General features: G+C 74.4%; 189 protein-coding genes (1 of these 189 only partly in view). 86 read left to right on the top strand and 103 right to left on the bottom strand.

The genetic code is table 11. From position 1 onward, the window contains the following. A protein-coding gene (locus Nocox_RS20170) for an FAD-dependent oxidoreductase (RefSeq protein WP_020542755.1) crosses the window boundary here: on the bottom strand, positions 1-468 show its 5' portion. It extends 1,182 nt beyond the left edge of the window; 468 of the gene's 1,650 nt are visible here — the first part of the coding sequence; the start codon lies at positions 466-468; its stop codon lies beyond the left edge, outside the window. 244 nt (positions 469-712) lie between these two features. On the opposite strand from Nocox_RS20170, the gene Nocox_RS20165 reads away from it, so the two are divergent. Beyond that, positions 713-1,435, top strand: coding sequence for a VOC family protein (locus Nocox_RS20165; RefSeq protein WP_020542756.1), 723 nt, complete (start codon positions 713-715; stop codon positions 1,433-1,435). Between the two features lie 16 nt (positions 1,436-1,451). Here the strand turns inward: Nocox_RS20165 and Nocox_RS20160 are convergent, their stop codons facing one another. The 3 genes from Nocox_RS20160 to Nocox_RS20150 all read right to left on the bottom strand — a co-directional run bounded on the left by Nocox_RS20160 (position 1,452) and on the right by Nocox_RS20150 (position 4,950). Beyond that, positions 1,452-3,302: a glycoside hydrolase family 15 protein gene (locus Nocox_RS20160; protein WP_020542757.1), complete on the bottom strand. Its 1,851-nt coding sequence runs from the start codon at positions 3,300-3,302 to the stop codon at positions 1,452-1,454. A 64-nt stretch (positions 3,303-3,366) separates the two neighbouring features. Further along, entirely contained in the window at positions 3,367-3,510 is a 144-nt protein-coding gene (locus Nocox_RS43130) for a hypothetical protein (RefSeq protein ID WP_020542758.1), read from the bottom strand. A gap of 135 nt (positions 3,511-3,645) precedes the next feature. After that, a complete protein-coding gene (locus tag Nocox_RS20150) occupies positions 3,646-4,950 on the bottom strand; it encodes a hypothetical protein (RefSeq protein WP_026214253.1) in 1,305 nt (434 codons plus the stop codon). Between the two features lie 178 nt (positions 4,951-5,128). On the opposite strand from Nocox_RS20150, the gene Nocox_RS20145 reads away from it, so the two are divergent. Beyond that, positions 5,129-5,431, top strand: coding sequence for a DUF6355 family natural product biosynthesis protein (locus Nocox_RS20145; protein WP_020542759.1), 303 nt, complete (start codon positions 5,129-5,131; stop codon positions 5,429-5,431). A 152-nt stretch (positions 5,432-5,583) separates the two neighbouring features. On the opposite strand, the gene Nocox_RS20140 is transcribed toward Nocox_RS20145, so the two are convergent. From Nocox_RS20140 to Nocox_RS20115, 6 genes are all read right to left on the bottom strand, one after another. Then, the gene (locus Nocox_RS20140; RefSeq protein WP_020542760.1) at positions 5,584-5,988 is read right to left on the bottom strand and encodes an arsenate reductase ArsC; all 405 of its coding nucleotides are present in this window, start codon (positions 5,986-5,988) and stop codon (positions 5,584-5,586) included. Beyond that, positions 5,981-7,072, bottom strand: coding sequence for an ACR3 family arsenite efflux transporter (gene arsB / locus Nocox_RS20135; RefSeq protein ID WP_033408824.1), 1,092 nt, complete (start codon positions 7,070-7,072; stop codon positions 5,981-5,983). Before arsB ends, Nocox_RS20140 begins: the two co-directional genes overlap by 8 nt. After that, the gene (locus Nocox_RS20130) at positions 7,072-7,440 is read right to left on the bottom strand and encodes an ArsR/SmtB family transcription factor (RefSeq protein ID WP_020542762.1); all 369 of its coding nucleotides are present in this window, start codon (positions 7,438-7,440) and stop codon (positions 7,072-7,074) included. The genes arsB and Nocox_RS20130 overlap by 1 nt, the downstream gene beginning before the upstream one ends. An 88-nt stretch (positions 7,441-7,528) precedes the next feature. Then, positions 7,529-8,182 carry an arsenate reductase ArsC gene (locus Nocox_RS43980; RefSeq protein WP_020542763.1) on the bottom strand — a complete coding sequence of 218 codons (654 nt, stop codon included), beginning with the start codon at positions 8,180-8,182 and terminating at the stop codon, positions 7,529-7,531. 115 nt (positions 8,183-8,297) lie between these two features. Beyond that, entirely contained in the window at positions 8,298-9,395 is a 1,098-nt protein-coding gene (locus tag Nocox_RS20120) for a GNAT family N-acetyltransferase (protein ID WP_020542764.1), read from the bottom strand. Between the two features lie 12 nt (positions 9,396-9,407). Next, positions 9,408-9,743 carry an ArsR/SmtB family transcription factor gene (locus Nocox_RS20115; RefSeq protein WP_020542765.1) on the bottom strand — a complete coding sequence of 112 codons (336 nt, stop codon included), beginning with the start codon at positions 9,741-9,743 and terminating at the stop codon, positions 9,408-9,410. A 194-nt stretch (positions 9,744-9,937) separates the two neighbouring features. On the opposite strand from Nocox_RS20115, the gene Nocox_RS20110 reads away from it, so the two are divergent. Then, positions 9,938-11,929, top strand: a complete 1,992-nt coding sequence (locus Nocox_RS20110) for a hypothetical protein (protein ID WP_157382995.1) — start codon at positions 9,938-9,940, stop codon at positions 11,927-11,929. 94 nt (positions 11,930-12,023) lie between these two features. Here Nocox_RS20110 and Nocox_RS20105 read toward each other — a convergent pair whose 3' ends face one another. Then, entirely contained in the window at positions 12,024-12,743 is a 720-nt protein-coding gene (locus Nocox_RS20105; protein WP_033408825.1) for a fasciclin domain-containing protein, read from the bottom strand. Positions 12,744-13,430: 687 nt separating this feature from the next. Here Nocox_RS20105 and Nocox_RS20100 point away from each other — a divergent pair. The 9 genes from Nocox_RS20100 (at position 13,431) to Nocox_RS20060 (ending at position 41,796) form a co-directional block, all read left to right on the top strand. Further along, entirely contained in the window at positions 13,431-14,420 is a 990-nt protein-coding gene (locus Nocox_RS20100; RefSeq protein WP_026214255.1) for a linear amide C-N hydrolase, read from the top strand. A 778-nt stretch (positions 14,421-15,198) separates the two neighbouring features. Next, complete coding sequence (locus Nocox_RS20095; protein WP_020542769.1) at positions 15,199-16,389, top strand: thioesterase II family protein; 1,191 nt, start codon at positions 15,199-15,201, stop codon at positions 16,387-16,389. A 35-nt stretch (positions 16,390-16,424) separates the two neighbouring features. Continuing rightward, positions 16,425-21,404: a non-ribosomal peptide synthetase gene (locus tag Nocox_RS20090; protein ID WP_020542770.1), complete on the top strand. Its 4,980-nt coding sequence runs from the start codon at positions 16,425-16,427 to the stop codon at positions 21,402-21,404. Then, positions 21,401-26,887 (top strand): type I polyketide synthase, encoded by a 5,487-nt coding sequence (locus Nocox_RS20085; protein WP_020542771.1) that lies wholly within the window; start codon positions 21,401-21,403, stop codon positions 26,885-26,887. The genes Nocox_RS20090 and Nocox_RS20085 overlap by 4 nt, the downstream gene beginning before the upstream one ends. Before the next feature lie 2 nt (positions 26,888-26,889). Beyond that, positions 26,890-27,081, top strand: coding sequence for an MbtH family protein (locus Nocox_RS20080; RefSeq protein WP_020542772.1), 192 nt, complete (start codon positions 26,890-26,892; stop codon positions 27,079-27,081). Positions 27,082-27,094: 13 nt separating this feature from the next. Next, positions 27,095-30,187, top strand: coding sequence for a non-ribosomal peptide synthetase (locus Nocox_RS20075; RefSeq protein ID WP_219495639.1), 3,093 nt, complete (start codon positions 27,095-27,097; stop codon positions 30,185-30,187). Then, complete coding sequence (locus Nocox_RS20070) at positions 30,184-36,615, top strand: non-ribosomal peptide synthetase (protein ID WP_219495637.1); 6,432 nt, start codon at positions 30,184-30,186, stop codon at positions 36,613-36,615. Before Nocox_RS20075 ends, Nocox_RS20070 begins: the two co-directional genes overlap by 4 nt. Next, positions 36,612-40,550, top strand: a complete 3,939-nt coding sequence (locus Nocox_RS20065) for a non-ribosomal peptide synthetase (protein WP_020542775.1) — start codon at positions 36,612-36,614, stop codon at positions 40,548-40,550. The genes Nocox_RS20070 and Nocox_RS20065 overlap by 4 nt, the downstream gene beginning before the upstream one ends. Continuing rightward, on the top strand, positions 40,528-41,796 hold the full coding sequence (locus Nocox_RS20060; RefSeq protein WP_020542776.1) for an MFS transporter: 1,269 nt from the start codon (positions 40,528-40,530) through the stop codon (positions 41,794-41,796). The genes Nocox_RS20065 and Nocox_RS20060 overlap by 23 nt, the downstream gene beginning before the upstream one ends. 31 nt (positions 41,797-41,827) lie before the next feature. On the opposite strand, the gene Nocox_RS20055 is transcribed toward Nocox_RS20060, so the two are convergent. From Nocox_RS20055 to Nocox_RS20025, 7 genes are read right to left on the bottom strand one after another with little or no spacing between them, the layout of a single operon-like run. Beyond that, positions 41,828-42,865: an LLM class flavin-dependent oxidoreductase gene (locus Nocox_RS20055; protein ID WP_020542777.1), complete on the bottom strand. Its 1,038-nt coding sequence runs from the start codon at positions 42,863-42,865 to the stop codon at positions 41,828-41,830. A 28-nt stretch (positions 42,866-42,893) separates the two neighbouring features. Next, entirely contained in the window at positions 42,894-44,141 is a 1,248-nt protein-coding gene (locus Nocox_RS20050; RefSeq protein WP_020542778.1) for an MFS transporter, read from the bottom strand. Beyond that, on the bottom strand, positions 44,138-45,256 hold the full coding sequence (locus tag Nocox_RS20045; protein WP_020542779.1) for a GntG family PLP-dependent aldolase: 1,119 nt from the start codon (positions 45,254-45,256) through the stop codon (positions 44,138-44,140). The genes Nocox_RS20050 and Nocox_RS20045 overlap by 4 nt, the downstream gene beginning before the upstream one ends. Then, positions 45,253-46,509: an ATP-grasp domain-containing protein gene (locus Nocox_RS20040; RefSeq protein ID WP_026214257.1), complete on the bottom strand. Its 1,257-nt coding sequence runs from the start codon at positions 46,507-46,509 to the stop codon at positions 45,253-45,255. The genes Nocox_RS20045 and Nocox_RS20040 overlap by 4 nt, the downstream gene beginning before the upstream one ends. Next, positions 46,506-47,594: a PLP-dependent cysteine synthase family protein gene (locus Nocox_RS20035; protein WP_211212623.1), complete on the bottom strand. Its 1,089-nt coding sequence runs from the start codon at positions 47,592-47,594 to the stop codon at positions 46,506-46,508. Before Nocox_RS20035 ends, Nocox_RS20040 begins: the two co-directional genes overlap by 4 nt. After that, the gene (locus tag Nocox_RS20030; RefSeq protein ID WP_063711621.1) at positions 47,591-48,520 is read right to left on the bottom strand and encodes a GHMP family kinase ATP-binding protein; all 930 of its coding nucleotides are present in this window, start codon (positions 48,518-48,520) and stop codon (positions 47,591-47,593) included. Before Nocox_RS20030 ends, Nocox_RS20035 begins: the two co-directional genes overlap by 4 nt. Further along, a complete protein-coding gene (locus Nocox_RS20025) occupies positions 48,517-50,097 on the bottom strand; it encodes a lyase family protein (RefSeq protein ID WP_084685577.1) in 1,581 nt (526 codons plus the stop codon). The genes Nocox_RS20030 and Nocox_RS20025 overlap by 4 nt, the downstream gene beginning before the upstream one ends. Before the next feature lie 134 nt (positions 50,098-50,231). Here Nocox_RS20025 and Nocox_RS43710 point away from each other — a divergent pair, with 134 nt between their 5' ends. Both Nocox_RS43710 and Nocox_RS20015 read left to right on the top strand, forming a co-directional pair. After that, entirely contained in the window at positions 50,232-50,981 is a 750-nt protein-coding gene (locus Nocox_RS43710) for a helix-turn-helix domain-containing protein (protein ID WP_157382997.1), read from the top strand. Further along, on the top strand, positions 50,978-51,625 hold the full coding sequence (locus Nocox_RS20015; protein WP_020542783.1) for a LuxR C-terminal-related transcriptional regulator: 648 nt from the start codon (positions 50,978-50,980) through the stop codon (positions 51,623-51,625). The genes Nocox_RS43710 and Nocox_RS20015 overlap by 4 nt, the downstream gene beginning before the upstream one ends. Positions 51,626-51,646: 21 nt before the next feature. Here the strand turns inward: Nocox_RS20015 and Nocox_RS20010 are convergent, their stop codons facing one another. Genes Nocox_RS20010 through Nocox_RS19975 form a run of 8 tightly spaced genes read right to left on the bottom strand, consistent with a single transcriptional unit; the run spans position 51,647 to position 69,338 of the window. Continuing rightward, entirely contained in the window at positions 51,647-55,561 is a 3,915-nt protein-coding gene (locus tag Nocox_RS20010; RefSeq protein ID WP_020542784.1) for a non-ribosomal peptide synthetase, read from the bottom strand. After that, the gene (locus Nocox_RS20005) at positions 55,542-55,805 is read right to left on the bottom strand and encodes a phosphopantetheine-binding protein (protein ID WP_020542785.1); all 264 of its coding nucleotides are present in this window, start codon (positions 55,803-55,805) and stop codon (positions 55,542-55,544) included. The genes Nocox_RS20010 and Nocox_RS20005 overlap by 20 nt, the downstream gene beginning before the upstream one ends. Beyond that, the gene (gene panD, locus Nocox_RS20000; RefSeq protein ID WP_020542786.1) at positions 55,802-56,230 is read right to left on the bottom strand and encodes an aspartate 1-decarboxylase; all 429 of its coding nucleotides are present in this window, start codon (positions 56,228-56,230) and stop codon (positions 55,802-55,804) included. Before panD ends, Nocox_RS20005 begins: the two co-directional genes overlap by 4 nt. A 53-nt stretch (positions 56,231-56,283) precedes the next feature. Continuing rightward, positions 56,284-59,427 (bottom strand): non-ribosomal peptide synthetase, encoded by a 3,144-nt coding sequence (locus Nocox_RS19995; RefSeq protein ID WP_020542787.1) that lies wholly within the window; start codon positions 59,425-59,427, stop codon positions 56,284-56,286. Between the two features lie 8 nt (positions 59,428-59,435). Continuing rightward, entirely contained in the window at positions 59,436-60,833 is a 1,398-nt protein-coding gene (locus Nocox_RS19990; protein ID WP_084685583.1) for an amino acid adenylation domain-containing protein, read from the bottom strand. Continuing rightward, positions 60,830-63,478 carry a type I polyketide synthase gene (locus Nocox_RS19985; RefSeq protein WP_169577026.1) on the bottom strand — a complete coding sequence of 883 codons (2,649 nt, stop codon included), beginning with the start codon at positions 63,476-63,478 and terminating at the stop codon, positions 60,830-60,832. Before Nocox_RS19985 ends, Nocox_RS19990 begins: the two co-directional genes overlap by 4 nt. Then, positions 63,475-65,148 carry a fatty acyl-AMP ligase gene (locus tag Nocox_RS19980; protein ID WP_020542789.1) on the bottom strand — a complete coding sequence of 558 codons (1,674 nt, stop codon included), beginning with the start codon at positions 65,146-65,148 and terminating at the stop codon, positions 63,475-63,477. The genes Nocox_RS19985 and Nocox_RS19980 overlap by 4 nt, the downstream gene beginning before the upstream one ends. Beyond that, on the bottom strand, positions 65,145-69,338 hold the full coding sequence (locus Nocox_RS19975; RefSeq protein ID WP_020542790.1) for an SDR family NAD(P)-dependent oxidoreductase: 4,194 nt from the start codon (positions 69,336-69,338) through the stop codon (positions 65,145-65,147). Before Nocox_RS19975 ends, Nocox_RS19980 begins: the two co-directional genes overlap by 4 nt. 142 nt (positions 69,339-69,480) lie before the next feature. Here Nocox_RS19975 and Nocox_RS19970 point away from each other — a divergent pair, with 142 nt between their 5' ends. From Nocox_RS19970 to Nocox_RS19935, 8 genes are all read left to right on the top strand, one after another. Beyond that, positions 69,481-70,977: an amino acid adenylation domain-containing protein gene (locus Nocox_RS19970; protein ID WP_020542791.1), complete on the top strand. Its 1,497-nt coding sequence runs from the start codon at positions 69,481-69,483 to the stop codon at positions 70,975-70,977. After that, complete coding sequence (ccrA, locus tag Nocox_RS19965) at positions 70,977-72,323, top strand: crotonyl-CoA carboxylase/reductase (protein ID WP_020542792.1); 1,347 nt, start codon at positions 70,977-70,979, stop codon at positions 72,321-72,323. The genes Nocox_RS19970 and ccrA overlap by 1 nt, the downstream gene beginning before the upstream one ends. Beyond that, complete coding sequence (locus tag Nocox_RS19960) at positions 72,320-72,922, top strand: LOG family protein (protein WP_020542793.1); 603 nt, start codon at positions 72,320-72,322, stop codon at positions 72,920-72,922. Before ccrA ends, Nocox_RS19960 begins: the two co-directional genes overlap by 4 nt. A 33-nt stretch (positions 72,923-72,955) precedes the next feature. Then, entirely contained in the window at positions 72,956-75,961 is a 3,006-nt protein-coding gene (locus Nocox_RS19955; RefSeq protein WP_020542794.1) for a condensation domain-containing protein, read from the top strand. Further along, the gene (locus Nocox_RS19950; RefSeq protein ID WP_020542795.1) at positions 75,958-76,716 is read left to right on the top strand and encodes a thioesterase II family protein; all 759 of its coding nucleotides are present in this window, start codon (positions 75,958-75,960) and stop codon (positions 76,714-76,716) included. Before Nocox_RS19955 ends, Nocox_RS19950 begins: the two co-directional genes overlap by 4 nt. Position 76,717: 1 nt before the next feature. Next, positions 76,718-76,894 carry an MbtH family protein gene (locus Nocox_RS19945; RefSeq protein WP_020542796.1) on the top strand — a complete coding sequence of 59 codons (177 nt, stop codon included), beginning with the start codon at positions 76,718-76,720 and terminating at the stop codon, positions 76,892-76,894. Then, positions 76,891-78,156 carry a Zn-dependent hydrolase gene (locus Nocox_RS19940; RefSeq protein WP_020542797.1) on the top strand — a complete coding sequence of 422 codons (1,266 nt, stop codon included), beginning with the start codon at positions 76,891-76,893 and terminating at the stop codon, positions 78,154-78,156. The genes Nocox_RS19945 and Nocox_RS19940 overlap by 4 nt, the downstream gene beginning before the upstream one ends. An 87-nt stretch (positions 78,157-78,243) precedes the next feature. Beyond that, positions 78,244-78,447 carry a hypothetical protein gene (locus Nocox_RS19935; protein ID WP_020542798.1) on the top strand — a complete coding sequence of 68 codons (204 nt, stop codon included), beginning with the start codon at positions 78,244-78,246 and terminating at the stop codon, positions 78,445-78,447. A gap of 12 nt (positions 78,448-78,459) precedes the next feature. Here the strand turns inward: Nocox_RS19935 and Nocox_RS19930 are convergent, their stop codons facing one another. The 4 genes from Nocox_RS19930 to Nocox_RS19915 form a co-directional block, all read right to left on the bottom strand. Continuing rightward, positions 78,460-81,582, bottom strand: coding sequence for an AfsR/SARP family transcriptional regulator (locus tag Nocox_RS19930; protein WP_169577027.1), 3,123 nt, complete (start codon positions 81,580-81,582; stop codon positions 78,460-78,462). Positions 81,583-81,786: 204 nt separating this feature from the next. Beyond that, complete coding sequence (locus Nocox_RS19925; RefSeq protein ID WP_020542800.1) at positions 81,787-81,984, bottom strand: hypothetical protein; 198 nt, start codon at positions 81,982-81,984, stop codon at positions 81,787-81,789. 109 nt (positions 81,985-82,093) lie between these two features. Next, positions 82,094-82,633: a hypothetical protein gene (locus Nocox_RS19920; RefSeq protein ID WP_157382998.1), complete on the bottom strand. Its 540-nt coding sequence runs from the start codon at positions 82,631-82,633 to the stop codon at positions 82,094-82,096. A 139-nt stretch (positions 82,634-82,772) separates the two neighbouring features. Further along, complete coding sequence (locus Nocox_RS19915) at positions 82,773-83,762, bottom strand: BtrH N-terminal domain-containing protein (RefSeq protein ID WP_020542802.1); 990 nt, start codon at positions 83,760-83,762, stop codon at positions 82,773-82,775. Between the two features lie 75 nt (positions 83,763-83,837). Between Nocox_RS19915 and Nocox_RS19910 the strand changes: the two genes are divergently transcribed. Beyond that, complete coding sequence (locus tag Nocox_RS19910; protein WP_020542803.1) at positions 83,838-84,767, top strand: NADP-dependent oxidoreductase; 930 nt, start codon at positions 83,838-83,840, stop codon at positions 84,765-84,767. 113 nt (positions 84,768-84,880) lie between these two features. On the opposite strand, the gene secD is transcribed toward Nocox_RS19910, so the two are convergent. Together secD and Nocox_RS19900 are read right to left on the bottom strand one after the other, a co-directional pair. Then, the gene (gene secD, locus Nocox_RS19905) at positions 84,881-87,148 is read right to left on the bottom strand and encodes a protein translocase subunit SecD (RefSeq protein ID WP_020542804.1); all 2,268 of its coding nucleotides are present in this window, start codon (positions 87,146-87,148) and stop codon (positions 84,881-84,883) included. Positions 87,149-87,189: 41 nt separating this feature from the next. Then, the gene (locus Nocox_RS19900; RefSeq protein WP_020542805.1) at positions 87,190-87,570 is read right to left on the bottom strand and encodes a hypothetical protein; all 381 of its coding nucleotides are present in this window, start codon (positions 87,568-87,570) and stop codon (positions 87,190-87,192) included. A gap of 124 nt (positions 87,571-87,694) precedes the next feature. On the opposite strand from Nocox_RS19900, the gene Nocox_RS19895 reads away from it, so the two are divergent. The 5 genes from Nocox_RS19895 to Nocox_RS19875 all read left to right on the top strand — a co-directional run bounded on the left by Nocox_RS19895 (position 87,695) and on the right by Nocox_RS19875 (position 92,440). Further along, on the top strand, positions 87,695-88,078 hold the full coding sequence (locus Nocox_RS19895; RefSeq protein ID WP_157382999.1) for a hypothetical protein: 384 nt from the start codon (positions 87,695-87,697) through the stop codon (positions 88,076-88,078). A 236-nt stretch (positions 88,079-88,314) separates the two neighbouring features. Further along, positions 88,315-89,097: a rod shape-determining protein gene (locus Nocox_RS19890; protein WP_219495635.1), complete on the top strand. Its 783-nt coding sequence runs from the start codon at positions 88,315-88,317 to the stop codon at positions 89,095-89,097. Positions 89,098-89,138: 41 nt separating this feature from the next. After that, on the top strand, positions 89,139-89,483 hold the full coding sequence (locus Nocox_RS19885; RefSeq protein ID WP_020542808.1) for a TraR/DksA family transcriptional regulator: 345 nt from the start codon (positions 89,139-89,141) through the stop codon (positions 89,481-89,483). 41 nt (positions 89,484-89,524) lie between these two features. After that, a complete protein-coding gene (locus Nocox_RS19880) occupies positions 89,525-91,069 on the top strand; it encodes a PucR family transcriptional regulator (RefSeq protein ID WP_026214261.1) in 1,545 nt (514 codons plus the stop codon). A 126-nt stretch (positions 91,070-91,195) separates the two neighbouring features. Continuing rightward, positions 91,196-92,440, top strand: a complete 1,245-nt coding sequence (locus Nocox_RS19875; RefSeq protein ID WP_020542810.1) for an NAD(P)/FAD-dependent oxidoreductase — start codon at positions 91,196-91,198, stop codon at positions 92,438-92,440. Between the two features lie 37 nt (positions 92,441-92,477). Here the strand turns inward: Nocox_RS19875 and Nocox_RS19870 are convergent, their stop codons facing one another. Together Nocox_RS19870 and Nocox_RS19865 are read right to left on the bottom strand one after the other, a co-directional pair. Next, positions 92,478-93,140: a response regulator gene (locus Nocox_RS19870; RefSeq protein ID WP_020542811.1), complete on the bottom strand. Its 663-nt coding sequence runs from the start codon at positions 93,138-93,140 to the stop codon at positions 92,478-92,480. 10 nt (positions 93,141-93,150) lie between these two features. Further along, the gene (locus Nocox_RS19865) at positions 93,151-94,185 is read right to left on the bottom strand and encodes a HAMP domain-containing sensor histidine kinase (RefSeq protein WP_020542812.1); all 1,035 of its coding nucleotides are present in this window, start codon (positions 94,183-94,185) and stop codon (positions 93,151-93,153) included. Between the two features lie 219 nt (positions 94,186-94,404). Here Nocox_RS19865 and Nocox_RS19860 point away from each other — a divergent pair, with 219 nt between their 5' ends. Genes Nocox_RS19860 through Nocox_RS19825 form a run of 8 tightly spaced genes read left to right on the top strand, consistent with a single transcriptional unit; the run spans position 94,405 to position 102,982 of the window. Next, the gene (locus Nocox_RS19860; protein WP_020542813.1) at positions 94,405-94,680 is read left to right on the top strand and encodes a cation:proton antiporter regulatory subunit; all 276 of its coding nucleotides are present in this window, start codon (positions 94,405-94,407) and stop codon (positions 94,678-94,680) included. Between the two features lie 58 nt (positions 94,681-94,738). Further along, the gene (locus Nocox_RS19855) at positions 94,739-97,675 is read left to right on the top strand and encodes a Na+/H+ antiporter subunit A (protein ID WP_020542814.1); all 2,937 of its coding nucleotides are present in this window, start codon (positions 94,739-94,741) and stop codon (positions 97,673-97,675) included. Then, a complete protein-coding gene (locus Nocox_RS19850) occupies positions 97,672-98,124 on the top strand; it encodes a Na(+)/H(+) antiporter subunit C (protein ID WP_020542815.1) in 453 nt (150 codons plus the stop codon). The genes Nocox_RS19855 and Nocox_RS19850 overlap by 4 nt, the downstream gene beginning before the upstream one ends. Next, entirely contained in the window at positions 98,124-99,653 is a 1,530-nt protein-coding gene (locus Nocox_RS19845; protein WP_020542816.1) for a Na+/H+ antiporter subunit D, read from the top strand. Before Nocox_RS19850 ends, Nocox_RS19845 begins: the two co-directional genes overlap by 1 nt. Then, positions 99,650-100,246, top strand: a complete 597-nt coding sequence (locus tag Nocox_RS19840; protein WP_020542817.1) for a Na+/H+ antiporter subunit E — start codon at positions 99,650-99,652, stop codon at positions 100,244-100,246. Before Nocox_RS19845 ends, Nocox_RS19840 begins: the two co-directional genes overlap by 4 nt. Next, positions 100,243-100,512, top strand: a complete 270-nt coding sequence (locus tag Nocox_RS19835; protein WP_020542818.1) for an MrpF/PhaF family protein — start codon at positions 100,243-100,245, stop codon at positions 100,510-100,512. Before Nocox_RS19840 ends, Nocox_RS19835 begins: the two co-directional genes overlap by 4 nt. Then, on the top strand, positions 100,502-100,870 hold the full coding sequence (gene mnhG / locus Nocox_RS19830) for a monovalent cation/H(+) antiporter subunit G (protein ID WP_020542819.1): 369 nt from the start codon (positions 100,502-100,504) through the stop codon (positions 100,868-100,870). Before Nocox_RS19835 ends, mnhG begins: the two co-directional genes overlap by 11 nt. Before the next feature lie 54 nt (positions 100,871-100,924). Continuing rightward, a complete protein-coding gene (locus Nocox_RS19825) occupies positions 100,925-102,982 on the top strand; it encodes a SpoIIE family protein phosphatase (RefSeq protein WP_020542820.1) in 2,058 nt (685 codons plus the stop codon). Here the strand turns inward: Nocox_RS19825 and Nocox_RS19820 are convergent. Next, positions 102,942-103,379 (bottom strand): YciI family protein, encoded by a 438-nt coding sequence (locus tag Nocox_RS19820; RefSeq protein ID WP_246649820.1) that lies wholly within the window; start codon positions 103,377-103,379, stop codon positions 102,942-102,944. The two genes, Nocox_RS19825 and Nocox_RS19820, sit on opposite strands and share 41 nt — an antisense overlap. A 136-nt stretch (positions 103,380-103,515) precedes the next feature. On the opposite strand from Nocox_RS19820, the gene Nocox_RS19815 reads away from it, so the two are divergent. Then, the gene (locus Nocox_RS19815; protein ID WP_020542821.1) at positions 103,516-103,890 is read left to right on the top strand and encodes an STAS domain-containing protein; all 375 of its coding nucleotides are present in this window, start codon (positions 103,516-103,518) and stop codon (positions 103,888-103,890) included. Between the two features lie 32 nt (positions 103,891-103,922). On the opposite strand, the gene scpA is transcribed toward Nocox_RS19815, so the two are convergent. The 5 genes from scpA to Nocox_RS19790 are packed head-to-tail and all read right to left on the bottom strand — an operon-like array spanning position 103,923 to position 111,271. Beyond that, positions 103,923-106,037 (bottom strand): methylmalonyl-CoA mutase, encoded by a 2,115-nt coding sequence (gene scpA / locus Nocox_RS19810; protein ID WP_246649880.1) that lies wholly within the window; start codon positions 106,035-106,037, stop codon positions 103,923-103,925. Between the two features lie 26 nt (positions 106,038-106,063). Continuing rightward, on the bottom strand, positions 106,064-107,737 hold the full coding sequence (locus Nocox_RS19805) for a methylmalonyl-CoA mutase subunit beta (protein ID WP_020547757.1): 1,674 nt from the start codon (positions 107,735-107,737) through the stop codon (positions 106,064-106,066). Further along, positions 107,734-109,482 (bottom strand): ATP-binding protein, encoded by a 1,749-nt coding sequence (locus Nocox_RS19800; RefSeq protein WP_219495655.1) that lies wholly within the window; start codon positions 109,480-109,482, stop codon positions 107,734-107,736. The genes Nocox_RS19805 and Nocox_RS19800 overlap by 4 nt, the downstream gene beginning before the upstream one ends. Before the next feature lie 2 nt (positions 109,483-109,484). Continuing rightward, positions 109,485-109,736, bottom strand: coding sequence for an acyl-CoA carboxylase epsilon subunit (locus tag Nocox_RS19795; protein ID WP_084685911.1), 252 nt, complete (start codon positions 109,734-109,736; stop codon positions 109,485-109,487). After that, the gene (locus Nocox_RS19790; protein WP_020546840.1) at positions 109,733-111,271 is read right to left on the bottom strand and encodes an acyl-CoA carboxylase subunit beta; all 1,539 of its coding nucleotides are present in this window, start codon (positions 111,269-111,271) and stop codon (positions 109,733-109,735) included. The genes Nocox_RS19795 and Nocox_RS19790 overlap by 4 nt, the downstream gene beginning before the upstream one ends. 107 nt (positions 111,272-111,378) lie before the next feature. Here Nocox_RS19790 and Nocox_RS43115 point away from each other — a divergent pair, with 107 nt between their 5' ends. Further along, the gene (locus Nocox_RS43115) at positions 111,379-112,056 is read left to right on the top strand and encodes a TetR/AcrR family transcriptional regulator (protein WP_020546839.1); all 678 of its coding nucleotides are present in this window, start codon (positions 111,379-111,381) and stop codon (positions 112,054-112,056) included. Here the strand turns inward: Nocox_RS43115 and Nocox_RS19780 are convergent. From Nocox_RS19780 to Nocox_RS19760, 5 genes are all read right to left on the bottom strand, one after another. Then, on the bottom strand, positions 112,053-112,823 hold the full coding sequence (locus tag Nocox_RS19780; protein WP_020546838.1) for an enoyl-CoA hydratase/isomerase family protein: 771 nt from the start codon (positions 112,821-112,823) through the stop codon (positions 112,053-112,055). The two genes, Nocox_RS43115 and Nocox_RS19780, sit on opposite strands and share 4 nt — an antisense overlap. Next, entirely contained in the window at positions 112,823-113,854 is a 1,032-nt protein-coding gene (locus Nocox_RS19775; RefSeq protein ID WP_157383423.1) for a TIGR03617 family F420-dependent LLM class oxidoreductase, read from the bottom strand. The genes Nocox_RS19780 and Nocox_RS19775 overlap by 1 nt, the downstream gene beginning before the upstream one ends. 33 nt (positions 113,855-113,887) lie before the next feature. Further along, positions 113,888-115,456 carry an AMP-binding protein gene (locus tag Nocox_RS19770; protein WP_020546836.1) on the bottom strand — a complete coding sequence of 523 codons (1,569 nt, stop codon included), beginning with the start codon at positions 115,454-115,456 and terminating at the stop codon, positions 113,888-113,890. Positions 115,457-115,567: 111 nt separating this feature from the next. Beyond that, positions 115,568-116,485 (bottom strand): SDR family NAD(P)-dependent oxidoreductase, encoded by a 918-nt coding sequence (locus Nocox_RS19765; RefSeq protein WP_020546835.1) that lies wholly within the window; start codon positions 116,483-116,485, stop codon positions 115,568-115,570. Positions 116,486-116,550: 65 nt separating this feature from the next. Beyond that, positions 116,551-117,390, bottom strand: a complete 840-nt coding sequence (locus tag Nocox_RS19760; protein WP_020546834.1) for a MaoC family dehydratase — start codon at positions 117,388-117,390, stop codon at positions 116,551-116,553. A 225-nt stretch (positions 117,391-117,615) separates the two neighbouring features. Here Nocox_RS19760 and Nocox_RS19755 point away from each other — a divergent pair, with 225 nt between their 5' ends. From Nocox_RS19755 to Nocox_RS19745, 3 genes are all read left to right on the top strand, one after another. Further along, positions 117,616-119,271 carry an MFS transporter gene (locus Nocox_RS19755; RefSeq protein ID WP_020546833.1) on the top strand — a complete coding sequence of 552 codons (1,656 nt, stop codon included), beginning with the start codon at positions 117,616-117,618 and terminating at the stop codon, positions 119,269-119,271. Continuing rightward, positions 119,268-120,425 (top strand): thiolase C-terminal domain-containing protein, encoded by a 1,158-nt coding sequence (locus Nocox_RS19750; protein WP_020546832.1) that lies wholly within the window; start codon positions 119,268-119,270, stop codon positions 120,423-120,425. Before Nocox_RS19755 ends, Nocox_RS19750 begins: the two co-directional genes overlap by 4 nt. A 144-nt stretch (positions 120,426-120,569) precedes the next feature. Continuing rightward, positions 120,570-121,202 (top strand): TetR family transcriptional regulator, encoded by a 633-nt coding sequence (locus tag Nocox_RS19745; protein ID WP_084685910.1) that lies wholly within the window; start codon positions 120,570-120,572, stop codon positions 121,200-121,202. 24 nt (positions 121,203-121,226) lie between these two features. Here Nocox_RS19745 and Nocox_RS19740 read toward each other — a convergent pair whose 3' ends face one another. The 7 genes from Nocox_RS19740 to Nocox_RS19710 form a co-directional block, all read right to left on the bottom strand. Then, entirely contained in the window at positions 121,227-121,988 is a 762-nt protein-coding gene (locus Nocox_RS19740) for an SDR family NAD(P)-dependent oxidoreductase (protein ID WP_020546830.1), read from the bottom strand. A gap of 65 nt (positions 121,989-122,053) precedes the next feature. Then, entirely contained in the window at positions 122,054-123,283 is a 1,230-nt protein-coding gene (locus Nocox_RS19735) for a CaiB/BaiF CoA transferase family protein (RefSeq protein WP_020546829.1), read from the bottom strand. After that, positions 123,283-124,494, bottom strand: coding sequence for a CaiB/BaiF CoA transferase family protein (locus tag Nocox_RS19730; protein ID WP_020546828.1), 1,212 nt, complete (start codon positions 124,492-124,494; stop codon positions 123,283-123,285). Before Nocox_RS19730 ends, Nocox_RS19735 begins: the two co-directional genes overlap by 1 nt. Next, the gene (locus Nocox_RS19725; RefSeq protein ID WP_020546827.1) at positions 124,491-125,477 is read right to left on the bottom strand and encodes an NAD(P)H-dependent flavin oxidoreductase; all 987 of its coding nucleotides are present in this window, start codon (positions 125,475-125,477) and stop codon (positions 124,491-124,493) included. The genes Nocox_RS19730 and Nocox_RS19725 overlap by 4 nt, the downstream gene beginning before the upstream one ends. Before the next feature lie 60 nt (positions 125,478-125,537). Next, complete coding sequence (locus Nocox_RS19720) at positions 125,538-126,647, bottom strand: acyl-CoA dehydrogenase family protein (protein ID WP_020546826.1); 1,110 nt, start codon at positions 126,645-126,647, stop codon at positions 125,538-125,540. Between the two features lie 24 nt (positions 126,648-126,671). After that, positions 126,672-127,868, bottom strand: a complete 1,197-nt coding sequence (locus tag Nocox_RS19715; protein ID WP_020546825.1) for an acyl-CoA dehydrogenase family protein — start codon at positions 127,866-127,868, stop codon at positions 126,672-126,674. A 23-nt stretch (positions 127,869-127,891) separates the two neighbouring features. Then, positions 127,892-129,025 carry a CaiB/BaiF CoA transferase family protein gene (locus Nocox_RS19710; RefSeq protein ID WP_020546824.1) on the bottom strand — a complete coding sequence of 378 codons (1,134 nt, stop codon included), beginning with the start codon at positions 129,023-129,025 and terminating at the stop codon, positions 127,892-127,894. A 215-nt stretch (positions 129,026-129,240) separates the two neighbouring features. Between Nocox_RS19710 and Nocox_RS19705 the strand changes: the two genes are divergently transcribed. The 3 genes from Nocox_RS19705 to Nocox_RS19695 are packed head-to-tail and all read left to right on the top strand — an operon-like array spanning position 129,241 to position 134,385. Continuing rightward, a complete protein-coding gene (locus tag Nocox_RS19705; protein WP_033411042.1) occupies positions 129,241-130,050 on the top strand; it encodes an ABC transporter ATP-binding protein in 810 nt (269 codons plus the stop codon). Between the two features lie 31 nt (positions 130,051-130,081). After that, positions 130,082-132,952, top strand: coding sequence for an ABC transporter permease subunit (locus Nocox_RS19700; RefSeq protein WP_020546822.1), 2,871 nt, complete (start codon positions 130,082-130,084; stop codon positions 132,950-132,952). 35 nt (positions 132,953-132,987) lie between these two features. Beyond that, positions 132,988-134,385 (top strand): ABC transporter substrate-binding protein, encoded by a 1,398-nt coding sequence (locus tag Nocox_RS19695; protein ID WP_020546821.1) that lies wholly within the window; start codon positions 132,988-132,990, stop codon positions 134,383-134,385. Positions 134,386-134,554: 169 nt separating this feature from the next. On the opposite strand, the gene Nocox_RS19690 is transcribed toward Nocox_RS19695, so the two are convergent. Both Nocox_RS19690 and Nocox_RS19685 read right to left on the bottom strand, forming a co-directional pair. Next, positions 134,555-135,373: a VOC family protein gene (locus tag Nocox_RS19690; protein WP_020546820.1), complete on the bottom strand. Its 819-nt coding sequence runs from the start codon at positions 135,371-135,373 to the stop codon at positions 134,555-134,557. Positions 135,374-135,433: 60 nt separating this feature from the next. Then, positions 135,434-136,888: an MFS transporter gene (locus Nocox_RS19685; protein ID WP_051112751.1), complete on the bottom strand. Its 1,455-nt coding sequence runs from the start codon at positions 136,886-136,888 to the stop codon at positions 135,434-135,436. A gap of 340 nt (positions 136,889-137,228) precedes the next feature. On the opposite strand from Nocox_RS19685, the gene Nocox_RS19680 reads away from it, so the two are divergent. Next, the gene (locus tag Nocox_RS19680; protein WP_020546818.1) at positions 137,229-138,626 is read left to right on the top strand and encodes an MFS transporter; all 1,398 of its coding nucleotides are present in this window, start codon (positions 137,229-137,231) and stop codon (positions 138,624-138,626) included. 171 nt (positions 138,627-138,797) lie between these two features. After that, on the top strand, positions 138,798-139,430 hold the full coding sequence (locus Nocox_RS19675; RefSeq protein ID WP_033411037.1) for a TetR/AcrR family transcriptional regulator: 633 nt from the start codon (positions 138,798-138,800) through the stop codon (positions 139,428-139,430). An 89-nt stretch (positions 139,431-139,519) separates the two neighbouring features. Here Nocox_RS19675 and tnpA read toward each other — a convergent pair whose 3' ends face one another. Beyond that, on the bottom strand, positions 139,520-139,936 hold the full coding sequence (gene tnpA, locus Nocox_RS19670) for an IS200/IS605 family transposase (protein ID WP_026213651.1): 417 nt from the start codon (positions 139,934-139,936) through the stop codon (positions 139,520-139,522). Positions 139,937-139,958: 22 nt separating this feature from the next. Here tnpA and Nocox_RS19665 point away from each other — a divergent pair, with 22 nt between their 5' ends. Then, complete coding sequence (locus Nocox_RS19665; protein ID WP_020539686.1) at positions 139,959-141,110, top strand: RNA-guided endonuclease InsQ/TnpB family protein; 1,152 nt, start codon at positions 139,959-139,961, stop codon at positions 141,108-141,110. A 91-nt stretch (positions 141,111-141,201) separates the two neighbouring features. On the opposite strand, the gene Nocox_RS19660 is transcribed toward Nocox_RS19665, so the two are convergent. The 5 genes from Nocox_RS19660 to Nocox_RS19640 all read right to left on the bottom strand — a co-directional run bounded on the left by Nocox_RS19660 (position 141,202) and on the right by Nocox_RS19640 (position 148,504). Beyond that, positions 141,202-142,845, bottom strand: coding sequence for a potassium/proton antiporter (locus tag Nocox_RS19660; RefSeq protein WP_033407448.1), 1,644 nt, complete (start codon positions 142,843-142,845; stop codon positions 141,202-141,204). Positions 142,846-142,949: 104 nt separating this feature from the next. Continuing rightward, positions 142,950-144,356, bottom strand: coding sequence for a sensor histidine kinase (locus Nocox_RS19655; RefSeq protein ID WP_020539688.1), 1,407 nt, complete (start codon positions 144,354-144,356; stop codon positions 142,950-142,952). A 98-nt stretch (positions 144,357-144,454) separates the two neighbouring features. Further along, on the bottom strand, positions 144,455-146,029 hold the full coding sequence (locus Nocox_RS19650) for a sigma-70 family RNA polymerase sigma factor (protein ID WP_051112367.1): 1,575 nt from the start codon (positions 146,027-146,029) through the stop codon (positions 144,455-144,457). Next, positions 146,026-147,711, bottom strand: a complete 1,686-nt coding sequence (locus tag Nocox_RS19645) for a ricin-type beta-trefoil lectin domain protein (RefSeq protein ID WP_026213652.1) — start codon at positions 147,709-147,711, stop codon at positions 146,026-146,028. The genes Nocox_RS19650 and Nocox_RS19645 overlap by 4 nt, the downstream gene beginning before the upstream one ends. Before the next feature lie 232 nt (positions 147,712-147,943). Further along, on the bottom strand, positions 147,944-148,504 hold the full coding sequence (locus tag Nocox_RS19640; protein ID WP_020539689.1) for a hypothetical protein: 561 nt from the start codon (positions 148,502-148,504) through the stop codon (positions 147,944-147,946). A gap of 137 nt (positions 148,505-148,641) precedes the next feature. On the opposite strand from Nocox_RS19640, the gene Nocox_RS19635 reads away from it, so the two are divergent. The 3 genes from Nocox_RS19635 to Nocox_RS19625 all read left to right on the top strand — a co-directional run bounded on the left by Nocox_RS19635 (position 148,642) and on the right by Nocox_RS19625 (position 152,644). Continuing rightward, positions 148,642-149,151, top strand: a complete 510-nt coding sequence (locus Nocox_RS19635) for a SigE family RNA polymerase sigma factor (RefSeq protein WP_020539690.1) — start codon at positions 148,642-148,644, stop codon at positions 149,149-149,151. Further along, positions 149,148-150,251: a WD40 repeat domain-containing protein gene (locus tag Nocox_RS19630; RefSeq protein WP_020539691.1), complete on the top strand. Its 1,104-nt coding sequence runs from the start codon at positions 149,148-149,150 to the stop codon at positions 150,249-150,251. Before Nocox_RS19635 ends, Nocox_RS19630 begins: the two co-directional genes overlap by 4 nt. Before the next feature lie 92 nt (positions 150,252-150,343). Next, entirely contained in the window at positions 150,344-152,644 is a 2,301-nt protein-coding gene (locus Nocox_RS19625; protein WP_020539692.1) for a polysaccharide lyase 8 family protein, read from the top strand. Between the two features lie 5 nt (positions 152,645-152,649). Here the strand turns inward: Nocox_RS19625 and Nocox_RS19620 are convergent, their stop codons facing one another. Genes Nocox_RS19620 through Nocox_RS19595 form a run of 6 tightly spaced genes read right to left on the bottom strand, consistent with a single transcriptional unit; the run spans position 152,650 to position 157,021 of the window. Beyond that, on the bottom strand, positions 152,650-153,681 hold the full coding sequence (locus Nocox_RS19620; RefSeq protein ID WP_020539693.1) for an ABC transporter ATP-binding protein: 1,032 nt from the start codon (positions 153,679-153,681) through the stop codon (positions 152,650-152,652). Next, a complete protein-coding gene (locus tag Nocox_RS19615) occupies positions 153,678-154,571 on the bottom strand; it encodes an ABC transporter permease (RefSeq protein ID WP_020539694.1) in 894 nt (297 codons plus the stop codon). Before Nocox_RS19615 ends, Nocox_RS19620 begins: the two co-directional genes overlap by 4 nt. A 6-nt stretch (positions 154,572-154,577) precedes the next feature. Then, positions 154,578-155,384, bottom strand: coding sequence for a molybdate ABC transporter substrate-binding protein (gene modA, locus Nocox_RS19610; RefSeq protein ID WP_020539695.1), 807 nt, complete (start codon positions 155,382-155,384; stop codon positions 154,578-154,580). A 10-nt stretch (positions 155,385-155,394) separates the two neighbouring features. After that, on the bottom strand, positions 155,395-155,805 hold the full coding sequence (locus Nocox_RS19605) for a TOBE domain-containing protein (protein ID WP_020539696.1): 411 nt from the start codon (positions 155,803-155,805) through the stop codon (positions 155,395-155,397). Beyond that, on the bottom strand, positions 155,802-156,569 hold the full coding sequence (locus Nocox_RS19600) for a DUF6461 domain-containing protein (RefSeq protein WP_020539697.1): 768 nt from the start codon (positions 156,567-156,569) through the stop codon (positions 155,802-155,804). Before Nocox_RS19600 ends, Nocox_RS19605 begins: the two co-directional genes overlap by 4 nt. 44 nt (positions 156,570-156,613) lie before the next feature. Beyond that, entirely contained in the window at positions 156,614-157,021 is a 408-nt protein-coding gene (locus Nocox_RS19595; RefSeq protein ID WP_020539698.1) for a beta/alpha barrel domain-containing protein, read from the bottom strand. 222 nt (positions 157,022-157,243) lie between these two features. On the opposite strand from Nocox_RS19595, the gene Nocox_RS19590 reads away from it, so the two are divergent. Beyond that, on the top strand, positions 157,244-157,621 hold the full coding sequence (locus Nocox_RS19590) for an exo-alpha-sialidase (protein WP_020539699.1): 378 nt from the start codon (positions 157,244-157,246) through the stop codon (positions 157,619-157,621). On the opposite strand, the gene Nocox_RS19585 is transcribed toward Nocox_RS19590, so the two are convergent. Next, positions 157,552-159,456, bottom strand: a complete 1,905-nt coding sequence (locus tag Nocox_RS19585; RefSeq protein WP_020539700.1) for a SpoIIE family protein phosphatase — start codon at positions 159,454-159,456, stop codon at positions 157,552-157,554. The genes Nocox_RS19590 and Nocox_RS19585 overlap by 70 nt on opposite strands. Before the next feature lie 269 nt (positions 159,457-159,725). Here Nocox_RS19585 and Nocox_RS19580 point away from each other — a divergent pair, with 269 nt between their 5' ends. The 4 genes from Nocox_RS19580 to Nocox_RS19565 all read left to right on the top strand — a co-directional run bounded on the left by Nocox_RS19580 (position 159,726) and on the right by Nocox_RS19565 (position 162,080). After that, a complete protein-coding gene (locus tag Nocox_RS19580; RefSeq protein WP_020539701.1) occupies positions 159,726-160,862 on the top strand; it encodes an aromatic ring-hydroxylating oxygenase subunit alpha in 1,137 nt (378 codons plus the stop codon). A gap of 189 nt (positions 160,863-161,051) precedes the next feature. Further along, positions 161,052-161,258, top strand: a complete 207-nt coding sequence (locus tag Nocox_RS19575) for a cold-shock protein (protein ID WP_020539702.1) — start codon at positions 161,052-161,054, stop codon at positions 161,256-161,258. 125 nt (positions 161,259-161,383) lie between these two features. Next, a complete protein-coding gene (locus Nocox_RS19570) occupies positions 161,384-161,614 on the top strand; it encodes a hypothetical protein (protein ID WP_020539703.1) in 231 nt (76 codons plus the stop codon). A 172-nt stretch (positions 161,615-161,786) separates the two neighbouring features. Next, entirely contained in the window at positions 161,787-162,080 is a 294-nt protein-coding gene (locus Nocox_RS19565; RefSeq protein ID WP_020539704.1) for a hypothetical protein, read from the top strand. Positions 162,081-162,098: 18 nt separating this feature from the next. Here the strand turns inward: Nocox_RS19565 and Nocox_RS19560 are convergent, their stop codons facing one another. After that, complete coding sequence (locus Nocox_RS19560) at positions 162,099-163,031, bottom strand: alpha/beta hydrolase (protein ID WP_020539705.1); 933 nt, start codon at positions 163,029-163,031, stop codon at positions 162,099-162,101. A 78-nt stretch (positions 163,032-163,109) separates the two neighbouring features. Here Nocox_RS19560 and Nocox_RS19555 point away from each other — a divergent pair, with 78 nt between their 5' ends. Continuing rightward, positions 163,110-163,679 carry a TetR/AcrR family transcriptional regulator gene (locus Nocox_RS19555; protein ID WP_020539706.1) on the top strand — a complete coding sequence of 190 codons (570 nt, stop codon included), beginning with the start codon at positions 163,110-163,112 and terminating at the stop codon, positions 163,677-163,679. Positions 163,680-163,864: 185 nt separating this feature from the next. Here the strand turns inward: Nocox_RS19555 and Nocox_RS19550 are convergent, their stop codons facing one another. Beyond that, positions 163,865-164,305, bottom strand: a complete 441-nt coding sequence (locus Nocox_RS19550; RefSeq protein ID WP_020539708.1) for a MarR family winged helix-turn-helix transcriptional regulator — start codon at positions 164,303-164,305, stop codon at positions 163,865-163,867. Between the two features lie 95 nt (positions 164,306-164,400). On the opposite strand from Nocox_RS19550, the gene Nocox_RS19545 reads away from it, so the two are divergent. Continuing rightward, positions 164,401-165,282 carry an alpha/beta hydrolase gene (locus Nocox_RS19545; RefSeq protein ID WP_020539709.1) on the top strand — a complete coding sequence of 294 codons (882 nt, stop codon included), beginning with the start codon at positions 164,401-164,403 and terminating at the stop codon, positions 165,280-165,282. 20 nt (positions 165,283-165,302) lie between these two features. Here Nocox_RS19545 and Nocox_RS19540 read toward each other — a convergent pair whose 3' ends face one another. Further along, complete coding sequence (locus Nocox_RS19540; RefSeq protein WP_020539710.1) at positions 165,303-166,052, bottom strand: TetR/AcrR family transcriptional regulator; 750 nt, start codon at positions 166,050-166,052, stop codon at positions 165,303-165,305. An 84-nt stretch (positions 166,053-166,136) separates the two neighbouring features. Here Nocox_RS19540 and Nocox_RS19535 point away from each other — a divergent pair, with 84 nt between their 5' ends. After that, positions 166,137-167,057, top strand: coding sequence for an NmrA family NAD(P)-binding protein (locus Nocox_RS19535; RefSeq protein WP_020539711.1), 921 nt, complete (start codon positions 166,137-166,139; stop codon positions 167,055-167,057). Positions 167,058-167,273: 216 nt separating this feature from the next. Here the strand turns inward: Nocox_RS19535 and Nocox_RS19530 are convergent, their stop codons facing one another. Then, entirely contained in the window at positions 167,274-168,122 is an 849-nt protein-coding gene (locus Nocox_RS19530; RefSeq protein ID WP_020539712.1) for a helix-turn-helix transcriptional regulator, read from the bottom strand. Positions 168,123-168,265: 143 nt separating this feature from the next. Here Nocox_RS19530 and Nocox_RS19525 point away from each other — a divergent pair, with 143 nt between their 5' ends. Continuing rightward, positions 168,266-169,048 (top strand): NAD(P)H-dependent oxidoreductase, encoded by a 783-nt coding sequence (locus tag Nocox_RS19525; RefSeq protein WP_020539713.1) that lies wholly within the window; start codon positions 168,266-168,268, stop codon positions 169,046-169,048. Here the strand turns inward: Nocox_RS19525 and Nocox_RS19520 are convergent. From Nocox_RS19520 to Nocox_RS19470, 11 genes are all read right to left on the bottom strand, one after another. Beyond that, positions 168,964-170,694, bottom strand: coding sequence for a dipeptide ABC transporter ATP-binding protein (locus tag Nocox_RS19520; RefSeq protein WP_020539714.1), 1,731 nt, complete (start codon positions 170,692-170,694; stop codon positions 168,964-168,966). The two genes, Nocox_RS19525 and Nocox_RS19520, sit on opposite strands and share 85 nt — an antisense overlap. Continuing rightward, the gene (locus Nocox_RS19515; RefSeq protein WP_020539715.1) at positions 170,691-171,572 is read right to left on the bottom strand and encodes an ABC transporter permease; all 882 of its coding nucleotides are present in this window, start codon (positions 171,570-171,572) and stop codon (positions 170,691-170,693) included. The genes Nocox_RS19520 and Nocox_RS19515 overlap by 4 nt, the downstream gene beginning before the upstream one ends. After that, a complete protein-coding gene (locus tag Nocox_RS19510) occupies positions 171,569-172,474 on the bottom strand; it encodes an ABC transporter permease (RefSeq protein WP_020539716.1) in 906 nt (301 codons plus the stop codon). The genes Nocox_RS19515 and Nocox_RS19510 overlap by 4 nt, the downstream gene beginning before the upstream one ends. Next, positions 172,471-174,096: an ABC transporter substrate-binding protein gene (locus Nocox_RS19505; RefSeq protein ID WP_246649819.1), complete on the bottom strand. Its 1,626-nt coding sequence runs from the start codon at positions 174,094-174,096 to the stop codon at positions 172,471-172,473. The genes Nocox_RS19510 and Nocox_RS19505 overlap by 4 nt, the downstream gene beginning before the upstream one ends. Before the next feature lie 32 nt (positions 174,097-174,128). Next, a complete protein-coding gene (locus Nocox_RS19500) occupies positions 174,129-175,271 on the bottom strand; it encodes an LLM class flavin-dependent oxidoreductase (RefSeq protein ID WP_020539718.1) in 1,143 nt (380 codons plus the stop codon). Further along, positions 175,268-176,353: an LLM class flavin-dependent oxidoreductase gene (locus Nocox_RS19495; RefSeq protein WP_033407452.1), complete on the bottom strand. Its 1,086-nt coding sequence runs from the start codon at positions 176,351-176,353 to the stop codon at positions 175,268-175,270. Before Nocox_RS19495 ends, Nocox_RS19500 begins: the two co-directional genes overlap by 4 nt. Next, positions 176,350-177,516 (bottom strand): LLM class flavin-dependent oxidoreductase, encoded by a 1,167-nt coding sequence (locus Nocox_RS19490; protein ID WP_020539720.1) that lies wholly within the window; start codon positions 177,514-177,516, stop codon positions 176,350-176,352. The genes Nocox_RS19495 and Nocox_RS19490 overlap by 4 nt, the downstream gene beginning before the upstream one ends. Next, positions 177,513-178,835: an NtaA/DmoA family FMN-dependent monooxygenase gene (locus Nocox_RS19485; RefSeq protein ID WP_033407455.1), complete on the bottom strand. Its 1,323-nt coding sequence runs from the start codon at positions 178,833-178,835 to the stop codon at positions 177,513-177,515. The genes Nocox_RS19490 and Nocox_RS19485 overlap by 4 nt, the downstream gene beginning before the upstream one ends. Further along, positions 178,832-179,746, bottom strand: coding sequence for a glutathione S-transferase C-terminal domain-containing protein (locus Nocox_RS19480; RefSeq protein ID WP_020539722.1), 915 nt, complete (start codon positions 179,744-179,746; stop codon positions 178,832-178,834). The genes Nocox_RS19485 and Nocox_RS19480 overlap by 4 nt, the downstream gene beginning before the upstream one ends. Positions 179,747-179,761: 15 nt before the next feature. Further along, positions 179,762-180,295: a flavin reductase family protein gene (locus Nocox_RS19475; protein WP_020539723.1), complete on the bottom strand. Its 534-nt coding sequence runs from the start codon at positions 180,293-180,295 to the stop codon at positions 179,762-179,764. A 272-nt stretch (positions 180,296-180,567) separates the two neighbouring features. Beyond that, complete coding sequence (locus Nocox_RS19470) at positions 180,568-181,884, bottom strand: serine/threonine protein kinase (protein WP_051112368.1); 1,317 nt, start codon at positions 181,882-181,884, stop codon at positions 180,568-180,570. A gap of 120 nt (positions 181,885-182,004) precedes the next feature. Between Nocox_RS19470 and Nocox_RS19465 the strand changes: the two genes are divergently transcribed. The 3 genes from Nocox_RS19465 to Nocox_RS19455 all read left to right on the top strand — a co-directional run bounded on the left by Nocox_RS19465 (position 182,005) and on the right by Nocox_RS19455 (position 184,673). Beyond that, on the top strand, positions 182,005-183,015 hold the full coding sequence (locus Nocox_RS19465) for a hypothetical protein (RefSeq protein ID WP_051112369.1): 1,011 nt from the start codon (positions 182,005-182,007) through the stop codon (positions 183,013-183,015). Between the two features lie 499 nt (positions 183,016-183,514). Then, positions 183,515-183,853: a histone-like nucleoid-structuring protein Lsr2 gene (locus Nocox_RS19460; RefSeq protein ID WP_020539725.1), complete on the top strand. Its 339-nt coding sequence runs from the start codon at positions 183,515-183,517 to the stop codon at positions 183,851-183,853. A gap of 142 nt (positions 183,854-183,995) precedes the next feature. Further along, the gene (locus Nocox_RS19455; protein ID WP_020539726.1) at positions 183,996-184,673 is read left to right on the top strand and encodes a DNA alkylation repair protein; all 678 of its coding nucleotides are present in this window, start codon (positions 183,996-183,998) and stop codon (positions 184,671-184,673) included. Positions 184,674-184,681: 8 nt separating this feature from the next. Here Nocox_RS19455 and Nocox_RS19450 read toward each other — a convergent pair whose 3' ends face one another. Beyond that, entirely contained in the window at positions 184,682-186,097 is a 1,416-nt protein-coding gene (locus Nocox_RS19450; RefSeq protein ID WP_157382691.1) for a hypothetical protein, read from the bottom strand. Positions 186,098-186,232: 135 nt separating this feature from the next. Between Nocox_RS19450 and Nocox_RS19445 the strand changes: the two genes are divergently transcribed. Next, a complete protein-coding gene (locus Nocox_RS19445) occupies positions 186,233-186,721 on the top strand; it encodes a hypothetical protein (RefSeq protein ID WP_157382692.1) in 489 nt (162 codons plus the stop codon). A gap of 281 nt (positions 186,722-187,002) precedes the next feature. Next, positions 187,003-188,607, top strand: coding sequence for a pectate lyase family protein (locus Nocox_RS19440; protein ID WP_020539728.1), 1,605 nt, complete (start codon positions 187,003-187,005; stop codon positions 188,605-188,607). Positions 188,608-188,697: 90 nt separating this feature from the next. Here the strand turns inward: Nocox_RS19440 and Nocox_RS19435 are convergent, their stop codons facing one another. Genes Nocox_RS19435 through Nocox_RS19400 form a run of 8 tightly spaced genes read right to left on the bottom strand, consistent with a single transcriptional unit; the run spans position 188,698 to position 194,710 of the window. Next, positions 188,698-190,137 (bottom strand): GDL motif peptide-associated radical SAM/SPASM maturase, encoded by a 1,440-nt coding sequence (locus tag Nocox_RS19435; RefSeq protein ID WP_020539729.1) that lies wholly within the window; start codon positions 190,135-190,137, stop codon positions 188,698-188,700. Positions 190,138-190,164: 27 nt separating this feature from the next. Continuing rightward, positions 190,165-190,338, bottom strand: coding sequence for a DUF1843 domain-containing protein (locus Nocox_RS19430; protein ID WP_020539730.1), 174 nt, complete (start codon positions 190,336-190,338; stop codon positions 190,165-190,167). A gap of 26 nt (positions 190,339-190,364) precedes the next feature. After that, positions 190,365-190,805 (bottom strand): hypothetical protein, encoded by a 441-nt coding sequence (locus Nocox_RS19425; protein WP_020539731.1) that lies wholly within the window; start codon positions 190,803-190,805, stop codon positions 190,365-190,367. Between the two features lie 3 nt (positions 190,806-190,808). Continuing rightward, positions 190,809-192,077, bottom strand: a complete 1,269-nt coding sequence (locus tag Nocox_RS19420) for a hypothetical protein (RefSeq protein WP_020539732.1) — start codon at positions 192,075-192,077, stop codon at positions 190,809-190,811. 6 nt (positions 192,078-192,083) lie between these two features. After that, positions 192,084-192,818 (bottom strand): hypothetical protein, encoded by a 735-nt coding sequence (locus Nocox_RS19415; protein WP_020539733.1) that lies wholly within the window; start codon positions 192,816-192,818, stop codon positions 192,084-192,086. Further along, positions 192,815-193,738 carry a DUF6895 family protein gene (locus tag Nocox_RS19410; protein ID WP_020539734.1) on the bottom strand — a complete coding sequence of 308 codons (924 nt, stop codon included), beginning with the start codon at positions 193,736-193,738 and terminating at the stop codon, positions 192,815-192,817. The genes Nocox_RS19415 and Nocox_RS19410 overlap by 4 nt, the downstream gene beginning before the upstream one ends. Beyond that, entirely contained in the window at positions 193,735-194,385 is a 651-nt protein-coding gene (locus Nocox_RS19405) for a hypothetical protein (protein ID WP_020539735.1), read from the bottom strand. The genes Nocox_RS19410 and Nocox_RS19405 overlap by 4 nt, the downstream gene beginning before the upstream one ends. A 4-nt stretch (positions 194,386-194,389) precedes the next feature. Continuing rightward, on the bottom strand, positions 194,390-194,710 hold the full coding sequence (locus Nocox_RS19400) for a hypothetical protein (protein ID WP_020539736.1): 321 nt from the start codon (positions 194,708-194,710) through the stop codon (positions 194,390-194,392). Positions 194,711-194,927: 217 nt separating this feature from the next. On the opposite strand from Nocox_RS19400, the gene Nocox_RS19395 reads away from it, so the two are divergent. From Nocox_RS19395 to Nocox_RS19380, 4 genes are read left to right on the top strand one after another with little or no spacing between them, the layout of a single operon-like run. Next, positions 194,928-195,293 carry a hypothetical protein gene (locus Nocox_RS19395; RefSeq protein ID WP_020539737.1) on the top strand — a complete coding sequence of 122 codons (366 nt, stop codon included), beginning with the start codon at positions 194,928-194,930 and terminating at the stop codon, positions 195,291-195,293. Positions 195,294-195,331: 38 nt separating this feature from the next. After that, on the top strand, positions 195,332-195,574 hold the full coding sequence (locus Nocox_RS19390; RefSeq protein ID WP_020539738.1) for a hypothetical protein: 243 nt from the start codon (positions 195,332-195,334) through the stop codon (positions 195,572-195,574). Positions 195,575-195,581: 7 nt separating this feature from the next. Continuing rightward, positions 195,582-196,730 carry a hypothetical protein gene (locus Nocox_RS19385; protein WP_020539739.1) on the top strand — a complete coding sequence of 383 codons (1,149 nt, stop codon included), beginning with the start codon at positions 195,582-195,584 and terminating at the stop codon, positions 196,728-196,730. Further along, positions 196,727-199,207: a lanthionine synthetase LanC family protein gene (locus tag Nocox_RS19380; RefSeq protein ID WP_026213658.1), complete on the top strand. Its 2,481-nt coding sequence runs from the start codon at positions 196,727-196,729 to the stop codon at positions 199,205-199,207. The genes Nocox_RS19385 and Nocox_RS19380 overlap by 4 nt, the downstream gene beginning before the upstream one ends. A gap of 46 nt (positions 199,208-199,253) precedes the next feature. On the opposite strand, the gene Nocox_RS19375 is transcribed toward Nocox_RS19380, so the two are convergent. The 5 genes from Nocox_RS19375 to Nocox_RS19355 form a co-directional block, all read right to left on the bottom strand. After that, positions 199,254-201,206: an ABC transporter ATP-binding protein/permease gene (locus Nocox_RS19375; protein ID WP_033407458.1), complete on the bottom strand. Its 1,953-nt coding sequence runs from the start codon at positions 201,204-201,206 to the stop codon at positions 199,254-199,256. Between the two features lie 114 nt (positions 201,207-201,320). After that, positions 201,321-201,797, bottom strand: a complete 477-nt coding sequence (locus Nocox_RS19370) for a (2Fe-2S)-binding protein (protein ID WP_020539741.1) — start codon at positions 201,795-201,797, stop codon at positions 201,321-201,323. Between the two features lie 17 nt (positions 201,798-201,814). After that, positions 201,815-204,124, bottom strand: a complete 2,310-nt coding sequence (locus tag Nocox_RS19365) for a molybdopterin cofactor-binding domain-containing protein (protein WP_020539742.1) — start codon at positions 204,122-204,124, stop codon at positions 201,815-201,817. Continuing rightward, positions 204,121-205,329, bottom strand: coding sequence for an oxygenase MpaB family protein (locus Nocox_RS19360; protein ID WP_020539743.1), 1,209 nt, complete (start codon positions 205,327-205,329; stop codon positions 204,121-204,123). The genes Nocox_RS19365 and Nocox_RS19360 overlap by 4 nt, the downstream gene beginning before the upstream one ends. 30 nt (positions 205,330-205,359) lie before the next feature. Beyond that, positions 205,360-206,574 (bottom strand): oxygenase MpaB family protein, encoded by a 1,215-nt coding sequence (locus tag Nocox_RS19355; protein WP_020539744.1) that lies wholly within the window; start codon positions 206,572-206,574, stop codon positions 205,360-205,362. Between the two features lie 159 nt (positions 206,575-206,733). On the opposite strand from Nocox_RS19355, the gene Nocox_RS19350 reads away from it, so the two are divergent. The 4 genes from Nocox_RS19350 to Nocox_RS19335 all read left to right on the top strand — a co-directional run bounded on the left by Nocox_RS19350 (position 206,734) and on the right by Nocox_RS19335 (position 210,290). Further along, positions 206,734-207,414, top strand: coding sequence for a TetR/AcrR family transcriptional regulator (locus Nocox_RS19350; RefSeq protein WP_026213659.1), 681 nt, complete (start codon positions 206,734-206,736; stop codon positions 207,412-207,414). A 213-nt stretch (positions 207,415-207,627) separates the two neighbouring features. Beyond that, positions 207,628-208,590, top strand: a complete 963-nt coding sequence (locus Nocox_RS19345; RefSeq protein ID WP_246649818.1) for an arabinan endo-1,5-alpha-L-arabinosidase — start codon at positions 207,628-207,630, stop codon at positions 208,588-208,590. 97 nt (positions 208,591-208,687) lie between these two features. Next, a complete protein-coding gene (locus tag Nocox_RS19340) occupies positions 208,688-209,875 on the top strand; it encodes an MFS transporter (protein WP_033407459.1) in 1,188 nt (395 codons plus the stop codon). Positions 209,876-209,927: 52 nt separating this feature from the next. Beyond that, on the top strand, positions 209,928-210,290 hold the full coding sequence (locus Nocox_RS19335; protein ID WP_020539748.1) for an anti-sigma factor antagonist: 363 nt from the start codon (positions 209,928-209,930) through the stop codon (positions 210,288-210,290). Positions 210,291-210,303: 13 nt separating this feature from the next. Here the strand turns inward: Nocox_RS19335 and corA are convergent, their stop codons facing one another. Beyond that, the gene (corA, locus tag Nocox_RS19330) at positions 210,304-211,305 is read right to left on the bottom strand and encodes a magnesium/cobalt transporter CorA (RefSeq protein ID WP_026213660.1); all 1,002 of its coding nucleotides are present in this window, start codon (positions 211,303-211,305) and stop codon (positions 210,304-210,306) included. 240 nt (positions 211,306-211,545) lie between these two features. Between corA and Nocox_RS43705 the strand changes: the two genes are divergently transcribed. From Nocox_RS43705 to Nocox_RS19310, 4 genes are all read left to right on the top strand, one after another. Continuing rightward, positions 211,546-212,046, top strand: a complete 501-nt coding sequence (locus tag Nocox_RS43705) for a hypothetical protein (protein ID WP_020539750.1) — start codon at positions 211,546-211,548, stop codon at positions 212,044-212,046. Between the two features lie 36 nt (positions 212,047-212,082). Next, positions 212,083-212,508: a hypothetical protein gene (locus Nocox_RS19320; RefSeq protein WP_020539751.1), complete on the top strand. Its 426-nt coding sequence runs from the start codon at positions 212,083-212,085 to the stop codon at positions 212,506-212,508. 159 nt (positions 212,509-212,667) lie between these two features. After that, entirely contained in the window at positions 212,668-213,165 is a 498-nt protein-coding gene (locus Nocox_RS19315; protein ID WP_020539752.1) for an aldo/keto reductase, read from the top strand. Between the two features lie 71 nt (positions 213,166-213,236). Next, positions 213,237-214,370, top strand: coding sequence for a hypothetical protein (locus Nocox_RS19310; protein WP_169576983.1), 1,134 nt, complete (start codon positions 213,237-213,239; stop codon positions 214,368-214,370). Between the two features lie 105 nt (positions 214,371-214,475). Here the strand turns inward: Nocox_RS19310 and Nocox_RS19305 are convergent, their stop codons facing one another. Beyond that, positions 214,476-214,916 (bottom strand): SRPBCC family protein, encoded by a 441-nt coding sequence (locus Nocox_RS19305; RefSeq protein WP_020539755.1) that lies wholly within the window; start codon positions 214,914-214,916, stop codon positions 214,476-214,478. Between the two features lie 188 nt (positions 214,917-215,104). Here Nocox_RS19305 and Nocox_RS19300 point away from each other — a divergent pair, with 188 nt between their 5' ends. Beyond that, the gene (locus Nocox_RS19300; protein ID WP_020539756.1) at positions 215,105-216,799 is read left to right on the top strand and encodes a hypothetical protein; all 1,695 of its coding nucleotides are present in this window, start codon (positions 215,105-215,107) and stop codon (positions 216,797-216,799) included. Positions 216,800-216,805: 6 nt separating this feature from the next. Here Nocox_RS19300 and Nocox_RS19295 read toward each other — a convergent pair whose 3' ends face one another. Together Nocox_RS19295 and Nocox_RS19290 are read right to left on the bottom strand one after the other, a co-directional pair. Next, entirely contained in the window at positions 216,806-218,074 is a 1,269-nt protein-coding gene (locus tag Nocox_RS19295; protein WP_020539757.1) for an FAD-dependent oxidoreductase, read from the bottom strand. Between the two features lie 44 nt (positions 218,075-218,118). Next, a complete protein-coding gene (locus Nocox_RS19290; protein ID WP_020539758.1) occupies positions 218,119-218,316 on the bottom strand; it encodes a hypothetical protein in 198 nt (65 codons plus the stop codon). 53 nt (positions 218,317-218,369) lie between these two features. Here Nocox_RS19290 and Nocox_RS19285 point away from each other — a divergent pair, with 53 nt between their 5' ends. After that, the gene (locus tag Nocox_RS19285; protein ID WP_020539759.1) at positions 218,370-218,660 is read left to right on the top strand and encodes a hypothetical protein; all 291 of its coding nucleotides are present in this window, start codon (positions 218,370-218,372) and stop codon (positions 218,658-218,660) included. A gap of 8 nt (positions 218,661-218,668) precedes the next feature. Here the strand turns inward: Nocox_RS19285 and Nocox_RS19280 are convergent, their stop codons facing one another. Next, positions 218,669-219,136 carry a hypothetical protein gene (locus Nocox_RS19280; RefSeq protein WP_020539760.1) on the bottom strand — a complete coding sequence of 156 codons (468 nt, stop codon included), beginning with the start codon at positions 219,134-219,136 and terminating at the stop codon, positions 218,669-218,671. Between the two features lie 198 nt (positions 219,137-219,334). On the opposite strand from Nocox_RS19280, the gene Nocox_RS19275 reads away from it, so the two are divergent. Further along, entirely contained in the window at positions 219,335-220,126 is a 792-nt protein-coding gene (locus Nocox_RS19275; protein ID WP_020539761.1) for a DUF1206 domain-containing protein, read from the top strand. Between the two features lie 155 nt (positions 220,127-220,281). Beyond that, a complete protein-coding gene (locus Nocox_RS19270; RefSeq protein ID WP_157382695.1) occupies positions 220,282-220,782 on the top strand; it encodes a hypothetical protein in 501 nt (166 codons plus the stop codon). Positions 220,783-220,842: 60 nt separating this feature from the next. Here the strand turns inward: Nocox_RS19270 and Nocox_RS19265 are convergent, their stop codons facing one another. After that, complete coding sequence (locus Nocox_RS19265; RefSeq protein WP_020539763.1) at positions 220,843-221,322, bottom strand: MarR family winged helix-turn-helix transcriptional regulator; 480 nt, start codon at positions 221,320-221,322, stop codon at positions 220,843-220,845. Between the two features lie 76 nt (positions 221,323-221,398). Here Nocox_RS19265 and Nocox_RS19260 point away from each other — a divergent pair, with 76 nt between their 5' ends. From Nocox_RS19260 to Nocox_RS19235, 6 genes are all read left to right on the top strand, one after another. Continuing rightward, on the top strand, positions 221,399-223,537 hold the full coding sequence (locus tag Nocox_RS19260) for an MMPL family transporter (protein WP_033407552.1): 2,139 nt from the start codon (positions 221,399-221,401) through the stop codon (positions 223,535-223,537). A gap of 120 nt (positions 223,538-223,657) precedes the next feature. After that, positions 223,658-224,623, top strand: a complete 966-nt coding sequence (locus tag Nocox_RS19255) for a GlxA family transcriptional regulator (protein ID WP_020539765.1) — start codon at positions 223,658-223,660, stop codon at positions 224,621-224,623. A 129-nt stretch (positions 224,624-224,752) separates the two neighbouring features. Continuing rightward, complete coding sequence (locus tag Nocox_RS19250) at positions 224,753-224,902, top strand: putative ATP-grasp target RiPP (RefSeq protein ID WP_020539766.1); 150 nt, start codon at positions 224,753-224,755, stop codon at positions 224,900-224,902. Between the two features lie 103 nt (positions 224,903-225,005). Beyond that, on the top strand, positions 225,006-225,995 hold the full coding sequence (locus Nocox_RS19245) for an MvdC/MvdD family ATP grasp protein (RefSeq protein ID WP_157382696.1): 990 nt from the start codon (positions 225,006-225,008) through the stop codon (positions 225,993-225,995). Beyond that, entirely contained in the window at positions 225,992-226,996 is a 1,005-nt protein-coding gene (locus tag Nocox_RS19240) for a TIGR04500 family putative peptide maturation system protein (RefSeq protein ID WP_020539768.1), read from the top strand. The genes Nocox_RS19245 and Nocox_RS19240 overlap by 4 nt, the downstream gene beginning before the upstream one ends. A gap of 436 nt (positions 226,997-227,432) precedes the next feature. Beyond that, complete coding sequence (locus tag Nocox_RS19235) at positions 227,433-229,571, top strand: peptidase domain-containing ABC transporter (protein ID WP_020539770.1); 2,139 nt, start codon at positions 227,433-227,435, stop codon at positions 229,569-229,571. A 12-nt stretch (positions 229,572-229,583) separates the two neighbouring features. On the opposite strand, the gene Nocox_RS19230 is transcribed toward Nocox_RS19235, so the two are convergent. After that, positions 229,584-229,796, bottom strand: coding sequence for a hypothetical protein (locus Nocox_RS19230; protein ID WP_020539771.1), 213 nt, complete (start codon positions 229,794-229,796; stop codon positions 229,584-229,586). Positions 229,797-229,888 lie beyond the last annotated feature (92 nt).

Below are 229,888 nucleotides of genomic sequence, written 5' to 3'. Positions count from 1 at the left end.
GGAGCGGGCGCTGTCGTACCAGGCGCCGAGCAGCTTGGTGTCGAACGGCGCGACCTCGATCGCCCGGCCCACCTTGCCGCCCGGCCGGTCCGGGTAGTAGTCGGGATAGTCGGGGGACCTGCGCCAGCGCACGCCGAGGCGGCCGAGGAAGGCGACCACCTCGGGGGCGGTCCGCACGTACGCCTTCCTGCGTTCGGGCGAGGAGGCGGGGCCGGCTTCGGCGATGACCTCGTCCATGTACCGCAGGGCCTCCTCGGGGGAGTCGCGGACGCCGGCGCGGAGCATGAGCGGGTTGGCCGGCATCCACAGCCCGCCGCCGGAGATGGACGTGGTGCCGCCCCAGCGCGGGGTGCTCTCCACCACCAGGGTGTCCAGCCCGCGGTCGGCGGCGGCGATGGCGGCGGTCAGGCCCGCCGCGCCGGAGCCCGCGACGAGCACGTCGACGATGCTGTCCCAGTGGTCGGTCAACGCGGCCCCCTTCGGATCGCGGAAGTCGCCTTCCTCGAACCGGACGGAATCGTCCGGTTGGTTCCGTAGTCTGGGCGATGATCGCGTACCGGGTCAATACGGCCGCTTCGACACGGGCTGGGGCCCGGGCGGGCGGAAAAGCATTGGCGTCGCGCGTTTCCCGCTGGCTAGCGTGATGGTGGTCATGCGTCGGACGGACCGCGTGCCCGCTGGCGCCCCCGATTCAGCCAGATGGGAGATGCCGATGACCTCACAGTTCATCGCGCTCTGTTTCGGCGCGCACGACCCCGTAGGACTCGGCCGCTTCTGGGCCGCGGTGCTGGGCAGGGAGCTGCTCGACGGCCGCCACGACGGCGTCGTGCTCCCGCCCGACGACGACACCGGCTTCGAGATCCGCTGCCTGCCGAGCCTGGAGAAGAAGATCGGCCAGAACCAGGCGCACTTCGACCTGACCAGCGAAACCCCCGAGCACCAGCAGCGGACGGTGGCGAGGGCACTGGAGCTCGGCGCACGGCACATCGACGTCGGGCAGCGCCCCGAGGAGGGCCACGTCGTCCTCGCCGACCCCGAGGGCAACGAGTTCTGCGTGATCGAGGCGGGCAACAAGTTCCTCGACGGATGCGGGTTCATCGGCGCGCTCGCCAGCGACGGCACCCAGGCCGTCGGCTACTTCTGGAGCCAGGCGCTCGGCTGGCCGCTCGTCTGGGACCAGGACGAGGAGACCGCGATCCAGTCGCCGCGCGGCGGCACGAAGATCACGTGGGGCGGCCCGCCGGTGGGCCCGAAGCACGGCAGGAACCGGCTGCACTTCGACCTCGCGCCCCCCGAGGGCGGCGACCAGCGGACGGAGATCGAGCGTCTGGTCTCCCTCGGCGCCCGCCTGGCCGACGGCGGCCGGCACGGCAGCGGCGTGGTGGAGCTGCTCGACCCCGACGGCAACGAGTTCTGCCTGCTTCCTTCCGCCTGACCCGCTCCCCGCCTGCTCAGCCGAGGGCCTGGTCCAGGTTGAAGGCCGCGCTGATGAGCGCCAGATGGGTGAAGGCCTGCGGGAAGTTGCCGAGCTGCTCGCCGGTGTGACCGATCTGCTCGGCGTACAGGCCCAGGTGGTTGGCGTAGGTGAGCATCTTCTCGAAGGCCAGGCGGGCCTCGTCGAGGCGGCCGGCCCGCGACAGCGCCTCGACGTACCAGAAAGAGCAGATCGAGAACGTGCCCTCCGGGCCCTCCAGCCCGTCCGGGCTGCGCTCGGGGTCGTAGCGGTAGACCAGCGAGTCGGAGACCAGGGCGTCGCCGAGCGCGTCCAGGGTGGACAGCCACTTGGGGTCCGTCGGCGAGACGAACTTCGCCAGCGGCATCATCAGCACCGCCGCGTCGAGCACCTCGTCGCCGGCGTGCTGGACGAACCCCTGCAGCCGCTCCGACCAGCCGTGCTCCATGATGTCGCGGTAGATGGCGTCGCGGCTCTCACGCCAGCGTGGCATGTCGGCGGGCAGGCCGCGCTGGATCGCGATGCGCATGGCGCGCTCGATCGCCACCCAGCACATCAGGCGCGAGTAGGTGAAGTTCTTGCGCCCGCCGCGCGTCTCCCAGACGCCCTCGTCGGGCTGGTCCCAGTGGGCGCAGACCCAGTCGACCAGCGTGCACAGCTCGTCCCAGCGCCGGCTGGAGATCGGCGTGCCCCATTTGTTGTACAGGTAGACCGAGTCGATGAGGGCGCCGTAGATGTCGAGCTGGAGCTGGCCGACGGCGTCGTTGCCGACCCGGACGGGCCGCGAGCCGCGGTAGCCCTCCAGGTGCGACAGCTCCTCCTCGGGCAGGTCGCGGCGACCGTCGATGCCGTACATGATCTGCAGCGGCCCGCCGGGGGCGGTGCCGCCCGCCCCCACGTGCTCGTCCAGGAAGCCCATGAACGCCTCGGCCTCCTCGGTGAAGCCGAGCCGGAGCAGGGCGTAGACGCAGAACGCGGCGTCGCGCACCCACACGTACCGGTAGTCCCAGTTGCGCCGGCCGCCGATCCGCTCGGGCAGGCTCGTGGTGGGCGCGGCGACGATGCCGCCGGTCGGGGCGTAGGTGAGCAGCTTGAGCGTGAGCGCGGAACGGTGCACGATCTCCCGCCAGCGGCCCCGGTAGCGGGAGGCCGACAGCCACCTGCGCCAGAACCCGACCGTCGCCGTGAACAGGTCCTCCGCCTGCTCCAGCGGGCAGCCGCGGGGCACGACACCGGGAGCGGCCCGGTCGAGGGCGAACACCGCCCGCTCGCCCTCGTGCAGCACGAACCGGGCGGAGGCGTCGCGGTCGTCGTGCTCCAACGGCACGCTGGAGAACAGCGTCAGGCTGAGCGCCGGGGAGGTGAAGACGGTCAGGTCGCCGTCCCTGGTCAGGGTGTGCGGCACCCGGCCGTAGTCGAACCGGGGCGCGACCAGCGCGCGGAAGGGCAGCTTGCCGCGTACGCAGGTGACCCGCCTGATCAGCCGGTGCCGGTCCACCTCGGCGTTGTCACGTTCCACGGGCATGAAATCCTGGATCTCGCCCACGCCGTCGTCGGCGAAGAACCGGGTGATCAGGACGTTGGTGTCGGGGAAGTAGAACTGCTTGGTCGTGTACGGCACGTCGGCGGCCAGCTCGAACGAGCCGCCCCTGTCGGCGTCCAGGATCGAGCCGAACACCGACGGCGCGTCGAACCGAGGGCAGCAGTACCAGTCGATGGTGCCGTTGGTGCCCACGAGCGCGACCGTGCGCAGATCGCCGATCAGCCCGTGCTCGCCGATCGGCAGGTAGCGGGGGTCGCCCCGGTGACCGCCCGGGTCGCCTGCCGGTGCGGCGCTGTCTGCCTGCATATATCCAACATAAGCAGCGACGGGCACCAGGTCGCGCGGGCGCGCCAGGCCCGCCCGGCTCCGGTCACGCGGCGCGTACCCGTTCGAGCTTCGTCCAGCCGGTCCAGCCGCGTTCCCGCAGCAGCTCGGTCAGTTCGCCCAGGTCGGCCTGGGTCGTGCTCAGCCTGGGGCACAGGACCAGCAGCCGTCCCCTGCCGCCGCGCGTCACCGGGATCGTGACACCGGTCGTGGTGGACCGTGTGCTGCCGGAGCGCGCCGTCGTCGGGTGCGGTGGTCGTCGTCATGCGGCCAGGCTGGAGGGTTGACGCCGCGTCAGGGCCAAATCGGCGGTGGCGCGGCGTGGTCAGGACGGGCCGACCGTCCAGTCCTCCTTCGACGGCGGATAGGCGAACGTCTGGGTGCCCCTCCACCCCTCCCCCACGATCCGGTAGTCGTGCGCCGCCTCCTCGGCGGTGTGGCCGGGACCGAGGTCGAGCTCGTCGGCGATCGACCAGCGGTCGCCGACCTTGTGCTCGACGAGGTAGCGGAACTCGTTGAAGCCGTCGGAGGAGGACACGAACCTGTTGACGACGGTGAGCGAGCTCCGGCCCGCCGTCAGGGCGGGCGGGAGCTCGACGACCTGGTCGCGCCACTTGTAGTCGCCGTCGCCGAGCAGCGGCGCCCACCGGCCCGCCGGGGCGTCGTTCACGGTGATGGCGGCCTGCTGCAGCGCGACGCCCGCGTCCAGGCGGCGGGTCAGCCGTACGCCGGTGTTGGCCGGATCGACGGCGACGGTGAACCGGCTCCACCCGCCGGGGCCGAAGGCGCGGCCGTCGTCGCTCACGATGTTCCCGGCCACCGGGCGACGCTCGGGCGAAGGGGACGGCGGCGAGGAGGCGGACAGCGGCGAGGGCGGGGGCGGGGGCGGGCCGTGGTGCCGCCCGATGCCGACCCCCACGGCCACAGCCAGCGCCACCGCCGCGACCGGCACCACGAACACGACCACGGCTCTCCACCGCGAAGCGGAACCCCCGGCCGACGCGACACCCGCCACGCCGGGCGCCTCCGCCACGCCGGGCGCCTCCGCCGGGTCCATCGCCCCGGTCGGGTCCGCCACCCCGGTCGGGTCCGCCACCTCCGTCAGATCCGGCGCGGGCGACGCGGGCGACGCGGGCGACGCGGGCGGCACGGGCGGCACGGGCGGCACGGGCGACGCGGGCGACGCGGGCGGGCGGTCCGTGCCGACGGACGAGCCCGGTCGGCCATCCATCCCGGCAGACGGGTCCCGACGGCCATCCACCCCGGCAGGCGGGCCGGGACGGCGGTCCAGGCCGCTGGCCAGCCGGCCGACGCTCACCCGTTCCCACGCGCGTTCCCACTCCGGCAGGTGGCTTTGGGGAACCCCGCAGGCCCGGAGGAACGCCAGCATCACGGCCTTCTTCGGGAAGCGCCGGCCGGCCAGCATGTCGGCGCAGGTGGCCCGGGGCAGCCGGGTGCCGCCCGCCTTGTCCGCTCGCGCCTGCAGCTCCCGGAGCGAGGCGTCGGCCAGCGCGAACTGCTCGACCAGCAGCTTCACCAGGTCCTCGTGGCAGCTCACCGCGGCCAGCGCCGGCGCCGATGCCGCTCCGCCCTCGCGGAGCGCGCCACGCCCTTCCGCATCCGCGCTCATCGTCGTCCCTCCGGCTCCCGTCCCGCGCTCCGCCTTCACTCTTAACAGAGAGTGTAGAGGCGATCACTTTACGTGTCCGGGGATGGCCGAGTCCGTCCGAGAGCCTGTTGGACACCCCGGCGGCTCCGCTGCACTGGGCGTCGTCAGGCATTCGTACGACGACACGAAGGAGTCACCCATGAACCGCACGAGCGCAGCCCGCTGGATCTCGCCGGCCCTCGCCGCCCTGTTCGGAGCCGCCCTGCTGGCCTCGGGCACGCCCGCCGGCGCGGCCACAGAACGCATGGCGGCACGCAACCCCTGCAACCTCTACCGTGACGGGGACCAGGCGATGTACAAGAACTGCAGTTCGGCCAACGAGAACATCTTCGTCACCCGCGTCCTGGGCTCGAACACCTACTACTGCGTGACGCCCGGCAGCGTCAAGCACCTCGGCAACTGGAACATCGTCTTCCGGGTCTACAACCGGGGAGGCTGCTGATCACGTCCACCGCGAGGGGAGTGGCCGGCGCGCCCCGGCCGCTCGCCCCGGCCGAGGACGCGCAGGACAGGCCGTCGGGGGCGTGCTGCGCGCCGACGCGGCCGGGCCCGCCCGGGCCTGATCCCGCGGCCGGCGGGCGGGCCTTTCCGCCGTCAGGCGGGCAGCAGGTCGGCGATCAACCTGGCGACGCGCACCCTGATCTCGTCCCGGATCGCCCTCACGGCTTCGATGCCCTGCCCGGCGGGGTCATCGAGCTTCCAGTCCTCGTACCGTTTGCCGGGGAAGATCGGACAGGCGTCCCCACAGCCCATGGTGATGACCACGTCACTGGCCTCGACCGCGTCGATGGTGAGGATCTTGGGCTGTTCGGCGGTGATGTCGATGCCCACGTCGCGCATCACCTCGACGGCGACCGGGTTGACCTGATCGGCCGGGGCCGATCCGGCGGAACGGACCTCGATGCGGTCTCCCGCCAGGTGGGTGAGCCATCCGGCGGCCATCTGGGAGCGGCCGGCGTTGTGGACGCAGACAAACAGGACACTGGGCTTGTCAGGCACGGGTGGCCTCCTTGGGGGTGAACAGGCGGCGGCCGGCCAGGCTGACGTAGACCAGGGCGACCAGGACGGGGACCTCGATGAGCGGGCCGACGACGCCGGCCAGGGCCTGTCCGGAGGTGACGCCGAAGACGCCGATCGCCACGGCGATGGCCAGTTCGAAGTTGTTGCCGGCGGCGGTGAAGGCGAGCGTGGTCGTCTTGTCGTACGGCAGGCCGATCGCCCTGCCGGTCAGGAAGCCGCCGCCCCACATGAGGGCGAAGTAGGCGAGCAGCGGCAGGGCGATGCGAGCCACGTCGCCGGGCTGTGAGGTGATGGTGTGGCCTTGCAGGGCGAACAGGATGACGATGGTGAACAGCAGGCCGTACAGGGCGATCGGACCGATGCGCGGCAGGAAGCGCTGCTCGTACCAGTCGCGGCCACGGGCGCGTTCGCCCAGCTTGCGCGAGGCGTAGCCCGCGGCCAGGGGGATGCCGAGGAAGACCAGCACGTAGAAGGCGATGTCGAAGGCCGACACCTCCAGCGCCGACTGCGCCAGGCCGAGCCAGCCGGGCAGCACCTGGAGGTAGAACCAGCCGAGCGCGCCGAAGGCGATCACCTGGAAGATGGAGTTGAGCGCGACCAGGACGGCTGCGGCCTCCCGGTTGCCGCAGGCCAGGTCGTTCCAGATGAGGACCATGGCGATGCAGCGGGCGAGTCCGACGATGATCAGGCCGGTGCGGTACTCGGGCAGGTCGGGCAGGAAGATCCAGGCCAGCGCGAACATCAGGGCCGGGCCGAGCACCCAGTTGAGCAGCAGCGAGGAGATCAGCAGGCGCCGGTCGCCGGTCACGGTGCCGAGGCGGTCGTAGCGGACCTTGGCCAGCACCGGGTACATCATCAGCAGCAGGCCGAGCGCGATCGGCAGCGAGATCTCACCGATCTTGACGGCGTCCAGCGCGGCGTCGAGACCCGGAACGAGCCGCCCGAGCAGCAGCCCGGCGGCCATGGCCGCGATGATCCACACCGCCAGGAAGCGGTCCAGCACCGACAGAGCGCCGATCACGCCGGCCGGTGGCGCGGTGGCCTGTGCGGGTTGAGCCGACATCACCGCGACACCGCCGTCGCAGCAGCCGCCGCGCTGGCGGGCAGGGTGAGCAGCGCCGACAGGTCGCCCAGCGTCTCGGGAACCAGCCGGTAGTAGACCCAGGAGGCGCGCCGCTCGGAGGTCAGCAGCCCGACCTCTTTGAGCACTTTCAGGTGGTGGCTGATGGTCGGCTGGGACAGTTCGAAGGCGTCGGTGATGTCGCACACGCACACCTCGCCGCCGGCGCGGCTGGCCACGATCGACAGGATGCGCAGCCGTACCGGATCGCCCAGCGCCTTGAACACCCGCGCCACCCCGGCCGCCTGCTCGGCGTCCAGTGGTTCGCGGGTCAGCGGAGGGCTGCACTCCAGGATCTCCAGCAGTTCCATCCACTGACCTTTCGTATAGACGTTCGTCGAAATAGGTACATATCTATATTGACATCTGTCTCTGCCTGCCCGGTACGTGAGCCTGCTCTCAGCCGGCCGGGACGCCGATGTCGGCCAGCAGGGCGCGGACGCGGCGCTCGATGTCGTCGCGGATCGGGCGGATCTGCTCCGGCGTCTTGCCGTCGGGGTCGTCCAGGTCCCAGTCCAGGTAGCGCTTGCCCGGGTGGACCGGGCAGGCGTCGCCGCAGCCCATCGTGACCACCACGTCGGCGGCCTGGACGATCTCGCTGGTCCACGGCTTGGGGAACTCGCCGGTGATGTCGATGCCGCGCTCGTGCATCACCTCCACGACGGCCGGGTTGATCAGCTCGCCGGGCTCGGTGCCGCCTGACCAGCCGAGGGCGCGCCGGCCGGCCAGGTGGGCGAAGAAGCCGAGCGCCATCTGTGAGCGGCCGGCGTTGTGCACGCACAGGAACAGCACGATCGGCACGCCGGCGTCGTCCTTGCCCTCGACGCGGGCCAGCGCGCGCAGCCGCTGGCGGGCGAACCGCTCGGCCAGCAGCGGCAGATAGTTGGCGATGACGGCACGGCCGGCGAACTGGTCGTAGCTGGTGTGCAGGAACCGCTCGATGGTCTCGGTGCCGAAGATGCCGGCGAACTCCTCGGCGAGGGTGCGGGCTGCGGTGAGCAGGGCGTGCTGCTGATCGACGGTCAGATCGGCGTGGCGGTAGGTGCTGTCCATGAAGGGCTCCGGCGGCGTCGCTCATATCGACTGCTGTCGATTTCGATGTGTATCGATATTGGCAGCCATCGATGTCATGCAGGTGAACGCCCGGCCAACAGCGGCCCTCGCGGGCTCAGGTGCCGCTCACAGCGCTGCGCCGTTCGATCAGCAGTACGTCTCGCCAGACGCCATGGTGGCGGCCAACGCGCTCGCGGGTGCCCACGACGCGGAAGCCGAGCGCCTGGTGCAGGCTCAGGCTCGCGGCGTTCTCCGGGAACACCCCCGACTGGATGGTCCACACACCGGCGTCCTCGGCGGCGGCGACGAACGCCGACAGCAGCGCCCGCCCGATGCCGTGGGCCTGGCAGCCAGGGTGCACGTAGATGCTGTGCTCCACCACACCCGCATACACCGGACGGGACGAGACCGCGGTGGCGGCCACCCAGCCGAGGACCTCGCCGGAGCCGGCGTCCACCGCCACGTACCGCAGGTGCGGCAATCGGCTCGCGCTGAAGCCCTCCCAGCTGGGCGCGGTGGTCTCGAAACTGGCCTGGCCGGTGTCCAGCCCGGCCTGGTAGACGGCCAGCACCTCCGCGGCATCGCTCTCGCGCATCGGCCGGATCTCCAGGCCGGGTCCGATGGCGGGCTTGACGGCGTGGACGATGGCCGAGTGCACCCCGTCGCCATGATCGGCGGTCAGCGTGACGGCGATCCGGACGAAGCCGGCCGCGGCCAGCAGGTCACGGTACTCCTGCACGGTGAGCGATCCGGCCGCGCAGCCGATGCGCTGCCCGGCCCGCTGCCGCGCCTGCTCGTCGAGCGCCCGCGCGGTGACGACGTCGCTGACGCCGAACCGTCCCCCGGGCCGCAGCACCCGGAACGCCTCGGCCGGCACGGCCGCCTTGTCGTCGGACAGGTTGATCACGCAGTTGGAGATGACCACGTCGACCGTGTGGCCGGGCAGCGGGATCGCCTCGATCGTGCCGTGCAGGAACCGCACGTTGGACGCGCCCGCCTGTTCGGCGTTGCGCTGGGCCAGCTCCACCATGGCGGGGCTGGCGTCCAGGCCGAAGACGGTGCCGGACGGGCCGACCCGGCGGGCCGACAGCAGCACGTCGATGCCTCCACCGGAGCCGAGGTCGAGCACCGTCTCGCCGTGGCGCAGCTCGGCGACGGCGTCCGCGGCACGGGCCAGGGCCGAGTAGCGGTCGATGATCTCGTCGTGCGCCATGGCGACGCTCCTTCACTCGCAGGCGGGGGCGGCCGGGACGGGGTTACCCATGACCACGTCGGCGGCGGTGGGGAAACAGCTCACGCAGTTCTCGTTGATCCGGTACAGGCTGGACGTGCCCTGCTTGTCGACCAGCACGAACCGCACCTCGGCCAGGATCTTCAGGTGGTGCGAGACGGTGGACTGGCCCACGCCGGAGGCGGCCACGATCTCGCCCACGCTCATCGGCTCGCGCCTGCCCGCCAGCAGCGACACGATCTGGATGCGGGTGGCGTCGGCCAGGGCCTTGAACCAGCTCGCGTACTCCTCGGCCTCCGCGCGCGGCAGGGGCCCCTTCTTCTCGTTCATCGTCAATCGACGATAATCGATCAATCCCGGCTCCGCAAGCACCCAGAGCCGCCCGGCGGGCGTACGACGCGCCGGGCGGATCCTGGGCATCGGCTGGGAATCCCGCCGTTCAGGCTCTGCCGTCTTGACGCGACACCCGCGGCCATGTCTTGATCTTGTTCTTATTAGAACTGATGAACGCAAGGAGTGGATGGTTGTCAGCACGAAGTTCTGACCTCGGCACCTCTTCGACAGCAGGTTCGGCCTCCCGATTAGCCCACCGGCTGCTCGCCCTCGGAACCGTCCTGGTCACGGCGGCCGGGCTGCTCGTGGCCCACCCCTCCGCGGCCACGGCCGCCGACACCACGACCGACCTCGGGGTGTCCGCCGGCAGGAGCGACATCGCCGCGACCGATGACCGGCTCTTCATCTCGGCCGAGGACCGCGTCATCGTCGCCGACCACGAGGCCCGGCTCACCGGCGCCGTCACCGGCCTGCCGAGCGTGGGCGACCTCGCCCTGACGTCCGACGGCACGCGCCTTTACGCGACGCTGCGGGATACGCACCAGATCGCTGAGATCGACACCGGCTCCCTCACGGTCACGCGCAGGATCGCCATGAACGCGTATCCCTGCCCCTCGCGCCTCGCTCTGCTGGGCACGCGGCTCTACGTCGGCTACGGCTGCGGCCCCGACTGGTCCGCCGGGGTGGTCGGCTTCGACGTCTCGGCGCCGGAGCCGGAGTTCGCCCGGCTGCCGCAGCAGCTGTACGCGGCGCCGCTGGTGGCCGCCGCCGGACAGAAGCTGATCGTCGGCGAGACCGCGCTCTCCCCCGGTGACCTCTTCGTCTACGACCTGGCGGAGACCGGCCCCGTCCTGCGCGGCGTCATCAGCGGCAGCACGCATCGCCTGTTCAACCTGACCGACCTCGCGATCAGCGCCGACGGGTCCACGGCGTTCTCGGCCTTCGGCGCGCCGTACCGGTTCGACGCCTGGGACACCGGCGACCTGACCCTCGTCCGCAGTTACGGCGAGGGCTCGACCTTCACCGGCTATCCCAAGGCGGTCACGGTCAGCGCGGACGGCCGTCACGTCATCGGCGGGCGGACCGCGGGCAAGCCCGTCGTGATGTACGACAGCGCGAGCGGCGAGCAGACCTTCGCGTACGAGAACCTGTCCTCCGAGCTGGTCGCGGGCAGCTTGGCCTATGCCGGCGGAACGGTCTTCGGCGTGCTGCGCGACCTGTCCGGGCGGCTCCACCTGGTCCGGCTGCCCGACGTCACCCTTCCCGGATCGGCCATCACGCTGACGGCGCCCGCCACGGGAACCGCCCTCACGCCGCTCACCCTGTCCGGGAAGCTCACCCTGTCGGACGGGTCGGCGCCCGGCGAGCAGCCGCTGACGCTGATCCGCTGGACGGCGGACGGCGCCCGGACCCCCGTCCCAGGTGTGACGACCGCCGCGGACGGCACGTACGCGGTCGAGGACACCCCGCCGATCGGCGGGCAGATCAGGTACGACGTGCTCTGGGACGGCGACGCGGACCACCGGTGGAGCAGGGCGTGGCGGGACGTCAGGGTGGCCAAGGTCTCGACCCTGATCAGCCTGACCCCCGCGGCCCCGGCGACCGCTCTCGAACCGCTCACCCTGTCGGGCACGCTCACCCTGGCCGACGGGGCCGACCCGGGCGAGCAGCCGCTGGTGGTGACCCGGCTGACGGCGAACGGCACGCGCGAGACCCTTCCCGCCGTGACGACGGCCACGGACGGCACCTTCACGATCGACGACACCCCGCCGATCGGCGGCAACACGCAGTACGACGTGCGCTGGAGCGGCAACCTGACCTACGAGGCGGCCACGGGCCTGAAGACCGTCGCGGTGGCCAGGCGCCGGACCACCCTCACCCTGTCCGGGCCCGGGACGGGCCACGCCGGCAAGCAGCTCGAGTTCAGCGGGGCGCTGGACGGCGGCGGCCGGCTGCCCGGGGCCGGCACCGCGATCACGGTGACCCGTACGGTCTCCGGCCGCACCGGCACCTCCACGACCACGCTGCCCCCGGCGGCGCTGTCGGCCGACGGGACGTTCGGCTTCACGGACACGCCCCCCGAGGGCGGCGACCACACCTACACCGTCCGATATGCCGGTGACAGCGTGTTCCTGGCCGCGGAGGGAACCCACGAGGTCACGGTGCGGGGCCAGGCCGGTTGACCGGCGTCCCGCCGTGGACATGTGAGAAGGCACGGCCACCGTCGCAGGCGGTGGCCGTGCCCTCTTCGTCCGTCCTGGCGGGCGGGCGGGTTCCTCACTGCGGCATGAGGACCTTGTCGATGACGTAGAGCGTGGCGTTGCTCGTCGGGATGCCGCCGCAGACGATCTTGGCGTCGTTGATGGTCATGTCCTCGCCGGTGCCCTTCACGGTCAGCTCGCCGCCCTGGAGCGTCTTGAGCATGTCGCCGTCCTTCAGGTCGGCCGGGCTCACCTTCCCCTCGACCACGTGGTACGAAAGGATCTTGGTGGCGGTGGCCTTGTCGGACATCGCGTCCTGCACGTCCTTCGGAACCGCGGTGAAGGCGGCGTCGTTGGGCGCGAAGATCGTCACGTCCTTCGCGGAGTTCAGCTTCTCCTCCAGTCCGGCCGCCTTGACCGCCTCCGAGAGCTTCGACAGGTCAGGGATCTTCGTCAGGGCGGTGCCGGCCGGCTGGTCGGCGACGCCGGAGATGCTGTCCTTCAGGGCCGCGCATCCCGGCCCCATCGGACTCGTGGTCGCGCCCGGCGTGGCCTCCCCTGTCGGGGTCGACATCGGGCCGCCGGGAGCGCCTGGCTCACCGGTCTCTCCCGGCGTGGTCTCCTCCGGCATGCCGGTCTCGTCCGGCGTGGTCTCCTCTGGTGTGGTCTCCTCCGGCATCGTGGTCGTTTCCGGCGCCGGCGAGCCCTCCGGTTCCAGAGTGCGGGCGGTGGCCGCGGTGGTCCCGGCGGTTGCCGCGGTCAGCGCGAGCGCCGCCGCGAGAAGCACTCGTTTCACAGTGTCCCCCGAATCTCTCGTGCCGGCGGGGTCGGCCCGCGCGGCCCGATCGAAGCAGATCTCACGTACGTTCCGAGCGCTTCCAGTCTCTCTGGCAGAAGGAGAAGAAGAAGTACTAGCACCACCAAAGCGGGACAAAAGGTGGAATTCCCGTATATGTCGCCCGGCCTGTCAAGGCCGGGCCGTGGGACCGCGACGGGGGCCCGCGGTCCCACGGCTGCCGGCGGCGGGCCGCTCGCCGGGAAGGGGCGGGAGCGGCCCGCGGCGGCGGAGGAGATGTCGAGCCTTCCTCCGCCTATGGCGGGTCTATCACCAAGTGCCGCCTCTGTCAGCACCCTCCCGATCCGGAACCGGCGCCGCCCCGGCATCGGCGCGCCCACGCTCCCGCGCCCGCGCGAAGCCGAGCGCGCCCCCGGAGGTACTGCGTCACCAGCAGGCCCGTGCCCGCCATCGCGATGCCCGCGACGAGGGTCGCTGCGGGCAGAACCGATGGGCCTTCCACGGCCGACTCCTTTACACCGTAGATCAGGAGGAGTGCCGCCGCGATGGACAGGCCCGCGCCGGCCGGGTCCGGCTGCTGGAGGTGAAGGCGTACGCCTGACCCGCGCCCGTGGCGTGCCCCGGACGCCGCCGCGCGTCCGGGGCGCGCGGGTGGCACCCGTCTGTGAGGTGAGGCACACTACTGGCATGCGGACCCCTGCCGTGGCGGTGTTGTCGGCTCTGGCTCTCGCGGCGTCGGTGGCGTGCGCGCCCACGGCGGCCGGACCGCCCCCGAAACCCTCCCCGGCGGCCCCGCAGGGGATCCTCCGGCAGACGGCGGACGAGATCGCCCGCACGTCGGCGAGCATGCGCGTCCTCGACGACCTGCCGCTGTACGAGATGACCTACTACGGCAGTTATGACGCCGAGGCGCCGCTCACCGACGCGGAGCTGGCGCGCAAGGGCGACGGCTGGGCCTGCTCGCTGTTCCACCGGCCCGGCGAGTTCGGCAGGAACTTCGACTGGCAGCCCAACCCGGCGATGGTCGTCCACAACCGCCCGCCGGGCGGCTACGCCTCGATCTCGCTGGTGGACGTCTCCTACCTGTTCTACCCGCGGATCAAGCCGAAGCTCACCAAGGCCGAGGACCGGCGGCGGCTGGCGCACGCGGTGCTGATCCCGTTCGACGGCATGAACGAGAAGGGGCTCGCCATCGGCCTGGCGCAGGCCCCGGACGCCGAGTTGCCCGCGCCGGGCGCGGGCCGCACCACCGTGAGCGGGGTGCGGATCATCCGGCTGATCCTGGACCGGGCGGCGACCGTGCCGGAGGCGATCGAGCTGATGCGCCGCTACGACCTCGACTTCACCGGCGGCCCGCAGCTGCACTACCTGATCGCGGACCGCGCGGGCAGGTCGGCGGTCGTCGAGTACGCCGAGGGCCGCATGAACGTCATCGACGACCGCTACCTCACCAACATCACGATGACGGGCGCGGACCGGGCCACCAGGATGGCCGACCGCCGCTACCGGCTCCTCGCCGAGGGCGGCGGCACGGAGGCGATGAAACTGCTCCGCCGGGTGGCCCAGCCGCACACGCAATGGTCGATCGTTTACGACCTCGATGACATGACGGCGAGAATCATCACGGCGCAGCGGTGGAACCGGGTGCGTGATTTACGTCTTTCCGCGGCCGATTGAGCCGGGCGCATTTCGTATTGACTTCACCGGCGGACCCCCTCGCCTTTTATCGGTAAATCACGGGATCGAACTCATCTCCCGGTGAAAATTCAACCGCGCACGTCGAGCCGGGAGTTTCGGCGCGTCACGAGCCCGGATTAGGGTGATCAGCCAAACGGCCGGGCCGATACTTGAAAGTTTCACGGCGGCTTGACAAAGCCGCCGACAAAGGAGTCCGGAGGTGAGTGGACGCGCCGGTCGGTCCTCGCGCCCCAGGGTGGCGCGGTTTTTGGTGAATGGCGGCCGGAGAACGGCGGCGGGGGCGCGGCGCCCCGGCCCGCGCGCCTCCCAGCCCGCTGCGGACGGTGGGCGGGCCGGGAGGTTTCGGACGTCCGAATCCTGGTTACGGTCCGCCGAGAAGCTCCCTCATTTATCATTGCGCGGCCCGGCGCGCAAGAGGGTCCCCCGGGGGAATGACGGCCCGGGGTGCCCGCGAATCGCGCATTGACGCCACCCTGGCGCGTCGATATAAGGTTCATGTCGTGCAAAGGCGTGAGATCACACGCATTGTCCGGCATTTCACATCCTCCACATTTCGGTGTTGTTTCGCGGCAATTGTCGAGGAGCGCCGTAACATGGCGGTTGACGACCTCCGTATTCAGCGACGAAACCCCCAGCCGACCTCCCCGCGCGGGCCGCGGACGGCGACCTCCGGCAAGGGGGGTGCTGGGCGATCAGTGGCCAGCTAGCCGCGGCGACGCGGGACCCTCACCCCACCGGTCCGTGCCCCGCACGTACGATGATCTGCCTGCCCTACGCCGGAGGAGGCGCGAGCGCCTACGCCGGGCTCCTCCGCCGGCTCACCGACCTCACCGTGGTCCCCGTCCAGCTTCCCGGCCGGGAGAACCGCATCGGCGAGCCGCCCGCCTTCACCATCGGCGACATCGCCGACGAGGTGGCGCCCGCCACCGGCGAGCCGTACGTGCTGTACGGCCACAGCATGGGCGCCCGGCTGGCCTTCGAGGTGGCCCGCGAGCTGCGCAGGCGCGGCCTGCGCGGGCCGTCGAGGCTCTACGTCGGCGGCGCCCATCCGCCCGACCGCCGGGTGCCGCTGGCGGCCGCCGCCGACCTGCCGGACGACGCCTTCATCGACCAGCTCATCCGCAGGTCGGGGGCGCTGCCCGAGCTCAGGGACCTGCCGGAGCTGCGGGAGCTGATGCTGCCGGTGCTGCGCTCGGACTTCGCCTGGATCAAGAACTACACCTTCGTCCCCGAGCCGCCGCTCGACACCCCGATCGTGGCCTTCGCCGGGCTCGACGACGGGGAGGCCGGCGTGGCGGAGATGCTCGGCTGGGCCCGGCACACCAGCGCGGGGTTCCGGCTGCGCACGGTCCGCGGCGGCCACCTGTTCGTCAAGGACCGCCCGGCCGAGCTGGCCGCGCTCATCGCCGCCGACCTCACGGCGGAGGACGTGCCGCACGAGCCCGACGAGGTGCGCCTCTGGGTGGGGCCCGCGGCCGGGCGCGACACGGAGCTGCGCCGGCACGCGGGGCGGGGCGCGGTCGGCGTCAGCGACGCCGGCGACCTGACCGCCGTGGCCGCCGGGCACGGGCCGGGGATCGGGGTGTGCGTGCTGCGCGCGCGGGACCTCGGCGAGCAGCCGGCCGAGCTGAGCGAGGACGAGCGGGAGCAGGTCGAGGAGGCCGCCGAGGAGGACCGGGGGTGGCTGGCGCTGCGCGCCGTCACCGCGAAGCGGGCGCTGATGGCCGCCGACGGCGGCGACGCCGATCCCGCGGCGGCGGGCTTCCCCGACCTCGCCGATCCCGGCCCCTGGCGGATCCAGTCGGGAACGGAGCCGGACCGGCTGTCCCGGTGGCGGATCACCCACGTGGCGCTGCACACCTCCCGGGGTGAGGCGCTGGCCGCGCTCGCCGTACCGCACGACGGAGTGCGGCTGAGCCTCGACCTGCCGCCGGAACGAGCAAGGTGACGGGGAGCCGGCGGAGAGACAGCGGGGAGACACGAGTGACCAACGGGGCACTTCTTCATGACCTCGTCCTGGCGCAGGCCGGGCGCACTCCGGACGCGATCGCCGTACGGCAGGGCGAGCGGAGCCTGACCTACCGCGAGCTGGTCTCGGCGGCGGCCGCGCTGGCCCACCGGCTGCGCGAGCTCGGCGCGGGCCCCGAGACGCGGATCGGCATCTGCCACCGGCGCACGCCCGACCTGCTGGTCCGCGTGCTCGGCGTGCTCATGTCCGGGGGCGCGTACGTGCCGCTGGACCCCGCGCACCCGCGCCGGCGGCTCGCCGGCGTCATCGAGGACGCCGGCATCACCACGGTCGTCGCGGACGGGACCGGCGCGGACCTGCTGGCCGGGCTGCCCGTGCGGCTGGAGACCGGACACCCGGGCGGCGGCGCCGAGCCGCCCGCGCGGGTCACGCCGCCCGGCGCGGCGGCCTACGTGCTCTACACCTCCGGCTCGACCGGACGGCCCAAGGGTGTCGTGGTGAGCCACGCCTCGGCGGTGTCGTTCGTGACGATGGCGGGTGAGGTGTTCGGGCTCGACACCGGCTGCCGGTCCATCGGGTTCGCCGCGCTCGGGTTCGACGTGTCGGTGCTGGACGTCTTCGCGCCGCTCGCGCGCGGCGGGTCCGTGATGCTCGTGCCAGAGGAGGACCGGGTGGACGCCGCCCGGCTCCAGCGTTTCCTCGAACGGCACCAGGTGACCTGGGGCACGATCCCGCCCGCGCTGCTCCCGCTGCTGGAGCCGGAGCGGCTGCCGTGGCTGCGCGACCTGCTCACCGCGGGCGAGCCGGCCGGGCCCGAGCAGGTGGCCCGCTGGGCGACCGGGGGGCGGCGCTTCCACAACTGGTACGGCCCCACCGAGACCACGGTGTGCGTCGTCGGCACCGAGCTGGCGGGCGTCTGGGACCGGCCGCTGCCGATCGGGCACGCGCTGCCGGGCTGCCGGGCGTACATCCTGGACGACCTGCTGCGGCCCTGCCCGCCGGGCACGCCGGGCGAGCTGTGCATCGGCGGCCCGCAGCTCGCCCGCGGCTACCTCGGCCGGCCGGGGCTGTCGGCCGAGCGGTTCGTGCCGGACCCGTACGGCGGGCCGGGGGCGCGCATGTACCGCACCGGCGACCAGGTCGTGCTGGAGGACGACGGCAGGATCGGCTTCATCGGGCGGCTGGACCGGCAGGTGAAGGTCCAGGGCCAGCGCGTCGAGATCGGCGAGATCGAGGCGGTGCTGCGGGCGCACCCCGGTGTGCGGCAGGCGGTCGCGGACGTGACGGACGGGCCCGCGGGGCTGAAGGAGCTGACCGCGTACCTGACGCCGGAGGAAGCGCCCGGCATCGAGGAGGTGCGGGCGCACTGCCTGGAGAGCATGCCGGCGTACATGACGCCGACCAGGGTGGTGCGGCTGGCTGCGCTGCCGCTGACGGTGGCGGGCAAGATCGACCTCGCGGCCCTGCGCGCCCGCAGGAACGTGGCCGCGCCCCCGGCGGGCGGCGCCGGCGGCGCGGACCGGGCGGACGGTACGGGCCAGGGGGACGGCGCGGGCGGCGTGGCTCCGGAGGCCGGGAGGAGCGGGACGGAGCGGGAGGTCGCGGCGGCCTGGGCGGAGGCGTTCGGGGCCGGGGGCGAACCGGGGCCGGACGACGACTTCTTCGCCTCCGGCGGCCACTCGCTGGTGGCCATGCGCCTGGCCGCGCTGCTGCGGGCCGCGCTCGGCAAGGAGATCGAGGTCAGGGACGTGCTCGCGGGCCGTACCGTCGCCGGCATCGCCCAGCTGGCTGAGTCGGCCCCGCCCGCGCGGGACGAACCGCTCGCCGCCGCGCCGGCCGCGCTGTCGGCCGTGCAGCGCCGGATGTGGTTCGTGGAGCGGCTGGCGCCCGGCACGCCCGCGCACAACATCGCGATGGCGCAGCGCCTGTCCGGGCCGCTGGACGTCGCCGCCCTGCGCGCCGCCCTGGCGGCGGTCGCCGAGCGGCACGAGGTGCTGAGGTGGCGCGTCCCGGAGTCCGGCGGCGTGCCGGCCGTCGCCGTGTCGCCGCCAGGACCGGTGCCGCTGCCGGTGGAGGACGTGACGGAGGCGGAGGTGGGCGAGCGGCTGGCGGCCGAGGCCCGGCTCGCCTTCGACCTGGCGGCGGGGCCGCTGTGGCGGGCCCGGCTGCTGCGCGTCGCCGCCGGCGAGCACGTGCTGGCGATCACGGCGCACCATCTGGTGTTCGACGGCTGGTCGCAGCGGGTGCTCTACGACGAGCTCGGGAGCGCCTACCGGGAGGCGGCGCTCGCGCCGCTGCCCGCCTCGTTCGGCGGGTACGCGGCCTACCTCGGCGGGCGGGACGGCGAGACGAGCCTGGAGTGGTGGCGGCGGCACCTGGAGGGCGCGCCCGCCGTGCTCGACCTGCCGCGCGACCATCCGCGCCCGGCGGTGCAGACGTTCGAGGGGGCCGGCGCGACGGCCGAGGCCGGGGCCTCCGTCAGCGACGGCGTGCGGTCGCTGGCCGCGCGGCTCGGCAGCACGCCGTACGCGGTGATGCTGGCGGCGTTCGGCCAGGTGCTACGGCGGCTCACCGGGCAGCACGACCTGATCGTCGGCGCGCCCGTCGCCGACCGGCGCGAACCCGCCTTCCATCCGCTGATCGGGTGCCTGGTGCAGGTGCTTCCGGTACGGCTGCGCGTCGAGGACGAGGCGAGCTTCGCGGCGCACGTGACGCGCTGCCAGGAGACGTTGTCCGGCGCGCTCGCCCATCTCGACGTGCACCTGGAGCGGCTGGTCGACCGGCTCGGGCCGGGCCGCGACCTGTCCAGGAACCCGCTGGTCCAGGTGCTGTTCAACATGTACGACTTCGCCGAGCCGCGGCTGGAGCTGCCCGGCGTCACGGCCGTCCCGCTGCCGCCGGGACTGCCGGGGGCGCTGTTCGACCTGACCCTGTACGTCGGGGAACGCGACGGGCGGTACGTGCTGCAGGCGGCGTACAACCCGCGGCTGTTCCGCCGGGAGCGGATCGAGGAGCTGCTGGGCGGCTACCTGCGGCTGCTCGGCGACCTGGTGTCCGCTCCCGAGCGGCCGGTGCGGCAGGCGTCCCTCCGCCCCCTGCCCGGCCGCGACGGCGCCCGCCTCCCCGACGGCACCCGCCCCCTGCCCGGCTGGACCGGGCCCGGCGTGGTGGAACGAGTCCTCGGCCAGGCCGGGAACGGCCGGGTGGCGATCGCCGGCGAGGGCGCCGCCCTCAGCTACGCGGAGCTGGCCCGGCTCGCGGACGCGGTCGGAAAGACCGTAACGGCAGCGGCGGGCCCGGGGGCGGTGGTGGCGGTTCTGGCCGCGCGGACGTGCGAGTTGCCCGCGCTGATGCTGGGCGTCCTGGCGGCCGGTGGGCGCTGGGCCGTGCTGGACTCCGCCCTGCCGGCCGCGCGCCTCGCGGCCCAGGCCCGCGCCGCCGGTGCGCGCGCGCTGATCGCCTGCCCAGGCGTGCCCGTCCCCGCCGAGCTGGCATGGCTGCCCGAGCTGACCCTGCCCCGCGAGCAGACCGGGGCCGAGACGGCCGGGGCGGCGGAGCCGGGCCGGGATGCTGAGGTGGGGGGCGAGGGGCGGGGGTATTTGGCGTTCACGTCCGGCACCACCGGGGAGCCGAAGCCGGTGGTGGCGGCCGAAGGGCCGCTGGCCCGGTTCCTGGACTGGTACGCGGCCGAGTTCGCGTTGACCGCGGACGACCGGTTCGCGCTGCTGGCCGGGCTGGCGCACGATCCGCTGCTGCGGGACGTCTGGACGCCGCTCACCCTGGGGGCGACGCTGCACGTGCCGGACCAGGACCGGGTGCGGGACCCGGCGCGGCTGGCGGCGTGGCTGCGGGAGCGGGCGGTCACGGTGGCGCACCTGACGCCGCAGCTCGCCACGCTGATCGCCGCGGCCGGGGTGGAGCTGCCCGACCTGCGGCTGGTGGTGTTCGGCGGGGACCGGCTGACGTTCGCGGACGTGGCGAGGTTCGCGGCCGTCGCGCCGAAGGCCCGCCTGGTGAACGCCTACGGCACGACCGAGACGCCCCAGGCGCAGGCCGTCCACGAGATCACCGGCGAGGCGGGCGCGACCGGCGACCCGGTTCCGGTCGGTCACGGCGTGGACGGGGCGGAGCTGCTGGTGCTCGACGCGGGCGGCGCCCCCGCGGCCGTGGGCGAGCTGGGCGAGGTGGTGGTGCGCAGCCGCCGCCTGGCGGAGTCGTACGCGGGCGACGACGAGCTGACCCGGAGCCGGTTCAGCCGGGAGCCGGGCGGCGGGCCCGCCCGCTACCGCACGGGAGACCTCGGCCGCTACGACCCCGACGGCCGGGTGGTGCTGGCCGGGCGGGCGGACGGGCAGGTGAAGATCCGCGGTCACCGGGTCGAGCTGGGCGAGGTGGAGGCGGCGCTGGCCGCGCACCCGGGCGTCCTGGCGGCGGCGGCGCGGGCGGTCGCGCAGCCCGGCGGGCCGGTGCTGCACGCCTACGCGGTGCCCGCGGGCGCGGCCGTGCAGGCCGGGGAGCTGCGCCGGCATCTCGCGGCCCGCCTGCCCGACTACGCCGTGCCGGCCGAGCTGGTGCTGCTGCCGGCGCTGCCGCTGACGCCGAACGGGAAGGTGGACCGGGCCGCTCTGCCCGCCCCTCCCCCGCGCGCTCCCGCCGGGCCGGGGCGGGAGCCGGCCACGGCGACCGAACGCCTGGTCGCCGGCGTCTGGCGGGAGGTCCTGGGCCTGCCGCGGGTCGCCGCCGACGCGAACTTCTTCGAGATCGGCGGGCATTCGCTCGCCACCGCTCAGGTCCAGGCCCGCCTCGCCGCCGCACTCGGGCGCGAGGTGCCGATCGTGGACCTGTTCCGCTTCCCGACCGTACGGACGCTCGCCGCGCACCTCGACGGCGAGCGGCGTACGCCGGGTGCGGAGCGCGCCGCGCGGCGGGTCGCGGCGCGCAGGGCACGACCCTCAACTCGGCCCCACCGGGCCAGACGGGAGAGTGACGAATGACCGCTGAGCTGAATCACGACGACGAGGGGCCCGGGGTCGAGCCGATCGCGGTCGTCGGCCTGGCCTGCCGTCTCCCGGGCGCCGAGGACGTGCCCGCGTACTGGCGCAACCTGGTCGGCGGCGTCGAGTCGGTGCGTTTCTACACGCGGGAGGAGCAGGCGGCGCTCGGCGTGCCCGACTACCTGCTGGACGATCCGACGTTCGTCCCGGCGTGCTCGATCGCGGACGGCTACGGCGCGCTCGACGCGGCCTTCTTCGGGATGTCGCCGCGCGAGGCGGAGTTACGCGACCCGCAGCAGCGCATGTTCCTGGAGCTGGCCAGCAGCGCGCTGGACGACGCGGGCTACGACCCGGCCCGCTACCAGGGCGAGATCGGCGTGTACGGGGCCATCGGCTCCGACGAGTACCAGTGGATGTACATCCGGCCGAACAAGAAGGTGTTCGCCTCCGTCGGCAACCTCGCCGTCTACACCGGCAACCACCCGGACTACCTGGCCACGATGGTGTCGTACAAGCTGGACCTGCGCGGCCCCAGCCTGACCCTGCACACGGCGTGCTCCTCCTCGCTGGTCGCCCTGCACGTGGCGTGCGAGGCGCTGCGGACCGGCGAGTGCGACATGGCGCTGACCGGCGGCGCCTCGCTGGAGCTGCCGGCCGAGTGGGGCTACCAGTTCCACCAGGACGGCATCTACGCGCCCGACGGGCACTGCCGGGCGTTCGACGCCGCCGCGGCGGGCACGATCTGGGGCGGGGGCGGCGGCATGGCGGTGCTGAAGCGCCTGTCGGACGCCCTCGCCGACGGCGACCACATCCGCGCCGTGGTGATCGGCAACGCGATCAACAACGACGGCGCCACCAAGATGGGCTTCTCGGCGCCGAGCGCCGAGGGCCAGGCGGCGGCGGTCTCGCAGGCGCTCGGCGTGGCGCGGATCGACCCGCGCACCGTCACCTACGTGGAGGCGCACGGCACCGGCACCTCGCTGGGCGACCCGATCGAGGTGGCGGCCCTGTCCAGCGTGCTGGGCGCCGGCACCGACGAGGCGGGCTGGTGCGGTCTCGGCTCGGTCAAGACCAACATCGGCCATCTCGGCCCGGCGGCGGGCATCGCGGGCTTCATCAAGACGGTGCTCGCGCTGGAGCACGGCCTGATCCCGCCGAGCCTCAACTTCGAGACGCCGAACCCGCGCATCGACTTCGGCTCCAACCCGTTCCGCGTGGTGTCGTCGCTGACGAAGTGGGAGACGAACGGCTTCCCGCGCCGGGCGGGCGTCAGCTCGTTCGGGATCGGCGGCACGAACGCGCACGTGCTGGTCGAGCAGGCGCCGCCCGCGCCGCTGCCCACCGCGCAGCCGCGCCCGGCGCACCTGCTGCTGCTGTCGGCGCGGACCCCGTCCGCGCTGGACGCCTCCGTGGCCCGGCTGGCCGGCCACCTGGAGGGGCGGGAGCTCGACCTGGCCGACGTGGCCCACACGCTGCGGGCCCGCCGCCGCTACGCGCACCGGGCCGCCGTGGTGGCCGCCGACACCGCCGACGCGGTCGCGGCGCTGTCCACCCCGCGCCGGGTGGTGAAGGGCCGGGCGGGCACGCCGAAGGTGGCCTGGCTGTTCTCCGGCCAGGGCGCGCAGTACGCGGGCATGGGCGCGGGCCTCTACCGCACGGAGCCGGCCTTCGCCGCCGCGGTGGACGAGTGCGCCGCGATCCTGCGCGAGGAGCTGGGTCTCGACCTGCGCACCCTGCTGTTCCCCGGCGACGACGAGCGGGAGGCCGCCGACGAGCGGCTGCGGCAGACGGCGCTCACCCAGCCCGCGCTGTTCACGCTGGAGTGGGCGCTCGCGTCCCTGTGGCGCTCGTGGGGCGTGGAGCCGGCCGCCATGATCGGGCACAGCATCGGCGAGTACGTCGCCGCGACCGTCGCGGGCGTCTTCTCCCTGCCCGACGCGCTGCGCCTGGTCGCCGCCCGGGGCCGGCTCATGCAGACCATGCCGGCGGGCGCGATGCTCGCGGTGCGGCGCGACCAGGAGGAGGTGCGCGCCGACCTGCCGGACGGCCTGTCGATCGCCACCGTCAACGGCCCCGGCACGTGCGTCGTCGCCGGCCCCGGCGAGCTGGTCGCCGCCTACGCCGCCCGCCTCGACGAGGCCGGCGTCCAGCACACGGCGCTGCGCACCTCGCACGCCTTCCACTCGGCGATGATGGACCCGATTCTCGGCGACTTCCACGAGGCGGTCGCCGCGGCGGATCGGCACGCGCCCGCGCTGCCGTTCCTGTCGAACGTCACCGGCACGTGGATCACCGCCGAGCAGGCCACGGACCCCGCCTACTGGACGCGGCACCTGCGCGAGACGGTCCGGTTCGGCGACTGTGTGGCGACGCTCGCCGCCGAGGGCGAGTGGCGGCTGGTGGAGTGCGGCCCCGGGCGGCAGCTCGCCGGGCTGGCGAGGAACCAGCTCCCCCGCACCGCGCCCCGGCCGCTGGCCAGCCTGCCCGGCCCCGCCGACGGCAAGGCCGACCTGGAGGTGCTGTACGCGACGGCCGGCGCGCTGTGGACGGCGGGCGTGCCGCTGGACACCGACGCGCTGGCCGAGCCCGCCCGGCGGGTGCCGCTGCCGGCGTACCCGTACGAGCGGGCCGAGCACTGGGTGCGGACCTCGTTCGATCCCGAGCTGGTCTTCCCCCGGCCGCCGCGGGCGGGCGCGCTGCCGCTGGAGGAGTGGTTCTCGGTGCCGGCCTGGCGGCAGGAGCCGGTCGCCCCGGCCGGGACGGCGGCGCTCGCCGGGCTGCGCTGCCTGGTGTTCGCGGGACCGGCCGCCGGGCCGCTGCTGGACGGGCTGCGCGCGGCCGGCGCGGACGTGGTCAGGGTGGTGCCGGGCGACGCCTACGCGGCCCAGCCCGGCGGGACGTTCACCGTCCGGCCGGCGGAGCGCGACGACTACGAGGCGCTGCTGGCCGCGACCGGCGTGCCGGCCCGCGTCGTGCACGCCTGGGCGCTGGACGGCTGCCCCGCCGCCACGTCCGAGCAGGTGACCGCGGCCCAGGACCTGGGCTTCCACAGCCTGCTGGCGCTGGTGCAGGCGATGGCGGGGGCCGAGCGGGAGGCGGCCGTCCACGTGGACATCGTGACCGCCGGCACGCAGGGCGTCACCGGCGGGGACGTGTCGCGGCCCGAGCACGCCACGGTCGCCGGGATCACGGGCGTGGTCCCGCTGGAGGCCCGGTGGCTGACGGCCCGGCACGTCGATCTGGAGGCGGGGCCGTACGACGCGGGCAGGGTGCTGGCCGAGCTGGCCGCCGAGCCGGTCGAGCCGGAGGAGGGCGTGCCGCCGTCCCCGGTCGCGCTGCGCGCCGGCCGCCGCTGGGTGCGCGGCTTCGCGCCGGTGCCGGTGCCGCCGCAGGACGACCCGCTGCGCCCGCACGGCGTGTACGTGATCACCGGCGGGCTCGGCGGCATCGGCCTGACCCTGGCCGAGGACCTGGCGCAGCGCGTCCAGGCCAGGCTGGTGCTGCTCGGCAGGACCGGGCTGCCGCCCCGCGAGGAGTGGGACGCGCTCGACGGCGCGTCGGAGCGGACCAGGCGGGCCGTCGCCGCCGTCCGCCGGATGGAACGGGCGGGCGCCGAGGTGCTCGTGCTGTCCGCCGACGTGACCGACCCCGCGTCGCTGCGCCGGGTGCGGGACGACGCGCTCGCCAGGTTCGGCAGGATCGACGGGGTCGTGCACGCGGCCGGGGTGCCCGGCGGCGGCATGGCCGAGGTCAAGGAGCGGCGCGCCGCCGACGACGTCATGGCGCCCAAGATCGCCGGCACGCCGGCGCTGCGCGAGGTGTTCGGCGACCTGCCGCTCGACTTCGTGCTGCTCTGCTCCTCGGTGACCGCCGTCGCGGGCGGGTTCGGCCAGGTGGACTACTGCGCGGCCAACGCCTTCATGGACGCCTACGCGCACGTCTGGCCGGGCCGGGTCCTGTCGGTGAACTGGGGGGCCTGGCTGGAGGTCGGCATGGCGGCCGAGGTCGCCGCGCCGGTCGCGTTCCGCGCGCTGCAGCGCGGCGACCGGGTCACCCGGCTGGAGCACCCGATCCTCGGTCACCGGCACGAGAGCGCCGGCCGCCGCCCCTGGTACGCCGCGACCCTGTCGCCGGAGACGCACTGGGTGCTCGGCGAGCACCGGGTGGCCGGGGTGCCGGTGATGCCGGGCACCGGCTACCTGGAGACGGCGCGGGCCGCGTTCGAGGCGGCCGTGCCGAGCCCCGGGCCCGGCCACGCGGTCGAGCTGCGCGACGTCGCCTTCGTCGCGCCGCTTTCGGTCGCCGAGGGCACCAGCGCGGAGCTGCGGGTGCTGCTCACCCCGTCGGGCGACGGCATGGACTTCGAGGTGGTCAGCTCCGCCGGCGGCGAGCCGGTGCAGCACGCGCGCGGCTCGGCGGCGTGGGTGGCGGCCGGCGAACCGGCCGCGGACCTGGCCGAGGTGCGGGCCCGCTGCTCGTACGGCTCCGGCGCGGCCGACCCGTTCGCCTCGGCGTCCGGGCTGGTCACGTTCGGGCCGCGCTGGCGCAGCCTGCGCGAGGTGCGGCTCGGCAGCGACGAGCAGCTCGCCCACCTGGTGGCCGTCCCCGACGTCGCCGCCGAGCTGGCCGCGCTGCCGCTGCACCCGGCGCTGCTGGACGAGGCGACCGCGTTCGTCGCCGTCTCCGGCGAGCACAGCTACCTGCCGCTCGGCTACGGCCGCATCACCGTGCGCGGCCCGCTGCCGGCCACGCTGTGGAGCCACGCGCGGCTGCGGGACACCGGCGGCGGCGAGGTGCTGGCCGCCGACCTCACCCTGTACGACGACGCCGGCGAGCCCGTGGTGGACATCTCCGACTTCGTGCTCAGGCGCGTGGACCGGCAGGCGATGACCACGACCGTCGGCGAGGGCGCCAGGAACGCCGCCGAGGCCGTGCCCGTCAAGGAGGAGTCCGCGACTGCGGGCGTCGCCCTCGACCTCGACGGCGCCAGGCGCGGCATCCCGCCCGCCGACGGCGCGGAGGCGTTCCGCCGCGTGCTCGCCGCCGGACTCGGCAGCCAGGTCGTGGTGAACGCCACCGCGCTGCCGGAGTTCGTGGCCGGGGTGCGCGAGCTGACCCAGGACACCGTGGCCGACGAGCTGGACGCCGCCGCCGCGACCGGCGAGGGCGGCGCCGCCGACGACGACCACGTGGCGCCCCGCAACGACCTGGAGAGCACGCTCGCCGGGCTGTGGGGCGAGGTGCTCGGCGCCCGCCGGGTCAGCGTCGAGCAGGACTTCTTCGAGCTGGGCGGCAACTCGCTGGTGGCGGTCCAGCTCATCGCGCTCATCAGGAAGAAGATCGGCGTCCGGCTGCCGATGCGCAGCCTCTTCCAGGTGCCCACCGTGGCCGGGATGGCCGCGCTGGTGGAGGAGCTGCGCGGCCAGGACGCCCCCGCACGGCCCGCGACGATCACCAGGCTTCCCCGAGAGGAAAGGCACTGAACATGGCGGACGGCACGTACAAGGTCGTGGTCAACGACGAGGAGCAGTACTCCATCTGGTTCGCCGACCGTCCCCTGCCGGCGGGCTGGCGGGAGGAAGGCTTCTCGGGGGCGAAGCAGGACTGCCTCGACCACGTCGAACGGGTCTGGACCGACATGCGCCCGCGCAGCCTGCGCGAGGCCATGGGGCAGTAGAGGAGCGGCCCAGGTGACCGGCACGTACGCCTTTCCCGCCTCGTTCGCCCAGGAACGGCTGTGGTTCCTGGCGCGGCTCGATCCCGGCGCGCCCGCGTACCACATCAACGCCGTGATCGAGCTGCCCGAACGGGATGACCCGGACCGGTGCGAGCGCATGCTGCGCGAACTGGTCCGGCGGCACGAGACGCTGCGCACCGCCCTCGCGGTCGAGGACGGGAACCTCGTCCAGGTCGTCCAGGTCGAGCTGCCGGTCACCCTCCCCCGGACCGACCTGCGCGACCTGCCGCCCGAGCGGGCCGAACGCGAGTTCGGCGCGCTCGCGCAGGAGCTGGCGCGGCGGCCGTTCGCGCTGGAACGGGCGCCGCTGTGGCGGGCGCACCTGGTGCGGATGCCGGGCGGGGCCGCGCAGCGGCTGGTGTTCGTGGTGCACCACGCCGTGTTCGACGCCCGCTCGGCCACCAACTTCGCCGCCGAGCTGGAGGAGCTGGACGCCGCCTGGGCCGAGGGCAGGCCGCCCCGGCTGCCCGAGCTGCCCGTCCAGTACGCCGACTACGCCGCCTGGCAGCGCGAGCACCTGGCGGGCGGGGTGCTCGCCGCCCAGCTCCGCCACTGGCGGGAACGCCTCGCCGGCCTGCCGTCCGACCTGGGGCTGCCCGCGGACCGGCCGCGGCCGGCGGTCCGCGGGCACGCCGGGGCCGAGCACCACCTGGCGCTGCCCGCCGACCTGACCGCCGCGCTCGAAGCGCTGGCCAGGCGGCACGGGGCGACGCTGTTCATGGTGCTGCTCGCCGGGCTGAAGGCGGTGCTGTCCCGGTACGCCGGTCAGCGCGACGTCGTGGTGGGCACGCCGGTGGCCGGGCGTGACCTGCCGGAGTTCGAGCCGCTGCTCGGCATGTTCGTCAACACGCTGGTGCTGCGCACCGACCTGGGCGGCGACCCGGAGTTCGGGGAGCTGCTGGGGCGGGTGCGGGAGACCGTCCTCGACGCGCTGGACCACGCCGAGGTCCCGTTCGACCGGCTGGTGGAGGCGCTCCAGCCGGTCCGCGACACCAGCAGGACGCCGCTCTTCCAGGTGGGCTTCAACCTGCTGCCGATGAGCACGCGCGGCCAGTTCCCGAACGGCACCGCCCAGCTCGACCTCAACGTGGACGTCGTCAGGACCGCCGGCGGCGCGGGCGTCTACGTCGAGTACAGCACCGACCTGTTCGACGCCGCCACGATCGCCCGCCTGGCGGGCGCGTACCGGCTGGTGCTGGAGGCCGCCGCCGCCGATCCCGGCACGCGGCTGTCGGAGCTGCCGCTGATGACGGCGGCGGAGCGGCACGAGCTGCTGACCGGCTGGAACGGCACGGCGGCGGCGTACCCGGAGCGGACCCTGCACGAGCTGGTCGCCGAGCAGGCGGCGCGCACCCCCGGCGCGGTGGCGGTGCGCGCGCCGGACGGCGAGGAGCTGACCTACGCCGAGCTGGACGCCCGCGCCGGGGCGCTGGCCGGGCGGCTCGCGGCGGCGGGCGTGCGGGCCGAGACGTGCGTGGCGCTGTGCCTTCCGCGCGGGGTGCCGCAGGTCGTCGCGCTGCTGGCGGTGCTGCGGGCGGGCGGGTGCTACCTGCCGCTGGACGCGGCGTATCCGGTGGAGCGGCTGGCGTACCTGCTGGCCGACTCCGGGGCGGCGCTGCTGGTCACGGAGTCCGCGCAGCTCGACCGGCTGCCGGAGGAGCGGCCGCCGGCGCTGCTGCTGGACGCGCCCGAGCCAGCGGTGGCAGAGCCGTTGTCCTCGGTGGGGCCTGACCACCTCGCGTACCTGATCTACACCTCCGGCTCCACCGGCCGGCCCAAAGGGGTGCAGGTGCCACACCGCGGCGTGGTCAACCTGGTCACGGACGTGATCCGGCGGCTCGGCGGCGGCAGCGTCCTGTACCTGACGTCGCTGTCGTTCGACATCGCGGCGCTGGAGATCTTCACGCCGCTGCTGTCCGGCGGCACGCTGGTGATCGCGCCCGAGGACGCCGCCCGCACCCCCAAGGAGCTCCGCCGGGCCGCGGAGGACGCGGACCTGGTGCAGCTCACCCCGTCGGTGGCGAGCCTGGCGGTCGAGCACCTGCCGCCGGGGCTGCCGCGCGCCGTGCTCGGCGGCGAGCCGCTGCCCGTGGACCTGGCCGCGCGGCTGCTGGACGTCGCCGGGGAGCTGTGGAACTTCTACGGGCCCACGGAGACGACCATCTGGTCGACGGCGTACCGGGTGCCGCGCTCCCCGGCGGCGATGCTGATCGGGGGGCCGCTGGCGAACACGACCGCGTACGTGGTGGACCGGGAGCTGCGGCCGGTGCCGGTCGGGGTGCCCGGCGAGCTGCTGCTCGGCGGGGACGGAGTCACCCGCGGCTACCACCGGCGGGCCGCCCTCACCGCGGAACGCTTCGTCCCCGACCCGTTCGGCGCGCCCGGGGGACGTCTCTACCGCACCGGAGACCTCGTCCGCCGGCACGCGGACGGCCACCTCGAATACCTCGGCCGGATCGACCACCAGGTCAAGATCCGGGGCGTCCGCATCGAACCCGACGAGATCGCCGCCGTCCTCACCGAACATCCCGCCGTGCGCCGCGCCGTCGTCACCGTGCGCGACGACGCGCCCGGCGGGCGCGGACTCGTCGCCTACACCACGGGCACCGCACCTGAGGACCAGCTGCGCGCCCACCTGCGCGCCCGGCTGCCCGACGCCATGATCCCCGCCGCCTTCGTCACCCTCACCGACCTGCCCGTCCTGCCCAGCGGGAAGCTCGACCGCAACGCGCTCCCCCCGCCGAAGGACACGGCGGAGGGCGGGGGGTTCGTGGCGCCGCGCACACCGATGGAGGAGACCCTGGCGGGCATCTGGGCCGAGCTGCTCGGGCGGGAGCGGGTCGGGGTGACGGACGACTTCTTCGCGCTGGGCGGCCACTCGCTGCTCGTGGTGCGGCTCATCGGGCGGATCGACGCGGCGTTCGGGGTGGAGCTGCCGCTGCGGCGCTGCTTCGACGCCACGACCGTCGAGGAGCAGGCGCTGGCGGTGCTCGAAGAAGGGCTGAGCGAGGCCGACCTGCTGGAACTGCTGGAGGAGGAGCGGTGAGCGACGGCAACGGGGTACGGGCGCGGCTGGCCGGGCTCAGCCCGGAACAACGCGCCGCGCTGGAGGCCCGCCTCGCGCGCACCCGCGCCGGCCGGCGACCCGGCCAGGACGCCGGCGCCCCTGCCGGGGAGCCACCGGCCGGAGCGCAGGCCGGCGGAGCGCCGCCGGACAAGGCGTCACTGGACGGGGCGTCGGCGATCGGGGTCCCGGCGGACCTGGGGCCGGCGGACGGGGCGTTGTCGGATGCGCAGCGGCGGCTCTGGGTTGTCGATCAGCTTGATCCGGGCAATCCGGCCTACACCTTGTCGTGGGCGTACCGGATCGTGGGCGAGCTGGACGCGGCCGCGCTGGCGGCGGCGTTCGACGCGCTCGTGGACCGCCACCCGATCCTGGCCCACGTCGTCGAGACCCGCGACGGCGAGCCCCGGCAGGGCCCCGGCCGGGTGCGGCCCGCGTTACGGACCGAGGAGATGTCGGCCGCCGAGGCCGACGCCGCCGCCCGCGAGGAGGCCCGCTTCGCCTTCGACCTGGGCGGCGGCCCGCTGACCCGGGCCCGCCTGCTGCGCGTCGCCTCCGGCGACCACCGGCTGATCCTGACCCTGCACCACATCCTGGCCGACCGCTGGTCGGTGGCGATCCTGCTGCACGACCTGTTCCGGCTCTACGCCGGCGAGCCCCTGCCCCCGCCGCCCGCGCCGTACGCCGGCTACGTGGCCTGGCAGCGCGAACGCCCCGCCCGCGAGCGCGACCTGGCCTACTGGCGGAAGGCGCTCGACGGCCTGCCCGACGCGCTCGACCTGCCCGCCGACCGGCCGCGCCCGCCGATGCAGTCGAACCGGGGCCGCCGCCTGCTGTTCGAGCTGGACGCCGGCCTCACCGCCGGCCTGCGCGACCTGGCCGCCGGGCAGCGCGCCACGCCGTTCATGGTGCTGCTCGCCGGGCTGCAGGCGCTGCTCGCCCGCTACACCGGGCAGCCCGACATCCCGATCGGCACGCCCGTCTCCACCCGGCCGCACGACACCCTGGACCGGACCGTCGGCCTGTTCCTCAACACGGTGGTGCTGCGCGGCGACCTGTCCGGCGATCCGGCGTTCACCGAGCTGGTACGCCGAGCCCGGGAGCGGACGCTGGACGCGTTCGAGCACGCGGGGCTGCCGTTCGAGACGCTGGTCGAGGAGCTGTCGAGCGGCCGGGACCTGTCCCGCAACCCGCTCTTCCAGGTGATGCTCGCCTACCAGAACACGCCCGAGCCGCCGGGCGAGCTGCCCGGCCTGCGCCTGGAACGCCTGGACGTGCGGCCCGGCACCGCCATGTTCGACCTGGACCTGATCGTGGAGGAACGCCGGGACGGCTCGCTGCTGTGCGTGCTCGACTACGCCACGGACCTGTTCGACGACGACCGGGCGCACCGGCTGGCCGCGCACCTGCGCACGCTGCTGGAGGCCGCCGTCGCCGCTCCGCACCTGCGGTTGTCGGAGCTGCCGCTCATGGACGCGGCCGAGCTCCACGACACCCTGCACGCCGGGAACGGCGCGGTCGTTCCCTACCCGGAGCGCGGCATCCACCATCTGGTGGCCGAGCAGGCCGCGCGCTCGCCCGGCGCGAGCGCCGTCGAGGGCGAGGACGGGGCCGTCCTGACGTACGCCGCGCTGGAGTCCCGCGCGAACGGCCTGGCCGCCGAGCTGCGGGCGCTCGGCGTCGGCAGGGAGACGCGGGTCGGCGTGTGCCTGCCGCGCGACCCGGACCTGGTGGTGGCGCTGCTGGCGGTGCTGAAGGCGGGCGGCTGCTACGTGCCGCTGGATCCCGGCTACCCGCCCGGACGGCTGGACGAGCTCGTCACCGACTCCGGCGCCGCCCTGGTGCTCACCGTCGCCGCCCTCCGAGATCGCCTGCCGGGCGCCGCACGTGTCCTCCTCCTGGACCAGGCGGCCGGGGAGAGCGGGTCAGCGGTTGAGGTGGGTTTTCATCCGGATCAGGCCGCGTACCTGATCTACACCTCCGGTTCGACCGGGCGGGCCAAGGGGGTGGTGGTGCCGCACCGGGGGCTGGTGAGCCTGCTGGGCGACGTGCGGGAGCGACCGGGGCTGACGCCCGGCGCGCGGTTCCTGTTCCTGACGTCGGTGTCGTTCGACATCGCGATGGTCGAGATCTTCGGCCCGCTGGTGACGGGCGGGACGGTCGTGCTCGCCTCGGCGGCCGGGGTCGAGCGGGCGCACGAGCTGATCCGGAGCGGCGCGCTGCACACCGTCCAGGCCACGCCGTCGGTCCTGGAGGGCCTGCTGCCCGCCCTCGCGCACGGGGTGCCGCGGGTGATCAGCACGGGCGAGGCGCTGCCCGGCCCGCTCGCGGCCCGCCTGCTGGGCGTCGCGGGCGAGGTGTGGGACCTGTACGGCCCCACCGAGACCACCGTGTGGTCCACCAGGCGGCGGGTCACCGACGGGCGGGGCGGTTCGATCGGCCGGCCGGTCGCCAACACCACGGCCTACGTGGTGGACCGGGAGCTGCGGCCGGTGCCGGTCGGGGTGCCCGGCGAGCTGCTGCTCGGCGGGGACGGAGTCACCCGCGGCTACCACCGGCGGGCCGCCCTCACCGCGGAACGCTTCGTCCCCGACCCGTTCGGCCCCCCAGGCGGACGTCTCTACCGCACCGGAGACCTCGTCCGCCGCCACCCCGACGGCCACCTCGAATACCTCGGCCGGATCGACCACCAGGTCAAGATCCGGGGCGTCCGCATCGAACCCGACGAGATCGCCGCCGTCCTCACCGAACATCCCGGCGTGCGCCGCGCCGTCGTCACCGTGCGCGACGACGCGCCCGGCGGGCGCGGACTCGTCGCCTACGTCACCGGCACCGCCGACCACGACGGCCTGCGCGCCCACCTGCGCGCCCGGCTGCCCGACGCCATGATCCCCGCCGCCTTCGTCACCCTCACCGACCTGCCCGTCCTGCCCAGCGGGAAGCTCGACCGCAACGCGCTCCCGTCGCCGCGGGCCACGGCCGCGGAGCGGGCGTCCGTGGCGCCGCGCACGCCGGCCGAGCGCGTCCTGCACGCGGTCTGGGCCGAGCTGCTCGGGCGGGACGACTTCGGGGTGGAGGACGACTTCTTCGCCCTGGGCGGCCACTCGCTGCTGGCCATGCGGCTGGTGGTCCGGCTGAGGGAGGCGTACGGCGCCGAGGTGACGCTGCGCCGCTGCTTCGCGACCCCGACCGTCGCGGCCCTCGCCCCGCTCCTGGGCGGCGCGGGCGGCAAGGCGGAGCCGATCCCGCCCGCGCCCGCCGGGCCGGTACGGCCCTCGCACGCGCAGGCCCGCCTGTGGTTCCTCGACCAGCTCGACCCCGGCAACCCGGTCCACAACGTGGCCTGGGGCGAGCGGCTGACCGGCCCACTGGACGTGGCGGCGCTGACGGCCGCGTTCGACGACCTGGTGGACCGGCACGACGCCCTGCGCCTGGTCGTCGCGGACGAGGACGGCGAGCCCGTCCTGCGCGAGGGCGGCCAACGGCCGCGCCTGGCCGTCCGGGCGGGCGAGGACGTGGGCAGGGAGGAGGCGCGGCACCGCTTCGACCTGGCGGCCGGGCCCCTGGCGCGGGCCGTCCTGGTCCGGCGGGGCGCGCGCGAGCACGACCTGTACCTGACCCTGCACCACGTCGTCGCCGACCGGTGGAGCCTGTCGATCCTGCTGCGCGACCTGATGGAGCTCTACCGGGCCCGGGTGACCGGTTCCCCGGCGGAGCTGCCGGCGTTGCCCGCCCGCTACCGGGACTTCGCCGCCTGGCACCGGGCGCGGGTCGCGGGTCGGACGGCGGACCTGGCGTACTGGAAGGACGCGCTCGCCGGGCTGCCCGGCAGCCTGGACCTGCCCGCGGACCGGCAACGGCAGGGGCGGGCGAGCGGGGACGGGCGGCGGCTGACGTTCCCGATCGACGCGGCGACGACGGCGGCGGCGCACGCCCTGGCGCTGGAGCGGCAGGTGACGCCGTTCATGGTGGTGCTGGCCGCGTTCCAGGCGGTGCTGGCCCGCTACACCGGGCGGGCCGACATCCCCGTCGGCACGCCGGTCTCCGGCCGGTCCCATCCGGACGTGGAGGAGCTGGCCGGGCTCTTCCTCAACACGCTGGTGCTGCGCGGCGACCTGTCCGGCGCGCCGAGCTTCGCCGAGCTGCTGGCGCGGGTGCGCGAGCGCGTGCTGGACGGGCACGAGCACGCCGAGCTGCCGTTCGAGGTGCTGGTGCAGGAGCTGGCCGAGGAGCGCGACCTGTCACGCAACCCGCTGTTCCAGGTGATGCTCGCCTACCAGAACGTGCCGCCCGCGCCGCCGGACGTGGCCGGGATCGCCCTGCGCACCCTCGACGTCGATCCCGGGGTGGCGCAGGCGGACCTGCACCTGGTGATCGAGGAGGCCGGCGACCGGCTCACAGGCGTGCTGCACTACGCGACCGACCTGTTCGACCACGACCGGATGGAGCGCTTCGCCGACCACTTCCGCGCCTTGCTCGCCGCCGCGCTCGCCGAGCCGGAGCGGCCGGTCGCCGACCTGCCCCTGCTCACCCCGGCCGAGCTGGAGCTCGTGCGCCGGGCCAACGACACCGGCGTGCCCGTCCCCGACGCGGCCCTGCCTGAGCTGCTGGCGGCGCAGGCCGCGCGGACCCCGGACGCGCCCGCCGTCCGCTGCGACGGCGTCTGGATGACCTACGGGGAGTTCGCCGGCCGGGTGAACCGGCTGGCCAGGCGGCTGCGGGCGCTCGGGGCCGGCCCCGGGGACGTCGTCGGGGTGTGCCTGGAGCGCGGGACGGACCTGGTCGTCGCCGTGCACGCGGTGGTCGCGGCCGGGGCGGCGTACCTGCCGCTGGAGCCGGACCATCCGGCCGGGCGGCTGGCGGGCATGCTCGCCGACGCGGGCGCGCGGCTGGCCGTCACGACCGGGGCTCTCGCCCACCTGCTGCCGGCCCCGTCGGTGCTGCTCGACCGGGACGCCGGCGCGATCGCCGCCGAGGACGGCGGGCCGCTCGATGTCAGGCCGCATCCGGACGACCTGGCGTACGTGATCTTCACGTCGGGTTCGACCGGCCGGCCCAAGGGCGTCGGCGTCTCGCACCGGGCGATCGTCAACCGGCTGCGCTGGATGCAGGACGTCTTCCTGCTCACCGGGGACGACCGGGTGCCGCTCAAGACGCCGTTCTCGTTCGACGTGTCGGTGTGGGAGCTGTTCTGGCCGCTGATGACCGGGGCGGGGCTGGTCGTCGCCCGGCCCGGCGGGCACGCCGACCCCGCCTACCTGGCGGACCTGATGGAGGGCGAGTCCGTCAGCCTGGCGCACTTCGTGCCGTCGATGCTGGACGCCTTCCTCGCCGAGCCCGGCCTGGGGGCGCGGCTCGGCGCGCTGCGCGCCGTGGTCTGCTCGGGCGAGGCGCTGGGCGCCGGACTGGCCGGCCGCTTCGCCGCCGCGCTGCCCGGCGCGTCCCTGCACAACCTGTACGGGCCGACGGAGGCGGCGGTGGACGTCACCTGGCATCCGTACGAGCCGGGCGAGCGGACGGTCCCGATCGGGCGGCCGGTGCCGAACACCCGGCTGGAGATCCTCGACGACCGCATGAACCGGGTCCCTGCCGGGGTGCCCGGCACCCTGTGGATCGGCGGCGTGCAGCTCGCCCGCGGCTACGTCGGCCGCCCCGCGCTGACGGCCGAGCGGTTCGTGCCCGACCCGTACGGGCCGCCGGGCGGGCGGCTGTACGACACCGGCGACCTGGCCCGGTGGCGGCCCGACGGCGAGATCGAGTACCTCGGCCGGGCCGACCACCAGGTGAAGATCCGCGGCATGCGGGTCGAGCTCGGCGAGATCGAGGCGGCGCTGGCGGCCCTGCCGGGCGTGCGCGCCGCCGCCGTCCGCGCCGTCGCCGACCCCGCCGGCCTGCGCCTGGCCGGCTACGTGGTCCCCGCGGACCCGGACGATCCCGGCGGCGGATGGGATCGGCTGCTCCGCGACACGCTGCCCGGCCACCTGATCCCGGCGACGTGGACGGTGCTCGCCGAGCTGCCGCTCAACCGCAGCGGCAAGCTCGACAGGAACGCCCTCCCCGACCCCCGGGCGGCCGGGGCCGCCGGGCACGCCGAACCGGAGGGGGCGGCCGAGCTGGCGGTCGCCGCCGCCTGGCGTGGCGTGCTCGGGCTGGAGCGCGTCTCGGCCCACGACAACTTCTTCGCCGTCGGCGGCGACTCCATCCGCAGCCTCAAGGTGGTCGCCCGCCTGCGCGAGGCCGGGTACGCGGTCCGGCTGGAGCAGCTCTTCCGCCACCAGACCGTCAGGGAGCTGGCCGGGCGGCTGGGAACCGCCCCGGCCGGCGAACCCGCTCAAGACCCACCGGAGCGGCCGTTCGGCCTGCTCAACCCCGAGGACCTGGCACGACTGCTGGAAGGCGAGGCGCGATGACCGTGACGACGGGAGCCGCGCGCGGCCTGGAGGACGCCTATCCTCTGGCCGCGCTGCAGGCGGGGATGCTCTACCACAGCGCGTACGAGCCGGACGCGGCCACCTACCACGACCTGACCACGCTCACCCTGCGCGGCCGGTTCGACGCCGGGGCGTTCCGCGCGGCGCTGGCCGAGGTGACCGCCCGCCATCCCGTCCTGCGCACCTCGTTCGACCTGACCGGGTTCAGCGAGCCGCTGCAGCTCGTGCACCGCGCGGCGACGCTGCCGCTGGAGGTGACGGACCTCTCCGGGGATCCGGAGGCCGGGCGGCGGCTGGCGGCGTGGTCGGAGGCGGAGAAGCGGCGGCCGTTCGACTGGGCGTCGCCGCCGCTGGCCCGCGCGCACGTGCACGTGCTGGGGGCGGAGCTGTTCGCGTTCAGCCTGAGCTTCCACCACGCGATCCTGGACGGGTGGAGCGTGGCGGCCCTCGTCACCGAGCTGCTGCGGCGCTACCACGGGCACCTGAGCGGCGAGCCGCTGCCGGTCGCCGCGCCCGGCGCGGCCTTCCGCGAGCTGGTGGCCGCCGAGCGCGCCGCCGTGGCCGCGCCGGAGACGCGGGCGTTCTGGCGGGAGCGGGTGGCGGACGCGCCGGACACGCGGCTGCCACGCCTGCCGCACTCGACGGACTCGACGGGCTCGACGGATGCGCACGGCTCACCCGGCTCGCGCGGCGAGCCGGGGGCCGAGGTGCTGCGGCTGCCGCTGCCCGCGGAGCTGCTGGAGCGGCTCGGCGCGGCGGCCAGGGAGCTGGCGGTGCCGCTGCGCACCCTGCTGCTGGCCGCCCACCTGCGGGTCCTCGCCCTGGTGACGGGGGCGAGCGAGGTCATGACGGGCCTGGTCACGCACAGCAGGCCGGAGCGCGAGGCCGGCGAGGAGGTCCTCGGGCTGTTCCTCAACACCGTGCCGCTGCGCCTGGACGTGACCGCGCCGACGTGGGCGGCGCTGGCGCGGGAGGTGTTCGAGGCGGAGGTGGCGCTGCTGCCGCACCGGAGGTACCCGCTGTTCGAGATCCAGCGGGACGCGGGCCGCTCCCCGCTGCTGGACGTGCTGTTCGACTTCCGCGACTTCCACGTCTACCAGGGCGTCCCCGCGGCGGGCGGCCCCGGGGTCGAGATCGTGGGGCAGGACTTCTTCGAGCAGACCGACGTGCCGTTCGCCGCCGCGTTCAGCCGCTCGCGCGAGCACGGCGGCTTCGACCTGACCCTCACCTACGACCGGGCGCAGTTCGACGCCGGGCAGGTCGCGCGGATCGGCGAGCACTACCTGACCGCGCTCGCCCAGGCCGCCGATCCGGCCGCCGACCCGCGGCCCGCCGAGCCGTACCTGGACCGCGACGCCGCCGCGATCGGCGGCTGGAACGCCACCGCCCGCGACTGGCCGGAGGCGACGCTGCACGAGCTGATCGGCGAGCAGGCCGCCCGCACCCCGGACGCGCCCGCCGTCTGCTACGACGGCGAGTGGATCACCTACCGCGAGCTGGCCGGGCGGGCCGGGGCGGTCAGCGCCCGGCTGGCGGCGGCCGGCGTCCGGCCCGGCGACGTCGTCGGCGTCCATCTCGAACGCGGCCCCCTCCTGCTGCCCGCCCTGCTCGGCGTGCTCGGGGCCGGGGCCGCCTACCTGCCGCTGGAGCCGGGCCTGCCGGCGGAGCGGATGGCGTACATGATCGAGGACGCGGGGACGCGCACGGTGCTGACCGGCGGCGCGGCGGACCTTCCCGAGGGCGTCGCCCTGTCCCTCGACGATCTGGGGGAGGAAACCCGGCCGCCGGTGCGGGTGCCTCCCGACGCGCTCGCGTACGTGATCTTCACGTCGGGGTCCACCGGCCGGCCCAAGGGCGTCGGCGTCTCGCACCGGGCGATCGTCAACCGGCTGCGCTGGATGCAGGAGGCGTTCGGGCTGGGCGCGGACGAGCGCGTGCTGCACAAGACGCCGCTGTCGTTCGACGTGTCGGTGTGGGAGCTGTTCTGGCCGCTGATCACCGGCGCGGGGCTGGTGGTCGCCGAGCCGGGCGCGCACCGCGACGGCGCCCGCCTGGCCGGGCTCGCCGCCGCCCACGGCGTCACCACCATGCACTTCGTGCCGTCCATGCTGGAGCTGTTCCTCGACGAGCCCGAGCTGCCGCCGCTGCGCCGGCTCATCTGCTCCGGCGAGGCCCTGGGCGCGGAGCTGGCCGCGCGCTGCCACGACCGCCTGCCGGGGACCGGGCTGCACAACCTGTACGGGCCCACGGAGGCGGCCGTGGACGTCACCTGGCATCCGTACGAGCCGGGCGAGCCGCTGGTGCCCATCGGCCGGCCGGTCGCCAACACCCGGCTGGAGGTGCTCGGCGCGGACGGCCGGCGGGTGCCCGTCGGCACCCCGGGTGAGCTCTGCCTGGGCGGCGTGCAGCTCGCCCGCGGCTACGTGGGCCGGCCCGCGCTCACGGCCGAGCGGTTCGTCCCCGACCCGTACGGGCCGCCCGGCGCCCGCCTCTACCGGACCGGCGACGTGGCCCGCTGGCTGCCCACGGGCGAGGTCCAGTACCTCGGCAGGACCGACTTCCAGGTCAAGATCCGCGGCCAGCGGGTGGAGCTCGGCGAGATCGAGGCGCTGCTGGCCGCCGACCCCGGCATCCGCGCCGCCGTCGTCGTGCTGCGCGGCGACCGGCTCGTCGGCTACGTCGTCCCCGAGAACGACGAGGGCGACGGGCCGGTCGATCCCGCCCCGGCGCTGCGCAGGCGGCTGCCCGAGCACATGGTCCCCACCGCCTGGGTACGGCTCGACGCGCTGCCCGTCACCGCCAACGGCAAGCTCGACCGGGCCGCGCTGCCCGACCCTGGCGAGAGCGGGCGGGCGCCGTACCTGCCGCCGCGCGACCCGTTCGAGGCCAGGCTCGGCACGCTGTGGGAGGAGACGCTCGGCGTGGACGCCGTCGGCGTGCACGACGACTTCTTCGCCCTCGGCGGCCACTCCCTGCTGGCCCTGCGCCTCACCATGCGGCTGCGCAAGGAGCTGGGCCGCGAGGTGCCGCTGTCGACGGTGCTCACCGCGCCGACCGTCGCCCTGCTGGCCGCCGAGCTGCGCCGCCCGCAGGACAACGACGGCGCGCCGGCGCGGATCGTGCCGCTGCGGCCGACCGGCGGGCGCGACCCGGTGTTCCTGTTCCACGCCCTCGGCGGGCAGGTCTTCCGCTACCTGCCGCTGACCCGGCACCTCGGCCCCGACCAGCCCGTCTACGCCGTGCAGGCGGCCGGGCTCGCCCCCGGCGAGCGGCCGCACGCCACGCTGGCGGAGATGGTGGACGACTACACCGAGCACCTGCTGAAGGTGCGGCCGCACGGGCCGTACGTGCTGGGCGGCTACTGCATCGGCGGCAACATCGCGCTGGAGACCGCCCGCCGGCTGCGCGAGCTGGGCGAGGAGGTGCCGCTCGTCGTCCTGTTCTACTCCGACGCCGACGAGCCGGTGCTGCGCGCCTCGCTGGAGGACGACGCGGTCCTGCTCACCCACGCCCTGGCCGGCGGCAACGTCCAGGTCGACCTGGACGAGCTGCACCGGATGAGCCCCGACGAGCGGCTGCTGGCCGTGATCGACGCCGCCTCCCGGGCGGGCACCCTGCAGCCCGACACCGCCGACCTGCGCCAGGCCCGCCGTTTCGTCGAGGTCTTCCGCGCCAACGCGCACGCCGTCGGCCACTACCGGCACGCCCCCTACGACGGGGACGTGCTGCTGTTCTCGCCCGCCGCGGAGGGCGTGCCGCCCGACGACATGGGCTGGCGGGACGTCGTCACCGGCCGCCTGCGCATCTCGCCCATCCACGGCGAGCGCTTCACCGTCATGTACGAGCCCCGGGTCGCCCTCGCGGCCGCCGAGCTGAGGAGCAGCATCGATCATGGCCTCACCCCCAACGACTGAGCCGGCCACCCTGTGGCGCGACCGCGACTTCCTGAAGTTGTGGAGCGGCGAGAGCCTGTCGCTGGTCGGCTCCCAGGTGACCGTGCTCGCCATGCCGGTCGTCGCCTACCTGTGGCTGCACGCCTCCGTCGCCGAGATGGGCGTGCTCGGCGCGCTGGCCAGGCTGCCCATGGTGCTGTTCTTCGTGGTCGGCGTCTGGGTGGACCGGATGCGGCGGCGGCCGGTGCTGATCTGGAGCGACGTGATCCGCGCGTTCATGCTGGCCACGGTGCCGGTGCTGTTCGTCATGGACCTGCTGACGCTGTGGTGGCTGTACGTCGTCGTGTTCGTCATGGGCGTCTTCGGGGTGCTGTTCGAGATCGCCTACCGGTCGTACCTGCCGGCGCTCGTCGCTCCCGAGCACCTCGGTGACGGCAACAGCAAGCTGCAGCTCAGCGACTCGGTGTCCAAGGCGGTCGGGCCGAGCCTCGCCGGGTTCCTCATCGCCACCCGGTCGGCGCCGCTGGTCATCATCGTGGACGCGGTCAGCTACGTCCTGTCGGCGCTGTTCCTGGTCTCCATCCGCAAGCGCGAGGACCCGCCGCCGCCCGACGCCGGCGGCTCCATGATCGCGGCCATCCGGGCCGGGTTCGGCTGGGTGATGGCCCATCCGGTGGTCCGGCCGCTCGCCATCGCCAGCGCCGTCTACTCCTTCTTCGACATCGGCATCCTGCAGACGCTGCTCATCCCGTACGTGATCGAGGGCCCCGGCGTGCCGGCCGGCTGGGTCGGCGGGGTGCTCGCGGTCGGCGGGGTCGGGGCCGTCGCCGGGGCGTGGCTGTCGGTGCGGCTGATGAAGCGGGCCGGGCCGGGGCCCACCATGTTCTGGTCCACGGTGATCGGCAACAGCGCGCTCATCCTGGTGCCGCTGGCGGGCGGCCCGCTGTGGCTGGCGATCGGCGTGCTCGCCTTCTCCCAGCTGCTCGTCGGGCTGTGCACGCAGATATTCGTGGTGAACAACATCACCGTGCTGCAGTCGGCGACGCCGCGCGAGCTGGTCGGGCGGGTCATCGCCACCATCTGGGCGATGGGGCTGGTGCCCGCGCCGCTCGGCGCGCTCGTCGCCGGGCTGCTCGGCGAGGCCGTGGGCATGCGGCCGGTGGTGCTGGTCGCGGCGATCATCGGCGCGATCGTGCCGATGATCGTGCTGGCGCTGTCGCCGATCCCCCGGATGAAGGAGATGCCGCAGGCCCCCGCCGCGGCGTGAACCGGGCCGGCGGGGCCGAGGAGGGCCGGGCTCAGGCGTTGAGCTCGGCCAGCCAGCCGAGCTGGTCGGCGCGGTCCTCCACGGTGGGCGCGTTCAGCCCGACGATGAGCCGGGTCGCGCCCGCCTTGCGGTAGTCCTCCAGCCGCTCGCGCACCCGCGCGGGCGTGCCGCACAGCGTCAGGGCGTCCACGAGGTCGTCGGGCACCTCCTCCATCGCCTCGCCGAGGTCGCCGTCGAGGTAGGCGTCGCGCACGCGGGCCGCCGCCGGGCCGAACCCGAGGCGGTGCGCCAGCCGGTTGTAGAAATTGACCTGCCGGGTGCCCATGCCGCCGAGGTAGAGCGCGAGCATCGGCCGGACCAGGTCTCGGGCGTAGTCGGCGTCGTCGTCGACCATGGCCATGACCATCGGCGAGACCTCCACCCGGGAGGCGTCCCGGCCGGCGCGGGCCGCTCCGGCGCGCAGGTGCTCCATCGTCTCGGCGAGGTGCTCGGGCGGGAAGTGGATGGGCAGCCAGCCCTCGGCGATCTCCCCCGCCAGCGCGACCGCCTTCGGCCCCATCGCGGCCAGGTGAACGGGCAGCGGCCGCTGGACGGGCGAGACCGTCATGCTCAGCGCCTTGCCCCGGCTGTCCGGCAGCGGCAGCACGATCTCGGGGCCGGCGTGCTCGACCGGGCGGCCCGCGAGCGCGGTGCGGACGACGGCGACATAGTCGCGCAGGTGGGCCAGGGGCCGCTCGTAGCGCTGGCCGTGCCAGCCCTCGGCCACCTGCGGGCCGGACGCGCCGAGCCCGAGCAGGAACCGGCCGCCCGAGATGCGGTCGACCGTGGTCGCGGCCATCGCCGCCGCGATCGCGGTGCGGCCGGTCACCTGGAGCACGCCGGTGCCGAGGGCGATGCGCTCGGTTCCGGCCGCCAGCCAGGCCATCGTGGTCACCGGGTCGACGCCGTAGCCCTCCGACGCCCACACCGAGTCGTAGCCGAGCCGTTCGGCCTCGCGCACCAGCGTGAGCTGGGCGTCGTGGCCGGCCGCCACGGGGCCGAGGGTGCCGATGCTGAATCCGAGCCGCACTGCCGCCTCCTCCTGTGCCGATCTTGTCCTACTCTCCCGCAGAAGCCACGCGGGGGCCAGGGGCGCTTCGCGGCGGGGCCGTCTCCTCGGGTCCGACCTGGGTCAGGACGACGACGGCGGCGACGGCGGTGAGGGCGGCGGCGGTCCAGAAGACCGCGGGGACGCCCGCCACGGTCCCGAGCGCGCCGGCGGCGGCGGCCCCGATCGGCATCGCGCCGTTGCCGATGAGCCGGCAGGCGGCGTTCACCCGGCCGAGCAGGTGCTCGGGGATCAGGCGCTGGCGCAGCGACACGGCGACCACGTTGGTGACGGCGTTGGCGGCGCCGATCCCCGCCGCGGCGGCGAACACCGCCGCGGGGACGGGAGCCAGCAGCGGGACGAGCAGCAGCGCGGCGCCGGCCGTCGTGACCGCCAGCAGGGCCCGCGCCTCCCCCGCCAGGGCGGCGAGCGGGGCGGCCAGCACCGAGCCGAGCACCGCGCCGACCGCGAGCGTGGTCGCGACCAGGCCGTAGGTCTGAGGGGTGAGGCCGACCCGGGAGCCCGGGCCGACCACCCACAGCACGAACACCGCGAAGTACGCCCCGTTGGCCAGGTTGCTGAGCCCGGTGAACGCCGCCAGGCCGCGCAGCGCGGCGTGCCCGCCGAGGTGGCGCAGCCCCACACGGATGTCGTCACGCAGCCGCGCCCCCGTGGTGTCCTGCCCGGCGGCGAACCTGCCGCGCAGGCCGAGGAGCAGCAGCGCCGCCAGCGCGTACAGCAGCGCGGCGCCGCCGAAGACGAGGTACGCGCCGAGCGCCGCGAGCACCCCCGCCAGCGGCGCGCCGAGGAAGTGGTTGCCGAGGGTCTGCACGGCCGTCAGGCGGCCGTTGGCCGCGGCCAGCCGGTCGCGGCCCACCGTGGCGGGCAGCACCGACTGGGCCGCGGTGTCCGCGAACACCTCCCCCGCCCCGGCGAGCAGCACGGCCGCGACGAGCAGGGGCAGGTCGAGCAGCCCGAGCCAGGCGGCGAGCGCGGCCCCGGCCAGGACGGCGGCGCGCGTCCACGCGGCCAGGATCATGATCGTGCGCCGGTCGTGGCGGTCGGCGAGCGCGCCCGCCGGCAGCGCCAGCAGCAGCCACGGGGCCGTGGCCGCCGCGCTCACCAGGGAGATCAGCAGCGGGGAGCGGGTCAGGGAGACGGCCAGCAGCGGCACGCCGACCAGCAGCAGGCCGTCGGCCAGGTTCGACGCCCCCGCCGACCCCCACAGAAACCGGAACCCCCGCCCCAGCCCACTCACCGCCCACCCCCCGGCGTCGGGACGGGCGGGGTGAGCAGGGCGCGGAGGACGTTCACGGTGTGGTCGATGTCGGTGGTGGTGACGCCGGCGTGGGTGACGGCGCGGATGCGGCCGTGGCCCAGCTCCTCCATCCGTACGCCGCGCTCCCGGGCGGCGTCGATGAACGAGCGGGTGGTGTGGCGCGGGTCCCGGACGCGGAAGAACACCATGTTCGTGGCCGGCGGGCCGGGATCCAGCTCCAGGCCGGGCAGGCCGGACAGGCCGCGCGCCAGCCGGGCGGCGTTCTCGTGGTCCTCGGCCAGCCGGCCGGTCATCTCGGTGAGGGCGAGGATGCCGCAGGCGGCGATGACGCCGGCCTGCCGCATGCCGCCGCCGAGCAGCTTGCGGATCCGCCGCGCCCGCCCGATCGCGCCCGCCTCGCCCACGAGCAGCGAGCCGATCGGCGCGCACAGGCCCTTCGACAGGCAGATCTGCACGGTGTCGGCGGGCGCGGCGAGCTCGGCCGGGGTGACCCCGAGCGCCGTGGCCGCGTTGAACAGCCGGGCGCCGTCCAGGTGCAGCGCGGCCCCGTGCCGCCGGGCCAGCCCGGCCGCCTCGGCGAGGTAGGCGGGGCCGACGGGCACCCCGCCGCACCGGTTCTGCGGGCTCTCCAGCGCGACCAGGGCGGGCACCGCGAACTGCGGGTCGGCGCGGTCCACGGTCAGCGCCTCCTCCAGGTCGGACAGCAGGATCGTGCCGTCGGGCTGGTTGGGCAGCGGCTCGTACACGACGCCGCCGCACACGGAGGCGCCGCCCGCCTCGTACACGTAGAGGTCGGACTCGCGGCCCACGACGGCCTTGCCGCCGCGCGGGCAGTGCGCGAGCACGGCCGCCAGGTTGGCCATGGTGCCGCTCGGCATGAGGCAGGCGGCGTCCTTGCCGAGCAGGCCGGCGGCCAGCCGTTCCAGGCGGGCCACGGTGGGGTCCTCGCCGTAGACGTCGTCGCCGAGCGGGGCGCTCGCGGCGGCTTCCAGCATCGCGGGCGTCGGCAGGGTGAAGGTGTCGCTGCGCAGCTCCACGTACGTGCCGCGCTCCCCGGCGGAGGCGGGGGCCGGAGGGCCGGTCAGTGTGGTCATGCGGATCCCCTCGTCGGGTCGAGCGTGAGCTTGAGGCTGGAGAGCGCCCGTTCCAGCGCCCGGTCGAGCCCGGCGTGGGTCGGGGCGCCGGCGATGGCGTAGCCGAGCCGGTCGTAGCTGCTGCGGGCGGCGCGGACCCGCGCGCCGGGGGCGGCGGTGACGGTCACCTCGGCCACGCCGGGCACCCGCCGCGCCTCGCGTACGCCCCGCACCTCCCGCAGGACCGCCTCCTGGCCGTTCAGGCACTCGGGGGCCAGCAGGAACGCGATCCCGGTCGGCGTGAACGCCTCGGGCAGCGACGGGTACGGCAGGCCGACGGCGGCCCGCAGGTGCGCGTCCAGCAGGTCGAAGCCGCAGGAGCGGGCGATCACGGCGGGGATCATGCCGCCGGCCGGGCGGGCGTTGATCTCCACGACGTAGCCGCGGCCGTCGATGAGCTTCATCTCGACGTGCGTGACGCCGTGCGTGACGCCGACGGCGGTGAGGGCACGGCGGGCGGTCTCGACGAGGGTGGCGGCGTCGGGCGCGGGCAGCGGCGCGGGGAAGACGTGCCCGCGCTCGACGAAGTGGGGCGGGCTGGTCACCCGTTTGGCGACGATGCCGGCGCACTCGTGCCGCTCCCCCGAGCTGAGCATCTCCAGGCTGAACTCGGGGCCGCTCAGGTAGCCCTCCACCAGGGCGGTCGCGGCGGCGGGCTGGCCGCGTACGTTGACGGGCGCGCGCACGATCGCCTCGACGGCGGCCACCGCCTCGTGGGCGGTCGAGCAGAGCCGCACGCCGTAGGAGCCGGTGTCGTCCACCGGTTTGACCACGCAGGGCAGGGCGATGCACGACAGGGCGGCCAGCACCTGTGTCTTCAGGTCGCCGCGGCCGTCGACGAACCGGAAGACCGGCGACGGCAGCCGGGCGGCGGCCAGCAGCCGCCGCGTCCTGCCCTTGTCGCGGCAGGCGGCCATGGCCTGCGGGGGGTTGCCCGGCAGGCCCAGCTCGGCGGCGGCGCGGGCGGCGAGCGTGACGTAGAACTCGCTGGTGGTGGTGACGCCGGCGAGGTCGCCGACCTGCTCGCGCAGCGTCCCGGCCAGGCCGTCGCCGCCGGTGTCGCAGACGAGCGTCCGCGCTCCCGTCGCGGCCAGCCCGCGGTAGCGGGAGGGGTCGGCCGTGGCCAGCACCGGGGTCAGGCCGAGGGCGGCGGCCCTGCGGAGGGCCAGCATGCCGGACCCGGTGGTGTTGGACTCGACGAAGACCAGGTTCATGCGTACTCCCGTTCGCGGCCGAGCGTGGCGTACGACCAGCTCTCGGCGGTGTCGGCGAGGCCGATGCGGCGGGGGGCCACGGGCGGGCGCAGGTCCGTCAGGCCGTGCGCGGCCCGGTAGGCGGGGTCGTAGATGGTGTGGGCGTACCGGTCGCCGCGGTCGGGGAAGATGACCACGACGGTGGCGGACGGGCCGAGGCGGGCGGCCAGCCAGCGGGCCACCACGTACGCCGAGCCGGAGCTGTTGCCCGCGAAGACCGTCTCGCGGGCGGCCAGCTCCAGCGTCGCGGCGAACGCCTCCCGGTCCGACAGCCAGTGCACCTCGTCGATGACGGAGAAGTCGACGTTGGCCGGCACGAGGCTGTTGCCGAGGCCGCTCTGCAGCCTGCGCGGCTCGTCGGGCTGGCCGAAGATGACGCTGCCCGCCGCGTCCACGGCGACGACGCGCAGGCCGGGGTTGGCGCGGCGGAGCGCGCGGGCCGTCCCGCAGAGGGAGCCGCCGCTGCCGACCGGGCCGACGAGCACGTCCACGCGGGGCAGCTCGGCGGTCAGCTCGGCGGCGAGGGCCTCGTAGGCGGCGGGGTTCTGCGGGTTGTCGTACTGGCGGGGCCAGAACGCGCCCGGGTTCGCGGCCATGACGGCGCGCAGCCGCTCCAGGCGGGCGCTCTGCCAGCCGTTGGCCGTCATGGCGGGCACCACGTCGAGCGTCGCGCCGAGCGCCGCCAGCTTGGCCTTGGTGATGGCGTCCATGCGGGGGTCGGTGACGATGTGCACCGGGTGGCCGAGGTAGCCGCCGACCAGCGCCACGCCCATGGCGAGGGTGCCGGAGGAGCTCTCGACGACGAGGCCGCCCTCGCGCAGCGTGCCGTCGGCGCGGGCGGCGAGGATCGACTGCTTGGCGACCCGGTCCTTCATGCCGTACGGGTTGGCCAGCTCCAGCTTGGCGTACACGGGGGCGCCGCCGCCGGGGCGCAGCAGCAGCAACGGGGTGCGGCCGATGGCGTCCACGGCGTCGGCGCGCAGGGTCGACGCCCAGGCGGGGTTCGGGGCGGGGATGGGGGCGGGGTTCGGGTCGTTCTGTCTCATGCTCGGCTCGTGCTCCTGCAGACGATGAGCGGCCGTCCCAGCCGCTCCAGTTCGTTGAGTGCGCGGGCGAGCTGCGTCCCGTGCCGCGGGTCGTCGCGGGACAGCAGGAGGCCCAGGCAGGTGCCGCTGTGCCCGACGACGACGCCCAGCGCGCCGACGTCGCGGCCGATCTCCTCGACCTCGGCGAGGTGGGGCTTGGCGTTGAAGGTCTGGAACAGGCGGGCGCTGGCGGAGGAGACCCGGCCGACGGCGGCGAGGTCTCTGTCGTGCACGGCGGCCGTCAGCTCCTCCAGGAGCTGGCCGTAGCGGTCGGCCCAGTGCGCGGGGATGGGCTTGCGGGTGCGGTTGAAGGCGACGGTGTCCACGGTGGCGGCGCTGTCCGCGTCGTCGCCGTCGTCGATGCCGGCGATGGTGAGCTGCGGCAGGGCGCCCATCCGGCGGTGCAGCCTGACCTCGCGGTGGAAGAACGCGGTGATCCCGGGGTGCATGACGCCGTCGGACGGCTCGATCCCGGCCATCAGCCGTTGCAGCAGCCGGTTGGGCAGCTTGAGCCGGAAGGCGGCGTCCACCGCGCGGGCGGTGGCCACGAGGTCGGCGGTGGAGCTGGCCATGCCCTTGCCCTCGGGCAGCGCGCTGTTGATCATGAGCCAGCCGCCGGGGGGCGCCTCATAGTGGGCGAGGATCGCGGTGGCCAGGCGCTGCGACTTCGCCTTGTGCGGCGGGGAGACGATCACCTGGTCGAGCTGCGGGTCGGGCTCGAAGGCGGCCTCCACGTAGAGGTCGACGGGGAAGGTGACGAGGAAGTCGGTGCCGGGGCGCAGGATGCCCTGCAGCAGCTCGCCGAAGGTGCCGGGGGCGCGGCCCCGGCCCACGCCTCCCGATCGTCCGCCGGCGGCCCGTCCTGCGGCTTGGAGGTGGATGGTCATGACGGCCGCTCCGCGTCCGGTGTGTTGAGGCTGGGGGTGGGGACGCCGGTGAAGCTGGGAGTGGGGACGGCGGTGGGGATGGGGGCGGTGGGGGTGGCAAGGGTGGTCCGGTGGTGGGCGGACTGGAGGCGGGCGGTGTGGGTGGCCGCGGCGAGGTCGGCGGCGGCTAGGCGGTCGGTGGTCTCGGCCAGCAGTCGCTCGACCCGGTCCGGGCGGGTGGAGCCGTCGGTGACCCGGCGTTCCAGCGAGGTCGCTGCGTCCAGGTCGGCGCGCAGCCGCGGCTCGTCGGGCGGCACGTCGTGGCCGAGCGCGGCGCACGCGGCCGTGAGGCCGGCGGCGGTGAGCAGGCCGGGGGTCAGCTCGGCGTCCTCGCCGAGCCCGCGGGCGGCGGCGGCGATCCACCGGCCCACGGCGACCTGGGCGGTCCTGGCGGGGACGCCGTGCTCCAGGGTGAGCCGGTTGGCCACGGTGGAGGTGGTGGACGGCTCCGCGCCCGCGGCGCGGGCGGCCCGGCCGGCGCGGAGGCGCAGCCCGGCGACGGCGGTCTCGGTCAGGCGCAGCATGGTGTCGCCGGTGCTGAAGAGGTCCTCCAGGAAGCGGGTGCTCTCCTTGGAGACCTCGACGAGGTTGGTGTAGCCGGTGTTGCGCTGGCCGATCATCAGGTCGGTGGCCAGGCCGACGAGGTGGCCGGTCATGCCGCGGGCGCGTTCGAGCACCGGGAAGTTGCGCTTGTGGGGCATGGCCGAGGAGATGCCGGCCAGCTCGTCGGGCAGGTCGAGGAAGCGGCAGCTCGCGCCGCTCCACCACAGCAGGTCGGTGAGGAAGCGGCTCAGCGTGGTGCCGAGCACCGCCAGCTCGGCGGCCGAGCGCAGCACCCACGCGCGGGAGGCGACGGAGGTGAGCGCGTGCGGCTGGGGGGCGGCGAAGCCGAGGGCGTCCGCCAGCCGGCGCCGGTCCCACGGGAGTTCGAGGCCGGCGAGGGCGCCGGCGCCGAGCGGGCAGAGGTTGACGGCGTCGGCGAGGGCGTTCATGGACTCGGCCGCGCCGGTGGCCGCCTCGGCGAGCGCGGCCAGGTAGAAGCCGAGCGTGACGGGGTGGGCGCTCTGGTGCTGGGTGTAGCCGGGCATGAGGGAGGTGGTGTGCCCGGCGGCCACCCGTACGGCGGTGCGGGCCAGCTCGCGGACGCCGGCCGCGGTGGCCTGCAGGCGTTCGCGGCCCAGCATGAGCTGCGCGCACGCCTGTACGTCGTTGCGGCTGCGGTCCACGTGCCAGGCGGGGGCCGTCCCCTCGGGGAGGCGGGACTGCACGGCGCGTTCCAGCGCGAACAGGGGGTCGGACATGGCGGCCGTACGCTCGGCCGCGAGGTCGCCGGGGGTGAGGTCCAGCAGGGCCGCGCGGACGCGCCCGGCGGCGTCCGCGTCGAGCAGGCCCATGCGGGCGTACTCGGCGAGGTGCGCCAGTTCGATCCAGACGTAGTGCCGCAGCAGCTGGCGCGCCTCCCAGTCGAACCGCTGCGCCAGCACCGCCTCCTCCAGCAGCGCGGCGGGCGCGCGCTCTATTCGTCCTGTGGGGAGCATGGGCTCACCGTGCCAGCGGCGCGATGGCCGGGCCAGGAAGAATGACCGGCGATATCGCCCCGGTAACCGGGGCAATGTTCACCGATAACGCGGCCTTCGTACGGTTTGTCCATCGTGTTGGGACGGGAGGACCTGTGACGGCCGCACTGTTGTCCGACAGCTTGTTGTCCGACAGCCAGCTCTTCGCCCGGCTGCTGCGCACGCATCGGGACCGGGCCAGGCTCACGCAGGAGGAGCTGGCCGAGCGCGCCCGGATGAGCGTGCGCGCGCTGCGCGACCTGGAGCGGGGGCGGACCCGGTTCCCGCACCGTACGTCGATCCTGCGCCTGGCCACGGCCCTGGAGCTGAGCGGCGAGGACCGGGTGACGTTCGAGACCGGGCTGCGGCGCGTGCCCGCCGCCCCGCCGTTCGCGCCGCCGCCCTGGGAGCCGCCGGCGGTGAGCGACGTGGTGCCGCTGGCCCTGGTGCCGCTGCTGCGCGAGGTGGAGGAGACGGTCTCGGCGGCCTCCGGCGGCGGGGAGCCCGCCGTGGTGGCCGTGACCGGCGCCCCGGGGACCGGCGCTCTCGGGACGGGCGCCGGGCGGACCACGTTCGCCGTGCAGTGCGCGCATGTGCTGCGGGTCCGGCTGGGCGTGCGGGCCGTCTTCGTGGACCTCGCCGCCGACCGGCGCGAGCCGGAGGAGCTGCGCGCCGCCGTACGCCGTGAGCACCTGGACCGCACGCTCGGCGGGCAGCGCTGCCTGCTGCTGGCCGACGGCGCGGCGTCGGCGGCCCAGGTCCGCCCGCTGCTGGCGCTCGGGTTCACCGGCGTGCTCGTCACCAGCGGCGCGCCGCTGCCCGGCCTCGCCGTGACCCGGCGCGTCGCCCTGGAGGCGGGCGCATGACGGCGGTCCGGGTCCTGCTGTGCTACCCGGAGCGGCTGCTGCGCACCGCGCTGCGTTCGGTGCTGGAGACGGACGCGGGCGTCAGGGTGGCCGGCGAGGCCGGCGACGGCTTCGAGGCGGTCGCCAAGGCCCGCGGGCTGCGGCCCGACGTGGCCATCGTCGACGAGGCGCTGCCCGGCCTCGACGGCATCCAGGTGATCACCCGTCTCGGCGGCGACCCGCTGGCCGAGCAGGTGCGCACCATCTTCCTGACCGAGCGGCCCGACGCGATGTTCGAGGCGGTCCAGGCCGGGGCGAGCGGCTTCCTGCTGCGCTCCAGCGACCAGGACGAGCTGGTCTGGGCGGTACGGGCGGTGGCGGCGGGCGAGGCGTTCCTCGCGCCGCGCGCCGCCAGCATGTTCCTGCGCCACTACCGCCGGCGGGGCGCCCGCCACCAGGCGGCCAAGGTGGCCGAGGGGCTGACCGAGCGGGAGCGCGAGGTGCTGGTGCTGGTGGCCGACGGGCTGAACAACACCGAGATCGCGGCCAAGCTGTACGTCAGCGAGGCGACGGTGAAGTTCCACATCTCCAACCTCCTCAGCAAGCTCCAGGTACGCGACCGGCTGCAGGCCGCCGTGTACGCCCACAAGGCGGGCGTCGTCTGACCGCCGCCCGCCCCGTGGCCCTCACCGGTCGAGGAACGGCACGATCTGGGCCGCGGCGGGCAGCCGCAGCAGGTCGTGGTGCTCCCCGCGGATCTCGTGCACGTCCAGGTCGGCGGCGGCGCGCCGCCAGCCGGCGAGCTGGGCGTCGCGCACCCGGCGCGGGTTGCGGTCGCCGGCCAGCAGCGTGACCGGCCCTGCGTACCTGCGCGGCCGGTAGTCGGCCAGCCCGCGCAGGCCGTCGCGCCACAGCCGCAGCAGCGCGGGCCCGTAGGCGCGGTAGTAGGCTGCGGCCTGGCCGGGGGTCAGGCCCAGGCCGTCGAAGACGCCGAGGTCGGACTCCTCCAGCAGGCGGCCGGCCGGCTCGGGGCCGAGCGCGCCCACCCGGTCGATCAGGTCCTCCAGCTCGGTGAGGTCGTCGAGCAGTTCGAGCGTGAGCGCGTCGGGCAGCACCGAGTCGACCAGGACCACCCGCCGGGGCGGATGACCGAGCCCGGTCAGCTCGCGGGCGGTCTCGAACGCCAGCACTCCGCCGGCCGACCAGCCGAGCAGCGTGACCGGGCCGGGCCCGGCGGCGGCGATCTCCGCCGCGTAGCGGGCGGCCAGCTCGGGCAGCGACGCCGGGGACAGCCCGGACTCCAGGGCCTGCAGCCCGTGGACGGCCCGCCGTCCGGCGAGCAGCCCGGCGAGGGCGCCGTAGCAGTGGGCGGACCCGCCGAGCGGGTGCACGCAGTAGACGGGCGACGGGTCCGCCGGGAGCGGCCCCCCGCCCCCGAGCCGCACGACGACCGGCCCTGCCGCGTCATCGCCCTCCGCGTCGCGCGGCGCGTCGGCCCGCCGGACCTCCTGGTCCGCGTTCATGCGGTCCAGGACGTCCGCCGCGTCGGGGAGGGCGGAGCTCACCAGCCTGGCCAGGCCGCCGATGGTGGCGTCGGCCAGGAAGCGGCGCAGCTTGATCTTCACGCCCAGCCGTTCCTCGACCTTGGCCACGAGCCGGACCGCGCCCAGCGAGTCGATGCCCCGCCCGAACAGGTCCTGGTCGAGGTCGAGGTCGTCGAGCGCCGCGCCGAGGACGCCGGCCACCAGGTCGGCGAGCTGCCGTTCGACGCCGGTGCGGGGCGCGCGGCCCGCCTCCGGCGACGGCGCGGCGGGCGGCGGGGGCAGCGCCGAGCGGTCCACCTTGCCGTTGCGGTTGAGCGGGATGCGCGGCAGCGGCACGTACTGGGCGGGGATCATGTGCCCGGGCAGGCGGCGGGCCAGGGCCGCGCGGATCTCGCCGGTGCCCGCGGTGCCGACGACGTAGGCGACGAGCCGGGACCCGCCGCCGGGCGCGGGCGCGGCCACGACGACCGAGCCGCTGACGCCCGGCACCTCGTCGAGTGCGGCGGAGACCTCGCCGGGCTCCACCCGGTGCCCCCGGATCTTGACCTGGTCGTCGAGCCGCCCCAGGAACTCGAACTCGCCGTCGGGGCGCAGCCGGCCGCGGTCGCCGGTGCGGTAGAGCCGCGCGCCTGGCTCGCCGTACGGGTCGGGGACGAACCGCTCGGCGGTCAGCGCCGGCCGCCCGTGGTAGCCGCGCGCCACGCACTCGCCGCCGATGTACAGCTCGCCGGGCACGCCGGCGGGCAGCGGGCGCATGGCCTCGTCCAGCACGTACATGGTGGTGCCCGGGATCGGCCTGCCGATGGGGACGAGCTCGCCGGCGACGGGGCCGCGGACGGTGTGCACGCAGTTGGCGACGGTGGCCTCGGTGGGGCCGTACTCGTTGAGCAGGACCGGCGGCGGGTCCAGCGCCTGCCAGAAGGCCAGCGCCCTGCTGGGGAAGGCGTCGGCGCCGACCACGAGCACACCCGCCAGCCCGGCCGCCGCCTCGGGGTCGAGCTGCCCGGCGAGCACCTCCAGGTGGCCGGGGGTGAGCTTGACGAACCCGTACGGCCGCCCGGACAGCTCCTCCCCCAACTCGTCCAGCGTGGCCGCGTGCGGCAGCACGTGCACGGCCTGCCCGGTGACCAGCGGCGTGAACAGGTTCGGCACCACCATGTCGTAGGCCACGGACGAGAACAGCGGTGCACCGCCGACCCCGCCCGCCGCGTACGCGGCCACGCACCAGCGCAGGAAGTTGACCAGCCCCCGGTGCTGCACCAGCACGCCCTTGGGCCGCCCGGTGGAGCCGGAGGTGTAGATGACGTAGGCGAGGTGGCCGGGCCCTGACCCGGCGTCCCGCGGCGGGCCCGCCGGCCGCCCGGCGACGGCGCGGGCCAGCTCGGCGGCGTCGTCCACAACCAGCAGGGCGCCGGAGTCGGCCACCATGTGCGCCAGCCGTTCCGCGGGCAGCCCGGGGTCGAGCGGCAGGTACGCCGCCCCGGCCTTCCACACGCCGAGCAGCGCGGCGACGAGCCAGTCGGAGCGCTCCATGCGGACGCCGACCACCCGTTCGGGGCCGGCGCCGCGCTCGCGCAGCCAGTGCGCGATCCGGTTGGCGCGCTCGTCCAGCTCCCGGTAGCTGAGCCGGACCCGCCCGGAGACGACGGCGGTGGCCTGCGGGGTGCGGCGGGCCTGCTCCTCGAACAGGTCGTGGGCGCGCAGCGCGAGCGGGCCGAGCGGGGCCGGGCCCCGGGAGGCCGCCAGCACGGCGGCGCGCCGGCCGGGCGGCAGCAGCTCCAGGTCGCCGACCGGCCGGTCGGGCTCGGCGGCCAGCCCTTCGAGCAGGTGCAGGAACGACTCCGCGAGCCCCCGCGCCGTGTCGGGGCCGAACAGGGCGGTGCGGTAGGTGAGGTGGCCCTCCAGGCGGTCGCCGGCCGGGACGAGCGACAGCGCCAGGTCGTACTTGGCGGCGGTGTCGGGGAAGTCGAACGGCTCGGCCTCCAGGTCGCCCAGCCGGGTGCGGGCGGGCACCCCGGCGTGCATCTCGAACAGGACCCGGAACAGCGGGGCGCGGCCCGTCCCGCCGAGCATCGAGTACGGCAGGTGCTGGTGGGTGAGCGCGTCCAGGCAGCGGGCCCTGGTCCTGGCCAGCAGCTCGGCGAAGGTCGGGCGTCCTGAGACGTCGCCGCGCAGGACGACGGTGTTGAAGAACGCGCCGACCAGGTGCTCGGCGCCCGGCACCGCGCGGTTGGCGACGGTGGTGCCGACGGCGACGTCGTCCTGGCCGCAGTGACGGGCGAGGAACGCGGTGAAGGCGGCCAGCCCCGCCATGTACGGGGTGACCCTGGCCCGCCGGGCGACCGCGCCGAGCGCCGCCGCGAGCGCGGGCGGCACGGTGAAGCGCACGACCTCGCCCGCCAGGTCCTCCTCCAGCCCGGGATCGGCGGTGGCGGGCACGTCGGCAGGCAGGTCGAGCGCGGGCAGGCCGGCCAGCGCCGCGTGCCAGTAGCGGCGGGCGGCCGACAGGTCGGCGGCCCGCTCGGCGGCCACCACCTCGGCGTAACTGGCGGGCAGCGGCGGCAGCGGGTCGGGGGCGCCGGCGAGCGCCGCCCGGTAGAGCGCGTCCAGCTCGGCCAGCAGCACCTTCAGCGACCACTCGTCCACCGCGATGTGGTGCACGGTGAGCAGCAGCACGTGGTCGGCCGCCGACAGCCGGGCCAGCGCGGCCCGCAGCACGGGGCCGCGCGCCAGGTCGAACGGCTCGCGGGCGGCCGCGGCGGCCAGCGCCGCGGCCTCCCGCTCGCCGCCGGCCGGCCACACGGGCAGCTCGACGGGCGACGGGGGCAGCACGGTGGCGGCCGGGCGGCCGTCGTGCGCCGTGTAGAGCGTGCGCAGCGGCTCGTGCCTGGCCACCACCCCGCCGAGCGCGGCGGCCAGCGCGGCGGCGTCGAGCGGGCCGCGCAGCCGCAGCGCCAGGCACACGTTGTACGCCGCCGACTCGGGATCCGCCTGGTGGTGCAGCCACAGGCGCTCCTGCGCGTACGACAGCCGCGCCTCAGGCGCTGCGACGGTCATCGCCCGCCTCCAGCAGCTCGCACACGGCCGCGGCCAGCTCGGCCGGCGTGGGCCGGGCGAACACCTCGGCCACGGGCACCTCGACGCCGTGCCGGCGGCGCAGCCGCGCGACGACCTGGATGGCGACCAGCGAGTGGCCGCCCAGCTCGAAGAAGTCGTCGCCGGGGCCGACCCGCTCCACGTCGAGCAGTTCCTTCCAGTCCTCGGCGAGCGCGGCGTAGACGGCGTCGTACGTGGTGCTCATCGGGTCCTCCTCGCCGCGCCCGCGGGCACGGCCTGGCCGGCGGCGCCCGGCACCGGGCGGGCCGGGTCGGCGTCGAGGTCGACGATCCGGTTCGCGTCGTCCACGTGGACGACGCGCGGGCGGCGGCCGGGCAGCTCGGCGGGCGCGTACTGTCCGTAGGCGATCACGATGACCAGGTCTCCTGGCGCGACCAGGTGGGCGGCCGCGCCGTTGACGCCGATCACCCCGCTGCCCCGCTCGCCGGTGATCACGTAGGTCTCCAGGCGGGCGCCGTTGGTGACGTCCACGACCGCGACGAGCTCGCCCTCCAGCAGGTCGGCGGCCTCCATCAGGTCCTCGTCCACGGTCAGCGAGCCCACGTAGTGCAGGTCGGCGTGCGTGACGGTGGCGCGGTGGATCTTCGACTTGAACATGGTGCGCAACATCGCGGTCCTCAGCGGTTCGGCAGGGATGGCGGCGGAAGGTACGGGAAGCGGTCTCACAGGGACGGGGCCGGGCACACCGCGGGAAGCGGGCCGAGCGGATCGCGCGCCGCCGCCTCCAGCAGGTGTGTCCAGGCGTCCACCAGCCCTTCGACGGTGCTGCCGTCGAACAGGTCGGTGTTGTAGGCGACCTCGCCGATGATCGAGTCCGGGGTCTCCGCGACCGAGCAGACGAGGTCGGCGACCGTGGTGCGGGCCGCCAGGTCGATGGGGGTCACCGTGAGCTGGGCGAGCCGCACGCCCTCGGCGCTGGTCAGCGCGCTGATCGGGACCCCGTTGAAGATGACGTTCACGAACGGCATGCCGGCCCGGTCGCGGGGCGGGCGCAGCTCACGCACCAGGTGCTCGAACGGCACGTCCTGGTTGGCGTAGGCGCCGTGCACGACCTGCTTGACCCGGCCGAGCAGCTCGGCGAAGGAGGGGTCGCCGCCGCAGTCGACGCGCAGCACGAGGGTGTTGGCGAAGAAGCCGATCATCTGCTCGGTCTCGGGCCGGTTGCGGCCGGGCACGGGCGAGCCGACGGCGACGTCGTCGCTGCCGCTCGCCCGCGCGAGCACGGCCTGGAAGGCGGCCAGCAGCGTCGCGAACAGGGTGGTCCCGGCCTCGCGGCTGATCCCCCTGAGCCGCTCGGTGAGCGGCTCCGGGAGCAGGAACGAGATGCGGTCGCCGGTGAAGGTCTGCATCGGCGGCCTGGGCCGGTCGGTGGGCAGCGCGAGCCTGGTCAGGCCGGACAGGGCGGTGCGCCAGTAGCCGAGCTGCCCGGCCTGGACGGGCTCGGCGCGCTGCCAGGCGGCGTAGTCGGCGTACTGGGGGGCGGGCTCGGGCAGGACGGCGGGACGGCCGGACAGCTCGGCCTCGTACAGGGTGCCGAGCTCCTGCCAGAACACCGGCTCGGAGCCGGCGTCGTAGGCGATGTGGTGGACGACCATGGAGAAGACGTGCTCGTAGTCGTCCAGCTTGGTGAGCCGGGCCCGTACGGGGGCCTCCTTGGCCAGGTCGAAGGGCGTGTCCCAGTCGGCGCGCAGCGCGATCGAGGCCGCCTCCTCGCGGGCGAGCCGGTCGTGGCCGGCGGCGGCGCCGACGGCCAGGCGGGGGCCGGCCGGGTCGATGCGCGCCTCGGGCACGCCGGCGTCGTTCTCGACGTAGCGGGTGCGCAGGATCTCGTGCCTGGCCACCAGCCGGTCGAAGGCGGCGCTGAACGCGGCGGCGTCGAGCCGGCCGCTCAGCCGGCAGGCGGTGGGCACGTTGTAGGCGGTCGAGCAGGGCGCGAGCCGGTGCAGGAACCACAGCCGCTCCTGCCCGAACGACAGCGGCAGCGCGCCGTCCCTGGGCGCGCGCGGCAGCGGGGGCGGCGTGTCCTGGCGCTGCTCGGCGCGGCTGGCCTCGACCTCCTCGGCCAGCTCCGCCAGCGTCTCGGCGGAGAAGATCAGGTAGAGCGGGAAGTCGACGCGCAGGTCGTCCTGGATGCGGAACATGACCTGGGTGGCGAGCAGCGAGTTGCCGCCCAGCTCGAAGAAGTTGTCGTCCAGGCCGGGCTGCTCGACGTCGAGCACGTCGGCCCAGATGGCGGCGAGCGCGCGCTCGGTGCCGCTGACGGGCGGCCGGCCCCGCCCGGCGGCGCCACCCGCGCCGGCCTGCTGCGCGCCCGGCTCGGGCAGCGCGGCCCGGTCCACCTTGCCGTTCGGGGTCAGCGGCACCCGCTCGATCGGGACGATCTGCGCGGGCATCAGGTACGGCGGCAGCCGGTCGGCCAGGTACGCCCGCAGCGCCCCTGGGTCGGGCCCGTCGCCGACGACGTAGGCCAGCAGCCGCCCGCCGGAGACGGCGGCCACGGCCTGGCGCACCGCCGGGTGCGTCTCCAGGGCGGCCTCGACCTCGCCCAGCTCGATCCGCACGCCGCGGATCTTGACCTGGTGGTCGGTGCGGCCGAGGTAGTCGAGCGCGCCGTCGGGGCGGCGGCGGCCGAGGTCGCCGGTGCGGTAGAGCCGGGCTCCGGGCGGGCCGAACGGGTCGGGCACGAAGCGGTCGGCGGTCAGGGCGGGCCGCAGGTGGTAGCCGCGGGCCAGGCCGATCCCGCCGATGTACAGCTCGCCAGGCTCGCCGTCGGGGACCGGGAGGCCGTCCTCGCCGAGGACGTGGACGGTGTTGCCGGTGAAGGGGCGGCCGATGGAGACGACGGGTCCCGCGTACGGGTCGTGGGGGTCGTAGGTGTGCAGCGTGGAGTCGATGGAGACCTCGGTGGCGCCCCACTGGTTGTGCAGGCGGCAGCCGTACACGCCGAGCTGCTCGTGGAAGGCCAGCGCCAGGGGCGCGGTGAGCGCCTCGCCGCTGGAGACGACGTGCCGCAGGCGCGGCAGCGGCGGCAGCCCGGCGCGCCGGTGCGCCTCCAGGAACAGGCTGAGCATGCTCGGCACGAACTGCACCACGGCCACGCCGAACGAGCGCACGGCCTCCAGCAGCGCCACCGGGTCCTTGTGGTCGCCGGGCGGCAGGATCGCGACCGTGCCGCCGGTGGACAGCGGCCAGAACAGCTCCACGGCCGCGTCGTCGAAGCTGAGCGTGGTCTTGTGCAGGACGCTCTCGCCGGGACGCAGGCCGTGCTCGTCCTGCATCCACCGCATGCGGTTGACCCAGCCGCCGTGGGTGCTGGCCACGCCCTTGGGCGTGCCGGTGGAGCCTGAGGTGTAGTAGATCGACACCAGGTGGCCGTCGCGCACGCCGGCGTCGATCGGCGTGTCGTCGCGGGCGGCGAGGGCGTCGCGGTCGCCGTCCATGAGGACGGCGGCGGGCCCGTCCGGCAGCAGGTGGGCGAGGGCGCGCTCGCCGACGCAGACCGGGGCGCGGCTCTGTCCCACCATGAGGGCGACGCGCGCCGGCGGGGTGTCGGGGTCGATCGGCAGGTACGCGCCACCCGCCTTGGCCACGCCCTGGAGGGCGACGACGAGGTCGAGCCCGCGGTGCACGCAGACCGGCACGGGCGTGTCGGGCGTGACGCCGAGGCCGCGCAGGTGGCGGGCGAGCTGGTTGGCGCGCCGGTCGAGCTCGCGGTAGGTGAGCCGGCCGCCGTGGGCGTCGAGCGCCGCGACGGCGTCCGGGGTGCGCCCGACCTGCGCCTCGACGAGTTCGTGCAGTCCTGGCACGGCTTCTCCTATCCGTCGCGCGAGGCCAGCAGCGCCACGCGGTCGATCTTCCTGGTGGGGGTGAGGGGCAGGTGGGCCCGTACCTCGATCCGGGCGGGGATCATGGCGGCGGGCAGGCGGGCGGCCAGGTGGCGGCGCAGCGCGCGGCCGGTCGCGCTGCCCTGCGCGAACAGCACCAGCGTCCCGTCGTCGACGTGCGCGGCGGCCAGCTCGACGCCGGGGTGCTCCTGGGCGACGCACTCGATCTCGCCGAGCTCGACGCGGTGTCCGCCGAGCTGGACCTGCCGGTCCCTGCGGCCGGCGAAGTGCAGCAGGCCGTCGGGGCGCAGCCGGCCCATGTCGCCGGTGCGGTAGAGGCGGCCCAGCGTGGGGTGGTCGATGAACCGCTCGGCGGTGAGCTCCGGGTCGCCGCCGTAGCCGAGGGCCACGCCTGGGCCGCCGACGTGGATCTCGCCCTCCTGTCCCGGCGGCACGGGGTCGCCTGCGGCGTCGAGCAGCTCGACGCGGTAGCCGGGCAGGGGGCGGCCGACCGGCAGCGGGTCGCGCTCGCCCGGCGTCACCTCGTGGGCGGTGCACCAGACGGTGACCTCGGTGGGGCCGTAGAAGTTCCAGACGCGGCCGGCGCGGGCGGCGAGGCCGGCGGCGAGCCCGGCGGTCATGATCTCGCCGCCGCACACCGCCTGGAGGGCGCTCCTGCCGGGGGTCAGGTGCGGCAGCAGCCAGCGCCAGGCGGTGGGGGTGGCGTGCACGACGGTGACGCCGCCCGCCTCCAGCCAGGCGGCGAGCGCGGGCGCGTCGGCCTGCAGCGCCTCGGAGGTGACGAGGGTGGCGCCGCCGTGGGTGAGCGGCAGGAACAGCTCCAGCAGCGCAATGTCGAAGGCGAAGGTCTGGTTGGCGGCGTAGCGGTCGTGCGGGCCGGGCCGCAGCAGCCGCGCCACGGCGGCGACGCAGTGGCTCAGCGAGGCGTGCGACACCTGGACCGCCTTGGGCCGGCCGGTGGAGCCGGAGGTGAACATGACGTACGCGCACCGCTCGGGCCGCGCCTCGCCGGGCTCCAGCCGCCCGCCCTCGATCGCGGGCGGCATCGTCTCCAGCCGGAACGCCGCCCCGGCCCGGTCGAGCTGGTAGCGGACGCGCTCGGGCGGGAGCGTCAGGTCCACGGGGACGAAGACGGCCCCCGCCTGCCACACGCCGAGGATCGCCGCCGCGTAGCCGGCCGAGCGGGGCAGCGCCACCGCGACCGCGTCGCCCGGCCGGACGCCGCGTTCGCGCAGGTGGGCGGCGACGGCGGCGGCGCGGGCGGCCAGGTCGGCGTAGGTGAGGCTCTGGCGGGGATCGACGGCGGCGAGCGCGCCGGGCGTGGCCGCCGCCCGCGCCGCCACCTGACCAAGGACGGTGTCGCTCATGCGGTCGCCTCCAGCGGGGACCAGTCGCGGGACCAGGGCAGCAGCGGGACGGAGGTCACGCCCGCCGCCGGGTTGAGCACGGACCAGTCAGGGTCGTGGCCGAGCTCGTAGAGGCGCAGCAGCGCGCCGGGCAGGTCGGCGGAGCCGGCGCAGCGGACCGCGCGGGCCTCCCCCGCCCCGTCCAGGGCGCGCAGCCGGGCGGGGAGGACGCCGGGGCCGATCTCCACGAACGTCCGCACGCCCTGGGACAGCGCGTACGCGAGCGCGTCCCCCAGCAGGCAGGGCCGGGCGAGCTGGGCCGCCCAGTGCGCGGGGCCGAGCTCCGGCCCTTCGACGGGCCCGCCCGTCACCGTGGACACCAGCGGCACCCGGCCGGCGCGGGGCGCGAGGCCCGCCAGCTCGGCCTCCAGCCGCCCGGCGAGGGCGGCGGCGGGCGCGCTGTGCACCACGTCCACCGCGCCCAGCTCGGCGCAGGCCACGCCGGCGCGGGAGAGCGCGTCGCGCACCCGTTCCAGCGCCGCCTCCGGCCCGCTGATCACGCAGCTGCGCGGCCCCTCCACGACGGAGACCGCCAGCTCGGGGCCGAGCCTCCTGCACAGCGCCTGGGCCAGCCGGCCCGCCATCCGCACCCGCACCCCGGCCAAGGGCGCCGGGGACCCGGAGGCCAGGGCGGCGAGCAGGTCGTCGCGTCGGGAGGCGGCGGCGCGGGCGTCGGCGGCCGTCAGGGCTCCGCTGTAGCCGGCGGCGGCGGGTTCGCCGCGGGCGTCGCCGAGCACGAGGGCGGGGCGGAGGCCGGCGCGGCGCAGGGCGTCGGCGAGCCGGGCGTCGCCGCCGGTGAACACCAGCGCCGCCGTCCCGGGGCCGCGTACGGGGACGGGCGGATCGGCGACCAGGGCCGTCAGCGCCCGGTCGAGCGCGGCCGACAGCTCGGCGGCGTCCGCGCCGGAGACGGCCAGCCGGTAGGCGTGGTGGTCGCGGCGGGCCGCCGCGGTGTGGCAGGCCGCCGCCAGGTCGGGCCCGGGACCGGCCAGCAGGTCCCGCCAGCGGGCGGCCAGCTCGCGCAGCCCCGCCGGGGTGTGCGCGGACAGGGGCAGGTGGTGGCGGGCGGGCGCGCGGCCCGGCGAGCGGCCGGGGGGTGGCGCCTGGAGCACGAGGTGGGCGTTGGTGCCGCCGAACCCGAAGGAGCTGACCCCGGCCAGCCGCCCGGCCCAGGGCTTCGGCTTGGTGACGACCCGTACGGGGGCCGAGTCCCAGGGGAAGTCCGCCGCCGGCGGGTCGGCGTGCAGGCTGCCCGGCAGCACCCCGTGGTGGAGGGCGAGTGCGGCCTTGGCCAGCCCGGCCGCGCCCGCCGCCGCCTCCAGGTGCCCCAGGTTGCTCTTCACCGAGCCGACCCGCAGCGGCTCGGCCCGTCCCGGCCCGCCCATGACCTCGGCCAGCGCGCGCAGCTCCATGAGGTCGCCGAGCCGGGTGCCCGAGCCGTGGGCCTCGACGTACTCGACGTCGCCAGGCTCGACGCCGGCCGCCCGGCAGGCCGCCCGCAGCAGCCGCGCCTGCGCGGGGGCGCTCGGCGACATGAGGCCGTTGGTGCGGCCGTCGCTGTTGACCGCGCCGCCGAGGATCAGCGCGTAGACGCGGTCGCCGGCGGCCAGCGCGTCCGGCAGCGGCCGGAGCGCCAGCACGACCGCCCCCTCCGAGCGGCCCATGCCGTCGGCGTCCGCGCCGAACGACTTGCACCGGCCGTCGGGCGCGAGCACCCCGGCCGCACCGAAGCAGCGGCCGACCTCCGGCGACAGGACGGCGTTGACGCCGCCGGCGAGCGCCAGGTCGCACTGGCCGGTGCGCAGGGCGAGCACGGCCTGGTGGATCGCGACCAGCGAGGAGGAGCAGGCGGTGTCGATCGCCATCGACGGGCCGTGCAGGTCGAAGACGTAGGAGACGCGGTTGGCCGCGATGCTGTGGGCGGCGCCCGTGGGCGTGTAGCCGTCGGGGCGGGCGCCGGCGGGGAAGGCCGCGGCGATGTGGTCGGTGCCGCTGATGCCGACGTACACGCCGGTCTGGCTGCCCGCGAGGTCGGCCTGGCGCAGCCCGGCGTCCTGCAGCGCCTCGTGGGCGACCTCCAGCAGCAGGCGCTGCTGCGGGTCCATGGCGGCCGCCTCGCGGGCGTTGAGCGAGAAGAACGCCGGGTCGAACGCCTCCACGTCCGGCAGGAAGCCGCCCACGCCGACGCCGGGCTCGGCCCAGCCCGTGTTCCCGCCGGCGCGGGCGGCGGGGACGGGCCCGACGGCGTCCGTTCCGGCGACGAGCAGGTCCCAGAGCCCGGCGGGGCCGGGCGCGGCGCCGGGCAGGCGGCAGCCGATGCCGACGATCGCGACCGGCTCCGGCCGCGCTCCCCCGCCGCCGCCGTCCGGCGCGGGGCGGCGCTCCCGCTCGCCCTCGCTCAGGTACGCCGCCAGCGCCCGCGGGGTCGGGTGGTCGTACAGGACGGTGTTGGGCAGCGGCACGCCGGTCGCCGCGGTGAGGGCGGCGGCCAGGGCGACGGCGTCGTGGGAGCCGAGGCCGTGGTCGATGAAGAGCGTGTCGGGATCGGCCCCGCCCTTCCCCGTGTGCTCGGCCAGCAGCCGCAGCACCAGCTCCAGCGGGTTCATCGCGGCGCCGCCTCGGGGACGGGGGCGGCCAGCGCCTCGGACGTCCATCCGGCGACCACCGGCAGCTCGCGCGCCAGCAGCAGGTCGCGCGTGGCCCGGCGGCGGATCTTGCCGCTCGTGGTCTTCGGCACGCTGCCCGGCTCGACCAGGAACACGCCGTCGAGCAGCACGTCGTGCTCGCGGGCGACGGCGAGCCTGATCTCGGTGAGCAGCGCGGCCGGGTCGGCGGCGTCGCGCCGCACCTCGGCCACGACCACGGCGGCCTCGCCCTGGGGGACGTCGCCGGTCGGCTCGGCGGAGAAGGCCGCGGTGCAGCCGCCGCGCACGGCGGGATCGACCCGCTCGACGGTGTACTCGACGTCCTGCGGGTAGTGGTTGACGCCGTTGATGACGATGAGGTCCTTGTGCCGGCCGACCACCGCGACGCCGCCGCCGGACAGGACGCCGAGGTCGCCGGTGCGCAGGTAGGTCTCCTCGCGGCCGGGCAGGCGGGCGTGGAAGGTCTCCTCGGTGGCGTCGAGCCGCTCCCAGTAGCCGGCCGCGACGGAGGGCCCGGACACCCAGATCTCGCCGACCTCGCCGGGCGGGCACGGCCGGCCGGTCTCCGGGTCGGCGATCGCGACGGTCGTGCCGCGGATCGGCTCCCCGCACCGCGGGTACGCCCGCCCGCCGACGACGACCTCCGCCTCGGGGTCGGTCCAGCGCTGGGTGGTGACGACGAGCGTGGCCTCGGCCATGCCGTAGGCGAAGCGCATGTGCTCGGGCCGGAACCCGGCGGGCGCGAACCGCTCGGCGAAGCGGGCGACGGTGGCCTGCCTGATCGGCTCGGCCCCGTTGATCGCCACCCGCCAGCGGCTGAGGTCCAGCCCGGCGAGCTGCTCGTCGGTGACCTTGCGCAGGCACAGCTCGTAGGCGAAGTTGGGGGCGTAGGCGAGCTCCCCGCCGTGGTCGGAGAGGGCCCGCAGCCACGCGTACGGCTGCGCCACGAACGCCTGCGGCGACATCTTCACCACGTGCGCGCCCCAGAACAGCGGCGTGACCACCGACCCGATGAGGCCCATGTCGTGGTAGAGCGGCAGCCAGGACACGGTCGTGGTGTCGCGGTCGCCGCCGACCGCCTCCCCCACGGCGGAGGCGTTGTGCACGAGCCCGCCGTGGGTGACCATGACGCCCTTGGGGTCGCCGGTGGAGCCGGAGGTGTACTGGAGGAAGGCGAGGTCGCCGGGGCCGGGCACCGCCCACGCCCACTCGGGCGCGCCGGTGAGCAGGTCGTCGAAGGTGACCTGGACGCGGGGTCCCGGAAGGTCGTCGATCGGGGAGGGGGTGACGGCGAAGGCCGCGCCGCAGTCGCGGGCGATGGCCTCGATCTTGGACCGGGCGGCGCGGACGTGCGCGACCGAGGGCAGGTAGACGGGCACCGGGAGGGCGCCGGCCAGCATGCAGCCGTAGAAGACGGGCGCGTACTCCAGGGACGTGGGGCAGGCCAGCAGCACCCGCTCCCCGCGCGCGCCGAGCTCGGTGAGCCGGGTCGCGACCTGCGCCACGCGGGTGACCAGCTCGTCGAAGGTCCAGCTCCGGGCGCCCTCGCGGCCGAGCACGGTCAGCGCGGGCCGCTCGCCGTGGTCGGCGGCGGCGTCGAACAGGGCGGACAGGATCGACGTGGGCGTCATGCCACACCTCCGAGGTGGTCGTTGAGAAGCTCGTCCAGGAGGGCGTCCACCTGGGCGTCGGACAGCGCGCCCAGCGGGTCGCCGGTCGCGTTCTCCCGGGCGGGGCCCGCGTCGAGGTGCGGCAGGATGCGGGCGGCCAGCTCGCCGACCGTCGGGCCGTCGAGGAAGGCGGCGGTGGACAGCCGCACGGCGAGCCGGGACTCGACGAGGTTGCGCAGCTCCACGGCCATCAGCGAGTCGAGGCCGAGCCGGGTGAGCGGCAGGGCGGGATCGACGGCGGCGGGCGTCGTGCGCAGCACGCCCGCCACCCAGCCCGTCAGGACGGTCTCCAGCTCCTCCTGGCCCGACACGCGGAGGGGGCCGCCGGCGTGCGCGTCGCCGCGCAGGCCGGCGAAGACCGACCAGCGGTCCTGGCCCGGGTTGGCGGCGAACCAGCGGGGCGCGTCGAGCGGGATCGCGGCGACCTGGGCGGGCCGCTCGGCCAGCACGTCGTCCAGCACCCGCAGGCCAGAGGCGGTGTCGATGCCGCCCATGCCGCGCTCGGCGAGCCTTCCCGCGCGGTCGGGGGTGGCCGCCAGGCCGGTCTCCGACCAGGGGCCCCAGTCGACGCTGGTGGCGGGCAGGCCCTGGGCGCGCCGCCAGTGGGCGAAGCCGTCGAGGAAGGCGTTCGCGGCGGCGTACCCGGCCTGTCCGGCGGAGCCGAGCAGGCCGGCGGCGGAGGAGAACAGCACGAACAGCTCGACGGGGTCGCCCGTGGTGAGGCGGTGCAGGTTGACGGCGCCGTCCACCTTGGGGCGCAGCACCTCGCGCAGGGCGGCCGGATCGGTGCCGCCGAGCGTGCCGTCGCGCAGCAGGCCGGCGGCGTGCACGATCCCGCTGATCGGCCGGCCCCCGGCGCGCAGGCCGTCGAGCGCGGCGGCCAGCGCGGGCTCGTCGGCGACGTCCACGGCCAGCACGCGGACCTCGGCGCCGGCCGCGCGCAGCCGTTCGACGGCGGCGCGGGCCTCCGGTCCTGGCGCGCTCCTGCCGAGCAGGGCGAGGTGGCGGGCGCCGCGCTCCACGAGGTGGCCGGCGGCGGCGAGGCCGAGCCCGCCGAGCCCGCCGGTGATCACGTGGAAGCCGTCCGCCCGCACGCCATCGGCGCCGAAGGTGAGCACGATCTTGCCGAGGTGCCGGGCGGCGGCCATGTGCCGGAACGCCTCGGCCGCCTCGGCCGCCGGGTGGACGGTGACCGGCAGCGGGCGCAGCGTCCCCTGGGCGGCGGCGGTGACCGCCTCGCGCAGCAGCTCCCCGGCCAGCTCCGGCCGGAGCCGCCCCAGGGAGAACGCCTCCACGGCGTGGAAGGACAGGCTCTTGGCGAACGGCCCCAGCGGCAGCGCCCGCCCCTCGGCGATGTCCCGCTTGCCCAGCTCGACGAACCGGCCGAACGGCGCCAGCGCCCGCAGCCCCTCGTCCACGGCCCGGCCGGTGAGGCAGTTGACGACGACGTCCACGCCGGCGCCGCCGGTCGCGGCCAGCACCTCGTCGGCGAAGTCCGTCCCGCGCGAGTCGAAGACGTGGGCGACGCCCTGCTGCCTGAGCCAGGCGCGCTTGCGCTCGGAGCCGGCGGTGGCCAGCACCTCCGCCCCGGCGCGCCGGCACAGCGCGAGCGCGGCCTGGCCGACCCCGCCTGCGGCGGCGTGCACCAGCACGCGGTCGCCGGGGCCCACCCGGGCCAGCCGGTCCAGGCCGTAGAGGACGGTGACGTACGCGGCGGGCAGGGTGGCGGCCTCCACCAGGCCCAGCCCGTCAGGAACGGGGGCGACGAGGCGGGCGTCCACGGTGACGTGCGTCGCCATCGTGCCGATCTCGGCGGCCAGCGCCACGACGCGGCGGCCTGCGGGCAGGCCGGTGACGCCCGCGCCGGCGGCGTCGATCTCGCCGGCGCACTCCAGCCCGAACGCCAGGGGGCCGTCCTGGCCGGCGTCCAGCATGCCGAGGGCGCGCAGCACGTCGTTGAAGTTGAGCCCGGCCGCGCGTACCCGGATGCGGACCTGCCCCGGTCCCGGCGGGGGCGCGACCTCGCCACCCGGCTCGTGCGCCCGCAGCGCGGCGAGGTCACCCGGCGCGGGCTGCTGGACGCGGTACGGCCCGGCGGGGCGGGCGGGGCGGCGCGTGAGGCGCAGCGCGTACGGGCGGCCGTCCCGGTAGGCGGCCTCGTTCTCCTCCGGCAGCTCCCACGCGGGGGGCGGGTCGCCGCCGTCCAGGTCGAGCAGGGCGCAGCGCAGCTCGGGGTGCTCGTGCCGCAGCGTACGGGCCAGGCCCCACACGGCGGACTGGGCCGGCTCGACCGGGTCTCCCGGCTCGACCGGCTGGGCGTGGCGGGTGACCACCCACAGGCGGGGCGGCTCGGCGCGGGCGGTCAGCTCCTGGGCCAGCAGCAGCAGCGCCTCGGCTGCCTCGGCGGCGGAGTGCGCCGGGTCCACGAGGTGCGTCACCCCGTCGAACGGCGTGCCGGCGGCGGGCTGCACGGGGACCCAGCGGGGGACGTACATCCAGCCGTCGGAGGGGACGGCGCGCGCGATCCGCCGCAACCGCACCCCGCGCAGCACGAGCACGGCCCGGCCGTCCTCGTCGAGCACATCCACATCGGCCTCCGCGACCCCGGTTGGCGTGGCCGTGCGGGTGCGGGCATGGGCCCAGCGCGCCCGCGCGGGGTCGCCCAGGACGGCGGCGTGCGCGATCCCGGCCGGCAGCAGCAGCTCGCCGCCGCCCGCGCCGGGCGCTTCCAGCGCGGGCGCGACGGCCTGGAGGCAGGCGTCGAGCACGGTCACGTCCATCCGGTACGGCTCCGCCGCCCCCCGCGCCGGCCGCAGCCGCGCCAGGCACTCCCCCTCGCCGGTGAACGCCTCCTCGACGCCGCGGAAGGCGGGCCCGTAGTCCATGCCGCGGGCGGCGAACCCGGCGTAGAGCGCGTCCACGTCCACGGGCACGCCGCACCGGGCTCGCGCCCCGGCGAGGTCGGCTTCGACGGCGGGCGCCGCGCCGGGGGCGGGCCGGGCCGAGGCGAGGCGCCGGCCGTCCGCGCTCAGCACGAGCTCGCCGCCGGTGGCCTCAGCGCGCAGGGACGTGGGCCCGTCCAGGACCAGGGGCGTCTCGAAGGCGACCGCCGTCAGGGTCTCCGCGTGCGCGAGCGCGAGCGCCAGGTGCCCGGCGGCGGGGAAGACGGCCTGCCCCTCCACCCGGTGGTCGCCGAGCACGCCGCCGGGTGCCACCCGGACGGCCCGCAGCTCGGCGAGGGAGGCGGCGAAGACGCCGGGGTCGTCGCGGTGCAGCGACGGCAGCAGCCGCGCCGGCGTGTCGCGCAGCCCGGACAGCAGCGTGGGCTGCGGCCCCAGCTCGACGAACGTGTCGTGGCCCGCCGCCAGCAGCTCCCGCACCACGGGCCAGAACAGCACGGGCTCGCGCAGGTTGCGGCACCAGTAGCCGGCGTCGGGCGGCGTACCGGTGCGGCCGGTGACCGTGGACCAGAGCGGCAGGCGCGGCTCGGCGGGCCGCAGCCCCTCCAGGGCCGCGCGCAGCTCGGGCAGCAGCGGCTCGACGTGGTGGCTGTGCCCGGCCACGTCGGCGTCCACGAGCCGGCAGAAGACGTCCTCCCAGCGGAGCCGCTCCACCAGCGCGTGCACCGCGTCGGGGTCGCCGGACACGACCGTCGTGGTGGGGGCGTTGGCCGCGGCGGCGCACACCCGCCCGCCGTGCTCGGCGGCCACCTCGCCGGCCACCGCGGCGGCCTCGCCCCACGGCAGTCCCACGACGGCCATCGCGCCCGATCCGCTGAGCCGCCGGTAGAGGGCGCTGCGGGCGGTGACGACGGCCGCCGCCTCGGGCAGCGTCAGCGCGCCCGCGACGTACGCGGCGGCGACCTCGCCGAGGCTGTGCCCGACCACGGCGGCGGGCCGCACCCCACGCGACTCCCACAGCCGGGCCAGCCCGACGTGCAGCGCGAACAGCGCCGGCTGGATGACGTCGATGCGGTCGACGTCGATCTCCCCCGCGAGCGCCGCGGTCACCGGCCAGTCCAGGTGCGGCGCCAGGGCCGCCTCGCAGTCGCGGACGGCGGCGGCGAAGGCCGGCTCCCGCTCCAGCAGCGCCCTGCCCATGCCGGGCCACTGCGAGCCCTGGCCGGGGAAGAGGAATACGACACGGTTCATACCGCACAGCGTCGTCATCGGCGGGCCCGGCGTCGCCCGTCCCGAGGGCGGATCCGCACCTGGCCGGAAGGCGGGGGCGCGGCGCGAATCCTAGCCGGGCGGCGAATACCGGCCGGGGCCGGCAGCGGGGATCGTCCCGTTCGTGGACGAAGAACTGCGCTCTCTCAGCTCCGCCTTCCACCGGCACGTGACCCGGCGGCCGGACGCGGTGGCCGTCACCGACGGGGACGTGACGGTCACCTACGCGGAGCTGGCGGCCTGCGCCTCCGGCATCCGCGCCTCCTTCGCCGCGCTGGGCCTGGCGCCCGGCGACCGGGTGGGGATCTTCATGCGGCGCTCGTGGAAGGTGGTGGCTGCCGTCGTGGCGGTGGTCGGCCACGGCTGCACGTACGTGCCGCTGGACCCGGACTACCCGGAGGAGCGGGTGCGGTTCATGGCCGGCGACAGCGAGCTGCGGGCCGTGTGCGCCGACCCCGGCGCGGCCTGGCCGTCCGGGGACGTCCCGGCGGTCGAGGTGGACGGGACGCCCGCCCCCGTCGAGCCGCCGGCCGCCCGCTCGCCGGAGGTCCCGACGCACGTCATCTACACCTCGGGCTCGACCGGCCGGCCGAAGGGCGTGGCGACGCCGGAGGGCGCGGTGCTGGAGCTGTTCCGCTCGGCCCGCGAGCGTTTCTCCTTCGGCCCCGGCGACGTGTGGACCTGGTTCCACAGCCACTGTTTCGACTTCTCCGTGTGGGAGATCTGGGGGCCGCTGGTGCACGGCGGCAGGCTCGTGGTGGTGCCGCCCGCGACCGGGCGCGACCCGCGCCGCCTGCTGCGCACGCTGGCCGCCGAGCGCGTCACGGTGCTGTGCCAGGTGCCGAGCATGTTCAAGTATCTGGCGTGGGCGATGGAGCAGGAGCCGGTCCCGCTGGCGCTGCGCTATCTCATCTTCGGCGGCGAGGCCATCGACCGGGACACGATCCGCCGCTGGATGGACCTGACCGGCGGGCGCGAGGAGATCGTCAACATCTACGGCCCCACCGAGACGACCGTCTTCGCCACCTGCACGGTCGTGGACCGGCAGGCGGTGCTCGACACCTCGTCCCCGACGAACATCGGCCGGCCGCTGCGCCACGTGCGGACCGCCGTGGTGGCGGAGAGCGGCGTCCCGGTCGGGGCGGGCGCGGAGGGCGAGCTGTGGGTGGGCGGCACCGCGCTGGCCGCCGGCTACCTGAAGCGGCCGGAGCTCAACGCCGAGCGGTTCCCCGTGGTCGACCTGGGCGACGGCGAGCGCCGCTGGTACCGGACCGGCGACCTGGTACGGCGGCTCGCCGACGGCTCCTTCCAGTACCTCGGGCGGATCGACTCCCAGGTGAAGATCCGCGGGTTCCGGATCGAGCTGGGCGAGATCGAGTCCGTCCTGCGCGGCGTGCCCGGCGTGAGCGACGCGGCGGTGGTCGTGCGGACGCCGCCGGGCGGGGAGCCGCTGCTGGTGGCGTACCTGGTGGGCGAGCCGCCTGAGCCGGCCGCGCTGCGCGCGGTGTGCGGCCGGAGCCTGCCCGCGCACATGGTCCCCGCCCGTTTCCGCACCGTCGCCGCGCTGCCGCTCAACCCGAACGGCAAGCTCGACCGGCTCGCCCTGGAGGCCCAGAGATGATGAACGAGATCCGCGACGCCGTGCTCGGCGGCGTGAGCGACCCGGCCTGCTTCGCCGCGTTGCCGGTGCCGGAGTCGTACGCGGCCGTGACGGTCCACGCCGACGAGAGCGACATGTTCGACGGCACGCCGAGCGCGGACAAGGACCCGCGCAAGTCGCTGCACCTGGACGAGGTGCCGACCCCGGAGGTCGGGCCCGGCGAGGCGCTGGTGGCGGTGATGGCCAGCGCCGTCAACTACAACACCGTCTGGTCGGCCATCTTCGAGCCGGTGCCGACGTTCGCCTTCCTGCGCCGCTACGGCAGGCGCGACCCGCTGGCCCGCCGGCACGACCGGCCGTACCACGTGCTGGGCTCGGACCTGTCGGGCGTGGTGCTGCGGGTCGGGCCGGGCGTCAGCGCGTGGAAGCCGGGCGACCGGGTGGTGGCGCACTGCCTGTCGGTGGAGCTGGAGCGGCCCGAGGGGCACGACGACACGATGCTCGACCCGGAGCAGCGCATCTGGGGTTTCGAGACCAACTTCGGCGGGCTGGCCGAGCTGGCCCTGGTGAAGGCCAACCAGCTCATGCCGATGCCTGCCCACCTGACGTGGGAGGAGGCGGCCTGCTCGGGGCTGGTCAACTCCACGGTCTACCGGCAGCTCGTCTCGCGCAACGGCGCGGCGATGAAGCAGGGCGACACCGTGCTGATCTGGGGCGCCTCCGGCGGCCTCGGCTCGTACGCCACCCAGTACGCGCTGCGCGGCGGCGCGACCCCGGTGTGCGTGGTCTCCTCGCCGGAGAAGGCGGAGCTGGCCCGGCGGGCGGGGGCGGAGCTGGTGATCGACCGGGTCGCGGAGGGGTTCGCGTTCTGGAAGGACGAGCACACCCCGGACGTGGCCGAGTGGCGCAGGTTCGGCGGCCGGATCCGGGAGCTGACCGGCGGCGACGACCCGGACATCGTGTTCGAGCATCCCGGCAGGGACACCTTCGGCGCGAGCGTGTTCGTGGCCCGCCGCGGCGGCACGATCGTCACCTGCGCCTCCACCAGCGGCTTCCAGCACAGCTTCGACAACCGCTACCTGTGGATGCACCTGAAGCGCATCGTCGGCACGCACTTCGCCAACTACCACGAGGCGTGGCAGGCCAACCGCCTGGTCGCCAGGGGGCACATCCATCCCACGCTGTCGCGCAGCTACCACCTGGAGCAGACCGCGGACGCCGTGCACGACGTGCGGCGCAACGCCCACCAGGGCAAGGTCGGGGTGCTGTGCCTGGCCCCGCAGGAGGGGCTGGGCGTGCGCGACCACGAGACCAGGCGGCGTCACGCGCGCGCCATCAGCCTCTACCGGCCAGGGACGACCTCATGAGCTCGACGACCGTGGAAGCCGGGCTGCCTCGCGGCGGGCGCGGCCCGCTGGAGATCTGCGTCTTCTGCGGCGCGGGCCGGTGCAACTCCCCGTCCATCGTGGCGGCGGCGCGGGCGACCGGGAGCCTCATCGGCCGGCGCGGCCACCGCCTGCTCTACGGCGGCGGCGGGTCGGGGCTGATGGGCGAGGTGGCGTGGGCCGCGGCGGAGCACGGCGCGTCCATCCGCGGCGTGATCCCGCACTTCCTGTACGAGCGCGAGCGGGCGATCGCGGCCCCGGCGCAGGAGCTGCACCTGACGGACACGCTGCTCAAGCGCAAGGAGCACATGCTGCGCAGCGCGGACGTCTTCCTCGCGCTGCCCGGCGGGTTCGGCACGCTGGACGAGATCCTGGAGGTGATCTCGGCCACGTATCTGGGCGTGCACGCCAAGCCGATGATCATCGTCAACCCCGACGGCGTGTGGGACGGCTTCATCGCGCTGGTGGAGACGCTGGCCGGGCTCGACCTGATCACCTCCCCGACCCCCGTCTTCCACACGGCGGACTCGCCCGAGGAGGCCATGGCGCTGGCCGAGCGCCTGACCCTCCCCGTGGCCTGAACGAAAGCGACGGTTATGGACACACGAGCGCCGATGTCCGCGGCGGACAAGCGGGCGCTGCTGGCCGAGCTCATGCGGACCGGGGCGGCGCCCGTCCCGCTCTCCTACGGGCAGCGCGCCCTCTGGTTCATGGACCGGATCCGGCCGGAGGCGGGCCTCGCCTACCACATGCCGTTCGCCTGGACGATGCGCGGCCGGGTGGACCTGGAGGCGCTGCGCCGGGCGTTCGACTGGCTGGCCGAGCGGCATCCGATCTTCCGCACCACCTACTCCCACGCCCGCGGCACCCCGGTGCAGCGGGTGAACCCGGCGGGCCGGATCGCCTTCCGGGTGCTGAACCTGGAGCCGGGCCAGGATCCGGTCGAGGTCCTGGAGACCGCGGCGCGGCGGCCGTTCGACCTGGCCAGGGGCCCGGTCTCGCGGGTCGCCGTGGTGCGCGGCGGCGACGGGCCTCCGGTGCTGCTGTGGGTGACCCACCACATCGCCGTGGACGGCTGGTCGCTGTTCCAGCTCCTGGAGGAGCTGGGCACGGCGTACGCGGCGTTCGCCCGGAACGGCGCGCCGGACCTGCCCGCGCCGGCCGCGACGTACGGCGACTACGTGCTGTGGCAGGCGGCCATGCTGGCCGGTCCCGAGGGCCGACGGCTGGAGCGGCACTGGAGCGGCGTGCTCGGCGACCGGCCGCCCCCGCTGCGGCTGCCGGCCGACCGGCCGCGCCCGGCGGACCAGACGTTCGGCGGGGCGGCCCTGCCGCTGCGGCTCGGCCCGGAGGCGGCGGCGCGGGTGGCGGAGCTGGCGGCGGCGGCCGGCACCACGCTGTACACGGCGCTGCTGACCGGGTTCGAGCTGCTGCTCGGCCGGGCGTGCGGTCAGGAGGACTTCCTGCTGGGCACGTGGGCCTCGGGCCGCACCCGGCCGGAGTTCGCCGGCACGGCCGGCTACTTCGTCAACCCGGTGGTGGTGCGCGCCGGCCTGTCGGGCGACCCGACGTTCGCCGAGGCGCTGGGCCGGGCCCGCCGGGTCGTGCTGGACGCCCTCGACCACCAGGACTACCCGTTCCCGCTGCTGGTGGAGCGGCTGGGGGTGCCCAGGGACCCGAGCAGGTCGCCGCTGTTCGACGTGGCGTTCACGCTGCGGGCCTCGCAGCGGGGCGCGATCGAGCGGTCCGGCTCCGGCGGGGCGGCCTCGCCGCTGGGGGCCGCCGCGCCGGGCGAGCGCGGGATGCTGGTACGGCTCGGCGACCTGGAGCTGACCACGTTCCCGCTGCCGCAGCGGACGATCAGGTTCGACCTGGAGATGGAGCTGATCGCCGGGGACGGGGTGTCCGGGCTGCTGCGCTACAACACGGCCCTGTTCGACGAGGCGACGGCGGCCTGGCTCGCCGACGGGTACGTGCGGCTGCTCACCGACGCCGCCGCCCACCCCGGCCGTCCGCTCAGCGCCCTCGACTGGGCCGAGCGCCCGCGGCCCGCGGCTCCGCCGGATGCCTCCCGCGCGCGGCGCGATCACCGGGAGGCCCCGGACGAGCTGGTGGACGTGGTGATCGGCATCTGGGCGCGGGTGCTGGACCTGGACCCCGGGGAGATCGGGCCGGACGACGACTTCTTCGAACGCGGCGGCCACTCGCTGGCGGCCGTCCAGGTCTCCATCGAGCTGCAGGAGCGGCTCGGCGCGGAGGTGTCGATCTCCGACATCTTCCACGACCTGACCCCCGCGGCGCTGGCCGCCCGGCTGGGCGGGCCGGCGCTCCCGGGACCGCGGCCGCTCCCCCGGGAGCCGGGCGCGGACTTCCCGCTCTCCTACGCGCAGGAGAGCCTGTGGGTGCTGCACCAGCTCGCGCCGGAGAGCCTCGCCTACAACGCGCCGCACGTCTTCCGCCTGCGCGGGCCGCTCGACGTGGCCGCGCTGGAGCGGGCGCTCGGCCGGGTCGTGGCCGGGCACGAGGCGCTGCGCACGGTCTACGCCGCCACCCGGCGGGGGCCGGTGCAGCGGGTGCTGGAGCCCGGCGCGTTCCGGCTGCCGGTGGCGGACGTCGCGGACGCGGCGGAGGCGATGGAGCGGGCGCTCGCCGAGTACCGCACGCCGTTCGATCTGGCGGCGGGGCCGCCGGTGCGGCCGGTGCTGTACCGGGTGGGGCCGGCGGAGCACGTGCTGCTCTTCCTGGTCCACCACATCGCCTTCGACGGCTGGTCGGCGGCCGTGTTCTGGCGCGACCTGTGCGGCCACTACCTGGCGGAGACCGGCGGCGGCGCGCCGCCCGCGCCGCCCGCCGTGCAGTGCGTGGACCACGCGGTCTGGGAGCGCGCGGCGCTCACCGGCGAACGCCTGGACCGGCTGACCGGCTACTGGCGGGAGCGGCTGGCGGGAGCGGCCCGCGCGCCGCTGCCCACCGACCTCCCCCGGCCCCGCCGCCCCCGCTTCGAGGGCGCCCAGCACGCCTTCGACCTGGACGTGGACGTGCGCGAGCTGTGCCGGGCGGCCGACGCCACCCCGCACATGGTCCACCTGGCCGCCTTCCAGCTCTGGCTGGCCGGCCGCACCGGCTCGGCCGACGTGGTCACCGGCTCGGTCGTCTCCGGCCGGTCCAGGGCCGAGACGACCGGGCTCATCGGCCACTTCGTCAACGTCCTCGCGGTACGCACCGACCTGACCGGGGCCCGCACCTTCGCCGAGGCGCTGGCGCGGGTGCGGCGCGGCCTGCTCGCCGACTACGAGCACCAGGAGCTGCCGTTGCCGCTGCTCGGCGGCCGGCCGCCGTTCGACGCCCTGTTCACCCTGCACGACACCCGGCTGCTGGAGTCGGCCGCCGACGCCCTGCCCGGCGTCGCCGCAGAACGGCTCGCCGTCCCGCTCGGCACCGCCCAGTTCGACCTGGCGCTGGAGGTCACCGACCTGGGCGGGCGGGCCCGCGCGGTGCTGGAGTACGACACCGCCCTGTTCCTGCCGGGCACCGCCGCCGCGATGGCGGAGGAGCTGCGGCGGCTGACCACCGCCCTGGTGACCGATCCCGACCGGCCCCTGACCGAGGTGACCCCATGACCGCGACCCGGCCGGAAGCCTCCCCCGCGCTCTGGACGAGCGTCCCCGAGCCGCGGCCGGACGCCGAGATCCGGCTGTTCTGCCTGCCGTACGCGGGCGGCGGCTCGGTCGAGTACGCCCAGTGGGCCGCCCTGCTGCCGCCGTCCGTGGAGGTCGTGCCGGTGCACCTGCCCGGCCGCGAGCGCCGGATCAGGGAGCGGCCGCACACCGGCATGGACCGGCTCGTCCCGGAGCTGGCCGACGCGCTGGAGCCGGCGCTGGCGCGGCCTTACGCGCTGTTCGGCTACAGCATGGGGGCGTGGGTGGCGTTCGAGCTGGCGCGGGAGCTGCGGCGGCGCGGCGCCCGGCCGCCGCGGGCGCTGCTGGCCGCCGCCGCGGCCCCGCCGGACGGGCCGCGCGGCGAGTCCCGCCATGACCTGCCCGATCCCGCGCTGGTCGCCTGGATGCGCCGCCTGGGCGGCAGCCACGGCATGCCGCTGGAGGACGAGCGGCTGCTGGCCGTGGTGCTGCCCCGGGTGCGCGCCGACCTGGCGGTGACGGACACGCACGTGCACCGGCCCGAGCCGCCCCTGGCCTGCCCGGTGCACGTCTACACCGGCGCGGACGACGAGGTCGTCCCGCCCGGTGAGGCCCGGCTGTGGGCGCGGCAGGCGGGCGGCGTCTTCACCTGCCGGGTGCTGCCCGGCGGCCACTTCTTCCTGCACGAGCGCCGCCGCGAGCTGCTCGCCTGCATCGTCAACGACCTGGAGGTATGACATGCCGACCCACCTGGTGGTGGTCAACCACGAGGAGCAGTACGCGATCTGGCCGGCCGGCCGGGCCGTGCCCGACGGCTGGTCGGCGACGGGCTTCGCGGGCGACCGCGAGAGCTGCCTGGCCCACGTCGAGCAGGTGTGGACGGACATGCGGCCGAAGTCGCTGCGCGTCCCATGACCGCCGCGGAACAGGTCAGGCCCGGCGTGGACGCCGGACGGCTGCTGACGCACCTCACCCGGCTGGCCGCGATCGGCGCGACGCCGGAGGGCGGCGTGACCCGGCTGGCGTTCAGCCCCGAGGACGTGGCGGGCCGCGCCTACGTGGCCGGCCTCATGCGGGAGGCGGGCCTCGCGGTCCGCGTGGACGCGGCCGGCAACCTCATCGGCGCCCGGCCCGGCACGGCGCCGGGGACGGGGACGCTCGTGCTCGGCTCCCACCTCGACACGGTCGTGAACGGCGGCGCCCTCGACGGCGCCTACGGCGTGCTGGCCGCCGTCGAGGTCGCGCGCACGCTGGCCGGCCACGACCTGGCGCACGACCTGGCGGTGGTGGCCTTCTGCGACGAGGAGGGCGGCCACGGCACCATGGGCATGCTCGGCGCCCACGGCTTCGCCGGCGCGCTGCCGCCCGGCATCGCCAAGACGCAGGACGAGCGGGGCGTCCCGATCCGCGACCTGCTGGCGGCGGTCGGCGGCGACGCCGCCCGGCTCGCCGGGGCCGCCTGGCCGCCCGGCGAGATCGCCGCCTACCTGGAGCTGCACATCGAGCAGGGCGACGTGCTGGAACGCCGCGGCGTGCCCATCGGCGTCGTGGACAGCATCGCCGGCCGGGTCAACGTGGCCGTCACCGTCGAGGGCGCGGCCGGGCACGCCGGCACCACCCCCATGGACCACCGCGCCGACGCGCTGGCCGCCGCGGCCCGCGTCGTGCTCGCCGTCCGGGCGATCGCCGCCGAGGAGCGCGTCGTGCTGCGCGCCACCACGGGCACCTGCGCGGTCGAGCCCGGCATGTGGAACGTCATCCCCGGACGGGTCCGGCTCGGCGTCGAGTTCCGCGACGTGACGGCAGGCCGGCTGGACGGGGCGCTGGCCAGGCTGTCGGCCGTGGCGGCGGAGATCGCGGCGGCCTGCGGCGTGTCGATCGCCGTCGAGCCGGGCGCCAGGACCACGCCGGTGGACTGCGACCCCCGGCTGCGCGACCTCGTCGCCGAGGCGGCCGGCGCGCGCGGCCTGGACTGGCACCGGCTGCCGAGCGGGGCCGGGCACGACGCGCAGATCGTGGCGCGGGTCGCGCCCATCGGCATGATCTTCGTGCCGAGCCGGGGCGGGATCAGCCACGCGCCGGGCGAGCACACCGCTCCCCATCACCTCGTCTGGGGCGCCGACGTGCTGCTCGGCGCCGTGCTGCGGTTCGACGGGGGCGGGATTGCCCGCCGGTAATCACGGCGATAGTGACGCGTAGCCCGGCGCCCGTACTTTCGAGTAGAGCACCACGACGACGACGTCCGACGAAGGATGAGGTTCACCATGACGATCCGGTTCTCCCTGACCGGAAGGATCGCCGCCACGTTCCTCCTGTGCGCCGCGCCGCTGGCCGCGCCGCCCGTGAGGATCGGCGCGCCCCTGGTCAGCGTGACGGCCGACGGCGGCACCGGCGGGAACGTGCCAGGGCTGCCGGGCGGGACCGGACCGGGGGGCGGCCAGAGCCCCGACGACAGCACGTGGACCTGACGACCGCGGTCATCAGGCCAGCTTGACCAGAAGCTCCCTGACCTGCCGGCACTCGACGGCATCGGGATCGTCCCGGTAGGTCAGGGAGCTTTCCAGTGCCTGGACCGCGGCGGCGGTGTCGCCCATGTCGGCGAGCACCCGCCCGAGGGCGGCGAGCGCCCGGAAGCACCACAGCCTCAGGTCGAGGCTCGCGTAGATCTCGCGGGCGCGCGACAGGTCCCGCACCGCCTCCTCGTAGCGGCCCTCCAGGGCGTGCAGCTCGCCGAAGGCCAGGTACGCGCGGGCCTCCACGAACCGCTCCCGTACCTGCCCGGCCACGCGCAGCGCCTCCTGCAGGTCGCGCGCGGCGGCGCTCAGCCGCCGCTGCCGCAGGCGGATCTCCCCCAGCCCGCACAGGATGTACGCCTCCCCGATGCCGTCCAGGCGCTCCCTGACCAGGGCGAGCGCGGCCTCGCCCGCCGCCTCGGCCTCCTCCATCAGGCCCAGCCGCTGCAGCGTCTCCCCCAGCCGGTTGAGCGTCTGCGCGCGGCCCCGCTCGCTGCCCAGCTCGGTGAAGGCGGCGAGGGCCCGCTCCAGCAGCGCCCGCGCCGGCTGCAGGCGGTCCTGGTCCAGGTGGATCTGGGCGATGCCGCCGAGCACGTGCGCCTCCGCGTAGCGGTCGCCGGACGCGGCGAAGATCTCCCTGGCCTCCTCGTAGCGGGCCAGCGCCTCCTCGAAACGGCCGTTCAGCCGGTCGAGCAGGGCGAGGTTGCGCAGCGCGAGCGCCCGCCCGTACGGGTCGCCGATCCGTTCGAACAGCGCCAGCGCCTCCCGCAGCCGCTCACCGGCCGCCCGCGGCGCCTGCTGGAACAGGTGCATGCTGCCGAGCGAGCAGAGCACCGCGCCCTCGCCGCGGGCGTCGCCGGCCCGGCGGGCGGCCGCCAGCGCGACCTGGTGGGTGTCCTCCCAGTCGTCGAAGTAGCTGCGCGACTCGAACAGCGTCGTCGCGGTGACGGCCAGGTCCCAGCAGAGCTCGGTCAGGCCGAGGGCGGCGGCCTGGGAGATCGCGCAGACCAGCGCGCCGCGCTCGGAGTCGAGCCAGTCCAGGGGGCGTTCGAGCAGCAGGTCCACGTCGCCGGGCAGCCAGCGCGGGCCCGGGGCGTGCATCTGGGTGAACGCGCCGCCGTACTCGCGGCGGTGGGCCTCCTCGCTGAGCGACAGCCAGCCGGTCAGCGCGCGGGCGACGGCCCGCATGCGGTCGTCCTCGCTCTCCTCGGTGACGGCGCGTTCCCTCGCGTACAGGCGTACGAGGTCGTGGAAGCGGTAGCGGACCTGGTCGGCGCAGTCGCGGCCGACGACCTGCAGCAGTTGCGCGTCGACGAGCTGCTCGACCAGGTTCTCGGCCTCGAGGTCGGTGACGCCGAGCAGCGCCGCCCCCACCCAGGGCGCGAAGTCCGACACCTCCAGCAGGCCGAGCCTGCGGAACATGCGGGCGGCGTCCGGGCCGAGGTCCCGGTAGCTGAGCGCGAACGTGGCCCTGACCGTGAGCTGGCCGTAGCTGAGCTCGTCGAGCCTGCGGCGCTCGTCGGCCAGGCGTTTGACCAGCCGGGCGGGCGTCCAGTAGGAGCGGGCGGTGAGCCGGGCGCCGACGATGCGCAGCGCGAGCGGCAGGCCGTCGCACAGGCGGCCGAGCCGTTCGGTGGCGCCGGGGTCCTCGTTCATGATCGCGGGGTCGGCGACGCCGGCCAGCAGGGCGGCGGAGTCGGAGGCGCTCAGGACGTCCAGGGAGATGGGGGCGGCGCCCTCACGGGCGGTCAGGTCGCCCAGCGGGTCGCGGCTGGTGACGATCACGCAGCAGTTGCCCGAGCCCGGCAGCAGCGGCCGGACCTGCTCGATCACGCGGGCGTTGTCCAGCACGATGAGCAGCTGCCGTTTGGCGATGGCGGTGCGCAACTGGGCGGCCCGCTCGTCGAGGTCGTGGGCGACGCGCTCCCCCGCGACGCCGAGGGCGCGCAGGAACCGGTCCATGACGACGCCGGCGGCCAGCGGCTCGGCGTTGAGGTCGTAGCCGCGCAGGTCCGCGAAGAGCTGGCCGTCGGGGAACAGGTGGGCGACCCGGTGGCCCCACCGTACGGCCAGGCTGGACTTGCCGACGCCGCCGACGCCGGTGATCAGCGCGATCGTCAGGTGTCTCCTGCTGGAGCGCTCCTCCAGGAGCGCGTCCAGCGCGGCCAGCTCGTCGTCGCGGCCGATGAAGTGGGGGATGTCGGCCGGGAGCTGCGCCGGCACCGCCGCAGGCGGCACGGCGGGCGGCGGAGCGGGGGGCGCCGGCGGCGCGGTGGCCGTCGAAGGGGCGGGCGCGTCGTGCGCCTGCGGCGGGTGCTCCGGCGGCTGCGGCGGCGACTGGACGGGCGCGGCGAGCCTGGGCGCGGCGGGCGACAGGAGGCGGGGCGCGGGCGGGCGCTCGGCGGCGGCCGGCGGGGGCTCGTCGCGCAGGATCGCCTCGTGCAGGCCCTGCAGCTCCGCGCCCGGGTCGATGCCCAGCTCCTCGACCAGGAGCTCGCGGCCGGCGCGGTAGGTGTCCAGGGCCTCGGCCCGCCGCCCGCTGCGGTACTGGGCCAGCATGAGCTGGGCGCGCAGGCGTTCGCGCAGGGGGTTGGCGTCGACCAGGCCGGCCAGGTCGTGCACCAGGTCGCGGTGGCGGCCGAGGCCGAGTTCGAGCTGGGTGCGCTCCTCGGTGAGCGTCAGCCGCCAGTTCTCCAGGCGGCCGGCCTCCGTCTCCAGGAGCGGGCCGCCGACGCCCGCGAGCACGGGGCCCTGCCACTGGTCGCACGCCTCCCCGAACAGCCGCGCCGCCCTCTCCAGGTCCCCGGCCAGCTCGGCCGCGCGCCCTTCGGCGGCCAGCCGTTCCGCGCGCAGCACGTCCACCTCGTCGGGCTTGGCGTGCAGCACGTACCCGGGAGGGGCGGTGGCCAGCAGGTCCGGCGGGGCGCCCGCGTCGGACAGCGCCCGCCGCAGGCCGGAGATGCAGATGACGATCTGGTTGCGGGCGGTGGGCGGCTGGTCCTGGCCCCAGATGGCCTCGGCCAGCCGTTCGATGGACACGGTCGTGCCCGCGTTGAGTATGAGCATGGCGAGGATGACACGCTGCCGCATGCCGTTGACGGAAAGTCGCCGATCCCCCACGTGAACGGCCAGGCTCCCCAGGATGCGGAACGACAGGTCGCTCGCCATGCATCAACCCCCTGGCCCGGCTGACGGCAATCGCGGGAAGATCGCCGTGAGGTCCACGGCGACCCGCAATTGTCCATTGGAGCATGATTTGCCGGGATTGCCACGAGGCCAGTACGACAGCGAGCGTCAGACAGCGGCGGTACGCCCCGCGCAGCGCATGGTCGCGCCCTTCTTCACGAACGTGGAGTCGACGGCGAAATAGAGCCTCCTCCCCGCCGGCACCTTGACGCCGGGGATGATGTCGTAGGAGACGGCGGTGGAGGCGCGCTTCTCACGGAACGTCTTCCCGAAGACCTCCCGGTCCTTGCCCCGTCGTTCCACCATCGCGCTGAGGCGCGCGGCCTTCAGGCGGACGGGCGTCGCGATGTGTTGAGCATCTGTCGAAGCGGACCGGCGGCCGGGCGGCCACCGGCGCTCACCTGCCGCGACGCGGCTAACGGCCGATCACGGTCGCGTCGGGAAGCGACTGCTTGACCGCCTCCGGCGCGCCCACCACGACCGTCAGCCGCTCCTTCGTCTGCTTGGCCGCCGCGCTTCCGAAGAGACGCACCTCCCCGAGGTCCCCGTCCTCGACGGTGACGAACATCCGGGTGGGCGTGCACCACAGCGTCACCGTGCCCTCCGAGGCCGTCCCCGTCATGGGTTCCTCGGCTCCCGCGAAACCCTCCTCGGTGGTCATGACGTTCCCCTCGGACCTCGTCAGGTCCTGGCTCATGTTGAAGGCGGCGCCGGCGGTCCCCTGGTCGGCGAGCCCGCACACGCCCTTGCTGTGGATCCACGGGACCAGGTCGTGCTTCCCGGCCTGGATCCGCGCCAGCACCTTCTCCGCCCCGTCCGGCACCCCCGACCTGGAGGCCGCGGCCGGCAGCGCCGCCAGCGGCCAGCGGCCCGGGTCCTTGACCAGCCAGTCCGGGTCGTCCGCCGTACATCCTGTCAGCAGCAAGAGCGCGATCAACGCGACTTTTGACCTCATAGGCGGATCATCATAGGGGCGCGGTGGACGACGGGATGATCCACCTCTCCCGAGGATGGGCCTCGTGACCGCGCCCCTCCCTCCCAGCCCCGTCTCCGGGGCCCTGCGGCGGCATCGCCGGGGCTGGGCGGCGGCCGGGTCAGCGGCCGGCCTGCGACAGTGCTGTCATGGCGGCGTGCTCGATGCGGGCGAGGTCGCGCAGGAGGGCGGCGGCCCGCTCCAGGGGGCCGGCGTCGCCGCTCTCCCCCGCCTTGGTGATCAGGCCGGCCACGTCCGTCCACAGGCCGGCCGCCGCGGCGTACAGCTCGTGGCCGGTGCGGAGGCGGTCGTCGTCGACCAGCGGGACGCACTCGCCCAGGAAGTCGCGGTAGAGAGCGCGGAACAGTGCCCCGCCGGTGCCGGCCTCCTCCATGAGCAGGGCGGCCCGTGGCAGGTCCTGGCGCGGGTCGGCGGCGCGCCGCGGCCAGCCCGGCAGCCGCTCCGCGGCCTTGGCGATGCCGCGGTGGCCGAGGTTCGCGATGGGGGCGGCGAGGAAGGCGTCCGCGCACTGCCTGACGGCGGGGAGGATCTGGTCCTGCCAGCGCGGCGGACGCGGCGGCAGGGCGAGGGTGAAGGAGCGGTTCCTGGCGGTCATCGGGCCGCGTTCGGCCCGCGCCCTCGCCAGGCTCTCCCTGCTGGTACGCACCGCGCCCCCCTGCGGGCCGGTGTCCACCAGATGGACGTCGTGCTCGTCGTAGCCGTACATGGCGACGACGTGACCGCCGAAGTGCACCTTCGTCCGGAAGTAGTCCAGATGGTAGGAGTCGAGCTGGAGCCCGACCGGCCGGCCCGCGTCGACGGCGCCCGCCGCGTTCTCCCATGCCTTGCGCGCCGAGGTCGTCTCCTTGACCTCCAGAACCAGCCCCAGCCTGGCGGCCAGGTTCCTGGTGAGTTCGAACGGTCTCACCCGGCCCGCCAGGAAAGGGAACGGCATGCCCTTGCCGTCCCAGTAGAGGAAGGACAGCCCGGAGCCCAGCCCGAACAGCATCGGCTCGCTCAGGTCGAGTCCTTCGTGCCGCAGCAGCACCCCGAGCGTCGTCGTCTCGCAGTGGTGCGTGCCACGGGTTTCGATGTCCCGCAGGATGGTCATGTCTCTCCTCAGCTCAGCGGTAGCTTGAGGGCTCCCACGGGGGGAGAGTCCAGCCGCGCCGCCCGAGGGAGGACCATGCGAGCCGTCACCGTCCGGGACCACTCGGCCGGCCTGGCGGGGCTCCGTCTCACGGAGGAGCCCTATCCGCACGCCGCCGAGAACGACGTCGTCGTCCGCGTGCACGCCGCCGGCTTCACCCGCGGCGAGCTCGACTGGCCGGCGACGTGGTCGGACCGGGCGGGCCGCGACCGCACGCCGAGCGTCCCGGGGCACGACGTGTCCGGCGTCGTCGCCGAGCTCGGCTACGGCACGACGGGGCTGTCGGCCGGCCAGCGCGTGTTCGGGCTGACCGACTGGGCGCGCAACGGCTCCCTGGCCGAGTACGTCGCCGTGGAGGCCCGCAACCTCGCGCCGCTGCCGGCGGACATCGACCACACCGTGGGCGCCGCGCTGCCGATCTCAGGGCTGACCGCCTGGCAGGGGCTGTTCGAGCACGCGCGCCTGGCCGCGGGCCAGACCGTCGTCGTCCACGGCGCCGGGGGCGCGGTCGGCTCCGTCGCGGTGCAGCTCGCGCGCGAGGCGGGCGCACGGGTGGTCGGCACCGGCAGGGCCGGCGACGCGGACCTCGTCCGCCGGCTCGGCGCCCACGCCTTCGTGAACCTGGACGACGGCTCCCTGGACGAGGCCGGACCGGCGGACGTGGTGTTCGACGTCATCGGCGGTGACGTGCTGGACCGTTCGGCCGCGCTGGTGCGTCCCGGCGGCACGCTCGTCACGATCGCCCGCCCGCCCACGGTCCGGCCGGAGGACGGCCAGGCGATCTTCTTCGTCGTCGAGCCCGACCGCGCGCGGCTCGCGGACCTGGCCCAGCGGGTCCGGGACGGGCGGCTCAGCCTGGCCGTCGGAGCCGTACGCCCTCTGGAGGAGGCGCCCGACGCCTTCGCGCCCGCGCGGCGCGGCGGCGGCGGCGGCCGGACGATCATCCGGGTCGCCGAGGGCGGATAGCCCGGCCTTCAGGAGGGGCAGGCCCGCGTAGCCGCAGGCCGGCCGCCGGAAAGGCGGAAGCCGCGCCGCCACGGGGACGGCGCGGCCTCCGGCCACCGGCCGCTACGGGACCGCTACAGCACCGCGCCCGTGCCCTCGCGCCGGCGGGTGCGCGGCGCGGGCGGCTGGGGCGGGGGCTGCTTGCTGAAGCGTTCGAACTCGATCGCGAGCGGCCCGGCCACCAGGGACGAGGACGCCGTCCCGACCACGATGCCCACGATGAGCGCGATGGCGAAGTCCCGCAGAGTGTCGCCGCCGAAGAAGGCCAGCGCGGCGAGGATGAACAACGCGCCGAGCCCGGTGTTGACGGTACGCGGCACGGTCTGCAGGATCGCCGAGTTGACGATGCCGGCGAAGCGGGACTGCCGCTTGCCCTGCCACAGTTCCCGGACCCGGTCGAAGACCACCACCTTGTCGTTGATCGAGTATCCGATGATGGTCAGCATGGCCGCCAGGAACACCCCGTCGATGGGCTTGCCGAGCCAGGCGAACAGGCCGAGCACGGCGAGGGTGTCCACGACGAGGGCCAGCACCGCGGCGGCGCCGAACGTCCAGCGGAACCTGAAGGCCAGGTAGAGCAGCTGGGCCGCCAGCGCCACGGCGAGCGCGATGAAGGCGTTGCGGCGCAGCTCCTCGCCCAGGCTGGGGCCGATGAGCTCGTCCCGTTGCTTGGTCACCTCGCCGAAGCGGGACTCCAGCGCCTGCTCGATGGCGACGACGTCGTCGGCGCTGACCTGGCCGGCCCGGATCGACACGGCGTCGTCGGAGACGGTCACGCTCGCTCCCGGGTGCCCGGCCCCGGCCACCGCCTGCCGGGCCGCGTCGGCGTCCACCGCCTGGGTGGTGGTGAACTCGACCATCCGGCCGCCGGTGAACTCGATGCCGAAGTTCAGCCCGTGCGCGATCAGCCCGGCCACGGCCGCGGCGAGCAGGAGCGCGGCTCCCGCGAGCCAGCGCCGCCCGGCTCCCATCAGGGACGGGTTGCGGCGCGTGATCCACGTCCTGACCCGGCCCTGCGTGGTCAGGCCGGACAGCCGGGCCAGCCTCGGGCCGGACCGGGCGACGAGCAGGTGGGTGAGGACGCGGGTGATGAGCATGGCCGAGGCGAGCGAGGCCAGGACGCCGATCGCCAGCGTGACGCCGAAGCCGCGCACCGGCCCGGAGGCCAGCCAGAACAGCAGCCCGGCGGCCAGCAGCGTGGTGACGTTGGAGTCGGCGATGGCGCTCCACGCGCCCTTGAAGCCCCGGTCGAGCGCGTGCCGCAGGCCACGGCGTGGCGAGCGGGCGTACTCCTCGCGGGCCCGTTCGAAGACGAGCACGTTGGCGTCGACCGCCATGCCGATCGCCAGGACGAACCCGGCCAGTCCCGGCAGCGTGAGCGTCGCCCCCATGGCGACCAGGGCGGCGTAGGACAGCAGCCCGTACGCGGCCAGCGCGATCGTCGCCATCAGCCCCGACAGCCGGTACATGACGACGATGAACAGCGCGGTGAGCAGCACGCCGGCGATGCCCGCCTTGGCGCTGGCCTCGATGGCCTGGGCGCCGAGGGTGGGGCCGACGGTCCGCTGCTCGATCATGGTGAGCGGGACGGGCAGGGCGCCGCCCTTGATCAGCACAGCGAGGTCGGTGGCCTCCTGGAAGGTGAAGGAGCCGGTGATCTGGGTGGTTCCGCCCGGGATGCCGGCCCGGCAGGCGATCCCCGTGTCGACCTGCGGCGAGGAGATGACCTCGTTGTCCAGGACGATGGCGACGCGCCTCCGGGGGTCGCCCGGGGCGTGGCAGGCGGCGTCGCCGGTGAGCTTCTGCCAGGCGTCGGCGTCGCGGAAGTCGACGGTGACGAACCAGCCCGGCCCCTGCTGCGGGTCGTTGCGGGCCTCGGCGTCGGTGACGCCGTCGCCGGTGATCACGGCGGGGCCGAGCCGCAGGCGCTGCCCCGACTCGTCGGCCAGGACCGGCCCGGCCTCGCCGGTGTGCGGGGCGGGCTCGCCGGCCTCCCCCGCCACGGAGTGGAAGGCGAGCTGGGCGGTCTTGCCGATGACGGCGGCGGCCTGGCGCGGGTCGAGCACGCCGGGCAGTTCGACGATGATGCGCCGCTCGCCGGAGCGCAGCAGGGTCGGGTCGACCACGCCGAGCGCGTCGGCACGCCGGCGCAGCACGTCGAGGGCGCGGTCGGTGGACTCGCCGTCGGCCTTGGCCGTGGGCGAGTCCTGGGTCTCGAAGACGAGCTGGGTGCCGCCACGCAGGTCGAGGCCGAGGCGTGGCGTGTTCATCACGGTGAGTAGTGAGGCGGTGACGACGAGAACGAGCGCCGCCACCGCGCGCCAGACCGGCGCGCGTGACATGAAGCCTCCACGGGCTGTCGAAGAAAAGAGAGAAAAGGACGTCAGCGCGTCGTGGAGGGCGGCGCCCGTGCCGGAGCCCGGCGACCGGCCGGTCGCGGCTCGGGGACGGGCGCCTCGGCGGCGGCGGCGACGGGCCGCGACCGCGGGCGGGGCTGTTCGCCGGACGGCAGCACGGCCGGCCACAGCGGCGACACGGCCACGCCGCCGCGCGCCGGATGCGGCCGCAGCAGGTCGGGCACGCCGCGGGCCAGGTGCGACCGGAGCAGCGCCATGTCCTGGCCCTCGTGGGCGGCGGGGCTGCCCCACCACCACCCGGCGGACGCCGCGGCGGCCACCGCGGACGCGGGCGGGTGGATGCCCGGCCCGGGGCCGAGAAGGAAGGCCGACAACAGGAGCAGGACGGCGGACAGTCTGCTGCGCACGTCTCCTCCTGTCGCGGACACGGGTGGGTCAAGGACCGGCATGGGGGTATTGGGAGCCACGGTACCCGCAAGCCGCCGCCGCGGGAAATGTCATTTTCCTGTGGCGTGGGCTATGGTCGGGCCTGTGAGGGGACCACGGCGAGCACCGCGACGGTCCATCGCGCTGACCAGCGTGATGGGCCTGGTCGTGCTGTCCTTGGTGGCCCTGTCGCTGCTGCCCGCGGGCGTCCTCGGCTGGGCGGGCGGTTCGTCCGCCGCGCACGCGGCCGCCGCTCCCGTCTGGAGCGTGGGCGGTCTCGACGCCGACCCCGAGGGGCTGCCCCCGCAGGGCAACACCGTGTGCGAGCACCACGTGCTGTCGCTGTGGCCGCCGCTGCGCGGCGCGAGCCAGGACACGCTCGCCCATCTGGCGCTGTCGCCGGCTCCGGGCGCGGACGCCGACGCGGTCCGCGATCCGCAGCAGCTCGCGCACCGCACCGCGGGCTCGCGCAGCCCGCCGGCCGCCTAGCCGACGTCTTCCCCGACGGGCTCCACGGCCACGTACGCCGCGGAGCCTGACCGCGCGTCCACACCCGCTCGTCCGTGCCACGCCCGTTCCGCGAAGGCGGCGGGTGCCGGCCGGGCGTGTCGCCGCGCGCCCGTGAGGCGTCCTCGCGACCGTCCGTCCCCCAGGTGGCCGGCCCCTGTGCCGGACCGCCGTCCTTCCCCGACTTCGTCCAGGAGCGGATCATCGTCATGCCTGTTGTGAGTTCAGCGCCCGCCGGGATGAGCGCGGTGCGGCGTTTCCTGGCGCTCGACCTCGGCACCGCGCGCACCCGCTCGCTGGCCGCGGGCGGGCACGCCATCGCCGACCGGGCGTCGGCGGTCGTGGCGCTGCCGTCCGGCTCGGGCTCGGCGGACGTGGTACGGCCGCTCCGCCACGGCATGGTGGCCGACCCCGGCGCCTGCCTGCGGCTGGTCCGCCTGGTGGTGCAGGACACCCGGCTCTACGACGGCCGCCCGCCGGCGCGGGTGCTGGCCGGGGTGCCGCTGGCGGCGTCGCCGAGCGACCGCAGGGCGGTGCGCGTCGCGGTGTCCGAGGCCGCCGGCTGCGAGGTGACGCTGGTGGAGGAGCCGCTGGCGGCCGCCGTCGGCGCCGGCCTGGACGTGCTCGACCCCCGGCCCTGCCTGGTGCTGGACGTCGGCGCGGGCATCGTCGAGGCCGTGGCCATCAGCGAGGGGGGCGTCGTGGACGCCACCGCGCTGCAGCTCAGCGCCACCACCGGGGCGGGGCTGGCGGCGTACGCGATGGAGGGCGTCGTCGACATGACGGCGGCCCTGGTGCGCCGGCTGCCCGCCGTACGCGCCCGCGGCCTGCTGGTGACCGGCGGCGGCGCCCGCGAGGAGCTGCTGCTGCGCCGCCTGCGCGGCGCGTTGCGGCTGCAGGTCGAGGTGGCGGCGCAGCCGCAGTACGCGACCGTCCGCGGCCTGATGCGGCTGTGCCTGCAACCGGCCCTGGCGACGGGCCTCGCCCCCGCCGCCCACTGATCCCAACGACGACGAACACGTCATCGCAGAAAGGACCCACCATGATCGAGAACGTGCTCCCGGGGACCCACCTCAGCAGCGTGCAGATCCAGTCGCTCCGCGAGGACCTGCACGAGCAGCTCGAACAGCGCAGGCGGCAGCTCGAGGCGCTGCGCGAGCAGGAACGCGACGGCAGCGGCGCCGACGGCACCTGGCAGGAGCTGCTGGCCTCCATCACCGCCGCCGAGCGGGCCGTCGCCGAGCTGTCGCAGGCGTTCGACCGGCTGACGGACGGCAGCTACGGCCGCTGCGCCCACTGCGAGCAGGGCATCCCGTTCGAACGGCTCAAGGTGCGCCCGCTGGCCCGCACCTGCATCGACTGCCAGCGCAGGCACGAGGCGGCCTGACGTACGGGGGCCCCGGCCCCTTCCACCCATCGGAGGTGATCATGATCACGCTGGACCGCCTGGTCAACGTGCTCGGCGGGTACGGGGTCCGGCTGTGCGGCCGTCCCGAGGCCCGTTCGGCCGTGCTGCGCAGCGTCGCCATGCCGGACGCCACGGACCGGGGCGTCACCGGCGACGTGCTGCTGGCCGTCGGCGCGTCCTCGCCCGCGGAGGCGGTGCGGTGGGCGGCGGCGGCGCAGGCCACGGCGGTCCTCGTACGTCCCGCCGAGGGCGGCGCCGAGCAGGACGCCGCCGCGCTCGGCGACCGGCACGGCGTGGCGGTGCTGCTGGCCGACCCCGCCGTGTCGTGGAGCCAGCTCGCCGGCGTGGTGTACGGGCTGGTGCTGGAGAGCCGGGAGACCGCCTCGGGGCGGGGCCCGACGGACCTGTTCGCCCTCGCCGACAGCCTCGCCGACGTGATCGGCGGGGCGGTGACCATCGAGGACCGGCACTCGCGGGTGCTCGCCTACTCCCGCAGCCAGCAGGCGGGCGACCCGGCGCGGCTGGCGACCATCCTCGGCCGGCGCGTCCCCGATGGGCTGCGCGAGCGGTTGCAGCGGCGCGGGGTGTTCGCCCGGCTGGCGGCCACGGACGAGCCGGTGTTCGTCCCGGCCGACGCCGAGCAGGGCCTGACCGGGCGGATGGCGGTGGCGGCGCGGGCCGGGCGCGAGCTGCTCGGCTCGGTGTGGGTCAGCTGCGCCGCCCCGCTGACCGGCGAGCGCCTGCGCGCCCTCGCCGACGGCGCGCGGGTGGTCGCGCTGCACCTGCTGCGCTCCCGCGCCAGCGCGGACCTGGAGCGGCAGGTGGAGTCCGACCTGGTCGGCCGGCTGCTGGAGGGCGGCGCCGACGCGGCGACGTCGGCCAGCCGGCTGGGCCTGGCGCCGCGCGCCATGCGGGTGGTCGCGGTCCGCGCGTTCACCCCCGACGACCGCCACGCGGCGCTGCTGCTCGCCTTCGAGCAGGCCACGGCCGGTTTCGGCTGGTCCAGGCCAGGGCGCAGCGCGCTGCTCGGCGACACGCTCTACACCCTCCTGCCGGGAGAGGAGGCCGAGACGGCCCGGCAGTGGGTCAAGGACCTGCAGGCCGAGCTGCCCGCCCCGGTCCGCGTCGCGGCCGGGATCGGCGCGCCCGCCGAGGTCACGGACCTGCCCGCGGGCCGCCAGGAGGCCGACGAGTGCCTGGCGCTGCACGAGGGCGCCGGGCCCTGGGCGCCGCCGCCCGCCTACGACGAGTCCTGGGACGAGATCCTGCTGCTGCGGCTGCGCGCCGCCGCGCGCGGCGGCCGGACCCCGGCGCGCGGGCCGGTCGGCACGCTGCGCCGGCACGACGCGCGGCACGGCACGCGGTTCGTCGCCACGCTGCGGGCCTGGCTGGAGAGCCAGGGCGACCTCGCGTGGACCGCCGAGCGCCTCGACGTGCATCCCAACACGGTCCGCAACCGGCTGCGCAAGATGAACGAGCTCACCCCGCTGGACCTGGAGGACCCCCGTCAGCGCCTGGCGATGACCATCATGCTGGCGGCGTCGGGCGACGACGACCGGCCTTGAGCCGGCGCCCGTTGTGGGAACGCCACAACGGGCGCGCCCACATTGTCGTCCGGCCACAACGCCGCAGGTCGCGGCACGGGCCATCCTGGGACGGACAGCGAGAGTCGTTCGACGTCGGAGGGTGGCATGGTCGGCAACTGGCCGCGTTCGGTGATCGTGGTGGGCGCGGGCATCGTGGGCCTGTCCACCGCGTGGTTCCTGCAGGAGCGCGGTGTCCAGGTGGACGTGGTCGACCGCGGCGGCCTCGCGGCCGGCGCGTCCTGGGGCAACGCCGGCTGGATCGCGCCTGGCCTGGCCATCCCGCTGAACGAGCCCGCCGTGGTCCGCTACGGCCTGCGCTCGCTGCTGGACCCGGCCGCGCCGCTGCACGTGCCCGCGACCCTCGACCCGGGGCTGTGGACGTTCCTGACCCGCTTCGCGGCCAACAGCCGCTGGCGGTCGTGGACCCGCGCGGCCCGCGCCAACCTGCCGCTCAACGACGAGTGCGTGGAGGCGTACGAGGTGCTGGCGAACAGCGGCGTGTCCGCGCCCGTCGTGTCCGCGCCGATCACCGCCGCGTTCCGGACCCGGGCCGAGGCCGAGGGTCTGCTGCGCGAGCTGCGCAGGCTGGAGGCCATCGGGCAGCACGTCGAGCACGCCGTGCTGGACGGCGCCCGGCTGGCCGACCAGGTCCCGCTCGCCGGCGAGGCGCTGACCACGGGCGTGCGGATCGACGGGCAGCGCTACGTCGACCCGGGCGCGTTCGTGCACGCCCTCGGCCGGGCCGTCATGCGGCGCGGCGCGACCGTGTACGCCGTCGAGGTCGACGACGTGCGCACCGACGGCAGGAAGGCGATCGTGAGCTCGGCCAAGGGCACCGTGCTGTCCGCCGACGCGGTGGTGCTGGCCACCGGCGCGTGGCTGCCCCGCCTGGCCCGGCAGTGGGGCGTGCGCGTCCCGCTGCGCGCGGGCCGCGGCTACTCCTTCACCGTGCCGGTCGAGCGTCCCGTCCACGGGCCGGTCTACCTGCCCGGCGTGCGCGTGGCGTGCACGCCGTACCAGGGCGGGCTGCGGGTGGCGGGCACCATGGAGTTCCGCGACCCGGACGCGCCGCAGGTGCCGGCCCGGCTGGAGGCCCTCGTCGCCTCCGTCCGGCCGCTGCTTCATGGCCTGCGCTGGGACGAGCGCAGCGACACGTGGGTGGGGCCGCGCCCCGTCACCGCCGACGGCCGGCCGCTGGTCGGCGCCACGACGGCCCCCACCGTCTACGTCGCGGGCGGCCACGGCATGTGGGGCATGGCGCACGGCCCGATCACCGGCCGGCTGCTGGCCGAGCAGATCACCACGGGCAAGCAGCCGGCCGCCCTGGCCGAGCTCGACCCGCTGCGCTGACCCGGGCCGGCGCCGGCCCCCTCCGGCCCACCCCGGCTCATGGCTCGACCAGGCCCGCCCTGATGGCGTGCCTGGTCAGCTCCAGCCGGTCGCGCAGGCCGAGTTTGGCCAGGATGTTCGCCCGGTGCCGTTCGACGGTCTTGACGCTGATGACCAGGATGCCGGCGATGTCCTTGGAGGAGTGGCCCTCGGCGATGAGCTTCACGATCTCCTCCTCGCGCGGGGTGAGCACGGTCTCGGGCACCGGCTCGCCCTGCTGGTGCCGCTGGAGGTAGTCGCGGATGAGCGCGGTGATCGCCCCCGGGTAGACGAACGGCTCGCCGCGCATGGCCGCCCGGCATGCCTCCAGCAGGTCGCGGTCGGCCACGGACTTGAGCACGTAGCCGCTGGCGCCGGCCTTGAGCGACTCGAAGAAGTACTGCTCGTTGTCGTACATGGACAGCATCAGCAGCCGGACGCCGGGGGCGCGGCGGGAGATCTCGCGGGCGGCCTGGATGCCCGTCATGCGCGGCATCGCGATGTCGAGGATGGCCAGGTCGATCGGGACCTGGCCGCGGGTGGCCAGCTCGACGGCCTCGGCGCCGTCGCCCGCCTCCGCGACGACGGTCAGGTCGGGCTCGGCGTCCAGGATGAGCCGGAGCCCGTGGCGTACGAGGGCGTGGTCGTCGGCGAGCAGGATCCGGGTCGGCTGCGCTTGCATGGACTCACTCTCACGGATCGGCGGCGGAGGCGGCGGGGTCGGCGGTCTCCAGGACGGGCACGGTCAGGCGTACGCGGGTGCCCCGCCCGGGCGCGCTCTCGACGGCGAGGTCGGCGCCGATGAGCATGGCGCGCTCGCGCATGCCGCGGATGCCGGCGCCCTCGCGGATCGGGCCGCCGACGCCGTCGTCGGTGATGAGCAGCACGACCGCGCCGTCCTCGGCGCGCAGCGACAGCTCCACGCGGGTGGCGCGGGCGTGCCTGGCGATGTTGGTCAGGCATTCCTGGGCGATGCGGTAGATGACGAGCTCGGTGTCGCCGCTGACCTGGGGCAGCCGCGAGTCAAGCAGCCGGGTCACGGTCGCGCCGCTCAGCGCCGAGAAGTCGGTGGCGAGGGAGTTCATGGCGCTGATGAGCCCCAGGTCCTCCAGCACGCCGGGCCGCAGCCGGCGGGCCACCCGCCTGACCTCGTCCAGGCTGGCGCGGACCGTCTCCTGCGCCGCGCTCAGCTCCTCGCGCAGCTCGCCGGGCGCGCGGTCCACGACCCGCTTCAGGGTCAGCAGGACCGCCGTGAGGCTCTGCCCGATCTCGTCGTGCAGCTCCCGCGCGATGCGCCGGCGCTCGCCCTCCTGGGCGGCGAGGGCGTGGGCGGCGCTGGAGCTGCGCTCGGCCTCCAGCCGGTCGAGCATGGCGTTGAAGGTGTCGATCACCCTGCCGAGGTCGCCGTTGCCGCTGGAGGCGATGCGGTCCTTGGAACGCACCAGGTCGACCCGCTCCATGAGGACGGTCAGCGCGCCGAGCGGGGCCAGGCTGGCGCGCAGCACGAGCGCGTTGACGGCGAGCATCACCGCGAGGCCGACGGCGAGGATCGGCAGCTCGTTCAGCAGGACCGGCGAGGACACCGTGGCCGGCGACAGCGCCAGCGCGGTCAGCCCGGTGGTGAAGACCAGCCCGTTGAGCAGGAACAGGCGCCGGAACAGCGCCGAGGCCGGCGAACGCGGCGCGCGCGGCGGCGCTTCCTGGTTTGTGCTGGTCGGCGAGCTCATACCTCCAGCCTCACCGACGCCGCCGTCTTCTGTCCAACCGGGGGCCGGCCCCGTGGCCGGCTACATGGCGCGCACCCCCGGAAATGGGTGGCGGCCCCGATGGTGCCGCCGCCGGCCGGCGACCACACTGGAAGCAGGGCGACCTCGCAAGCCGCCCGACCTCCCCCCGAGCCGCCGAGGCAGGCCGTACGACCATGCGACGAGAGGAGCTGCTCAACCGTGCACATCACGCACGCTACCGTCCCGGGCGTCGGAACCGTCCACCACCTCGACACCCGGGAGGGTGACCGTCTCGCCGTCATCGTCTCCAGGGCCGGGCAGCACTCCCTGGTCCTGTACGACCGGACCGATCCCGACACCCCGGCGCACACCGTGGAGCTCGACCAGCAGGAGGCCGACCAGCTCGCCGACCTGCTGCACAGCCGGCCGCTCGCCGACCGGCTGAGCGAGATCGAGCGGCGCATCGCCTCCCTCGTCCCCGAGGCCCGCCGATAAGCCGGTAAGCCCGCGCCACGTCATCTGAGGATCGGAGACCCGCCCTGACGGAGCCACCATGAGCGCACCGCATCTGCTGCTGGGCGCGCCGGGAGCGCTCCTGCTCGTCGCGGCGCACGCGCTCGCCGCCGTGGCCGCGCCGCTCGCGGTCCGCCTGCTCGGCCGGCGGGCCCTCTTCCTGCTGGCGGCGGCCCCCGCCGCGGCGCTGGCCTGGGCGCTGGCCGGCACCGGCCCGATCCTCGCCGGCCGTGCCGTCGCCGGATCCTATCCGTGGGTGCCGGGGCTCGGCCTCGAACTCGCCGTCCACGTGGGCGCGCTCGGCTGGCTGATGATCGTGCTCGTCGGCGGGGTCGGCGCGCTGGTCCTCGCCTACAGCGCCCGCTACTTCGACGCCGGGGACGACAGGCTCGGGCGCTTCGCCGGGCTGTTCGTCGCGTTCGCCGGCGCCATGCTCGGCCTGGTCGTCAGCGACAACCTGCTCGTGCTGTACGTGTTCTGGGAGCTGACCACCGTCCTTTCGTACCTGCTGATCGGCCATGACGCGGCCCGGCGGGCGAGCCGGGCGGCCGCCACGCAGGCCCTGCTGGTGACGACGCTGGGCGGGCTGGCGATGCTGGCCGGTTTCGTCATGCTCGGGCAGCACGCCGGGACGTACCGGTGGTCGCAGCTCGCCGGGGCCCTGCCGGACGGCGCCTATCTGACGGTCGCGCTGCTGCTGGTCCTGCTCGGCGCGCTCAGCAAGTCGGCGGTCTTCCCGTTCAGCTTCTGGCTGCCCGCCGCGATGGCGGCGCCCACCCCGGTGAGCGCCTACCTGCACGCGGCGGCGATGGTGAAGGCCGGGGTGTTCCTGACCGCGCTGATGACGCCGGCGCTCGGCGAGGCGACGGCGTGGCGGGCGGTGCTGCTGGTCGCCGGCACGCTCACCATGCTCCTCGGCGGATGGTCGGCGCTGCGCCGGCACGACGCGAAGCTGCTGCTCGCCCACGGCACGGTCAGCCAGCTCGGGCTGCTCATGGCGGTGTTCGGGGCGGGGAGCCGGGACGCGGTGCTCGCGGGGACCGCGATGCTGCTGGCGCACGCGCTGTTCAAGGCCGCGCTCTTCCTCGTCGTCGGCGTCATCGACCGCTCGACCGGGACCAGGGACCTGCGTGAGCTGAGCGGGCTCGGGCGGCGGGCGCCCCTGACGGCGGCGGTGGCCGTCCTCGCGGGGGCGTCGATGGCGGGGCTGCCGCCGACGGCCGGGTTCGTCGCCAAGGAGGCGGTCTTCGAGGCGCTGCTGCACGGGTCCGGCGCGGAGCGGGTGGTGCTCGGCGGCCTGGTGCTCGGCTCGGCGCTCACCGTCGCGTACACGCTGCGGCTGCTGTGGGGCGCGTTCGCCACCAAGCCGGCGGTGAGGCCGGCCCGGCCGGGCCGGATCGGGTGGGCGTTCGCGGGGCCGGCGGCGGTCCTCGCCGTGGCCGGGCTCGCGGTGGGCGCGTTCGCGCCGGCGGTGGACCGGATGCTGTCCGTGTACGCCGACACCGTGAACGCGGGCACCGTGCATGCGGGCACCGTGCATGCGGGCACCGTGCATGCGGGCACCGTGCATGCGGGCACCGTGCATGCGGGGAGCGGCGCGGCCCCGTACCGGCTCGCGGTGTGGCACGGGCTCACCCCCGCGCTGGGGCTGAGCGCGCTCGCGGTCGCCGTGGGCGCCGTCCTGTTCCTGCTCGCCCCCCGCCTGCCCGGCGCGGTGCGCTCCACCGGCGCGCGCGCCTACGACCGCGTGCTGACCTGGGTGGGCCGGCTCGCGGTGGAGCTGACCGGAGCCACGCAGCGCGGCTCGCTGCCGTTCTCCCTCGGCGTCATCCTGCTCGTGCTGGTCGCGCTGCCCGGCGGCGTGATGCTGGCCGGGCGGCCGTGGTCGGCGGAGGGACGCGCCTGGGACACCCCCGCGCAGGCGGTCGTCGCCGCCGGGGTGATCGTGGCGGCGGTCATCGCCGTCCGCGCGTCGCGCCGGCTCACCGCCATGATCCTCGTCGGGGTGACCGGTTACGGCACCGCCGTGCTGTTCGTCCTGCACGGCGCGCCCGACCTGGCGCTGACGCAGTTCCTGGTGGAGACCGTCACGATCGCGATGTTCGTGCTCGTGCTGCGCCGTCTGCCGCCGAGGTTCTCCCGGCGGCCCAGCCGGCGCGGGCGCGCGGCGATCGGCGTCGCCGTGGGCGTGGTCGCCGCCGGCATGGCGTACGCCGCCACGAGCGCGCGGCAGGCGGAGCCGATCTCGTCCGGGTTCGCCGACCTGGCCGTCTCCTACGGCGGGGGCGACAACGTCGTGAACGTCATCCTCGTCGACATCAGGGCCTGGGACACGATGGGCGAGATCGCGGTGCTCGTGGCGGCCGCGACCGGCGTGGCCAGTCTGATCTTCCGGGGCAGCGCGGCGCTGCGCCGGCGTACGGGCAGCCCGGTGCCGACCCCCAGGGCGCCGGTGGCGGGGCGGTGGCTGGCCGCCGCGCCGGCCCCGACCGGCGGCGGCACCTCGATCATCCTCCAGGTGGTCACCCGGCTGCTGTTCCACGTCATCGTGCTGCTCTCGGTCTACCTGCTCTTCTCCGGGCACAACGCGCCGGGCGGCGGGTTCGCCGCCGGGCTGGTCTGCGGGCTCGCCCTGACCGTGCGTTACCTGGCGGGCGGCCGGGCGGAGCTGAACGCCGCCGCGCCCGTCGACGCGGGCGCCGTCCTCGGCGCGGGCCTGTTCGTCTCCGTCGGCACGGGGGCGGCGGCGATGCTGCTCGGCGGGGACGTGCTGCAGAGCGCGACGGTGGACCTGACCCTGCCGGTGCTCGGCGAGGTCCACCTCGTCACGTCGGTCTTCTTCGACGTCGGTGTGTACCTCATCGTCGTCGCCCTGGTGCTGGACATCCTGCGCAGCCTCGGCGCCCCGATCGGGGCGGACGACATCTCGGCGGACGACTCCTCGCCGAAGGTCACGATGAAGGAGGAACCGGTGTGACCCCGAACCTCACCTACGTGGTCACCGTCGGCGTGCTGTTCGCCGCCGGGGTGACCCTGCTGCTGGAGCGCAGCCTCACCCGGATCCTGCTGGGGGTGATCCTCCTCGGCAACGGCGTGAACCTGCTGATCCTCATGGGCGGCCGGGCGGGCTCGGCGCCCATCGCCGGTCTCGCCGGTCAGGAGCGGATGAGCGACCCGCTGCCGCAGGCGATGATCCTCACCGCCATCGTCATCACGCTCGGCATGACCGCGTTCCTTCTCGCGATGGCCTCGCGCACCTGGCTGCTGACGGGCCACGACGAGGTGCAGGACGACGTCGAGGACCGCCGGATCGTGCGGCTCGCGGAGCAGGACGCGGACCTGCCCGGCGACTTCAACGGCGCCGGCGACGTCAACGGCGTCAACGGCGGCGACCCGCGCCGCGGCCACGTGACGGAGCCGCCCTGATGAACGCCCTCGTCCCCCTGCCGGTCGTGATGCCGCTGCTCGGCGCGGCGCTGACGCTGATGCTGGCCCGGCGCCCGAACGCGCAGCGGGCCGTCAGCCTCACCGTGCTCGGCGCGGGCCTGCTGGTCGCCGCCGCCCTGCTGGTCCTCACCTCGCTCCACGGACCGCTCGTCGTGGAGGTGGGCGGCTGGACGGCGCCGCTCGGCATCGTCCTGGTCGCCGACCGGTTCTCCGCGCTCATGCTGGTCGTCTCCGCCGCCGTCACCCTCGCCGTGCTGGTGTACTCCATCGGCCAGGGCCTGGCCGACGGCGACGAGGAGACGCCGCTCTCCGTCTACCATCCGACGTACCTGGTGCTCACCGCCGGGGTGACCACCGCGTTCCTGTCCGGGGACCTGTTCAACCTCTACGTCGGCTTCGAGATCCTGCTGGTGTCCAGCTACGTGCTGCTCACCCTCGGCGGCACCGAGAACCGCATCCGGGCCGGCACGACGTACGTCGTGGTCAGCCTGCTCTCCTCGATCATCTTCCTGACCGCCATCGGGCTCGTCTACGCGGCCACCGGCACGCTCAACCTCGCGCAGCTCGCCGGCCGGCTCGACGTCCTGCCGGACGACCTGCGCCTGATGCTGCAGGGCATGCTGCTGCTCGCGTTCGGCGTCAAGGCGGCGATCTTCCCGCTGTCGGCGTGGCTGCCGGACAGTTACCCCACCGCGCCGGCCCCGGTGACCGCGGTCTTCGCCGGCCTGCTCACCAAGGTCGGCGTGTACGCCATCATCCGCACCGAGACGCTGCTGTTCCCCGGCGGGCGCATCGGCGGCCTGCTGCTGGCGGCGGCGCTGCTGACCATGCTGGTCGGCATCCTCGGCGCGATCGCGCAGTCCGACATCAAGCGCCTGCTGTCGTTCACGCTGGTGAGCCACATCGGCTACATGCTGTTCGGGGTCGGGCTCACGACCGTGCTCGGCCTGGCCGCGGCGATCTTCTACGTGGTGCACCACATCGTGATCCAGACGACGCTGTTCCTCGCCGTGGGCCTCGTCGAACGCCACGGCGGCAGCACCGTGCTGGACCGGCTCGGGGGGCTCGCCCGCGTGTCGCCGCTGCTCGGGGTGCTGTTCCTGGTCCCCGCGCTCAACCTGGCCGGCATCCCGCCGTTCTCCGGGTTCCTCGGCAAGACCGGGCTGCTGCAGGCCGGGGCCGCTCTGGGGCACCCGATGGCCTGGGCCCTGGTCGCGGGCGGGCTGCTGACCAGCCTGCTCACCCTCTACGCCGTCGCCCGGGTGTGGAACCTGGCCTTCTGGCGCTCCCCGCGCACCGGCGGGAACGCCGGGGACGGCGACGGCGGGCGGAGCTCCGTCGTGACGCTTCCCGCGCTGATGGTCACCTCCACGGCCGCGCTGGTGGTGCTCGGCGTCGGGCTGACCGCGGTCGCCGGGCCGCTGTTCGACCTGAGCGGCGCGATCGCCGGCGACCTGCTCGGACGGGAACCGTACGTGCGGGCCGTCTACCCGGGTGGTGCGCCATGAGCCCCGCCCCGCTGAGCCGGCGGGACCGGCTCCGCAACCGGGCCGTCGCCGTCGCCGTGCTGGTCACCGTGTGGTGCCTGCTGTGGGGGTCGTTCACCTGGGCGAACCTCATCGGCGGCCTGGCCGTCGCGGCCGTCGTCCTCGCCGTGTTCCCGCTGCCGCCGCTGACCTTCGCCGGGCGGGTGTCCCCGCTGGGGGTGCTGCGTTTCGTCCTCCGTTTCCTCCTCGACCTGGTCGTCTCCAGCGTGCAGGTGGCGGCGCTGGCGTTCAGGTTCGGGCACCGGCCGGCCAGCGCCGTCATCGCCGTGCCGCTGAAGGTGCGCTCCGACCTCAACCTCACGCTCACGTCCGTGGCCCTGTGCCTGGTGCCCGGCAGCATCGTCGTCGACGTGGACCGGGCCACCGGCACGCTGTACGTGCACGTCCTCGGCGTCCGCACCCTCACGGAGGTCGAACGCTTCCGCCGGAGCATCTGGCGGCTGGAGGAACGCATCGTCGCCGCGGTCGGGTCGGCGGCCGAGAGGCGGCTCGTCGCCGCGCCCGACCCCGTCACCCCCCAGCCGTCCACTGACAGGAAAGGCACTCGCGTATGACCATCGTCGTCGTCACGGCCACCGTCCTGCTCGCCTGCGCCGGGGTGCTCGCCCTGGCGCGGATCGTCCGCGGGCCGTCCGTGCTCGACCGGATCGTGGCCACCGACGTGCTGCTGGCGGTCATCGTCGCGGCCGTCGCCACCGCCGTCGCGGCCGGGCGCGACGCGACGACGCTGCCCGTGCTCCTCGTGCTGTCCATCCTGGGATTCACCGGTTCGGTGAGCGTGGCCCGGTTCGCCGTCAGGAGCCGCCGCGATGAGTCCTGACGGCGTTCTCGGCACTGTCCTGGACACGGCGGCCGTGGTGTGTCTCGTCGGCGGGGCGCTGCTCTGCCTGGCCGCCGGGGTCGCCCTGGTGCGGTTCCCCGACCTGCTGTCGCGCATGCACGCGGCCACCAAGCCGCAGGTGCTCGGCCTGCTGCTGGTGCTGCTCGGGTGCGGGCTGCGGCTGCGTACGGGCGTGGACGTGACGACGCTGGTGCTGATCGGCGCGTTCCAGCTCGCGACCGCTCCCGTGGCCGCCCACATGGTGGGCCGGGCCGCGCTCAGGGAGCGGAGGCCGGACCCGGACCTGCTCGTGACGGACGAGCTGCCCGCCGGAGGGAATCCCCCCTCCCCTTCGTGACCTGCGTCTTCGCCGGACCTCCGGGTAGGGGGAGGGTGTCGGGGGGAGGTGAGCATGGGGGCCGTCGAGGAGCGCGACGACAGCGGGCTCGGGTTCGAGATGCTGGATCCGGCACCCGTAGGGGTGGCGGTGACGCGCGGCCCGGAGCACCGGCTCGTCTACACCAACACGCACTACCGGTCGCTGTTCGGCCGGCGGGGCGGCACGGCCGGGATGGAGGAGGTGTTCGCCGACTTCGTGCGCCGCTTCTACCGCCGGCAGTTCGACCGGGTCTATCTCACGGGCGAGCCGATCGTGGCCACGGCCGAGCCGGAGCTGCCGGTGATCGGGCGTCCCGCCTCCGGGCAGCGGTACTTCACCTCCAGCCTGTCGCGGATCGTCTTCGGCCGCGGCGACCACGGCGTGCTCGTGGTGGTGCTGGAGGTGACGGAGCAGGTCGCCGCCGCCCGCGAGATGGCGGTGCTCGCCGAGGAGCGCCGCCGCGTCCTGCGCCGGTACGAGAGCCTGGTGCGGGTCAGCGCGGACATCCTCTGGGTGACCGGCAGCGACGGGTGCGTGTACGAGCGGACCCCGAACTGGGAGCAGCTGACCGGCCAGACGTGGGAGGAGTACCGCGGCCAGGGCTGGCTGCGGATGGTCCACCCCGACGACCGCGCGGACACGGTGAGGTCGTGGAAGGAGGCGATCGCCCACCCCGGCGGCGTGTGGGAGCACGTCTACCGGCTGCGCACGCTGCACGGCGGCTACCGGCACTTCCAGCTCCGGGCCGTGCCGGTCCGCGAGCGCGGCGAGATCGTGGAATGGGTGGGGTCGAGCACCGACATCGAGGAGCAGTGGGCCGAGCAGCGGCGCAAACGGCTGCGTGACCGCGCCGCGGCGGCCACGGTCCGGCTGCGGAGCCTGCAGGAGATGCTGGGGACGCTGGCCGAGGTGATCGTGCGGGAGATGGCCGACGGGTGCGGCGTCTACCTCGTCACGGACCTCACCGACCAGCGGCTCGGCGGCGGGCCGTTCTTCATCGAGCGGATGGCCACGGCCGCGCGTCACGGCCTGCTGCGGCTGCCGGCGTACAGCGAGGAGCGTCTCGGCGCGGGCAACGCGTTCGTGACGGCGGTGCGCGGGCGGCGGCCCCTGCTGAAGACGTTCCCGGCGGGGGCGCCGCCGTCCGACGTGGCTCCCAGGGGCACGCTGCCGTGGCTGATCGCGAACGACGCCAACAGCGTGCTGATCCTCCCGGTCGTGGTCGACGGGACGGTGCCCGCCGTGGTCGCGGTCGTGACCTGCGGGGACCGCCCGCCGGTGAGCGAGGACGACATCTCGCTGCTGCTGAGCATGTTCGACCACGCCCACGACGCGCTGAGCCGGGCGATCCGGTTCCAGCGGGCGCAGCAGGTCGCGCTGGCGCTGCAGTACAGCCTGCTCGCCGAGCCGCCGTGCCCGGACGGCCTGCGCGTCGCCGCCCGGTACCGGGCGAGCCCGAGCGCCGCGGAGGTGGGCGGCGACTGGTACGACTCCTTCGTCCTGCCCGACGGCGTCCCGGTGCTGGCGATCGGCGACGTGGTCGGCCACGACCTGGCGGCCGCCGTCGCGATGAGCCAGATCCGCAACATGCTGCGGGCGCTCGCCATGGACCGCCGCGAGCCGCCCGGCGAGATCCTGTCCCGGCTCAACCTCACGATGGAGTCGCTGGTCAGCGAGGTGATGGCGACCTGCGTGTACGCCCGCGTGGAGCCCTCGGACGACGGGCACCGGCTGCACTACGCGGTGGCCGGGCACCCGCCGCCGCTGCTGGTCACGCCCGGCGGCCGGGGCCGATTCCTGGAGGGGGGCCTCAGCCCGCTGCTCGGCTTCCCCTACGCGGAGCCGCGGCCGTCGCACGTGGAGCCGCTGCCGCCGGGGAGCACGGTCCTGCTCTACACCGACGGCCTGGTCGAGCGGTCGGGCGAGCACCTGGACCGCGGCCTGGAACGGCTCCGGCTGGCCGCCGAGGAGGTCGCGGACCAGCCGCCGGACAAGTTCTGCGACCATCTGCTGAGCGGGCTGCCGACGACCGGGCTGGACGACATCGCCGTCATCGCGGCGCGGACGCCGCACCCGGACGACCCGCGGTGACAGGCGGCCACCGGTGGGCAGCCGCGTCTACCGCCGCCCGCCGAAGACCCAGTCGTGGACCTCGATGGCGGCGTAGCGGCCGGCGGTCAGCAGGGTGCGGGCCGTGTCCGGGTCCGCCGCCCGGACCAGCGCGGCCGTGCCGAGCCAGGCGGAGCCGTCGTCGGACAGCAGCGGCCCGTACGCGATGAGGTCGTCGTCCCCGGCGGGCGGCGGCGGGGTCCGGCAGATCGACGATGTGCACGCTGCCGGTCGCCGTGTCACCGTCGCGGTCCAGGGTGGGGCCGCGCGCGATGAGTTCCGCCTCGTACCGGTCCATGTAGGACCAGTGCTCCTCCGTCAGCTCGGCCCGCAGTGCGGCGGAACGGGGACGGTCGCGGTGGTGACAGAAGAACTCCATGGCGGTAGTACTTACCACGAACAGGGCAGAAGGATCTTTCTAGAAGATCCTATGACGAAGCATCTTTCGTGCATCCGGCTTCCGGCGTAGTCTTCGCATGACGGAGTTCCGACCACCCCCTGCGACAGGCGGCCTCATGCCCCTTCTGGACGTGCATTGCCGGCCCCTCCCGACCGGGGTCCTGATCACGGTCACGGGTGAGCTGGACGTCACCAACGCCGCCGGCCTGGAGTCGCTCCTGGAACGGTCGGCGCCGCCCGGCGAGCCGGTGATCCTCGACCTGGGCGGCCTGACCTTCATGGACTGCGGCGGCCTGCACCTGCTGCTGCGGCTGCGGGACCGGTTGCGCAGCCGGGCGGCGGGCCTGCACGTGGCCGCGGTCCACGGCTCACCCGCGTTCCTGCTGCGGATCACCGGCGTCGGGCGCGTCCTCGACCTCCATCCGAGCGTGGGACAGGCGCTCGTCGCGGTGGACGGCGAGCGCCTGTCCCGGCTCCGGGAGTCGTCGTGACCGCGCCCGGTCGGCACGCGGGAGCCTGAGCGTCACACGGGCGCAGGCGCCTCGTGCCCGAGGCGGCCGGACAGCTTGCCCAGCAGGCTCAGCGCCGCCTCGGTGATCACGGTGCCGGGCAGGAACACCTCCGCCACGCCGGCCTCGTGCAACGCCGGCACGTCGCCCGGCGGGATGACGCCGCCGACCACGATCATGATGTCCTCGCCGCCGGCGGCGGCCAGGGCCTCGCGCAGCGCGGGCACGAGGGTCAGGTGCCCGGCGGCCAGCGAGGACACGCCGACCACGTGCACGTCGGCGTCGACGGCCTGCCTGGCGACCTCCTCCGGGGTCTGGAACAGCGGGCCGACGTCCACGTCGAAGCCGAGGTCGGCGAAGGCGGTGGCGATCACCTTCTGGCCGCGGTCGTGCCCGTCCTGGCCCATCTTGGCGACCAGGATGCGCGGGCGGCGGCCCTCGGCCTTGGCGAAGGCGTCGCTCGCGGCGCGCACGGCGTCGGCGCCGGAGCCGACCTCTCCCCGGTAGACGCCGGAGATGGTGCGCACGCCGGCCTGGTGGCGGCCGAACACCCGCTCCAGGGCGTCGGAGATCTCCCCGACGGTGGCGTGGGCGCGGGCCGCGTCCACGGCCAGCGCGAGGAGGTTGGCGTCCCCGGCGGCTCCGGCGGTGAGGGCGTCGAGGGCGCGGCGGACGGCGTCCTGGTCGCGTTCGGCGCGGAGCCTGCGCAGGCGCTCGATCTGGGTGGCGCGCACGGCGGTGTTGTCGACCTTGAGCACGTCCACGGGCTGGTCGCTGGCGGGCCGGTACTTGTTGACGCCGATCACCGGCTGCGTGCCGGAGTCGATACGGGCCTGGGCGCGCGCCGCGGCCTCCTCGATGCGCAGCTTGGGCAGCCCCGCCTCGATCGCCTTCGCCATGCCACCGGCCGCCTCGACCTCCTCGATGTGCCGCCACGCCCGCTCGGCCAGCCGCGCGGTCAACGTCTCCACGTAATAGGAACCGCCCCACGGGTCGATCACCCGCGTGGTGCCCGACTCGTGCTGCAGCAGCAACTGCGTGTTGCGGGCGATGCGGGCGGAGAAGTCGCTCGGCAGCGCCAGAGCCTCGTCCAGGGCGTTGGTGTGCAACGACTGCGTGTGCCCCTGGGTGGCGGCCATCGCCTCCACACAGGTACGCACCACGTTGTTGTACACATCCTGCGCCGTCAACGACCAGCCGGAGGTCTGACTGTGCGTACGCAACGCCAGCGACTTCGGGTTCCCCGCCCCCATGTCCCGCACGATGCGGCTCCACAGCAGACGGGCCGCCCGCAGCTTGGCCACCTCCATGAAGAAGTTCATCCCGATGCACCAGAAGAACGACAACCGCGGCGCGAACGCGTCCACCTCCAGCCCCGCCCCGACCCCCGCCCGCAGGTACTCCATCCCGTCGGCCAGCGTGTAGGCCAGCTCCAGGTCACACGTCGCCCCGGCCTCCTGCAGGTGATAACCCGAGATGCTGATCGAATTGAACTTCGGCATCCTTTGACTGGTGTAGGCGAAGATGTCGGAAATGATGCGCATCGACGGAGCCGGCGGATAGATGTAGGTGTTCCGGACCATGAACTCCTTGAGGATGTCGTTCTGGATCGTCCCCATGAGCTGCTCCGGCTTCACCCCCTGCTCCTCCGCCGCCACGATGTACAACGCCAGGATCGGCAGGACCGCGCCGTTCATCGTCATCGACACCGACATACGATCCAGCGGGATGCCGTCGAACAGGATCCGCATGTCCGCGATCGAGTCGATCGCCACCCCCGCCATGCCGACATCGCCCGCCACCCGCGGATGATCGGAGTCATACCCCCGATGCGTGGCCAGATCGAACGCGACCGACAACCCCTTCTGCCCGGCCGCCAGATTACGCCGGTAGAAGGCGTTGGAGTCCTCGGCGGTGGAGAACCCCGCGTACTGCCGGACCGTCCACGGGCGGGTGACGTACATCGTGGGGTACGGCCCCCGCACGTACGGGGCGATGCCCGGATAGGTGTGCGGGTCGTAGCCGTCCGCCTCCACGGCCGTGTAGAGCGGCTTGACGGGGATGCCCTCGGGGCTGTCCCAGGCCGGCGCGCCGGTCGCCGGCGGCTCGTGGCGGCGGGAGCCGGTCAGGCCGAGGCCCCGGAAGTCGGGGATCGTCACGCGGTCACCTCCGAAAGGGTCGTGCGGAGGACGTCGAGCACGTCGCAGCCCGCGTACAGGTTGGCGTCCACGCCGTCGTGGGGGTCCCGCCCCGCCAGCCAGATCCAGCGGGCGCCCGCCTGGCGGAGCGCCGCGGCGGCCTCGGTGGCCTGGCCGGCGTACAGGCGGTCGCTGGAGCACAGGCAGGCGACGCGGGCGCCACTGGCGGCGAACTCCTCGACCGCGCCGGTGACCGTCTCGACGCCGCCGGCCTCGAACAGGCCGCGCGCGAACGCGAGCCGCGCGGCGTGCTCGGCGGCCGGGCCGACCGTGGCCAGGAACACCCGCGGCCGGGCGTCCTCGGCCTGGTCGAGCAGGTCCTCGAAGTCCTGGGCGTGGCGGAAGCGCGGCAGCGCGTCCGCCGCCGGTCGGGGGGCGTGCGCGCGGGCCGGAAGCTTCCCCGCGGGGTCGGGGTAGCGGCTCACGCCGACGATCGGCGGCCTGAGCCGGGCGAGGTCGCGGGCGCGGCGGGCGCGGGTGGCGGCCAGCCGGTCGGCGACGAGGCCGCGCGCGGCCGTCATGCCGCCGGCCTCCTCGATCTCCTGGAACCACGCCCACGCCCGCTCGGCCAGGTCGGCGGTGCGGCGCTCGACGTACCAGGAGCCGCCCGCCGGGTCGTAGGTCCTCGCCACGTGGGACTCCTCCACCAGCAGCGCGGAGGTGTTGCGGGCGATGCGGCGGGAGAAGTCGTCCGGCAGGCCGAGCGCGGCGTCGAACGGCCGCACGGTCACCGCGTCGGCCCCGCCGACCCCGGCGGCGAAGCAGGCGACGGTGGTGCGCAGCATGTTCGTGTACGGGTCGCGGCGGGTCATCATCGCGGCGGAGGTCACCGCGTGCTGGTACTGGGCGGGCGGCGCGTCGCACACCTCCGCCACCCGCGCCCACAGCAGCCGCGCGGCCCGCAGCTTGGCGATCGTGGCGAACTGGTCGGCGGTGGCGGCGTAGCGGAACTCCAGCCAGCCGAACGCCTCCTCGGCCGCGACGCCGTCCTCGGTGAGGCTCCGCAGGTAGGCGAGGCCGGTCGCGATCGAGCAGCCCAGCTCCTCGGCGTCGCTGCCGCCCGCCTCGTGGTACGGCGTCGCGTCCACCGTGATCGCCCGCATGCCGGGCAGCCGGTCGGCGCAGAGCCGCGCCAGCCGCCCCAGCCCGGACAGGTCCGGCGCCGCGCCGGAGCGGGCCGCGTCGCCGAGCGGGTCGGCGCCGAGGCTGCCCCGCAGCGCGCCCGCCCGGTCGCCGGCCAGCGCGAGCAGCGCCTCCGCCGCCCGTCCTGTCCGGGGGCCGGCGTCGAGCACGACCGAGATCAGGTCGAGGTGCACGCCGTCGAGGACGCGGGGCAGGTCCTCGGGGGCGACGGCGAGCCAGAGGGAGTCGGCGCCGTTCTCCAGGTCGGCCATGACGGCCTCGGGGTCGGCGGTCTCGTGGAGCTGCCGCACCTCCCATGGCAGGCCGGGCTCGCGGCCCGCGGACGGCGGCAGCCCGGGGACGGGGGGCAGGTCGGCGGCGTCGTAGAGGGGGGCGAGGGTGACGCCGTCGTAGGTGGGCGTCGCCAGCGCCTCCTCGGGGGAGGCCGCGTCCTTCCCGGATCTGCGCAGGACCTCCCGCGCCAGCTCGCGCCACTGCTCCCTGCTCACGAGGGGTCCTTGATCTCGCAGATGGCCGCGCCGGCCGCGACGGTGGCGCCGACCTCGGCGGCCAGCCCGAGGACGACTCCCGCGCGGTGCGCGGTGAGGGGTTGCTCCATCTTCATGGCCTCCAGCACCACGATCGGGTCGCCCTCGGCGACGGTGTCGCCGTCGGCCACGACGACCTTGACGATGGTGCCCTGCATGGGGCTGACCAGGGCGTCGCCGCCGGCCGCCGACGCCGCCTGCTTCCTCGGGCGGCGGCCGGCCGCGGGCTTCCTCGCGGCGGGAGCGGCGGCGGCGCCGAGCCCGGCCGGCAGCACGACCTCCAGGCGTTTGCCGCCCACCTCGACCGTGATCCGCTCCAGGTCGGGGGCCTCGCCGGTCTGGGCCGGGCCGGCGTAGGGGGCGATGCGGTTGTCGAACTCGGTCTCGATCCAGCGGGTGTGCACGGCGAACGGCTCGGCCGTGAAGGCCGGGTCGGTCACGACGGCCCGGTGGAAGGGCAGCACGGTCGGCATGCCGTCGATCTCGAACTCGTCCAGGGCGCGGCGGGCGCGCTCCAGCGCCTCGGCGCGGGTGGCGCCGGTGACGATCAGCTTGGCGGCCAGCGAGTCGTAGTCGCCGGGGACCGTCTCGCCCTGCTCGTAGCCGCTGTCGATCCGGATGCCGGGGCCGGAGGGGGCGCGCCAGCGGGTGATGGTGCCGGGCGCGGGCAGGAAGCCCCGCCCGGCGTCCTCGGCGTTGATCCGGAACTCGATGGAGTGGCCGCGCAGCGGCGGGTCGTCGTAGCCGAGGGCCTCGCCGCCGGCCACGCGGAACATCTCGCGGACCAGGTCGACGCCGGCGACCTCCTCGGTGACCGGGTGCTCGACCTGGAGGCGGGTGTTGACCTCCAGGAAGGAGATCGTGCCGTCCTGGCCGACCAGGAACTCGCAGGTGCCCGCGCCGACGTAGCCGGCCTCGCGCAGGATGGCCTTGGACGAGGCGCGCAGCAGCGTCTCCTGATCGGCGGTGAGGAACGGGGCCGGGGCCTCCTCCACCAGCTTCTGGTGGCGGCGCTGCAGCGAGCAGTCGCGGGTGGAGACCACGACCACGTTGCCGTGCGCGTCGGCCAGGCACTGCGTCTCGACGTGGCGGGGGCGGTCGAGGTAGCGCTCGACGAAGCACTCGCCCCGCCCGAACGCCGCCACCGCCTCGCGGACGGCGCTGTCGTACTGGTCGGGGATCTCCTCCAGGGTGCGGGCGACCTTGAGGCCGCGCCCGCCGCCGCCGTACGCGGCCTTGATCGCGATCGGTAGCCCGTGCTCCTCCGCGAAGGCGACGACCTCGGCGGCGTCCGCCACCGGGTCGGGCGAGCCGGCGACCAGCGGCGCGCCGACCTTCTGGGCGATGTGCCTGGCCTGCACCTTGTCGCCGAGCGCGGTGATCGCGGACGGCGGCGGGCCGATCCAGGTCAGGCCGGCGTCGATGACGGCCTGCGCGAAGGCGGCGTTCTCGGCCAGGAAGCCGTAGCCGGGATGGACGGCGTCGGCGCCGCTGCGGGCGGCCACGTCGAGCAGCTTGGCGATGTCGAGGTAGGTCTCGGCGGGCGAGCGGCCGCCCAGCGCGTACGCCTCGTCGGCCAGCCGGGCGTGCAGCGCGTCGCGGTCGGGGTCGGCGTAGACGGCGACGGAGCCGAGGCCCGCGTCCCGGCAGGCGCGGATCACGCGGACGGCGATCTCCCCGCGGTTGGCGACCATCACTTTGCGCAGGCTCACAGACGTCCTCCCAGGTTCCAGCTCGACTCCCGCCAGCCGCGCGGGCCTCTGGCGAGGGGGTGGCGCGGCACGCGCCAAAGGGGGTGGGCCGCCGGCCGGGCGGCGGGCTCAGGCCGGGCGGCACGGGCGGCGTTGACGGCCACGACGAGCGCGGCCAGCTCCTCCGGCGAGGGCGCGCCCTTGACCACGGTCAGGGCGGGGGTGTTCGCGGAACCCCCCGCGGCGGCACCGTTCACTGGGCCGTTCACAGCGGGATGTTCCCGTGCTTCTTGGGCGGCAGGGCGTCGCGTTTGTTGCGCAGCAGGCGCAGCGCCCGGGTGATCTCGCGCCGGGTCTCGCTCGGCCGGATCACCGCGTCCACGTAGCCGCGCTCGGCCGCCAGGTAGGGGGTGGCGAGGGTGTCCTCGTACTCGGCGACCAGTTCGGCGCGCAGCGCGTCGGGGTCGTCGGCGGTGGCCAGGCGCCTGCGGTGCAGGACGTTGACCGCGCCCTGGGCGCCCATGACCGCGATCTGCGCGGTCGACCAGGCCAGGTTGACGTCCGCGCCCAGGTGCTTGGAGCCCATGACGTCGTAGGCGCCGCCGTACGCCTTGCGGGTGATCACGGTGACGAGCGGGACGGTGGCCTCGCCGTAGGCGTAGAGGAGTTTCGCGCCGCGCCGGATGATGCCGTTCCACTCCTGTCCGGTGCCGGGCAGGAAGCCGGGCACGTCCACCAGCGTGAGCACGGGGATGCCGAACGCGTCACAGGTGCGGACGAACCGGGCGGCCTTCTCGGAGGCGTCGATGTCGAGCGTGCCGGCCAGCCGCATCGGCTGGTTGGCGACGACGCCGACCGGGCGGCCCTCGACGCGGCCGAAGCCGACCACGATGTTGGGCGCGAACAGCTCCTGCGTCTCCAGGAACTCGCCGTCGTCCAGCAGGGCGGCGATCACCTCGTGCATGTCGTACGGCTGGTTCGGCGAGTCCGGCACCAGCGCGTCGAGGGCCAGGTCGTCGGCCGTGAGCGTCAGGTCGGCCTCGAACGCGGGGTGCGCGGGCTCGTCCAGGTTGTTGTCCGGCAGGTACGCCAGCAGCGCTCGCACGTAGCCGAGCGCGTCCTCCTCGTCGCTCGCCAGGTAGTGGGCGACGCCGCTGCGGGCGTTGTGCACCCGGCCGCCGCCCAGCTCCTCGAAGGTGACGTCCTCGCCCGTCACCGTCTTGATGACGTCGGGGCCGGTGACGAACATGTGCGACCGCTCGTCCACCATGACCGTGAAGTCGGTGAGCGCGGGCGAGTAGACGTGGCCGCCCGCGCAGGCGCCCATGATGAGCGAGATCTGCGGGATGACCCCGGAGGCGCGGATGTTGCGGCGGAAGATCTCGCCGTACAGGCCGAGCGAGACGACGCCCTCCTGGATGCGGGCGCCCGCGCCCTCGTTGATGCCGACGATGGGGCAGCCGTTGCGCATCGCGAGGTCCATGACCTTGCAGATCTTCTGGCCGTACACCTCGCCGAGTGAGCCGCCCGCGACCGTGAAGTCCTGGGAGAACACGCACACCTGGCGGCCCTCGACCGTGCCGTAGCCGGTCACGACGCCGTCGCCGTACCCGAGCGAGCCCTTGGCCAGGGCGTCCAGTTCGACGAAGGAGCCGTCGTCGAGCAGCCGCTCGATGCGCTCGCGGGCGGTCAGCCTGCCCTTGGCGTGCTGTTTGGCCGCCGCGCGGGCCTCGCCCACGTGGACGGCCTCGTCCAGGCGTTCCTTGAGACGGGCCAGGCTGCCCTGGGTGCCCTGCGCTGCCATCCACCACCACCCGATAGACCGGATAAGACTCAGTTTCAGATGTACGGTACTCAGTCGCGCGAGGCGGGACAACCCCTGGACCCCGTCGCATCCGTCACAATGGCCGGGTGCCGACACCGCCCATCCGCCAGCGCCTCGCCGAGGCCGCCGTGACGCTGTTCGACGAGAACGGCTACGACGAGACCACCGTCGACGACATCGCCGCGCGCGCCGGAGTCAGCCGCAGCACGTTCTTCCGCCACTACCGCTCGAAGGAAGACGCGATCTTCCCCGACCACGACGCGCTGCTGACGCGGATCGACGCCCGGCTGCGCGCCTCCACGGCGGGCACCGCGATCGTGGCCATCACCGACGCCGTCCGCATCGTGCTCGCCCACTACGTGGACGACGCCGAGGTCTCGCTGCGCCGCTACCGGCTGGTCCGCAAGGTGCCCGCCCTGCGCGACCGCGAGATCGCCAGCGTCGCCCGCTACCAGCGGCTCTTCCGCGAGTTCGTCGGCGCCTGGCTCGGCGACTCCCCCGACGCCGGCCTGCGCGCCGAGCTGATGGCCGCCTCCGTCGTGGCGGCCCACAACCAGGTGCTGCGCGGCTGGCTGCGGGCCGGCGGCGCCTACGACCCGAGCGGCCCGCTCGACCACGCGCTCGGCTACGTGATCGCGACCTTCCGCCAGCTCGAACAGCCGCAGGACAGCGAGCAGGTGGTGGTCGCCACCTTCAGCCGCGCGGCCTCGCCCCAGGCCGTGATGGCCGCCATCCAGCAGCACCTGGACGCCCGCCCCGGCTAGCGGTTGCGGAACACCGGCTCCCGTTTCTCCAGGAAGGCGCTGATCGCCTCCCTGGTGTCCTCGGTCGCGCCGTTGGCGTTCTGCGCGGCCGCCTCGCGCAGGGCGCTCTCGCGGAAGTCGCCCGATGCGGCCAGGTTGAGCAGTTCCTTGGTCTGCGCGAGCGCCAGCGGCGCGAGGCCCAGCAGTTCGCGCGCCCACTCCCCTGCCCGCGCCAGTGCCGCGCCCTCCGGCACGACGCTGTTGAGCAGCCCGAGGTCGTGCACCTCGCGCGCGGACAGGATCCGGCCGAAGAAGGCGAGCTCCTTCGCCCGGTGCAGGCCCACCATGTGGGTCAGCAGCCACGTCCCGCCGAAGTCCACCGACAGGCCGCGCCGGGAGAAGATCTGCGAGAAGCGGGCCGTCTCGTCGGCGACGGCGAGGTCGCAGGCGAGCGCCATGTTGAAGCCGGCCCCGACCGCCGCCCCCGACACGGCGGCGATCGTGGGCTGGGGCAGGTCCCGCAGGGCGAACAGCGCCGCGTTCACGATCTGCATCGCCCGGCGCGGCGAGTCGCCGGAGCCGGAGGCGCCCAGGTCGGCCCCCGAGCAGAACGCGCCGCCCGCCCCGGTGAGCACCAGGACGCGGTCGTCGGCGCGGGCCGCGATCTCGTCGAGCACGCGGGTGAACGCGATCCAGCCGTCTCTCGTCATCGCGTTCTTCCTGGCGGGGCGGTTGAGCGTGACGGTGACGACGCCGGTGCCGTCACGCTCCACCAGCAGGTCCCCCATCAGGGCCGGCCCGCCTCGCGCAGCGTGGCCAGGGCCGCGCCGATGTCGGCGGCGGAGGCGCCCGGCGGCGGCTGGAGGGCGACCTGGTCGATGAGGCCGCCGAACCTGCGCGCCACCTCCGCCGCCACCTCCGTCAGCGACCCGCTCACGCAGAAGGTGTCCAGCACCTCGTCGTCGATCAGGTCGGCCATCCGGTCCCAGCGGTCGGCCTCGGGCCGCACCGACAGCGCGTGCAGCCGCTGGTGCAGGTCCTCCCAGCCGTGCAGCGCGAGGACGCCGCGGTAGGCCGGGGTGGAGCCGTAGAAGGCGATCCGGCCGCGCAGCACCCGCCGCTGCTGTTCGGCGTCCTCTGCCGGGTCGAGGACGTGCACGAACCCGGGACAGTGGACGACGACGTCCGACCGGTCCCGCCCGGACCTCGCCAGCCCCTCCTCCAGGGCGGGCAGGGTGATCTCGCGGAAGTACCGCTCGGTGCTGAACCCGTGCGGGATCAGCCCGTCGGCCACCTCGCCGGCCAGCCGGGTCATGAGCGGGCCGACCGCGGCCAGGTGGATCGGCGGGTTCCCGTGCGGATGCGGCTCGGGGCGGAACGTCGCGGTCATGAGGGTGTGCCGGTAGAACTCGCCCTCGTGCCGCACCTCCTTGCCGGTGTTCCAGTCGTCCCAGATGGCCCGCAGCGCCGTGATGTACTCGCGCATCCGCGCCGCGGGCCTGCTCCACTCCATGCCGAACCTGCGGGTGATGTGCGGCCTGGTCTGGGTGCCGAGGCCGAGCACGAACCGGCCCCCGGAGAGGATCTGCAGGTCGTTGGTCACGTACGCGAGCGCCATCGGCGTCCGGGCGAAGGCGACCGCGATCCCGGTCGCCAGCCGGGCCCGGCTCGTCGCCGGGGCGGCCAGCGCCAGCCTCAGGAAGGGGTCGTGGTCCACCTCCGCGCTGGAGATGGTGTCGAAGCCGGCCTGCTCCGCCCAGGCGGCGAACGCGGCCACGTCCGCCGAGGGCGCGGCGCCGGCGTGCACACTCGTCTGCAACGGCGTCTCCTGTCCTTCTCTCGCCGGCCGGGGTCAGCCGGCGTAGAGGTCGCGGAGCTTGCGGCGCTGCAGCTTGCCGGTCTCCGTGCGGGGGAAGTCCTCGCGGAACTCGTACCGCCTCGGGATCTTGAACGAGGCCAGCAGCCCGGCGCAGTGGGCGCGCAGGTCGGCGGCGAGCTCGTCGCCGGGCACGGCGTCCTCTGTGGGCTGGACGACGGCGAGCACGCTCTGCCCCCAGTCGGGGTCGGGGACGCCGATGACCGCGACGTCGGCGACCGCCGGGTGGGTGATGAGGGCCTGCTCGATCTCCGCCGGGTAGATGTTGACGCCGCCGGAGATGATGAGGTCGGTGCGCCGGTCGAGGAGGAAGACGTAGCCGTCCTCGTCGAAGTAGCCGTAGTCGCCGACGGTCGACAGGTCGCCCCTGCGGCTGGCGGCGGTCTTGGCCGGGTCGTTGTTGTACTCGAAGGTCGGGCCGGCGCCGGGGATGCCGAAGTAGATGACGCCCGCGGTGCCGGGCGGCACCTCGTTGCCGTCCTCGTCGAGGATCTTGACGATGGTGTTCGGCGTCGGCCGGCCGACGGTGCCGGGCTTGCGCAGCCACTCCTCCGAGCCCACCAGGGAGACGCCGCCCTCGGTGGAGGCCAGGTACTCCCACACGACCGGGCCCAGCCACTCGATCATCTGCTGCTTGATCGGCACGGGGCACGGCGCGCCCGCGTGGATCACCGCCTCCAGGCTGGACAGGTCGTACTTCTCGCGCACCTCCTGCGGCAGCCGCAGCATCCGGTGGAAGTGCGTGGGCACCATGTGCACGGTGGTGATCCTGTGCTTCTCGATGGCGGCCAGCACGCCTTCGGGGTCGAACTTGCCCTGGATGACGACCGTGTGGCCGAGCTGGAGGAAGGCGAAGGCGTGGCCGCTCGGCGCGGCGTGGTAGATCGGCGAGCAGACCAGGTGCACGCCCTTGTCCATGGTGACCTCGTAGCGGGCGCAGAGGCCGCCGTACAGCGCGCCGAGCACCGGCTCGGGCTCGGCGTCGGGATAGAGCAGGCTGCGCACGCCCTTGGGGTTGCCGGTGGTGCCCGAGGTGTAGCCCATGCTGCCGCCGAAGCGGCGCTCCGGCGGTGCGTCGGACGACTCGCCCTCGCCCAGCTCCGGGTACGGCAGCCAGCCGGGCACCTCGCCGCCGATGACGTACCGGTGCTCGGGCAGCGACTCCAGCGGCAGCGTGGCGGCCTGCTCGGCGTCCATGACCAGCAGCTTGGCGCCGGAGTCCTTGATGATGTAGAGCATCTCGGCGGGGGTCAGCCGCCAGTTGACCGGGACGAAGTACATCCCGACCTGCGCCGTGGCCAGCATCACTTCCAGATACTCGTGCCCGTTGTGCAGGGCCACCGCGACGCTGTCGCCGTCGCCGAGACCGTGGGTGCGCAGGGCGCGCGAGACGCGGTTGACCCGCGCGAGCAGCTCGCCATAGGTGAGCGTCGATCCGTCCGGATCGATGATGCCGGGCCGGCCGGGGTCGGCCTCGGCGATCTGGTAGAAGCCGACGGGCCCCGTGGTGGGGTGAGTCGTGGTCGGGTGAGTGGTAGAGGACATCGTGCGTCTCTCCCTGTCCGGCTTGACCGATGAATGACGATCCCCGTTGCGGGGCCCGGCGGCCGGCGTCTTCCGGCCGGCCCCGGGTCCCGCGTCCCCCGTGCGGCTCGGTTACTGGGGCAGCTGCGCCATGAAGATCGACGGGTGCAGCCCGTCGGCCTTGGGACGGAACGACTTCGTCAGCTTCTCCCCGAGGTCGGCCAGGTCCCAGGGGCCGTCGGAGGAGACGGTCTCGACGACCTCGGGGTTGTTCCACAGCCGGACGTCGTACCCGGAGGCGCCGAGGGTGCGGCCCGACAGCCAGCCGGACTCGGTGCCGGCGAGGTAGGTGACGATCGGCGCGATGTTGTCCGGCGACATGAGGGCCTCGGCCGCGGGGTCCTCGCCGAGCTTCTTGTCGTCGGGGACGGTCGCGGTGAGGCGGGTGGCCGCGCCGGGGGCGATGGCGTTGGCCGTCACGCCGTAGCGGGCCAGGCCGTTGGCGAGCGAGGCGGTCAGGCCGATGATGCCCATCTTCGCGGCGGCGTAGTTCGGCTGGCCCGGCGAGCCCTGCAGGGCGGAGTCGGAGGTGAAGTTGATGATCCGGTAGTTGCCCTCGGGGTTGCGCTGCTGGCGCCAGTACGCGGCGGCCGGCTTGATCGTGCTGAAGTGGCCGCGCAGGTGCACGCGGATGACCGCGTCCCAGTCCTCCTCGGGCAAGTTGAAGATCATCTTGTCGCGGAGGATGCCGGCGACGTTGACGACCACGTCGAGCTGCCCGTAGTTCTCCAGCGCCAGCTCCACCAGGCGCCGCCCGGTCGCGGTGTCGGCGATGTCGCCGGAGTCGGAGACGGCCTGGCCGCCGAGGTCGCTGATCTCCCTGGCGATGGCCTCGGCCGGGCCGGCGTCGCCGCCGGAGCCGTCCGGGCCCGCGCCGAGGTCGTTGAGCACGAGCCGCGCGCCCTGCTGGGCGAACATGCGGCTGATGGAGGCGCCGATGCCGCGTCCGGCGCCGGTGATGATGGCGACTCTGCCGTCGAGTGATCCCATGGGGGTGTCCTTCCGCAGACGGAGGGGGTGGAGGGGATGCCGTGCGCGGCGTGGGCCGCGCACGGTCAGAGGATGACCGCCGTGCCGTGGTCGATGACCGGGGTCCCGCTCTCGTCGGTGGTCTGGAACCGCACGTCGGTGCCGTCGGCCCAGATCGACACCGTGATCGTCTGCCCGGGGAGTATCGGCTTGGTGAAGCGGGCGGACATCGCGCGGAACCGTTTGGGCTCCGAACCGGCGACCGTGTGCAGCAGCGCGCGGCCGGTGAAGCCGTAGGTGCACATGCCGTGCAGGATCGGCCGCGGGAAGCCGCCCCGGCCGCTGAAGGACGGGTCGGTGTGCAGCGGGTTGCGGTCGCCGGTCAGCCGGTAGAGGAGCGCCTGGTCGGCGCGGGTGGTGTAGGTGACGACGTGGTCGGGCTTGCCCGTGGGCCGCTCCCAGTCGGTGCCGGGGCCGCGCTCGCCGCCGAAGCCGCCGTACCCGCGGAAGAACAGCGAGGTGCGGATCTTCGCCAGCGGCCCGCCGCCGGGGACGCGCGAGACGCTCTCGGTGGCGATGAGGGCGCCGGAGCCCTTGTCGTAGACGCCGACGATCTCACCCGTGGACTCGACCTCGCCCGCGACGGGGATCGTGTCGAACAGCTCGAACGCCTGCTCGGCGTGGAGCATCTTGGTGAAGTCGAGGTCCGTGGGAAGGGACATCCCCCCGCCCATGGCCACGTTGCAGAACGTCGGGAGGACCTGCTGCGGCGTGCCCTCGGTGTTCTCGGTCGTGAACTGCAGCTCCGAGAGCGGATCCTCCTGGCCGGCGCCGACCGCGATCGCGTAGAGGAGGGCGTCGTCGGAGGTCCAGGATCTCGTGACGGGTTCGCTCTTGCGGCCGACCAGCGATGCGTCGATGGGCATGGAACCTCGATTCGTGAACGCTCGGAAGACCCGGCCGGGCGTTGCCGTCCGGCCCGATCAGGTGCCAAGTGAAACACGTTACGACTGAACCGGCAAGGCTTCGCTTCCTCTTGACATCGGAGAGTTCTACTCCAACCCTGTCAGTAAGCAGAACATGTTGTCTTTAGCTGTGCGCGGGCCGAGGGCCCGGCCCCCACCTGCCGGAGGACCTGAAATGGCTGTGCGGTGAGGCGTTTCCAGGCGCTGCCCGCCGATCTGCGGATCTCCGCACTGATCGCGTTCGTGGTCGCCCTCGGCTTCGGCGTGATCGCGCCCGCCCTGCCGCTGCTCGCGGCGGAGTTCGGCGTGGGCAGCGCGGTCGTGGGGGCGGCGATCAGCGCGTTCGCGGTGGTCCGGCTCGCCACGGCCGTCGTCAACAGCCGGTTCGTCCAGCGCTTCGGCGAGCGCCGGGTGATCGCCTGGGGACTGTGGATGCAGGGCGCGACGATGATCGCCGCCAGTTTCGCCCCCGACTTCACGCTGCTCATCGCCCTGCGGGCGATCGGCGGCATGGGCAGCTCGGCCTTCACCATCGCCGCCATGTCCCTGGTCCTGCGCACGGCCCCGCCGGACGCGCGGGGCAGCGGCATCAGCACGTTCCAGCTCGGCTTCATGCTCGGCGCCCTCGCCGGGCCCGCGGCGGGCGGCGCGCTGGCCGACGTCAACCCGCGCCTGCCCTTCCTGCTGTACGGGGTCACGCTCCTCGTGGCCGCCGCGATCTCGCAGCTCAAGCTCTCCCCCGGCATCCCGCCGCCGGAGCCCCGGCACGCGGCCGGCGGCGCCGCGCCCGCGGAGGCCGGCCAGGCCGGATCGCTTCCGCGCGGCACGTACGTCCGCGCCTTCGCCGCGGCCCTGATCACCAGCTTCACCGTCGGCTGGCTCTTCTACGGCCTGCGGAACTCGACCATCCTCGTGTTCGCCACGGAGGAGCTGGGCAGCAGCGGCACCTTCATCGGCCTGGCCATGCTCGGCACCGCCGTCACCCAGCTGATCTCCGTGCCGGCGTTCGGCCGGTGGGGCGACCTCCGGGGCCGGCGGCCGGCGATGATCACCGCCGGCGTGCTCGGCATCGTCGCCGTCGCCCTGCTCTGCCTGCCGCCCGGCGAGGCGGTCTTCCTCGCCTCGATGGCGCTGCTCGGGGTGGCGGGCGGCGGGCTGTCCGCGGCGCCCGCCGCCCTCCTCGCCGACATCAGCGGCAACAGCCCCGCCAGGAACGTGGCGTGGTTCAACATGTCGTCCGACGTCGGCGCGATCATCGGCCCGGTCGCGGCGGGGGCGGTCGCCGACGCCCTGTCCTTCCAGGCCGCCTTCCTCATCACCACGCTGATCCTCGTGGTCGTCGTGGTCAGCTCGGTGGCGATGCGCGAGACGCTCGCCGCCCCGTCATCCGCGAACTCCCCCGCGAATCCACCCTCGAAAGGAACCCCCATGCCAGGACCGGCACCCGTGCCCATCCCGGAGACACTCCCCTTCTGGGAGGGCGCCGCGAACGGCGAGCTGCGCGTCCAGCGCTGCACGTCCTGTGAGCGGCACTACTTCTACCCGCGTCCCTTCTGCCCCGCCTGCGGCTCGGCGGACGTGGAGTGGACGACCGTCAGCGGCGCGGCCCGCCTGCTGTCGTACGTCATCAACCACCGGCCGCTGCCGCCCTTCGACCCCGCCACGCCGGTCGTCGTGGCGCTCGTGGAGCTGGCCGAGGGGCCGCGTCTCATGACCAACATCGTCGGGGTGCCGCCCGAGCCCGAACATCTGGAGCTGGACATGCCGTTGCAGGTCTGTTTCGTCGAGCGCGGCGAGCACACCCTCCCCGTGTTCGCCCCCGCCGGGGAGGTGGCCCGATGACCTCGATGCACCACGGCGACATCGCCATCGTCGGCGCGGCGGAGACCACCGACATCGGCGTGCGCCCCGACCTCTCCGTCCTCGGCCTGCACGCGGAGGCGGCCCGCAACGCCCTCGCCGACGCCGGGCTCACCGCCAAGGACGTCGACGGCGTGGCCACCGCCGGGCCGCTGGCGCTGGAGGTCTCCCACCACCTCGGCATCGAGCCGCGCTGGCTCGACGGCACCATGGTCGGCGGCTGCAGCTTCATGCTGCACGTCCGCCACGCCGCCGCCGCCATCGCGGCCGGCGCCGCCGACGTCGTGCTCGTCACCCACGGCGAGTCCGGCCGCTCGCGGGTCGGCGTGGCGCCCTGGGCGCCCAACCCGGCCTCGGCGACCGGCCAGTTCGAGGCCGTCTACGGCGCCCAGACGCCCTACTCGACCTTCACCCTTCCCGCGCTGCGCTTCCTGCACGAGCGCGGCATGACCCGCGAGCACCTGGCGCACGTCGTCGTGGCGCAGCGGACGTGGGCGCTGAACAACCCGCGCGCCTTCCGGCGCAAGCCCACCACGGTCGAGGAGGTGCTGGCCGGGCCCACGATCGCCTACCCGTTCACCAGGGACATGTGCTGCGTGGTGACCGACGGCGGCGGCGCGCTCGTGCTCACCACGGCCGAGCGCGCCAGGGACCTGCCGGGCGGCGACCGCGCGGTCTACCTGCTCGGCTCGGGCGAGTCGGCGGAGGGCCCGCTGGTGTCGCAGATGGCCGATCCGGGGTCGTTCGCGGCCTTCCGCAAGGCCGGCGAGGAGGCGTTCCGCACGGCCGGCATCTCGCACGCCGACGTGGACCACCTCATGGCCTACGACGCCTTCGCCCACGTGCCGCTCTACATGCTGGAGGACCTCGGCTTCGTCGGGCGCGGCGAGTCGGGCGACTTCGTCGCGGAGGGCAACACGCTGAAGGGCGGCTCGCTGCCGATGAACACCAACGGCGGCGGCCTGTCCTACACCCACACCGGCATGTACGGCATGTTCGCCATCCAGGAGGCGGTGCGGCAGCTCCGCGGCGAGGCGGTGGAGCAGCTCCCCAAGGCGGACATCAGCTTCGTGCAGGGCGTCGGGATGTTCTTCGCGGCGGCCGGCAGCCTGGTGCTCTCCCGCCACCAGGGCTGACCCCGGCGGCGGCGCCGGGAACCCGTCCGGCGCCGCTCGCCGGCCCAGGAGAACGTGTACTCTTTAGTACCAGCTTTGCAGCCGCTGACCGCAGGTCGTCAGCGGGCTCTCGTGTCCTTCGCCCACAGGGAAAGGGGGTCCGTCATGACCCGGGTGAGCAGGAAGGGCCGCACGCCCGAAGCTCGGGCCTTCCGGGCGGAACGTGTTCTGGATGCCGGGATGGCCCTGGCCACCAGGGGCGGCTACGACGCGGTCCAGATGCGCGAGGTGGCGAGGATCGCCGAGGTCGCCCTGTCGACCCTCTACCGCTACTACCCGTCGAAGGACGCCCTGCTCGCCGCGGCCATCCAGCTGCAGCTCGACGAGCTGCGCAAGGACATCGCGCAGCGTCCGCCGCGGCAGCGCACGCCGGAGGGGCGGGCCGCGGAGGTGCTGCACCGGGCCTTCCGCGCGATGCAGTACAACCGCGGGTGGGCGCACGCCGCCCTCAGCGCCTTCCACATCCCGAAGCCGCTCGGCGAGCGGCACGAGGAGGCCGCGCCCCTGGCCGAGACGCCGCCGCCGACCAGCCTGGCCGAGCTCATGGGGCGCGCGGCGTGGGGTCCTGAGCACCGCATCACCACCGCCGAGTACCGCGCGCTGCACATGCTGGAGGCGCTGTGGAGCAGCAGCGTCATCGGCTGGCTCAACGACCAGATCACGCCGGAGTACTTCGAGGAGCGGATGAAGTTCGCCGCCAGGCGGCTGCTCGCGCCGGAGCCCGAGACCGGCCGGTAGGCGCCGGTCCCGGGCCCGGCCGGCTCAGCGCGCGCCCTGGCCGTCGTCGACCTTGACCACGGTGCCGGTGACGAACTCCGAGTGCGGGGACACCAGGTAGAGCAGGGTGCTGTCGAGCTGGCGCGGGTCGCCCATGCGGGCGCGGGGGAAGAACCGCGACGGGTCGCCGCCGGTGCGCGCCATCATGCCGTCCATCATCTCCGAGGCGAACGCGCCCGGCGCGATGGCGTTGACGTTGATGTGGAACTTCGCCCACTCGACCGCGAGGACCTCCGTCATCCGCACGACGGCGGCCTTCGTCACCGAGTACAGCGCCGCTCCCCCGCCCCGGTACTCGTAGGCGCCCATGGAGGAGACGTTCACCACCCGGCCGCCGACGCCGGCCTTGATGAGCCGGCGGGCGAAGTCGCAGGACAGCAGCCAGGGTGCGCGCAGGTTCGTCCCCAGGACCCGGTCCACGAGGTCGACGGACATCTTGGTGGCGTGCTGGGCGTCGGGGATGCCGGCGTTGTTGACCAGGATGGTGGCCGGGCCGAAGCGTTCCTCGGCCGCGTCCAGCAGGCCGCCGAGCCGGTCGTCGTCGGTGAGGTCGGCGGCCAGCGGCAGGCAGGCGCCGCCGGCCGCGGCGATCTCGTCCGCGAGGTCGCCGAGCCGGTCCGCGCGCCGGGCCACGGCCACCACGGAGGCTCCGTGCTCGGCGAGGGTGACGGCGAAGCGCCGCCCGAGCCCGGAGGAGCATCCGGTCACGACGGCGGTCTGCCCCGTGAGATCGACGGTCTGCGGCATGGCTCTCCTTCTTCCTGCGGCCAGGCCCGGGGCCTGGCCTGCTTCCACGGTCCTATGGGGGCGGTTCAGTCGAGGACCTGCTCGACGGCGCCCTCGGCGACGAGCGCGGCGACCTCGGCCGCCTCGAAGCCCAGGAGCTCGGTGAGGACCCGCTCGTTGTCCTCGCCGAGCAGCGGGGCCGCCTTGGTGACGCGGTACGGCGTCAGCGACAGCTCCGCCTGGGCGCCCTCGTACGGCATCATGCCCATGACGGGGTGCGGCTGCGGCCGGAAATAGCCCCGGTGCGCCACCTGCGGGTCGGACTGGAGGCCCCGCGCGTCGTGCACCGGTCCCGCCGGCACCTCCGGCTGGAGCGTGCCGACGACCTCGGCGACCGTCCTGGCGGACGTCCACGCGGCGAGGGCCCGCTCCAGGTCGTCCTCCCGCTCCTTGCGGCCCGCCAGGGTGGCGAGCAGGGGGTCGGCCGCCCACGCGGGCTCCCCCAGGGCCCGGCGCAGGACCGTCCACTGGTCGTCGCCGGTCACCGCGATGGCGACCCACCTCTCCCTGCCGTCCTCCGGCAGGCAGGGGAAGACGCCGTGCGGGGCCGCCGCGCGGTCGCGGTTGCCGTCGCGGGTCGCGACGTGGCCGGTGAGCTGATGGTCCACGAGCTCCGGCGCCAGGAACATCAGGCCGGTCTCCATCTGGGACAGGTCGATGTGCTGGCCCTCGCCGGTCCGGTCGCGGTGCTCCAGTGCCGCGAGCACGGCCACGGCGGCGAAGCGCTGGCCGATGAAGTCCGTGTACGCCCCGTACGGGGAGCCGGGGTCGCGGTCGGGCCACCCGGTCAGCTCGCAGAACCCGGACATGGCGGCGAGCACCGTGCCGAACCCCGCGAACCCCCTGCGCGGGCCGGTCTGCCCGTTCATGGACGTCGAGAGCATGATCAGGGAGGGGTTGACCGCGCGCAGCCGGTCGTAGCCGAGCCCGAGCCGGTCCATCACGCCGGGCGTGAACGCCTCGATGACGACGTCCGCCCAGGCCGTGAGGCGGTCGGCGACCCGTCTGCCGCCGCTGGTGGACAGGTTGACCCCGAGGCCGAGCTTGGAGGCGTTGTAGTCGGCGAAGAACTGCGAGCGGTTGAGCCCCGGCACGCCGTCCTTGAACGGCGGCGCGTGCCGCAGCACGTCCACGGAGCGGGTGCTCTCGGTGCGCACCACCGTGGCGCCGTACTCGGCCAGGTAGCGCGCCGTCAGCGGGCCGACGCCCACCCAGGAGGCGTCCCACACCCTGACGCCGTCGAGCGGTCCGCGCATCAGATCGTCCCTTCGCCGCGGTGGCGGGACAGCTCCTCCGCGGACAGGCCCGCTTCGTCCCGCCACACCGTCTCGTTGTCCGCGCCGGGCTCGGCGACGTGGCCGCCGCCCGCGAGGGGGCTGGCGGGCAGCCGGGCCCAGACGCCGGGGACGCGCAGGTCCCCGGAGGTCAGGAAGTAGCCGCGGTCCGCCAGTTGCTCGTCCGCCATCAGGTCCGCGACCGTGTTGACGGGCGCCACCATGAGCCGGCGGGCCAGCGCCTTACGGGTCAGCTCCGCCTTGGTCTCGGTCAGGAAGTACGCCGCCAGCGCGCCGGTCAGCAGCTCGGGGAACGACGGGTCGTCGGCGGCGAGCGTGGGCGAGCCGAGCCGCCCGGCGTCGTAGGCCGCCAGCGCGGGCGGCAGGAATCCCTCGTCGCGCAGCCAGCCGACGTACCCGGCGGGGCCGGGGCCGAAGGGGACGGTGGCGAGGATGTGCCCGTCCCGGCAGCCGAACAGGTGGCGGTAGGGCTGGCCGGGGACGGGCGCGCCGAAGGACGCCCGGTCGACGACCGAGCCGTCGGTGTAGGGGCCGGGCACCGCGTTCATCAGGGTGCGGATCGTGGCGAGCTGCGCCGAGACGTCCACGTGCTGGCCCTGGCCGGTGCGCCGGGCGTGCCGGACCGCGGCGAGGGTGTGCACGACCGCCTCGGCCGCGGCGTGCAGGAAGTACTGGCCGGAGCTGATGCGGACGGGCGGGCGGTCGGGGTCGCCGTTGGTCCACACCGCGCCGCCGGTGGCGGCGACGACGAGGTCGGCGGCAGCGTGACCGGCGTAGGGGCCGGTCCGGCCGAAGGGGGTGACGCTGACCAGCACGAGACGCGGGTTCACGGCGGACAGGGCGGCGTGGCCGAGGCCCCGCGCCCGGAGCGTCTCCCGCTCGTACGACTCGATGACGACGTCGGCGGCGCGGGCCAGCCGCAGGAACAGCTCGCGGCCCGCGGGCCTGGCCAGGTCCAGCGTCACCGAGCGCTTGCCCCGGTTGTAGGCCGGCCACGCCGGGTTGGGCCGGCCTGGGGGCGATCCCGCCCGCCGGTCGAGCCGGGCGGGGTCGCCTCCCGGCGGCTCGACCAGGGTGACCTGGGCGCCGAGGTCGGCCAGCACGCGCCCGCTCAGCCAGGCCCGCTCGGTGGTCAGGTCGAGCACCCGCAGGCCGGCCAGCGCCCCGCTCACGGCGCCCTGCCGGGCGCGGCGGTCAGGGCGTGGGTGGCGCGGGCGGCCTCGGCGTACTCGGCGGCCAGCCGGTCCACCAGGTCGGCGACGGTGGGGACGTCGTGGACGCCGGAGACGGAGTGCCCGGCACTCCAGATGTCGCGCCACCTCTTGGGCGCGCCCCCTTCGCGGCCCTCCAGCGCCGTCATGGAGAAGCGCTTCGGCCCGATCCCGAACTCGGCCGGGTCGAGCCCCTGGGCCAGCAGCGACCGCCGCAGCAGGTTGGTCTCCAGGCCGGAGAGGGCGTTGGTGAGGTGGATGTCGTCGAGCTCGCTCTCCACGACGAAGTCCTTGTACCGCTGGTCGGCGCGGGCCTCCCTGGTGGCGATGAAGCGGGTGCCCATGTAGCCGAGGTCGCACCCGAGGGCGCGGGCGGCGAGCAGCGCGTGCCCGTCGGCCTGCCCGCCGGACAGGGCGAGGATGCCGTCGAAGCGCTGCCGCACGGCCCGCACGAACGCGAACGGGTTGGCGTTGCCGGTCTGGCCGCCCGCGCCGGCGGTGAGCAGGATCAGGCCGTCGGCCCCGGCCTCGATGGCCCGTTCCGCGTGACGCACGGTGGCCACGTCGCACCAGACCTGGATGCCGGCCTCCCGCAGGGCGGGGGCGACGGCGGCGGGCGAGCCGACGGAGGTGATCACCGCGGCGGGGCGGTGCCGCAGGATGACCTCCAGGTCCTGGTCCAGGCGGGGGTTCGAGCGGTGGACGATGAGGTTGGGCACGCAGGGAGCGGCGTCGGGGCCGCACGCGGCGGCGATGCGGTGCAGCCATTCGTCGAGCTCGCCCTCGGCCCGGCAGTTGGCCGTGGGGAAGCTGCCGAAGACGCCCGCCCGGCAGGCGGCGCTCACCAGCTCGGGGCCGGAGACGAGCAGCATGGGCGCGGCGACGAGCGGCAGCCGGGCGCGCCCGAGAACGGCGCGGCGGTCCTGTGGCAGGGCAGCGGTCATGGTTCACCTCGGGAGGGTCAGGCCGCGGCGGGCGCCCCGGGGAGGGCGCCCGCCGCCGGGTCACACGCCGAGCTTGTCGGCGAGCCGGTCGAGCTGGTAGTCGCCGTCGCCGGCGAGGACGTTGCCGGCGATCGCGTTCTTGTAGTAGAAGTGCGCGTCGTGCTCCCAGGTGAAGCCGATGCCGCCGTGCAGCAGCATCGTCTCCTTCGCGGAGGTGAGGTAGCCGGAGGAGGTGAGCGCCCGCGCGGCGGCGGCCGCGGCGCCGAGCCTCGCGGGCTCCTCGTCGGCCGCCCTGGTGGCCTCGCGCAGCGCGGCGTCCGACAGCGCCCACCGGTTGTACATGTCGGCGAGCTTGTGCTTGACGCCCTGGTAGGCGCCGATGGGCTGGCCGAAGGTGTAGCGCACCTTGGCGTACTCGGTGGTCATGGTGAGGCAGGCCAGCATGGCGCCGGACTGCTCGGCGGCGATCGCGAGGTTGGCGAGGTCGGCCACGCGGTCGAGGGCGGCGGCGGCGTCGCCGGCGAGCGGCCGGGCCGGGGTGCCGTCGAACGTGACGGTGGCCGTGCTGCGGGTCGGGTCGACCCCGGCGTCCCTGCTGACCGTCAGGCCGGCGGCGTCGCGCTCGACCAGGTACAGCCCCGCGCCCCCGGCCCCGGTGGCGTGGACGAGCAGGACGCCGGCCTCCGCGCCGTTCAGCACGGCGGTCTTGGTGCCCGACAGGGTGACGCCGTCGCCCGATCCGGTCGCGGTGGTGGCGGGCCGCTCCGGGATCCAGCGGCGGCCTCCCGGCTCGCTGACGGCGAGCGCGCCGACCAGGCCGCCCTCGGCGAGCCGCGGCAGGAGGTCGTGCTTGGCCGCCTCGTCGTCGAGGGCGAGGAGGGCTCCGGCGGTGAGCACGCAGGCCAGCAGCGGCGAGGGCACGAGGCCGGCGCCCAGCTCCCGCAGCGCCGCCGACAGGTCGGCGTGGGTGGCGCCGGCGCCGCCGTACTCCTCGGGGATGATCAGGCCGGCCAGGCCGAGGTCCCCGGCCAGGCGCGACCAGACCTCGGCGTCGTAGGCGTGCTCGCCGCCGATGACCTCGCGGACCCGCGGCAGCGGGCTGCGGTCGGCGACGAAGCGCTTGACCGTCTGAGCGAGGCTCTTCTGGTCGTCGGTGAAGATGAGAGACACATCAGCTCCTGGAGGGTGGGACGGTCAGCGCGAGAGCTTCAACTGGTTGTACGGGGTGTTGCGGTCGACGCCGGGATCCTTGGCGAGCCCCAGCACCCGCTCGCCGACGATGTTGCGCTGGATCTCGTTGGTCCCCCCGGCGACGGCGTTTCCGGGTGCGGCCACGATCGCCATGACCACCCGTTCCAGGTCGGTCCCGCCGAGCGCGACGTCGGCGCCGAGGATGTCCTGCGCCAGGTCGGCGGCCCACAGGGCCAGTTCGGCGCCGGCCAGCTTGGCGGCGGAGCCGCGGGCGCCGATGGGGACGCCGGCGATCGACTCCTCGTGCAGGACGCGGCCGTAGGCGCTCAGCGCGGACTCGCGGGCGTGCAGCAGCGCCAGCCGGCGCCGGACCGCGGGGTCGCCGTCCAGGCCGCGGGCGCGGGCCAGCTCCAGGAGCGAGTCGAAACCGAGCGGGTTGGAGCGGGCGCGCGCGCCGGTGCCGATGGTGACCCGCTCGTGGCGGAGCATCACCACGGCGGCGGCCCAGCCCTCGCCGACCCGCCCGATGACCGCGTCGTCGGAGACCTCGACGTCGTCGAAGAACACCTCGTTGAACGGCGCGTGCCCGGTCGCCACCACGAGGGGCCGCACGGTGACGCCCGGGTGGCTCATGTCGACGATGAACATGGTGATGCCGCTGTGCTTGGGCACGCTCGGGTCGGTGCGGGCGAGGATGGCGCCGTAGTCGCTGTGCTGGGCGCCGGACGTCCACACCTTCTGGCCGTTGATGATCCAGCCGGTCTCGGTGCGGGTCGCGGTGGTCTGCAGGCTGGCGACGTCCGAGCCGGCGGAGGGCTCGGAGAAGAGCTGGCACCAGATCTCCTCGCCCTTGAGCAGCGGCGGCAGGTAGCGCTTCTTCTGCTCCTCGCTGCCGAGCTCCAGGATGGTCGGGCCGGGCATGCCGAGGCCGATGGTGAACGGCCCGGTGGGCAGCTCGAAGTCCGCCGCCTCCTCGTTGAAGGCGATCAGCTCGGCCGCGCCGAGGCCCTGGCCGCCGTACTCCTTGGGCCAGGTGATGCCGGCGAAGCCCGCCTCCCAGAGCGCCTTCTGGAACCGCTTGGACTCCTCCAGCGGCACGGCGGTGCCCTCAAGGTCGTACTCGGCCGCCTCGTCGAAGGGTTTGGCGTTCTGCTCCAGCCAGGCGCGGGCCCTGGCGCGGAACTCGTCGGTGGAGGTCATAGGCGTTCCTCTCGTAGGTGCTGTCAGGCGGCCGGGGTCGGGGTGGCGGGGCCGGGGAGGGGCACTCCCCAGTCCCGGAACACCTCGCCGGTGTGCTGGCCGGGGTGCGGGGGCGGGCCGCCGATGGCGGCCGGGGTGCGGGAGAAGCGGGGGGCGGGCGCGGGCTGGGTCACGCCGAACTCGCGCACGTACGTGCCCCGCTGCGCGAGGTGGGGCTCGGCCTGGGCCTCGGCCAGCTCCCAGACCGGGGCGAAGCAGGCGTCACGTCCGGCGAACGCCTCGGCCCACTCGGCCCTGGTCCTGGTCGCGAAGACGCCGGCGAACAGCCGCTGGAGGTCGGGCCAGCGCTCGCGGTCGTGCCGGCCGGCCGTGGCGAGCTCGTCGCCGGCCAGGCCCAGCACGTCCAGCAGCTCGGCGTAGAACGGGTCCTCGATGGCGCCGACGCTGACCCAGCCGCCGTCCGCCGCGCGGTAGACGTTGTAGTACGGCGCCCCGGTGTCGAGGACGTTCGTCCCCCGGGGGCCCCAGGCGCCGAGGGCGAGCATCTGGTGCGTCATGGCGGTGAGCGCCGCCGAGCCGTCCACCATGGCGGCGTCGACCACCTGGCCCTCGCCGGTGGAGCGGGCGTGCAGCAGCGCCGCGAGCACGCCGACGGCGAGGAACATCGCGCCGCCGCCGAAGTCGCCCAGCAGGTTGACCGGCGGCACGGGCGGCCCTCCGGCGTTGCCGCACAGGCTGAGCGCCCCGCTCAGGGCGATGTAGTTGATGTCGTGGCCGGCGCGGGGCGCGTACGGGCCCTCCTGGCCCCAGCCGGTCATCCGGCCGTACACCAGGCGCGGGTTGGCCGCCAGGCAGTCCTCGGGGCCCAGGCCGAGCCGCTCGGTCACGCCGGGCCGGAACGGGTCGATGAGCACGTCCGCGGCCCGTACCAGGCCGAGCACCGCCGACCGGCCCTCGGCCGACTTCAGGTCGGCGGTGACCGAGCGCTGTCCTCTCGCCAGGATGTCGGCGGCGGGGGCCTCGGCGGGCCGGCCGGCCGGGACGGGCCGCTCGACGCGTACGACGTCAGCGCCGAGATCGGCCAGCACCATGCCGCAGAACGGCCCAGGGCCGATGCCCAGCAGCTCGACGACCCGGACTCCCGTGAGTGGACCCATGTCCGCCCTCCGTTTGAAAACACGTTCTGTTTAGCGAAGGCTCGTCCGTTCGAGGGCGGATGTCAAGAGTGTGCAGACACCTTGCCTACAGGTTGGATATTGACAATGGCGGCTCGCGTGGTCACGCTCCCTACAACGGAAACGGGTTCCTTTTGTGTCGGAGGACGTTCGGCGCCGACGTCGGAGACGCCCCCTCCTGAGGAAGTGAGCTACACATGGACGTTGCACAAGCCACCCCCGCCACCCCAGGGAGACCGGACACCGAGACCGTTCTCCGGCTGGCGGACGTCACGGTGCGCTTCGGCGGGATCACCGCGGTCGACGCCGTCACGCTCGACGTCCCGCGCGGGCAGGTGGTGGGCCTCATCGGGCCCAACGGCGCCGGCAAGACGACCCTTCTGGACGCGATCTCGGGGCTGCGCACCCCCACCGAGGGGCGCGTCGCCCTCGACGGCGCGGACGTCACCTCCCGCTCGGCCGCCTGGCTCTCCCGCCACGGCGTCCGCCGCACCTTCCAGCGGCACCAGGCGTTCGGCTGGCTCAGCGTGCGGCAGAACGTGCTCGTCCCGCTGGAGTGGCGCACCCGCGGGCGCGGGCTCCTGGGCGACGTGCTGGGCCTGCCGCACCGCCGGCGCGAGACCGCGGCCCTGCTGGAGCGGGCCGACGAGGTCATCGAGCTGTGCGGCCTGTCGGCGGTCCGTGACGTGAGCGCGGCCACCCTGCCGATCGGCCGGCTGCGGCTGCTGGAGTTCGCCCGCGCCATCGTGGACGCGCCCCGGCTGCTCCTGCTCGACGAGCCGACGTCGGGGCTTGGGCCGCGGGAGACGGAGCTCCTGCGCGAGGTCCTGCTCGGGCTGGTCGAGCGGCACGAGCTGACGGTCGTCCTCGTGGAGCACGACATCGACTTCGTGATGGGCCTCGCCGACCGCATCGTGTGCCTGGTCCAGGGCAGCGTGCTGGCCGACGGGCCGCCCGCCGAGATCCGCAGGAACCCTGAGGTCATCGCCGCCTATCTCGGCAGCTGACGCCGGCCGACCCCCCTCTTAGGAGTCTTTCGTGCAGTTCTTCAGCATCGCGATCAGCGGGGCGGTGTCGGGCGCCATCTACGCGCTGCTCGCGATCGGACTCGTCCTTTCGCACTCGACCTCCCGCATCTTCAACTTCGGCCACGCGGCCACCGCCTTCGCCTCGGCCTACCTCTACCACCAGTTCCACGTCGCGCTCGGCTGGAACAAGTGGCTGACGCTCCTGGTGATCGTCGCCGTGTTCGCCCCGCTCATGGGCTGGGCGTGGGACCGCCTGGTGTTCCGCCGCCTGGCCGACGCCGAGGAGTCGACGAAGATCGTCGCCGGGGTCGGCGTGCTCATCGTCGTGCCGGCGTTCGTGCTGCTGGTGTGCGCGATCCTGCGCGACACCCTCGGGATCCCCTTCCAGGACGTGGCCGAGGTCTACCAGGTGCCCGGCGTGCTGCCGGCCCAGCAGCACCAGATCGCCGAGGGCCTGGTCCTCAGCAACAACCAGCTCGTCGCCCTGGGCGCCAGCATCCTGCTCTTCGTCACGATGTGGGCCTTCCTCCGCTTCACGCCCATCGGCCTGCACATGCGGACCGCCGTGGACAGCCCGGTGCTCGCCCGGCTGCGGGGCATCAACACGGGCCGGGTCTCCACCCTCTCGTGGGTGATCAGCTTCTTCCTCGCCGCCGTCGCGGGCGTGCTGGCCGCGCCCTTCCCCGGCCCGTTCGGGCTGGTCAACGACAACTACACCCTGGCGCTGTTCGTCGCCACCACGGCCGCCGTCGTGGCGGGCCTGCGCTCCGTCCCGCTCGCCTTCCTCGCCGGGCTGCTCATCGGCGCCGTGCGCAACATCGTCGTCGCGTACGTCAACGCGGACTACCTGGGCGCGTTCGGCGCCTGGGCGGCCAAGGTCTACGGCCTGACCGCGTCCGTCCCGTACGCGGTGCTGTTCATCGCGCTGATCCTGATCGGCCACGACCGCAAGCGGCGCAAGGCAGGCACCGCCGCGACGGCCGCCAAGCCCACCCCCGACTACCGGGACGACCTCAGCCCGTTCAAGAAGGCCCTGCCCTGGATCATCAAGTCGGCCGTCATCCTGGTGCCCGCGCTGTTCCTCGCCAACGGCATCTGGCGGCAGTTGTTCATCTACGGGTTCGCGCTCGGCATCATCCTGCTGTCCTTCACCATCGTCACCGGGCTCGGCGGCATGGTGAGCCTCGCGCAGGGCGCGTTCGCCACCGCCGCCGGCCTCACCGTGGGCCTGCTGCTGGCCAACGACTGGCACTACGTGCCCGCCACGGTGGTCGGCGTGCTCGTCGCCGCCGGGCTCGGGGCGCTGACCGCGCTGCCGGCCCTGCGATTGTCCGGACTCAGTCTCACCTTCGCCACCCTGGCGCTGGCGCTGCTGGCCACGAACGTGCTGTTCAAGATGGAGTGGTTCTCCAACGGCACCGCCGGCTGGTCGATCCCGCGGCCCCGCTTCGGGCCCATCGACCTCGGCGACGACCGGGTGCTGCTGATCGCCGTCTTCCTCGTCGTGCTGCTGATGGTCTGGATGGCGAACAACCTCACCAACTCGGCGGCGGGCCGAGCCATGATCGCCGTGCGCACGGCCGAACCGGCCGCGTCCGCGTCGGCCGTCTCGCCGCCGGTCACCAAGCTCCTCATCTTCGTCATCTCCGCCGCCGTCGCGGGGCTGGGCGGCGTCCTCGCCGTCACCGTCTACGGCACGATCCTCAACACGGCGAACCCACCGCAGGCCACGTTCCTGTGGCTGGCGATCGTCGTCATCGTCGGCGTACGCAGCCCCGGCGGCGCCATCGAGGCCGGCATCATCAGCGCCGTCCTGCCCTGGATCATGGCCCACGGCTTCGACCTCGGGCCGATCAGCTGGGGCGGCACCAGCAACGACCTCATCCCGCAGGTGCTGTTCGGGCTCGGCGCCATCCAGCTCGCCGCCCAGCCGAACGGCCTGCTCGCCACGCAGTCCATGGCCGCCAGGCACCGGCGCGACCGCAAGCGGGCCAAGCTCGCCGCGCAGGCGGCCGCCGAGTCCGCCGCCGCGTCCGCCGCCGTGTCCGCGGTCCCGTCCGCGGCCCCGTCCGCCGGCGGGACCGGGGCCGGGGACGTCGCGCAGGCTGCTCCTGAGCCCGCGATCGAGGTGACCGAGCGGGGCGCGCCGGCCGCAGCCGCCCCGGCGGCCGGCGGCTCGCCCGGCCTACTGGAGCTGCACGGCGTGCACGCCGCGTACGGGGAGGTCGAGGTGCTCCACGGCATCGACCTGTCCGTGCGGGAGGGCGCCATCCTCGCCCTGCTGGGCGCCAACGGCTCCGGCAAGACGACGCTCTGCGCCACCATCGCCGGCCTGGTGCCGGTGACGAGCGGCCGCATCGTGTTCGACGGCGAGGACATCACCGCCCTGGACACGCTGCGGCGCGTCGGACGCGGCCTCGTCCTCGTGCCCGAGTCGCGGGGCGTCTTCCCGTCCATCACCGTCGACGAGAACCTCAGCATCTGGCTCCCGTCGAAGGCCGACCGCGCCAAGGTCTACGAGCAGTTCGAGTCCCTGGCCCGGCGGGCCGGCCAGCCGGCGGGCAACCTGTCCGGAGGCGAGCAGCAGATGCTCAGCCTGGCCCCCTTCCTCGTCCGCCGCCCGCGCCTGCTCATCAGCGACGAGCCGTCACTCGGCCTGGCCCAGCTCGTCACCGCCGAGATCATGGCCGCCTTCCAGCGCCTCCAGCAGGAGGGCACCACCGTGGTGCTCGTCGAGGAGAAGGCCAGGGACGTCCTGACCGTCGCCGACCAGGTCGGCGCTCTCCAGACCGGCCACCTCCGCTGGGTGAGCGAGCGCGCCGACGTCGACGAGCAGCGCGTCGCCGCCGCCTACCTCGGCATGTCCGCCGTCGTGCACTGACCCCCCAGCCCACGTACCTCCGAAAGGCAAACAGCATGACCTCTGCGCGCACCCGCCGGTTCCGGCGGGTCAACACCCTGGTCGCCGTGACGGCCGCCCTGTCGCTCACGGCCTGCGGCGGCGGCTCCTCCGGCACCCCCGAACCGGCCTCGCGCCCGGCGGTCGCGGCCAAGCCGCTGACCGCGCAGCAGGCGGGCGAGGAGATCACCAAGATCCTCGGCAAGCTGCCCGAGCTCACCGGCGACACCGTACGCGGCATCAACGGCAAGGTCGTCACCGTCGGCGGGACCGGGACCAACACCAAGGCGGGCCAGCACACCCTGCCGGGCCTCGACGTCGGCGCCAAGGCCCGCCTGGAGCGTGCCAACCGCGAGGGCGGCGTCAACGGCTACACCTTCGACTACGCGGGCTTCCAGGACGACAACGGGCAGCCGGCCGCCTCCCAGCACGCCACGCAGAGCCTGGTCGAGTCCGAGAAGGTCTTCGCCCTGGTGCCGTACGTGCCGGCGTCCGGCGTGAACGGCGACTACATCATCAAGCACAAGGTGCCGACGTTCGGCTGGCTGGGGCAGGACTTCTGCGCCTGGGACAAGAACCCGTGGATGTTCAGCACCTCGGGCCAGGCGTCGTGCCCGGAGGCGCTGCCGGGCAAGGTCGTCGGCTCGTCGTCGGCGCTGGAGCAGTATCTCAAGGCGTCGGGCAAGAGCGCCTCGTCGATCAAGTACGGCGTCTTCGCCTCGTCCGACCCGTACGGCAAGGCGGGCGTCATCTCGGCCAAGGCCATCGCCGCCAACCTCGGCATCGACGTCGTGTACGCGGAGGCGGACCTGCCGAGCGCCACCGAGCCCCCGCTGTCCGACTACACCCCGATCGCCTCGCGCATCATGGCGTCCGGCGCGAACGTCGTGTCTGCCAACGTCACCGCGCCCGCGCTGCTCGGCGTGCTGGGCGCGCTGAAGTCGCTGGGCTGGACCGGCGACATGCTCTACGGGCAGGCGGCGCAGGCGCTGCTCGACAACGCCGGCACCGCGCAGACGGTGGACGGCATGTACGGCACCACCTCCCAGGGCGCCCTGGCGTTCGGCGAGGACAAGTTCGCCCAGGTCAGGGAGGACCTGAAGGCCATCGGGTCGGACGCGCCGCCGGACGGCATCGGCACGGTGACGACCTACTGGGCGGCCGACCTCTTCCTCCAGGCGTTCGCCAAGATCGAGGGTGAGCCCACGGCGGAGAAGCTCGCCACGGTGCTGAACAGCGGCTCGTTCACCTACGAGGCCATCCCCGGGGTCACCTGCTCGCAGTCCTGGCCGGCCGGCCGGGTGCTCACCCCGGCGTGCGCGGGCGTGGTGAAGTACGACGCCGCCGCCAAGAAGCTGAACCCGCTGACGCCGCTGGAGGACGTGGGCGGCTACTTCATCGTCGACGGCCAGTAGGAGCCCCGCACGAGACGATCCCCGTCCCCGCCGGTGAGACCGGCGGGGGCGGGGATCCGCGCGTCCCGGCCCCGGCGGGCGGGGCAGCGCCGCCCCGATCCCAGAGGCCGGGGCAGCGCCGTCCCGGTGACGGTGGTGGGCGAGGAGGGTGTCCTCGCCCACCGGCGGGTCAGCGGCTCGCCGGGACGGAGTCCGTGAGCTGGGCGCGGCTCTCGCCGGCGAGGTCGGCGACCCGGATGCCGAGCTCGGGGACGACGGGCTCGTCCTCGGCCGCCCGCAGCGCGCAGGACGGCTCCCAGGCCGCCGCCCCGTCCTGGCGGAAGCCGAGGAGCCGCAGCCCGGGCGGCTCCTCGGTGCCGGACGCGAGCAGCAGGTCCGACCCCGTGCCCCAGCGGTAGGACGAGAGCCCCGGCCCCCACGTGGTCTCCGCGCCGCCGAGCAGGTCGCGGAGCACCAGGCGCGCCTTGTCCTCGTTCGCCACCCGCCCCATCACGACCGGCAGCGCGGCGGCCTCGGCGGCGGGCTCCGGCCAGGGGGCCCGCACCGCGCCCGGCAGGTCAGGGGGCAGCTCCGCGGGCAGCCCGTCCGACTGGGCCACCTGGACGAGGAAGCCGAGGCCGGTGGCCTTGGGATGCAGGAACGCCTCCTGCCAGAACGCGTTGTCCAGATTGACGAGGATCGGCTCGAAGCCCAGCGACCTGGCCGCGGCGAGGACGGCCCGGATGTCGTGCACCTTGAAGGTGATGTGGTGCGGCCGGGCCGGCGCCTGCGCCCCGTCGAGGAAGCGCCGGACGAACGACCCCGGCTCGGCGCCGGGCTCCAGGAGCTCGACGCCCATGCCGCCGGCGTACCGGAGCTGGGCCGGTCTGAAGGTGGGCTGGGTGTGGCCGCCGGTCCAGCGCCCGCCGAACCGCCCGGCGAGGACGGGCCCGGCCTGGGCCCAGCGCCGCACCGCGAGGGCGACATGGTCAAGGGAGTACGCCGTCATGATTCACCTCTCCGTGGAGCATCGAGACAAGGATCGCAAGGCGGGGCACCGGGCCGCCGGTCAGCCCGAGCTGGTGACGGGTTCCGCCTGGACGCCGCCCGGCAGGGGCGCGGGCCCCGCTCCCCCGCCCCGCCGCCGGGGCAGCAGGGCGCTGAGGAGGACCGCGACGCTCACCGCGGCGGCGGCCACGGCCAGTGCCTGCTGGAGACCGGTGCGCGAGGGCAGCACGGCGGTCCCCAGCTGGACGGTCTGGACGGCCAGCACGGCGCTGATCACCGCGCTGGCCAGGGACGTGCCGATGGAACGCATGAGCGAGTTGAAGCCGTTGGCGGCGGCCGTCTCGGACGGCGGGACCGCGTTCATGATCGAGGCCGGCATGGCGGCGTAGCCGAGGCCGGCGCCGGCGGAGACCACGGTCGAGGCGACCACGACGTGCCACACCTCGTCCATCAGGAACAGCGCGCCCGCGTAGCCGGCGGCGGTGAGCAGGGCGCCGGTCATGAGCGTCACCTTGGGCCCGTACGCGCCCGTGACGCGGGCCGACACCGGCGACAGCACGATCATCATCGCGCCGCCCACCGCCATCCACAGCCCGGCCTCCAGCATGGACAGCCCCAGGCCGTAGCCCGTGGCGGCCGGCGCCTGAAGGAGCTGGGGGAACACGAGGCTCGAACCGAACATGCCGAACCCGAACGCGACGGACGCCGCGTTCGTGATCAGCACCTCGCGCCGGGCGGTCATGCGCAGATCGACCAGCGCGTCACGGATCCGCAGCTCCACGAACCCCCACACCAGGAAGATCACCGCCGAGGCGGCGAACAGCCCCAGGGTCAGCGGGCTCGTCCAGCCCCAGGCGGCGCCCTTGGTGATGGGCAGCAGGAAGCACACCAGACCGGCGGACAGGCCGGCCGCGCCGGGGAAGTCGAAGCGGCCCCCGGTCCGCAGCGGCGACTCCGGCACGAGGGCGCGGGTCAGCGCCAGGCCGATCACCCCCATGGCGGCGGCGACCAGGAAGAGCATGTGCCAGTCGGCGAACTGCGCGACGAGGGCGCCGAGGGGCAGCCCGATCGCGCCTCCCGCGCCCATGGTGGCGCTCATCAGCGCCATGGCCGAGCCGAGCCGCTGGGGCGGCAGCAGGTCGCGCATGAGGCTGATGCCGAGCGGGATCGCGCCGACCGCGCAGCCCTGCATGGCGCGGCCGGCCACGACGACGGGCAGCCAGCTCGACGCCGCGCAGATGAGCGACCCGGCGCACATGAGCGCGAGGCTGATCAGCATCATGCGCCGCTTGCCGTACATGTCGCCCAGCCGTCCGCTGACCGGAGTGAACACGGCCGAGGACAGCAGCGTGGCGGTGATGACCCAGGACGCGTCGTCCACGGAGGCCGACACCAGACGCGGCAGGCTGGGGATGATGGGCACGACCAGGGTGAGCATCATCGCCACGACCATGCCGCTGAAGGCCAGCGCGGCGGTCACGCGACGTGAGGCGCGACCGGTCACGGGTGCCGCCACCGTACTCCTTCTGCTGGGGACGATGCCCGAACCCTAATCCGGACGGGCATTGTCTGTAAATAGGGAGCACTCTTGACATCGCCGAGAACGCTGACCTAGCTTCTGTTTTGCAGACACGTTTCGTCCATATTAAACGCGCAGCTCAAACTCCCTTTTCCAGGGGCGAAGCAGCCCTCTCGGACGCCTGCCGACGCGCCTTGCCGCACCCCGGCTTCCCGCCCTCCCCCTCCCGTACCTCCGCGCCCCCGTACCCTCGCTCGCTCCCCGACGACGTCGCGGAGCCGATGAACCCTGCCCGAACCCCTGGCCGGCCACGTCCTCACCAAGGAGCCCCCCCACCATGGTCAGCGAGCGCGTTCCCTCGCCCAGCGAACCAGCGATCTCCCAGACGGCCGCCGCACCGCCGAAGCCCAGCATGGTCAAAGCCTGGGTGATCACCCTCATGCTGCTCGCCAGCACGCTGATCGCCTACCTGGACAAGGCGATCCTCGGCCTGGTCGCCCAGCCCGTGATGGCCGACCTCGGCCTGACCGCCACCCAGTTCGGCACCATCAGCACCGCCGCCAGCCTGCTCGGCCCCGCCGTGACGCTGCTGTTCGCCACCGTGGCCGACCGGCTGCCGCTCAAGGGCACGCTGTTCACCCTCGTCCTGCTCTGGTCGCTGATCCAGCTACCGATCTTCTTCGCCGCCTCGGCCGGCATGCTCGTCGCGACCCGGCTGCTGCTCGGCGCGGCGGACGCGCCCTCCAACTCGGTGATGCACTCGATGGCCTACTCCTGGTGGCCGAACGAGCGGCGCGGCCTGCCCGCCGCCCTGCTCACCACCGGGGCCTCGTTCGGCAAGCTGATCTTCGCCCCGGTCCTGGTCGTGGTGATCGCCGCGCTCGGCTGGCAGTACGGCTTCCTCAGCGTCGCCATCATGGGCTTCGTCTGGTGCATCGGCTGGGCGTTCGTCGGCAAGACCGGCCCCTACGCCGAGCCGGTGACGCCGCGCCCCCCGAAGAAGGCCGCCGCGACGGCAGGGGACGACGCCCCCGAGGACCCGACGGCGGGCACCAAGGCCCCGCTCCGCTCGATCCTGCTCACCGGCACCTTCATCGGCTACCTCGCGCTGTTCTCCTCGGTCGGCATGCTCGTCATGATCGTCCTCACCTGGCTGCCGTCGTACTTCGAGGCGGGCCTCGGCTTCTCGGCCGTGACCGCCGGGTCGCTGTTCGGGGTGCCGAGCATCACCTCGGTGATCTTCCTGTTCGCCTACGGCGCGTGGGGCGACCGGGCGCTCAAGCGGGGCGTCCCCGCGCGGGTGGTCCGCACCCTCATCGGCGGCGGGCTGGCGATCGCGGGCGGCCTGTCCCTGATGGCCCTCCCCCTGGTGGACGGCGTGGCGCTGCCCATGGCGCTGCTGATGCTCGGCTACGGCCTGAGCACCAGCATCTACGCGATCGCCAACCCCACGCTCGCCCAGATCACCCCGGCCGCGCAGCGGACCGGCGTCCTGTCGCTCGGCCTGGCCCTGAGCGGCCTGCTCGGCGTGCCGGGCCCGGTGCTCGCGGGCATGGTCCTCGACGCCGCCAAGGCGTCGAGCGGCTCCCCGGCCGACGGCTACACCAGCGCGTTCCTGCTGGCCGGCGTCATCGTGCTGATCGGCGGCGCGCTGTTCGCCCTGCTGGCCAACCCCGAGCGCGACGCGCTCAAGGTGGAGGCGGCCCGCGCCGCCCGCGCGGCCCGTACCTCCTGAGCCGGAGGACGGCCGTGCGCGCCTCCCGCCGGGCCTCGAACCGGCGGGAGGCGTCCGCCCGTACGGGCGGGCCGCCGCGCGGCCATCACCGGCCCGACGGGGACGATCGCTGTCCGCAAACCCTGACGAAGATCGCTGACGCTGATGCCCTCTCCTGGCAAACTGGTCCGTATGACGAGCGCTGCAGCCGCGCCACGGCCAGGGCGGCCGCCGGATCCCGACATCGAGCCGCGCGTGCTCGACGCGACGCTGCACATCTACGCCGAGGTCGGCTGGGCCGGCTTCACCATGGACGCCGTGGCGCGCCGCGCCCGCGTGGGCAAGGCCGCGCTCTACCGCCGCTGGGAGAGCAAGGAGAAGCTCATCGTCGCGGCGCTCGCCTCGCTCACCACGCCGGTGATGGCCGAGTCCACGGGCTCGCTGCGCGAGGACCTGCTCGCCATGGCCATCCGGACCCTCCGGGCGCAGCAGAGCCGCGACGGGCTGGTCGGCATCCGGGCGCAGATCGAGGCGAAGTTCTATCCCGAGCTGTTCGGCCAGGCCATGGAGGACCTCGGCAAGCAGTGGCGGACCATCTTCCGCAGCCTCGTCCTGCTCGCCATCGAGCGCGGCGAGATCCCCAAGGGCACCTCCCCCGCCCTGGTGCTCGACGCGGTCAACGGCATCCTCGTCAACCACGTCCTGTCCACGCCGCTGGACAAGATGCCCGCGCTGGTGGAGGACGCCCCGCGCTACGCCGAGACCGTCGTGGACTTCGTCCTGTCCTCCATCGGCTACCGCGGCCGCGCGGGCGAGCCCGCCTGACCCTGGGCTACCGAAATGCGGGCCAGTACTCCGGCCTTCGGGCCGGGGGTGAAGGCCCGCGCGGGAGGACCGCCAGGCCTGAGCGTGCCCTAGACCGGACGGTTCTGCTGCTCGACGTACTGGCGCAGGACGCTGATCGGCGCGCCGCCGACCGACCCTGCGAAGTAGGAGCCCGACCACAGCTTGCTGGCCCGGTAGTAGTGGCGGGCCAGTTCGGGGAACTCCTGGCGCATTCGCCGTGACGAGACGCCCTTGAGCGAGTTGACCAACTTGGACAGGGCGACCTTGGGTGGGAAGTTGACCAGCAGGTGGACGTGGTTGTTCTCGCCGTTGAACTCGCTCAGCCCGGTCTCGAAGTCGGCGCACACGTCCCGCATGATCTCTTCCATCCGGTTCAGGTGGGCGTCGGTGAATACTGGATGCCGGAACTTTGTCACGAAAACCAAGTGTGCGTGCAGGACGAAAACGCAGTGTCTGCCTGTTCTGATGTCGCCATGTTCACCCATAGGCCAATGGTACGATCTTGGCGTGCAGCTTCGGTACAACTTCCGCCTCTACCCAGCCGCCGGTCAGCGCCAGGCGCTGGCGCGGGCGTTCGGGTGCGCGCGGACGGTGTTCAACGACGGGCTGCGCTTACGGCAGGAGGGCCGGGAGCAGGGATTGCCGTACGTCTCGGACGGGGACCTGTCCAAACGGGTGATCACGCAGGCGAAGCAGACGCCAGAACGCGCCTGGCTGGGCGAGGTGTCGGCGGTCGTCCTTCAGCAGGCGTTGGCCGACCTGAACACCGCGTACCGCAACTTTTTCGCCTCGATCACCGGCAGGCGCAAAGGCCCGGAAGTCGCACCGCCCCGGTACCGCTCCCGCAAGGACAACCGGCAGGCGGTCCGGTTCACCAGGAACGCCCGCTTCACGGTCACGGCGGGCGGGAAGCTGCGCCTGCCGAAGATCGGCGATGTCCCGGTGCGCTGGTCGCGGGAACTGCCGGCCGGACCGTCGTCGGTGACGGTGATCAAAGACGCGGCGGGACGGTACTTCGCGAGCTTCGTGGTCGAGATCTGCCAGGAGCCGCTGCCACAGACGGCGTCCGAGGTGGGGATCGATCTGGGCCTGACGCACTTCGCGGTGCTCTCGGACGGCCGGAAGGTCGGCAACCCGCGCCTGCTGCGCCGGGCCGAACGCCGTCTGAACAAAGCGCAGCAGGCGCTGAGCAGGAAACAGAAGGGCTCGAACAACTGGGCCAGGGCCAAGCGGGTGCTCGCCAGGGCGCACGCCAAGACGGCCGACGCGCGCCGCGACTTCGCGCACAAGCTCTCCACGCAGATCATCCGTGACAACCAAGCGGTGTATGTGGAGGACCTGTGTGTGAAGGGCCTGGCCCGCACCCGGCTGGCCAAGAGCGTTCACGATGCGGGCTGGTCGCAGTTCGTGGCCATGCTGGAGTACAAAGCCGGACGGTACGGCCGCACCTTCGCCAGGATCGACCGGTTCTTCCCCTCCAGCAAGCTGTGCTCAGCGTGCGGCCTGCCGGCCGGCACGATGCCGCTGAGCGTCCGCTCGTGGACGTGCCCGTGCGGAGCGGTCCACGACCGGGACGTCAACGCCGCGATCAACATCCTCGCCGCTGGACGAGCGGAGAGGCTAAACGCCTGCGGAGGGACCGTAAGACCCGCCGCCTAGCGGAGGGCACGTCCCAGCGAAACAGGAAGCCGCCAGAAGTGCCGCAGACGCGGCACAGGCTGAATCGCCGGCCTAAAGGCCGGAGAGCGCGTCAAGGCTCGTCCCGCTGCAGGCCCTTCGGGGTGATCCCGGCCCACCAGGAGGCGGCGACCTCGCGTACGCGGCCGAGGGCGGGAACGCCGGTCCGGCGCGCGCCGGACAGCGGCAGCGGTTCCCTGCCGATCCGCCCGGGGGCCGGCCCGGACTGGCCAGCCCCGTCGTGCCACTGGGCCAGCCGCCCGCCGCGGCCCACGGCGCGCAGCCGGTTCTCGACCTCGGCGCGGGTGGCGGGAGTGGTGACGATGAGCACCTCGTCGCCCTCGCGGAGCGGGGTGTCGAGGTCGGGGACGAGGGTGTCGCCGTCGCGGATGATCAGCGTGACGATGGACGGCTTCGGCAGCCGCAGCTCGAAGATCTCCACGCCGTTCATCCGCGAACCGGGCGGGATGGTGATCGTGAGCAGGTCGGCGGCCAGCACGTTCAGCGGCGCCGCCTCGATCTCCACCTCCCGCGCCTGGTGCGGCTGGGTGATGCGCAGCAGCCGGGCGATCAGCGGCAGGGTCGGCCCCTGGATCAGGGTGAAGATGACGACCAGCACGAAGACGATGTTCAGCAGTTGCCGGCTGCCCGGCACCGCGGCGACGATGGGATAGGTCGCCAGCACGATGGGCACCGCGCCGCGCAGCCCCGCCCACGCGATGAACGCCTGGTGCCGCCACCCCATCCCGAACGGGGTGAGGCAGGCGGCCACCGAGACGGGCCGCGCCACGAGCAGCAGCACCAGGCCGATGAGGGTGGCGGGCAGCAGCGCGGCGGGCAGCTCGCTCGGCGTCACCAGCAGGCCGAGCATGACGAACAGGCCGATCTGCGCCAGCCATCCGATCCCCTCGGCGAAGGACCGGGTGGCGGCGCGGTGCGGCAGCACGGCGTTGCCCAGCAGGAGCCCGGTCAGGTAGGCGGCCAGGAACCCGGAGGCGTGCACGGCCCCGGCGGCGGCGAAGGCGATGACGCCCAGGCCGACGGTGGCCAGCGGGTACAGGCCGCTGGCCGGCAGCGCCACGAACCGCAGCGCCAGGGTCCCCGCCCAGCCGATCGCCAGCCCGATCGCGGCTCCGGCCAGCAGCTCGAAGCCGATCTCGGCGGCGATGGAGAGCGGGCCGGGCAGATCGGTGACGCCGGTGGAGAACACGATCACCAGGATGACGGTGGGCGCGTCGTTGAAGCCCGACTCGGCCTCCACCAGGCCCGCGACGCGGCGCGGCAGGGGCAGCGCGCGCAGGACGGAGAAGACGGCCGCGGCGTCCGTGGAGGAGACGATCGCGCCCAGCAGCAGGGAGAGCTGCCAGTCCAGGCCGAGCAGCAGGTGCGCACCCGTCGCGGTGATCGCGACGCTGACCGCGACGCCGAGCACCGACAGCAGCGCCGAGGGCAGCATCAGCCGCCGGATGTCGCTCCAGCGGGTGCTCAGGCCGCCCTCGACCAGGATGATCCCCAGCGCCGTCGTCCCGAGGAGCTGCGCCAGCTGGGCGTCGTCGAAGTCGATGCCGAGCACGTCCTCGCCGAGCAGCACCCCGAGCGCCAGGAACAGCAGCAGGCCGGGCAGGCCGAGCTTCGTGGCGGTGCGGGCGGCGGCGATGCTGGCGAGTAAGACCAGTCCGCCGGCCAGCAGGACTGCGTACAACTGGTGCAAATTCATCCTGAATCCTCACATCGCATCGACGCTCAACCCGGGCCCGGGCCCCCAGCACCCGACTCCTACGGGTCCGATTCCTACCAGTTAGCCCCTTATCGGGGCGATCCCTACTGGTCCGATTCCTTAAGGTCAGAATCCCCCGCCTCCGCACCCTCCGCCGCCGGATCCCCCGCAGGCGGATCCGCCACGGCCGGGTCGCTCGGGTCGCGCAGCAGGCGCAGGATCAGGCGGCCCCCCGGCCCTTCGCCTGCCAGTAGCGTCCCTCCGTGCGCCTGCGCGATGTCCCGGGCGATCGGCAGGCCCAGGCCGCTGCCTCCGGTGTCGCGCGAGCGGGTCGCGTCCAGGCGGGTGAAACGCTCGAAGACCCGTTCGCGCATCTCCGGCGGGATGCCGGGCCCGTCGTCCAGCACCTCCACCTCGGCCAGCTCCCCGGCCGCCCGCACGGTGACGTGCACGCGCGTGTCGCCGTACCGGTCGGCGTTCGACAGCAGGTTCGTCAGCACCCTGGCCAGCCGCAGCCGGTGCCCCCTGACGATGACGCCGGGCTGGATCGAGGCCGTCACCGGCAGCCGGGTCCTGCCGCGGCGGCTGATCTCCTCGCTGACCAGGGCCCCGAGGTCGATCCGCTCGTCGCGGACCGGCGGCGCCGCGTCCAGGCGGGCCAGCATCAGCAGGTCCTGCACGATGGCCGACAGCCGGTACGCGTCCGCCAGCGCCGCCGCCCAGTCCTCGTCCCGCCGCTCGTCCAGCCCCGCCTCCAGCCGCACCGTCATGGCCGTGAGCGGGCTGCGCAGCTCGTGCGACGCGTCGCTGACGAACCTGCGGTGCCGTTCCACCGCGTTCTCCAGCCGCTCCAGCGTGTCGTTGACGGTAACGGCCAGCTCGGCGACCTCGTCCCCGCCCGGAGGCACCTCGACGCGCCGGCTCAGGTCCTCGGCGCTGATCCGCCGCAGGTCGCGGCGGATGCGATCGACGGGGGCGAGGACGCGGCCGACGCCGTACCAGGTGCCCCAGGCCATCAGGGCCAGCAGCACCGCCGCCGACCCGTACAGCAGGACGGGCAGGAACGGCGAGCGCAGCATGACCGGCTCCCGGACGGCGGCGTAGGCCATGACCGGGCCGTACGCGCTGGTCTCGTCGGCCATCCCCACCACGACCAGGCAGGTGCCGGGTGGCACGGCGTCCGTGGCCGACCTCTCGCCGCACACCCGGTCCCGCACCAGCGACTCGCCGCGACCGGGCCGGGCGCGGGTGAGCGGCGGCGCGCCGTCGAGCTCGGCGTCGGCCGCCAGCACCCGGCCCGCGCCGTCCACGACCTGGAAGAACGGCACGTCGTCCTGCTTCGGGATCGGGCCCGTGAAGCGGGACCGGTCGATGAGCACGGTCAGGCGGCGGGCCGCGGCCTCCGCCTGCTCCTGAAGGTCGTCCCGTGCCCGCGCCAGAAAGAGCGACGAGATCACGAAGACCCCCGCGAACAGGATCACCCCGAACAGCGTCACCGTCGCGACCGTCATCCGCGCTCTGATGGACCGGCCCCACATCATGGATCGACTGTTTCACCCGCGATCACAACGATCGGCAAAGGACCTGCCATGACGACTCGCCGGGCGCGTCAGCCGTTCGCGAACGTGACGCGCTGGTCGGCCGAGCCGGTGTAGGGGCCGTACAGGATGAAGGCCGTCGGCGGGCTCTTGCCGACGAACTCCTTGCCGACGGACAGGGCCTTGCCGGAGGGGACGCTCACCAGGCGGCGCACGCCGTCGCTGAACGCCGGGCGGTGCCAGTGCTGGGCCGGGACGGAGGCGCAGGGCACCAGGCGGACGGCGAGCATGCCGCCGCCGTTGAAGGCGGTGGTGTCGTACTGCTCGCCGGCGGCCAGGCAGCGGCCGGTGACGACGTTGACGAGCTGGAACCGCTGGGCGGAGCCCCTGGTACGCCAGGCCGTGCGGGGGTCGGCGCACGGCAGCGCCGCCACCTCCCCGCCCGCCGCGCCGACGCATCGGCCCGCGAGCGCGAGCCTGGTGCCCGCCTGCGCGGTGGCGGACGGCGTCGTACGCCGGGTGGGGGTGCCGGCGCTCGCCCGGGCCGGCGCGGGGGTCCGCGCGGACGTCCGCGCCCGGCCCGCCGTCGGCGTGGCCGCCGCCCTGGGCGTGGCCGTGACCGTCGGCTTCCGCATCGGCGCCCGCGTCCGTGCCTGCGCCGGTTCGCCGCCCGGAGTGAACGGCGGGCTCGCGCCCGGCGGCGGGCTCGCCGTGGGCGCGGCAACCGGCGGCGCCGGCGCGGGACCCGCCGTCACCCCGACCACGGCCACCGCGGCCACCGCCGCCGCCCCCACCACCGGAATCACCCACCCCGGCACCCCACCCCCTGGGAAAAGAGCACCCCCCTTCCCCGCCACCGCCCCCTCGGAGGCAACAGCCCCCGAACCGACACCCCCGTCAGAGGCCGCTTTCATGGCGAGGGGGAGCAGCGCGACCGGGACCGCCGCGCGGAGGGTGGCGTTGAGGTCGAGCAGTTCCGCGTGCGCCCTGGCGCAGGTCGCGCACGTGCTGAGGTGCGCGCGCAACGCCCGCGGCAGCCGTTCGCTGCGCTTGCGTACGATCGCCGCCAGCGGCTCGGCGTACTGCAGGCAGCGCGGCGACGCGCCCGCCACGTGCGCCGCCAGGTACGCCTTGCGCAGCCCCTCCCGAGCCCGGAAGGCGAGCACCCCGACGTTGCCCGGCGTGACGCCGAGGATCTTGGCGACCCGCTCCGGGTCCTCCTCCTCGATCAGCGTGTGCCACAGCACGGTCTGCCAGCGCGGCGGCAGCGACCGGTAGGCCCGCGTCACGAGATCGTCCGGTGGCTCCGGCGGCGCGGTGGTGAGCTCGTCCTCGCGGAACTCGTCCGTCAGCACGAGCCGCTGCTGGGAGCGGGCCCACTCGATCGCCGTGTTGCGCGCCACCGCGTACAGGTAGGGCCGCCACCCGCCGCTGGGGCCGCCCGAGCCGTTGCGCACGGTGCGCAGGGTCCGCGCGAACGCCTCGCTGGCGAGGTCCTCGGCGGTGTGCGGGTCCTGGCACAGGCGGCGGGCGAAGGCGAGGACGGCGGGATGGTGCCGCTCGTACAGCTCGGAGACGGCACGCTCGTCCCCGGCCCTGACCAGGTGCGTCAGGGCCGGGTCCGCGTCTCTCGGATCGTCCGTCACTTGAGCAGGAATTTGACCGAGTTCTTGGGGAATGCGGCCTTGGCGTAGACGGCGGCGGTCCGGCCGGCGCGGACGGCGACGATCCGGGTGGCCCTGGTGGTCGCGCTCTTCAGCGTGACCGAGCCGCCGGTCCTCTCCAGCAGCCAGCGCTGCCCCTTGGCGGCGCCGCTGCACGCGGTCATGACGACCGCGCGCTTGCCGCCGCCGATCCTGCCGAGCGCCATGCAGCGGTTCTTCTGGCGCAGCTGCACGTGCTTGCCGACGCTTACGACGTCCCACTTGGCGCCGCAGGAGCCGAGGCGCACCCTGGTGCCGGAGACGGCCAGGCAGGTGCCGTACGAGCTCCTGAACCGGACCTTGCCCGGCGCGGCGACGTCAGGCTCCGACGAGGGCCCGGGGGGCGGCACGGCGGTGGGATCCGCGGTCGGCCGGGTCGTGGAGCTCGACGTGGGCGTGGGCGTGGGCGTGGGCGTGGGGGCGGGGTTGCCCGGACGGGTGGGCGCGGGGTCGAGGCCGTCCAGCAGTTCGGCGACGAACTCGCCGTTGCCGTCGGCCACCACGGCGCCGCCGTCCTGGTTGTCCTTGACGGACAGCTTCTTGCCGCCCGCCCGGCTGGCGAAGTTGGTCTTGTCCTGGCCGGCCTGCGGCAGCCACTGCTGGGACTTGTCCTTCTTCGCGCACGCGGCGGTCACGACGGTGCCGGCCATGGCGAGACAGCGGCCGGTGGCGGCGTTGCGGAGGGTGAGGTAGCCGTCGCCGTCGATGGCGCGCCGCCAGGTCTGCGCGGCGCCGTCCGAGCAGGTGCGCTGCACGACCTGGGCGGCGCTCCCGTCGACGCACCTGCCGCCGTCGGCCACCTTGAGGCGGAACCGCCACACCGGGCTCGGCTGGTCCTGGATCAGGTACGGGCTGAACGCCACGTTCCTGACCTTCTCCAGGGCCGGCTGCTTGACCGGGGTCGGCTCGAAGTAACGGAAGTCGTCGATCCGGCACGAGTCGAGGTGGTAGTTGGCGGCGAGGTCGCTCGTGCACTCCTTGCGGGTGCCCATGTCGCGGCAGACCGGGTCGTTGCCGTTCACCCCGCCGCCGTCGCAGTGGGAGAGCCCGAAGCTGTGGATCAGCTCGTGGGTGAGCCCGGCCTCGCTCCAGCACCAGCGCGGCAGGATGACGTTGCCGCCGCTCATCCCTGCGTTCGCGCCGCCGCCCGTGCAGGAGCCGGTGATCTCGTTGTCCCTGACGAAGTACAGCGGCTTGACCCGGCCGGCCTTCCACAGGGTGCGCACCTGCGCGGGCTGGGCGTCGAGGTTCTCCTCCATCGCCTTGCCCATCTCGGCCCGGTTGCGGCCCTTGGTGAACGGCAGCTTCGCCACCACCGGGCGGCAGCCGGCGTCCTGCACGATCCGCAGCCGCCGCGAGATCCCGAACCGCTCGGCGCTGGAGTCCACCGTCTGGTCGGTCTCCCAGAGGGTGTTGAGCAGCGCGGGGCTGTCGGCCGCCCAGGCGTCCTGCCCCGGCTGGTGGACGTAGATCGGCAGCACCCAGCCCTTGTCGCCGGCGTCCGTAGCGTCGCAGGCGAACGGCGACGTGGACGCCGGCGCCGCCACCTCGGCGGCGGCGGGCGAGGGAACCACCAGAACCGCCGCCGCCATCGGCAGCAGCAGCGTCATGAAGATCGATCTCATCGTGCTCAAGCAGAGCTCCTTTCCTTTCACAAGGGAGGAGTCCGGCCGCCCGCCTTGATTACGCGACTTCGCGAGATTTCTTCCGGGAGTTCGCACGGGTCAGAGTCTGTGCGGCTCCACGGCCTCCATTGTGAGGTCGAAAGCCCGGGCCTCGCCTGCTCACCCTCCGAGATCAGAGCCCCTTCAGCCGCCTGACCGGACGGGAGGTCGTCCAGCGGGAGAGCGTGCTGCCTCAGCGTGGCGGGCCGCTGGAACCCCCCTGGTGCCGGCATCTGGGCAGGGTCCTGCCTGAGCGGCCGGCGGGCGGGCGCGGCGCCGGTCCGCCGGGGCACGAGCGCACCGGCGCGTACCGGCGAGGGGGGACGCGCCGCAGCGCCGGCCGCGTCCGTGGCGGCTGCGGGAGGCCCGGCCGCCGCTCCACGCGCCGCCCGCCGGCGCGGGCGCGGCGGCGGGCGATGCCGTAGAGGCCGCCGGCCAGGCACATGGCCACGACCGCGGCGAAGCGGAGCACGTCGGGGACGCCGGTCACGATGAGCTCGCCCGCGGGCTGGATGAGGAAGCCGGTGGCGAGGGTCCAGACGACGAGGCCCATGACCGCGGCGGCCCGCAGGTCGGCCGCGAACGCCGCGTAGCAGCACCCCGCCAGCCCCATGACGGCGAAACGCACCTCGAGCTGGCCGATGGGCACCACCAAGGCGGTGATCGCGCAGGCGGCCACCGCCGCGAAGAAGCCCACCCCGATGCTGAGCTCGACGGACGGCAGGCGGCGGACCCGGGGGCTGCAGGAGATCACAGCTCCCCATTCAACGGCCAGGACGGACGGGCGGGCAACACGATTGACCCGGTGATGGCGTTTCTCGCACCTCCCGCCCCGTGGCTGCAACCTTTCGCCCCGGAAGTGGCGTTGGCAAGGGGCGAGAGGAGATCAGATTGGATCGTCACGAGGGTTTCCGCGAGTTCGTGCTCGCCAGGCAACAGGCGTTGATGCGGACCGCGTACCTGCTCGTGGGCGACCGGCATCTCGCCGAGGACCTGTTGCAGAGCACGTTGACGAAGGTCGCCGGGCACTGGCACAAGCTCGCGGCGGGCGGCAACGCGGAGGCGTACACCCGCAGGGCGCTGGTGAACCAGTACATCTCATGGCGGCGCAGGCCGCGTTTCGAGGTGCCGAGCGCCGAGCCGCCCGAACAGGGCGTGTCCTACGACGAGGCGGCGCTCGACCGCATCGTGCTGCGCCGGGCGCTGGCCAAGCTGACGCGCAAGCAGCGCGCGGTCATCGTGCTGCGGTTCTGGGAGGACCTGACGGAGGCCCAGGCGGCGGAGGCGCTCGGCTGCTCGGTCGGCACCGTCAAGAGTCAGACCCATCACGCGCTGGCACGGCTGCGCGCGCTGGCGCCGGAGCTGAGCGAGGACTTCGAGGCCCAGGAGGTGGCCGGATGAGCAGGCTGCGCGCGGCACTCGGCGAGCTGGCCCAGGAGGCGCCGGACGTGGCGCCGGCGACGGACCTGGCGGGGCTCGCCCTCGCCGGCCACCAACGACACAGGAGGAACATCACCATGGCAACGGCTTTTCTCGCGACGGCGGCGATCGTAGGGGCGGTGACGGCGGGCGTGTCGCTGACCGGGACCGGCCAGGCCGCCCCCGCCTCGTCGCCGCTGCCCGACCTGCCCCCGGGCAAGGTGGGCGAGCTCAGTCACGCGTACCTCACGAGGTGTGAGGAGGACGAGTCGCAGACGCCGCCGGCTCTCGACTGTTCCAAGGTCGAGTGGCGGGTCGTCACCCGTACGGGCAGGACGTACCGGGTGTCGGAGGCGCTCGCCACCCCCGTCAACGATCCGCACCCGCCGGTCGCCATCAGCCGGGACGGGCGGATGTTCGCCTACTACAGCAGGCAGGAGGGGGCGCACGTCGTCCGCGACCTGGTGGCCGGCACCCGGGTCGTCTCACGGGCCAAGGTGAAGGAGTCGCAGATCGACCGGGGCTCGATGCTGGCCGTCTCCGAGGACGGGCGTCACCTCGCGTTCGACCCGCGCGAGGGGAGCAAGTATCCGGGGTTGCTGATCGACGTGCGCACCGGCAGGACGACCACGCTGAACGGCGAGTACGAGGCGATCGGCATCAAGAACGGGCTGGTCGAGCTGATCCGCTACCGAAAGACCGACCTGTGGCTGATGCCGGTCACCGGCGGCGGCAAGCCGGTGCGCTTCCCCGGCACGTACATCATGTTCAGCGAGCCCGCCCCTGACGGCCGCACGGTGGCCGCGATCGAGTTCGACGAGATGCGGAAGAGGAAGGTGACGCTGCTCGACGCCAAGACCGGCCGGGTGGTGCGGAAGGTGACGGTCAAGGGCGTGCCGGTCCAGCACGGGCCGGACTCCGTGCGCGTCTGGGCGAGCGCGTCCGAGGTGATGGTCGACTACCAGGTGGGGGCCAAGGAACTGCGCAGCTACGCGGTGAACGTCTACACCGGGAAGGCCCGGCAGGTGCACAAGGTGCCCGTCGCCGCCGCGCAGAGCGTGAAACTGCCGGGCGCGTGGTGAGCGCGGCCTGACGGCGGTGGCGCGATGAGTGGTCCTTCTCCCGACATAGGATCTTCTCATCTGTGATCAGCCCTCATGCCCGGAAGGCCGCCATGATTCACCCCCTCAGCCGGCGGTCCGCCCTGCTGGGCGCCTCGGCCGTGGCCGGGGCCGCCCTGTGGGAAAGGCCGGCTGAGGCGGTGAGCGCCGCCGCGTTCGACGCCGCGCGGGAGCGGTGGGTGAGCCTGCTGGCCGGCGGCGCGTACGACCCCGGCCACACCGACAAGATCCAGGCCGTCGAAGGCTCGGCGAACGCGGTGCTGCGCAAGCTGAAGCCGGACCCGCGCCGCCCGAGCCTGTGGCCCGACCTGCCGCTGGCCAATCCGCGTACGGGCGACTTCAACCGCTCCTACAACCGCATGCGCGCGCTCGCGCTCGGCTGGGCCACCCCGGGCACCGCCATGCACGGCAGCCCCCAGGTCGCCGAGACCGCGGCCAGGGCGCTGGACTTCCTGTACGAGCACGCCTACCACGAGCGCCTCGACCGGCGGGGCAGCAACTGGTACTGGTGGGAGATCGGCGTGCCGCGCGCGCTGACCGACACCTGCGCCCTGCTGTACGACGGCCTGCCGAAGGACCGCCTCGAACGCTGGCTGCGCCCGCTGCGCCGCTGGTGCCCCGACCCGGAGCGGCGGATCAGCCACCCCGGAGTGGTCGAGACCGGCGCGAACCGGGCGGGCAAGGCCATGGCCGTCGCGATGCGCGGGCTGCTCACCCACGACGCGCGCCTGGTCAGGCGGGCCAGGGACGCGGTCTCCGACCTGTTACGGCGCACGAAGGGCCCCGGCGACGGCTTCTACCACGACGGGTCGTTCATCCAGCACGACGTCTACCCGTACACCGGCAGCTACGGCGTCGACTACCTGGAGAGCGTGGCCAAGCTGATCGCCATGCTCGCCCGCTCGCCGTGGGAGATCCCCAGGATCGGCAACGTGTACGAGATCGTGGACCGCTCGTTCGTGCCGTTCGTCTTCGACGGGCTGATGATGGACTGCGTCCGCGGCCGGCAGATCTCGGTGCAGGGCCACCGCGACCACCATTCGGGGCAGAAGACGGTCGAGGCCGTCCTCACCCTGCTGGACAGCGCGCCCGAGCGGCACGCCCGGCGCTGGCGCCCGCTGGTGAAGGGCTGGCTGACCCGCAACCAGGCGATCCCCTACGGCACGCACGCGCCGCTGGCGAGCCTCGCGCGGGCCGAGGCCCTGCTGGCCGACGACTCGGTGCCGGTCGGCCCGCGCACGACGGGCACGTACGTCTTCGCCGACATGGACCGCGTTGTGCACCGCCGCCCCGGCTGGGCCTTCGCGATCGCGATGAGCTCGGAGCGCATCGGCGCGGCCGAGGCCATGAACCAGGAGAACCTGCACGGCTGGTACACCGGCGACGGCATGACGTACCTCTACACCGACGACCTCACCCACTGGAACGACGACCTCTGGCCGACGATCGACCCGTACCGGCTGCCGGGCACGACGGTCGACACCCGCAGGCGCGCCGACCTCGCGCACGGCAAGCGCCGCCTGCCTCCCACCCCGTGGGCGGGCGGGGCGGCGCTGGACGGCGAGTACGGTGTCGCCGCCATGAAGCTGGTCGCGGACGGCTCGTCGCTGCGCGCCAAGAAGGCGTGGTTCCTCCTCGACGACGCGGTGATCGCGCTCGGCGCGGGCATCACCGCCTCCGACGGCCGCCGCGTCGAGACGGTCGTGGAGAACCGCAACACCCACGCCGCGCACCCGCCGCTCACCAGGGGCGAGCGGTGGCTGCACCTGTCCGGCGTGGCCGGGTACGCGCTGCTGGACGGCGCGGAGGTCGGCGAGGAGGTCAAGGTGATCCGCGAGCGGCGCACCGGCCGCTGGCGCGACATCGACAAGGGCGCCACGACCGGCGGCGACACGACCCCCGTCACCAGGCACTACACGACGATCGTCATCGACCACGGCGCCGATCCGCGCAAGGCGCGCTACGCCTACGCGGTGCTGCCCGGGGCCTGCGCCGAGCGGACCGCCGCCTACCGCAAGCAGGTCGACGTCCTCGCCAACAACGGAACGGCGCAGGCCGTCTCCCGCGGCGACCTGATCGCCGCGGTGTTCTGGCGGGCGGGCAGCGTCAAGACCCCGCACGGGACGCTCTCCGCCGACGGCCCGTGCACGCTGGTGCTGCGCCGCGAGCGCGGCCGGGTGCGGGTCGCGGTCTCCGACCCGTCCAGGACCGCCGACGAGGTACGGATCAGGCTGCCCTGGGCGGTGCGCTCGGTGGTGAAGGGCGGCCGTGGCGTGCGCAGGGCCAAGAAGGCGATCAAGGTGGAGCTGGGCGGCACCCGCGGCCGCACCCACACCGCCGTCCTGCGCGTCTGAGCGGCTCACGCGGGATAGGCGTGGGTCTCCGTCGCCTTGACCGACGCCCAGACGCGCCGGCCCGGGGTCAGGTCGAGGTCGGCGACGGCGGCGGGCGTGATGTCGGCGAAGGCCGTGACGGGGCCGTCGAGGTGCACGCGCATGTTGTCGCCGTGCCGTTCGATGCCGCCGATCGTGGCCTGCCACAGGTTGCGCGGGCTGCCGTCGGGGCGGCTGCGGTAGAGCGCGACGGCGGACGGCGGGAAGGCGACGAACGCCGGCCCGTCCAGGTGCCCTGAGGTGTGCAGCGGCAGCTCGCCCACCGTGACCAGCGCCCCGTCGGCCACGCCCCGGTACAGGTTGAGCCCCACCAGGCGGGCCACGTAGTCGGTGCGCGGGCGGCGGGCGACCTCCGCCGGCGGGCCCTGCTGGACGATCGCGCCGTGCTCGATGACGACCAGCCGGTCGGCCAGGACCATCGCGTCGAGAGGGTCGTGGGTGACCAGCACGGTGGCGCCGGCGAAGTCCGCCAGGTGCCGCCGGAGCTGGGAGCGGATCTCCAGCCGGGTGTGGGCGTCGAGGGCGGCGAGCGGCTCGTCCAGCAGCAGCAGCTCCGGCCGTACGGCCAGCGCGCGGGCGAGCGCCACCCGCTGCGCCTGCCCGCCGGACAGGTGCCGCGGCTTGGCGACGGTCTGGCCGGCCAGGCCGACCCGCTCCAGGAGCTCGGCGGCGGCGCGGCGGGCCTCGGCCTTGGGCACGCCCTGGCAGCGCGGCCCGAAGGCGACGTTGTCCAGGGCGGACAGGTGGGGGAAGAGCAGGTAGTCCTGGAACACCATGCCGATGGGACGCTCCTCGGCGGCCAGCGTGTGCAGCGGGCGGCCACCGAGGACGATCTCGCCCGCCGACAGCCCGGTCAGCCCGGCGAGGGCGCGCAGCGCGGTGGTCTTGCCCGCGCCGTTGGGGCCGAGCAGCGCGACCACCTCGCCGGCGGCGACGCGCAGGGCGACGTCGAGGGTGAACGCGGGCCGGACGACCACCAGGCGGGCGTCGAGGGTCATGAGGCGCTCACCCACCGGTCGCGCAGGCTGGCCAGGATGACCACCGAGACGGCCAGCAGCACGAGGCTGAGCACGATGGCGGCCTCCGGCTCGGTCTCCAGCGCGAGGTAGACGGCCAGCGGCATGGTGCGGGTGGTGCCGGGGAAGTTGCCGGCGAAGGTGATGGTCGCGCCGAACTCGCCGAGCGCCCGCGCCCAGCACAGCACCGCCCCGGCCACCACGCCGGGCATGACCATCGGCAGCGTCACGCGCCGGAAGACGGTCCAGCGGGAGGCGCCGAGCGTCGCGGCGGCCTCCTCGAAGCGCTGGTCGGCGCCGCGCAGCGCGCCCTCCACGCTGATCACGAGGAACGGCATCGCCACGAACGCCTCCGCCACGATCACCCCGGCGGTGGTGAACGGCAGCGTGACGCCGAAGGTCGCCTCCAGCCACTGCCCGGCGAGCCCGCGCCGGCCGAGCACCAGCAGCAGCGCCACGCCGCCCACGACCGGCGGCAGCACCAGCGGCACCGTGACCAGCGCCCGCACCAGCCGCCGCCCGGGGAAGTCGACGCGGGCCAGCAGCCAGGCGAGCGGCACCCCGAGCAGCAGGCAGAAGGCGGTGGCGACGGTGGCGCACACCAGCGACAGCCGCAGCGCCTCCAGCACGTGTGGCTCGGCCAGCCGCTCCAGCAAGGTCGGCCAGGGAGCGCGGATCAGCAGCCCGGCCAGCGGCAGCACCAGGAAGACCAGGCCCGCGACGGCGGGCAGCACCAGCATCCACGGCAGCCGCCCGGCGACCTCCCGGCCCGCGACCGGCCGCGCCCTCGCCGCCGAGCCGGCTCCGGAAGCCCGCCCGGCCTCGGAAGGCGGGCCGGGCAGGTCGGCGTGCTCGGGTGTCGAAGGGCTCATGGGCGATCAGGGAGCCTCGAAGCCGGCCCTGGTCAGCACGTCCCTGCCCTGCCGCGACAGCACCAGGTCCACGAACGCGCCGGCCAGGCCGCCGGCGGGGGCCTTGGCGAGGGCGGCGATCGGGTAGTCGTTGACGGCCTGGTCCGCCTCGGGGAACTCGATGCCGGTCACCTTGCCCGCCGCGGCGATCACGTCGGTCCTGTAGACCAGCGCCGCGTCCACCTCGCCCAGCTCGACCTTGGTGAGGGTGGCCTTGACGTCCTGCTCCAGGGTGACCGGGGTGACCTTCAGCCCGGCGGCGTCCAGCGCCTTGACCGCCGCCGCGCCGCACGGCACCTGCTCGGCGCACAGCGCCACCTTCACCTTGGCGTCGGTGAGGTCCTTCAGCTCGTCCACCCCGGCCGGGTTGTCCTTCGGCACGGCGATCTGCAGCTTGTTGCGGACGAACGTGGCCGGCGAGGCCGCCAGGGAGGCGTCGGTGACGGTCTTCATCGTGGCCGGGCTCGCCGCGGCGAACACGTCCGCCGGAGCCCCCTGGACGATCTGCTGGGCCAGCGTCGCGCTGGAGCCGAAGTTGAACCGCACGGTGGTGCCCGGACGCGCGGCCTCGAACGCCTTGCCGAGCTCGGTGAACGTCCCGGTCAGCGACGCCGCCGCGAACACCGTCACCTCCCCGGCCCCGCCGCCGGCGACCGAGGACGAGCCCGGAGCAGGAGCCGCGGCGGGCTCGCCGGAACCGCAGGCGGACAGGCCCGCCAGCGCGAGCGTGACGGGCAGGGCGATCGCCCATCGGGAAAGACGCCTGAACACCAAGGAGGGCTCCTCACACGTGGCCGGCCACACGCTCGTGACCGGGGATCTCCACGACGACGTTGGTGGACTTGATCACGGCGTCCGCCACCACCCCCGGCTCCAGGCCCAGCTCGTCGGCGGCCTGGCGGCTCATCAGCGACACCACCCGGAACGGCCCCGCGGCGATCTCCACCTGCGCCATCACGGCGTCGCGGATCACCTCGGTGACGATCCCGCGAAAGCGGTTGCGCGCCGACGAACGGCCGCCGTCCACCTGTTCGACCTGCGCGCGGGCGAAGGCGGCCAGGTCGCCGCCGTTCACCCGCCGGTGGCCGTGCTCGTCCCGCTCGGCCGTCAGCCGCCCCGCGTCCACCCATCGGCGGACGGTGTCGGAGCTGACCCCGAGCAGCGCCGCGGCCTCGCTGATCCGGAACGTCGTCACAAGCCCTCACCATACCTTCGCACATACGAGCCTGAACACCCATCTACGGCTGCAGAAGCGGCACGATCCCCGGTCCCGTCATGGCATCCACTAGCCCCATGGAGGTCCGGCCCGAACGGGTCCACGATGGGACCCACGAGCATCGGCCGGGCGAGCAGGTCGGGCGTGAACGACACGCCCGTGATCCGCGCCGCGAGCGCGAACGCCCTGGGCACGGCGGTGTCGTAGTTGAGCTCCCAGGTGGCGTCGTCGTCCTCGGACAGGACCAGCGCCATGCCGAGCTCGCGCATGTGGCCGTTGAGCCGGTCGGGGTCGGAGCCGTAACGGTCGTGAGGGTGCCGCAGCCGGTAGCCGGTGACGCACCTGCCGTCGACGGCGTACTCGAAGCTGTGCTCGGCGGCGTAGTCGTGCCGGGTGATCGCCACGACCTCGCAGCCGCGCGACAGCCGGGGCAGCACCTCGTGGAGCGTGACCAGCCAGCCCATCGGCTCGATGACGACGGACCACTCCCCCTCCTGGAAGACGCCGACGTGGCCGCCTCCGTCGCCGCCGCCACTACTGTCGGCGAACTCCCAGGCGGCCTCGTCGAGCACGGAGAAGCCGGCCTCCTCCCCGGAGTCCTCGCCCCGGCTGAACCGCCGCACCACCTCGGCCGGGCCGAGCCCGCGGAAGAAGGCCACGCTGAAGATCACGTCCAGCGGGCTGGGGGAACCCTCGGGCGCGGCCAGCCACTGGAACGGCGCCAGCGGATCGATGATCGTCATGCGCGTCATCGTGGCAGCCGCCACCGACAGTCCCGGGGGTCCGGTCAGGGCCGGGCGGCGGTGCTCGTGACGCGCTCGGCGAACCAGCGGGTGATGGTCGTGGGGTGGGTGATGGCGGTGCCGACGACGACGGCGTACGCGCCCGCCTCGATCGCCGCCCCGGCCTGCTCCACGGTGTGGACGCGGCCCTCGGCGACCACCGGGACGGGCAGGTCGGCGGCCAGCCGGGCGAGCAGGCCGAGATCGGGGCCGTCCGTCCTGCGGGAGTAGGGCGTGTAGCCGGCGAGGGTGGTCCCGACGACGTCCGCGCCGGCCTCGGCAGCGGCGACGCCCTCCTCGTACGTGGACACGTCGGCCATGACGAGCCTGCCGGTCCGCTCGTGCACGGCCGTCACGATCTCGGCGAGAGCGCGGCCGTCGGGCCGCGCGCGGCCGGTGCCGTCCACGGCCACGACGTCGGCGCCCGTCTCGGCGACGGCCAGGGCGTGTCAACGGCCTGACCTGGCAGGCGCCGCGCGTCATCCACCACGCGGCCACCACGTCGGAGGGCGTCGGCGACCCCAGCGTGCTGGTCGACCGTGCCACCGGCGCCGCCTACGTCTTCTACACCTACTCGCCCCGGCCCGGCATCAGCTTCTGGTCCGGCGGGTCCGGCTCCAACGCCGCGAACGACCGTGGCCACCTCCACCGACGGCGGCCGGACGTTCGGCGCCGCCACGGCCAGCCCGGTGCTCAACGACCCGCTGTGCAACGCCGACGAGCTGTCCTACCTCACGCCCGCGCAGCGGGGCGCGAACGGCGCGCCCGTCCGCACCGCGACGGCCCTCTACAGCGGCAACGCCCACACGAGCGCCCGGAACGACCTGACCGTGCGCCTGTCCACCGACGACGGCGCCACCTGGCCGGTCAGGGCGCTGATCAAGACCGGCACGGCCGGCTACTCCACCATGGCCGTGCTGGCGAACGGCCAGGTCGGCGTGCTCTACGAGATCGGCGACACCGGCGGCATCGTCTTCGCCCGCTTCACCCTCGACTGGCTGAGGACCGCCTGACCCTCCTGCCCGTGCGGCACCCGGATGGCGAGCAGCGCGATGTCGTCGTCCGGGTGCGGCCCGGCCTCCGCGGCCACGGCGTTCAGCAGGTCGGGCAGCGGCAGGTCCCGGCAGGCGGCCAGCACGCGGGCGATCCCGGCCGTCGCCTCGTCGACGGTGGTGCCCGGCCGGTCGACGAGCCCGTCGGTGTAGAGCAGCAGGACGGTGCCCGGCTCCAGGTGCGTCCGGTGGTCGTGGCGCGGGCCCGGGTCCAGGCCGGGGAACAGCATGAGACCGTGCTCCTCCTGGCACTCCACCGGCTCGCCGGGGCGCGCCAGCAGCGGCGGCGGATGTCCCGCGTTGGTCCAGGTGAAGCTCCAGTTCCTGGACCTCGGGACCGCGGCCAGGTGGCCGAGGAGGAGCGTGCCGCTCAAAGGCAGGCTCAGCACGCCGCACGCCTGCTGGAGCGCGGTGACGGCGGCCGCGGGCCCCAGCCCCGGATGGTCGAGCACGGCCTGGCGCAGCATGGCGCGGGTCTGCCCCATGACGGTGGCGGCCTGCATGTCGTGGCCGGTGATGTCCCCGACCGCGACGGCCAGGGCGGAGGCCGCCGGGCCCGGCAGCGGGAAGGCGTCGTACCAGTCGCCGCCCACGAGGTCGTCGGCCGCCGCGGCCAGGTAGAGCGCGGCGAGGCCGAGGCCCTGACCGTCCGGCAGGTCGGTCAGCATCGCGCTCTGCAGCTGGCGGGCGACGCTGACCCGTTCGTCCAGCACGCCGGCCCGCTGGACCGCCTGGCCGACGTAGCCGGCGATCGCGGTGAGCACCGCCCGCTCCGAAGGGCCCGCGTCGTGCGGCTCGCCCCAGCCGATCAGCAGCACCCCGTGCACCGCGCCGGCGTGCGTCAGCGGCACGCACACCAGCGCGCGGACGTCGAGCAGGGCGAACGCGCCCGCGACGGCCTCGCCGTACGCGCGGGCCAGTTCGCCGGGGTCGCCGGCCGAGACCAGCCGCCGCCCCCTGGCCGCCTGGGCCAGCGGGTGGTCCGCGTCCAGGGCGCAGGAGACGGCGGGCTCGGCGCCGGGCGGCACCGGCCCCTTGTCCGGCCCCGTGTCCTGCGCGGGGCGCAGCCGCCCGTCCTGGATCAGGCTGAGGCTCGTGTGCACGGGCTTGAGCGGCTCGCTGACCAGGTCGCGCAGCAGGTGCTGCACGTCGTGCAGCGTGGCCGCGCCGGCCAGTTCCTGCGAGGCGCGCAGCAGCAGCTCGGCGGCGTCCCACCCGGCCTGGGCGCGCACGCCCGCCTGTTCGGCGACCGCCCTGGCCCGCTCGGCGACGCGGTGGTCCCGCTCGGCGTCCTGCTGCGCCATCAGCGCGCTCCTCGCGGCGGCCCGCGACCGCAGCTCCGCCGAGCAGGCGGAGGCCAGGTCCGACAGGTCCGCCAGTTGCGCGCCGGTCCACTCCCGCGCGCCGGGGCAGGCCGCGCACAGCACGCCCACCACCTGGCCGTACGCGGTCAGGGGCATCCCGGCGTAGGAGACCAGGCCCCACTGCCGCTCGGCGAGCGTCTCCCGCGAGGAGAAGCGGGCGTCGTCCCGCAGGTCGGTCACGATCAGCGGCTCGCCGGTCGCCACCACCCGCCCGGACAGCGAACGCGACAGCGGCGGGCGGCGCAGGGCGTCCCGCCCCTCCTTGAGCCCGACCAGGCCGGGCAGTTCCAGCCGGTCCGCCCCGGCCAGCGCCACCAGCGCCACGGGCGCGCCCATGACGCTCGCCGCCAGCCGGGCGAACCGCTCCATCCCCGCGTCGGGGGCCGGCGGCCCGCCGTCCGTGCGCCGGGTCGTCCCGGCCGTCCTCACCATCCGCGCCCGCCCGGCCGCGAGGCGCCCCGCCGGGGTCCTCGCCTCTCGGCCGGCCGAGAGGCTGACTCACGCATCTCCACCCGCTCGGTTCTCATCTCGATCTCCGTACCATGAGGACAAAGTCCTACCCCGAACCCCGCCGACCCGATCGAAATCCGCACGAAACCACAGGTCACCGGGGTTCCTGGGGGACGCGGCACAGGGAGGGTCTTGAACCGGCGCCGTCGCCGTGCCTAGTCTCGGCCTGATCGTCAGTCTTTGGAGGTCCGGTGAGCCCGGAGACGACCCCCGGCTTCGCGCGCGTCGCCGCCGGCTACCACCCCGATCCCGCGTTGTCGATGTCCCTGCACGCCGACGCCTACACCGATCCCGCGTGGTTCGCCGTGGACCAGCGGGAGATCTTCGGCCGTACGTGGCAGTGGCTGTGCCACGGCGAGAAACTGCGTGAGCCGGGCGGCTACGTGGCGGCCACGGTGGCCGGCATGCCGATCGTGGCCGTCAGGGACGAGGCCGGCACGCTGCGGGCGTTCTACAACGTGTGCAAGCACCGGGCGCACGAGCTGCTGTCGGGCTCGGGGGTGCGGCGCAGCATCGTGTGCCCGTACCACGCCTGGACCTACGACCTGACCGGCCGGCTGCGGCGGGCCCGCCACACCGGCGGGATGCCGGGCTTCGACGCCTCCGCGGTGTGCCTGGACCGGATCCAGGTGACCGAGTTCGCCGGCATGGTCTACGTCAACCTCGACCCGGGGGCGGCCCCGCCGGCGGAGCAGGCGCCCGGTCTGGAGGCGGAGATCCTGGCCCGCGCCCCGGACGTGGCGCGGCTGACCCTCGCCCGCCGGCTCACCTACGACATCGCCTCCAACTGGAAGAACGTCGTCGACAACTTCCTGGAGTGCTACCACTGCCACGTGGCGCACAAGGACTTCGTGTCCCTGGTGGACATGAGCACCTACAAGGTCACCACGTACGGGATCCACTCCAGTCACATGGCGAGCGCCGGCACGGGCGCGAACTCCGCCTACGACGTGTCGGGCGCGACGGTCACGGAGCACGCGGTCTGGTGGCTGTGGCCCAACACGTGCCTGCTGCGTTATCCCGGCCGCGGGAACTTCATGGTGCTGCAGATCATCCCCGACGGGCCCGAGCGCACCCGCGAGACGTGGGACTTCTACCTGGAGACCGCCGAGCCCGACGAGGCGGAGCTGGACAGCATCCGCTACATCGACGAGGTGCTCCAGGTGGAGGACATCGCCCTGGTGGAGAGCGTCCAGCGCGGCATGCGCACCCCCGCCTTCACCCAGGGAAAGATCGTGTACGACCCGGACGGGGGCGGCCTGTCCGAGCACGCCGTCCACCACTTCCACGGGCTGGTGCTCGACGCGTACCGGCGTGCCGGTGCGTGAGCGGGCGGGCGGAGTGTGTTAAACTGAGTGCGTTGCAGTTATGGTACCCATAGGACTTATGCGCGCCTGACAGAGTGATCTTCGGGCGCGTTTTTTGTTTGGCCGGTTTCTCCGGGGGGTTCATTGCGGCGGCACGAGATTCACGAGGTGTGAATTCTCGATTCACGGCACTGTCTGAAGGAGATCGACATGGCCACCGGCACCGTCAAGTGGTTCAACTCGGAAAAGGGCTTCGGCTTCATCGCGCAGGACGGCGGCGGCGCCGACGTCTTCGCCCACTACTCCAGCATCGTCTCCAACGGCGGCTACCGCGAGCTGGTCGAGGGCCAGAAGGTGTCCTTCGACGTCGTCCAGGGCCAGAAGGGCCTGCAGGCGGAGAACATCGTCGCCGCCTGACCCGGCACCTCACGCCGCCGGCGCCCGCGCCTCGCGCGGGCCGGCGGTCCGCCGCGCCAAGATCACGACGGCGCGTTTTCCCTGTTGGCTCGCTTTACGCACAGGATGAGCGCATACTTAATCAAATGAGACGTACTGCGCCCGCGGTCCGACGCCGGCCGCCCGGCAGCCCCTTCAACACTCCGGAAATCCCGGCTCCGCCGGCCGAGGAATACGCGGTCGGCGACCGCGTCAGTCACGACAAGTACGGCCTGGGCCGCGTGCTCGCGGTCGAGCAACATGTCGCCGTTCTTATCGATTTCGGCACCGCGACCTACCGCGTCCCCGCGCCGAACGCCAAGCTCGTGAAGCTGTGACGATCATCGTCCGGCCGCCCGGCGATCCGGAGGACTCACCATCATCGAGCCACCAGGGCACCCGCTACGCCGTCGCGTAGTCGAGAGCGCCATCTTCGGCGCCCGCGATCAGTCCCTCGCCGAGGCCGCCCACTGGACCTGCCCCCATGGGCAGCACGTCGCCCAGGGCTGCGTGACCTGCTACCGCGCCGCGGCGGAGGCCGATCCCGGGTTGCCGCTGTGGGAGGCCGTGGCGTGGTTCACCTCGCCGAGACCCATCCCGATCAAGGTCCTGCACGACGTGCACCGCCACGGCCGTCACTTCATGCTCGACCAGCCCTCGACGCCCCTGGTCTTCCTGCTGAGCGGGCAGGCACGGGCGGCTCAGGCCGTGGAGGCGGTGGCGGGGCTGATCGGGTTCCTCGTGGCGAACCGGAGCGTCGTCGACGAGTTCACCGTTACGGAAGTGCGCGCCGTCCGGTTCTGACCACCCCGCCGCCGCCGGTCAGAGGTGGGCGGCGAGGAAGCCGAGGATCTCGGCCCGCGCAGCCTCGGCCTGGGGCACCAGGCCCGGCATGCTGAGGAAGGCGTGACCCGCGCCGGCGTACTCGGTGAGCCGCGCTGACGTGCCGGCCGCGCGCAGCCGTTCGGCGTAGCGGCGGCCGTGATCGGCGATCGGGTCCTCGGCCGGCACCACGAGGAGCGCGGGCGCCAGCCCGCCCAGTTCGTCCGCGTGCAGCGGCGAGAGGGCGCGGGCGTCGGTCCCCGGCTGCACGGCGAGCCGCCGGAAGAGCCGCAACTGCGGCATGGACAGTGCCGGGCTGTCGGCGTACCTGGCGGCCGAGGGATGGTCGAACATCGCCCCGGTCACGTCGGCCGCGGTGTTGACCAGCACCTGCGCCCGCAGGGCGAGACCGGCCTCCCTGGCCCGGATCGCCGCCAGTGCGCTGATCAGCCCGCCGCAGCTCTCGCCGAAGACGGCGGCCCGCGCCGGGTCGACACCCCACCGCGCGGCGTGCTCCACCACGTGCCTGAGGACGTCCCAGCCGTCGTCGGCCGCCGCCGTCAGCGGGGTCCCCGGAGCGAGGAGGCGGTGCTCGACCGAGACGACGACGGCGGGCAGCCGTACGGCGAGATGGCTGGTCACCCAGTCGCTCTGCGTCGCCGTGCCGACGAAGCCGCCCCCGTGCACGTGCAGCACGAGCGGCAGGTCCGGGCCGCCGCCGTCGGGCCGGTGCACCCGTACGGGGACCTCGCGGCCGGGCAGGGACACCTGCCGCCAGCCGATCGAGGCGCCCGGCTCCGGGTCGCCGGTGACCCTGCGGGCCGCGGCGGACGCCCGGAACCGGTTCTCCGCCTCGCGGAAGGCGAGCAGTTCCTCGGCCGTGACCGTGTCCCAGTCCGGCTCCTGCGGACGCATCGCGATGATCTCTTCCATGGCTTCCCCTTTGCCTGCGCTAGTTTCGATACCTGAGGTTTCGATACCTAAGGTAGCGCAGAACGGTACCGTAGGGGCATGGCCTCCACCACCTCAGCCCGGCCGCCCGGCCGGCCCCGCGCCGGCCTCAACGACGTGGTCTTCGCCGCGACGCTGCGCACGGTCCACGACCTCGGCTACGCGCGCGCCACCGTCGAACGCATCGCCGCCACGGCCGGCGTGGCCAAGACGACGGTCTACCGCCGCTGGCCGTCCAAGGGCGAGCTGATCGTGGACTGCCTCCTGGACGCCTTCGGCCCGGTGCCCCTGGAGGGCGCCGGCCCCGCCGAGCTGATGTCCTCGGCCATCCGCTGGATCGCGGCGAAGATCGGCGAGCCGGGGGTGGGCGACGCCTTCGCGGGCGTGTTCAGCGACGCCGTCAGCGACCCCGGCCTGCGCGAGATCCTGGCCACGCGCCTCCAGGACCCCTACCGGCGCGCGCTCCAGGACGCGCTCGGCGAGCCCGAGAACCGGGTGCTGTTCTTCATCGACGTCGTCGTCGGAGCGCTGCTGCACCGGATGGGCATGACCGGCCGGCCGATGGCGGACGCCGACGTCACCGCCCTGACCGAGATGGTCCTGGCGCACTTCGCCGCCGGCCGGCCCTGAGCGCGCCACCCGGGCCGGAGGTCCCGGTCGCCGGGCGCGGGCTCAGCGTCCGCGGCCGGTCAGGCGGCGCAGGCCGAGGAAGGCGAGCACCAGGGCCACCACGAGGACGATCGGGCCGATGACCGCCCAGGTGGTGACGCCGCGCACGGGACCGCGCCCCGGCCACCCCCGCGCGGCTCATGGCCTCAGGAACGCTGCTCCGCCTCCAGCGCGGCGCGGATCGTGCGCAGGGACGTCGCCAGCTCCTCCAGCGCGCCGGGCGGCAGCAGGCGGGAGGTCCAGCGCTCGATCTCCTCCTCGTACACGGGCCGCGCCCCGGACAGGATCCGCTCGCCGGCCGGGGTGAGTTCGAGGAACGACGAGCGGCCGTCGGCCGGGTTGGCGACGCGGCGGCACCAGCCTGCCGCCTCCAGCCGGTCCACGGCCTTGCTCGCCGCGCCGACCGTGATGGCGACCTCGTGCACGAGGTCGAGCACCCGGCACCCGGGACGCCCGGCGATCACCGTCAGCAGGTCGTACTGGCCCAGCCGGAGGCCGTGCTCGGCCTGGAGCCGGGCGTCCACGGCGTTCCAGAGCCGGGTCTCGACGCGGACGAGGTCCACGAACAGCCGCGCGGTGCGAGCCATGAAGATTCCTTCCCGAACCCGGGAATTAGATTCCCGGGAATCTTGTTGCGACGTGCATTCCAAGGAATCTATCCGAGGGGACCTGGAGGTCACCGATGAGCCGTCAGCAACGCCAAGCCCTGGACGCCCTGCTCCGCGACGCGCCGAAGAGCCCTGACGCCACCGTGGAGGAGGCGCGGGCGGGCTTCGACCAGATGTTCCAGGCGCCGGCGCCGGAGGGGGTGACCGTCCGGGACACCACTCTCGGCGGCCGTCCCGCGCTCGAACTCGACACCGGCGACCCGGCCGCCGCCGTGCTGCTCTACCTGCACGGCGGCGGGTACGTGGTCGGCTCGCCGCGCACCCATCTCGCCCTCGCGGGTGAGCTGGCGCGCCGCGCCCGTACCCGGGTGGTCTCGCCCGACTACCGGCTCGCCCCCGAGCACCCGTTCCCGGCGGCGGTCGAGGACGGCCTGGCCGCCTACCGCGAACTGCTCGCCCTGAGCGGGAGCCCGGCCCGCGTCGCCCTGGCCGGGGACTCCGCGGGGGGCGGGCTGGCGATCGCGACGCTGCTGGCGGCGCGCGAGGAAGGGCTGCCCATGCCGGCGGCGGTCGTGATGTTCTCCCCGTGGACCGACCTGACGTTCACCGGCGCGAGCATCGACACCAAGCACGGGATCGACCCCATCTTCGTCCGGTCCGACCTGGAGGTATATCGCACGCACTACCTGGGACGGCAGGACCCGTCCACTCCGACGGCCAGCCCCGCGCTGGCCGACCTCACGGGGCTGCCGCCCCTGCTCGTCCAGGCGGGCTCGAACGAGCTCCTGCTGGATGACGCGGTGCTCCTCGCCGCCCGCGCCGCCGCGGCCGACGTGGACGTGACGCTCCAGGTCTGGGGCGGGCTGCCGCACGTCTTCCAGCACCACACGGCGCTCGTCGAGGAGGCGGGGCAGGCCCTCGACGACGCGGCGCGCTTCCTTTCCCGCCACATGTGAGCCGGAGCGGCGGGGTCCGTTCAGCCCCGCCCGGCGCGGCGGCGACGGTGGGCGCGCTGCCGGCAGGCGGGACCGCAGTAGCGGGCCGGTCGGCCGGTGGCGCGCACCCGGAGCACCGCGCCGCACTCCGCGCAGTGCCGTGGCACGGTGGTTCCGTGACGCGCGAGCGCGCCCGTGCCGTCACGGAACGACCCAGGTTCCGTGACGGCACGGGCGCGCAGGCCGTCGAGCAGCAGCCGCACCACCTGGGAGCCGCGGGCCTCGTCGCGGTGGGCCGAGCGCAGGGTGACGCCGCCTGCGGCGAGCGCCGCGAGGTCGTCCGCCCGCACGTCGGCGCGGATCGCACCGGCCTGTCTCGCCTCGCGCAGCAGCCGCTCCAGCGCCTCGTGGAAGCGCCGGGTCCCCCTTGCGAGGCCGGCGCGCGGCCAGCTGCGGTCCCCGGTCAGCGCGTCGCAGACGTGCCGGCGGCCCGCCGACCGCTCGATCGCCTCCAGCAGGAACCCGAACAGCGCGTCGCCGGGCGCGGCGCGGGCCCGCCAGCGGGCGGCGGCGGCCACCATGTCCTCGACGTGCTCGGCGAGCACGGCCTCGATGAGGATCTCCTTGCTCGGGAAGTGCCGGTAGACGGTCCCGGCCCCCACCCCGGCGCGCTGCGCGATGCGGCCGAGCGACGCGCCGGTCCCCTCCTCGGTGAAGACCCGCGCCGCCGTACGGAGCACGAGCTCGCGGTTGCGGCGGGCGTCGGCACGCCCGTCGGGTGTTGTCGTCACGTCACGAAATCCTTGTCTGCGGCGGCGAAACGGGTGGAGCATTCCGGACCACGCCAGTATCCCGCGTCCTAAGGAAAGGGCACCATGACCACCGCTGCACCGCACACCACCGACGCCCCCATCCTCGTCACCGGAGCCACCGGCAAACAGGGCGGCGTCACCGCGCGCCGCCTGCTCGCCGGCGGCCGGCACGTGCGCGCGCTGGTGCGCGACCTGACCGCGCCCGCCGCCGCCGGGCTGGCCGCCGCGGGCGCCGAGCTCGTACGCGGTGATCTCGACGATCCGGCGAGTCTGCCGCCCGCGTTCGACGGCGTGGCCGCCGTGTTCGGCGTGCCGCCGGTGGCCTGGGGGCCGGACGGGCTGGACACGGACCTCGAGGTGGCCCGCGGCCGGGCGCTGATCGACGCGGCGGTCGGCGCGGGGATCGAGCAGGTCGTGTTCAGCACCGTCGCCTCGGCGTCGGCCGCGTCGCGGGGGTCGGCGGGCAAGGCGCTGATCGAGGAGTACCTGCGCGAGCGCGTCGCGCTGCCCACCGTCCTGCGCCCGGTCCGGTTCATGACGAACTATCTCGCCTCCGGGATCGCCGGGATCGACGGCATCTCCGGAGGTGTCCACCGGCACCTCTTCCGGCCGGACGAGCCCATGCAGGTCATCGCGCTGGAGGACGTCGCCGAGTTCGCCGCGCTCGCGTTCGCCGACCCCGCCCGGTTCGCCGGACGGACCCTCGAACTGGCGGGCGACGATCCCACCCCGGTGGCGGCCGCCGCCGCGATCAGCGAGGCCACCGGCATCCCCATCCGCTACGAGCGGCTCACCGCCGACGAGCTCGCCCGGCTCGGCCCGGACATCGCCGACACCGCCAGGCGCTGGCAGGCCGGCCACCGCTGGCACGCCGACCTCGAGGCGCTGCGCGTCATCCATCCGGGGCTGCGCACCCTCGCCGACTGGCTCGCCGAGTCCGGCGCCGCCGCGATCCGCGCCCGCCTCACCCGCACCCCGGCCTGAGCCGGCGTCCGCCCGAGCGGGCTCTCACACGTCGAGCACCCAGGACGGAGACCGGCTCGTCGCGCTCCAGCCCGCCGGTGCGCGGCGCGGCGCGCGATGCCGGGTGACGCCCCGGTCCCCTCCTCGGTGAAGACCCGGGCCGCCGTGTCTGCGGCGGCGAACCGGGTGGGGCATCCCGGACCCCGCCGGTGTCCGGCCCCAACGGCTTCCCGGGGCTCACGGCACGCGCGTCGCCGGCGGGCCTTCCACCGTGGGACGTCCGTCCCCGCTGAACGCGCCCAGCAGGCGCAGTCCGTCCTCGGCGGGGCTCCCGGGCGCCGCGGACAGCACCAGCAGCTCCATGCCCGACTCATCAGGAAGTGCGAAGTTCTCCTGGTGCAGTTCCAGCAGTCCGACCAGCGGGTGCCGGTACGCCTTGCGTCCATGTGCGCGGGCGCGCACGTCCGCTCGGGCCCAGAGGCGGCGGAAGCGCTCGCTGCCCATCGCGAGCTCGCCGACAAGTGAGGCCAGGCGCGGGTCGTCGGGGTATTTCCCGGCCGCCAGGCGCAGGTGCCCGACCACGTCGAGGGTGCATTTCTCCCACTCGGCGTACAGGCCGCGCTCGGCCTCCTCGAGGAAGATGTGCCGGGCGGTGTTCAGGCCCGGCATCTCCCGGCCGTAGAGGAGCCCGGCGAGGCGGTTCCCGGCGACCACGTCCATCCGGTGGTCCATGATCAGGGCGGGCGCGTCGGTGACCAGGTCGAGCACGCGCAGCAGCTCCGGCCGAGGGCGCCCGCCGGGCGGCTTCGCGCGGCGGCGGCGCTGCCGGGCCAGCCGGTACAGGTGCCCGCGTTCGGTGTCGTCGAGGCCGAGGACGCGGGCGAGCGCGTCGAGGACCTGGTCGGACGGCTGGGTGGCGCGGCCCTGCTCCAGGCGTACGTAGTAGTCGACGCTGACTCCGGACAGGTGCGCGACCTCTTCGCGGCGCAGCCCTTCGACGCGGCGGCGGCTGTCGGTGGGGACGCCGGCGGCGGAAGGGTCGACCCGGGAGCGCCGGGTGCGCAGGAAGCCCGCGAGATCGTCCATGCCCCCAATATGGCGCCATAGAGGCAGATGAAGGTGGTCCTGCCAATACCAGGAAGTGCCGTCCGATGGAAGAGGCGCCCCTGAACGACGCGGCCTCGCCGGCGAATCATCTGTGGCGACACACCTTGTTGAAGGGAACAGCCATGAAGACGCTCATCGTCCACGCCCACCCCGAGCCGCGTTCGCTGAACGGCTCTCTGAAGGACCTCGCCGTGTCCACTCTCGAAGCCGCCGGGCACGAGGTGCGGGTGAGCGACCTGTACGCGATGAACTGGAAGGCCGTGGTGGACGCCGCGGACTTCGGCGGGCACGCCACGAGCCCGCTGCGGGTGATACCGAGTTCGGCCGGGGCGTTCGACGCCGGCGCGCTCACTCCCGACGTGGCGGCCGAGCAGGAGAAGCTGCTGTGGGCGGACACGGTGGTCTTCCAGTTCCCGATGTGGTGGTACACGATGCCGGCGATCCTCAAGGGCTGGGTGGACCGGGTGTTCTCCTTCCATTTCGCGTACGGGGTCGGCGTGCACGACGAGACCCGGTACGGCGAGCGTTTCGGCGAGGGGACGCTGCGCGGGCGGCGGGCGGTCCTGTCGGTGACCGTCGGCGGCCCGGAGTCCCACTACACCGATCGCGGGATCAACGGCCCGATCGAGGACCTGCTGTTCCCGATCCACCACGGGATCCTGTACTACCCGGGCATGGAGGTGCTGCCGCCGTTCGTGCTGTACGGCACCGACAGGTTGACGCGCGGTGACTTCGAGGACGCCGCGAAGGCGTGGAAGGAGCGGCTGCTGTCGCTGGAGACGACGGAGCCGATCGCGTTCCGGCGCCAGAACTTCGGTGACTACGAGATCCCGTCACTGCGGTTGAAGGAGGGGCTGGAAGCGCCGGGCACCAGAGGTTTCGGCCTGCACGTGCGCAACCGGTGACCCGGTGGCGACCCCGCGGGTGGGTCGTCCCCGACCACACCAGATCCCCGTCCTGCGGAGAGGGACCATGACGGGCGCGGCACCGCCGCGACCAGGGCCCGCGTGTACGGGTGGCGCGGCCGGGCGAAGACGTCCTCGACGTCCCCTTCCTCCACCACCCGGCCGTCCTTCATGACCAGCACCCGGTCCGCGACGTGGTGCACCACTCCCAGGTCGTGGGAGATGAACACCATCGCGGTGCCGTACTCGGCCTGGATGTCGGCGAGCAGGTCGAGCACCTGGGCCTGGACGGAGACGTCCAGGGCGGACACCGGCTCGTCGCACACCAGCACGTCGGGGCGGGGGCCGAGAGCGCGGGCGATGGCGACCCGCTGGCGCTGGCCGCCGGACAGCTCGCGCGGATGGCGGCCGGCCGTCTCCGGCGGCAGGCCGACGCGGTCCAGGAGGTCGAGGACCCGCTCCCGGCGTTCCCTCCCGGGCAGGCGCAGCGGCTCGGCGACGAGCCGGCCGACGGTGTGGCGGGGGTCGAAGGAGTCGAGCGGATTCTGGGAGACGAGCTGGACGCGGTGCCGGAGGGGGCGGCGGGCGCGTTCCGGCAGCCGGCTCCACGGCCGCTGGTGCAGGGTGACGTGGCCGCGCGCGGGTTCGAGCAGGGCGAGGGCGAGGCGGGCCAGCGTGCTCTTCCCGGAGCCCGACTCGCCGACGACGCCGAGCGTCTCCCCCTCGTGGAGGGTGAAGGAGATCTCGTCCACGGCGGGGCGCCGGTCGTAGGAGTGGCTGAGCCCGGTCGCGGCGAGGACCTGCGCGGACAGACCCGGGTCCGGGGCGGGGCGGGCGCGCGGCGTCCCGGTGGTGAGCCGGGTGCCGCGGGAGGCGGCGGAGGGCACGGCGGCCAGCAGCGTCCTGGTGTAGTCGTGCGCGGGCGCGGCGAGCACCTGCCGGGCCGGGCCCTCCTCCACGACGAGGCCGTCCTTCATGACGAGGATGCGGTCGGCGACGGCGGCGACCACGGCCAGGTCGTGGCTGATCAGCAGCAGCGCCGTGCCGGCCGCCTTGCGCTCGGCGAGCAGGCGCAGGATCTGGGCCTGCACGGTGACGTCGAGCGCGGTGGTGGGCTCGTCGGCGATGATCAGGGCGGGGTCGGCGGCGATCGCGGAGGCGATGAGCACGCGCTGCCGCAGCCCGCCGGAGAGCTGGTGGGGATGCTGCCCGGCGCGTAGCGCGGGCTCGGGCACGCCCACGGCGTCGAGCAGCTCCAGCACGCGGGCGGCGCGGCCGGCGCGGGGCACGACGTCGTGGACGGCGAGCACCTCGGCGATCTCGGCCGCCGCGGTGCGCAGCGGGTCGAGGGAGACCAGCGCGTCCTGCAGGACGAGCCCGGCGAACCCGCCGCGCAGCCGCCGCCAGTCGGCCGGGGTGAAGGCGAGCGCGTCGCGCCCGGCCACGCGGAACGCGGCGGCGCGCACGGTGGAGCCCGGCCCGGCCAGGCCGAGCAGCGTACGGGCGGTGACGCTCTTGCCGGAGCCGGACTCCCCGACGATCGCCACGCACTCGCCCGGCTCCACGGACAGGGAGACGCCGCGGACGACCTCCGTCCGGCCGAAGCCCACGCGCAGATCCCGCACGTCCACCAGCGGCGGCGTCATGGGGTCCTCCCTTCGAAACGGCGCTGCAGGCGGCGCCCGGCGACGGTCAGGCAGACGACGGTGAGCGTGATCGCCAGGCCGGGGAAGACGGCCTCCCACCAGGCGACCCGCAGGTAGTTGCGGGCTTCGGAGAGCATCGCGCCCCACTCGGCGGCGGGCGGCTGCGGCCCCATGCCGAGGAAGCTGAGACCGGAGCCGGCGATGATCGCCGTGCCGAGGCCGATCGTGGCCAGCACGGGGATGGGGCCGAGCACGTTGGGCAGCACGTGCCCGGCGATGATCGCGGGGCGGGGGCGGCCGAAGGTCACAGCCTGCTCGACGTAGCCGGAGCGGCGGACGACGAAGGTCTGGGCGCGGATCACGCGGGCGTAGGTGGGGACCTGGGCGACGGCGATGGCCAGGATGACGTTGCCCGTCCCGGGGCCGGTGATCGCCACGACGAGCAGCGCGAGCAGCAGCTCCGGCAGCGTGGACAGCACGTCGAACGCGCGGGTCAGCGCCTCCTCCAGCCATCTCGGCGACAGCCCGGCGGCCAGGCCGAGCAGCACGCCGCCGGTGACGGCGAGCGCGGTGGCGGCCACGCCGATGCTGATGGAGTGCCGGGCGCCGTGGACGACCCTGGCCAGCACGTCGCGGCCGAGGTGGTCGGTGCCGAGCCAGTGGGCGCCCCCGGGCGGGGCGAGCGCGGCCGTCGGGTCGGCGGCCAGCGGGTCGGCCGCGGCGAGCAGCCCGGGCGCGGCCACGGCCACGGCGAGCAGGACCAGGAACGCCCCCGGCAGCAGCATCGCGGCGGTCGGCCGGGCCCTCAGGGGCGGCGCGTTCCGGGCGAGCGCGGCCATGTCCGGACCCCCAGGGGTGTCCCGGGCGAGCGCGGTCATGTCCGGATCCTCGGGTCGATGGCGCGGTAGGCCAGGTCGAGCAGGGTGCTGATGGCCACGTACACGACGGCCGACAGCAGCACCACGGCCATCACGACGGGCATGTCGCGGCCGGTCACCGCCTGCATGGCGACCTGGCCGAGCCCCGGCCGCCCGAACAGGATCTCGGTGATCACCGCACCGCCCAGCAGGGTGCCGGTGAACCAGCCCGCCAGCGTCACGGCCGGGATGAGCGCGTGCCGCAGGGCGTGCCGGGCGACCAGGGCGCGCTCGGTGAGGCCGCGCGCCCTGGCCGTCACCGCGAAGGGCTGCTCCAGCGCGTGTTCCAGCCCGCCGCGCAGCACCTGGCCGAGCACGCCGGCGATGGGCAGGCCGAGCGCGAGCGCCGGCAGCACCAGCGCGCGCGGCCCCTGCGCCCCCGAGACGGGGAACCAGCCGAGCGTGAAGGAGAACACCGACAGCAGCACGATCCCGATGAGGAACGGCGGCACCGACACCGCCACCAGCTCGGCGGCCGAGGCCACGCCGCGCGCCCACCGGCCCCGGCCGGCCGTGGCGAGCGCGATGACCCCGGCCAGCAGCACCCCGGTGCCCGCCGCGGCGAGCGTGAGCTGCGCGGTGGGCCCCACCTGGCCGGCCAGGATCTCGCCGACGCCGCGCTGCGCCTGGTAGGAGCGGCCGAGGTCGCCGTGCAGCAGCCGCCACAGGTAGGACAGGTACTGGACGATCTCGGGCCGGTCGAGCCCCCACTCGGCGACGATCCGCGCCCGGATCTCCGGGGTGTCGGGGCCGTCGCCGACCAGGATGTCCACGGTGTCGCCCGGCGCCAGCAGCAGGGCGACGTACGAGGCGGTGGCCGCGGCCCAGAGCACCACGAGGCCCGTGCCGAGCCGCCTGATCATGTGCCGATCCGGACGTCGTACGCGCTCGCGGGCGTGCCGGAGGCGGGTTCGAAGCCGAGTCCCTGCACGTCGCGGCTCGCCGCGACCTGGTCGGCGGGCACGTAGATCGGGAACACCACGGCGTGCTCCGCCACGACGGCCCGCTGCGCCCGGGCGTAGAGCTTCTTCCGCGCGGCCTGGTCGGACGACGCCGAGGCGTCCGCCAGCCACTTGTCCACCCGCGGGTCGGCGAAGCGGGTGCGGTTGATGGCGGCCTTGGCCGGCAGGATGAGGTTGAGCGCGGCCCCGGCGTCGGCGTCGCCGCGGGAGTTGCCGAACAGCTCGTACTCGTCCTCGTCCAGGGCCCTCTGGGCGCTGCCCTGGTCGACGATCCGCACCTGGAAGTCGATGCCCGCGTTCTGCTTGACCTGGGCCTGGATCGCCTGGGCGAGGACGTCCCTGCGGTCGCGGACGTACGGCGCGGAGGCGACCTCGCGGACGGTGAGCCGCCTGCCGTCCTTGACGCGGTAGCCCTCGGCGTCGCGCCCGGTCCAGCCTGCGGCGTCGAGCAGGGCGTTGGCCTTGGCGACGTCGCCGCCGAAGGAGTTCTCCAGCGAGGCGTCGTAGAAGGGGCTGCGCCGGCCGACGACGCTCCACGCCCTGGTGGCGGTGCCCCGGTAGACGGAGCGGAGCACGGCGTCGAGGTCCACGGCCTCGCGGAAGGCCTGGCGCACCCGCTTGTCGTCGAAGGGCGGGTGGGAGGTGTTGAAGTAGTAGTAGTAGGCGGTGCCGGAGTTCAGTGACGTGCGCAGCGCCAGGGACGGGTCCTTCTCGATCAGGGCGACCTCGGTGGCGGGCACGCCCTCGATGACCTGCACCTGGCCGGAGGTGAGCGCGCCGACGCGCACGGCGGCCTCGGGCAGGAACCGGTAGGTGAGCTCCGCCAGGTGGGCGGGGCCCTGGTGGGCGGCGCCGGCGGGCGGCCAGCGGTAGGCGGGGTTGCGGCGGTAGTGGATCTCCTGGCCCTGGACGTACCGGTCGAGGATGAACGGCCCGGTCCCGACCAGGTCGGGCCCGCCGAACTTGAGGTCCTTGGCGCTCTTGAGCGACTCCGGCGACACCTGCCCCGCGTACGGCGAGGCGAGGAAGTCGAGGAACAGCCCGTCCGGCTCCTTCAGGGTGATCCTGAGCCGGTACGGCGCCACGACCTCGGCCCGGCCGAAGGACCTGAGCTGGATGGCGGCCACGGCCGGGTTGTAGCCGGGCACGAGGAACTGGTCGAGGTTGGCCTTGACGGAGGCGGCGTCGAACGTCGCGCCGTCGTGGAAGGTGACGTCCTCGCGCAGGTCGAGCGTGTACGTCAGCCCGTCGTCCGACACCGTCCACGAGGTGGCCAGCCAGGGGTGGTAGGTGCCGTCCTCGGCCTTGGAGAGGAGCGCGTCGAACTGGTTGAACACCAGCAGCCGCGTCTTGTTCTGCGACCACTGCTGGGGGTTGAGCGTGATGGGCTGCGTCTCGACGGCCCAGGTGAGCGTGGCGGGCGCGGCCTGCTCAGCGGCCGTCGCGCCGCAGCCGGTCAGGGCCGCCAGCAGGACGGCGGCGGACAGGGCCGCGGGGGCGCGGCGTCTCACGGGGCGTCTCACGGGGCGTCTCACTGGGCGTCTCACTGGGCGTCTCACGGGCGGTTCCAGGCGTCGGCGAGCAGCTCGTACGAGCGCACGCGGTCTTCGTGGTCATGGGTGATGGTGGTGACGAGCAGCTCGTCGGCCCCGGTGACCCGGCGCAGCACGCGCAGCCCCTCGGCCACCTGCCGGGGCGAGCCGACGAACCGGGTGTCGATCCTGTCCTGGACGAGCGCGCGGTCGTCGTCCGTCCAGACGTGGGCGTCGGCCTCGGCCGGGCTCGGGTACGGGATCGCGCCCGCGCCGGTCCTGATGCTGCGCACCCACAGGCCGTAACCCTTGGCCAGCTCGCGCGCCCTGGCCTCGTCCCCGGCGACGACCGCGTCGGCGGAGACCATGACGTACGGCTCGGCCAGCGTGTCCGAGGGCTTGAACGCCTCCCGGTAGGCCGTGACGGCCTCCAGCACGCTGGAAGGGCTGACGTGGTAGTTGGCCGCGAACGGCAGCCCCCGCTCCCCCGCGACCTGGGCGCTCTGCCCGCCGCTGCTGCCGAGGATCCACACCTGGAGGTCGGCGCCCTCGCCGGGCACGGCCCGCACCTCATGGGCGCCGGCCAGGAAGGCGAGCACGTCGTCGATCTGGTCGGCGAAGTCCGGCGTGCGGGCGCCCGGCTGCTGCAGCAGTGTGACGGCGTGGGCGAGGTGGGGGTGCTGGGCCAGGCGGGAGTAGTCGAACGGCGGCGGGATGAGCAGCCCGTCCACGACCTCGGCGGCGCGCGGCTCCGGCGGCGGGGCGGCGGACTTCCCGGCGGCACGCGACTGCGGCGGCACGCCGGCGCGCGCCTCGGCGGTGAGCTCGGCGCGGCGCTGGCCGGAGCGTCCGATGCCGAGGTCGACGCGGCCGGGGTGCAGCGCGTCGATGAGGCCGAACTGCTCGACGACCGACAGCGGCGTCTGGTGCCCGAGCTGCACGGCCCCCGACCCGACGCGGATGGTGCTCGTGGCCGCGGCCACGAGGGCGATGAGCACGGCCGGGGCGGAACTGGCCACGCCGGGCGCGAAGTGGTGCTCGGCCAGCCAGTAGCGGCGATAGCCGAAGTCCTCCGCGCGCCTGGCCAGGTCGATGGTGTCGCGCAGCGCCCGCGCGACGGTGCCGCCCGACACGACCGGGGCGAGGTCGAGGATGGACAGCGTCATGCGGCACCTCCGGAGGAGACGGCGACCGGAGCGGCGGGCACGTGAACAGCGGCCGGGGCGGCGGGGAACGGCCGGCTGGGGATCTCCGCGCGCAGCACGGGCGCGATCTCGGCCTGGAACAGCTCCAGCGCCCGCCGGTGCTGCGCCTCGGTGAGCCCGTCGGCGTCGGCGTGCAGGTGCATCACCTCGTGGCCGAAGCGCTTGTGGTAGCGCAGCACCTTGTCGACGATCTGCCGCGGGCTGCCGACCAGGATGGAGCCGCGTTCGACGGCGTCCTCCAGGGTGGGGAAGACCACCGGCAGGCCCAGCTTCCGCTGGAACGCCACGCGGGCGTCGAAGACCGGCCGGTAGGTGGCGATGGCCTCCTGTGAGGTGGGGGCCGCGTAGTAGCCGGCGCTGCCGGCTCCCACCAGGGCGTCGGCGGGGTCGTGGCCGTAGCAGGCCCAGCGTTCGCGGTAGTGGTCGATCAGCTCGGCGTACGGCTCGATGGGGTGGGTGACGTTGGCCGAGAACAGCGGGTCGCCGTACCTGGCGGCCAGATCGACCGACTCCTTGCTGGTGGCGCTGCCGTGCCAGACCCTGATCGGCCGCTGCAGCGGGCGGGGCCAGGTCTCGGCGTCGGTGAGCGAGGGGCGGAAGCGGCCCTGCCAGGTGACCTTGTCCTCCCGCCACAGGCGGCGGAACAGCTCGTAGCCCTCCCGGTTGCGCTCCCACTGGTCCTCGGGGGTGACGTGGAACAGCTCGGCCTGGGCGGAGCCGTTGCCCTTGCCGATGATCAGCTCCAGCCGGCCGCCGGACAGGTGGTCGAGCGTGGCGTAGTCCTCGTAGGCGCGTACCGGGTCGAGCAGGCTCAGCGTGGTGACCGCGGTGAACAGCCGGATCCTGGAGGTCAGGGCCGCGATGTGGCTGAGCACGACGGGCGGCGAGGAGGAGATGAACGGCCGCTCGTGCCGCTCCCCCACCCCGAACCCGTCGAAGCCCAGTTCCTCGGCGAGGACCGCGTTGCCGGCGACCTCGCGGAAGCGTTCGGTGGGCGAGCGGTCGTCGTTGTGCACAATCAACGTGATGAGCAGAAATTTCATGACACCTCCGCGTAGCGGTTGGCGGGGCGCGGCAGGCCGAGCAGCCCGCGCAGCGTGGCGGCCTCGTAGGCGTGCCGGAAGGCCCCGCGCCCGCGCAGCTCGGCGGTGAGCCCGCGGGTGATCTGCTCCAGGTCGTACGGCAGCGCGCCCGGCCGCAGCCGGAACCCCTCGATGCCCGCGCGCCGCCACTCCAGCAGCACGTCCGCCAGCTCGGCCGGGGTGCCGGTGAAGATCGCGGCGTCGGAGACGAGCTCGGCCCCGTCCAGCTCGTCGAGGCGCGCCTTGCGCCGGGCCGCGTCCTCGCCCAGGAAGACGACCAGGTCGGCGAAGATCTTGAGGTCCGCGGACAGCTCCCTGACCTCCTCGACGACGGCGCGGGCGTGCTCGGCGGAGCGCGGGGTGACGTAGACCACGTCCGCGGAGGCGGCGGCGAACTCGTAGGGCAGCCGGGAGTGCGCGAGCGCGGTCACCACGGGCTGCCCCTGCGGCGGGCGCGGCGTGATCGACGGCCCCTTGACGGAGAAGTACGGCCCGGCGAAGCCGGCGTAGTGGAGCTTGTCGCGGTCGAGGAAGCGGCCGGTGGCGACGTCGCGGATCTCGGCGTCGTCCTCCCAGCTGTCCCACAGCCGCCGGGCCACCTCCACGGCGTCGGCGGCCTCGGCGAACAGCTCGCGCACGTGCGGGTGGGCGGACAGGTCCGCGCCGCCCGGCCGGTTCAGCACCTCCTCCAGGGGCGGGAACGCGCGGCGGCCGAAGTGCCGTGCCTCGAAGGACCGGGCGGAGATCTGCGGCCGCCAGCCGGCCCGTCCTCCGCTGACGTGGTCGAGGGTGGCGATGCCGATGGCGACGTGGAACGGCTCGGTGTGGGTGGTGGTCGCGGTGGGGACCAGCCCGATGGTGCGGGTGAGCGGGGCCAGCCGGGCGGCGAGCAGCACGGCGTCGAACCGGCCGCGCACCTGGTCGGTACGGTCGTCGGGGCCGTCGGTCAGGGTGGACTGGAGGCCGAGGGCGTCCTCGATGGTGACGAGGTCGAGCAGGCCGCGCTCGGCCTCGGCGACCAGCCCGGCCCAGTAGCGGGCGGAGAAGACGTCGGCCGCGGACTCGCGCCAGGCGGCGGGATGCCAGCCGGCGCCGTCCAGGGCCACGGCGAGGTGCAGGGTCATGTGAGCTCCAGGTGTTCGCGCAGGGTGGAGCCGGTGTAGTGGGTACGGAACGCGCCGCGTTCGCGCAGGATCGGCACCACCCGGTCCACGAAGTCGTCCAGGCCGCCGGGCGTCAGGTGCGGCACGAGGATGAACCCGTCGGCCGCCTCGGCCTGCACGTGCTCGTCGATCCGCCGGGCCACCGACTCCGGCGTGCCGACGAACGTCTGCCGTCCGGTGACCTCGATGACCAGCTCGCGGATCGACAGGTGCTTCTCCTCGGCGAGGGCCCGCCACTTGGCGGCCACGGCGGCGCGGTCCTTGATCGCCACCTGGCCCTGGGAGACGCCCTCGGACAGGTCGGGCTCGACGTCCGGCAGCGGCCCCTCCGGGTCGTACGCCGACATGTCGCGCCCCCACACCTGCTCCAGGAACGCGATCGCGGTCTGCGGCCCGACCTGGGCCCGGCGGACGGCGGCGGCGTTCGCGGCGGCCTCCTCCTCGGTGTCGCCGAGCGCGAACGTCGCCCCCGGCATGATCTTGAGCTGGTCGGGCCGGCGGCCGTAGCGGGACAGCCGGCGCTTGACGTCGGCGTAGAAGCGGCGGCCGTCCTCCAGCGACCCGTGCGGGGTGAAGATCACGTCGGCGTGGGCGGCGGCGAACTCCCTGCCCTCGTCGGAGTCGCCCGCCTGGATGATCACCGGCCGGCCCTGCGGGGAGCGCGGCACGGTGGAGCGGCCCTCGACGTCGAAGTGCTCGCCGTGGAAGCGCACCTCGCCCACGGCGCCCGCGTCACGGAGGAACCGGCCCGCCGCGCGGTCGGCGGCGACGGCGTCCGGCGCCCAGGAGTCCCACAGCTCGCCGGCGAGCCGGACGAACTCGGCGGCCCGCCGGTAGCGGTCGGCCCGGTCGAGGTAGCCGCCGCGGCGGAAGTTCTCGCCGGTGAAGGCGTCGGAGGTGGTGACCACGTTCCAGGCGGCCCGGCCCTCGCTGAGGTGGTCGAGCGTGGCCAGGCGGCGGGCCAGCTCGTACGGCTCGTTGAAGGTGGCGTTGACCGTGCCGGCGAGGCCGAGCCGCTCCGTCACCGCGGCCAGCGCGCTGAGCACGGTGAGCGACTCCGGCCGTCCGGCCACGTCGAGGTCGTGGATGCGCCCCTTCAGCTCGCGCAGCCGCAGCCCTTCGGCGAGGAAGAAGAAGTCGAACGTGCCGCGCTCGGCGGTCCTCGCCAGGTGGGCGAAGGAGGCGAAGTCGATCTGGCTGCCGGAGCGGGGGTCGGCCCAGACGGTGGTGTTGTTGACGCCGGGGAAGTGCGCGGCCAGGTGCACGCGCCTGCGGCTCATCGCCGCCGTCCCTCGGGGGCGTCCCAGGCGGCGGGCAGGCCCTCGGTCGTCTCCCTGAAGGCGGGCAGGCGGTAGAGGTCGCGGGCGTAGGGCCACAGGTGCTCGAAGTCGGACAGCTCGCGCTCGCTGATCAGATGCCCGCGGTTGTGCTCGGCGTCGAACCTGGCCAGCGTCACCCACAGCCGCACGTCGGCCTCGGTGATCGCGTCGCCGGTGAGGTAGCGGCGCTCGGCCAGGCGCTCGTCGAGGCGTTCCAGCGCGGCCACGACGCGGTGGCGCTCCCGCTCGCGCGCGTCCCCGGTGGCGGCGCGGGCCACGCGGGCCACGCCCGCGTTGACGTCGTGGTAGATCCAGGCGTTCAGCGTGTTGATCTCGGGGCGCAGGGCCTCCGGGTAGAGGTCGATCGAGGCGCCGGCCCACCGCTCGAACTGGGTGGCCAGGTCGAGGGTGATGTCGGGGAAGTGGTTGCTGACGATGCGGCCGGTGTGCCGGTCCCACAGGACGGGGACGGAGATGTGGCCGCCGTACCCCTTCTCGGTGACGTCGTAGGCCTGCTCCAGCAGGGTGAAGCCGTTGACCGGGTCGGGGCCGCGGCGCTCGCGGAAGGCCCAGCCGCGGCCGTCGCGCTCGTCGTCCACGTACGACAGGGAGACGACGTCCTCCAGGCCCTTGAGCCTGCGGACGATCGCGGCGCGGTGGGCGTACGGGCAGACCCAGGCGACGTAGAGGTGGTAGCGGCCGGGCTCGGCGCGGAAGCCGCTGGAGCCGTCGGCGGTGACGCGGCTCTGGAAGGGGTAGAGCGGGCGGTTCCAGTCCGGGGAGAGATGCAGGCGGCCGGAGCCGTAGTGGCCGTAGGCGACGTGGTCGACGGGGCTCGCGTACGCCGGCGGACGGGTGCGGACGGTGGTCACGGAAGGCGCTCCAGGTCAGGATTCGGGGTGGGCGAGGAAGCGGCCGAAGCGGCCCTGGTGGTAGAGCAGCGGGCGGCCGGGGCCCTGAGGGTCGGCCTCGACGACGAGCCCGACGACGAGGATGTGGTCGCCGACCTCGGCCGTCTCGTACGGCAGGCACACCAGGTGCGCGGAGACGTCCTGGAGCAGCGGCGCGCCGAGGGGGCCGGGACGCCAGCGGGTCGGCTCGGCGAAGCGGTCGACGCCCCTGCTGGCGAAGCGGGCGGCGAGGTCGGCCTGGTCGTGGGCCAGCACGTTGACGGCGAAGTGGTCGGCGGCGCGCAGCGACGGCCAGGTGGTGGAGGAACGGTCCACGTAGAAGGAGACGAGGGGCGGTTCGAGGCTGACGGAGGAGAAGGAGGTGGCGGTCAGCCCGGCGGGCCGGCCCGCGTGCTGGGCGGTGATGACGACGACGCCGCTCGCGTGGGCGGCGAGGGCGCGGCGGAAGAGGTCGGAGGTGACGGCGAGGCCGGACTGGAGGTGGGGGAGGCTGACTGGAGAGATGATCACGAGAGATCCTCACGACGTACGGCATGCTCGCGCCGTCCCGGGATCGTCCGGGACGCGCGGCGTGGACCTGGATCGGCGGCGCGGGCTGCGGCGGCCACGCCGGGAACATCAAGACAGGGCGGGCTGCTACGGGCCCGCCGGCCCTTGAACCGTGATCAGCGACACTGGGCGCTGGCGACGTGGCAGAAGTCCACGTGGGAGCGCTTGGTCAGGAGGAGACCCTGCGTCATACGTCCGACGCTAAGCCGACATTCCGGATAAGTCAATATTCCCTACTGGTTTTGACGGGAAATCTCGAAGGTGGTGCACCCTCCGCCGATGACCGTGCCGCTGATCGTGGCGGGACGGTCATCGGTGAGATCCGCGCGGAGGCCGACCATGAGGTACTCGCCCGGCCGGTCGATCCAGCGCTCGCCGTCCAGCCGCAGGGTCCGGCCGTCCAGCCGCCCGGTCATGGCGAACGAGCCCGGGGGGACGCCGGGGTTGCCGGCGTGGGCCGTGAAGGCGAAGACGGCCGTCAGCTCGCCCGGGGACTTCTCGGTGATGATGAGCCGGAGCGTGGTTTTGCCCTGGTTGCACACATAGGTGCCGGCCCACCGCCCGGCCACCGACGCCCGCGTCGCCGTCTCGGCCTCGGCGCTGGGGGCCGCGGTGGCGACCACCGCCGGCTCCGGCGCCGCCCGGCCCAGCAGGAGGTACGCGGCGACAGCGGCCACCACGAGCACGGCCACGACCCCTGTCACCAGCCCCGCCACCAGCCCGAACCCACGCGCGGCAGGTGCGGGGGAAGGCCCGTGGACGGGCGTCGGCCCGTAGAAGGGCTGGGGCGCGGCGGTGGGCTGGGGTCGGTCTCCGTGCAGGGACGCCAGCGCCTGCCGGGCGGTCAGCCGGTGGTCGGGCTGCTTGGCGAGGCACCGGTCGACGACGGCCCGCAGCGGCTCGGGGAGCGGCGACAGGTCCGCGGGGACGTTCAGGACCCGGTGGGCGACGGCCTGCGCGGCGTCCGCGCCGAACGGGGGGACGCCGGTCGCCGCGTACGCCATCGTCGCGGCCCAGGAGAACAGGTCGGCCGGCGGCCCCGCCGGATGCCCCGCCACCTGCTCAGGGGCCAGGAAGGCGGGCACGGCCTCCGGATCCGGATGCCGGTGCACGCCGAAACCGGTCACCTTCGGCCCCTCGGGGCCGAGCACCACGGCGTCCGGCCCGAGGCCCAGGTGCGTGACGCCCGCCTCGTGCATCGCCGCCAGCGCGCCCGCCGTCGCGGCCGCCAACCGGTGGAGCCAGGCGGCGTCACGCGGGCCCTCGCGGCGGATCAGCTCCGCCAGCGGCACGCCCTCGACGTGCTCGGCGACCACGTAGAGGCGGTCGCCGTACAGGCCGGAGCCGAGCACCCGCGCGACGGACGGCTCCGTCACCCGCTCCGCCGCCGCGGCCAGCGCGCGCCGGCTCTCGACGTGGCCGGGCGGCAGCAGCTCGATCGCCACCGGCCCTGCCGCCGAGCGCCCCAGGTAGACGACCGACCACCGCGTCCGGCGCAGCACCCCGGCGAGCGCGTGCTCCCCGAGGTGCGAGGGGTCGGACTCCGTCAACTCCGGTAACCCGTGCATAGGACTCCCGACCCTAACGTCCGGGAGAAGATCAGGTGAAGGGCACCCAGAACCGCGTGTCGGCGGACGGGCCGGCCGCGGCCGCGTGCCTAGCGTGAGCGCATGCGCGACCGGACGAGCCGCCGGTGGGCGGAATTCAAGGAATCACGGTTTCTTCCCGCGACCGTGCTCGCGCTGATGCTCGCTGCCGCGGCGGGACTGTTCGCCGGGTCCTACACCTACGCCATGGCCGACCCGACCCCGCACCGGGTGCCGGTCGCGGTGGTGGGGGTCAGCCATCAGACCGTACGCGGCACGGCCTTCGCCGCCGGCCTGGAGAAGCGGCTGAACGCCTCGCTCGCCCTGTCCTTCGAGCCCGGCTTCGAGCAGGCCCTGCAGGCGGTCGAGGCACAGCGCGTCTTCGGCGTCCTCGTGGTGCGCGGGGACGACGTGACCCTCTACACGTCGAGCGCCTCGGGCGCGTCGGTGGCGCAGCTGCTCACCGAGGCCGCGCCCGCGGTGGCCCGGCAGATCGGCGTGCGGCTGACCATCCGGGACCTGAAGCCGCTGCAGCGGGGCGATCCGCGCGGGCTGGCGCTGTTCTACATCACGCTCGCGTCCGTGGTCATCGGCTTCGTCGGGGCCGTCCAGCTCAACGCCCACGCGAGCGGGCTGGCCCCGTGGGAGCGGGTCGCGTTCACGGCGGCGTACGCGGCGCTGGGGGCGCTCGCCATCGTGGCCGCCGTCGACTGGGTGCTCGGCGCGGTCCGGCTGCCGGTGCCGGAGTCCTGGTTCATCCTGGCGCTGACCATGTTCGCGTCGGGGATGTTGTTCACCATGTTCCACACGCTCATCGGGCGCTGGGCGATGGTGCCCACGTGGGGGCTGATGGTGCTGCTCGGCAACCCCTCCTCGGGCGGGGCGGTGTCCTGGCCGCTGCTGCCGTCGCCGCTGGGCCTGATCGGGCGCTGGCTGCCGCCGGGGGCCTCGGTCAACGCCCAGCACACCGCCGTCTACTTCGGCGGGCATCAGCGGCTCATGCCGTTCCTCGTGCTGGCCGCCTGGGCGCTGGTGTCGTGCGCGGTCTTCCTGATCTTTGAGGCGGGAAGGGGCGAGAACGCGGATACGGGGTGACGCGCGGGTCTTGAAGTCCGATTCAATTCCGGATTCGGCAGAAACGGGACGGCATTGCCTCCGGTGCCCCTTGACGCCGAAACAGCCGCGCCTTCCTGGATCCGTACGGGCGCGCGGCCCGCGACAAGCCCGGATTCCCGCATACCCCGGCCAGGTGTGACCCGCGCGCCGGACCGGCGCGGACGCGGGCTTCCGGCCGGGCCGCCGGCGGACCGCGTCTTTCGCCTGGTCATGACGGCCCTTCCGGTCTTGGTCCGGCCCCCGTCCTGAGCCGCGGCTCAACGGCCGGGAATGACGGGGAAAGGCGAATCAACGCGGCTTGCGGGCCGGAACTCGCGCGACGCCGAAGGCCGTGGGCCAAGGGCGGGCCGCGTCAAAGCGCCGGTCGGCGGGCGGTGAGGACATGGCCCGCTATTCGCGACATGGCATTTGTGAGGATGCGTGGGTCTCTGAAGGGGACTACAGTATCCGCAGGCAACATCGGGGTTTGGAGCAACTTATGGCGAAGCGCATCGTGGAATCTTTTCTCGACGACATCGACGGCAGTGAGGCGGAGGGCACCACGCGGTTCGCTCTCGACGGCACCGCCTACGAGATCGACCTGTCCGGCGAGAACAGAGAGAAATTGGAGAAGGCTCTGGCTCCCTTCATCACCAAGGCGCGCGCGGTCCGCGCGACCAAGGAGCGCGGCCGGCGCGGAGGCGCCGGTTCGGCCCGTGAGGTGGGCAGGGAGAAGGCCACGGAGATCCGGAAGTGGGCCAAGGCGCAGGGCCTGCCCGTGAGCGAGCGGGGCCGGATTGCCGCGACGCTGATCAAGCAGTACGAGGCCGCGCATTAAGAAGTAACGCATTTGCCGGCCACTCCTGTATCAGTGTCCGCACCCTCGCCGCGACGCCCCGGTCCCGGCGAGGGTCACCATCGAAACTGCCGCGCTTTTTGTGAAGAGCCAAGATTTGGTGCCGAAACGACAGGAGACCGGGATGACGGTGGCCGAAGTGACGGTGGCCGAGGTGATGGCCGAACTGTCCGCGATGGAGGACCCGAAGATCCGCGCGGTGAACGCGCGGCACGGTGACGATCACGGCGTCAACCTCGGCCAGCTGCGTGCCCTCGCCAAACGGCTGAGGACGCAGCAGGACCTCGCGCGCCGGCTCTGGGAGACCGGCGACACCGCGGCCCGGCTGCTGGCGCTCCTGATCTGCCGGCCGAAGGCGTTCGGGCGCGACGAGCTGGACGCCATGATCCGCGAGGCGGGCGCCCCCAAGGTGCACGACTGGCTGGTCAACTACGTGGTGAAGAAGAGCCCGCACGCCGAGGAGCTGCGCGTGGCCTGGTCCGCCGACCCGGACCCGGTGGTCGCGAGCGCCGGCTGGGCGCTGACCGCCGAACGCGTGGCGAAGAGACCCGGCGGGCTCGACCTCGCCGAGCTGCTCGACGTCATCGAGTCCGGGATGAAGGCCGCCCCCGACCGCCTGCAGTGGGCCATGAACACCTGCCTGGCGCAGATCGGCATCGAGCATCCCGAGCACCGCGCCCGCGCCGTCGAGATCGGCGAGCGCCTGGAAGTGCTCAAGGACTATCCGACCTCGCCGGGCTGCACGTCCCCCTACGCGCCCGTCTGGATCGCGGCGATGGTGCGCCGGCAGCACCAGAAGTAGGGCGGGTCTCAGCCCGCCGCCAGGGTCTGGGCGGGACCGCCGATCTCCTGCCAGGCGCCGTCCGACCAGCGCAGGATCCGCAAGCGGTCCCCGGTCAGGACGTACACCGCCCGCCCGCCGACCGCCATCTCCGCGCCGGCCGGGCCGATGTCCCGCCACGCCTGGTCGGCGACGCCGTTGTCGGCGTCGGCGAGGACGCGCAGCCGCGAGCGCGAGGCGTCCGTGGAGAACAGGCCCGCGCCGCCGCCCCAGAGCTCCGCCGCCTCGCCGGCCGCGTACGCCCAGATCGGCCAGGGCTCCGTCCGGTCCTCCGGCCGCCAGCGGTTGACCCGCGTCCGGTCGGGGACGAGGCCGTACAGGTCCTCGCCCGTGAGCGCGAACGCGGCGCCCGCCGTGCCGATCCGCCTCCAGGTGAAGGGGACGCCCTCGTAGCGGTGGATGAAGCCCGTTCCCGGCTCCGTGGCGAACAGGCCGGGCGCGCCGCCGTACAGCCGTGTCGCGGGGCCGCCGATCGTGGTCCACGACATGCCGTCGCCGTCCCACGCGGCCACGGACCCGCCGTCGGCGGCCAGCCGGAAGACGTGCTCGCCGCTGACCGCGAAGTCGCGGCCCGGCTCGCTGATGGGCGACCAGCGGCCCGGCTCGCCCTCGTAGCGGTAGAGGCGGTCGTCGGCGCGGGTCGCGAACACGCCCGCGGGCCCGGCGTAGAGGCGCTTGGCCTCGTCGCCGATCCTCGTCCATCCGGCCGCGTCCGTGCCGCCCCAGCGGAAGACGCCGGCGCCGCCCGGTCCGGCGGCGTACACGGCGTCGTCGCGGGGCCGGCCCCAGGCGAGCACCAGGACGAGCGCGGCGAGGAGCGTGAGCGCGGTGCCGGCCGCAGCGAGAAGCAGCGGACGTGACCGCCGCCGCCGCACCACCTCCCCGGGAGTCCCGCCGGCCGCCCTGAGAGGGCCGCCGCCTGCCGCTCCGAGAGGGCCGCCGACCGGCTCGGCGAAAGCCGCCGGCGCGGGCCCGCCGGGCGTGGCTCCGGTGGCCGCTTCCGGCGCGGGCCCGTCGGGCGTGGCTCCGGGGGCCGCTTCCGGCGCGGGCTGGGCCCGTTGGGCGGCCGTGGCCGCCGCGTGGAGCCGGGTGGCGGTCGCCAGCCGCGCCCGGTGCGTGTCCTCGTCCGGGGTGTGGTCGCGTACCAGCCGGTCCAGCAGCTCCAGCGGGATGATCTTCACGCCGGCGCGGTACTCGCCCCAGAGCGTCTTGCCCACGTGATACCGCGCGGCGAGCTCGCGGACGGTCGCCCCGGCCGTGAGGTCCAGCAGGAACTCGGCCAGCGCGTTCGCCTGCTCGGTGCCGCCGCGAGGGCCGCCCTGGGGCCTGCCCGCCCTGCGGTTCATCCCGGCCGCCTCCCCCGTTCCTCCCTCGATGATGATCAAGTCAACAGAAGGAGTTGTCCGCGGACAACTCTTTGTCCGCGATCGGGCAGGATTACGCGGCGAGCCCTCCCGTACAACAGGGGCGCCGGTCACCATCGGAGTCGCCGGATGATCAGCGTCCACAGGAGGATCTTCATGACCGGATCCGTCATCGCGCGGCTCGCCACGGCGGCCGTGCTCACCACCGCACTCGCCGCCTCCCCCGCCGCCGCGACCGGGTACACCCCGGAGCGGGTGTGCGGCAGCGGTTTTCACGTGCTGAACGAGCACACCAGGTCGGTGACCGACCACACGAACACCCTCTACGGTCAGGTGTTCCTGCTCTACAACGGCCTGACCGGGGAGCACTGCGCCGTCACCATGAAGAGATACTCCGTCGGGACCCCTACCAAGACCTTGGTGACCCTTCTCGTGCGCGCCGGTTCCTTCGTCCCCCAGCACGGCGAGACGGACGAGGGCGCCTTCCGGTACTACGCGGGACCGGTGAAGGTGAAGGCGTACGGCAGGTGCGTCGCCATAAACGGGACCGCCGACGCCCCCGGCGCGGCGGACGCCTCCAGCGGGTGGGGCCGCTGGGTCGAGTGCGGGCGCTCGCCCGCCACGAAGGCCATCCACCGGTCATGACTCCCGTCGCGACCTTCCGGAGGCGACCACGGCGGGCCTGATCCGTTCGCCGGGCAGCGCCTGTCCTGGACCACCGCCCGGGCCTCGGCCGTCACATCCCTTGCGGCTTCGCGGATCACAGCAGCATCGCGGGTCACGACCGTGACGCGCCATGAAAGTTTCATGGCGCGTTGACACCTAGGAAAGCGCTTTCCTACGGTGTGGGGGCGATGCGCACTCGCTGGGGGGACCCGGAGCGCAGGCCCCGAGGGCCTGCCGGACCAGCAAGGAGTTCGGCTGTGATGAGCAAGTTCGACAGGAGGGGCGTGGCCGCCGGTGGGCCGAGGACGAGACGGGCCGTCGCGGCGCGGCTCGCGGCGGCGCTGGCCGCGGTGACCGCCGCCGCCGCGGTCGGCGCGGCCCTGCCCGGCCTCCAGGCGTCGGCGGCGGCGACGGGCACCGCCACCGGCTACGCCGCCGTCAACGGCGGCACCACCGGCGGCGCGGGCGGCCAGACGGTACGCGCCACCACGGGCACCGCGATCCACCAGGCCCTGTGCAACCGGGCCAGCAGCAGCACCCCGATCACCATCGAGGTCGAGGGGACCATCAACCACGGCAACACCGCGAAGGTGTCGGGCGGGAGCTGCAACACCGCCGCCGGCGTGATCGAGCTCAAGCAGATCAGCAACGTCACGATCGTCGGGGTCGGCAGCGGAGCCGTCTTCGACCAGCTCGGCATCCACATCCGGGAGGCCGGCAACATCATCATCCAGAACGTGACCGTCAGGAACGTCAAGAAGTCCGGCTCCCCCACGTCCAACGGCGGCGACGCCATCGGCATGGAGAGCGACGTCCGCAACGTGTGGGTCGACCACGTCACGCTGGAGGCGTCGGGCGGCGAGTCGGAGGGCTTCGACGGCCTGTTCGACATGAAGGACAACACCCAGTACGTGACGCTGTCCTACAGCGTCCTGCGCAACTCCGGCCGCGGCGGGCTCATCGGCTCCAGCGAGAGCGACCGCTCCAACGGCTACGTCACCTTCCACCACAACCTGTACGAGAACATCGACTCCCGAACCCCGCTGCTGCGGGGCGGCATCGCCCACATCTACGACAACCACTACGTGAACCTGCACGAGTCCGGCATCAACTCCCGCGCCGGAGCCCGCGCCAAGGTGGAGAACAACTACTTCGAGGACTCCAAGGACGTCCTCGGCACCTTCTACACCAGCGAGGCCGGCTACTGGCAGGTCGCGGGCAACATCTTCGACAACGTGACCTGGTCCGCCCCCGGCTCGGACAACAACCCCGCCGGGCCGAACGTGCAGTCCACCACCTCCGTCAGCGTCCCCTACTCCTACAGCCTCGACGCGGCGAGCTGCGTGCCGGACGTCGTCCGGCGCACGGCGGGCGCCGACAAGGGCCTGCAGGTGTCGAACGGCAGCTGCACGCCCCAGTCCCCCACGGCGAGCCCCACGTCGTCACCCACGTCCTCGCCGACGTCCTCGCCCACCACGACCCCGACCTCGTCGCCCGGCGGGACCAACCTCAGCATCGGGGCCGGCTCCGACGGCTCCAGCAAGGCGAGCGGCACGAGCTACGGCAACGTGCGCGACGGCGACATGAGCACCTACTGGTCGCCGTCCGGCTCGACCGGCGACATCTCCATCAAGTGGGGGTCGGCCACGACGGTCTCCAGCGTCGTCATCCGTGAGGCGGCCGGCTCCTCGGGGGTCATCGGCTCGTGGCAGCTCCTCAACGCCGGCACCGGCGCCGTGCTGAAGTCGGGCAGCGGCGCGGGGACCATCACCTTCACCCCCACCTCGCTCACCAAGATCACCTTCAGGATCACCGGCGCGTCCGGCACCCCGAAGGTCGCCGAGTTCGAGACCTACGCCTCGTGACCCGACCGGCCGGGGCGCGGCACCGTCCCGCCCCGGCCGGTTCCCCGTCCGCGCGCCCCCGCTCACCTGCCCCGGCGGGGGCGCGCGGACTCACGTCTCCTGGCGCATGAGCGCCTTCACCTGGTCCATCAGCTCCGTCCGCCGCCGGTGGACGGCGCGGGCCCGCTCCTCGGCCTCGGCCACGTCGGCGCTGCAGAACGGGCACGCGGCGTCCCCGGCCATGACGAAGTGCGCGCAGTCGCCGCACAGCCGCAGCTCGGGGACCCCGCGATCCCCGGGCGCCCGCTCGGCGCGGCCCGGCACGGCCGGCCGCGGATCGGCCGGCCGCGGATCGGCCGGGATCGCCTCCTCGACGAGGGCGAACTCGCCGATGCCGAAAGGCGCGGCGGAGGCGTCGGCCACCTTGACGATCCGTTCGCGGATCCCCTTCTTGGCGAGCTCCAGCACCCGGTGGTGGCAGTAGGGGTTGTTGCCCGGCCGGCCGAGGAGCGAGTGCGCCGTCCAGGTGCAGCCCGCGTCGCACACGTCCGCGTAGTAGCAGGTCCCGCAGTGCCCCCACAGCTCGTCCGCGCCCGCCCGGCCGCGGCGGAACCCGAGGGCGGGCGAGTCGCGCCACATGTCCGCGACGGACAGGTCCCGCACGTTCCCCGCCGTGTACGCCGACGTCGGCAGCGAGGGGCAGCCTTTGACCGTCCCGTCGGCCTCGATGCCGAGCGCGGTGTGCCCGGCCTCGCAGCCGCTCCAGTGGCCGGACATCGACGAGGCATTCCGCCACAGATGCTCATAAGGGCCGAAATAGCCGATGTTGTTGCCCGGCACCATCAGCAGGCCGTGCCGCTGCCCCTCGTGATGGAGCCGGGCCAGCAACGGCATGAGCTCGGCCAGTCGGTACGGCTGCAGCAGCAGCTCGTCGTGGTCGGCGGCGTTGCCCATCGCGACGGTGAGCTGGACCTGCCAGTGCGTCACCCCCGCCGCGACGAGCTCGTCCATGAGCGCGGGCAGCTCCCCGATGGTCCGCGCGCCGATCTGCGTGTTCACGCTGACGCGCAGGCCGGCCTCACGGGCGTCCCGCAGCACCTTGAAGGCGTTGGCGTACGCGCCGGGCACGCCGCGGACCTCGTCGTGCAGGTCCCGCAGCCCGTCGATCGACACCCCGATGCCGCGCAGCCCGGCGTCCGCCCCGGCGCGCAGCCGCGCAGGAGTGAGCGCCCGTGCTCCCGTCTGCATCGAGCAGGACATCCCGAGCTCGGTGGCCCGGCGGATGATCTCGACCCAGTCGTTGCGCAGGTACGCCTCGCCGCCGATGACGGTCAGCTCGCGGGTGCCGAGCCCGGCGAGCTGGGCGACCAGGTCGAGAGCCTCCTCGGTGGTCAGCTCGGCGGGCCTGCGCGGTCCCGCCCGCGAGCCGCAGTGCAGGCATTTCAGGTTGCACGCCAAGGTCAGCTCCCACACCACGTGGACGGGCACCTTGTCGCGGAAGTCCCGCTCCCTGGCCACGCGGCGGGCCAGGCCGTCCTCCTCGACGGACATGAGACGTCGTTCTCCCCCGGTCCGCGCTCAGCCCGCCTGGTATTCCGCCTTCATCAGCTCGACCTTGAGGAGTTCGAGCGCCAGCGGCACGTTCCCCCATTCCTTGATGTGCTCCTCCGCCTCGGTGACGAGGCGCCGCATCTCGGCGACGTCGCCCCGGGCGATGGCCTCCTGAATGGCGGGTCCGTAGAGAATGGGCATGACGACTCCTTCATTGTCGTTTCCGGTCAGGCGTACAGGTAGTTGTGGGTCCAGTAGGAGCGGCTGAGGAATTCCCGGCCGCAGTTGAGGCAGGGCGCCGCGCGGCCTTCGTCGGCGAACTCGAAGAGATTGTGCTCACCGGTGAGGGTGTCGCGCAGCAGCTGCTCGTCGTGCAGCCGGCTCTCGACCGCGTGCACGACGAGGTCGAGGGCGGTCGGCGTACGCCCGCAGGCGCATTCCGGATGCCCCGAGGCGGGAATGACGAAGAACTCCTCGATCGAGAAGAGCGGCAGGCGCAGCAGGCCCTCGATGTAGCGGAGCTCGGCGGGCGGCGTCGCGACGACGACCCCCTGGCGGGCCAGCACGTCCGTGACCCGCCGCATCTCCTCGTCGTCGATCGTGACCGCGGACCGCGCGCCGCCGCGGCGGTGGTATTCCTTCAGTTCCTGAATCGCTGGGATGGTCATGGATCATCCTTTCCGGGGTCTCGCGCCGGCTTTTCTTCTCGCGAACGCCGCCGACCGCCACGCGGGCCGGGAAAGCGTCGTGACGGGGCCCGACAGTTCGCGGTGATGGACCTCGGCCTCGCGGTCCCCGTACAACATCGTGACGTTGACGCGGAGATTCTCGTAGCCTGGGCGGAACCGCACCGCGTCGGTCGCGTGGAACAGGTCGGAATTGAAGACGACCGCGCGGTTCCGCCGGTACGGAATCGTCATGCTGCGCGCCCGCCGCTCCCGCAGGAAAGGCCGGATGAGGTCCGAACGGCCGTTGTAGGTGTCGAAGTCCCACGAAAGAGGCGCGTCGAGGTCGTGCACCACCAGCCCGCCCGATCCCGGGTCGAGGTTGGCGCTGTCCGGGGTGATCCAGAAGTTCACGTTGACGGCGGCGAAATCGGCGTGCGTGGTCGCGTCGGCGGGCAGTTCGGGGCCCGACTTGAAACCCCACATCTGGCGCAGCGGATAACGCTCGCCGATGAGCCTCGGCAGCGCCTCGCGCAGTTCCTCGGCGATCTGCATCAGCAGCGGGCAGGCGAAGCCGTCCTGGAAGAACGCGCCCAGCCGGCCGTGCGCGTACCGGTTGCCGGACCAGATCGTCGAGTCCAGGCAGAAGCGGTACAGCCCGTCGAGGGCCTCCTCGGTGAGGAAGCCGTCCACGAACACGACTCCCGGCGGGTTCGCCAGGTACTGCTCCTCGACCGCGGCGGGATCCCAGCGGGAGGACAGGGCGCGCGCCACCCGAGGCGTGTCCCGTACGTGGAGCAGGCGGTTGTAGGCGCCGGCGAGCACCGGGTCGGCGGCGGCGTCCAGTGGCTCGCGCGCGTCCGCGCCCCGGGCCGCGAGCCGGTCGTGCGCCCGCCGGTAGGCGTCGATGACGGGCGCGTGCTCCTCGCCCAGCACGCCCTGGCCGCGCAGGTGGCCGAGCTGCTGCAGGTCGTGCCGGAGCTTGGGCACGCTCATGGGGACGGACGCGCGCGGGACCGGGCCGGAGCCGGCACCCCAGCGCAGCTCGGCGGCGATCGCCGCGCACTCGCCGGCCGCCGTGAGGTCGCGCCGCTCCAGCAAGGCGTGGAGCTGGTCCTGCATCCAGGCCAGGCCGCTCTCGCCGGTGTCCAGCTCGGCCCGCCACAGGGGCAGCGCCTCGTCCCGCCGCCCCTCCTCCACCAGGCGCAGCGCCCGCTCCCGGCGGGCGGCGCGGGAGGACGGGCCGCCCGCGTGGTCCTCGGTCCCGGTGCCCATGGGCGGTCAGCCGTACCCGAGGGCGCCGTTGTCCTGCAACTGCGCGGCGTAGCGGGCGAGCTCGTTGAGGGTCACCGCGGCGTACAGCGGGATGAAGGGGCCGATCACCGTCTCCTCCCGCTCGCGCATCCGCAGGGCGGTGAACGGGCTGCGGGTCGCGACGCCGGTGCCGGTCCCGGTGCCCGTCCCCGTGGTGTACGTGGTCCAGGTGACGGCGGTCAGCGTGCCCGCCACCTCGTCCCGCTCCACGGCGACGCTGTCGTGCTCCGCCTCGTCGGCGCTCGTCTCGTCGGCCACCTCCTCGTGCTTGAGGAACTGGGCGGCGTGCAGGTTGACGAGATAGTGCAGCAGGTCGTCGCTCAGCCCGCGCACGCCGGTCCCGGCCGCGCAGCCGGCGGCGAGAGCGGCCACGACGGCCCGGCCGCGGTGCTCGACGACCGCGTCGAGGAAGTCCGCGAGGAACACGTGCGTGGCCGGCACGTCGTCGAGGTGGTCGTGCGCGTACTCCTGGAACCAGTGCAGCAGCTTCTTGTTCGCGAACACCGCGTAGATCAGCCGGTCGGTGACCGCCGACTGCTCGGGCGCGAGCGCCTCGCCCGTCAGATACTCGGACAGGATCTCCGAAGGCCCGGTGACGAACTGCTCGCGCAGCAGGAAGTCGTTCTCCATGGCCCGGAACAGCGCGTCGAGCCGCCTGACCCGGCCCGCCCTGGCGATGGTCCTGGAATGTCTCTCGCTCATGTCCGCTCGCCTCCGATGAGCTCCGGTACGGGCGCGCCGCGCGTGGCCCACAGGCCGGTGGTGAGGGCGAGCAGCGTGACCAGGGTGGTGTGGTAGTCGCGCAGGAACCGCCGCCGCAGGTCGTCGCCGTCGGGCCTGGGCAGGTCGCCGCCCGCGCCCGCCGGGCCGGCGAACCCGCCGTCGGGCCGCGCGTGGGCCAGCAGCTCGGGAAGCGCCCCTTCCATGGGCGCGAGCCCCGCGCAGGCGGCGGTCATGACCAGCTCCGCCGCCAGGTCGTGGTTGCCCGACCCGTGCACGCACCGCCACCAGGCGGGCAGCCACTGGGCCAGGTAGGCGACGGTGTCCGGGGACAGCGCGGCCGGCCGCGCCCCGAAGTCGGTGAGGTAGAACGCCTCGTGGGTCATCGGGTAGCCGGTGCCGTCGGAGATCGTCCAGGGCTCGGGCAGCGCGCCGAGCCAGCTCCCCCGTGCCGACGCCCGCGGCGGTTCCGCGAGGCCCAGCCTCGCCAGGTTGTGGCGCAGCGCGCTCTCGCGCCAGGCCGGGATCTCCAGCCCGCCGGCCAGCGCGGTGCCGGCCAGATGGGCGAACCAGGCGTGCAGGCGCTCGTCGCGGTGGCCGCACTCGTACGCGCTCGCGTACAGCCCGACGCTCTCCACCAGTTCGGGGCGGGCGGCGGTGACGCGCAGCAGGCAGTCGCCGCGCTCGGCCTCGTCCCACGCCCACGTGACGAGGCGGTGGCAGCGCTCGCGCAGCGCCGGGTCGCGGCCGAGCAGCGAGGCCGTCAGCGCCAGCTCGGAGAGCGGTTTGAGCAGCAGGACGAGCTCGTGCTCGTCACGGGCGTGCGTACGCGCCCCGAACTGGCCGAGATGTTCCTCCACCCAGGAGAGCGCGGCCTCGGCCGGGCCGTTCAGCGCCGTCATGACACGACCACCGTCGCCTCGTGCACGGCGGCGTCGCGCCAAGCGGGGTCACGTCCGGGGTCGCGGACGTACGCGAGCAGCCGCAGCTCCCACCTCAGCCCGGAGGAGGAGAACGCGCCCGCCAGCGCGCCCAGGTGGGCGGCGGCCTGGTCGGCGAACCTCCGCACGGCCCGCTCCGCCCAGCCGTCCCCGCCGCCCACGGGCACGCTGCCCGCCAGGACGGTGAGGGCTCGCGCGGCCGGCAGGTAATGCCCCTGGTGGAGCAGCACGCAGGCGTCCCTGGCGACCTCGCGCGGGTCCTGCCGCAGAACGCCGTCCAGCGGGAGGCCGGCCGCGCGCGCCCGGCTGAGCAGGCGGTAGCGGTCGCCGTGCCCCTCGTCGTGCCCCTCGTCGTGCCCTTCGCCGTGCCCCTCGTCGTGGCTCTCGCCGGCGTCGCCGGGGACGGTCAGGGTCACGCCGAGGACCTGGTGGAGCAGCGTCCGCAGGGTCCGCCACTCCACGACGTGGGCGCGGACCGGGGCGGCCAGCTCACGGATCACGCGATCCAGCGCGTGCGCGACCGGCTGGTCCAGGCCCTCGATGCGCCAGCGCAGCAGCAGGTCCACGAGCCGGGCGAGCGGAGCGCCCTCGGGCGCGGGCGGCACCACGCGCCTATTCCTTCGCCGACCGGCCGACGATGTGGACGTGCAGGCAGAAGTCGATGATCGGCCCGCGCACCTCGACGCCGGTGGCCTGCAGTCCCACCTTGAGCCCGCGCACCGCCTCGAACTCGTCGCGGCTCAGCACCGCCTGCGCCGGGCAGTGCTCGTCGTCGTCCCGGCACTCCATGTCCAGCTCGCCGGCCTTGTCGACGAGCTTGGACAGGGCCCGGTCCTGCTCCTCGGTGAGGTCGAGGCGGCCGAGGTCCACGGAGAGCTCCGCGCCGCTCTCGAACCGCAGCGAGAGTTCCTGATCGTTCCGGCGAACACGCATGTCGTTCCACTCTCTCGGAGGGCCGGACCGGCCCTGACCGGCTATCTTGCCGATCGGGATCGCCAGGAAACGCGTCCCCGGAATGGTCTCGGGAAAGAGTCGGGCAGGAGAGCCGGCGCTTCTGTCCCGGAGGGCAAAGAAGCGGGCGGCGCTCTGGCCGCGGCAGGAGAGGCGGGATAGCGTCGCGAGTGACCGGCCGAGCATGGAGAGTGATCGCATGTCCTTCCGGGCGGACAGACTACGTGTCCAGCTTCCGTGCGGCGCGGAGGGCAGCCTCGTCGAGGCCGCCGGTGACGAGGCCGCCCAGCCGGCGCTCGCCCGCGAGGGCACCTACATCTGCACCTGCTACCTCACGAACATCGACTACTGCCACTGCTCCATCGTCATCACGCAGGAGCGGGCGCGGCTGGTGAGCCCCGAGGCCCTGCCGCTGCTGAAGAAGCAGCTCGAACACCGCCTGGCGGAGGTGGATCTCCTGGCGGAGGCCGCCAAGAGACAGCTCCAGGCACACCTCGACGACATCTCCCGCGCCGAGCAGGCGCTCCGCGACCGCCAGGCGGAGGACCAGTCCCGCGACGAGTGACCGCGACGCGTCGCCGTCCGTCCATCGAGGGGGTTCCCATGTCTTTCCAGGCGAGCAAACTGCGCGTGCAGCTTCCGCGCGACGGCGGGGACGAGCCGCCGGCCGCCCTGATGCAGTCCGGCGCGCGATGCACCTACTACTGCACGTGCTACCTCACGAACATCGACTACTGCCACTGCTCGCTCGTCGCGGAGGACCCGGCGCGTCTCGTCGCCGGGCCCGAGGCGCTGCCGCTGCTGCGCGAGGAGCTGGAACAGCGCCTGGCGGCCTCGTCGTCATGAGACCGTCATGAGCGCCGGCCCCGTGGGGGAACGCACGTTCCGCGCCAACCCCCGCTACGAGCTCGTACCTGCCGAGCATCCGCCGGAGGAGGACGACGGCGACGTCTACGGCGTCCTGCGGCCTCGGGGTGACCACGGTCTCGCGGTGCGCTCGTGCTCGCCGGAGACGGCGCTGCTGTTCCTCACGCTCGCCGAGCCGGGCCGCGTCCCCGTGTTCGCCCGCAGGGCGCTGACCGAGGACGGCGGGCGGGCCCTCGCCAGGCTCGTCGCCGACGGCGTGCTGGAGGTCCTGACCGACGAGGGCTTCCGATCCGGGTACGCCGCCGCGGACGCGGTGCTGCCGGGGCGTTCCAGCGGCGGCCAGGGCCGGATCGCCGAGTTGTCCGTCGCGGCGCTGCGCTACGGCCAGGCGCTGGCGGACCTGCCGGCGGAGGCGCTGGCCGGCCGGCTCTACGGCTACGGTCACCAGCCCGTCTCGCCGGAGCTGCTGCACCGCCTGCCCGACGAGGCGGCCGTGGACGCCTATCTCGGAGGGGCGCCCGGCGGGCTGGGCGAGCGGGCCCGCGCCGGCGGCTGGACGGAGACGACCGGAGACCTGGCCGGCCCGTCGCCCTGGCGGCACTGGTCCGTGGGGGCGGGGCGGCGCGGGTGGGGGCGGTCCGGGGTGACGTACAAGCTGTACGTCAGCCCGTCCGCCGAGACGATGCCGGCGGCGCTGGCCGAGATCACCGGCGGCCTCGCGAGGACGCCGGGCGTGACGGGTTTCAAGACCGCTCGCGAGGCCGCGGGGATCTGCCGCCCCGACAAGATCGTCATCTATTTCGAACGGCTCGACGACCTGCGCGAGGGCGCGTCCCTGCTGGCCGGGCGGGTGGACGGGATGGCCGCGCACGGCGTCGCGTTCAGCGCGGCGGTCACCCTCGACGGGCTGGTGTCCTGGGGCGCGGACCCGCCGCGCGCGAGCGCCCACGCCACGAGCTGGCGGATGTGGGTGGCCGGCCGGCTGGCCGAGCATCTGGTCGCGGCGCGTACGGATCACCCAGGCATGCCGCCCTGGCGGTTCGCCCTGGAGCGGCTGCGCCTGTCCGGCGTCGACACCGGCACGTGGGTGCCGACGGAGGGCATGTGGAGCGAAGCCGGGGAGGGACGCGGATGACGGTGCTCGGGCCCTTCGTGCTGCCAGGAGACGTGGTCGTGGCGCCGGTGGCCGGGCTGCCGCCCGAGCTGCGGGAGCGGATCGAGCACCGGCCGGGCGACTACTGCGTCACCCGCCCGCGCTCGCGCGCCACCACGAGCGTCATCGACGAGGGCACCGCCTCGCTCCTCGAACGGTTCCGCGAGCCGACCACGATCGTGGACGCCGTCATCACCTTCAGCTCGGCCGCCGGGCTCGAACCCCGGCGGACGCTGGAGGAGGTCTTCCCCGTCCTCGCCGGCTTCGTCAGGGACGGCCTGCTCCTGCCGGCCGGGTCCGCGCTGCTGGAGCCCATCGAGGCGGCGCTCGGGCCCGGCGACGTCGTCGGGGACGCGGAGATCGTCGAGACGGTGCAGGTCCTGCTCGACACGGAGGTCCACCTGGCCCGCCTGCCCGGCGGCTCGCCGGCCGCGTTGAAGATCGCCAGGGAGGGCGCGCAGGACGACCTCGCTCCCCTGCTGCGCCGCGAGGCGGCCGTCCTGCGCCTCCTCGACGGCCGCGCCGGGCCGCGGCTGCTCGGCTCGGGTGAGCACGCGGGCCGCCCGTACCTGCTGCTGTCCTGGGTCGCGGGCGTGGACGCGCACGACGCGGCGGACGAGGCCCGCAGGCTCGGCGGGCCCGAGGGCGTGGACGCCCTGCTCGGCCTGGTGGAGCGGGTCGTGGCCGCCTTCGCCGGGCTGCACGCGCTCGGGGTGCTGCACGGGGACGTGCATCCCCGCAACGTCCTGGTGGGCCCCGATCAGGAGGTCGTGCTGCTGGACTTCGGCCTCAGCGCCCATCAGGGGGCCGGTCCTGCGCCGCCGCGGGGCGGCGGCGTCGACTTCTTCCTCGAACCGGAGTCCGCCCGCGCCCGCCTGGCGGGGCGGGCGGGCGAGCCCCTGACGGCGGCCGGCGAACAGTACGCCGTCGCCGCGCTCGCCTACCTGCTGCTGACCGGCGCCCACACCCATGCCTTCTCCCTCCATCCCGAGCACATGCTGCGCCAGCTCCGCGACGAACCGCCGCTGCCGTTCGCGGGCCACGGCGCGGCGGAGCTGCCGGCGACCGAACGTGTCCTGCGCCGGGCGCTGGCGAAGAGCCCCGGCGACCGCTACCCGTCGCTCGCCGCCCTGTCGCGGGCGCTGCGTGCCGCCGCACGCGCGGACCGGACGGCGGCGGGCCCGGTGGCGGACCACGGAGCGGGCGGGGCAACGGGCCGGGCGGCGGGGCGGGGCCTGCCGGGGCCGGGACGGGGCCTGCCGGGGCCGGGACGGGGCTCGGGCGGGCCTGAGCGGGCGCTGCTCGATCGGGTGCTCTCCCGGCTCGACGTGCCAGGCCCGCTGTTCGACGACGGGCTCGTGCCGCCCACCGCGTCCCTCATGAACGGCGCCGCCGGCTTCGCCTACGCGCTGCTGCGGCTCGCCGAGGCGCGCGCGGACGGGCACCTGCTCGCGCTCGCCGACGTCTGGGCGGTGCGCGCCGCGGCGGACGCCTCGGCCGGTGGGGAGGCGGGCGAGGCGGCGTTCGTCAACGAGAGCCTGGGCATCGTGCCGGGGCTCACCGGCCGCGGCTCGCTCTACCACCAGGTCAGCGGCGTCCACCTCGTCCAGGCGCGCGTCGCCACGGCGCGGGGCGACGCGCGCTCGCGGGACGCGGCCGTGGAGGCGTTCCTGGGGGCGGCGGAGGCGCCCTGCCCCGAGCTCGACCTCGCCTTCGGCCGCTCGGGCCTGCTGCTCGGCTGCGCGACCCTGCTGGAGGGGTGCGCGGGTCCGGCCCTGGAGGGGAGGCTGCGGGCGACGGGGGCGAGGCTCAGCGAGTCCGTCCGCGCCGGCCTGGCCCGCGCCGCCCCCGTCGCGGACGGGCACCGGCTCCAGTCCCTCGGCGCCGCGCACGGCTGGGCGGGCTGCCTGTTCGCCCTCCTCCGGTGGGCGCGGGCGTCGTCCTCGCCGCCGCCAGAAGGAGTGATCGGCTTCCTCGACCAGCTCGGGGCGCTCGCCCGCCCGGCGGGCCGGGGCCTGCTCTGGCCGGTCAAGGCGGGTGGCCCGCGGCCGGACCCGCTGCTGGGGGCGAGCTGGTGCAACGGCGCGGCCGGGCTCGTGCCCCTGTGGTGGCTGGCCCACTCGCTGACCGGCGAGCGCCGGTACGAGGAATGGGCGCGGGGGGCCGCGTGGAGCGCGTACGAGGCGCCGCTGCCCGGCCCCGCCGACCTGTGCTGCGGCCTCGCCGGGCGCGCGTACGCGCTGCTCGCCCACCACGCGAGGACCGATGACCCGATCTGGCGGGCCAGGGCCAGGCTGCTCGCCGGGCACGCGGCGGCGCGGGTGCGCGAGGCCGCGCACCGGCCCGACAGCCTCCACAAGGGCGAGGTCGGAGTCGCGCTGCTGGTGGGCGAGCTGGACACGCCGCGCTGGGCCCGCATGCCCCTCTACGAGGGCGACGGCCCGCTCTCGGGGCGGTGAGCTCCTGACGCGCCCTGGCCGGGCGCCGCTCCGTGATATGCCGTGATCATGGGCATGGGTGGGCCGGGCTGGAGGGCCGGCCGAGGGGATCGTCGTCGTCGGCGCCCAGGGGGGCCACGTGCCACGCGCCGTCGCCGAGCAGCCGGAGCTCCTGGGCGTGGTGCCGGTCGACGCTCGCGCGGTGGCTGACGCTGACGAGGATGGTGCCGGGCAGCTCGGTCCGCACCAGCCGGTAGAGGGCGAACTCCAGGCCCTGGTCCAGCGCCGAGGTCGCCTCGTCGAGGAAGACCACCTTGGGCCTGGTCAGCAGGATCCGGGCGAACGCGACGCGCTGCTGCTCCCCCGGAGAGAGGATCTTGGACCAGTCCTGGACCTCGTCGAGCCGTTCGGCGAGGTGCGGCAGCGCGACCTCGCGCAGGGTGGCGCGCAGGGTCTCGTCGTCGATGCCGCCCTCCTCACCGGGGTAGGTGACGACGGCCCGCAGGTCGCCGAGCGGCACGTACGGCAGCTGCGACAGGAACATCGTCTCGTTGGCCCCGCCCGGCCGGGTCAGCGTGCCGCTGGTGAACGGCCACAGCTCGGCGAGGCTGCGCAGCAGGGTGGTCTTGCCGCTGCCGGACGGCCCGGTGACGACCATCGTGTCGCCCTCCTCCAGCCGCAGGTCGAGCGGCTCGATGAGCGGCCGGCCGTCGGGCGTGCGGACCTCGACGGCCGTCAGCTCGACCTCCGTGCCGGTGCTCGGCCGGGTCGTCACCTCCGGCAGCGCCCTGGCCTCGGCGTTGGCGACGACCAGGCCGTGCAGCCGGATGATCGCCGCCCGGTAGCCGGCGAAGGCGTCGTAGGCGTTGCGGAAGAACGACAGGCCGCTCTGGATCTCGTTGAACGCCGACGCCGACTGCGTGAGGTCGCCGAGGCGGATCTCGGCGGCGAACAGCCGCGGCGCCTGCAGGACGTAGGGCAGGGGCACGATGCTCTGGCTGATCGCGAGGTTCCAGCCGTTGAAGCCGATGGTGCGGTTCAGGTAGCGCTTGTAGTTGGCGACGACGGGGGCGAACAGCCGCCGCAGCCCCGTGCGCTCGGCGACCTCGCCCCGGTAGAAGGCGACCGCCTCGGCGGCGTCGCGCAGGCGCACCAGGGCGTAGCGGAAGGCGGCGTTGTACTTCTCGTTCCTGAAGGCCAGCCAGATGATCGGCCGGCCGATCCAGAACGCGACGACGGAGGCGAACAGGACGTAGACCAGCCCGATCCAGAACATCGCCCGGGGGATCTCCGTCCCGAACAGGGAGAGCGTGCCCGACAGGTTCCACAGGATCGCGGTGAACGACACGATCGAGATGACCGCCGAGATCGCGCCGAACAGCAGCGTGCCCGCCGTCCCCCCGTTGCTGGGCAGGTTGGGCAGCGGCCCGTACCCGGCGGTGAGCACGTCGATGTCGGCCTGGATGCGCTGGTCGGGGTTGTCGATGGTGTCGTCGATGAACCGCGACCGGTAGTACGCCTTCCCGTCGAGCCAGTCGCCGGTGAGCCGGTCGGTGAGCCAGGCGCGCCAGGCGAGCACGAACCGCTGGAACAGGAACAGGTCCAGCAGCAGCCGGGCGATGTGCACGGCCGCGAGGACGCAGAAGATCCCGAGGGACGTCCAGAAGCCCTGCTCGCCGGAGTCGCGCACCGGGGCCTTGCCGACGGCGATGCCCTGGACCGCGACCTGGAGGCTGGACAGCATGTCGTTGCCCTGGTAGCTGAACAGCACGTCCAGCCGGACGCCGGTGACCACCGACAGCAGCAGGGCGCCGAGCCCGAGCCAGACCCTGACGCTGTCGCGGCCGGTGAAGTACGCGCCGGTGATGTGCCAGAACTGCCGCCCCCACGTGGTGGTCAGGCCGATGAGCACGAGGACGGCCAGGGCGCACACCGCGGCGATCGCCCACGCCTTGGCGATCCACAGCAGCGAGGTCCAGAGCTCGGAGCTCCAGTCGAGCGTCGGGGTGAACAACTCCATTCCGGAAACGTATACGCACGGAGAGTGACGGACGCGGGAAAAGCTCAACTCGCGCCAGGAGTCCCCCGGACGGTCGTGCCGGGGACCGGCGGGGGTTCGCCGGTCCCCGAGGCGTCAAATGTGCTCGGCGCCCTTCCTGATGGCCTGCCTGATGCGGACGTAGGTGCCGCAGCGGCAGATGTTGCGGATGCCGTCGAGATCGGCGTCGGTGATGGCGCGGCCCTCCGCGGCGACCCGGTTGACCAGCGCCACGGCGGCCATGATCTGGCCCGGCTGGCAGTAGCCGCACTGCGCGACGTCGTGCTCCAGCCAGGCCCGCTGCATGGGGTGCAGGTCCTGGCCGACCGTGGCCGGCAGGCCCTCGATCGTGGTGACCTCGTCGGACGGCCGCAGGTCCTTGACGGGGATGGCGCAGGGGTTGACCGCCTTGCCGTTGAGGTGGCTGGTGCAGGCCTTGCAGACGTTGATGCCGCAGCCGTACTTCGGGCCGGTGATGCCGAGGACGTCGCGCAGCACCCACAGCAGGCGTACGTCGTCGGCGACGTCCACGGTGACCTGCTCGCCGTTGACGCGGAAGGTGTGTTCGGGCACTCCTGGGGCTCCTCGGTTCAGCGGGCGTGGTCGAGACCGTCGGTCGGGGACGGCGGGACCGGCGGGACGGTGGGCTTGGGGGTGAAGGAGAGCGTGCCGTGGTTGATCGGGAACGTGGTGGGCATCGTGCCGGTCGCGCGGCCGTAGGCGCAGGCGACGGCGGCCATCGACCCGGCCACGGCCAGCTCCCCCGCGCCGCCGGGCTGCTCGGACGTGCTGGGCATGACGATCACCTGGAGGTCGAGCGGGGTGTTCCACTGCCGGGTGTAGAAGTAGTTGTCCCAGCTCGCCTCCAGGAAGTACCCGTCGCGCAGGTGCAGGCTGGAGGTGAGGGCCAGCGCGATGCCGTCGGAGACGCCGCCCATCATCTGCGCCTCCAGCCCGCGCGGGTTGACCGCGAGGCCGACGTCCACGGCGAAGACGACCTTGGTGACGCGGGGTCCGGTCACGGCGTCGCGGACGGTCCTGTTGACGGTCTCGGGCCGGCAGTCGATCTCCACCAGGCAGGCGCTGACCGACTTGTACTCGGCGTGGAAGGCGATGCCCTGCGCGGTGCCCGGCGCCATCGCCCGGCCCCAGCCGCCCGCCTCGGCCGCCCGCGCGAGCACCGCCCGCGAGCGGTCGTCGCGCAGGAAGGAGTGCCGGAACCGGTACGGGTCCTTGCCCATCCGCGCCGCGAGCTGGTCGACGATGAGTTCGCGGGCGCAGGTGACGTCGGGCGAGTAGACGTTGCGCATGCTGCCGGTGTTGAAGTCCTTGTCGGTCTCGGCGAGCAGGTGGCTGGCGGCGCCGAAGTCGTACGACATGGCCTGGCTGAGGTGGAAGAACGTCTGGGAGAAGCCGATGTCGCCGACCGGGAGCCGCGCGGCCATGGCGGTGAAGATCTCGCCGAGCCCGTGGCCGAGGTCGGTGGAGACGCTGGTGTGCCGCTGCTTGTAGCTGAGCACCGTCTGGCCGAGGTAGGCGGCCCTGACCCGGGAGGTCGCCATCGGGTGCACGCGGCCCTGCCGGGCGTCGTCGGCGCGGTGCCACATGAGCTTGACCGGCTTGCCGATCTTCTGTGACACCTCGGCGGCCTCCAGCGCGGCGTCGAAGAAGAGCTTGCGGCCGAAGGAGCCGCCGCCCTCGGTGACGTGCACGGTGACCTTGCCGGCCGGGAGGCCGAGCTTGGCGGCGATGGCCTGCTGGGCGACGATCGGCGACTTCAGCGCCGACCAGATCTCGGCGCGGCCGTCCCGTACGTCGGCGATCGCGCAGTTGGGCTCCAGCGCGCTGTTGCCGCGGAAGTGGAAGGTGAAGGTGCCCTCGACGACCGGCGTCGGCGGCCGGAGCCCGAGGGGCAGCTCCGCGGCGGCCAGCTCGCGCAGCACGCTCTCGTCGGACTTGCCGGCCGCGGTCCCGGGCCTCCAGGTGACCTGGAGGGCGCGTACGGCGTCGATGCACTGGCCGAACGTCTCGGCGCGCACGGCCACGCCGGTGGCGATGACGACGGCGTCGGTGACGCCCGGCATGGCGCGGACCTGCGCGAGGTTGCTCACGGACCCGACCTTGCCGTTGATGGTCGGCGGGCGGCAGACCATGGTCGGCTTGGCGTCAGGCACGTCGAGGTCCATGGTGAACTTCTTGCGGCCGGTCACCGCCGCCAGCGCGTCCACCCGGTTGTGGGGCCGGCCGATGACGGTGAAGCCGGCGCGCGGCGCGAGCTCGACGCTCACCTGCCGGGTGCCGGCGCTCGCGGCCTTCGTGGCGAGGGCGCCGATGTCGAGCCGGCGGCCCGACGGGGCGACGACCGCGCCGCCCTCCAGCCGCAGCCGGTCGGCGGGCGCGCCGAGCTCGGCCGCCGCCGCCTCCAGCAGCCGCAGCCGGGCGACGGAGGCGGCGACCCGGATCGGCGTGTACGTCGAGACGGTCGTGTTCGAGCCGCCGGTGAGCTGGTTGAACACCAGCTCGGGCCGGGCGTCGGCGAGCGTGACCCGGACCCGGTCCAGGGGCACGGCCAGCTCCTCGGCGATCAGCATGGCCGAGGAGGTGGTGATGCCCTGCCCGACCTCGGCCCGCGGCAGCGCGAAGGAGACGATGCCGTCCGTGCCGACCTCGACCGAGATGAGGTTCGAGGTCGGCAGGGCGGCCGCGGTCATGACGTCGTTGAGGTCGATGAGCTCGGTGAGCTCCGGGGAGGGGATCCCCGCGGACGCCGTGGCCTCCCCGGTGGCCGCGGCCGCCGGGGAGGGAGGGGTGAGCTCGGCGGCGGCCACCAGGGTCGGCGCCGCCACCACGTAGCCGAGGAAGCGGCGGCGCCCGATGGTCTCGTCGGCAGGTCCGGTCATGTGCCGGGGCGGTTGGTCGTCGGGATCTCGATCTTGGTCTCCTGGCCCTTGGTGAGGAAGAACAGGATGTACTGCCGTACGGCCTCGTCGATGACCCAGGCGATCGAGGGCACCAGCGGCAGCGGGATGAGCCCTTCGCGGAACTTGACCAGCTTCGGCCAGGCGGAGCTGATCAGCGGGTCCCACACCGGCTCACGCCGGATGCCGTCCCAGTCGGCCACCTGGTCGCCGACGAGGTAGCGGGCGAGCGCGTTGCAGAGCGGCCGGCTGATGCTGCCGGGGCTGGTCTGCTCGGCGAGCTGGCCCAGCAGGATGTCGGTCAGCTCCACGCCCTCGGGCGTCGGGCCCATGTTGCGGGGCAGGATCTGGTCGGACTGGGCGTTGGCGGCGTCCCAGCTCGCCGGGATGTACTCGTCCCTGATGCCGAGCATGTGCGCGGTGACCTGCCACACGTGCAGGTACGCCGCGGACTCGGCGGGCTTGATCGGCACCTGCCATTCGAGCATCTTGCGCATGGCGTAGGTCGGCAGGGTGTGCCAGGTGACGAGCATGTCCTCCTGGCTGATCGGGATGTCGCCGCCCCAGTGGGGAGACTGCTGGAGCAGGTGCCGCACCGCCGCGTGCACCAGCCGGGTCTTGACGGACTGGACGATGCACGTGCCGTCGGGGCGGTAGGCGTTGAGCGCGCCGACGGCGAAGCCCAGGAGGCTCGTCTTGGCGACGCGGTCCTCCATGTCGGCCCCGCCCTTGGAGTAGTAGACCGCGCGGGCCTCCTTGGGGATGGCGGTGCTCAGCATGCCGCCGCCGACGCCGTTCAGCAGGTTGAGGTAGAGGCCGCGCGACTTGTTGAAGGTCGCCGCGGTCTCCAGCTTGGCGCGGTCCGCCCACGGCGGTAACTGCCTGGCCTTCTCGATGAAGGCCACGAGGTCGCCCGGCAGGCCGGCGGGCAGGGGCTGGTCGTTGCGGTTCCAGTCCCACAGCAGCCGGTTGACCTCGGGGACGGCGCCCCGGTCGAGCAGCGAGGCCACGAGCGGGTCGGCCTCCTCGTCCCAGACCCAGCGCGGGTCGAGGCCGGCGCCGGCGCCCGCGACCGAGCCCGTGGGCGACCAGGTCCACGCCTGCGCCGGGCTCGCGATGCTCAGGGCGCCCACCGCCCCGAGGGCGCCGCCCGTGATCAGCATCTTGCGCCTGCTCAGATCCGCCATCGGCGGGAGCTCCTTTCCTACGGCCCTTGCTCAGGAGGGGCGGTTGCTGTCCGGGATCTCGATGCTGATCGGCCGCGCCTCGGACAGGAAGAGCAGGGCCGCCTTGCGGAGGAACTCGTCGAAGAGCCAGTACGCCTCGGGCGCGAGCGGGAACGGCAGCAGTCCCTCGCGGACGGCGATGAAGGGCCCCCAGGCGACCTTGAGCAACGGGTCCCAGATGGGCTCCCGGCCGATCTTCAGCCAGTTCGCGATCTGGTCGCCCAGCATGAAGCGGGTGAACGCGCCGAGAATGGGCTTGCTGAGGATGCCGGCGTCGACGGACGAGCCGAGGTTGAGCAGGATGTCTGCCAGCTTGATGCCCTCGGGCGTCGGCGCCAGGATCGGGGTGAGCACCTGGGTGGCCTGGCTGTTGGCCTCGGCCCAGGACGCGGGGATGTACTCGTCCTTGATGCCGAGCATGTGCGCGCCCACCTGCCAGGAGTGCAGGAACGCCGCGGACTCCGAGGAGGGGATGGGCACCTTCCAGGCGACCAGCTTCTGCATGACGGTCGTGGGCAGGCTGTGCCAGGTGACCATCATGTCGCGCTGGCTGATCGGGATCTCCTCGTCGGCGACCTGCGACCAGTACGGCGACTGCGGCAGCAGGTGCCGCACCGCCGCGTGCACCAGCCGGGTCTTGACCGCGGTGACGATCATCTCGCCGTCGGGGCGGTAGGCGTTGGTCGAGCCGATGTCGTAGCCGAGCTTGGCGGTCTTCGAGATGCGGTCCTTCATGTCGGCGCCGCCCTGCGAGTAGTAGACCGCGCGCGCCTCCTTGGGGATGACCGTGCTCATCATGCCGCTGGCCAGGCCGTACAGGACGCCCAGGTAGAGCCCGCGTTTCTTGTTGAACTCGACGGCGAGGTCGAGTTTGCCCTGGTCGGCCCACGAGGGCAGCTGCCGGGCGCGCTCCATGAAGTCGCGCAGGTCCCCGGGCAGGCCGGCCGGGAGCGGCTGGCCGTTCTTGGTCCAGGTCCGCAGCAGCGTGTTGACCTGGGTGACGTCGCCGCGTTCGAGCAGCGAGGCCACGATGGGGTCGGCCTCCTCGTCCCAGACCCAGCGCGGGTCGAGGCCCGCTCCGGTGCCGGCCACCGATCCCGTGGGCGACCAGGTCCACGCGTGTGCCGGGCTCGCGATGCTGAGCGCGCCCACCGCGCCGAGCGCGCCACCCGCTTTCAGAATGTTGCGCCGGCTGAGTCCGTCCATTGCCGCTGTTCCTCCTTCTCCCGAGGCCGGGGGGAGTGCCTTCTGATACGGTGAAACAACATACGATTCTGCGTATCATCAGAGCACACGGTGACGGACATCACAAGACCGCGGCAACGGCTGTTGGCGATTGAGGCAGAATCAGGACAGGAGGTGATCGTGGAATCTGTGCTGTCCGGCCTCTCGACGCCATCCGAGTCGGAGTCGTTGCTGGAGCGCGCTTATCTTGATGCGGTCGAGCAGGTCGGCGACACCGACGAGCTTCGCGGGCGCATCCTCGACGCGGCCTACGAGCAGTTCAGCCGCATGGGCATCCGCCGCTCCACGATGGAGGACGTCGCCCGGCGGGCCAAGGTCTCGCGAATCACCGTCTACCGGCGTTTCGCCACCAAGGACGCGCTGGTCGAGGACGTGGTACGGCGCGAGTTCCGCCGCTACTTCGACCAGTTCCTCATCGACATCGAGCGCGCGCGCACCCCCGCCGAGCGGGTGGTCCTGGGCTTCGTGAGCTCCCTGCGCGCGATCCGCGGCAATCCGCTGATCGGCGGGCTGATCGACATGGAGCCGGACCTGCTGGTGCCGTCCATGGTCAGCGACGGAGGGCTGACGCTCGCCGTGGTCCGGCAGTTCGTGGCCGGGCAGCTCCGCCGCGAGCAGCGCGCGGGGCACGTGCCGGCCGACCTCGACATCGACCTCGTGGCCGAGCTCATGGTCCGGGTGTCGGCCTCCTTCCTGGCGATCCCGAGCGAGATCGTCGACCTCGACGACGACGCGCAGCTCGCCTCCGTGGCCAGGCGCTTCCTCGTCCCGATGCTGCACCCGCCGCCCGACGGGACGTGACGCGGCCGCCATGAAACTTTCGGGGGCCCGGCGCGGGCCGCACCCGCCGTGACCTCAGGCGGGGCGCCGATCCGGCCCGGCGGCCGGCGCGGCCGGGATTGACCGCGCCCGGCGGCGGCTTCTAGCGTCGCTTCCGCCCCGGACCTTACACAGATGGGTGAGATCATGAAAACCACGCGGTCAATCCGACACAGAATGTTAGCGCTAACATCAATGGTGGCTCTCGCACTGGGCCCCGTGCTGACCGTGACGCCGGCCGCCCAGGCGGCGGGCCGCACCGCGGCGGCCGCGGCCTATCCCGGCCCCGGCGTGGTGACCGGCGACATCGGGGTGCACGATCCGGCGGTGGTCCGCCGGCCCGGCGGTGGCTACCTGCTCGCCCACACCGGCGACAACATCGCGCTGAAGACCTCCGCCGACCGCACCGCCTGGCGCAACGCCGGCGTCGTGTTCCCGGACGGAGCGCCCTGGACGACCTCCTACACCGGAGGCAGCCGCACCCTGTGGGCGCCGGACATCTCCTATCACAACGGTAAGTACTACCTGTACTACTCGGCGTCCACCTTCGGCTCCAACACCTCGGCGATCTTCCTGGCCACCAGCACCACGGGAGCGTCCGGCTCGTGGACGAACGAAGGGCTGGTCATCTCCACCAACTCCTCCAGCACCTACAACGCGATCGACCCCAACCTCGTCGTGGACGACCAGGGCCGCTGGTGGCTGAGCTTCGGCTCGTTCTGGACCGGCATCAAGCTGATCCGGCTCGACCCGGCCACCGGCAAGCGGCTCGACAGCACCGTCCGCGGCATCGCCCAGCGGCCCGGCAGCACCGCGATCGAGGCGCCGTACATCTACAAGCACGGCGGCTACTACTACCTGTGGGCGTCCTTCGACGCCTGCTGCCGGGGCGCGGCCAGCACGTACCGGATCATGGTGGGCCGCTCGGCCAGTGTCACCGGCCCGTACGTCGACCGCAACGGCGTGGCGATGACCTCGGGCGGCGGCACCCAGGTGCTGGCCGGCCACGGCTCGGTGCACGGGCCCGGCCACCAGGCGGTCTTCGGGGACGTCGACGGCGACATCCTCGTCTACCACTACTACGCCGACAACGGGACGGCGCTGCTCGGCATCAACAAGATCGGCTACGACGCGGCCGGCTGGCCGTTCGTGTACTGAGCCGGAGATCGGGCAGGCGCGGGCGCACCGTCTGGTATGTCACCGTTAACATTCGTCTGTACGCCGATGCCCACGCCTGCCCCCCGGAGAGCCCTCGTTGGACCTTGCCATGCGCCGGCGCAGGCACGCGCTGTTCCTGCTGTTCTTCCTGCCGGGCGTCGCGACGTCGTCGTGGGTGACCCGCACCCCCGACATCCGCGACCGGCTCGAGGCGTCCACCGCGCAGATGGGCTGGATCCTGTTCGGCCTGTCGCTGGGCTCCATGATCGGCATCCTCCTCTCCGGACGCCTCACCTCCCGGTACGGGACGCGGCCCGTCATCGTCACCGGCACCCTGACGATCATCGCGAGCCTGGCCCTCATCAGCGCCGGCGTGCTCCTCGCCTCCGTGCCGCTGGTCACGGCGGGCCTGGCCGGGTTCGGCGCGGGCATCGGGGCCGGCGACGTCGCCGCGAACGTCGACGCCGCCGACGTCGAGCGCGCCACCGGCGCCACGACACTGCCCACCCTGCACGGCTGCTTCAGCCTCGGCACCGTCGCCGGCGCCTGCGCGGGCATCGCGGCCACCGCCACCCGCCTCCCCGTCCACTGGCACCTGGCCGCCGTCACCCTGCTCTCGGCCGCGATCTTCCTGTACGCCGCCCGCTCCGTCCCCGCGGGCACCGGCCTCGGGACGCCCGGCGGGTCCGGGACGGCCGGTCCGCGGCCGGCGGTGTGGAAGGACGGCAGGCTGCTGCTGATCGGCGCGATCGTGCTGGCCATGGCGCTGGCCGAGGGAGCCGCCAACGACTGGCTGCCGCTGCTCATGGTGGACGGGCACGGCCTCGGCACCGCGGCCGGGTCCCTCGTCTACGCCGGGTTCGCGGCCGCCATGACCGCCGGCCGGTTCGCGGGGACGTACTTCCTCGACCGGTTCGGCCGCACGGCGGTCATCCGCGCCAGCGCCGTCTCGGGGGCGCTCGGGCTGCTCCTGGTGATCTTCTCCGACAGCGCCCTGCTGGCCGGGGCGGCCGTGCTGCTCTGGGGGCTCGGCGCGGCGCTGGGCTTCCCCGTCGCGCTGTCGGCCGCCGGGGAGAGCGGGCCCGACGAGACCGCCCGCGTCAGCCTGGTGGCCGTCATCGGCTACGTCGCCTTCCTCGTCGGCCCGCCCGGCCTCGGGTTCCTCGGCGAGCACTGGGGGCTGCGCGCGGCCATGCTCGTGGTGCTCGGCTTCGTCGTCTCCGCCGCCTTCCTCGCCCCCGCCGTCGACACCCGCCGCCCGGCGGCCGTCCCTCCCGCCCGGTGAGGATCGCCTCCTCGCCTGCCGACCGAGGACCTCGACCACTACGATGACACCCATGATCGCGCAGGACGACGAGAGCGACCGGCCCAGGAGCCTGACCCTGACCTCCAGGGTCATCGACGACATCGCCGTGATCGCCGTCGACGGGCTGCTCGACGCCACCACCCGCGAGGAGTTCGCGGAGTTCCTCTCCCAGGCGGGCCCCGCGCTGGTCCTCGACCTGGCCGGGGTGACGTTCATGGACTCGCGCGCCCTGGGGCTGATCGTGCACCGCTGGCAGACCTCGCTCTCCTCCGGCGGCAGGTTCGCCCTCATCGGCGTCGACTACGCCCGCGCCCGGGTCATCTGGATCACCGGCCTCGCCGACCGCCTGCCCCTCTACGACAGCCTGGAGGAGGCCCTGGCCGCCCTCGCCTGACGGCGCTCCGGCTTCACAACCAGCCGCTCCGGCGCAGCAGCCGGTACACCACGAGCACGGCCACCGCCATCGTCCCCAGGCACAGCGGGTAGCCGAACGTCCAGTGCAGCTCCGGCATGTGGTCGAAGTTCATCCCGTACACGCCGGCGATCAGCGTGGGGACGGCGATGAGGGCCGCCCAGGAGGAGATCTTGCGCATGTCGGCGTTCTGCCGCATGGCGACCTTGTTCTGCTCGGCGCCGACCAGCGCCAGATGGGCGCTGAGCGCGCTGGTCAGCAGCTCGTTGTGCTCGTCCACCTTGCCGTCCACGCGCAGCAGGTGGTCCAGGACGTCGCGGAATAACTCCCGGTTGCTCGCGCACAGCTCCACCCGGCCCTTGACGATCTCCTCCAGGACCGGGATGAGAGGGTCCTGCGAGGTCCTGAACTCCAGCACCTCCCGCTTCAGCGAGTAGATGTCCTCGGTCACGTCGGCCTGCTCGCCGCTGAACACGCGGCGCTCCAGCGCGATCAGGTCGTGCTCGACCTCGTACGAGACCAGGGAGTAGGTGTCGACGACCTGGTCGCAGATCGCGTACATGACGCCGGCGGGGCCCGCGGCAAGCAGGCCGGGGTCCGACTCCACGCGCCGGCGCACCTCCTTCAGCGGGTTGGCGGCCCCGTGGCGGACGGTGATGACGAAGTCGCGGCCGAGGAACAGGTTGATCTCGCCGACCTCGATGTCGGAGGTCTCCTCGACGTACAGCAGCGTCTTGAGCACCACGAACAGGGTGTCGTCGTAGCGTTCGAGCTTGGGCCGCTGGTGGGCCTTGATGGCGTCCTCGACCGCCAGCGGGTGCAGCTCGACCTCGCTGCTGATCAGGTCGAACTCCTCCCGCGTGGGCTCGTGCAGGCCGATCCACAGGAAGCCGCCGTCCCTGGTGCGGGCGGCGCTCCAGGCGTCGCTGATGTCGCCGGTGATGGTCCGGCGCGTGCCGTCGCGGTAGATCGCCTTGTCCACAATCACAGCGAGCATTCTCGCGCGGACCCGCTCCGCCCGCGCCGGTCAGGGGCAGCCGCCACCCGTACGCCGTCCTCGCCGTGGCCCTCGTACACCGGCCCTCGGCCGAATGAACCCTCTTGGCCGAGAATGACACCACCTGCCGTTTCAGGCCGGAATCAAGGCGTTCGCAGGCGAAGAGCCCGGATCGGCAAGCGGGTTGAAATCGGTCCCGAGCATTCTGTGGTCACCGCCTCCCCAGGAAGGACGCTCCCCATGACCGCCACCCGCGCCCTCGCCGCCCTCGCCGTCACCGCCACCGCCGCCGCCGTCCTGATGACCCCGGCCGCCGCCCAGGCCGCCGCCGGGCCCGCGACCACCGCCGCCGCCGCGCAGTCGGCTCCCATCGTCTGGGGCCCGGCCTACGCGCCCGGCAGAAGGGCCAAGGCCGCCGGCAAGCTGATCGCCACCGGCGAGGACCACGCCGACCTGCCCACCGCCGCGGTTGTCACGATCTCGGGCACCGTCCAGGACTCCACCAGGTCGGCCTCCTGCGGCTGGGCCGTCTTCCGCATCACTTACCGCAAGGGCAACAACCTGCCGAACAGGAACCACTGGGTGCGCGACTGCTCCTACCGCACGCCGAAGCACTTCACGCTGAAGCACCACGACGTCTACCAGGTCGAGCTCAAGGTCTGCGCCGAGGCCAAGGCCGCCAAGCCGTCCCTGAACTGCCTGTACGCCGGCACCTGGAAGACCCTCTACCTGTCCAAGTGAGGCGTGGGACCGCCGTGTCCGGGTAGCCGACCGGTCGTGAATCACGACGGAGAGACGCGGCGGTTCGGCTTCGCCTTCGAGGACCGGTACCGGCCGCTGCTGCGCCTGCTGGGCATCAGGCCGGACACGTGCGAGCTGACGCTGAGCGACGACCTGCTGCGGGTCCGGTTCGGGCCGTGGCTGGTGCTGTCGCCGCGCGGGAACGTGGCCGGCGCCGAGCTGTCGGGGCCGTACTCGGCGGTCAAGGCGATCGGGCCGCGCCTGTCGCTCGCGGACGGGGGCCTCACCTTCGGCAGCACCACCCGGCAGGGGGTGTGCATCCGCTTCCACCGGTCGGTGTCGGGCAGCGAACCGCTCGGCGTGCTGCGCCATCCCGCCCTGACGGTCACCGTCGAGGAGCCCGCCCGGCTCCTCGGCGCGCTGCTGTCCCCCCATGGGGCCGCCCAGCGGACCGCCACGTGAGCGCCGGGCTTGACCTGGAGCGCGCTCCAGCGGACAGGGTGGTGCCATGCAGAACGCCATGAGGACCCGCACCCTCGGTGACCGGCAGGTCGGAGCGATCGCTGGGCGCCATGCCCATGTCGGCGCGCCCTGTCCCTGTGGCCGGGCGACGCCGGCGCCGTGCTCGTCGCGACGAAGGGCGGCCACACCCGCACGCCCGGCGGGTGGGACGTGGACGGCAGTCCCGCCTACCTCAAGCGGGCCTGCGACCGGTCGCTGAAGGCGCTCGGGGTGGACGTCATCGGCCTCTACCAGCACCACCGGCCCGACCCGAAGGTGCCGTACGAGGAGACGATCGGCGCGCTGAAGGACCTGCTCGACACCGGCAAGATCCGGTTCGCGGGCATCTCGAACGCCGATCCCGGCCAGATCAGGCTCGCCCACACCATTCTCGGCGACCGGCTGGTGAGTGTGCAGAACGAGTTCTCGCCGCGCTTCCGTTCCAGCGAGCCCGAGATCGACCTCTGCGCCGAGCTCGGCATCGCCTTCCTGCCCTGGTCGCCGCTGGGCGGGATCGGGCGTACCGGGGAGCTGAGCCGCCCGGAGACCATTCTCGACTCGGTCGCCGCGGCGGAGCTGGAGCTCACGGCGGAGGAGCTGGCCCGGCTCAGTTCTTGATCGACTTGGCCCGGACGGGTCGATAGGGTGAGCGCCCGATCTCTCCCTTCATCCCCCCTCGGAAGTGTCCCGTGCCGCGTCGTCGCCGCTCCCCCGTCCTCGCCCTGGTCGTCACGGGTGCCTACGTCGCGGTGGTGGCCGTGGCCGTCGGGACGGCGGTGGTCACCGGCGACCAGGCCCTGCTGTGGCGACTGACGATCATGCAGGAGCCGGAGGCCGCCCCGGCGGGCGCGGACCTGCTCGTCGCCGCCCTGACGGCCGTCCCCTGGGCGTGGGCCCTGTGGCAGGGCCTGCGCGGTCCCCTGGAGGCGGCGCCCCGCGACGAGCAGGAGCCGAGGGTCCTGCGGGCGCGGGCCGCGCTGTACGCCGCCGCGGCCACCACGCTGCTGCTCCACCCGATCCCGGGGCCCTGGCCGTGGTGGGCGGACACGCTCAGCGGGCTGTCGATGTGGGCGGTCGCGGTGCTGATCCACCCGGTGCTGGCCCGTCCCGTGCTGCGGCCCCGCCTGGCGGGGGCGGAGCTGGTCAGGACCCTGGGCGCGGTGGGGTTCGGCGGCATCACGGTCGTCGCGGTGCTGGGCCTGTCCGATGCCCCCGGCCTCGACACGCTCCTCCTGGTGATCGCGGCGGCGGCCCTGGCCTGGACGGTGCTGGTGCTGCGGGCGCAGCGCGGCGACGGCCGGTGGCGCCCGTCTCCCGGCCGGTCCCCGTCACAGGATGACCCGGCCGACGAGCTCGCCGCCGTCGGCCGGGACCGCCAGGCAGTACGCGGTCCGGTGACGGGGCCAGGACGCCTCGTCCGGCACCAGCACGGCCACGGTGACCTCCGCCCTGCGCTCGGGGACGTACCGCATCCTGGGCGCGCATCCCTCGCGGGCGAGCAGGTCCAGCGCCTCCTGGCCCGGCCACGGCTGGTCGGGCACCACGTACGTGGTGGCGTACTCGGCCGCGTGCGGCTCCGAGCAGGACACGAGCGTCACGGCGAAGCTCTCGGGCATCGGCGCGAGGCAGTCGCCGGGCCGCAGTTCGGAGGCATGGATCTGCTCCACACCCGGCTGCACGGCCCCGACCGTCGTGGGGACGGCCGAGGACGGGGGCGCGGGCGCGGCGGCACAGCCCGCGAGCGCCCCTGCCAGGAAGGCGGTCGCGGTCAGGTGACGGAGGGTCATGACGCCGGATCGTGGCAGGCGCACATCACGGGATGATCGCCGTCGCGGCTCGGTCGGGTGGCCGTCGCCGCACCGGCGCGCCGGCCCGCTGTGCGCGACCGGCAGGCTGACAGTCCTGGTCAGAGCCGGGGCGGCGCGCGGTCAGAGCGCGGGGGCGCGGGCGGTGAGGACGGCGGCGCGGGCGAGCTGGACCGCGCGGGCCTGGCGGGCGGCGTAGCCGAGCAGGGGGCCGAAGGCGGCCCGCAGCCGCAGCTCGTCGGCCACCTCGGTGCCGCCGTCGCGGGCGCTCAGCCCGAACCGGTACGCCAGCCGGATCCCGCCGGGACTGTCCACGTCGCCCTCGACGGCGTCCTCGGTGGACCACAGCGTGACCCTGGCCAGGTTGTCGTGGCGCAGGACGCCGAGGAAGCGGAAGCGCTCGACGCTGACGTAGCGGATCAGGCCGGCCTCGCGCCGCACGTCGCGCACCTCGACCACCAGCGGCGACAGCCCGACGTAGCTGGCCGGCTCGCTCAGGTGGGCCCGTACCGCGGCGGGCGGGGCGGGGACGTGGAAGGTGTTGCGCAGCAGGGTCTCGGGCACCGCTCACCTCGGCTCGGCGGGAAGGGGCTCCCAGCTTGGCCGCGCCGCCCGTCCCCTGTCCAGGAGGCGGCGCCCGGCCGGCGGGCGTACGGACGATTTTCGGCATCCTGCCCATGCGGGGAAAGAACGGCCACTACCCTGCTGTCGCGGTACGCAATCTCCCCGTCACTGTTGGTGAGGAGCAGTCTGTGCGACGGTCCATCAGAGGCAGCAGGAGCCTGGCGCGGCCGTACCGCGACCTGGTGTGGCTCGCCTACCTGGTCCTTCCCCCGTCCGCCGGGGAGGAGCGCAGGCTGGTGCTCGCGCACCGGCTCGCCGCCGCCGGGCTGGCCCGCCATCGCGGGCGCGACCCGATACGGCTGCGCCAGACGGTGCTGAGGCGGGCGCTGCGGGCGCGGATCCCGCCCTGGTCGGGCCGGTTCGCGCGGCTGGAGGTGGTGCCCGCGGTCACCCGGGGCACCGACGCGGCCTTCACCGGCGAGCTGATGGCGCTGCGGCCGGCGGCGCGGGCCGCGTACGCGCTGCTGCGGCTGGAGGGGCGGCCCGCCGGCGAGGTGGCCAGGATCCTGGCCGGCGCGCGGGTGGCCGATCCCGACGGCGCGCTGGCGGAGGTCGCGGCGCTGGAGGGGCGGTTCGGTGACGGCGCGGCGGCGATGTTCCGTCCCTCGTCCGACCCGACGCTCGCCCGCTGCTACGGCCGGCTGCCGGGCGGCCGGCCGCGGGCGGGGCTGGTCGCGGGCGTGGCCGCGGCGGCGCTGGCGGCGGCGGTCGCGGTGCCGCTGCTGCCCGGCACGCCCGGGGTCGTCGCCGTCGGCGTGGCCGACGAGCGAGCGGGCGCCCCCGCCGCCGTGTCGGCCGCGCCGGGGGCCTGGCGGCGCGGCACCGAGCTGGACCTGTCCACGTGGGAGCCACGCGGCGCGCTCACCGGCGACGCCGCGCTCGTGGCCCGCGCCCTGCGCGCGTGGGGACGGCGCACCGGGCAGCTCCTGTACGCCGGCCGCGTGGACGGCGCGGCCGTGGTGCTGGCGCGCGACGGCGAGCAGGTCGCCCGCTACACCGAGGCGGGCGGGCCGGGCAGGCTGGAGGTGTTCCCCGCGCCGCGCGCCAGGCCGGGCGGCGCGGCGCCGCTCACGCTGCGCGTCACCCCGGCGGGCAGCCGCTATCTGCTGCCGCCGTGGGTGCGTGAGCTGTCGGCCGCGCCGCTGTCCGGCCCGTCGCCGGCGTGGCGGCCGGTCCGGATCGAGGACGGGGTGAGCGCGCCGGTGCGGGCGGCGGGCGGGCGGTGCCTGCGGGGGCCGGTGCTGCGGCTGCGGGCGCCGGAGATCGCGCCCGGCCTGCCGTACACGGTGCTCGACCTCGGCGGGCTCTCCCCCGCCGAGGCCCGCTACCGGCCGCCCGCCGGGCACGGGCCCGGCACGGTGGACGGGACGCCCGGCGGGTTCGGCGTCTGGAAGGGGCTCGGGTGCGCGGTCGCCTGGCCGGGCGGCGGCGCCGAGGCGGCGACGGCGTGGGAGTTCTGGCGCGGCGCGCTGCCGGAGGGGGCGCGCGGGCGCTGGGTCTGCCTGCGGCTGGCCGACGCGCGCGGCGGGAACGTGGTGCGGGGCGTGCTGTTCACCACTCGTGACGGGCGTACGTCGGCCCAGCTCACGGGCGGCCGGAGCGGCACCTGGGACTGCAGCGGGCTCCGGCGCGACGTGGTGGCCGGCGCATGGTGGCGGGCGCCCTCGGGCCGGCACTACTACGTCGCGGCCGGGAGCCGGCGGGTCACCCGGATCGTCCTGGACGGGCGGGCGACGCCGGGAACGTACGCGGTGACCCGCGCTCCCGCCCCCGCCCTGTCGGCGGCCGGCGAGCCGGGCGAGGAGGTCGCCGTCCTCCGCTGACCGCGCTCAGCGGTGGCGCGCGACGACGCGCGGGCGGCGGGCCGCCGGCGCGTGGAGATCGGCCAGCACGGCGTGAGCCGCGCGCCGCCCCGAGACGAGGGCGCCCTGCTGCGAGCCGGTGTCGCGGTGGTCGCCGCACACGTACAGGCCGCTCCCCAGCCGGACGGGGCTGCGCAGCGGGTGCGGCGGCGGCATCGCGGGCAGCGCCTCCGGCACCTGGTACGTGGCCAGGTGCTCCCAGGACGAGGTGTCGCCGTAGATCCCGGTCAGCCGCTCGCGCACCCGGGGTTCGTCGCCGGTCACGCCGAGGACGGACGTGGAGATCAGCGCCCGCCCGTCGGCCGCGTAGGTGGGCGCGGCGTCGGTGAGCACGATCGTGTCGGCGATCGCGCCGGTGGCGTCGATGACCTGGACGGGCTCGCCCAGCGGCGAGCGCGGCGCGGCGTGGTAGAAGGTGGTGACCGCGCGCATCGGCGGGACCTCGATCCCCGGCAGCAGCCGGCCCGCCGCGCCGGGGTCGGCCGCCACCACCACCGCCGCCGCGCCGTCGTGCGTGCCGCCGCCCTCCAGCTCGACCGCGCCGGGCGCGACGCGGATGACGCGGGCGCCGAGGGTGACGGTTCCTGGCGGCAGCCGGTCGGCGAGCTGTCGCGGGATCTCGCCCATGCCGAACGCGGGCACGCCGATCCTGCCGCGCGCGAACGAGCGCCAGAACAGGTGGAAGACCCGGCTGGAGGTCTCCAGGCCGCGTTCGAGGAGGACGCCGGCGAGGAACGGGCGCAGCAGGCCGTCGATCATCGCGTCGGACATGCCCCAGGCGCGCAGCTCCTCCAGCGTGGTCCGGTCGTGGCCGCAGCGCAGCCGGGAGGCGGGGAAGGCCAGGTCGCGGGCGGTGATCGCAGCCAGCACGGCCTTGTCGCGCGGGGTCCCGATCCCGGACAGCGGCGCGCTGAGCGCGTGGCGGGGATGCCGCCACGGCAGCATCACCCGGGAGCGGACGCCCGCGCCGTGGATCAGCAGCCCGGAGGCGAACGCCCGGACGTCCAGGGCGGCGAGGTCGAGGACGCGGCGCGCCTCGGGGTAGCCGGTGTTGAGCACCTGGAAGCCGCGGTCGAGCCGGAACCCGTTCACGACGTCGGTGCGCACCCGGCCGCCGACGCCGTCGGACGCCTCCAGCACCCGTACGGGGACGCCGGCCTCGTGCAGGTGGACGGCGCAGGCCAGCCCGCTCAGCCCGGCGCCGACGACGATGACGGGCGCGTGTCGTTCGCTCATGCGCTCCGCCTACCCGGGGGCCCGCCGATCAGGCCACGCGGGGGTCAGCCCGGCCGCTCGGGACGCCAGCGGAACGTGCCGCCGTGCCCGGCGACGCGGCCGAGGCCGGGGAAGGGCAGATGGTAGGCGTGCACGAGCAGGTTCTCCGCGGCGGCCAGGGCGAGGAGGCGGTGGCGGCTGCGTACGGATCGGGCGGCGTCGCCGTCCCAGGGGGTGCGCCAGGACGGGTGGCGGCGGTTCACGACGGTGGGCGGGGTGCGGACGTTCGAGCTGGGCCCGGCGGGGGGCGACGGCCGTGGTGCTGCCCGGGCTGCCGGTCAACGCCGACACGTGGGCGGGCGTGGCGGGGGCGCTGGGGGACGTACGGGTCGCCGACCTGCCAGGGCTCGGGCTGAGCGGCGGCGGGCCCGGCGACTGGGGGTCCTGGGCGGCGGCGCTGGAGGCAGGGGCGCCGGGGCGGCTGCACGTGATCGTCGGCGACCGCGACCCTCTCACCCAGGAAGGAAGGGAGTTGCTGGACGCCCTTCCCCAGGCCACCGTCACCGTCATCGCCGGCGCGGGCTGCTCGCCCACGCCATCGGGGTGACGGCCGGGTCAGGGGTGGGCGTCGGCCTGCTCCAGGCGGACGAACGTCGCTCCCGCGGCGGCGGCGCGGGCGCCGAGGACGTGGCCGTCGCACATCCGCGTCTCCGTGCCGGCCCGGTCGACGACCTTCCACGTCACCGGCTCCTCGCACGGGCGGCCGAGCCGGTCGTGGCGCCACTCGCGGCGGCAGACCCGGCAGGTGGAGACGCCGGCGTGGGTGGAGAGCGTGTTGCCGTGCTCCGGGCAGACGCCCCACGGCATGCCGCACGGCCGGGCCTGGAGGGCGGCGAGGTCGCCGGCCGCGCGCCGCAGGTCGTCGGCGCCGGCGGAGAGCCGCTCGCCGGCCTGCCAGGCCGCTCCGAGGTGGTCGTGCTCGGGCGTCCCCGCGGGAGCGCTCAGGCAGAGCTCGCGCACCTCGGCGGCGAGCGCGTCGGCGCGGCTCGCGAGGGCGCGCAGCTGCGCGGGGGTCACGGTCATGCGGGCTCCCCTCCCGGAACGGCATCCGGACCTTGCCGAACGGCGTCCGGACGCCGATCCTACGTCCGCGCGGCCGTCCCCGTGCGCCCTCACGATCATGCCCGCGCCGCGCCCGCCTGGCGGGCTGACCTGCGAAACGCCTAGGCGGCCCGTTCCGGGGCACTTCGATGGTCTTCCAACGCATGACCGGAGGATTGCATGAGCGAGACGGAGACCCTGGCGCGACGGGCGACCGACAGCCCGGCCGTGGACAGGCTTGCGCGCGTCGGACTGGTCTGCCGGGCGGTGCTGTACGCGCTGATCGGCGTGCTGGCGATCCAGATCGCCTTCGGCGGCAACGGTGGCCGCGAGGCCGACAAGAACGGCGCGATCAGCGAGGTGGCGTCGCTGCCGTTCGGCTCGGTCATTCTGTGGATCATGGTGGTGGGTTTCGCCGCCCTGATCGTCTGGCAGGTCGGTGAGGCCATCAAGGCCCGTGGCCTGAAGGACCGGGCCGAGCCGATCGCCCGCGTCGCGGTGTACGCGTTCATCTGCGCCGCGCTGCTGACCATGCTGCTGACCGGCGAGACCAGCAACGACGACGAGCGCTCCAGGGACATCACGGGCAAGCTGCTCGACCTTCCCGGCGGCCAGATCCTGGTCGGCGCGATCGGGCTCGGCATCATCGCGCTGGGCGTCTACTGGATGCGCTACGGCCTCAAGAAGAAGTTCCGCGAGCACCTCAAGCCGATGCCGGCGAAGGCGAGCGCCATGATGGACCGGCTCGGCCTGGCCGGCTACCTGGCGCGCGGGCTGATCGCGGCCGGCGCCGGCGTGTTCGTCATCCAGGCGGCCGTCACCTTCGACCCCGACAAGGCGGGCGGCATCGACGCCACGCTCCGGGCGTTCGCCGAGACCCCTGCCGGGCCGTGGCTGCTCGTGGTGGTGGCGCTGGGGCTGCTGCTGTTCGGCGTGTACTGCCTGGGCGAGGCGCGCTGGCGCCGTACCTGACCGGGACGTAAGGGGTCCGGGCCGGCCCGGTGTCCCGCGGGCGGAGTCTCGCCGCGGGACACGGGGGCGGCCCGGATCTTGCCGCGCCGGTAAGTTGATCGTTTTCTCACGTGCGCTTGATCCACTGTTGAGGCCGCAGGCCGTAGGTTCCGAACATGCGTGCAGACATCACCTGGACGGGCGTGGGGGCGGACACGGCGGCCGCGTGGGGCGGGGCCGGGATCCCGGTGGCGGGCACCCCGGTGGCGGGGGTCGTGGCGCTGGCCGTGTGCGCGGTGGCGACGTTCGCGATCGGCTGGCGGTCCCGGGCGCACGCGGCGCGCCAGGAGCACGCCCGCCGGGCGACCCAAGATCTCATCGCCGCCGTCGGCGACCTGCGCGCCGACCTCCAGGCGGCCACCACCTCCGCCGAACGCGGTCTCGCCGTCGCGCGGTGGCGCTCGCGGTGGATGCTCGGCGCCGCGCTGCTGGACCTCGTCGATCCCGGCTACGCCGAGACCGTGCGCGCGAAGGGCCGGCGTCTGTACGCGGACCTGATGGCCGCGGGGAAGGACGTCCCGCCGCGCGGGCTGCCGCGTACGGACATCGTCAGGGAGCTGGCCGCCCACCGCGCCCGCCGCATCCGCCCGACGGCCCGCCCGCTGGTCCCGCGCTGATCCGGCGCCGGATGCAACCGTCCGCGCCTCCGTACTCGAAGAGCAGGGCAGAGAGCAGGGTCAGCGGGAGCGGGGCGCCGAGCGCAGCAGGGTGAGCTCCTCGTTCATGGCGTCGAGGAAGGCGGCCACGGTGCGGAGTTCGTCGGGGTTGAAGCGGGCCAGCGCGTTGCCGGTGCTGCGGCCGAGCGGCCGGAAGAACGCGGCGGCGAACTCCTGGGCGGCGGCGAGGTAATGCAGGTGGATCACGCGGCGGTCGTGCGCGTCGCGCGCGCGGCGGATGTGCCCGGCCCGCTCCAGCCGGTCGAGGCAGGCCGTGACCGCGCCCGAGGTGAGGTTGAGCTCGTCGCGCAGGCGGCTCGGGGTGATCGGCGTCGGCGAGTCGTAGATGATGATCAGGGCTTGGACGTCGGTCGTGTGCAGCCCGTGCTCGTTGGCGAACTCGTGGGCGATGCGGTTGAACTCGGCCGTCATGCGGCGCAGCCGCGCCGCGAAGCTCTGGAGCCCGAGATCCTCGCCGCCCCCCTTGGTGTCGCCGTTCATGCGCCCATGCTACATTAATTCAATTATTGAGAGACTTAGTGATTGAGTTACATGTCGTGACGGAAGGGTGATCGCCATGGCGCGGCGACATGTCCGCTGGCTCGTCCCGGCACTGCTGGTGCTGGTCTGGCTGGCGGTGGGCGGCGGCCTCGGGCCGTTCGCCGGCAAGCTGGGCGAGGTGTCCACGAACGACCAGGCCGCCTTCCTGCCCCAGAGCGCGGAGTCCACGCGGGTGCTGGAGGAACAGGAGAAGTTCCGGCAGGGCGAGGCGCAGCCGGTCATCGTGGTGTGGACCGCCGGCGGGACTGAGGCCACCGTCACCGAGGCGCAGCAGGCCGCCGCCACCCAGGCGATCGCCGCGCTGAAGGGCGCGCGGGACGTCGTCGGCACGCCCTCCCCCGCCTTCCCCTCCGACGACAGACGCGCGCTGCAGGGCGTCGTCCAGCTCAACCCCGAGCTCCCCGGCTCCGACCTCCGCGACGCCCTCGACCGCATCGGCGACGCGGTGGCCGTGGACGGGCTGAAGACGCAGCTCGCCGGGCCGGCCGCCTCGCGCGCCGACCTCGCCGGCGCCTTCGCCGGCATCGACGGGCTGCTGCTCCTGGTCGCGCTGGTGACCGTGCTGGTCATCCTGCTCGCGGTGTACCGGAGCGTGCTGCTGCCGCTGGTCATCATCGTCGGCGCGGTCTTCGCGCTCGGCCTGGCCTGCGCCGTCGTGTACGTCCTGGCCGACCGCGACATCGTCCGCGTCGACGGCCAGGTCCAGGGCATCCTGTCCATCCTGGTGATCGGCGCGGCCACCGACTACGCGCTGCTGCTGACCGCCCGCTTCCGCGAGGAGCTGGCCGCCGGCCGCGACCGCTACGCCGCCGGCCGGGTGGCGCTGCGGCGCTCGATCGAGCCGATCCTCGCCAGCGCCGCCACGGTCGCCCTCGGCCTGCTGGCGCTGCTGCTCAGCAACCTGACCAACAACAAGGCCCTCGGCCCGGTCGGCGCGATCGGCATCGCCTGCGCCGCGCTCAGCGCGCTGACGTTCCTGCCCGCCGCCCTCGTCCTGCTGGGCCGGGCCGCCCTGTGGCCGGCCAAACCGCGCTCGGCGGAGACCGGGGCGAGCGGGATCTGGAACCGCGTCGCCGGCTGGGTGGACCGCCGCCCACGCCGGCTCTGGGTCGCCACCGTCCTGCCCCTGGCCGCGCTCGCCCTGCTCGCGCCGCAGCTGGAGGCGCGGGGCGTGCCCCTCGACGAGACCTTCGTCGGCGAGACCCCCTCGGTGGCCGCCCAGGCGGCGCTCAGCGAGCACTTCCCCGGCGGGTCGGGCCAGCCGGCCGTCATCGTCGCCCCGGCCGAACGGGCCGGGGAGGTGGTGGCCGCGGCCGAGGCCGTCAGAGGAGTCTCCGAGGCGGCGGCGGTCAGCGCGGGCGGCCGGCCGGGCGGCGCCCCCACGGTGGTGGACGGCAAGGTGCTCGTGGAGGCCACCCTGCGCGACGCGCCCGACAGCGACGCCGCCCTGGACACGGTCGCCCGCCTGCGCGCCGCCCTCGACCGCGAGCAGGGCACCCTCGTCGGCGGCTACACGGCGCAGCGCCTCGACACGACCGACACCGCGCGCGAGGACACGCTGGTCATCGTCCCCGTGGTGCTGGTGATCATCCTGCTCATCCTGATCCTCCTGCTGCGCTCGCTGGTGATGCCGCTGCTCCTGGTGGCCACGGTGGCGCTGAACTTCCTCGCCACGCTCGGCGTCTCGGCGCTGGTCTTCACGCACCTGTTCGGCTTCACCGGCAGCGACGCCTCCGTCCCCCTCTACGGGTTCGTCTTCCTGGTCGCGCTCGGCGTGGACTACAACATCTTCCTCATGTCCCGCGTACGCGAGGAGACCGAGCGGCACGGGCCGCGGGAGGGCGTGCTGCGCGGCCTGGTCACCACCGGCGGCGTGATCACCTCGGCGGGCGTGGTGCTGGCCGCCACCTTCGCCGCGCTGGTGGTGATCCCGCTGTCCTTCCTGGTGCAGATCGCGTTCATCGTCGCGTTCGGCGTGCTGCTCGACACCCTGGTGGTGCGGTCGCTGCTGGTGCCCGCGCTGGTGCGGGAGCTCGGCGGCCGGGCCTGGTGGCCGAGCCGCCTCGGCCGGCGGGCCGACGGCGAGCCCGGCGACCCGCGCAAGGTCCCGGCCCTGGCCCGCTCCGACGACCAGCACCACCCCGGAGACGCCTGACCGGACCCGCCTCACGCCCCCGTCCCTTCCCGAGGGACGGGGGCGCCCTGGGGTCGTGCAGCCGGCGACCGGCGGGTGCTGGAGGCCGCCTCCGCCGGGAAAGCGAACTAGATTCGTCGTATGGATGTGCGCAGGGTCGCGGTCGTCGGCTACGACGGCGCCGAACTGATCGACATCGCCTGCGTCACCACCAGCCTCGGCATGGTCAGCGAGTACGGGCGCGCCCGCGTCCCGTACCGCACGGAGTTGCTGACCCCGGGCGGGCGCCCCATCCGCCTGCCCGGGGGGCTCAGCCTTGAGGGCGGTCACCCGCTGGAGCGGGCCACCGGCCCGTTCGACACCGTGCTCGTCTCCGGCGGGCTCGGGCACGAGAAGGCCGCCGCCAACCCGCTGATCGTCGCCCACGTACGCCGCCTGGCCCGCGAGAGCCGCCGCGTCGCCTCCATCTGCACCGGCTCGGGCATCCTGGCCGCCGCCGGCCTGCTCGACGGGCGGCGGGCCACCACCCACTGGCGCTACGCCGCCGACATGGCCGCCCGCCACCCGGAGGTGACCGTGGACCCCGACCCCATCTACATCAGGGACGGCAACCTCATCACCTCGGCCGGCGTCACCAGCGCGCTGGACCTGTCGATCGCGCTGATCGAGGAGGACCACGGCGCCGAGATGGCCCGGCTGATCGCCCGCCACCTGGTGATCTACCTGCAGCGGCCCGGCAACCAGGCGCAGATGAGCATCTTCACCGCCGCTCCCCCGCCCGGCAACGACGTGGTGCGCGGCGTGGTCGAGCACGTCCTCGCCGGCCTGGACGGCGACCTGTCCGCCGCCGCGCTCGCCGCCCGCGCGGGGATCAGCGTCCGGCACCTGACCCGGCTGTTCCTCACCCACCTCGGCCGCACGCCCGCCCAGTACGTCAAGCACGCCCGCCTGGAGGCCGCCGCCCACCTGCTGGCCGGCACCTCCCTGCCGATGCCGGCCGTCGCGGCCCGCTGCGGCTTCGGCTCGGCCGAAACCCTCCGCCAGGCGTTCACCACGAGGTACGGCATCGCGCCCTCCCGCTACCGCCAGGTCCACGGCGGCCACTGACACCCCGGCGGTAGTGGATCACAAGTGGCTTCCAAGTGGCTCTCCCTAATGTTCGGGACTGCCGGCGCCCGCCATGGGCGCCGGGGGAAACCGAAGGGCCGCGCGGTGACGCGGCCAGGAGAGTGAGACATGTCGAAGATCACGATCGACGATCTGCCGTTCGAGGGGGCCGAGCTCTCGCAGGCCGAGATGGGCGAGGTCGGCGGCGGCCGGCGCAAGGAGTGGGTCGCCAGCGCCTGGACCCTCGACGACGTGCCCTACGAGTGGTGGCTGATCTGAGATCCGGCGAGAGCCGATAGCTGAACCGCGCGGCAGGACGGCGACGTCCTGCCGCGCTCTTTTCGCGAGGACGTTCTGGACGGGACCGGCAGTGATAATGATCATGAGCGCGCGCGGGGACGGCGCCGCCGAGAGGGTGCTGGGCGCGCTGCTGCGGCGCGGTGCCCGGCTGCTCGGCGACGACGGGCCCGGCGTACCCGTGCTCTGGTGGGACAACGGCGACTTCCCCGGCGCGAGCCGGATCACCGCGGAGCTGGCCGGCGGCCGGCGGCGGCTGCTCCTCGACACCGGCGAGCACACCGTGGACCTGTCGGAGGTCACCGCGGTGTGGCGCAGCCGGCCGAGCGGGCCGCGACCGGCCGCGGAGGTGACCGAGGACAGCCACAGGGAGCACGCCCGGCTGCAGTCCGAGGTCCTGCTCGACGGCGTGTGGAGCCTGCTCGGCGCCCGCTGGCTGCCCGGCACCCGCGCCGACGAGCTGCGCGCGCACAACAAGGTCTTCCACCTGGCGCGCGCCGCCGCCCTCGGCTTCGCCGTGCCCGACACGATCTACACGAACGACCCGGCGCGGCTCGCGCCCGCGTACGAGGCGGCGGGCGGGCGGCTGGTGGCCAAGCAGATCGCGGCCGAGCGGTTCAGGGTCGACGGCGAACCGCACCGGGCGTACACGACCGTGGTCGGGCGGCGGCACCTGACCTCGCGGCACCGGCTGCGGCACGAGCCCGTCATCCTGCAGCCGTACGTGGACAAGGCCGTCGAGCTGCGCGTCATCGTGGTCGGCGAGCGGGTGCTCGCGGCCGAGATCGACGTCTCCGGCTCCGCCACGGCGCGGGACGACTGGCGGCACTACGACAACGACCGCGTCAGGTACGGGCCGCACGAGCTGCCGGAAGGCGTGGCGCGGCGCTGCGCCGAGCTGGTCGCCGACGTCGGCCTCACCTACGCCGCCCTGGACCTCATCGTCACGCCCGGCGGCGAGTACGTGTTCCTGGAGCTGAACTCCAACGGCGCGTGGGGGTTCGTCGAACTGTGGGCCGGGCTGCCGGTCAGCGACGCGATCGCGGCCTGGCTGATGGATGGAGGGAAACCGTGACGGGAAGCGCGTTCGCGCAGGCCCTGGAGTCGGGCGTGGAGCTGCTGCGCTCGCTGCCGCGCCGCCGCTCCGCCGTACCCGCCGCGCGGGCCGCGGCCCGCGACTGGGCGGCGCGGCATCCGGCGGTCGCGGCGCAGCTCGTCGTGGACGAGCGGCCGGGGACGCCGGTGGTGGACTACGACCTGCTCCTCGACCACCCCGGCGGCGGGACCGTGGCCGTGACCGCGCCCGCCGAGGACGGGGTGCCGTGGCTGGTCGACCACTCGACGCACTGGGCGGCCGGGCAGCTCGTCAGCGTGGACGGGGTGCACGTGTCGGTGTCCCAGGCGCTGACCATGCTGCGGACGCTGTCGAGGGGTGATGTCTCGCCGTACCAGGAGATCGTGGACCAGTGCCTGCTGGCCGCGGCCCTTGAGGAGGCCGGCGACGACGGCGCGCCCGTGAGCGCGGCGGAGCTGCAGGCGACGGCGGACGCCTTCCGGCGGGGGCGCGGGCTGCACGACCGGGCGGCCACGCTGGCCTGGATGGCGGCGGCGGGCATGTCGGGCGAGCAGTTCGAGTCCTACCTCGGCGGGATCGCCCGGCGGCGGCGCTTCCGCGCCGGCAAGGAGGCCGAGCTGGCCCCCGGGCACCTGGCGGCGCACCGCGCGGACTTCGCGCGGGTCCGGGCGATCTGGGTGACCGGGCCGGAGAAGGTCGTCGCGGGAGGCGCCGGTGAGCTGGCGGGCGCGGCGGCGGCGTACGAGGAGGCGGTGGTGACGGTCGGCACCCGCCGGGAGCACGAGCTGCCCGAGGCGCTGCGCGGCGCTGCGCCGGGGGACGTCGTGGGACCGGTGCCCCTGGGGCCGCCGCCCGCCTCGGGGTTCCTGACCGGGGCCGTGCTGTCCAGGACCGCCGTGGAGGACGACCCTGAGACGCTGGCGGCGGCGGGGCGGGCGGCGTTCGGGCGATGGCTGGCGGAGCGGCGCGCGTCCGCCTCGGTCGAATGGCACTGGGCATGAGCGACCCGTACGACGCCACGCGCCCCCTGCGCCACACGGCCCCGCCGTCCCCGGCCCCACCACCCTCGGCCCCGCCCTTCGCGAACCCGCCACTCGCGGCCCCGCCCCTCGCGAACCCGCCACTTGCGACCCCGCCCCTCGCGGCCCCGCCGCCCTCTCCCCCTGCTCCGGTCCCCGCTCCTTGGGGCCCGCAGCCCGCCCCTCAAGGCGCGCGGCCTGGAGCCGGCGGGCACCGGCCCGCGGGCTCGGCGCCGGGAGGCCGGGGGATCTACCGTGAGGCGGCGTTGCGGAGGAGGGCCGCCGGCAGAGGTCCCGCCGGGACGGGGCCCACGGTGAGCGGCCCGTCGTTCCTCGTGCTGTGGCTGGTCGTGACGGCGATCCTGGCGGCCGCCGTCGTCCTCACCGTGCTGACCCTGCGCGCGGCGGGAGCCGCCGCGTGATCCGCCGCCTGCCCGTCATCCTGCAGAACACCACCACCGAGTGCGGCGCCGCCTGCCTGGCGATGGTGCTGTGCCACCACGGCCGCCGCATCACCCTCCACGAGGTCGCCGAACGCCTCCAGGTCGGCAGGGACGGCCTGAGCGCCAAGGCCATCGTGGACGGCGCCCGCGAGCACGGGCTGAAGGCCCGCGCCTTCTCCCTGGCCCCCGAGGACCTGGCCCGGGTGCCGCTCCCGGCGGTCGCGCACTGGGAGTTCAGCCACTTCGTGGTGGTGGAGCGCTGGTCGCCGGACCGCGTGGACGTCGTGGACCCGGCGTCGGGCCGGCGCAGGATGACCGCCGAGGAGTTCGACGCCGGGTTCACCGGCGTGCTGCTGGTGTTCGAGCCCGGCGAGGGCTTCGAGCGCGGCACGACGTCGATGGCGAGCGCATGGCGCAGGGAGTTCGTCCGGACGCTGTTCCGGCGGCGCAAGGGCCTCTTGGCGCAGATCGTGGCGGCCTCGCTGCTGCTGCAGGTGCTCGGGCTGGCGCTGCCGCTGTTCTCCCAGCTCCTGCTGGACCTGATCGTCCCGTCGCGGGGCGTGGAGGTGCTGACGCTGCTGGGCGGCGCGGTGCTGCTGGCGGGCGCGGCCCAGCTCGCGATCGGGTACCTGCGCAGCGCGCTGCTGGTGGCGGTGCGGGCGCGGGCCGACCAGGAGCTGACCGAGGGGGTGGTCAAGCATCTGGTGGCGCTGCCGTACCGGTACTTCACCCAGCGCGGCAAGGGCGACCTGGTGACGCGGGCGGCCAGCGTGTCGCAGCTCGGCGACATCCTCACCAGCCAGGTGGTGGCGGCGCTGCTGGACGGGCCGCTCGCGGTCGGCTACCTGGTGGTGGTCTACCTGTGGGACCCGGTCTTCGGGCTGGCGCTGACCGGGGTGGCGGTGGTGCAGACGGTCCTCATGCTGGCCACCGCCCGCCGGGTGGCCACGCTGACCCGGCAGGAGCTGAACGCGCTGGCGGCCTCGCAGGGCAGCCTCATCCAGACGATCAACGGGATCGAGACGCTGAAGGCGTCGGGGGCGGAGCGCCGGGCGGTGGAGCAGTGGTCGGCGTACTTCGCCCGGCAGGTCGACGCGGACGTGCGCACCGGGCTGACCCGGGGGCTGCTGGAGTCGTCGCTGGCGGCGATCCGGGTGATGGCGCCGCTCGGGCTGCTGTGGCTGGGCGCCTGGCGGGTGCTCGACGGGCAGCTCACGGTGGGCGCGCTCATCGCGCTCAACGCCATCGCCCTGGCCGCGCTGACCCCGCTCGGCTCCCTCATGACGGGGTTGCAGAGCCTGCAGCAGGCGGGCGCGCACTTCGACCGGCTGTCGGACATCCTGGCGTCGGAGCCGGAGCCGAGCGAGGGCATCGAGGTGCTGCGGCTGCGCGGCGCGATCGAGCTGCGCGGGGTGAGCTTCCGTCACGATCCGCGCGGCCCGTGGACGGTGCGGGACGTCTCGGTCGCCATCAGGCCGGGGCAGAAGGTGGCGCTGGTGGGGGCGTCCGGCTCGGGCAAGACGACGCTCGCCCGGCTGCTGCTGGCGCTGCACCTGCCGGTGGAGGGCGAGATCCGCTACGACGGCGTCCCCGCCGGTGAGCTGAACCTGAGTACGCTGCGCCGCCAGTTCGGCGTGGTCACCCAGGACCCGTCCCTGTTCAACGGCTCGATCAGGGAGAACATCGCGCTGAACGACCCCGCCGCGCCCCTGGAGCGGGTGGTGGCCGCGGCCCGCCTGGCCGCACTGCACGAGGAGGTGATGGCCATGCCGATGGGGTACGAGACGATGCTCACCGACGGCGGCGGGCTGTCGGGCGGCCAGCGCCAGCGTCTCGCCCTGGCCCGCGCGGTGCTGCCGCGGCCCAAGGTGCTGCTGCTGGACGAGGCCACCAGCAATCTCGACAGCGCCACGGAGGCCGCCATCGAGGCGAATCTGGGCCGGCTGGCGCAGACGAGGATCGTCATCGCCCACCGCCTGAGCACGGTCCGCGACGCCGATCTCATCCTGGTGGTGGACCGGGGGCGGGTCGTGGAGCGCGGCACGCACGAGGAACTGCTGGCCCTGCGCGGCGGGTACGCCCGCCTGGTGGCGGCCCAGAGCGCGGCCCGGTGAGGGGGAAGACGGTCAGCGGCGGCCGTACTTCTTGTGGACGGCCTGCTTGCTGACGCCGATCGCGTCGGCGATCTGCGACCAGGCGAGCCCGGCGACGCGGGCCCGGCGGACCTGGACGGCCTCCAGGCGTTCGAGCTCGCGGCGCAGCGCGGTGGTGGCCCGCAGGGCCAGCAGGGGGTCGTCGTCCTGCGTCTGCCGCATCAGGGTCGCCAGGTCGTCGGTCATGCACCCAAGGTAGTCCAGACCGGTCGTCAGCGGGACTCGGCGACCAGCCGCACGCCGAGCCCGATGAGGACCACGCCGGAGATCCGCTCCAG

It is taken from the genome of Nonomuraea coxensis DSM 45129, from assembly GCF_019397265.1.
GTDB lineage: Bacteria > Actinomycetota > Actinomycetes > Streptosporangiales > Streptosporangiaceae > Nonomuraea > Nonomuraea coxensis.
Note: the sequence above shows the minus strand (reverse complement) of the source record. Positions and strands in the feature narration are given on the sequence as shown.

What these genes read in the sequence shown, in the direction of transcription:
- Nocox_RS20165 (WP_020542756.1), top strand. Translation starts at nt 713, where the DNA reads ATGACCTCACAGTTCATCGCGCTCTGTTTCGGCGCGCACGACCCCGTA.
- Nocox_RS20160 (WP_020542757.1), bottom strand. Translation starts at nt 3,302, where the DNA reads ATGCAGGCAGACAGCGCCGCACCGGCAGGCGACCCGGGCGGTCACCGG.
- Nocox_RS20150 (WP_026214253.1), bottom strand. Translation starts at nt 4,950, where the DNA reads ATGAGCGCGGATGCGGAAGGGCGTGGCGCGCTCCGCGAGGGCGGAGCG.
- Nocox_RS20145 (WP_020542759.1), top strand. Translation starts at nt 5,129, where the DNA reads ATGAACCGCACGAGCGCAGCCCGCTGGATCTCGCCGGCCCTCGCCGCC.
- arsB (WP_033408824.1), bottom strand. Translation starts at nt 7,072, where the DNA reads ATGTCGGCTCAACCCGCACAGGCCACCGCGCCACCGGCCGGCGTGATC.
- Nocox_RS20130 (WP_020542762.1), bottom strand. Translation starts at nt 7,440, where the DNA reads ATGGAACTGCTGGAGATCCTGGAGTGCAGCCCTCCGCTGACCCGCGAA.
- Nocox_RS43980 (WP_020542763.1), bottom strand. Translation starts at nt 8,182, where the DNA reads ATGGACAGCACCTACCGCCACGCCGATCTGACCGTCGATCAGCAGCAC.
- Nocox_RS20120 (WP_020542764.1), bottom strand. Translation starts at nt 9,395, where the DNA reads ATGGCGCACGACGAGATCATCGACCGCTACTCGGCCCTGGCCCGTGCC.
- Nocox_RS20115 (WP_020542765.1), bottom strand. Translation starts at nt 9,743, where the DNA reads ATGAACGAGAAGAAGGGGCCCCTGCCGCGCGCGGAGGCCGAGGAGTAC.
- Nocox_RS20100 (WP_026214255.1), top strand. Translation starts at nt 13,431, where the DNA reads ATGCGGACCCCTGCCGTGGCGGTGTTGTCGGCTCTGGCTCTCGCGGCG.
- Nocox_RS20095 (WP_020542769.1), top strand. Translation starts at nt 15,199, where the DNA reads ATGATCTGCCTGCCCTACGCCGGAGGAGGCGCGAGCGCCTACGCCGGG.
- Nocox_RS20085 (WP_020542771.1), top strand. Translation starts at nt 21,401, where the DNA reads ATGACCGCTGAGCTGAATCACGACGACGAGGGGCCCGGGGTCGAGCCG.
- Nocox_RS20080 (WP_020542772.1), top strand. Translation starts at nt 26,890, where the DNA reads ATGGCGGACGGCACGTACAAGGTCGTGGTCAACGACGAGGAGCAGTAC.
- Nocox_RS20065 (WP_020542775.1), top strand. Translation starts at nt 36,612, where the DNA reads ATGACCGTGACGACGGGAGCCGCGCGCGGCCTGGAGGACGCCTATCCT.
- Nocox_RS20060 (WP_020542776.1), top strand. Translation starts at nt 40,528, where the DNA reads ATGGCCTCACCCCCAACGACTGAGCCGGCCACCCTGTGGCGCGACCGC.
- Nocox_RS20045 (WP_020542779.1), bottom strand. Translation starts at nt 45,256, where the DNA reads ATGACCACACTGACCGGCCCTCCGGCCCCCGCCTCCGCCGGGGAGCGC.
- Nocox_RS20040 (WP_026214257.1), bottom strand. Translation starts at nt 46,509, where the DNA reads ATGAACCTGGTCTTCGTCGAGTCCAACACCACCGGGTCCGGCATGCTG.
- Nocox_RS20035 (WP_211212623.1), bottom strand. Translation starts at nt 47,594, where the DNA reads ATGAGACAGAACGACCCGAACCCCGCCCCCATCCCCGCCCCGAACCCC.
- Nocox_RS20030 (WP_063711621.1), bottom strand. Translation starts at nt 48,520, where the DNA reads ATGACCATCCACCTCCAAGCCGCAGGACGGGCCGCCGGCGGACGATCG.
- Nocox_RS20025 (WP_084685577.1), bottom strand. Translation starts at nt 50,097, where the DNA reads ATGCTCCCCACAGGACGAATAGAGCGCGCGCCCGCCGCGCTGCTGGAG.
- Nocox_RS20015 (WP_020542783.1), top strand. Translation starts at nt 50,978, where the DNA reads ATGACGGCGGTCCGGGTCCTGCTGTGCTACCCGGAGCGGCTGCTGCGC.
- Nocox_RS20010 (WP_020542784.1), bottom strand. Translation starts at nt 55,561, where the DNA reads ATGACCGTCGCAGCGCCTGAGGCGCGGCTGTCGTACGCGCAGGAGCGC.
- Nocox_RS20005 (WP_020542785.1), bottom strand. Translation starts at nt 55,805, where the DNA reads ATGAGCACCACGTACGACGCCGTCTACGCCGCGCTCGCCGAGGACTGG.
- panD (WP_020542786.1), bottom strand. Translation starts at nt 56,230, where the DNA reads ATGTTGCGCACCATGTTCAAGTCGAAGATCCACCGCGCCACCGTCACG.
- Nocox_RS19990 (WP_084685583.1), bottom strand. Translation starts at nt 60,833, where the DNA reads ATGAGCGACACCGTCCTTGGTCAGGTGGCGGCGCGGGCGGCGGCCACG.
- Nocox_RS19985 (WP_169577026.1), bottom strand. Translation starts at nt 63,478, where the DNA reads ATGAACCCGCTGGAGCTGGTGCTGCGGCTGCTGGCCGAGCACACGGGG.
- Nocox_RS19980 (WP_020542789.1), bottom strand. Translation starts at nt 65,148, where the DNA reads ATGACGCCCACGTCGATCCTGTCCGCCCTGTTCGACGCCGCCGCCGAC.
- Nocox_RS19975 (WP_020542790.1), bottom strand. Translation starts at nt 69,338, where the DNA reads ATGAACCGTGTCGTATTCCTCTTCCCCGGCCAGGGCTCGCAGTGGCCC.
- ccrA (WP_020542792.1), top strand. Translation starts at nt 70,977, where the DNA reads ATGAACGAGATCCGCGACGCCGTGCTCGGCGGCGTGAGCGACCCGGCC.
- Nocox_RS19960 (WP_020542793.1), top strand. Translation starts at nt 72,320, where the DNA reads ATGAGCTCGACGACCGTGGAAGCCGGGCTGCCTCGCGGCGGGCGCGGC.
- Nocox_RS19955 (WP_020542794.1), top strand. Translation starts at nt 72,956, where the DNA reads ATGTCCGCGGCGGACAAGCGGGCGCTGCTGGCCGAGCTCATGCGGACC.
- Nocox_RS19950 (WP_020542795.1), top strand. Translation starts at nt 75,958, where the DNA reads ATGACCGCGACCCGGCCGGAAGCCTCCCCCGCGCTCTGGACGAGCGTC.
- Nocox_RS19945 (WP_020542796.1), top strand. Translation starts at nt 76,718, where the DNA reads ATGCCGACCCACCTGGTGGTGGTCAACCACGAGGAGCAGTACGCGATC.
- Nocox_RS19940 (WP_020542797.1), top strand. Translation starts at nt 76,891, where the DNA reads ATGACCGCCGCGGAACAGGTCAGGCCCGGCGTGGACGCCGGACGGCTG.
- Nocox_RS19935 (WP_020542798.1), top strand. Translation starts at nt 78,244, where the DNA reads ATGACGATCCGGTTCTCCCTGACCGGAAGGATCGCCGCCACGTTCCTC.
- Nocox_RS19930 (WP_169577027.1), bottom strand. Translation starts at nt 81,582, where the DNA reads ATGCGGCAGCGTGTCATCCTCGCCATGCTCATACTCAACGCGGGCACG.
- Nocox_RS19925 (WP_020542800.1), bottom strand. Translation starts at nt 81,984, where the DNA reads ATGGTGGAACGACGGGGCAAGGACCGGGAGGTCTTCGGGAAGACGTTC.
- Nocox_RS19920 (WP_157382998.1), bottom strand. Translation starts at nt 82,633, where the DNA reads ATGAGGTCAAAAGTCGCGTTGATCGCGCTCTTGCTGCTGACAGGATGT.
- Nocox_RS19915 (WP_020542802.1), bottom strand. Translation starts at nt 83,762, where the DNA reads ATGACCATCCTGCGGGACATCGAAACCCGTGGCACGCACCACTGCGAG.
- Nocox_RS19910 (WP_020542803.1), top strand. Translation starts at nt 83,838, where the DNA reads ATGCGAGCCGTCACCGTCCGGGACCACTCGGCCGGCCTGGCGGGGCTC.
- secD (WP_020542804.1), bottom strand. Translation starts at nt 87,148, where the DNA reads ATGTCACGCGCGCCGGTCTGGCGCGCGGTGGCGGCGCTCGTTCTCGTC.
- Nocox_RS19885 (WP_020542808.1), top strand. Translation starts at nt 89,139, where the DNA reads ATGATCGAGAACGTGCTCCCGGGGACCCACCTCAGCAGCGTGCAGATC.
- Nocox_RS19880 (WP_026214261.1), top strand. Translation starts at nt 89,525, where the DNA reads ATGATCACGCTGGACCGCCTGGTCAACGTGCTCGGCGGGTACGGGGTC.
- Nocox_RS19875 (WP_020542810.1), top strand. Translation starts at nt 91,196, where the DNA reads ATGGTCGGCAACTGGCCGCGTTCGGTGATCGTGGTGGGCGCGGGCATC.
- Nocox_RS19870 (WP_020542811.1), bottom strand. Translation starts at nt 93,140, where the DNA reads ATGCAAGCGCAGCCGACCCGGATCCTGCTCGCCGACGACCACGCCCTC.
- Nocox_RS19865 (WP_020542812.1), bottom strand. Translation starts at nt 94,185, where the DNA reads ATGAGCTCGCCGACCAGCACAAACCAGGAAGCGCCGCCGCGCGCGCCG.
- Nocox_RS19855 (WP_020542814.1), top strand. Translation starts at nt 94,739, where the DNA reads ATGAGCGCACCGCATCTGCTGCTGGGCGCGCCGGGAGCGCTCCTGCTC.
- Nocox_RS19845 (WP_020542816.1), top strand. Translation starts at nt 98,124, where the DNA reads ATGAACGCCCTCGTCCCCCTGCCGGTCGTGATGCCGCTGCTCGGCGCG.
- Nocox_RS19840 (WP_020542817.1), top strand. Translation starts at nt 99,650, where the DNA reads ATGAGCCCCGCCCCGCTGAGCCGGCGGGACCGGCTCCGCAACCGGGCC.
- Nocox_RS19835 (WP_020542818.1), top strand. Translation starts at nt 100,243, where the DNA reads ATGACCATCGTCGTCGTCACGGCCACCGTCCTGCTCGCCTGCGCCGGG.
- mnhG (WP_020542819.1), top strand. Translation starts at nt 100,502, where the DNA reads ATGAGTCCTGACGGCGTTCTCGGCACTGTCCTGGACACGGCGGCCGTG.
- Nocox_RS19825 (WP_020542820.1), top strand. Translation starts at nt 100,925, where the DNA reads ATGGGGGCCGTCGAGGAGCGCGACGACAGCGGGCTCGGGTTCGAGATG.
- Nocox_RS19820 (WP_246649820.1), bottom strand. Translation starts at nt 103,379, where the DNA reads ATGGAGTTCTTCTGTCACCACCGCGACCGTCCCCGTTCCGCCGCACTG.
- Nocox_RS19815 (WP_020542821.1), top strand. Translation starts at nt 103,516, where the DNA reads ATGCCCCTTCTGGACGTGCATTGCCGGCCCCTCCCGACCGGGGTCCTG.
- Nocox_RS19790 (WP_020546840.1), bottom strand. Translation starts at nt 111,271, where the DNA reads ATGGCAGCGCAGGGCACCCAGGGCAGCCTGGCCCGTCTCAAGGAACGC.
- Nocox_RS19780 (WP_020546838.1), bottom strand. Translation starts at nt 112,823, where the DNA reads ATGGGGGACCTGCTGGTGGAGCGTGACGGCACCGGCGTCGTCACCGTC.
- Nocox_RS19770 (WP_020546836.1), bottom strand. Translation starts at nt 115,456, where the DNA reads ATGTCCTCTACCACTCACCCGACCACGACTCACCCCACCACGGGGCCC.
- Nocox_RS19765 (WP_020546835.1), bottom strand. Translation starts at nt 116,485, where the DNA reads ATGGGATCACTCGACGGCAGAGTCGCCATCATCACCGGCGCCGGACGC.
- Nocox_RS19760 (WP_020546834.1), bottom strand. Translation starts at nt 117,390, where the DNA reads ATGCCCATCGACGCATCGCTGGTCGGCCGCAAGAGCGAACCCGTCACG.
- Nocox_RS19750 (WP_020546832.1), top strand. Translation starts at nt 119,268, where the DNA reads ATGACCTCGATGCACCACGGCGACATCGCCATCGTCGGCGCGGCGGAG.
- Nocox_RS19745 (WP_084685910.1), top strand. Translation starts at nt 120,570, where the DNA reads ATGACCCGGGTGAGCAGGAAGGGCCGCACGCCCGAAGCTCGGGCCTTC.
- Nocox_RS19740 (WP_020546830.1), bottom strand. Translation starts at nt 121,988, where the DNA reads ATGCCGCAGACCGTCGATCTCACGGGGCAGACCGCCGTCGTGACCGGA.
- Nocox_RS19735 (WP_020546829.1), bottom strand. Translation starts at nt 123,283, where the DNA reads ATGCGCGGACCGCTCGACGGCGTCAGGGTGTGGGACGCCTCCTGGGTG.
- Nocox_RS19725 (WP_020546827.1), bottom strand. Translation starts at nt 125,477, where the DNA reads ATGACCGCTGCCCTGCCACAGGACCGCCGCGCCGTTCTCGGGCGCGCC.
- Nocox_RS19715 (WP_020546825.1), bottom strand. Translation starts at nt 127,868, where the DNA reads ATGACCTCCACCGACGAGTTCCGCGCCAGGGCCCGCGCCTGGCTGGAG.
- Nocox_RS19710 (WP_020546824.1), bottom strand. Translation starts at nt 129,025, where the DNA reads ATGGGTCCACTCACGGGAGTCCGGGTCGTCGAGCTGCTGGGCATCGGC.
- Nocox_RS19705 (WP_033411042.1), top strand. Translation starts at nt 129,241, where the DNA reads ATGGACGTTGCACAAGCCACCCCCGCCACCCCAGGGAGACCGGACACC.
- Nocox_RS19695 (WP_020546821.1), top strand. Translation starts at nt 132,988, where the DNA reads ATGACCTCTGCGCGCACCCGCCGGTTCCGGCGGGTCAACACCCTGGTC.
- Nocox_RS19690 (WP_020546820.1), bottom strand. Translation starts at nt 135,373, where the DNA reads ATGACGGCGTACTCCCTTGACCATGTCGCCCTCGCGGTGCGGCGCTGG.
- Nocox_RS19680 (WP_020546818.1), top strand. Translation starts at nt 137,229, where the DNA reads ATGGTCAGCGAGCGCGTTCCCTCGCCCAGCGAACCAGCGATCTCCCAG.
- Nocox_RS19675 (WP_033411037.1), top strand. Translation starts at nt 138,798, where the DNA reads ATGACGAGCGCTGCAGCCGCGCCACGGCCAGGGCGGCCGCCGGATCCC.
- tnpA (WP_026213651.1), bottom strand. Translation starts at nt 139,936, where the DNA reads ATGGGTGAACATGGCGACATCAGAACAGGCAGACACTGCGTTTTCGTC.
- Nocox_RS19660 (WP_033407448.1), bottom strand. Translation starts at nt 142,845, where the DNA reads ATGAATTTGCACCAGTTGTACGCAGTCCTGCTGGCCGGCGGACTGGTC.
- Nocox_RS19655 (WP_020539688.1), bottom strand. Translation starts at nt 144,356, where the DNA reads ATGACGGTCGCGACGGTGACGCTGTTCGGGGTGATCCTGTTCGCGGGG.
- Nocox_RS19645 (WP_026213652.1), bottom strand. Translation starts at nt 147,711, where the DNA reads ATGAGATCGATCTTCATGACGCTGCTGCTGCCGATGGCGGCGGCGGTT.
- Nocox_RS19630 (WP_020539691.1), top strand. Translation starts at nt 149,148, where the DNA reads ATGAGCAGGCTGCGCGCGGCACTCGGCGAGCTGGCCCAGGAGGCGCCG.
- Nocox_RS19625 (WP_020539692.1), top strand. Translation starts at nt 150,344, where the DNA reads ATGATTCACCCCCTCAGCCGGCGGTCCGCCCTGCTGGGCGCCTCGGCC.
- Nocox_RS19620 (WP_020539693.1), bottom strand. Translation starts at nt 153,681, where the DNA reads ATGACCCTCGACGCCCGCCTGGTGGTCGTCCGGCCCGCGTTCACCCTC.
- Nocox_RS19615 (WP_020539694.1), bottom strand. Translation starts at nt 154,571, where the DNA reads ATGAGCCCTTCGACACCCGAGCACGCCGACCTGCCCGGCCCGCCTTCC.
- Nocox_RS19600 (WP_020539697.1), bottom strand. Translation starts at nt 156,569, where the DNA reads ATGACGATCATCGATCCGCTGGCGCCGTTCCAGTGGCTGGCCGCGCCC.
- Nocox_RS19585 (WP_020539700.1), bottom strand. Translation starts at nt 159,456, where the DNA reads ATGGTGAGGACGGCCGGGACGACCCGGCGCACGGACGGCGGGCCGCCG.
- Nocox_RS19575 (WP_020539702.1), top strand. Translation starts at nt 161,052, where the DNA reads ATGGCCACCGGCACCGTCAAGTGGTTCAACTCGGAAAAGGGCTTCGGC.
- Nocox_RS19570 (WP_020539703.1), top strand. Translation starts at nt 161,384, where the DNA reads ATGAGACGTACTGCGCCCGCGGTCCGACGCCGGCCGCCCGGCAGCCCC.
- Nocox_RS19560 (WP_020539705.1), bottom strand. Translation starts at nt 163,031, where the DNA reads ATGGAAGAGATCATCGCGATGCGTCCGCAGGAGCCGGACTGGGACACG.
- Nocox_RS19555 (WP_020539706.1), top strand. Translation starts at nt 163,110, where the DNA reads ATGGCCTCCACCACCTCAGCCCGGCCGCCCGGCCGGCCCCGCGCCGGC.
- Nocox_RS19550 (WP_020539708.1), bottom strand. Translation starts at nt 164,305, where the DNA reads ATGGCTCGCACCGCGCGGCTGTTCGTGGACCTCGTCCGCGTCGAGACC.
- Nocox_RS19545 (WP_020539709.1), top strand. Translation starts at nt 164,401, where the DNA reads ATGAGCCGTCAGCAACGCCAAGCCCTGGACGCCCTGCTCCGCGACGCG.
- Nocox_RS19535 (WP_020539711.1), top strand. Translation starts at nt 166,137, where the DNA reads ATGACCACCGCTGCACCGCACACCACCGACGCCCCCATCCTCGTCACC.
- Nocox_RS19530 (WP_020539712.1), bottom strand. Translation starts at nt 168,122, where the DNA reads ATGGACGATCTCGCGGGCTTCCTGCGCACCCGGCGCTCCCGGGTCGAC.
- Nocox_RS19525 (WP_020539713.1), top strand. Translation starts at nt 168,266, where the DNA reads ATGAAGACGCTCATCGTCCACGCCCACCCCGAGCCGCGTTCGCTGAAC.
- Nocox_RS19520 (WP_020539714.1), bottom strand. Translation starts at nt 170,694, where the DNA reads ATGACGCCGCCGCTGGTGGACGTGCGGGATCTGCGCGTGGGCTTCGGC.
- Nocox_RS19515 (WP_020539715.1), bottom strand. Translation starts at nt 171,572, where the DNA reads ATGACCGCGCTCGCCCGGGACACCCCTGGGGGTCCGGACATGGCCGCG.
- Nocox_RS19510 (WP_020539716.1), bottom strand. Translation starts at nt 172,474, where the DNA reads ATGATCAGGCGGCTCGGCACGGGCCTCGTGGTGCTCTGGGCCGCGGCC.
- Nocox_RS19500 (WP_020539718.1), bottom strand. Translation starts at nt 175,271, where the DNA reads ATGACGCTGTCCATCCTCGACCTCGCCCCGGTCGTGTCGGGCGGCACC.
- Nocox_RS19495 (WP_033407452.1), bottom strand. Translation starts at nt 176,353, where the DNA reads ATGAAATTTCTGCTCATCACGTTGATTGTGCACAACGACGACCGCTCG.
- Nocox_RS19490 (WP_020539720.1), bottom strand. Translation starts at nt 177,516, where the DNA reads ATGACCCTGCACCTCGCCGTGGCCCTGGACGGCGCCGGCTGGCATCCC.
- Nocox_RS19485 (WP_033407455.1), bottom strand. Translation starts at nt 178,835, where the DNA reads ATGAGCCGCAGGCGCGTGCACCTGGCCGCGCACTTCCCCGGCGTCAAC.
- Nocox_RS19465 (WP_051112369.1), top strand. Translation starts at nt 182,005, where the DNA reads ATGCGCGACCGGACGAGCCGCCGGTGGGCGGAATTCAAGGAATCACGG.
- Nocox_RS19460 (WP_020539725.1), top strand. Translation starts at nt 183,515, where the DNA reads ATGGCGAAGCGCATCGTGGAATCTTTTCTCGACGACATCGACGGCAGT.
- Nocox_RS19455 (WP_020539726.1), top strand. Translation starts at nt 183,996, where the DNA reads ATGACGGTGGCCGAAGTGACGGTGGCCGAGGTGATGGCCGAACTGTCC.
- Nocox_RS19445 (WP_157382692.1), top strand. Translation starts at nt 186,233, where the DNA reads ATGACCGGATCCGTCATCGCGCGGCTCGCCACGGCGGCCGTGCTCACC.
- Nocox_RS19440 (WP_020539728.1), top strand. Translation starts at nt 187,003, where the DNA reads ATGAGCAAGTTCGACAGGAGGGGCGTGGCCGCCGGTGGGCCGAGGACG.
- Nocox_RS19435 (WP_020539729.1), bottom strand. Translation starts at nt 190,137, where the DNA reads ATGTCCGTCGAGGAGGACGGCCTGGCCCGCCGCGTGGCCAGGGAGCGG.
- Nocox_RS19430 (WP_020539730.1), bottom strand. Translation starts at nt 190,338, where the DNA reads ATGCCCATTCTCTACGGACCCGCCATTCAGGAGGCCATCGCCCGGGGC.
- Nocox_RS19425 (WP_020539731.1), bottom strand. Translation starts at nt 190,805, where the DNA reads ATGACCATCCCAGCGATTCAGGAACTGAAGGAATACCACCGCCGCGGC.
- Nocox_RS19420 (WP_020539732.1), bottom strand. Translation starts at nt 192,077, where the DNA reads ATGGGCACCGGGACCGAGGACCACGCGGGCGGCCCGTCCTCCCGCGCC.
- Nocox_RS19415 (WP_020539733.1), bottom strand. Translation starts at nt 192,818, where the DNA reads ATGAGCGAGAGACATTCCAGGACCATCGCCAGGGCGGGCCGGGTCAGG.
- Nocox_RS19410 (WP_020539734.1), bottom strand. Translation starts at nt 193,738, where the DNA reads ATGACGGCGCTGAACGGCCCGGCCGAGGCCGCGCTCTCCTGGGTGGAG.
- Nocox_RS19400 (WP_020539736.1), bottom strand. Translation starts at nt 194,710, where the DNA reads ATGCGTGTTCGCCGGAACGATCAGGAACTCTCGCTGCGGTTCGAGAGC.
- Nocox_RS19395 (WP_020539737.1), top strand. Translation starts at nt 194,928, where the DNA reads ATGTCCTTCCGGGCGGACAGACTACGTGTCCAGCTTCCGTGCGGCGCG.
- Nocox_RS19390 (WP_020539738.1), top strand. Translation starts at nt 195,332, where the DNA reads ATGTCTTTCCAGGCGAGCAAACTGCGCGTGCAGCTTCCGCGCGACGGC.
- Nocox_RS19385 (WP_020539739.1), top strand. Translation starts at nt 195,582, where the DNA reads ATGAGCGCCGGCCCCGTGGGGGAACGCACGTTCCGCGCCAACCCCCGC.
- Nocox_RS19380 (WP_026213658.1), top strand. Translation starts at nt 196,727, where the DNA reads ATGACGGTGCTCGGGCCCTTCGTGCTGCCAGGAGACGTGGTCGTGGCG.
- Nocox_RS19375 (WP_033407458.1), bottom strand. Translation starts at nt 201,206, where the DNA reads ATGGAGTTGTTCACCCCGACGCTCGACTGGAGCTCCGAGCTCTGGACC.
- Nocox_RS19365 (WP_020539742.1), bottom strand. Translation starts at nt 204,124, where the DNA reads ATGACCGGACCTGCCGACGAGACCATCGGGCGCCGCCGCTTCCTCGGC.
- Nocox_RS19360 (WP_020539743.1), bottom strand. Translation starts at nt 205,329, where the DNA reads ATGGCGGATCTGAGCAGGCGCAAGATGCTGATCACGGGCGGCGCCCTC.
- Nocox_RS19355 (WP_020539744.1), bottom strand. Translation starts at nt 206,574, where the DNA reads ATGGACGGACTCAGCCGGCGCAACATTCTGAAAGCGGGTGGCGCGCTC.
- Nocox_RS19345 (WP_246649818.1), top strand. Translation starts at nt 207,628, where the DNA reads ATGGTGGCTCTCGCACTGGGCCCCGTGCTGACCGTGACGCCGGCCGCC.
- Nocox_RS19335 (WP_020539748.1), top strand. Translation starts at nt 209,928, where the DNA reads ATGATCGCGCAGGACGACGAGAGCGACCGGCCCAGGAGCCTGACCCTG.
- corA (WP_026213660.1), bottom strand. Translation starts at nt 211,305, where the DNA reads ATGCTCGCTGTGATTGTGGACAAGGCGATCTACCGCGACGGCACGCGC.
- Nocox_RS43705 (WP_020539750.1), top strand. Translation starts at nt 211,546, where the DNA reads ATGACCGCCACCCGCGCCCTCGCCGCCCTCGCCGTCACCGCCACCGCC.
- Nocox_RS19295 (WP_020539757.1), bottom strand. Translation starts at nt 218,074, where the DNA reads ATGAGCGAACGACACGCGCCCGTCATCGTCGTCGGCGCCGGGCTGAGC.
- Nocox_RS19280 (WP_020539760.1), bottom strand. Translation starts at nt 219,136, where the DNA reads ATGACCGTGACCCCCGCGCAGCTGCGCGCCCTCGCGAGCCGCGCCGAC.
- Nocox_RS19275 (WP_020539761.1), top strand. Translation starts at nt 219,335, where the DNA reads ATGAGCGAGACGGAGACCCTGGCGCGACGGGCGACCGACAGCCCGGCC.
- Nocox_RS19270 (WP_157382695.1), top strand. Translation starts at nt 220,282, where the DNA reads ATGCGTGCAGACATCACCTGGACGGGCGTGGGGGCGGACACGGCGGCC.
- Nocox_RS19265 (WP_020539763.1), bottom strand. Translation starts at nt 221,322, where the DNA reads ATGAACGGCGACACCAAGGGGGGCGGCGAGGATCTCGGGCTCCAGAGC.
- Nocox_RS19260 (WP_033407552.1), top strand. Translation starts at nt 221,399, where the DNA reads ATGGCGCGGCGACATGTCCGCTGGCTCGTCCCGGCACTGCTGGTGCTG.
- Nocox_RS19255 (WP_020539765.1), top strand. Translation starts at nt 223,658, where the DNA reads ATGGATGTGCGCAGGGTCGCGGTCGTCGGCTACGACGGCGCCGAACTG.
- Nocox_RS19250 (WP_020539766.1), top strand. Translation starts at nt 224,753, where the DNA reads ATGTCGAAGATCACGATCGACGATCTGCCGTTCGAGGGGGCCGAGCTC.
- Nocox_RS19245 (WP_157382696.1), top strand. Translation starts at nt 225,006, where the DNA reads ATGAGCGCGCGCGGGGACGGCGCCGCCGAGAGGGTGCTGGGCGCGCTG.
- Nocox_RS19230 (WP_020539771.1), bottom strand. Translation starts at nt 229,796, where the DNA reads ATGACCGACGACCTGGCGACCCTGATGCGGCAGACGCAGGACGACGAC.